The organism is Microbacterium sp. AK031 (genome assembly GCF_024807145.1).
In the GTDB taxonomy this organism is placed as follows: domain Bacteria; phylum Actinomycetota; class Actinomycetes; order Actinomycetales; family Microbacteriaceae; genus Microbacterium.
Map to the genome: position 1 here is coordinate 461,374 of NZ_JANUCA010000001.1, position 227,805 is coordinate 689,178.

Annotated in this window: 219 protein-coding genes, 4 tRNA genes, 1 other RNA gene and 3 pseudogenes (1 of these 227 only partly in view); 153 read left to right on the forward strand and 74 right to left on the reverse strand. The window is 66.2% G+C overall.

The window, feature by feature from the left end; translation table 11 throughout:
- Nucleotides 1–1,235, reverse strand: partial view of a 3-phosphoshikimate 1-carboxyvinyltransferase gene (gene aroA / locus HDC95_RS02125; RefSeq protein ID WP_259061527.1) — the 5' portion only. It extends 91 nt beyond the left edge of the window; the window shows 1,235 of its 1,326 coding nt (coding positions 1–1,235); it begins with the start codon at nt 1,233–1,235; its stop codon lies beyond the left edge, outside the window.
- 48 nt (nt 1,236–1,283) lie between these two features.
- On the opposite strand from aroA, the gene HDC95_RS02130 reads away from it, so the two are divergent.
- Genes HDC95_RS02130 through HDC95_RS02140 form a run of 3 tightly spaced genes read left to right on the forward strand, consistent with a single transcriptional unit; the run spans nt 1,284 to nt 3,527 of the window.
- Nucleotides 1,284–1,946 carry a sigma-70 family RNA polymerase sigma factor gene (locus HDC95_RS02130; RefSeq protein ID WP_396652617.1) on the forward strand — a complete coding sequence of 221 codons (663 nt, stop codon included), beginning with the start codon at nt 1,284–1,286 and terminating at the stop codon, nt 1,944–1,946.
- On the forward strand, nt 1,943–2,188 hold the full coding sequence (locus HDC95_RS02135; protein WP_033104707.1) for a zf-HC2 domain-containing protein: 246 nt from the start codon (nt 1,943–1,945) through the stop codon (nt 2,186–2,188). Before HDC95_RS02130 ends, HDC95_RS02135 begins: the two co-directional genes overlap by 4 nt.
- 46 nt (nt 2,189–2,234) lie before the next feature.
- Nucleotides 2,235–3,527, forward strand: a complete 1,293-nt coding sequence (locus HDC95_RS02140) for a GNAT family N-acetyltransferase (RefSeq protein ID WP_259061529.1) — start codon at nt 2,235–2,237, stop codon at nt 3,525–3,527.
- A gap of 17 nt (nt 3,528–3,544) precedes the next feature.
- Here HDC95_RS02140 and HDC95_RS02145 read toward each other — a convergent pair whose 3' ends face one another.
- Nucleotides 3,545–7,234: a multifunctional oxoglutarate decarboxylase/oxoglutarate dehydrogenase thiamine pyrophosphate-binding subunit/dihydrolipoyllysine-residue succinyltransferase subunit gene (locus tag HDC95_RS02145; RefSeq protein WP_259061530.1), complete on the reverse strand. Its 3,690-nt coding sequence runs from the start codon at nt 7,232–7,234 to the stop codon at nt 3,545–3,547.
- Nucleotides 7,235–7,388: 154 nt separating this feature from the next.
- Between HDC95_RS02145 and HDC95_RS02150 the strand changes: the two genes are divergently transcribed.
- The 3 genes from HDC95_RS02150 (at nt 7,389) to HDC95_RS02160 (ending at nt 11,367) form a co-directional block, all read left to right on the forward strand.
- Complete coding sequence (locus tag HDC95_RS02150) at nt 7,389–8,849, forward strand: GuaB1 family IMP dehydrogenase-related protein (RefSeq protein ID WP_259061531.1); 1,461 nt, start codon at nt 7,389–7,391, stop codon at nt 8,847–8,849.
- Nucleotides 8,850–8,989: 140 nt separating this feature from the next.
- Nucleotides 8,990–10,309 carry a hemolysin family protein gene (locus tag HDC95_RS02155; protein WP_259061532.1) on the forward strand — a complete coding sequence of 440 codons (1,320 nt, stop codon included), beginning with the start codon at nt 8,990–8,992 and terminating at the stop codon, nt 10,307–10,309.
- Nucleotides 10,306–11,367 carry a hemolysin family protein gene (locus tag HDC95_RS02160; RefSeq protein WP_259061533.1) on the forward strand — a complete coding sequence of 354 codons (1,062 nt, stop codon included), beginning with the start codon at nt 10,306–10,308 and terminating at the stop codon, nt 11,365–11,367. The genes HDC95_RS02155 and HDC95_RS02160 overlap by 4 nt, the downstream gene beginning before the upstream one ends.
- An 18-nt stretch (nt 11,368–11,385) precedes the next feature.
- Here the strand turns inward: HDC95_RS02160 and HDC95_RS02165 are convergent, their stop codons facing one another.
- Complete coding sequence (locus HDC95_RS02165; RefSeq protein ID WP_259061534.1) at nt 11,386–12,453, reverse strand: NADH:flavin oxidoreductase/NADH oxidase; 1,068 nt, start codon at nt 12,451–12,453, stop codon at nt 11,386–11,388.
- 50 nt (nt 12,454–12,503) lie between these two features.
- Between HDC95_RS02165 and HDC95_RS02170 the strand changes: the two genes are divergently transcribed.
- Genes HDC95_RS02170 through HDC95_RS02190 form a run of 5 tightly spaced genes read left to right on the forward strand, consistent with a single transcriptional unit; the run spans nt 12,504 to nt 16,802 of the window.
- Entirely contained in the window at nt 12,504–13,340 is an 837-nt protein-coding gene (locus HDC95_RS02170; RefSeq protein ID WP_259061535.1) for an ADP/ATP-dependent (S)-NAD(P)H-hydrate dehydratase, read from the forward strand.
- Entirely contained in the window at nt 13,337–14,560 is a 1,224-nt protein-coding gene (locus HDC95_RS02175; RefSeq protein WP_259061536.1) for a hypothetical protein, read from the forward strand. The genes HDC95_RS02170 and HDC95_RS02175 overlap by 4 nt, the downstream gene beginning before the upstream one ends.
- A gap of 28 nt (nt 14,561–14,588) precedes the next feature.
- Entirely contained in the window at nt 14,589–14,906 is a 318-nt protein-coding gene (locus tag HDC95_RS02180; RefSeq protein WP_259061537.1) for a thiamine-binding protein, read from the forward strand.
- Nucleotides 14,907–14,915: 9 nt separating this feature from the next.
- A complete protein-coding gene (locus HDC95_RS02185; RefSeq protein ID WP_259061538.1) occupies nt 14,916–16,127 on the forward strand; it encodes an MFS transporter in 1,212 nt (403 codons plus the stop codon).
- A 36-nt stretch (nt 16,128–16,163) separates the two neighbouring features.
- Nucleotides 16,164–16,802, forward strand: a complete 639-nt coding sequence (locus HDC95_RS02190) for an NUDIX hydrolase (RefSeq protein ID WP_259061539.1) — start codon at nt 16,164–16,166, stop codon at nt 16,800–16,802.
- Between the two features lie 14 nt (nt 16,803–16,816).
- On the opposite strand, the gene HDC95_RS02195 is transcribed toward HDC95_RS02190, so the two are convergent.
- Complete coding sequence (locus HDC95_RS02195) at nt 16,817–18,025, reverse strand: homoserine O-acetyltransferase (RefSeq protein WP_259061540.1); 1,209 nt, start codon at nt 18,023–18,025, stop codon at nt 16,817–16,819.
- 205 nt (nt 18,026–18,230) lie between these two features.
- Nucleotides 18,231–19,553 (reverse strand): bifunctional o-acetylhomoserine/o-acetylserine sulfhydrylase, encoded by a 1,323-nt coding sequence (locus HDC95_RS02200; RefSeq protein WP_259061541.1) that lies wholly within the window; start codon nt 19,551–19,553, stop codon nt 18,231–18,233.
- Nucleotides 19,554–19,721: 168 nt separating this feature from the next.
- Here HDC95_RS02200 and HDC95_RS02205 point away from each other — a divergent pair, with 168 nt between their 5' ends.
- From HDC95_RS02205 to HDC95_RS02215, 3 genes are read left to right on the forward strand one after another with little or no spacing between them, the layout of a single operon-like run.
- Entirely contained in the window at nt 19,722–20,507 is a 786-nt protein-coding gene (locus HDC95_RS02205) for an SDR family oxidoreductase (protein WP_259061542.1), read from the forward strand.
- Between the two features lie 6 nt (nt 20,508–20,513).
- On the forward strand, nt 20,514–21,215 hold the full coding sequence (locus HDC95_RS02210; RefSeq protein ID WP_259061543.1) for a uracil-DNA glycosylase: 702 nt from the start codon (nt 20,514–20,516) through the stop codon (nt 21,213–21,215).
- Nucleotides 21,216–21,224: 9 nt separating this feature from the next.
- On the forward strand, nt 21,225–21,836 hold the full coding sequence (locus HDC95_RS02215) for a GNAT family N-acetyltransferase (RefSeq protein WP_259061544.1): 612 nt from the start codon (nt 21,225–21,227) through the stop codon (nt 21,834–21,836).
- On the opposite strand, the gene HDC95_RS02220 is transcribed toward HDC95_RS02215, so the two are convergent.
- From HDC95_RS02220 to HDC95_RS02245, 6 genes are all read right to left on the reverse strand, one after another.
- The gene (locus HDC95_RS02220) at nt 21,796–22,608 is read right to left on the reverse strand and encodes an ABC transporter ATP-binding protein (protein WP_259061545.1); all 813 of its coding nucleotides are present in this window, start codon (nt 22,606–22,608) and stop codon (nt 21,796–21,798) included. The two genes, HDC95_RS02215 and HDC95_RS02220, sit on opposite strands and share 41 nt — an antisense overlap.
- The gene (locus tag HDC95_RS02225) at nt 22,605–23,396 is read right to left on the reverse strand and encodes an ABC transporter ATP-binding protein (RefSeq protein ID WP_259061546.1); all 792 of its coding nucleotides are present in this window, start codon (nt 23,394–23,396) and stop codon (nt 22,605–22,607) included. The genes HDC95_RS02220 and HDC95_RS02225 overlap by 4 nt, the downstream gene beginning before the upstream one ends.
- Nucleotides 23,393–24,259: an ABC transporter permease gene (locus HDC95_RS02230; RefSeq protein WP_259061547.1), complete on the reverse strand. Its 867-nt coding sequence runs from the start codon at nt 24,257–24,259 to the stop codon at nt 23,393–23,395. Before HDC95_RS02230 ends, HDC95_RS02225 begins: the two co-directional genes overlap by 4 nt.
- Nucleotides 24,259–25,209, reverse strand: coding sequence for an ABC transporter permease (locus HDC95_RS02235; RefSeq protein WP_259061548.1), 951 nt, complete (start codon nt 25,207–25,209; stop codon nt 24,259–24,261). The genes HDC95_RS02230 and HDC95_RS02235 overlap by 1 nt, the downstream gene beginning before the upstream one ends.
- A 7-nt stretch (nt 25,210–25,216) precedes the next feature.
- The gene (locus HDC95_RS02240) at nt 25,217–26,731 is read right to left on the reverse strand and encodes an ABC transporter substrate-binding protein (RefSeq protein WP_259061549.1); all 1,515 of its coding nucleotides are present in this window, start codon (nt 26,729–26,731) and stop codon (nt 25,217–25,219) included.
- Between the two features lie 107 nt (nt 26,732–26,838).
- Nucleotides 26,839–27,774 (reverse strand): alpha/beta fold hydrolase, encoded by a 936-nt coding sequence (locus tag HDC95_RS02245; protein WP_259061550.1) that lies wholly within the window; start codon nt 27,772–27,774, stop codon nt 26,839–26,841.
- Between the two features lie 160 nt (nt 27,775–27,934).
- On the opposite strand from HDC95_RS02245, the gene HDC95_RS02250 reads away from it, so the two are divergent.
- The 3 genes from HDC95_RS02250 to HDC95_RS02260 are packed head-to-tail and all read left to right on the forward strand — an operon-like array spanning nt 27,935 to nt 29,638.
- The gene (locus tag HDC95_RS02250) at nt 27,935–28,414 is read left to right on the forward strand and encodes a carboxymuconolactone decarboxylase family protein (protein WP_259061551.1); all 480 of its coding nucleotides are present in this window, start codon (nt 27,935–27,937) and stop codon (nt 28,412–28,414) included.
- A complete protein-coding gene (locus tag HDC95_RS02255; RefSeq protein ID WP_259061552.1) occupies nt 28,411–29,133 on the forward strand; it encodes a tyrosine-protein phosphatase in 723 nt (240 codons plus the stop codon). The genes HDC95_RS02250 and HDC95_RS02255 overlap by 4 nt, the downstream gene beginning before the upstream one ends.
- Before the next feature lie 34 nt (nt 29,134–29,167).
- Complete coding sequence (locus HDC95_RS02260; protein ID WP_259061553.1) at nt 29,168–29,638, forward strand: SIP domain-containing protein; 471 nt, start codon at nt 29,168–29,170, stop codon at nt 29,636–29,638.
- 4 nt (nt 29,639–29,642) lie between these two features.
- Here HDC95_RS02260 and HDC95_RS02265 read toward each other — a convergent pair whose 3' ends face one another.
- The 4 genes from HDC95_RS02265 to HDC95_RS02280 form a co-directional block, all read right to left on the reverse strand.
- On the reverse strand, nt 29,643–30,098 hold the full coding sequence (locus HDC95_RS02265) for a Fe-S oxidoreductase (protein WP_259061554.1): 456 nt from the start codon (nt 30,096–30,098) through the stop codon (nt 29,643–29,645).
- Nucleotides 30,095–30,892 (reverse strand): arginase family protein, encoded by a 798-nt coding sequence (locus HDC95_RS02270; protein ID WP_259061555.1) that lies wholly within the window; start codon nt 30,890–30,892, stop codon nt 30,095–30,097. The genes HDC95_RS02265 and HDC95_RS02270 overlap by 4 nt, the downstream gene beginning before the upstream one ends.
- 60 nt (nt 30,893–30,952) lie before the next feature.
- Nucleotides 30,953–31,687, reverse strand: a complete 735-nt coding sequence (locus tag HDC95_RS02275) for a PspA/IM30 family protein (RefSeq protein WP_259061556.1) — start codon at nt 31,685–31,687, stop codon at nt 30,953–30,955.
- Between the two features lie 67 nt (nt 31,688–31,754).
- Complete coding sequence (locus HDC95_RS02280) at nt 31,755–33,770, reverse strand: TPM domain-containing protein (RefSeq protein WP_259061557.1); 2,016 nt, start codon at nt 33,768–33,770, stop codon at nt 31,755–31,757.
- Nucleotides 33,771–33,917: 147 nt separating this feature from the next.
- Here HDC95_RS02280 and HDC95_RS02285 point away from each other — a divergent pair, with 147 nt between their 5' ends.
- The 4 genes from HDC95_RS02285 to HDC95_RS02300 are packed head-to-tail and all read left to right on the forward strand — an operon-like array spanning nt 33,918 to nt 36,759.
- Entirely contained in the window at nt 33,918–34,760 is an 843-nt protein-coding gene (locus HDC95_RS02285; protein WP_259061558.1) for a DUF3097 domain-containing protein, read from the forward strand.
- A 31-nt stretch (nt 34,761–34,791) separates the two neighbouring features.
- Nucleotides 34,792–35,517 (forward strand): tRNA (guanosine(46)-N7)-methyltransferase TrmB, encoded by a 726-nt coding sequence (gene trmB, locus HDC95_RS02290; protein ID WP_259061559.1) that lies wholly within the window; start codon nt 34,792–34,794, stop codon nt 35,515–35,517.
- Nucleotides 35,514–36,341 (forward strand): CPBP family intramembrane metalloprotease, encoded by an 828-nt coding sequence (locus HDC95_RS02295; protein WP_259061560.1) that lies wholly within the window; start codon nt 35,514–35,516, stop codon nt 36,339–36,341. Before trmB ends, HDC95_RS02295 begins: the two co-directional genes overlap by 4 nt.
- 25 nt (nt 36,342–36,366) lie before the next feature.
- Nucleotides 36,367–36,759 (forward strand): DUF1304 domain-containing protein, encoded by a 393-nt coding sequence (locus tag HDC95_RS02300; protein WP_259061561.1) that lies wholly within the window; start codon nt 36,367–36,369, stop codon nt 36,757–36,759.
- 5 nt (nt 36,760–36,764) lie between these two features.
- Here the strand turns inward: HDC95_RS02300 and HDC95_RS02305 are convergent, their stop codons facing one another.
- Entirely contained in the window at nt 36,765–37,385 is a 621-nt protein-coding gene (locus HDC95_RS02305) for a GyrI-like domain-containing protein (protein WP_259061562.1), read from the reverse strand.
- A 95-nt stretch (nt 37,386–37,480) separates the two neighbouring features.
- Nucleotides 37,481–38,905 (reverse strand): threonine synthase, encoded by a 1,425-nt coding sequence (gene thrC, locus HDC95_RS02310; RefSeq protein WP_259061563.1) that lies wholly within the window; start codon nt 38,903–38,905, stop codon nt 37,481–37,483.
- Nucleotides 38,906–39,042: 137 nt separating this feature from the next.
- Here thrC and HDC95_RS02315 point away from each other — a divergent pair, with 137 nt between their 5' ends.
- Complete coding sequence (locus tag HDC95_RS02315) at nt 39,043–39,891, forward strand: transposase (protein ID WP_259061564.1); 849 nt, start codon at nt 39,043–39,045, stop codon at nt 39,889–39,891.
- Nucleotides 39,892–39,916: 25 nt separating this feature from the next.
- Here the strand turns inward: HDC95_RS02315 and HDC95_RS02320 are convergent, their stop codons facing one another.
- From HDC95_RS02320 to HDC95_RS02330, 3 genes are read right to left on the reverse strand one after another with little or no spacing between them, the layout of a single operon-like run.
- The gene (locus tag HDC95_RS02320) at nt 39,917–40,525 is read right to left on the reverse strand and encodes an HAD family phosphatase (protein ID WP_259061565.1); all 609 of its coding nucleotides are present in this window, start codon (nt 40,523–40,525) and stop codon (nt 39,917–39,919) included.
- Between the two features lie 10 nt (nt 40,526–40,535).
- On the reverse strand, nt 40,536–41,735 hold the full coding sequence (locus HDC95_RS02325) for an MFS transporter (RefSeq protein ID WP_259061566.1): 1,200 nt from the start codon (nt 41,733–41,735) through the stop codon (nt 40,536–40,538).
- Entirely contained in the window at nt 41,732–42,841 is a 1,110-nt protein-coding gene (locus tag HDC95_RS02330; protein ID WP_259061567.1) for a MerR family transcriptional regulator, read from the reverse strand. Before HDC95_RS02330 ends, HDC95_RS02325 begins: the two co-directional genes overlap by 4 nt.
- Before the next feature lie 89 nt (nt 42,842–42,930).
- Here HDC95_RS02330 and HDC95_RS02335 point away from each other — a divergent pair, with 89 nt between their 5' ends.
- Together HDC95_RS02335 and HDC95_RS02340 are read left to right on the forward strand one after the other, a co-directional pair.
- A complete protein-coding gene (locus HDC95_RS02335; protein WP_259061568.1) occupies nt 42,931–43,161 on the forward strand; it encodes a hypothetical protein in 231 nt (76 codons plus the stop codon).
- Between the two features lie 16 nt (nt 43,162–43,177).
- Nucleotides 43,178–43,250 (forward strand) — tRNA-Arg (locus HDC95_RS02340).
- A gap of 75 nt (nt 43,251–43,325) precedes the next feature.
- Here HDC95_RS02340 and HDC95_RS02345 read toward each other — a convergent pair.
- Nucleotides 43,326–44,126, reverse strand: a complete 801-nt coding sequence (locus HDC95_RS02345) for an SGNH/GDSL hydrolase family protein (protein WP_259061569.1) — start codon at nt 44,124–44,126, stop codon at nt 43,326–43,328.
- Between the two features lie 71 nt (nt 44,127–44,197).
- Between HDC95_RS02345 and argS the strand changes: the two genes are divergently transcribed.
- Both argS and HDC95_RS02355 read left to right on the forward strand, forming a co-directional pair.
- Entirely contained in the window at nt 44,198–45,862 is a 1,665-nt protein-coding gene (gene argS, locus HDC95_RS02350) for an arginine--tRNA ligase (RefSeq protein WP_259061570.1), read from the forward strand.
- Entirely contained in the window at nt 45,859–46,614 is a 756-nt protein-coding gene (locus HDC95_RS02355; protein WP_259061571.1) for a DUF2993 domain-containing protein, read from the forward strand. The genes argS and HDC95_RS02355 overlap by 4 nt, the downstream gene beginning before the upstream one ends.
- Here HDC95_RS02355 and HDC95_RS02360 read toward each other — a convergent pair.
- Nucleotides 46,611–47,657 carry a YihY/virulence factor BrkB family protein gene (locus HDC95_RS02360; RefSeq protein ID WP_259061572.1) on the reverse strand — a complete coding sequence of 349 codons (1,047 nt, stop codon included), beginning with the start codon at nt 47,655–47,657 and terminating at the stop codon, nt 46,611–46,613. The two genes, HDC95_RS02355 and HDC95_RS02360, sit on opposite strands and share 4 nt — an antisense overlap.
- Before the next feature lie 135 nt (nt 47,658–47,792).
- Between HDC95_RS02360 and lysA the strand changes: the two genes are divergently transcribed.
- The 6 genes from lysA (at nt 47,793) to HDC95_RS02390 (ending at nt 55,917) form a co-directional block, all read left to right on the forward strand.
- Nucleotides 47,793–49,205, forward strand: a complete 1,413-nt coding sequence (gene lysA, locus HDC95_RS02365; protein WP_259061573.1) for a diaminopimelate decarboxylase — start codon at nt 47,793–47,795, stop codon at nt 49,203–49,205.
- On the forward strand, nt 49,202–50,536 hold the full coding sequence (locus HDC95_RS02370; protein ID WP_259061574.1) for a homoserine dehydrogenase: 1,335 nt from the start codon (nt 49,202–49,204) through the stop codon (nt 50,534–50,536). The genes lysA and HDC95_RS02370 overlap by 4 nt, the downstream gene beginning before the upstream one ends.
- Entirely contained in the window at nt 50,536–51,486 is a 951-nt protein-coding gene (gene thrB / locus HDC95_RS02375; protein ID WP_259062197.1) for a homoserine kinase, read from the forward strand. Before HDC95_RS02370 ends, thrB begins: the two co-directional genes overlap by 1 nt.
- 166 nt (nt 51,487–51,652) lie before the next feature.
- The gene (gene rho / locus HDC95_RS02380) at nt 51,653–53,689 is read left to right on the forward strand and encodes a transcription termination factor Rho (RefSeq protein WP_259061575.1); all 2,037 of its coding nucleotides are present in this window, start codon (nt 51,653–51,655) and stop codon (nt 53,687–53,689) included.
- A gap of 26 nt (nt 53,690–53,715) precedes the next feature.
- On the forward strand, nt 53,716–54,795 hold the full coding sequence (gene prfA, locus HDC95_RS02385) for a peptide chain release factor 1 (protein WP_259061576.1): 1,080 nt from the start codon (nt 53,716–53,718) through the stop codon (nt 54,793–54,795).
- Nucleotides 54,796–54,999: 204 nt separating this feature from the next.
- On the forward strand, nt 55,000–55,917 hold the full coding sequence (locus HDC95_RS02390) for a hypothetical protein (RefSeq protein WP_259061577.1): 918 nt from the start codon (nt 55,000–55,002) through the stop codon (nt 55,915–55,917).
- Nucleotides 55,918–56,304: 387 nt separating this feature from the next.
- Here the strand turns inward: HDC95_RS02390 and epsC are convergent, their stop codons facing one another.
- Nucleotides 56,305–56,877 carry a serine O-acetyltransferase EpsC gene (gene epsC / locus HDC95_RS02395; RefSeq protein WP_259061578.1) on the reverse strand — a complete coding sequence of 191 codons (573 nt, stop codon included), beginning with the start codon at nt 56,875–56,877 and terminating at the stop codon, nt 56,305–56,307.
- A gap of 7 nt (nt 56,878–56,884) precedes the next feature.
- Nucleotides 56,885–57,823 (reverse strand): cysteine synthase A, encoded by a 939-nt coding sequence (gene cysK, locus HDC95_RS02400; protein WP_259061579.1) that lies wholly within the window; start codon nt 57,821–57,823, stop codon nt 56,885–56,887.
- A 108-nt stretch (nt 57,824–57,931) separates the two neighbouring features.
- Here cysK and prmC point away from each other — a divergent pair, with 108 nt between their 5' ends.
- From prmC to HDC95_RS02485, 17 genes are all read left to right on the forward strand, one after another.
- Entirely contained in the window at nt 57,932–58,792 is an 861-nt protein-coding gene (gene prmC, locus HDC95_RS02405) for a peptide chain release factor N(5)-glutamine methyltransferase (RefSeq protein ID WP_259061580.1), read from the forward strand.
- Between the two features lie 46 nt (nt 58,793–58,838).
- Nucleotides 58,839–59,528, forward strand: a complete 690-nt coding sequence (locus HDC95_RS02410) for an L-threonylcarbamoyladenylate synthase (protein ID WP_259061581.1) — start codon at nt 58,839–58,841, stop codon at nt 59,526–59,528.
- On the forward strand, nt 59,525–60,691 hold the full coding sequence (locus HDC95_RS02415; RefSeq protein WP_259061582.1) for an MraY family glycosyltransferase: 1,167 nt from the start codon (nt 59,525–59,527) through the stop codon (nt 60,689–60,691). Before HDC95_RS02410 ends, HDC95_RS02415 begins: the two co-directional genes overlap by 4 nt.
- A complete protein-coding gene (locus HDC95_RS02420) occupies nt 60,688–61,170 on the forward strand; it encodes a hypothetical protein (RefSeq protein WP_259061583.1) in 483 nt (160 codons plus the stop codon). Before HDC95_RS02415 ends, HDC95_RS02420 begins: the two co-directional genes overlap by 4 nt.
- 137 nt (nt 61,171–61,307) lie before the next feature.
- A complete protein-coding gene (atpB, locus tag HDC95_RS02425) occupies nt 61,308–62,108 on the forward strand; it encodes a F0F1 ATP synthase subunit A (RefSeq protein WP_259061584.1) in 801 nt (266 codons plus the stop codon).
- Between the two features lie 39 nt (nt 62,109–62,147).
- Complete coding sequence (atpE, locus tag HDC95_RS02430; RefSeq protein WP_033104658.1) at nt 62,148–62,396, forward strand: F0F1 ATP synthase subunit C; 249 nt, start codon at nt 62,148–62,150, stop codon at nt 62,394–62,396.
- A 28-nt stretch (nt 62,397–62,424) separates the two neighbouring features.
- Nucleotides 62,425–62,976 carry a F0F1 ATP synthase subunit B gene (locus HDC95_RS02435; RefSeq protein ID WP_259061585.1) on the forward strand — a complete coding sequence of 184 codons (552 nt, stop codon included), beginning with the start codon at nt 62,425–62,427 and terminating at the stop codon, nt 62,974–62,976.
- Complete coding sequence (locus tag HDC95_RS02440) at nt 62,976–63,764, forward strand: F0F1 ATP synthase subunit delta (RefSeq protein ID WP_259061586.1); 789 nt, start codon at nt 62,976–62,978, stop codon at nt 63,762–63,764. Before HDC95_RS02435 ends, HDC95_RS02440 begins: the two co-directional genes overlap by 1 nt.
- 52 nt (nt 63,765–63,816) lie before the next feature.
- The gene (gene atpA, locus HDC95_RS02445) at nt 63,817–65,457 is read left to right on the forward strand and encodes a F0F1 ATP synthase subunit alpha (RefSeq protein WP_259061587.1); all 1,641 of its coding nucleotides are present in this window, start codon (nt 63,817–63,819) and stop codon (nt 65,455–65,457) included.
- A 19-nt stretch (nt 65,458–65,476) separates the two neighbouring features.
- A complete protein-coding gene (locus HDC95_RS02450; protein ID WP_259061588.1) occupies nt 65,477–66,379 on the forward strand; it encodes a F0F1 ATP synthase subunit gamma in 903 nt (300 codons plus the stop codon).
- 22 nt (nt 66,380–66,401) lie between these two features.
- On the forward strand, nt 66,402–67,853 hold the full coding sequence (gene atpD, locus HDC95_RS02455; RefSeq protein WP_259061589.1) for a F0F1 ATP synthase subunit beta: 1,452 nt from the start codon (nt 66,402–66,404) through the stop codon (nt 67,851–67,853).
- Between the two features lie 2 nt (nt 67,854–67,855).
- On the forward strand, nt 67,856–68,116 hold the full coding sequence (locus HDC95_RS02460; protein WP_259061590.1) for a F0F1 ATP synthase subunit epsilon: 261 nt from the start codon (nt 67,856–67,858) through the stop codon (nt 68,114–68,116).
- Between the two features lie 88 nt (nt 68,117–68,204).
- Nucleotides 68,205–68,951 (forward strand): YaaA family protein, encoded by a 747-nt coding sequence (locus tag HDC95_RS02465; protein WP_259061591.1) that lies wholly within the window; start codon nt 68,205–68,207, stop codon nt 68,949–68,951.
- Between the two features lie 145 nt (nt 68,952–69,096).
- Nucleotides 69,097–69,858, forward strand: coding sequence for a DUF5684 domain-containing protein (locus tag HDC95_RS02470; protein ID WP_259062199.1), 762 nt, complete (start codon nt 69,097–69,099; stop codon nt 69,856–69,858).
- Between the two features lie 77 nt (nt 69,859–69,935).
- A complete protein-coding gene (locus HDC95_RS02475; RefSeq protein ID WP_259061592.1) occupies nt 69,936–70,919 on the forward strand; it encodes an aldo/keto reductase in 984 nt (327 codons plus the stop codon).
- 70 nt (nt 70,920–70,989) lie between these two features.
- Nucleotides 70,990–71,826: a PP2C family serine/threonine-protein phosphatase gene (locus HDC95_RS02480; protein WP_259061593.1), complete on the forward strand. Its 837-nt coding sequence runs from the start codon at nt 70,990–70,992 to the stop codon at nt 71,824–71,826.
- A gap of 56 nt (nt 71,827–71,882) precedes the next feature.
- Nucleotides 71,883–74,693 carry an FtsK/SpoIIIE domain-containing protein gene (locus HDC95_RS02485; RefSeq protein WP_259061594.1) on the forward strand — a complete coding sequence of 937 codons (2,811 nt, stop codon included), beginning with the start codon at nt 71,883–71,885 and terminating at the stop codon, nt 74,691–74,693.
- 15 nt (nt 74,694–74,708) lie between these two features.
- On the opposite strand, the gene ald is transcribed toward HDC95_RS02485, so the two are convergent.
- Together ald and HDC95_RS02495 are read right to left on the reverse strand one after the other, a co-directional pair.
- Nucleotides 74,709–75,821, reverse strand: coding sequence for an alanine dehydrogenase (ald, locus tag HDC95_RS02490; protein ID WP_259061595.1), 1,113 nt, complete (start codon nt 75,819–75,821; stop codon nt 74,709–74,711).
- Between the two features lie 53 nt (nt 75,822–75,874).
- Nucleotides 75,875–76,867 carry an asparaginase gene (locus HDC95_RS02495; RefSeq protein WP_259062201.1) on the reverse strand — a complete coding sequence of 331 codons (993 nt, stop codon included), beginning with the start codon at nt 76,865–76,867 and terminating at the stop codon, nt 75,875–75,877.
- Nucleotides 76,868–76,931: 64 nt separating this feature from the next.
- On the opposite strand from HDC95_RS02495, the gene HDC95_RS02500 reads away from it, so the two are divergent.
- Nucleotides 76,932–77,423: an OsmC family protein gene (locus HDC95_RS02500; protein WP_259061596.1), complete on the forward strand. Its 492-nt coding sequence runs from the start codon at nt 76,932–76,934 to the stop codon at nt 77,421–77,423.
- Here HDC95_RS02500 and HDC95_RS02505 read toward each other — a convergent pair.
- Nucleotides 77,392–78,195, reverse strand: coding sequence for a 1-acyl-sn-glycerol-3-phosphate acyltransferase (locus tag HDC95_RS02505; RefSeq protein WP_259061597.1), 804 nt, complete (start codon nt 78,193–78,195; stop codon nt 77,392–77,394). The genes HDC95_RS02500 and HDC95_RS02505 overlap by 32 nt on opposite strands.
- Nucleotides 78,196–78,341: 146 nt before the next feature.
- Between HDC95_RS02505 and HDC95_RS02510 the strand changes: the two genes are divergently transcribed.
- Entirely contained in the window at nt 78,342–79,289 is a 948-nt protein-coding gene (locus tag HDC95_RS02510; protein WP_259061598.1) for an FKBP-type peptidyl-prolyl cis-trans isomerase, read from the forward strand.
- Nucleotides 79,290–79,339: 50 nt separating this feature from the next.
- The gene (gene dxr, locus HDC95_RS02515) at nt 79,340–80,422 is read left to right on the forward strand and encodes a 1-deoxy-D-xylulose-5-phosphate reductoisomerase (RefSeq protein ID WP_259061599.1); all 1,083 of its coding nucleotides are present in this window, start codon (nt 79,340–79,342) and stop codon (nt 80,420–80,422) included.
- 6 nt (nt 80,423–80,428) lie between these two features.
- Here the strand turns inward: dxr and HDC95_RS02520 are convergent, their stop codons facing one another.
- From HDC95_RS02520 to HDC95_RS02530, 3 genes are all read right to left on the reverse strand, one after another.
- Entirely contained in the window at nt 80,429–82,045 is a 1,617-nt protein-coding gene (locus HDC95_RS02520) for a Mur ligase family protein (protein ID WP_259061600.1), read from the reverse strand.
- Nucleotides 82,046–82,114: 69 nt separating this feature from the next.
- Entirely contained in the window at nt 82,115–82,786 is a 672-nt protein-coding gene (locus HDC95_RS02525; RefSeq protein ID WP_259061601.1) for a YcnI family protein, read from the reverse strand.
- 123 nt (nt 82,787–82,909) lie between these two features.
- The gene (locus HDC95_RS02530) at nt 82,910–83,479 is read right to left on the reverse strand and encodes a hypothetical protein (RefSeq protein ID WP_259061602.1); all 570 of its coding nucleotides are present in this window, start codon (nt 83,477–83,479) and stop codon (nt 82,910–82,912) included.
- Between the two features lie 51 nt (nt 83,480–83,530).
- On the opposite strand from HDC95_RS02530, the gene HDC95_RS02535 reads away from it, so the two are divergent.
- On the forward strand, nt 83,531–84,841 hold the full coding sequence (locus HDC95_RS02535) for an RIP metalloprotease (protein WP_259061603.1): 1,311 nt from the start codon (nt 83,531–83,533) through the stop codon (nt 84,839–84,841).
- A 138-nt stretch (nt 84,842–84,979) separates the two neighbouring features.
- Here the strand turns inward: HDC95_RS02535 and HDC95_RS02540 are convergent, their stop codons facing one another.
- A complete protein-coding gene (locus tag HDC95_RS02540; protein ID WP_259061604.1) occupies nt 84,980–86,890 on the reverse strand; it encodes an anthranilate synthase family protein in 1,911 nt (636 codons plus the stop codon).
- Between the two features lie 235 nt (nt 86,891–87,125).
- Here HDC95_RS02540 and ispG point away from each other — a divergent pair, with 235 nt between their 5' ends.
- The 3 genes from ispG to HDC95_RS02555 are packed head-to-tail and all read left to right on the forward strand — an operon-like array spanning nt 87,126 to nt 89,517.
- Nucleotides 87,126–88,277: a flavodoxin-dependent (E)-4-hydroxy-3-methylbut-2-enyl-diphosphate synthase gene (gene ispG / locus HDC95_RS02545; RefSeq protein WP_259061605.1), complete on the forward strand. Its 1,152-nt coding sequence runs from the start codon at nt 87,126–87,128 to the stop codon at nt 88,275–88,277.
- Nucleotides 88,278–88,318: 41 nt separating this feature from the next.
- Nucleotides 88,319–88,651, forward strand: coding sequence for a nuclear transport factor 2 family protein (locus HDC95_RS02550; RefSeq protein ID WP_259061606.1), 333 nt, complete (start codon nt 88,319–88,321; stop codon nt 88,649–88,651).
- On the forward strand, nt 88,651–89,517 hold the full coding sequence (locus HDC95_RS02555) for a hypothetical protein (RefSeq protein WP_259061607.1): 867 nt from the start codon (nt 88,651–88,653) through the stop codon (nt 89,515–89,517). The genes HDC95_RS02550 and HDC95_RS02555 overlap by 1 nt, the downstream gene beginning before the upstream one ends.
- Nucleotides 89,518–89,527: 10 nt before the next feature.
- On the opposite strand, the gene HDC95_RS02560 is transcribed toward HDC95_RS02555, so the two are convergent.
- The 3 genes and pseudogenes from HDC95_RS02560 to HDC95_RS02565 form a co-directional block, all read right to left on the reverse strand.
- On the reverse strand, nt 89,528–89,668 hold the full coding sequence (locus tag HDC95_RS02560) for a hypothetical protein (protein ID WP_310503219.1): 141 nt from the start codon (nt 89,666–89,668) through the stop codon (nt 89,528–89,530).
- Nucleotides 89,669–89,711: 43 nt separating this feature from the next.
- Nucleotides 89,712–89,792 (reverse strand): annotated as a pseudogene (locus tag HDC95_RS16875) (hypothetical protein); the annotation flags it as partial.
- A 52-nt stretch (nt 89,793–89,844) separates the two neighbouring features.
- Nucleotides 89,845–91,284: an RNB domain-containing ribonuclease gene (locus HDC95_RS02565; protein WP_259061608.1), complete on the reverse strand. Its 1,440-nt coding sequence runs from the start codon at nt 91,282–91,284 to the stop codon at nt 89,845–89,847.
- A 52-nt stretch (nt 91,285–91,336) separates the two neighbouring features.
- Between HDC95_RS02565 and HDC95_RS02570 the strand changes: the two genes are divergently transcribed.
- From HDC95_RS02570 to HDC95_RS02580, 3 genes are read left to right on the forward strand one after another with little or no spacing between them, the layout of a single operon-like run.
- Complete coding sequence (locus HDC95_RS02570) at nt 91,337–92,107, forward strand: isocitrate lyase/phosphoenolpyruvate mutase family protein (RefSeq protein WP_259061609.1); 771 nt, start codon at nt 91,337–91,339, stop codon at nt 92,105–92,107.
- 39 nt (nt 92,108–92,146) lie between these two features.
- Nucleotides 92,147–93,901, forward strand: a complete 1,755-nt coding sequence (locus HDC95_RS02575) for a proline--tRNA ligase (RefSeq protein WP_259061610.1) — start codon at nt 92,147–92,149, stop codon at nt 93,899–93,901.
- A gap of 1 nt (nt 93,902) precedes the next feature.
- Entirely contained in the window at nt 93,903–94,934 is a 1,032-nt protein-coding gene (locus HDC95_RS02580) for a TIGR00730 family Rossman fold protein (protein ID WP_259061611.1), read from the forward strand.
- A 67-nt stretch (nt 94,935–95,001) separates the two neighbouring features.
- On the opposite strand, the gene HDC95_RS02585 is transcribed toward HDC95_RS02580, so the two are convergent.
- Nucleotides 95,002–97,521: a LamG-like jellyroll fold domain-containing protein gene (locus tag HDC95_RS02585; protein ID WP_259061612.1), complete on the reverse strand. Its 2,520-nt coding sequence runs from the start codon at nt 97,519–97,521 to the stop codon at nt 95,002–95,004.
- A gap of 292 nt (nt 97,522–97,813) precedes the next feature.
- Between HDC95_RS02585 and HDC95_RS02590 the strand changes: the two genes are divergently transcribed.
- The 5 genes from HDC95_RS02590 (at nt 97,814) to rbfA (ending at nt 104,707) form a co-directional block, all read left to right on the forward strand.
- Entirely contained in the window at nt 97,814–99,868 is a 2,055-nt protein-coding gene (locus tag HDC95_RS02590; protein WP_259061613.1) for a PhoX family phosphatase, read from the forward strand.
- 196 nt (nt 99,869–100,064) lie between these two features.
- Nucleotides 100,065–101,048, forward strand: a complete 984-nt coding sequence (gene nusA / locus HDC95_RS02595) for a transcription termination factor NusA (RefSeq protein ID WP_259061614.1) — start codon at nt 100,065–100,067, stop codon at nt 101,046–101,048.
- Nucleotides 101,049–101,089: 41 nt separating this feature from the next.
- Nucleotides 101,090–101,362, forward strand: a complete 273-nt coding sequence (locus tag HDC95_RS02600) for a YlxR family protein (RefSeq protein ID WP_259061615.1) — start codon at nt 101,090–101,092, stop codon at nt 101,360–101,362.
- A 59-nt stretch (nt 101,363–101,421) separates the two neighbouring features.
- A complete protein-coding gene (gene infB, locus HDC95_RS02605) occupies nt 101,422–104,193 on the forward strand; it encodes a translation initiation factor IF-2 (protein ID WP_259061616.1) in 2,772 nt (923 codons plus the stop codon).
- Nucleotides 104,194–104,275: 82 nt separating this feature from the next.
- On the forward strand, nt 104,276–104,707 hold the full coding sequence (rbfA, locus tag HDC95_RS02610; protein WP_259061617.1) for a 30S ribosome-binding factor RbfA: 432 nt from the start codon (nt 104,276–104,278) through the stop codon (nt 104,705–104,707).
- 11 nt (nt 104,708–104,718) lie between these two features.
- Here the strand turns inward: rbfA and HDC95_RS02615 are convergent, their stop codons facing one another.
- Entirely contained in the window at nt 104,719–105,618 is a 900-nt protein-coding gene (locus tag HDC95_RS02615; RefSeq protein ID WP_310503220.1) for an A/G-specific adenine glycosylase, read from the reverse strand.
- A 69-nt stretch (nt 105,619–105,687) separates the two neighbouring features.
- Here HDC95_RS02615 and truB point away from each other — a divergent pair, with 69 nt between their 5' ends.
- The 7 genes from truB (at nt 105,688) to HDC95_RS02650 (ending at nt 113,628) form a co-directional block, all read left to right on the forward strand.
- A complete protein-coding gene (gene truB, locus HDC95_RS02620) occupies nt 105,688–106,581 on the forward strand; it encodes a tRNA pseudouridine(55) synthase TruB (protein WP_259061618.1) in 894 nt (297 codons plus the stop codon).
- The gene (locus HDC95_RS02625; protein WP_259061619.1) at nt 106,578–106,946 is read left to right on the forward strand and encodes a hypothetical protein; all 369 of its coding nucleotides are present in this window, start codon (nt 106,578–106,580) and stop codon (nt 106,944–106,946) included. The genes truB and HDC95_RS02625 overlap by 4 nt, the downstream gene beginning before the upstream one ends.
- Before the next feature lie 47 nt (nt 106,947–106,993).
- Nucleotides 106,994–107,431 carry a hypothetical protein gene (locus HDC95_RS02630; RefSeq protein ID WP_259061620.1) on the forward strand — a complete coding sequence of 146 codons (438 nt, stop codon included), beginning with the start codon at nt 106,994–106,996 and terminating at the stop codon, nt 107,429–107,431.
- Entirely contained in the window at nt 107,428–108,384 is a 957-nt protein-coding gene (locus HDC95_RS02635) for a bifunctional riboflavin kinase/FAD synthetase (RefSeq protein ID WP_259061621.1), read from the forward strand. The genes HDC95_RS02630 and HDC95_RS02635 overlap by 4 nt, the downstream gene beginning before the upstream one ends.
- Nucleotides 108,385–108,682: 298 nt before the next feature.
- On the forward strand, nt 108,683–110,818 hold the full coding sequence (locus HDC95_RS02640; protein WP_259061622.1) for a DEAD/DEAH box helicase: 2,136 nt from the start codon (nt 108,683–108,685) through the stop codon (nt 110,816–110,818).
- A gap of 214 nt (nt 110,819–111,032) precedes the next feature.
- On the forward strand, nt 111,033–112,061 hold the full coding sequence (locus HDC95_RS02645) for a 6-phosphofructokinase (RefSeq protein ID WP_259061623.1): 1,029 nt from the start codon (nt 111,033–111,035) through the stop codon (nt 112,059–112,061).
- Nucleotides 112,062–112,212: 151 nt separating this feature from the next.
- Nucleotides 112,213–113,628 carry a glycosyltransferase gene (locus tag HDC95_RS02650; RefSeq protein ID WP_259061624.1) on the forward strand — a complete coding sequence of 472 codons (1,416 nt, stop codon included), beginning with the start codon at nt 112,213–112,215 and terminating at the stop codon, nt 113,626–113,628.
- Between the two features lie 20 nt (nt 113,629–113,648).
- Here the strand turns inward: HDC95_RS02650 and HDC95_RS02655 are convergent, their stop codons facing one another.
- The gene (locus HDC95_RS02655; RefSeq protein ID WP_259061626.1) at nt 113,649–114,758 is read right to left on the reverse strand and encodes an acyltransferase; all 1,110 of its coding nucleotides are present in this window, start codon (nt 114,756–114,758) and stop codon (nt 113,649–113,651) included.
- Between the two features lie 39 nt (nt 114,759–114,797).
- A complete protein-coding gene (locus HDC95_RS02660; protein WP_259061627.1) occupies nt 114,798–116,909 on the reverse strand; it encodes a S9 family peptidase in 2,112 nt (703 codons plus the stop codon).
- Nucleotides 116,910–117,065: 156 nt separating this feature from the next.
- Here HDC95_RS02660 and HDC95_RS02665 point away from each other — a divergent pair, with 156 nt between their 5' ends.
- From HDC95_RS02665 to HDC95_RS02675, 3 genes are all read left to right on the forward strand, one after another.
- On the forward strand, nt 117,066–118,352 hold the full coding sequence (locus HDC95_RS02665; RefSeq protein ID WP_259061628.1) for an inorganic phosphate transporter: 1,287 nt from the start codon (nt 117,066–117,068) through the stop codon (nt 118,350–118,352).
- Nucleotides 118,352–118,687 carry a peptidase gene (locus HDC95_RS02670; RefSeq protein ID WP_259061629.1) on the forward strand — a complete coding sequence of 112 codons (336 nt, stop codon included), beginning with the start codon at nt 118,352–118,354 and terminating at the stop codon, nt 118,685–118,687. Before HDC95_RS02665 ends, HDC95_RS02670 begins: the two co-directional genes overlap by 1 nt.
- Nucleotides 118,688–118,790: 103 nt before the next feature.
- Complete coding sequence (locus HDC95_RS02675; RefSeq protein WP_259061630.1) at nt 118,791–120,251, forward strand: aspartate ammonia-lyase; 1,461 nt, start codon at nt 118,791–118,793, stop codon at nt 120,249–120,251.
- 60 nt (nt 120,252–120,311) lie between these two features.
- Here HDC95_RS02675 and HDC95_RS02680 read toward each other — a convergent pair whose 3' ends face one another.
- Entirely contained in the window at nt 120,312–121,181 is an 870-nt protein-coding gene (locus HDC95_RS02680) for a fumarylacetoacetate hydrolase family protein (protein ID WP_259061631.1), read from the reverse strand.
- 60 nt (nt 121,182–121,241) lie between these two features.
- Here HDC95_RS02680 and HDC95_RS02685 point away from each other — a divergent pair, with 60 nt between their 5' ends.
- The 3 genes from HDC95_RS02685 to HDC95_RS02695 all read left to right on the forward strand — a co-directional run bounded on the left by HDC95_RS02685 (nt 121,242) and on the right by HDC95_RS02695 (nt 123,806).
- A complete protein-coding gene (locus HDC95_RS02685) occupies nt 121,242–122,522 on the forward strand; it encodes a PrsW family intramembrane metalloprotease (protein ID WP_259061632.1) in 1,281 nt (426 codons plus the stop codon).
- 213 nt (nt 122,523–122,735) lie between these two features.
- Nucleotides 122,736–123,104 (forward strand): FKBP-type peptidyl-prolyl cis-trans isomerase, encoded by a 369-nt coding sequence (locus HDC95_RS02690; RefSeq protein ID WP_033104619.1) that lies wholly within the window; start codon nt 122,736–122,738, stop codon nt 123,102–123,104.
- Between the two features lie 147 nt (nt 123,105–123,251).
- On the forward strand, nt 123,252–123,806 hold the full coding sequence (locus tag HDC95_RS02695; protein ID WP_259061633.1) for a YceI family protein: 555 nt from the start codon (nt 123,252–123,254) through the stop codon (nt 123,804–123,806).
- 26 nt (nt 123,807–123,832) lie between these two features.
- Here the strand turns inward: HDC95_RS02695 and HDC95_RS02700 are convergent, their stop codons facing one another.
- Nucleotides 123,833–125,128: an MFS transporter gene (locus HDC95_RS02700; RefSeq protein WP_259061634.1), complete on the reverse strand. Its 1,296-nt coding sequence runs from the start codon at nt 125,126–125,128 to the stop codon at nt 123,833–123,835.
- Between the two features lie 226 nt (nt 125,129–125,354).
- On the opposite strand from HDC95_RS02700, the gene rpsO reads away from it, so the two are divergent.
- The 3 genes from rpsO to HDC95_RS02715 all read left to right on the forward strand — a co-directional run bounded on the left by rpsO (nt 125,355) and on the right by HDC95_RS02715 (nt 126,981).
- The gene (rpsO, locus tag HDC95_RS02705) at nt 125,355–125,624 is read left to right on the forward strand and encodes a 30S ribosomal protein S15 (RefSeq protein WP_259061635.1); all 270 of its coding nucleotides are present in this window, start codon (nt 125,355–125,357) and stop codon (nt 125,622–125,624) included.
- Between the two features lie 162 nt (nt 125,625–125,786).
- Entirely contained in the window at nt 125,787–126,653 is an 867-nt protein-coding gene (locus HDC95_RS02710) for a hypothetical protein (protein ID WP_259061636.1), read from the forward strand.
- Nucleotides 126,646–126,981 (forward strand): transcriptional regulator, encoded by a 336-nt coding sequence (locus tag HDC95_RS02715; protein ID WP_259061637.1) that lies wholly within the window; start codon nt 126,646–126,648, stop codon nt 126,979–126,981. Before HDC95_RS02710 ends, HDC95_RS02715 begins: the two co-directional genes overlap by 8 nt.
- Here the strand turns inward: HDC95_RS02715 and HDC95_RS02720 are convergent.
- From HDC95_RS02720 to HDC95_RS02730, 3 genes are all read right to left on the reverse strand, one after another.
- A complete protein-coding gene (locus HDC95_RS02720) occupies nt 126,948–127,499 on the reverse strand; it encodes a DUF488 family protein (protein ID WP_259061638.1) in 552 nt (183 codons plus the stop codon). The genes HDC95_RS02715 and HDC95_RS02720 overlap by 34 nt on opposite strands.
- Before the next feature lie 35 nt (nt 127,500–127,534).
- Nucleotides 127,535–128,539 (reverse strand): isopenicillin N synthase family oxygenase, encoded by a 1,005-nt coding sequence (locus HDC95_RS02725; protein WP_259061639.1) that lies wholly within the window; start codon nt 128,537–128,539, stop codon nt 127,535–127,537.
- A gap of 86 nt (nt 128,540–128,625) precedes the next feature.
- On the reverse strand, nt 128,626–129,762 hold the full coding sequence (locus HDC95_RS02730; RefSeq protein ID WP_259061640.1) for an acyltransferase family protein: 1,137 nt from the start codon (nt 129,760–129,762) through the stop codon (nt 128,626–128,628).
- Between the two features lie 130 nt (nt 129,763–129,892).
- On the opposite strand from HDC95_RS02730, the gene HDC95_RS02735 reads away from it, so the two are divergent.
- Both HDC95_RS02735 and HDC95_RS02740 read left to right on the forward strand, forming a co-directional pair.
- Nucleotides 129,893–131,119, forward strand: coding sequence for an LLM class flavin-dependent oxidoreductase (locus HDC95_RS02735; RefSeq protein WP_259061641.1), 1,227 nt, complete (start codon nt 129,893–129,895; stop codon nt 131,117–131,119).
- A 2-nt stretch (nt 131,120–131,121) separates the two neighbouring features.
- On the forward strand, nt 131,122–131,766 hold the full coding sequence (locus tag HDC95_RS02740; protein ID WP_259061642.1) for an FMN reductase: 645 nt from the start codon (nt 131,122–131,124) through the stop codon (nt 131,764–131,766).
- Nucleotides 131,767–131,773: 7 nt separating this feature from the next.
- Here the strand turns inward: HDC95_RS02740 and HDC95_RS02745 are convergent, their stop codons facing one another.
- Both HDC95_RS02745 and HDC95_RS02750 read right to left on the reverse strand, forming a co-directional pair.
- Nucleotides 131,774–132,454: a response regulator gene (locus HDC95_RS02745; protein WP_259061643.1), complete on the reverse strand. Its 681-nt coding sequence runs from the start codon at nt 132,452–132,454 to the stop codon at nt 131,774–131,776.
- Nucleotides 132,451–133,092, reverse strand: a complete 642-nt coding sequence (locus tag HDC95_RS02750; protein WP_259061644.1) for a sensor histidine kinase — start codon at nt 133,090–133,092, stop codon at nt 132,451–132,453. Before HDC95_RS02750 ends, HDC95_RS02745 begins: the two co-directional genes overlap by 4 nt.
- 109 nt (nt 133,093–133,201) lie before the next feature.
- Between HDC95_RS02750 and HDC95_RS02755 the strand changes: the two genes are divergently transcribed.
- Entirely contained in the window at nt 133,202–133,366 is a 165-nt protein-coding gene (locus tag HDC95_RS02755) for a hypothetical protein (RefSeq protein WP_259061645.1), read from the forward strand.
- Here HDC95_RS02755 and HDC95_RS02760 read toward each other — a convergent pair.
- On the reverse strand, nt 133,363–133,749 hold the full coding sequence (locus tag HDC95_RS02760; protein ID WP_259061646.1) for a hypothetical protein: 387 nt from the start codon (nt 133,747–133,749) through the stop codon (nt 133,363–133,365). The two genes, HDC95_RS02755 and HDC95_RS02760, sit on opposite strands and share 4 nt — an antisense overlap.
- Before the next feature lie 152 nt (nt 133,750–133,901).
- On the opposite strand from HDC95_RS02760, the gene HDC95_RS02765 reads away from it, so the two are divergent.
- On the forward strand, nt 133,902–135,341 hold the full coding sequence (locus HDC95_RS02765; RefSeq protein ID WP_259061647.1) for a cation:dicarboxylate symporter family transporter: 1,440 nt from the start codon (nt 133,902–133,904) through the stop codon (nt 135,339–135,341).
- Nucleotides 135,342–135,419: 78 nt separating this feature from the next.
- Here HDC95_RS02765 and HDC95_RS02770 read toward each other — a convergent pair whose 3' ends face one another.
- The 3 genes from HDC95_RS02770 to HDC95_RS02780 form a co-directional block, all read right to left on the reverse strand.
- Entirely contained in the window at nt 135,420–135,860 is a 441-nt protein-coding gene (locus HDC95_RS02770; RefSeq protein WP_259061648.1) for an alpha/beta fold hydrolase, read from the reverse strand.
- 77 nt (nt 135,861–135,937) lie between these two features.
- Nucleotides 135,938–136,117, reverse strand: coding sequence for a DUF5302 domain-containing protein (locus tag HDC95_RS02775; protein ID WP_259061649.1), 180 nt, complete (start codon nt 136,115–136,117; stop codon nt 135,938–135,940).
- Between the two features lie 9 nt (nt 136,118–136,126).
- On the reverse strand, nt 136,127–136,747 hold the full coding sequence (locus HDC95_RS02780; RefSeq protein ID WP_259061650.1) for a DedA family protein: 621 nt from the start codon (nt 136,745–136,747) through the stop codon (nt 136,127–136,129).
- 154 nt (nt 136,748–136,901) lie between these two features.
- Between HDC95_RS02780 and HDC95_RS02785 the strand changes: the two genes are divergently transcribed.
- The 4 genes from HDC95_RS02785 (at nt 136,902) to HDC95_RS02800 (ending at nt 143,196) form a co-directional block, all read left to right on the forward strand.
- Nucleotides 136,902–138,827 (forward strand): GDSL-type esterase/lipase family protein, encoded by a 1,926-nt coding sequence (locus HDC95_RS02785; RefSeq protein WP_259061651.1) that lies wholly within the window; start codon nt 136,902–136,904, stop codon nt 138,825–138,827.
- Nucleotides 138,828–138,979: 152 nt separating this feature from the next.
- A complete protein-coding gene (locus HDC95_RS02790) occupies nt 138,980–141,271 on the forward strand; it encodes a polyribonucleotide nucleotidyltransferase (protein WP_259061652.1) in 2,292 nt (763 codons plus the stop codon).
- 202 nt (nt 141,272–141,473) lie between these two features.
- Nucleotides 141,474–142,502 carry an aldo/keto reductase gene (locus HDC95_RS02795; protein ID WP_259061653.1) on the forward strand — a complete coding sequence of 343 codons (1,029 nt, stop codon included), beginning with the start codon at nt 141,474–141,476 and terminating at the stop codon, nt 142,500–142,502.
- Nucleotides 142,503–142,593: 91 nt separating this feature from the next.
- Nucleotides 142,594–143,196 (forward strand): histidine phosphatase family protein, encoded by a 603-nt coding sequence (locus HDC95_RS02800; protein WP_259061654.1) that lies wholly within the window; start codon nt 142,594–142,596, stop codon nt 143,194–143,196.
- A 13-nt stretch (nt 143,197–143,209) separates the two neighbouring features.
- Here HDC95_RS02800 and HDC95_RS02805 read toward each other — a convergent pair whose 3' ends face one another.
- Complete coding sequence (locus HDC95_RS02805; protein ID WP_259061655.1) at nt 143,210–143,674, reverse strand: GNAT family N-acetyltransferase; 465 nt, start codon at nt 143,672–143,674, stop codon at nt 143,210–143,212.
- Between the two features lie 71 nt (nt 143,675–143,745).
- Here HDC95_RS02805 and dapB point away from each other — a divergent pair, with 71 nt between their 5' ends.
- Nucleotides 143,746–144,492, forward strand: a complete 747-nt coding sequence (gene dapB / locus HDC95_RS02810; protein WP_259061656.1) for a 4-hydroxy-tetrahydrodipicolinate reductase — start codon at nt 143,746–143,748, stop codon at nt 144,490–144,492.
- Nucleotides 144,492–144,932, forward strand: a complete 441-nt coding sequence (locus tag HDC95_RS02815; RefSeq protein WP_259061657.1) for a hypothetical protein — start codon at nt 144,492–144,494, stop codon at nt 144,930–144,932. Before dapB ends, HDC95_RS02815 begins: the two co-directional genes overlap by 1 nt.
- A 5-nt stretch (nt 144,933–144,937) precedes the next feature.
- On the opposite strand, the gene HDC95_RS02820 is transcribed toward HDC95_RS02815, so the two are convergent.
- The 3 genes from HDC95_RS02820 to HDC95_RS02830 all read right to left on the reverse strand — a co-directional run bounded on the left by HDC95_RS02820 (nt 144,938) and on the right by HDC95_RS02830 (nt 146,447).
- Nucleotides 144,938–145,363, reverse strand: a complete 426-nt coding sequence (locus tag HDC95_RS02820; RefSeq protein ID WP_259061658.1) for an OsmC family protein — start codon at nt 145,361–145,363, stop codon at nt 144,938–144,940.
- 71 nt (nt 145,364–145,434) lie between these two features.
- Nucleotides 145,435–146,010 carry a DUF4395 domain-containing protein gene (locus HDC95_RS02825; RefSeq protein WP_259061659.1) on the reverse strand — a complete coding sequence of 192 codons (576 nt, stop codon included), beginning with the start codon at nt 146,008–146,010 and terminating at the stop codon, nt 145,435–145,437.
- Complete coding sequence (locus HDC95_RS02830) at nt 146,007–146,447, reverse strand: thioredoxin family protein (RefSeq protein WP_259061660.1); 441 nt, start codon at nt 146,445–146,447, stop codon at nt 146,007–146,009. Before HDC95_RS02830 ends, HDC95_RS02825 begins: the two co-directional genes overlap by 4 nt.
- Before the next feature lie 113 nt (nt 146,448–146,560).
- Between HDC95_RS02830 and HDC95_RS02835 the strand changes: the two genes are divergently transcribed.
- The 18 genes from HDC95_RS02835 to HDC95_RS02920 all read left to right on the forward strand — a co-directional run bounded on the left by HDC95_RS02835 (nt 146,561) and on the right by HDC95_RS02920 (nt 163,960).
- Nucleotides 146,561–147,370 carry a thymidylate synthase gene (locus HDC95_RS02835; protein ID WP_259061661.1) on the forward strand — a complete coding sequence of 270 codons (810 nt, stop codon included), beginning with the start codon at nt 146,561–146,563 and terminating at the stop codon, nt 147,368–147,370.
- Between the two features lie 5 nt (nt 147,371–147,375).
- Entirely contained in the window at nt 147,376–147,864 is a 489-nt protein-coding gene (locus tag HDC95_RS02840; RefSeq protein ID WP_259061662.1) for a dihydrofolate reductase, read from the forward strand.
- A complete protein-coding gene (locus HDC95_RS02845) occupies nt 147,864–148,625 on the forward strand; it encodes an SDR family oxidoreductase (protein ID WP_259061663.1) in 762 nt (253 codons plus the stop codon). The genes HDC95_RS02840 and HDC95_RS02845 overlap by 1 nt, the downstream gene beginning before the upstream one ends.
- 75 nt (nt 148,626–148,700) lie before the next feature.
- The gene (gene dapA, locus HDC95_RS02850; RefSeq protein ID WP_259061664.1) at nt 148,701–149,678 is read left to right on the forward strand and encodes a 4-hydroxy-tetrahydrodipicolinate synthase; all 978 of its coding nucleotides are present in this window, start codon (nt 148,701–148,703) and stop codon (nt 149,676–149,678) included.
- Nucleotides 149,679–149,746: 68 nt separating this feature from the next.
- A complete protein-coding gene (locus tag HDC95_RS02855) occupies nt 149,747–151,423 on the forward strand; it encodes a ribonuclease J (protein ID WP_259061665.1) in 1,677 nt (558 codons plus the stop codon).
- Nucleotides 151,424–151,488: 65 nt separating this feature from the next.
- Nucleotides 151,489–154,221 (forward strand): DNA translocase FtsK, encoded by a 2,733-nt coding sequence (locus HDC95_RS02860; RefSeq protein ID WP_259061666.1) that lies wholly within the window; start codon nt 151,489–151,491, stop codon nt 154,219–154,221.
- Nucleotides 154,221–154,799: a CDP-diacylglycerol--glycerol-3-phosphate 3-phosphatidyltransferase gene (pgsA, locus tag HDC95_RS02865; protein ID WP_259061667.1), complete on the forward strand. Its 579-nt coding sequence runs from the start codon at nt 154,221–154,223 to the stop codon at nt 154,797–154,799. The genes HDC95_RS02860 and pgsA overlap by 1 nt, the downstream gene beginning before the upstream one ends.
- Complete coding sequence (locus HDC95_RS02870; RefSeq protein WP_259061668.1) at nt 154,796–155,278, forward strand: CinA family protein; 483 nt, start codon at nt 154,796–154,798, stop codon at nt 155,276–155,278. Before pgsA ends, HDC95_RS02870 begins: the two co-directional genes overlap by 4 nt.
- 156 nt (nt 155,279–155,434) lie before the next feature.
- Nucleotides 155,435–155,743 carry a helix-turn-helix domain-containing protein gene (locus HDC95_RS02875; protein WP_259061669.1) on the forward strand — a complete coding sequence of 103 codons (309 nt, stop codon included), beginning with the start codon at nt 155,435–155,437 and terminating at the stop codon, nt 155,741–155,743.
- A gap of 25 nt (nt 155,744–155,768) precedes the next feature.
- Complete coding sequence (locus HDC95_RS02880) at nt 155,769–155,993, forward strand: DUF3046 domain-containing protein (protein WP_259061671.1); 225 nt, start codon at nt 155,769–155,771, stop codon at nt 155,991–155,993.
- Nucleotides 155,994–156,264: 271 nt separating this feature from the next.
- Nucleotides 156,265–157,320, forward strand: a complete 1,056-nt coding sequence (gene recA, locus HDC95_RS02885; RefSeq protein ID WP_259061672.1) for a recombinase RecA — start codon at nt 156,265–156,267, stop codon at nt 157,318–157,320.
- Entirely contained in the window at nt 157,320–158,108 is a 789-nt protein-coding gene (locus HDC95_RS02890) for a regulatory protein RecX (protein WP_259061673.1), read from the forward strand. Before recA ends, HDC95_RS02890 begins: the two co-directional genes overlap by 1 nt.
- A 32-nt stretch (nt 158,109–158,140) precedes the next feature.
- Entirely contained in the window at nt 158,141–159,691 is a 1,551-nt protein-coding gene (miaB, locus tag HDC95_RS02895) for a tRNA (N6-isopentenyl adenosine(37)-C2)-methylthiotransferase MiaB (RefSeq protein WP_259061674.1), read from the forward strand.
- Nucleotides 159,692–159,713: 22 nt separating this feature from the next.
- Nucleotides 159,714–160,619: a tRNA (adenosine(37)-N6)-dimethylallyltransferase MiaA gene (miaA, locus tag HDC95_RS02900; RefSeq protein WP_259062204.1), complete on the forward strand. Its 906-nt coding sequence runs from the start codon at nt 159,714–159,716 to the stop codon at nt 160,617–160,619.
- A 32-nt stretch (nt 160,620–160,651) separates the two neighbouring features.
- Complete coding sequence (locus HDC95_RS02905; RefSeq protein ID WP_259061675.1) at nt 160,652–161,179, forward strand: dihydrofolate reductase family protein; 528 nt, start codon at nt 160,652–160,654, stop codon at nt 161,177–161,179.
- 25 nt (nt 161,180–161,204) lie between these two features.
- Complete coding sequence (locus HDC95_RS02910) at nt 161,205–161,543, forward strand: GNAT family acetyltransferase (RefSeq protein WP_310503222.1); 339 nt, start codon at nt 161,205–161,207, stop codon at nt 161,541–161,543.
- Nucleotides 161,544–161,624: 81 nt separating this feature from the next.
- Nucleotides 161,625–162,497 carry a diaminopimelate epimerase gene (dapF, locus tag HDC95_RS02915; RefSeq protein ID WP_259061676.1) on the forward strand — a complete coding sequence of 291 codons (873 nt, stop codon included), beginning with the start codon at nt 161,625–161,627 and terminating at the stop codon, nt 162,495–162,497.
- Between the two features lie 80 nt (nt 162,498–162,577).
- Nucleotides 162,578–163,960: an LLM class flavin-dependent oxidoreductase gene (locus HDC95_RS02920; protein ID WP_259061677.1), complete on the forward strand. Its 1,383-nt coding sequence runs from the start codon at nt 162,578–162,580 to the stop codon at nt 163,958–163,960.
- 21 nt (nt 163,961–163,981) lie between these two features.
- On the opposite strand, the gene HDC95_RS02925 is transcribed toward HDC95_RS02920, so the two are convergent.
- A complete protein-coding gene (locus HDC95_RS02925) occupies nt 163,982–164,623 on the reverse strand; it encodes a class I SAM-dependent methyltransferase (RefSeq protein WP_259061678.1) in 642 nt (213 codons plus the stop codon).
- Nucleotides 164,624–164,682: 59 nt separating this feature from the next.
- Here HDC95_RS02925 and hflX point away from each other — a divergent pair, with 59 nt between their 5' ends.
- Nucleotides 164,683–166,188 (forward strand): GTPase HflX, encoded by a 1,506-nt coding sequence (gene hflX, locus HDC95_RS02930; RefSeq protein ID WP_259061679.1) that lies wholly within the window; start codon nt 164,683–164,685, stop codon nt 166,186–166,188.
- 39 nt (nt 166,189–166,227) lie between these two features.
- Here hflX and HDC95_RS02935 read toward each other — a convergent pair whose 3' ends face one another.
- Entirely contained in the window at nt 166,228–166,893 is a 666-nt protein-coding gene (locus HDC95_RS02935; protein ID WP_259061680.1) for an SIMPL domain-containing protein, read from the reverse strand.
- Between the two features lie 162 nt (nt 166,894–167,055).
- Between HDC95_RS02935 and ssrA the strand changes: the two genes are divergently transcribed.
- Nucleotides 167,056–167,425, forward strand: a transfer-messenger RNA (tmRNA) gene (ssrA, locus tag HDC95_RS02940).
- 86 nt (nt 167,426–167,511) lie between these two features.
- Here the strand turns inward: ssrA and HDC95_RS02945 are convergent.
- Both HDC95_RS02945 and HDC95_RS02950 read right to left on the reverse strand, forming a co-directional pair.
- Nucleotides 167,512–168,087, reverse strand: a complete 576-nt coding sequence (locus HDC95_RS02945; RefSeq protein ID WP_259061681.1) for a hypothetical protein — start codon at nt 168,085–168,087, stop codon at nt 167,512–167,514.
- A gap of 13 nt (nt 168,088–168,100) precedes the next feature.
- On the reverse strand, nt 168,101–168,910 hold the full coding sequence (locus HDC95_RS02950) for an inositol monophosphatase family protein (protein ID WP_259061682.1): 810 nt from the start codon (nt 168,908–168,910) through the stop codon (nt 168,101–168,103).
- A gap of 103 nt (nt 168,911–169,013) precedes the next feature.
- Between HDC95_RS02950 and HDC95_RS02955 the strand changes: the two genes are divergently transcribed.
- Nucleotides 169,014–169,086 (forward strand) — tRNA-Lys (locus HDC95_RS02955).
- Nucleotides 169,087–169,169: 83 nt separating this feature from the next.
- Here the strand turns inward: HDC95_RS02955 and HDC95_RS02960 are convergent.
- The 3 genes from HDC95_RS02960 to HDC95_RS02970 are packed head-to-tail and all read right to left on the reverse strand — an operon-like array spanning nt 169,170 to nt 171,348.
- Nucleotides 169,170–170,009, reverse strand: coding sequence for an SDR family NAD(P)-dependent oxidoreductase (locus tag HDC95_RS02960; RefSeq protein WP_259061683.1), 840 nt, complete (start codon nt 170,007–170,009; stop codon nt 169,170–169,172).
- Between the two features lie 32 nt (nt 170,010–170,041).
- On the reverse strand, nt 170,042–170,524 hold the full coding sequence (locus HDC95_RS02965) for a YbaK/EbsC family protein (RefSeq protein WP_259061684.1): 483 nt from the start codon (nt 170,522–170,524) through the stop codon (nt 170,042–170,044).
- Nucleotides 170,525–170,568: 44 nt separating this feature from the next.
- Complete coding sequence (locus tag HDC95_RS02970) at nt 170,569–171,348, reverse strand: IclR family transcriptional regulator (RefSeq protein WP_259061685.1); 780 nt, start codon at nt 171,346–171,348, stop codon at nt 170,569–170,571.
- Between the two features lie 110 nt (nt 171,349–171,458).
- Here HDC95_RS02970 and HDC95_RS02975 point away from each other — a divergent pair, with 110 nt between their 5' ends.
- The 3 genes from HDC95_RS02975 to HDC95_RS02985 are packed head-to-tail and all read left to right on the forward strand — an operon-like array spanning nt 171,459 to nt 174,092.
- Complete coding sequence (locus HDC95_RS02975; protein WP_259061686.1) at nt 171,459–172,262, forward strand: CoA transferase subunit A; 804 nt, start codon at nt 171,459–171,461, stop codon at nt 172,260–172,262.
- A 1-nt stretch (nt 172,263) separates the two neighbouring features.
- Nucleotides 172,264–172,917: a 3-oxoacid CoA-transferase subunit B gene (locus tag HDC95_RS02980; RefSeq protein ID WP_259061687.1), complete on the forward strand. Its 654-nt coding sequence runs from the start codon at nt 172,264–172,266 to the stop codon at nt 172,915–172,917.
- Entirely contained in the window at nt 172,914–174,092 is a 1,179-nt protein-coding gene (locus tag HDC95_RS02985; RefSeq protein WP_259061688.1) for an acetyl-CoA C-acyltransferase, read from the forward strand. Before HDC95_RS02980 ends, HDC95_RS02985 begins: the two co-directional genes overlap by 4 nt.
- Nucleotides 174,093–174,101: 9 nt before the next feature.
- On the opposite strand, the gene HDC95_RS02990 is transcribed toward HDC95_RS02985, so the two are convergent.
- On the reverse strand, nt 174,102–174,398 hold the full coding sequence (locus HDC95_RS02990) for a hypothetical protein (protein ID WP_259061689.1): 297 nt from the start codon (nt 174,396–174,398) through the stop codon (nt 174,102–174,104).
- A gap of 174 nt (nt 174,399–174,572) precedes the next feature.
- On the opposite strand from HDC95_RS02990, the gene HDC95_RS16800 reads away from it, so the two are divergent.
- The 9 genes from HDC95_RS16800 to HDC95_RS03030 all read left to right on the forward strand — a co-directional run bounded on the left by HDC95_RS16800 (nt 174,573) and on the right by HDC95_RS03030 (nt 184,331).
- Entirely contained in the window at nt 174,573–174,707 is a 135-nt protein-coding gene (locus tag HDC95_RS16800) for a hypothetical protein (protein WP_310503223.1), read from the forward strand.
- Nucleotides 174,688–175,482 (forward strand): MFS transporter, encoded by a 795-nt coding sequence (locus HDC95_RS02995; protein WP_310503224.1) that lies wholly within the window; start codon nt 174,688–174,690, stop codon nt 175,480–175,482. Before HDC95_RS16800 ends, HDC95_RS02995 begins: the two co-directional genes overlap by 20 nt.
- Nucleotides 175,483–175,516: 34 nt before the next feature.
- Nucleotides 175,517–176,929, forward strand: coding sequence for a trehalose-6-phosphate synthase (locus HDC95_RS03000; RefSeq protein ID WP_259061690.1), 1,413 nt, complete (start codon nt 175,517–175,519; stop codon nt 176,927–176,929).
- Between the two features lie 50 nt (nt 176,930–176,979).
- The gene (gene otsB, locus HDC95_RS03005; protein ID WP_259061691.1) at nt 176,980–177,777 is read left to right on the forward strand and encodes a trehalose-phosphatase; all 798 of its coding nucleotides are present in this window, start codon (nt 176,980–176,982) and stop codon (nt 177,775–177,777) included.
- A gap of 9 nt (nt 177,778–177,786) precedes the next feature.
- Nucleotides 177,787–179,505, forward strand: coding sequence for a dihydroxy-acid dehydratase (gene ilvD / locus HDC95_RS03010; RefSeq protein WP_259061692.1), 1,719 nt, complete (start codon nt 177,787–177,789; stop codon nt 179,503–179,505).
- A 48-nt stretch (nt 179,506–179,553) separates the two neighbouring features.
- Entirely contained in the window at nt 179,554–181,356 is a 1,803-nt protein-coding gene (locus HDC95_RS03015) for an acetolactate synthase large subunit (RefSeq protein ID WP_259061693.1), read from the forward strand.
- A gap of 1 nt (nt 181,357) precedes the next feature.
- Nucleotides 181,358–181,867 (forward strand): acetolactate synthase small subunit, encoded by a 510-nt coding sequence (gene ilvN, locus HDC95_RS03020; protein WP_259061694.1) that lies wholly within the window; start codon nt 181,358–181,360, stop codon nt 181,865–181,867.
- A 45-nt stretch (nt 181,868–181,912) separates the two neighbouring features.
- Nucleotides 181,913–182,941: a ketol-acid reductoisomerase gene (gene ilvC, locus HDC95_RS03025; protein WP_259061695.1), complete on the forward strand. Its 1,029-nt coding sequence runs from the start codon at nt 181,913–181,915 to the stop codon at nt 182,939–182,941.
- A 121-nt stretch (nt 182,942–183,062) separates the two neighbouring features.
- Nucleotides 183,063–184,331: an alpha-L-fucosidase gene (locus HDC95_RS03030; protein ID WP_259061696.1), complete on the forward strand. Its 1,269-nt coding sequence runs from the start codon at nt 183,063–183,065 to the stop codon at nt 184,329–184,331.
- 18 nt (nt 184,332–184,349) lie between these two features.
- On the opposite strand, the gene HDC95_RS03035 is transcribed toward HDC95_RS03030, so the two are convergent.
- Nucleotides 184,350–185,513 (reverse strand): ROK family transcriptional regulator, encoded by a 1,164-nt coding sequence (locus HDC95_RS03035; RefSeq protein WP_259061697.1) that lies wholly within the window; start codon nt 185,511–185,513, stop codon nt 184,350–184,352.
- 195 nt (nt 185,514–185,708) lie between these two features.
- Between HDC95_RS03035 and HDC95_RS03040 the strand changes: the two genes are divergently transcribed.
- The 7 genes from HDC95_RS03040 to HDC95_RS03070 are packed head-to-tail and all read left to right on the forward strand — an operon-like array spanning nt 185,709 to nt 193,509.
- Nucleotides 185,709–186,968, forward strand: coding sequence for an ABC transporter substrate-binding protein (locus HDC95_RS03040; RefSeq protein WP_259061698.1), 1,260 nt, complete (start codon nt 185,709–185,711; stop codon nt 186,966–186,968).
- 46 nt (nt 186,969–187,014) lie between these two features.
- Nucleotides 187,015–187,920 carry a carbohydrate ABC transporter permease gene (locus HDC95_RS03045; RefSeq protein WP_259061699.1) on the forward strand — a complete coding sequence of 302 codons (906 nt, stop codon included), beginning with the start codon at nt 187,015–187,017 and terminating at the stop codon, nt 187,918–187,920.
- The gene (locus HDC95_RS03050; RefSeq protein WP_259061700.1) at nt 187,910–188,857 is read left to right on the forward strand and encodes a carbohydrate ABC transporter permease; all 948 of its coding nucleotides are present in this window, start codon (nt 187,910–187,912) and stop codon (nt 188,855–188,857) included. The genes HDC95_RS03045 and HDC95_RS03050 overlap by 11 nt, the downstream gene beginning before the upstream one ends.
- Nucleotides 188,858–188,865: 8 nt before the next feature.
- Nucleotides 188,866–189,873 (forward strand): ROK family protein, encoded by a 1,008-nt coding sequence (locus HDC95_RS03055; protein WP_259061701.1) that lies wholly within the window; start codon nt 188,866–188,868, stop codon nt 189,871–189,873.
- 29 nt (nt 189,874–189,902) lie between these two features.
- Nucleotides 189,903–191,444, forward strand: a complete 1,542-nt coding sequence (locus HDC95_RS03060; protein WP_310503232.1) for a M81 family metallopeptidase — start codon at nt 189,903–189,905, stop codon at nt 191,442–191,444.
- Nucleotides 191,438–192,790 (forward strand): alpha-L-fucosidase, encoded by a 1,353-nt coding sequence (locus HDC95_RS03065; protein ID WP_259061703.1) that lies wholly within the window; start codon nt 191,438–191,440, stop codon nt 192,788–192,790. The genes HDC95_RS03060 and HDC95_RS03065 overlap by 7 nt, the downstream gene beginning before the upstream one ends.
- Nucleotides 192,787–193,509 carry a copper homeostasis protein CutC gene (locus tag HDC95_RS03070; protein ID WP_259061704.1) on the forward strand — a complete coding sequence of 241 codons (723 nt, stop codon included), beginning with the start codon at nt 192,787–192,789 and terminating at the stop codon, nt 193,507–193,509. Before HDC95_RS03065 ends, HDC95_RS03070 begins: the two co-directional genes overlap by 4 nt.
- Here HDC95_RS03070 and HDC95_RS03075 read toward each other — a convergent pair.
- The gene (locus HDC95_RS03075) at nt 193,496–196,330 is read right to left on the reverse strand and encodes an FAD-binding and (Fe-S)-binding domain-containing protein (RefSeq protein ID WP_259061705.1); all 2,835 of its coding nucleotides are present in this window, start codon (nt 196,328–196,330) and stop codon (nt 193,496–193,498) included. The genes HDC95_RS03070 and HDC95_RS03075 overlap by 14 nt on opposite strands.
- A gap of 62 nt (nt 196,331–196,392) precedes the next feature.
- Between HDC95_RS03075 and HDC95_RS03080 the strand changes: the two genes are divergently transcribed.
- Entirely contained in the window at nt 196,393–197,049 is a 657-nt protein-coding gene (locus HDC95_RS03080; protein ID WP_259061706.1) for a GntR family transcriptional regulator, read from the forward strand.
- A 2-nt stretch (nt 197,050–197,051) separates the two neighbouring features.
- On the opposite strand, the gene HDC95_RS03085 is transcribed toward HDC95_RS03080, so the two are convergent.
- On the reverse strand, nt 197,052–197,990 hold the full coding sequence (locus HDC95_RS03085) for a hypothetical protein (RefSeq protein WP_259061707.1): 939 nt from the start codon (nt 197,988–197,990) through the stop codon (nt 197,052–197,054).
- 69 nt (nt 197,991–198,059) lie between these two features.
- Between HDC95_RS03085 and HDC95_RS03090 the strand changes: the two genes are divergently transcribed.
- From HDC95_RS03090 to serA, 3 genes are all read left to right on the forward strand, one after another.
- Entirely contained in the window at nt 198,060–198,542 is a 483-nt protein-coding gene (locus HDC95_RS03090) for a hypothetical protein (protein WP_259061708.1), read from the forward strand.
- Nucleotides 198,539–198,874 (forward strand): hypothetical protein, encoded by a 336-nt coding sequence (locus tag HDC95_RS03095; RefSeq protein ID WP_259061709.1) that lies wholly within the window; start codon nt 198,539–198,541, stop codon nt 198,872–198,874. Before HDC95_RS03090 ends, HDC95_RS03095 begins: the two co-directional genes overlap by 4 nt.
- A 127-nt stretch (nt 198,875–199,001) precedes the next feature.
- Entirely contained in the window at nt 199,002–200,621 is a 1,620-nt protein-coding gene (gene serA, locus HDC95_RS03100) for a phosphoglycerate dehydrogenase (RefSeq protein ID WP_259061710.1), read from the forward strand.
- 70 nt (nt 200,622–200,691) lie between these two features.
- On the opposite strand, the gene HDC95_RS03105 is transcribed toward serA, so the two are convergent.
- Nucleotides 200,692–201,234 carry a TetR/AcrR family transcriptional regulator gene (locus tag HDC95_RS03105; RefSeq protein WP_259061711.1) on the reverse strand — a complete coding sequence of 181 codons (543 nt, stop codon included), beginning with the start codon at nt 201,232–201,234 and terminating at the stop codon, nt 200,692–200,694.
- Between the two features lie 47 nt (nt 201,235–201,281).
- Here HDC95_RS03105 and HDC95_RS03110 point away from each other — a divergent pair, with 47 nt between their 5' ends.
- The 9 genes from HDC95_RS03110 to HDC95_RS03150 all read left to right on the forward strand — a co-directional run bounded on the left by HDC95_RS03110 (nt 201,282) and on the right by HDC95_RS03150 (nt 210,059).
- Complete coding sequence (locus tag HDC95_RS03110; protein WP_259061712.1) at nt 201,282–202,814, forward strand: MFS transporter; 1,533 nt, start codon at nt 201,282–201,284, stop codon at nt 202,812–202,814.
- A gap of 67 nt (nt 202,815–202,881) precedes the next feature.
- Nucleotides 202,882–203,931, forward strand: a complete 1,050-nt coding sequence (locus HDC95_RS03115) for a 3-isopropylmalate dehydrogenase (RefSeq protein WP_259061713.1) — start codon at nt 202,882–202,884, stop codon at nt 203,929–203,931.
- A 45-nt stretch (nt 203,932–203,976) separates the two neighbouring features.
- Entirely contained in the window at nt 203,977–205,071 is a 1,095-nt protein-coding gene (locus HDC95_RS03120) for a branched-chain amino acid aminotransferase (RefSeq protein ID WP_259061714.1), read from the forward strand.
- Between the two features lie 104 nt (nt 205,072–205,175).
- A complete protein-coding gene (locus HDC95_RS03125; protein WP_259061715.1) occupies nt 205,176–205,955 on the forward strand; it encodes a fumarylacetoacetate hydrolase family protein in 780 nt (259 codons plus the stop codon).
- A gap of 2 nt (nt 205,956–205,957) precedes the next feature.
- Complete coding sequence (locus HDC95_RS03130; RefSeq protein ID WP_396652666.1) at nt 205,958–207,205, forward strand: MFS transporter; 1,248 nt, start codon at nt 205,958–205,960, stop codon at nt 207,203–207,205.
- Nucleotides 207,202–208,002, forward strand: coding sequence for a class I SAM-dependent methyltransferase (locus tag HDC95_RS03135; RefSeq protein WP_259061717.1), 801 nt, complete (start codon nt 207,202–207,204; stop codon nt 208,000–208,002). Before HDC95_RS03130 ends, HDC95_RS03135 begins: the two co-directional genes overlap by 4 nt.
- Before the next feature lie 12 nt (nt 208,003–208,014).
- Nucleotides 208,015–209,520 (forward strand): glutamate--tRNA ligase, encoded by a 1,506-nt coding sequence (gene gltX / locus HDC95_RS03140; RefSeq protein WP_259061718.1) that lies wholly within the window; start codon nt 208,015–208,017, stop codon nt 209,518–209,520.
- A gap of 128 nt (nt 209,521–209,648) precedes the next feature.
- Nucleotides 209,649–209,720 (forward strand) — tRNA-Gln (locus HDC95_RS03145).
- Between the two features lie 195 nt (nt 209,721–209,915).
- Nucleotides 209,916–210,059 carry a hypothetical protein gene (locus HDC95_RS03150; protein WP_259062232.1) on the forward strand — a complete coding sequence of 48 codons (144 nt, stop codon included), beginning with the start codon at nt 209,916–209,918 and terminating at the stop codon, nt 210,057–210,059.
- Between the two features lie 11 nt (nt 210,060–210,070).
- Here HDC95_RS03150 and HDC95_RS03155 read toward each other — a convergent pair.
- A pseudogene (locus HDC95_RS03155) lies at nt 210,071–210,196 on the reverse strand (transposase); the annotation flags it as partial.
- Between HDC95_RS03155 and HDC95_RS03160 the strand changes: the two are divergent.
- A complete protein-coding gene (locus tag HDC95_RS03160) occupies nt 210,171–210,581 on the forward strand; it encodes a hypothetical protein (protein ID WP_259062233.1) in 411 nt (136 codons plus the stop codon). The pseudogene HDC95_RS03155 and the gene HDC95_RS03160 sit on opposite strands and share 26 nt — an antisense overlap.
- Before the next feature lie 32 nt (nt 210,582–210,613).
- On the opposite strand, the gene HDC95_RS03165 is transcribed toward HDC95_RS03160, so the two are convergent.
- From HDC95_RS03165 to HDC95_RS03175, 3 genes are read right to left on the reverse strand one after another with little or no spacing between them, the layout of a single operon-like run.
- On the reverse strand, nt 210,614–210,946 hold the full coding sequence (locus tag HDC95_RS03165; protein WP_259061719.1) for a DUF202 domain-containing protein: 333 nt from the start codon (nt 210,944–210,946) through the stop codon (nt 210,614–210,616).
- Nucleotides 210,943–211,302, reverse strand: coding sequence for a YidH family protein (locus HDC95_RS03170; protein ID WP_259061720.1), 360 nt, complete (start codon nt 211,300–211,302; stop codon nt 210,943–210,945). Before HDC95_RS03170 ends, HDC95_RS03165 begins: the two co-directional genes overlap by 4 nt.
- Nucleotides 211,299–212,165 carry a formylglycine-generating enzyme family protein gene (locus tag HDC95_RS03175; RefSeq protein ID WP_259061721.1) on the reverse strand — a complete coding sequence of 289 codons (867 nt, stop codon included), beginning with the start codon at nt 212,163–212,165 and terminating at the stop codon, nt 211,299–211,301. Before HDC95_RS03175 ends, HDC95_RS03170 begins: the two co-directional genes overlap by 4 nt.
- Nucleotides 212,166–212,247: 82 nt before the next feature.
- Here HDC95_RS03175 and HDC95_RS03180 point away from each other — a divergent pair, with 82 nt between their 5' ends.
- The 6 genes and pseudogenes from HDC95_RS03180 (at nt 212,248) to HDC95_RS03205 (ending at nt 221,127) form a co-directional block, all read left to right on the forward strand.
- On the forward strand, nt 212,248–212,856 hold the full coding sequence (locus HDC95_RS03180) for a PadR family transcriptional regulator (RefSeq protein WP_259061722.1): 609 nt from the start codon (nt 212,248–212,250) through the stop codon (nt 212,854–212,856).
- A complete protein-coding gene (locus tag HDC95_RS03185) occupies nt 212,853–214,655 on the forward strand; it encodes a sulfatase (RefSeq protein WP_259061723.1) in 1,803 nt (600 codons plus the stop codon). The genes HDC95_RS03180 and HDC95_RS03185 overlap by 4 nt, the downstream gene beginning before the upstream one ends.
- 47 nt (nt 214,656–214,702) lie before the next feature.
- Complete coding sequence (locus HDC95_RS03190) at nt 214,703–216,115, forward strand: MFS transporter (protein ID WP_259061724.1); 1,413 nt, start codon at nt 214,703–214,705, stop codon at nt 216,113–216,115.
- Between the two features lie 26 nt (nt 216,116–216,141).
- Nucleotides 216,142–218,358 carry a glycoside hydrolase family 3 C-terminal domain-containing protein gene (locus HDC95_RS03195; protein WP_259061725.1) on the forward strand — a complete coding sequence of 739 codons (2,217 nt, stop codon included), beginning with the start codon at nt 216,142–216,144 and terminating at the stop codon, nt 218,356–218,358.
- A gap of 238 nt (nt 218,359–218,596) precedes the next feature.
- A pseudogene (locus HDC95_RS03200) lies at nt 218,597–219,811 on the forward strand (IS256 family transposase); the annotation flags it as partial.
- Nucleotides 219,812–220,092: 281 nt separating this feature from the next.
- On the forward strand, nt 220,093–221,127 hold the full coding sequence (locus HDC95_RS03205) for a DNA topoisomerase IB (RefSeq protein ID WP_259061726.1): 1,035 nt from the start codon (nt 220,093–220,095) through the stop codon (nt 221,125–221,127).
- Nucleotides 221,128–221,142: 15 nt separating this feature from the next.
- Here HDC95_RS03205 and HDC95_RS03210 read toward each other — a convergent pair whose 3' ends face one another.
- Entirely contained in the window at nt 221,143–221,838 is a 696-nt protein-coding gene (locus HDC95_RS03210; protein ID WP_259061727.1) for a M23 family metallopeptidase, read from the reverse strand.
- A gap of 4 nt (nt 221,839–221,842) precedes the next feature.
- Between HDC95_RS03210 and HDC95_RS03215 the strand changes: the two genes are divergently transcribed.
- Nucleotides 221,843–222,022, forward strand: a complete 180-nt coding sequence (locus HDC95_RS03215) for a hypothetical protein (RefSeq protein WP_259061728.1) — start codon at nt 221,843–221,845, stop codon at nt 222,020–222,022.
- Between the two features lie 283 nt (nt 222,023–222,305).
- On the opposite strand, the gene HDC95_RS03220 is transcribed toward HDC95_RS03215, so the two are convergent.
- A complete protein-coding gene (locus tag HDC95_RS03220; protein WP_033104556.1) occupies nt 222,306–222,509 on the reverse strand; it encodes a cold-shock protein in 204 nt (67 codons plus the stop codon).
- A gap of 296 nt (nt 222,510–222,805) precedes the next feature.
- On the opposite strand from HDC95_RS03220, the gene pepN reads away from it, so the two are divergent.
- Nucleotides 222,806–225,301 carry an aminopeptidase N gene (pepN, locus tag HDC95_RS03225; RefSeq protein WP_259061729.1) on the forward strand — a complete coding sequence of 832 codons (2,496 nt, stop codon included), beginning with the start codon at nt 222,806–222,808 and terminating at the stop codon, nt 225,299–225,301.
- Here the strand turns inward: pepN and HDC95_RS03230 are convergent.
- A complete protein-coding gene (locus HDC95_RS03230; RefSeq protein WP_259061730.1) occupies nt 225,283–225,822 on the reverse strand; it encodes a GNAT family N-acetyltransferase in 540 nt (179 codons plus the stop codon). The genes pepN and HDC95_RS03230 overlap by 19 nt on opposite strands.
- Nucleotides 225,819–226,457 (reverse strand): MBL fold metallo-hydrolase, encoded by a 639-nt coding sequence (locus tag HDC95_RS03235; protein ID WP_259061731.1) that lies wholly within the window; start codon nt 226,455–226,457, stop codon nt 225,819–225,821. The genes HDC95_RS03230 and HDC95_RS03235 overlap by 4 nt, the downstream gene beginning before the upstream one ends.
- Before the next feature lie 153 nt (nt 226,458–226,610).
- Here HDC95_RS03235 and HDC95_RS03240 point away from each other — a divergent pair.
- Nucleotides 226,611–226,683, forward strand: a tRNA-Glu gene (locus HDC95_RS03240).
- Nucleotides 226,684–226,748: 65 nt separating this feature from the next.
- Here HDC95_RS03240 and HDC95_RS03245 read toward each other — a convergent pair.
- Entirely contained in the window at nt 226,749–227,768 is a 1,020-nt protein-coding gene (locus HDC95_RS03245; RefSeq protein ID WP_259061732.1) for an aldo/keto reductase, read from the reverse strand.
- Nucleotides 227,769–227,805: the final 37 nt, after the last annotated feature.

A 227,805-nucleotide genomic window follows, 5' to 3' on the forward strand; every position in this document is an offset into this window, starting at 1 on the left:
TCCGGAACGCGCAGGCCGACGAGAGCACCGGTCGTCGCGATGCGGTGATCGTGGTGCGCAGACCAGACGCCGCCGTGCAGGGGGCGGGGAATGATCCTGAGTCCGTCAGCGAGCTCCTGGACTTCGCCGCCCAGGGCGGTGAGATTGCCGATCAGCGCAGCGATGCGGTCGGTCTCATGCATGCGGATGTGCCCGATCCCGCGGATCGTCGTCGGGCTGTCGGCGAAAGCCGCGAGTCCGACGATCGTGGGTGAGAGCTCGCTGGCAGCGGAGAGATCGAGATCGAGACCGCGGATGCCGTCGCCGGCGCGCACGGTCATCGTGCCGCTGTGGCGTCCGACGTGCGCGCCCATCGCCTGCAGGATGTCGGGAAGCAGAGCGCCGGGCTGAGTGGAGTGCAGCGGCCAGCCGGTGATCGAGACTTCGCCGCCGCTCACCATCGCCGCAGCGAGGAACGGCGCGGCGTTGGAGAGGTCGGGCTCGATGGCGATCTCTTTGGCCCGGGGGACACCGGCCTCGACGAGCCATTCACCGACCGCGGGGCGTTCGATGCGGATGCCGCGGCGGCTCAGCGACTCGATCGTCATGTCGATGTGCGGCAGGCTCGGCAGGTGCTCACCGGTGTGCACCAGGTGCAGGCCGACGTCGAAACGTGGGGCGGCCAGCAGCAGGCCGGACACGAACTGGCTGGATGCCGAGGCGTCGATCTCGATCCTGCCTCCGCGGATGCGGCCATGACCGCGGATCGTGAACGGGAGGGACCAGGTGCCTTCATCGTCGATGTCGACGCCGAGGTCACGCAGCGCTGTGATCATCGCGCCCATGGGCCGGTGCAGCGCCGTCTCGTGCGCCGTGAGGTGCACATCCTCGGCCGCGAGTCCTGCGATCGGGGCGATGAATCGCATGACGGTGCCGGCCTGGCCGCAGTCGACCGTGCCCCCGCCGCGCAGATGGCCGGGTGTCACGAGCAGGTCGGGGCCGAACTCGCCCTCGCCGGCGATCTCTTCGATGCCTACGCCCAGAGCACGCAGCGCTTCGACCATGCGTTGGGAATCGTCCGAATGCAGCGGTGCTATCAGACGACCCTGGCCGTCTGCGATCGCCGCGATGATCAGCTCGCGGTTGGTGAGCGACTTCGACCCCGGAATGGTCAGCGTCGAGTGCACAGCGCCGGCGGCTACGGGCGCACTGTATGCGCCCCGGGCGGGGGAGGTGGAATATCGCGTGTCGCTCATCGGTTCCACCTTAGTGAACGGCGAGGCACGCGCCGAGAAGGAGTCCGAATGCTCGCAACGCTGGAAAGCGGGATCACAGATATCACCGGCTTAGACTGGCCCGTGATGGATGACATGGTACCCGCCGACACGATCGGCGACGCTCGGCGCGAGTTCGAGGAGCAGGCGATCCCCTTCATGGATCAGCTGTATGCGGCGGCGATGCGCATGACGCGCAATCCCGCCGATGCGGCCGACCTCGTGCAGGAGACCTTCGTGAAGGCGTTCGCATCGTGGGCGTCGTTCACGCAGGGGACCAACCTGAAGGCGTGGCTGTACCGGATTCTCACGAACACCTACATCAACATCTATCGCAAGAAGCAGCGCGAGCCGTTCCAGGGCACGATCGATGAGCTCGAGGACTGGCAAATGGGCGGTGCGGAGTCGACGACGGCGACGCACAGCCGGTCGGCTGAGGCCGAGGCGATCGATCGTATGCCGGCGTCCGTGGTTAAGGACGCCCTGCAGGAGGTCCCGGAGGACTTCCGACTGGCGGTGTACCTGGCCGACGTGGAGGGATTCGCGTACCAGGAGATCGCCGACATCATGAAGACCCCCATCGGCACCGTGATGAGCCGCCTGCATCGTGGCAGGCGAATGCTGCGTGAGATGCTGTCCGAATATGCCGCTGAGCGAGGAATCGCCGCGGCTGGTACGAGGAGCAAGAAATGAGCGACTGCGGCTGCGACAAGGCGCGTCAGGACCTGGAGGAGTACCTCCGCAACGAGGTGTGCAAGACCGAGCACACGCAGATCCGCGAGCACATCGAGAACTGCCCTTCCTGCCAGGGTGAGGCGCTCGTCGCCAGCACCCTCACAGAAGTCGTCGCTCGTGCGTGCAAGGAGACGGCCCCGGAAGAGCTGCGTGATCTGGTGCTCGCGAAGCTGCGCGCCGCGCAGGTCGCTGCGCACTGAGACCGCGTTCTGACGCCGCGTCGACGGCTGCGTTTAGGGTGGAGAGATGACCGACGCGCGCAGCATCCCTGTCGACCCCACGTCCGCCGAGCGACTGGCCGGCCAGCAGCTGACGTATCGAACGATCGACATGTCATCACCTGCGGATGCCGAGGCGTTCTTCCGCGCCGACGCACGCGGGTTCCTCGATGCCGAGCCCACCGCCGAGGCGGTGTCCACGACGATCGCCGCCTTGGAGGCACGTCGGAACCTCGGTGTGTTCGAGGCCGGTGCAGACACAGGCACGCTGCCGGTCGCGACGGTGAACTCGTGGATCACCCCACTCACCGTTCCCGGCGGCGAGGTCGACATGTGGGCGATCAGCTCTGTGACCGTCTCCGGCACCCATCGCCGGCGGGGCATCGCTCGGGCGCTTCTGGAGGGAGAGCTGCGGGCCGCAGCATCCGCCGGTGTCCCCGTCGCCGGACTCACCGCATCGGAGGCGACGATCTACGGCCGATACGGCTTCGCGTCGGCGATTCCGGTCGCGCGGATCACGATCGACACGCACCGTGCCGGATGGGCGGCGTCAGCGCCGGTCGGCAGGATCGAGTACGTCGACAAGGAGACGCTGAGGGATCACCTGTCGGCGTTGCACGAGGTCGAACGCGCGCAGCGCTCCGGGCAGATCGCGGGCTGGAAGCTGCGTTGGGAGCGTGTGGCCGGCCTCACGCCGGACCATCCGTCCGCAGCAGCAGTGCGCGGTGTCCGCTACCTCGACGAGCATGGCTCGGTGCGGGGAGTCATGGCGTACAAGCTCGCCGAGATCCCCGATGCATTCCGTTTCGAGATGACGGTCTTCCACCTGTCGGCCGTGACGTCCGACGCGCTCACGGCACTCTGGGGCTTCGCGCTTCAGCATGATCTGGTCGACAAGGTGAGCGTCGACCTGCGCCCGATCGACGAGCCGCTTCCATGGCTGGTGGCCGACCGGCGTGGTGTCGAGGTGGCCGTGCACGATCACGGCTGGCTGCGCATCCTGGATGTACCGACAGCGCTCTCGTCGCGCACGTACCGGGCGCCGATCGAGCTGGTCTTCCGCGTGGTAGACACGCTCGGCTTCGCAGACGGCTCCTGGCGCCTCGCCGTCGACGGCGGGCGCGGCACCGTCACGCCGGAGCCGGATGCCACGGCAGACGTCCGCCTTGATGTGGCGACGCTGTCAGCGCTGTACGTCGGGGGAGTGAGCGCCGTGCAGCTGCGAGCGGCGGGACTGCTGGATGCCACGGCAGAAGTCGCCGCATCCATCGACGACGCATTCCGTGCGGCGGCGGCTCCGCTGCTCGGTATCTGGTACTGAGCAGCGGAGCGTCACGATCAGGCGCCGAGTGCGCGCTTGAGCAGGTCGGCCTGCTCTGCCGCATGCACCTTGGAAGACCCTGCCGCGGGCGACGCGGAGGCCGCGCGGGCGACCGTGCGGAACTGACGGTCCCCCGGCACGTCTGCGAAAGCGAGGGCGAGGAACGGCCACGCACCCTGGTTCTCCGGTTCTTCCTGAACCCAGACCAGTTCTGCGTTCGGGTACGAGTCGGTGATCTCCTTGAGAGCATCGATCGGCGTCGGATACAGCTGCTCCAGCCGCACCAGGGCTATCTCCGGGTTCGGATTCTTGTCGAGTTCGGTGCGAAGATCCCAGTGCACCTTGCCCGAGTGCACGAGCACGCGCTTCACGCTCTCGCGGCTCAGGTCGCGGTGGTCGTCGATGACGGGCTCGAATCGTCCTTGGGTGAAGTCCTCGACCTTGCTGGTCGCACCGCGAAGACGCAGCATCGCCTTCGGTGTGAACACGATGAGAGGACGACGCGGGCGGGCGTACGCCTGGCGGCGCAACAGGTGGAAGTGCGAGGCCGGCGTCGACGGACGTGCCACGGTCATGTTCTCCTGCGCGCACAGCTGAAGGAAGCGCTCGATGCGAGCCGACGAGTGATCCGGTCCCTGACCCTCGTAGCCGTGGGGGAGCAGCAGCGTGACGCTGGACTGCTGGCCCCACTTCTGCTCGGCGGAGGAGATGTACTCGTCGATGACCGCCTGCGCGGTGTTCGCGAAGTCGCCGAACTGCGCCTCCCACAGCACGAGCGCTTCTGGCGCCTCGACCGAGTAGCCGTACTCGTAGGCCATCGCCGCGTACTCGCTCAGCAGCGAGTCGTAGATGAAGAATCGCCCCTGGTTCTCGGAGAGATTGGCCAGCGGCAGCCATTCCTGCCCATTCGCGCGGTCGTGCATGACGGCGTGGCGCTGTACGAACGTTCCGCGCCGCGAGTCCTGACCTGCGAGGCGTACCGGCGTGCCCTCGACGAGAAGAGATCCGAACGCGAGGAGTTCACCGAAGCCCCAATCGATGTTGCCGCTGCGCGTCATCTCGACGCGCTTGTCCAGCAGCTGCTGGATCTTCGGGTGCACCGTGAAGCCTTCTGGCTTGTTCGCGAACGCTTCGCCGACGAGGCTGACGACCTCGGCGGAGACGCCGGTCACATCGGGTTCGCCCGTGATCTCGTCGACCGGAACGAGATCCGGAGCGATCGGCGTCGCGCCGGTCTCTGCCGCGTGGGTTTCCGCGAACGCGACCTCGAGGCGGCGCTGGAAGTCGCCCTTGGCCTGGTCGTATTCTTCTTCGGTGATGTCACCACGGCCGACCAGCGCCTCGGTGTAGAGCTTGCGAACAGATCGCTTCTCCTGGATGAGGTCGGTCATGAGCGGCTGCGTCATCGAGGGATCATCGCCCTCGTTGTGACCGCGACGGCGGTAGCAGACGAGGTCGATCACGACGTCGCGGTGGAAGCGCTCACGGTACTCGAAGGCGAGCTGCGCCACGTGGATGACCGACTCGGGGTCATCGCCGTTGACGTGGAAGATCGGAGCCTGCGTGGTCTTGGCGACGTCGGTCGCGTACACCGAGGTGCGCGCATCCGTCGGCGTCGTGGTGAAGCCGACCTGGTTGTTGACGACGACATGGATCGTGCCGCCGGTGCGGTAACCGCGCAGCTGCGCCATCTGCAGCGTCTCCACGACGACGCCCTGGCCTGCGAAGGCCGCGTCACCGTGCACGAGGATCGGCAGCCACGAGAAGGTGCCGATCGGCTTGCGGTCCTGCTTGGCACGCACGATTCCTTCGAGCACGCCGTCGACGGTCTCGAGATGCGAGGGGTTGGCTGCGAGGTAGACCGGCAGTTCCGACTCATCGTCGGCGACGAATGTGCCCTGGGTGCCGAGGTGGTACTTCACATCGCCGGAGCCGCGCTTGTTCCCTGTGGCCTGAAGACCCTCGAACTCGCGGAACACCTGTCCGTACGTCTTGCCGGCGATGTTGGTGAGCACGTTCAGCCGGCCGCGGTGGGCCATGCCGATCGCGGCGCCCTCGAGGCCGCCGGCTGCGGCGCCCTGCAGGATCTCGTCGAGCAGCGGGATCAGCGATTCGCCGCCCTCGAGTGAGAAGCGCTTCTGCCCGACGAACTTGGTCTGCAGGAAGGTCTCGAACGCCTCGGCCTCGTTGAGCTTGCGGAGGACCCGCAGCTGCTCGTCGTGACCGGGCTTCTGGTACTTGACCTCGACCTGCTCCTGGAACCAGCGTCGCTGCTCTGGGTCCTGGATGTGCATGTACTCGATGCCGAGCGTTCGGCAGTACGAGTCGCGGAGCACGCCGAGGATGTCGCGCAGCTTCATCAGTCGCTTGCCGCCGAAACCGCCGGTGACGAACTCCCGGTCGAGATCCCAGAAGGTGAGGCCGTGGCTCTCGATCTCGAGGTCGGGGTGTGAGCGCTGCACGTACTGGAGCGGATCGATGTCGGCCATCAGATGTCCGCGGACGCGGTAGGAGTTGATCAGCTCCTGCACACGGGACTGCTTGTCGACGCGCTCGGCGAGGTCGACTGCGATGTCCGCGTTCCAGCGGATCGGTGCGTACGGGATGCGGAGAGCCGCGAAGATGTCGTCGTAGAAGCCTCGCTCGCCCAGGAGCAGCTCGTGCGTCTTCTTGAGGAACTCGCCGGAACCGGCACCCTGGATGACGCGGTGGTCGTACGTGCTGGTGAGGGTGATGGTCTTGCCGATGCCGAGCTCGGCGAGCGTCTTCGCGCTCGCGCCCTGGAACTCGGCAGGGTACTCGAGTGCGCCGGCGCCGATGATGCAGCCCTGGCCCTTCATGAGCCGCGGTACGGAGTGCACGGTGCCGATGCCGCCGGGGTTCGTGAGTGAGACGGTGGTGCCGGTGAAGTCGGCAGCGGTGAGCTTGTTCGCCCGTGCGCGGGTGACGAGGTCTTCGTAGGCGGCGAGATACTCGGTGAAGGTGAGCGTGTCGGCGCGCTTGATGCTCGGCACCATGAGTGCTCGGGTGCCGTCGGGCTTGGGCAGGTCGATCGCGATGCCGAGGTTGACGTGGGCCGGTGCGACGACAGAAGGTTTGCCGTCGATCTCGGCGTAGAACACGTTCTGGCTCGGGAACTCCTTCAGCGTCTGGATCAGAGCCCAGCCTATTAGGTGCGTGAAGCTGATCTTGCCGCCGCGTGAGCGCGACATGTGGTTGTTGATGACGATGCGGTTGTCGATCATCAGCTTCGCCGGGATGGTGCGAACACTGGTCGCGGTCGGAACAGTGAGCGACTGGTCCATGTTCGCGGCGAGGCTCTTGGTCATGCCGCGAAGGGGAGTGACCTTGTCCTCGTCAGCCGACTCCTCGGCGGACTTGGCCTCGGGTTTCGGCGCCTGAGCGGGAATCGGGGCGGGAGCTGCCGGCTTCGCCGTGGTGCGCGCGACGGGCTGCGAGCCGATCACAGGGATCGGCGCGGTCACCGGGTGCTCTGCGGATGTCGTGGCGGCAGGACCCGTTGCAGGCGCTGACGCAGCGGGTGAGGGCGCGGCATCCTGCTTGTAGTTCTCCAGGATCGGCCACCACTCCTTGTCGACGGAGTTCCGATCGATCTTGAACTGTTCGTAGAGTTCGTCGACGAGCCACGAGTTGGCTCCGAAATCTCCGTCGTCCGAACCTTCGACGCCGGCCACCTGGTTCGCCACGCGCTATCGCCCTCTTTCATCGCTGAAGCTTTGTCCACGCGTGAAACGGGAGGCCCCCGGGTCAGCGCGCTCTGCCCTCCAGCCTAACGTGTTCTCACGCGTGGATACGCGAGCGCGCCTGCCCGATCTGGAGGGATGAAGCTACCGTGGAGATATGAAGTTCGTCAGCGAGCAACCTGCCGTAGATCTCACCTACTCGGACGTCTTCCTGGTGCCACGTCGTTCTGACATCACGAGCAGACTCGAGGTCGATCTCGCCCCTCGGGACGGCACTGCCGCGACGATCCCGCTGGTCGCCTCGAACATGAACTCGGTCACAGGGCCTCGGCTGGCTGCCGTGCTCGCCCGGCGCGGCGGGCTCGGGATCCTTCCGCAGGACATGCCCCTGCAGGATCTGGACGCAGCGATCCGTGACGTGAAGAGTCAGCCGGTCGCATGGGACACACCTGTGGTACTTGCGCCATCGGCATCCGTCGCCGAGGCGCTGCGTCTCATGCCGGCCACTGCTGGTCACGGCATCGTGGTCGCCGATGGCGCAGCGGGCTCGGTCATCGAGGCATCCGCTGTGCGCGGCATCCTTCCCGCCGCCAGACTCGCGACCGCCCTGCCCGACGCCCAACTGGGAGACCTGGTGCATTCCGGCACCCCGGCACTGGACGCTGAGGACGTCACGAGCGGGCGCGCGGCGTTCGACGTCATCACGGAGGCGGGAGTCGAACTCGTCACGGTCCTGCGTCACGGGCATCTGGTCGGTACCCTGAGCGCGCTCAGCGCGCTGCGTTCGACTCTCTACTCGCCTGCCGTCGACTCCGACGGCCGCCTGGCCGTCGGCGCCGCAGTCGGGATAAACGGCGACGTCGCAGCGAAGGCGAAGGCGCTCGCCGCGGCGGGCGTCGACGTGCTCGTCATCGACACCGCGCATGGTCATCAGGAAGGAATGCTGCGTGCACTGGCCACGGTCGCGGAGCTGAACCTCGGCATCCCGCTGGTCGCCGGCAACATCGTCACCGCTGACGGCGTGCACGACCTCGTGGATGCCGGCGCGTCGATCCTCAAGGTCGGAGTCGGCCCAGGGGCCATGTGCACCACCCGGATGATGACGGCCGTCGGGCGCCCGCAGTTCTCCGCCGTGCTGGAGACGGCTCAGGCCGCGCACGAGCTGGGCGTGCATGTGTGGGCGGACGGGGGAGTGCGCTATCCGCGAGACGTCGCACTCGCACTCGCCGCCGGCGCGGCATCCGTCATGATCGGCTCCTGGTTCGCCGGCACGATCGAGGCGCCGGGCCAACTGCAGGCGGACGCTGGCGGTCGCGTGTACAAGGAGTCGTGGGGCATGGCCTCGACCAAGGCGGTGCAGGCGCGGTTCGGACGCCTGGATGCGTACGAGCGCGCGCGCAAGGAGCTGTTCGCCGAGGGCATCTCCTCGTCGAAGATCTACCTCGACCCCCTGCGCCCCGGAGTGGAGGATCTGCTCGACATGATCACCTCGGGCGTTCGATCGTCGTTCACTTATGCGGGCGCGGCATCCGTACCCGAGTTCCACGACCGCGCGCTGGTCGGACGTCAGTCCGCCGCCGGGTACGAAGAGGGCAAGGCGCTGCCCGTGAGCTGGTAGAGCGCTCGCCAGCTCACAGCGAAATCAACGATGCGGTGCCCGGTGACTCTGTAGAATCGATGCACCATGGACGACCCTCCCAGTTGTAGTACATCGCCCCACTGCCGGCCCCTGCTCTTGGATGAGGAGGGGAGACACTGATGGATTACATCATGTTGGGCGTGGGGCTCCTGCTCACGGTGGGGACGGGCCTGTTCGTCGCCAGCGAGTTCGCGCTCGTCAATCTGGACCGCGCTGAGCTCGAGGCGCGGCAGGCGAAAGGCGAGACTCGGCTCGCGATCACGATCAGCGCACTGAGGCACACTTCGACGCACCTGTCATCTGCGCAGCTCGGCATCACGCTGACCACGCTGCTGACCGGGTACACGATGGAACCGGCGCTGTCGAACCTGCTGAGCCCTGTCCTCACCGGATGGGGTATCGCGGAAGGCGCAGTGCGCCCGATCGCCACCGTCGTCGCCATGTTCATCGCGACTGTGGTGTCGATGATCCTCGGCGAGCTCGTTCCGAAGAACTTCGCGCTCGCGGTGCCGCGGGCGACGGCGAAGCTCGTCGTGCCGTTCCAAGTGGCGTTCACGACGGTCTTCAAACCCGCCATCGTGCTGCTCAACGGCAGCGCCAACGGCATCCTCCGCTCGATGGGAGTCGAGCCCAAGGAAGAGCTCTCGGGCGCTCGCACGGCCGAGGAGCTCTCATCCCTGGTGCGCCGCTCCGCCCTCGCCGGCGTGCTCGAAGCAGACACCGCCAGTCTGCTCGACCGCACCCTGACCTTCTCGCGGCTCTCCGCGGACGACGTGATGACGCCGCGGCCCAGCATGCACGCCATCGCCGCGGGCGACTCGGCGGAAGACGTCATCCAGCTGGCGCGCCGCACCGGCCACAGCCGCTTTCCCGTGTACGACGATGACCTCGACGACATCACCGGTGTCGTGCATCTGAAAGCCGCCGTCTCCGTGCCCCGTGAGCGCCGTGCCGAGGTGCCGGTCGGCGCTTTGGCGACTGAGCCGCTCCGTGTCCCTGAGACCGTGCACCTGGATGTGCTGATCTCGGAGCTGCGGGCCAAGGGCTACCAGCTCGCCGTCGTCGTAGACGAGTACGGCGGCACCGCTGGTATCGTCACGCTCGAAGACCTCGTGGAGGAGATCGTCGGGGAAGTGGCGGACGAGCATGACCGCAGCCGGGCAGGCGTGGTCCGCGGCCGCGATTCCATCACCTTCCCGGGCGAGCTGCGTCCGGACGAACTGCGAAGTCGCACCGGCGTCCTCGTTCCGGAGGGAGACGTGTACGACACCGTGGGCGGCTACATCATGAGTGTGCTCGAGCGGGTTCCGGCGAACGGCGACGAGGTCACATTGGACTCTGGCGTGCTGCAGGTCGTCCGTATGGACGGCCGCCGCGTCGACCGCATCAGGTACACGCCGGTGCCGGTCGACGTCGCGAGTGAGGAGGTGACGCGATGAGCGACTGGATGGGAATCGTCTGGCTCGTGATCCTGCTCATCGCGAACGCCTTCTTCGTCGGCGCGGAGTTCGCGGTGATCTCGGCACGTCGCTCGCAGATAGAGCCGCGCGCTGAGCGGGGCTCGCGCGCGGCGAAGACCGCGCTGTTCGCCATGGAGCACGCGACCCTCATGCTCGCGACATCGCAGCTCGGCATCACGATCTGCTCGCTGCTGATCCTGAACGTCTCCGAGCCGGCGATCCACCACCTGCTCGGCATTCCGATGCACGCGCTCGGGTGGGCGGATGCGGTCGTCGACGTCGCCGGGTTCGTGATCGCTCTGCTGCTGGTGTCGTACCTGCACGTCGTCTTCGGCGAGATGGTGCCGAAGAACCTCGCCTTCTCGCTGCCGGATCGGGCGGTGCTGATCCTGGCCCCGCCGCTGGTGTGGGTCTCGAAGGTCTTCCACCCTGTCATCTGGCTGCTCAATGCCGCCGCCAACGCTGTACTGCGCCTGTTCCGCGTCGAACCCAAGAATGAGGCGGCGTCGACCTTCACGATCGACGAGGTCGCGACGATCGTCGATCAGTCGCGCCGGGAAGGCGTGCTGACGGACGCCTCAGGCACAGTGTCGAAGGCTGTCGAGTTCACCGACAAGAAGGCACGCGACGTCGCCGTGGCGCTGGGAGACCTGGTGACGCTGCCGGAGACGACGACGCCGGATGACATCGAGCGTGCGGTCGCGCGCTACGGCTTCTCCCGGTACGTGATAGTGGATCAAGAGGACGCGCCGGTCGGCTACGTGCATCTGAAGGACATCCTCCGGGCATCGGAGGGGGCGGATGCCGCGACCACCACTGCCGCGCCGATCCCCTCGAAGCGCATCCACCACATGGTGCCGGTGCAGGAGGACACCGACCTGGAGGACGCCCTCGCGGTCATGCGCCGCGCCGGGCGCCACCTGGCCAGAGTCCGCAACGTCGACGGAGAAACCACTGCCGTGCTGTTCCTCGAAGACATCTTGGAGGAGCTCGTCGGAGAGGTGCAGGACGCGACCCGACGCGTCCACGGCAGGTAGTGGCGGGCTGTCGCGGTCTCAGCGCCAGCGAGCGCGCACGTACTGCGGCGGCCAGGCGACGGTGTCGTCGAGTTCGTGCGCGGCCCGCAGACCGAAGTGCGGGTCGCGCAGCCACTCCCGGCCGGCGAAGATCGCGTCGGCGGCTCCGTCCACGAGCACCTGCTCCGCCTGTTCCGCAGCGGTGATGAGCCCGACGGCGGAGACCGGGATCCGACCGCCCTGGCGGACTGTCTCGGCCAGCGGCACCTGGTATCCAGGGTGCACGTCGATCCGCTGATGCGCCACGAGCCCGCCGCTGGAGACGTCGATGAGGTCGGCGCCGTGTTCGACTGCCCAGCCGCCGACGATCGCTGCCTCCTCGGGAGTGAAGCCACCCTCGGCATGGTCGGTGGCGGAGATCCTCACGAACATCGGGACCGCGTCGCCCGCGACCTCGCGCGTCGCATCGACGATGCGCAGCAGAAGTCGTGCGCGATTCTCGAGCGATCCGCCGTACTCGTCCGTGCGGACGTTCGACAGCGGCGAGAGGAACTGATGCAGCAGGTAGCCGTGTGCGCCGTGCAGCTCGAGCACGTCGAACCCTGCCTCCAGAGCACGCCGCGCCGCCGCACGGAAACCGTCGACGACCCGCTCGATGCCGGAAGCATCCAGGGCCGCAGGTTCGTCGAACCCCGCAAAAGCCACCGCCGACGGCGCCACGGTCGTCCAACCGCCGTCCGCGGCCGCCACGGACCCGCGTTGCTCGGCCCACGGCCACCAGGTCGAGGCCTTGCGTCCGGCGTGTGCGAGCTGGATACCGGCGAGCGCGCCGCGATCGTGGATCGCCTGCACGATCGGCGCCCACGCATCGCGCTGTGCGTCGTTCCAGATGCCGGTGTCTCGCGGTGAGATGCGCCCGTCTGCGACGACACCGGTCGCCTCGGCGATGACGAGGCCGGCGCCGCCGGAAGCGAACTGCGTCAGGTGCGTGTGGTGCCATTCCTGTACGACACCGTCGACGGCCGAGTACATGCACATGGGGGATACCCAGAGGCGGTTCGGGAAGGTGACGGAGCGGATGCTGAGTGGGGAGAAGAGAAGACTCACCCTTCGACCGTAGTGCCGCTCGAGCGCACCCGGCGCGCTAGCGTGGAGGCATGGTCGACGTCTGCGAATGGTCCAGCGCTGACACCGCACGCCTGCTGCGCATTCCTGGCGTCGACGATGACAAGTACTCGCGTGGAGTCGTGGCACTGCGCACCGGTTCGAACGCGTATCCCGGTGCGGCAGTGCTCGGTGTGGAAGCCGCCTGGCGGGCCGGTGCCGGATACGTCCGGTACGTCGGCGAGGGCCGGGCAGCGGATGCCGTGATCGCTCGCCGACCGGAGACCGTCGCCGCGCATGACATCGGCCGCACGCGCGTGGATGCCTGGGTGATCGGCTCTGGCACGGATGCCGCAGAGCGCACCCGCGAAGAGGCCGTCGCGCTGCGCGACATCCTCGCAGGCTCCGTCCCCGTCGTCGTGGACGCAGGGGCGCTGGACCTCGTACCGAACGCCGCAGCACCGCTCGTCCTCACCCCGCATGCGGGCGAGTTCGCCCGGCTGCGCGAGTTCATCGGATCGCCCACGAACGGCACACGCGACCGCGTCGGCGACCTGTCGGAGACCGCGCACGCCCTTGGCTGCACTGTGCTCCTCAAGGGTTCGACGACTCTGATCGCGGCACCCGACAGCAGCGTGTTCTCGGTCTCATCCGCCCCTGGCTGGCTGGCGACGGCAGGCGCGGGGGACGTGCTCGCCGGCGCGCTCGGCGCCCTGCTGGCGGCCGGCCCGGAGGCATCGACAGCAGAGGTCGCCGCCGCGGCAGCATGGCTGCACGGGCATGCGGCGACGCTCGCCTCCGGCGCGGTGGCGGGTTCTTCGGGTCATCCCATCGTCGCGCTCGATGTCGCCGCGGCGCTGCCAGCGGCCATCGAGGACCTGCTGTCGTGAGGCCTCGCTCGGCGGTTCTGTGGATTGCGTTCCTTGCGGTGCACGTGCTGGTCGCGTGGCAGGGCTGGGTGTATCCGAGCCAGCCGATGGGCGATGTGGTGCTCGTGTACGAGCCCTGGTCGACGTCGGCGGTGAGCGGCGGCGCGATCGTCGGGATCACTGAGGCATGGGTGTATCCGCAGCCGGCGTTGCTGCCGATGCTTCTCGTGAAGCTGCTCGCGTGGCCGCTGGTCGGATTGGTCGGGGTGTCGGGCGCGTATCTGATCGGGTGGGCGGTGCTCGTGACGGCGGCGGATGCTGTCGCCTTCGGCGTGCTGGTCGGCCGCAGAGGCACCGCTTCACGGCGTTCGGCGGGGTGGTTCTGGACCGCGGCGCTGCTGCTGCTCGGACCGATCGCCATGTACCGCATCGACGCCGTCACTGTGCCGCTGGCTGTGATCGGCGGACTCTGGTTGATCAGGCGACCTCTCGTCGCCGCGGCACTGCTCACGATCGCAGCATGGATCAAGATCTGGCCGGGAGCACTCGTGCTGGCCGCGATCGTGGCGGCCAGAGGCCGCGTGCGGATGCTGATCGCCGCTGCGGCCACGTGCGCGGTCATCGTGCTCGCATTGTTCCTCCTCGGTGCCGACGGGCATCTCCTCGGATTCCTCACCGAGCAGACCGGACGGGGCCTGCAGATCGAAGCCGTGGCCGCGACGCCGTTCCTGTGGCTGGCGCAATTCGGCGCAGCATCCATCGGCTACAGCTTCGACATCCTCACCTTCCAGATCCAGGCGGCGGGTGCGGATGTGCTGGCGGGGCTCATGACGCCGGTCATGGTGCTCGCCGTCGCGGCCGTGCTCGTGCTCGGCATCGTCAAAGTGATGCGGGGCGCATCCTTTCTCCGGCTGTTCCCGCCGCTGGCGCTCGCGCTCGTCGTCACCCTGATCGTGACGAACAAGGTCGGTTCGCCGCAGTTCCAGACCTGGCTGATCGCCCCGATGATCCTCTGGATCATCTTCGACCGCACGCGAGCGGGGGTGCCGGCGGGCGTCGTGCTCGTGCTGTGCGCCCTGACGTGCCTCATCTACCCCTTGACCTACGACGCGCTGCTTCGTGCTGAGCTGGTTCCAGTCCTGCTGCTGACCGCTCGCAATCTGCTGCTCGTCGTGCTGCTCGTCATCGGCGTACGAGCGCTGGCGCGCGTGCCGGCCGCCCGTCCTGCGCGCCGAACCTGACTCCAACCATTCAACGAGAGGAATCCTCATGCTCATCGCCTTCTCTGTCGCCCCCGGCGGCTCCGGCAACACCGACGGGTCCGTGCACGATGCGGTCGCCGCCGCCGTCAAGGTCGTCCGTGATTCTGGGCTCCCGCACCGCACGACAAGCATGTTCACCGAGATCGAAGGGCCAGACTGGGACACCGTCATGGATGTCGTCAAGCGGGCCACCGAGGCTGTCATGCCGTTCGGTTCCCGCGTCTCTCTGGTGCTGAAGGCCGATATCCGTCCCGGCTACAGCGGAGAGCTCGACGCGAAGATCGAGCGCCTTGAGGCGGCGATCGAGGAGTCCGGCGACCAGTAACATGGACGGGTGAATCCCTCGATCAATTCGAGGGGTGCGGCGAAGTGGGCGCTCCTCTCCCTCGCCATCGGCTCATTCGGCATCGGTATGACCGAGTTCGTCATGATGGGCCTGCTGCCGCAGATCGCACAGGACCTGCTGCCCGGCCTCTGGCAGACCAGCCATGAAGACGCCATAGCGCAGTCCGGCGTACTGATCTCGCTGTATGCGCTCGGTGTCGTGATCGGTGCGCCGACGATCGCGGGGCTGGTCGCGCGCTTCCCGCGTCATCGCGTCATGATCGGACTCGCGTTGGCACTGACCGTGTTCAACGCGCTCACGGTGGTGCTGCCGACCTTCGGACTCGTTGGTGCCTCCCGTCTGCTCGCCGGACTCCCGCACGGGGCGTACTTCGGCATCGGCGCGCTCGTCGCAGCCGATGTGCTGGGCCCTGGCAAGCGCGCGAAGGGCGTCGCGTTCATCCTCACTGGACTCACCATCGCGAACGTCGTCGGCGTGCCGCTCGGCACATTCCTCGGGCAGCAGTGGGGGTGGCGAAGCGCATTCATGGTCGTCACCGTCGTGTTCGCGCTGGCCACGGTCTGCATCGCGAAGTTCGTCCCGAAGCATCCTGGTGATGCCGGACGCACCCTGCGCTCTGAACTCGGCGTGTTCCGCGTGGGGCAGGTCTGGCTCACCCTCGGCATCGGAGCGATCGGGTTCGGCGGATTCTTCGCGGTGTACAGCTACATCGCCCCGCTCGTCACAGAGGTCGCCGGCTCACCGGAGTGGGCAGTGCCCATCGTGCTCGTCATCGTCGGTCTCGGTATGACGGTCGGCAACCTGCTCGGCGGATATCTGGCAGACCGCGATCTGCGCCTGACGCTGCTGATCGGAATGGCCGGTCTCGCGATCGTGCTCGGGATGCTGGCGCTGCTGTCCTTCCAGATCATCCTGCTCGCCGTATTCGCGTTCGCGGTGGGGCTGGTCTCCTCGGTGCTGAGCCCCGCGATCCAGACACGGCTCATGGATGTGGCCGGAGACAACCAGTCCATCGCCGCGGCGATGAACCACTCCGCGCTCAACATCGGCAACAGCCTCGGCGCCTTCCTCGGCGGGGTTGTGATCGCTATCGGCTGGGGCTTCACCGCGCCCGCGTGGGTGGGCGCGGTGCTCGCGATGATCGGACTCGCGATCACCGCGGTCGCCCTCCGCGCGGAACGGGTGACCGTCGCCGTCTGAGCCGGTGATCCCAGGCCTCGCGCGTATGGTGAGGGGATGGACGCGATGATGCCGGTGGGCGGGACCGTCGTGCTGCTGCGCGACTGTCAGGGTGGCGGGATCGAGACGCTGCTGATCCGTCGCCCCGACCATGGATCGTTCGCTGGTGGATGGGTCTTTCCCGGCGGCGTCGTCGAGGACGCGGACGGCGCACTCGGGAACGACGGTTCGGACGAGCAGAGAATCGCGGCGCTCGCGGCCATGCGTGAGTGCGAGGAGGAAGTCGGGGTCCGCCCTGACGGCCTCATCGCGCTGTCTTGCTGGGTGCCGCCGGTCGAGGCGCCCAAACGCGTACGGACCTGGTTCTTCCTCGCTCCTGCTCCATCCGCCGAGCTGGTCCTCGCGGCTGACGAAGTCATCGACGCACGGTGGCTGACGACTTCAGAGGCGCTCGAATTGCACGCTTCAGGGCAGCTGAGGTTGTTCCCGCCGACGTGGGTGACGTTGCAGATGCTCGCTCAGGCCTCGAGCGTCGCGGATGCTCTGGCCGCGGCATCCGTTCCCGAACTCTACGCGACACACATCGTGGCGGGTGGGGTGTTCGTCTGGGGCGGTGACGCCGAGCATCCGGAGGGCGGCGAGGGCCGGCACAGGCTGGAGACGGCCGCGCTTCCGTGGAATTACCTGCGCGACTGAATCACGCGCAGCTCTCAGGCGTCGAGCAGCCGCCGCAGGTGCGAGCCGACGGCTTCGGTCTCGATGAGGAATCCGTCGTGGCCGAAGTCGCTGGTCAGCACGACAGCCTCGTGGCCGTCGAGCGTGTTCGGGATGCTGCGTGCGATCCGATGCTGCCCATCGACGGGGAACAGCCGATCCGTGTCGATTCCGAGCACGAGAGCCTTGGCGGTGACCGCGCGCAGCGCCTCTTCGACTCCACCGCGGCCGCGGCCTACGTCGTGCGAGTTCATGGCCTCCACGAGCGTGAGGTAGCTGTTCGCGTCGAAGCGGCGGGTGAACTTGTTGCCGTGGAAGTCGAGGTACGACTCGACGGCGAAGCGTCCGCCGTGGCCGAGGGGGGAGACACCTGACTGCCAGGAGCGCTGGAAGCGCTGGTTGAGCTCGATCGGACTGCGGTAGTTGAGCAGGGCCATGCGACGGGCGAGCGCGAGGCCACGGTGCGGGCCTTCTCCATCGCTGAGGTCGTAGTACTCGCCGCCCTGGAATCGCGGGTCGATGCGGATCGCTTCGAGCTGCACGGAGTTCAGTGCGATCTGATCGGCGGTGTTGACCGGGGGAGAGGACAGCACGGCGAGACGCTCGACGCGCTCCGGATGCGTGACGGCCCACTCCAGGGCGTGCATCCCGCCCATGGATCCGCCGACGACGCCCGCCCAGCGGTCGATGCCGATGGCGTCGGCGAGACGCACCTGGGCTGCCACCTGGTCGCGCACGGTCAGGTAAGGGAAGCGCGAGGCCCACTCGTATCCATCCGGGGCTACGCTGGCGGGCCCTGTGGAGCCCTGGCAACCGCCGAGCATGTTCGGAGCGATCACGAACCAGCGGTCGGTGTCGATCGCGGCACCAGGGCCGACGATCTCCTCCCACCATCCGGCCGTCGGATGACCTGCGCCCGCCTCTCCTCGCAGGTGGCTGTCGCCCGTGAGGGCGTGCAGCACGAGGATCGCGTTGTCGCGCGTCGCGTTGAGCTCGCCCCAGGTCTCGTAGGCGATGCGGATGCTGGGAAGCTCGACACCGCTCTCAGTCTGGAAAGGTCCGGACGCGGCGAACTTGCGGTGTCCTGCCGGGTCGCCGTCGCGCCACGCGCCGGTGACGGGTGGACGTGCACGCAGCAGCCGGGTGTCCGCCTCCGTCACGCGCGCCGATGGCACGGTGTCCTCGGAGGTGCTCTGCCAGTCCATGTCCCCATTGTCGCGTGGATCCGGCCGCAGGCGGCGAAGGTTACGCGTTCGCGTTGTCACGACCCGCCGAGGCCCCCTCTCTGCGCGCCGCTGATCCAGGAGTCCCCGGCAGATTGGCGGATGATGAAGGAGGAAAGTGCCGATGGAACGCCCTATGAAATGACCGGCACGTTCCTCCCATCAACGGCGGGACGCTGAGGCGAAACTAGGCGCGAGCGGCCTCCGAGACGCGGCGGGCGGCGTCGAGAGCCTGCTCGAGGTCGGCCTTGAGGTCGTCGATGTTCTCCAGGCCCACAGACAGACGCACCAGGCCAGGCGTCACGCCGGAGGTGAGCTGCTGCTCCGGGGTCAGCTGCGAGTGCGTCGTGGATGCCGGGTGGATGACGAGCGAGCGCACGTCGCCGATGTTGGCGAGGTGGCTGAACAGGGAGAGGCTGTTCACGAACTCGCGACCCGCTTCCACCCCGCCCTTCAGTTCGAACGACAGCACGGCGCCGACGCCCTTGGGCAGGTACTCGTTCGCCTTGGCGTACCACGGCGAGGTGGGAAGGCCGGAGTAGTTGACCGAGGCGATGTCATCGCGACCGTCCAGCCACTCGGCGACCTCCTGCGCGTTCTGCACGTGACGCTCGATGCGCAGCGAGAGGGTCTCGATGCCCTGGATGAGGTTCCACGCGCTCTGCGGGGAGATCGCCGAACCGAGGTCGCGCAGCAGCTGCACGCGAGCCTTGATGATGTACGCGAGCGGGTCGCCAACCGCCGCGGTGTAGCTCGCACCGTGGTACGAGGGGTCCGGCTCGGTGAGACCGGGGAACTTGTCGACGTTCTTGGACCACTCGAAAGTGCCGCCGTCGATGATCGCACCGCCGATCGTGGTGCCGTGGCCGCCGAGGAACTTGGTGACCGAGTGGACGACGATGTCAGCGCCGTGCTCGAACGGGCGCAGCAGGAACGGCGTCGCGATCGTGTTGTCGACGATGAGCGGCACGCCGTTCTCATGTGCGATGTCGGCGACAGTGCGGATGTCGAGCACGTTGATACGCGGGTTGCCGATCGTCTCGGCGAAGAGGAGCTTGGTGTTCGGACGGATGGCGCGACGCCATTCTTCGGCGTCGTCCTGGTTCTCGACGAAGGAGACCTCGATGCCGAGCTTGGCGAGGGTGTACTTGAAGAGGTTGTACGTGCCGCCGTAGATCGAGCTGGACGCGACGAAGTGGTCTCCGGCCTCTGCGATGTTCAGCACGGCGAAAGTCGAAGCAGCCTGGCCGCTGGCGAGGACGAGAGCGCCGGTGCCACCTTCGAGCGCTGCGAGTCGCTGCTCGAGCACATCCTGCGTGGGGTTCTGGATGCGGGTGTAGATGTTGCCGAACTCGGCCAGCGCGAACAGGTTCGCTGCGTGGTCTGCGCTGTCGAAGACGTACGACGTCGTCTGGTAGATCGGTGTGGCGCGGGCCTTGGTGACGGGGTCGGGAGCGGCGCCCGAGTGGATCTGCTTGGTCTCGAAACGCCAGGTCTCAGGTGCGGACATGTGTTCCCCCTGGAACGGATTGAGGTCGGTGCGGCGGATGCCGTTGATGAGAGCGTACGCAACGGCCTCTGTGTCAACAACGTACGGGAAATGTTACGTAACATCCCGGCGCGCCCGAACCGCGATGAGAACGCGATGGGCCGAGACGAAACGTCGTACGGTGGAGGCATGGTGATGCGACGTGCAGTGGTGACAGGTGCGAGTTCGGGAATCGGGGAGGCGACCGTCCGCGACCTCCGCGCGCGCGGCTGGGAAGTCGTCGGCGTGGCGAGACGCGCGGATCGCCTGCAGACCCTGGTGGACGAGACCGGCGCATCGGCCATCGCCTGCGACCTGACGGACGAGGGTGCCGTGGCTTCGCTCCTCGCTGAACTCGAGGCATCGGGCCCGGTGCACGCCCTCGTTCAGGTCGCCGGAGGCGCGCGCGGCACAGAACGGGTGGAGGATGCGAGCGTCGCCGACTGGCAGTGGATGTACGACGTCAACGTGCTGGCCACGCAGCGTCTGGTCGCCGGGATCCTCCCGCAGCTTCGTCGCGCCGCCCAATCCGACGGTCACGCCGACGCGATCTTCGTGACGTCGACCGCTGCGCAGACCGCATACCCCGGCGGCAGCGGCTACAACGCGGCGAAGGCGGCCGAGTCGATGATCGTGAAGGTGCTGCGGCAGGAGCTCAACGGCGAGCCGATCCGGGTCGTCGAGGTGGCGCCGGGCATGGTGCACACCGAGGAGTTCACCCTCAACCGTCTCGGCGGCGACAGCCTCGCAGCCGAAGCCGTCTACGCGGGAGTGGAGAAGCCGCTGACCGCGCACGATGTCGCCGATGTGATCGGATATGCCCTCGACGCGCCAGGGCACGTGAACCTCGACCTGATCACGATGCGTCCGGTCGCACAGTCCGCGCAGCACCTGCTGGCACGCGGACCGCTGCGCGTGCGCGGTGGCGAGGACTGAGTACGGATGCCGGGACGCTCACTTGCGCAGTTGGCGGATGAGGGCCTGATCGACCAGGGCTGGGCCGCAGCATTGGCACCGGTCGCTGACGTCATCGGCAGCCTCGGCGAGCGACTGCGGGTCGAGCAGGCAGAGGGTCGTGGGTACCTTCCCGCCGGGGATCACGTGCTGCGAGCGTTCCAACGACCGCTCGCTGATGTGCGGGTGCTGATCACCGGACAGGATCCGTACCCGACACCGGGTCATCCGATCGGCCTGTCGTTCGCCATCGACCGACACGTGCGTCCATTGCCGCGAAGCCTTTCCAACATCTACCGGGAGCGCGAGAGCGATCTCGGCATCCCGCCGGCGCCGCACGGCGATCTGACGGCGTGGAGCGACCAGGGTGTGCTGCTGCTGAACCGCGTGCTGACCGTCACCCCCGGCGCGCCGGCATCACACCGCGGCTGGGGCTGGGAGAAGGTCACCGAGCTCGCGATCAGGACGCTGGTCGCGCGTGCACAGCCGCTGGCGGCGATCCTGTGGGGGAAGGAAGCCGCGAACCTGCAGCCGATGCTCGGCGGCACCCCTGTGGTCGCCTCCGCGCATCCATCGCCCCTGTCGGCTCATCGCGGCTTCTTCGGCTCCCGACCCTTCTCCCGGGTCAATGCCCTGCTCGAGCAACAGGGCGCTGACCCGGTGGACTGGCGCGTCGACGGCGAACTATAAGCTGGGCGCATGCAGTTCGAACCCGGCGACCGACGTCGTCGACTGCCGCGTCATCTGCGTGATCCTGAGCCCGACCCCGGGACATTCTCGTTCACGATCCGGCCTGCCACGCTGCGCGACCTCCCCGACGTGCGTGAGATCTACAACCACTACGTCGCGAACTCTGTCGTGACCTTCGACGAGAAGCGCAGCACGCACCGTTACTGGCGTGAGAAGTTCACGATGCTGGCGAAGCTCGGCCTGCCGTTCCTCGTCGCGGTGACACCGTCGAACCAGGTGATCGGATACGCCCTCGTCCAGCCATGGGCGACCAAGTCGGCGTACCGCTACACGGTGGAGGATTCGATCTACCTCGGCCCCGGTGCGGGCGGCAAAGGGCTCGGCTCCGCATTGTTGCAGGCGCTCATCGCCGCGTGCGAGAAGATCGGGTTGCGTGAGATCGTTGCGGTGATAAGCGACAGCGGCGCCGAACCGTCGATCAGGCTGCACAACAGGTTCGGCTTCGTCGAGGTCGGGCGGATGGGGCGGGTCGGCTTCAAATTCGGCCGCTCGCTCGGAACGGTCTATCTGCAGAAGTCGCTCACGCCGAAGAATCGTCGCGGGCTGTTCCGTCACCGATGACGGGGATCGCGGCCAGCAGGCGTCTGGTGTAATCCTGCTGCGGGTTCAGCAGCACATCCTGCGTCGCGCCGTGTTCGACGATGCGGCCGTCCTTCATCACCGCGACCGTGTCGCACAGGTTCTGCACCACGCCGATGTCGTGCGAGACCAGGATGAGCGTGAGATCCTCGGTCTGCAGAAGCCCGTGGAGAAGCTCGAGGATCTGCGCCCGCACAGTGACGTCGAGGGCGGACAGTGGTTCGTCGCCCACGAGGATGCGCGGCCGATGCGCGATCGCACGCGCCAGCGCGACGCGCTGGCGCTGACCACCGGAGAACTCGTGCGGATAGCGGTCGGCCATCTCGGGCTCCAGACCCACCTGGGCGAGCACTTCGCGCACACGCGCTCGATGGTCGCCTTCGATTCCCAGTGCCCACAGCGGTTCGGCGATGATCTGCCCCGCGCTCATCCGCGGGTCTAGTGAGGCATAGGGGTCCTGGAACACCAGCCCGGTCTGGCGCCGGAGCCAGTGCAGCGAGCGTGCGGAACCCGTCGCATCCACCGTCTTCTCGTCGATCGAGACGGTGCCCGACGTCGGACGATCGAGCCCCAGCAGCAAACGGACCAGTGTGGACTTGCCCGAACCGGATTCGCCGATGAGACCGATGGCTTCACCGGCTTCGACGTCGAGATCCGTCGGATGCAGGGCGGTCTGAGTTCCGGCGCGCTCGAACATCGTCCGTTTCGGAACAGGGAAGTCGCGCGCGAGGCCGCGCGCCGAGATCAGGCTCATCGGTCACCGCCCTCCGGGCGCCAGAGCGTCGCGGTGGCATCGCGCAGCAGCCCCTGAGTGATCGGCGATGAGGGTGCGGTGAGCAGCGTCGAGACCGGCGCGGCCTCGATGGCGCGGCCCCGCTCGAGCACCACGCCGTGCGTCGCGACCTGAGCGAGGACGGCGAGGTCGTGGGTGATGAACATCAGCGACATCCCCTGCTCCTCGACGAGTGAGAGCAGCAGCCGCAGAATCTCCGCCTGGATCGTCACATCCAGAGCGGTGGTGGGCTCATCGGCGATGAGCAGCCGCGGCCTGCAGGCGAGTGCCATCGCGATCGCGACGCGTTGACGCTGGCCACCCGAGAGCTGGTGCGGATACTTCTGCACGATGGTCTCCGGGTCCGGCAGATGCACGCGCGCCGCCTCAGCGATGGCGCGTTCGCGGGCCTCGCGTTTCCCGGCTCCGGTGTGGATCCGCACGGATTCCGCGATCTGGCGTCCGACGGTGCGGATCGGGTTGAGCGCTGTTCGCGGCTCCTGGAAGACGATCCCGATGTCGTCGCCGCGGAATCGGGCGAGCTCGCGGTCCGGCATCCCGAGCAGCTCGGTGTCATCCCAGCGGACGCTTCCACTCGCCTTCGCCCCGTCCGGCAGCAGCCCGAGGATGGCGAGCGCCGTGAGAGATTTTCCGGAGCCGGATTCGCCGATCAAACCGAGACGCGCGCCATCCGGCAAGTCGAAGGAGATGCCGTCGATGATACGACGCCCGTCGATGTCGACGACGAGGTCCTTGACGGAGAGGCTCATGCGACCACTTCCGGCGTGTGCAGTTCCGCGCTGCGGTGACGCAGCGTCGGATCGGTTGCCTCGCGCACCGCGTCGCCGAGCAGGTTGAGGGCGAGCACGGTGATGGTGATGGCGAGACCCGGCCAGAGCACCGAGAGGGGATGGATGCTGATGTACCGCTGCAGATCGGCGAGCAGGATGCCCCAGGACGGCTCGACGACCGACGCGCCGAAGCCGAGGTAGGACAGACCGGCCTCGGCGAGGACCGCGACCGCCATCGACCACGACAGCTGGACGATGAACACCGGCGCGACGTTCGGCAGCAGGTGCCGCAGAAGGTTCTGAGACGCCGTCAGGCCCGCCGCTCTGCCGGCGAGGACGAAGTCGCTCTGCTGCACGCGTCGCAGTTCCGGGCGGGTGACGCGGGCGATGTTGACACCGAATCCGATGCCGACCGCCCAGATCACGACCCACAGCGATCCGCCCCAGACCGAGGAGATCATCATGGCGATGATCAGCACGGGGAACGCGATCAGGATGTCGACGAGCACGGCGATGGTCTCGCGCATCCACCGCACGGTGAGTGCGCCGAGTGCCGCGAGGGCGATCCCGACCACGGTTGCGACGATTCCGGCCCCGACGCTCACGAAGACGGTCGTGCGTGTCCCTGCCATGACGAGGCTGAGGATGTCGCGGCCGGTGTTGTCCGTGCCGAGCAGGTGCGGCCAGCTGGGGGCAGCCCAACGATCGCGCACATCGGCGTCGAGCGGATCGAACGGCGTCCAGAAGACCGAGACGAGCGCGACGAGCGCGATCACGATCACGGTGATCAGACCGAAGCGTCCCGTGGTGCTCTTCCACAGATCTCGCAGCCAGTGCGGCATCAGGCGGCCTCTCGCTGGCGCGGGTCGACGAAGTGGTGGATCAGGTCGACGATGAAGCCGATCACCAGCACCAGACCCGTGAGCACGAGCAGCTCGCTCTGCACCTTGATCAGATCGCGCGTGCCGACATCGGCCACCAGCATCCGTCCGATCCCCGGAAGGGTGAACAGCTGCTCGATGACGACAGAGCCGACGATGATGCCTGCCACCTGCAGACCGAGGACGGTCACGATCGACAGGCCGACGGCCGGGATGCCGTGCTGCACGAGCGCCCTGTTGCGGCTGAGTCCCTTGGCGGCGGCGGTGCGGACGAAGTCCTGCCCTCTCGCCTGGAGAGTGGCGCTGCGGACGAAGCGCAGCAGCATGGCGCCCTCGACGATGCCGATCGTGAGCGCGGGCAGGATGAGTGCTCGCAGCGCCTGCCAGGGGTGCTCCCACCCGCCGCGGGGGAAGCCCTGAGCCGGAAGCCATCCCAGCCATACGGCGAAAACGACGATCAGCATCATGCCCGCCCAGATCACCGGCACGGCGGCGAGAGCCTGCGCGCTGACACTGAGTGCGGTACCCGATGCACGGCCGCGCCACAGCGCGGAGAGGATGCCGAACGGTACGGCGATCAGCAGCGCGATGGCCAGAGCCATCACTCCCAGCGGCACGGTCACCTGCGCCTTCTCGGCGAGCTCGGCTCCGACGGATGCGCCGCTGAGCTGAGATGTGCCGAGGTCTCCGGTGAGCACGCCGCCGATCCATTCGCCGTACTGCACGTTCAGCGGGCGATTGAACCCGAGCGACTCCCGCAGCGCTTCCACTGTGGCGGGGGAGGCCTGAGTGCCGGCGATGAGTTGGGCGACGTCGCCGGGGAAGACCCGCAGCGTGAGGAAGATCAGCACGCTCGACACGAGGAGCCCTGCGATCAGCAGGACCCCTCGTGTCAGCGTGTAGCGGATCACGCCGTGGCTACTCGGCGGCCTTGGTGACGCCGGCGAGGTTGATGCGCGAGTTGATCGAGTCCTCGGGGAAGCCGACGACCAGAGGGCTCACGGCAGTGATGGTGGCGCCGTTGTACAGCCAGTCCGCGGCGTGATCTTCTGACACGAGGCGCGCAGCCTCAGCGAGGAGCTCGGCGGAAGCATCTTCGTCGACCTCGGCGAGTGCCTCGGCATAGAGCGACTGCACCTCAGGATTGTCGTAATTGAAGTAGTACTCCGCATTGGCGAAGTTGCCGAAGTCTCGAGGCTCGACATGCAGCACGAAGCTCAGTTCGTAGTCCTTGTTCGTGTACACATCATCGAGCCAGGTCGGGAACTCCACTGCGTCGACCTTGAGCGTGACGCCGACCTTGGCGAAGTCCGAGACGAGCACCTGCGGCACGGTGGTGCCGTAGAACGACGGAATCGTGAGGGTCAGGTCGAGATCCTCCTGGCCTGCCTCCGCGAGGAGTTCCTCTGCACGCGCGGGGTCGTAGGCGGCGACATCCGAGAGATCCTCGAACCCGGGATCGAGCTCGGGAATCGGGCCGTAGAGTGTCTCTCCGGCGCCGACCGCCTCGACGAGCCCCTCATGGTCGATCGCGATTCGCAGCGCCTCACGCACTCGTGCGTCATCGAGCGGAGCCTTCGTGTTGTTGAATGCGAGTGTCGCCTTGTCGGTGGTGCGGCCGGTCGTGAGGGCGAAATCGCCCGACTCCTCCACCTGCGGTGCGAGATTCGGGTCGACTGCGGTCAGCACATCGAGGCTGCCGTCGAGCGCGGCATTGACACCTGCGGTGAAGTCGGGGATGTACTCGAACACCACTTCGGCGAGGCTGGCCGGCTCGCCCCAGTAGGCGTCATAGCGTGCGAACGTGATGGTGCTTCCCTTGCTCCACTTCTCGAGTGTGAACGGGCCTGTGCCGTTCTCCGCGGTCTGGAGATCGGTCGTGTCGCCGGTCTGGAACACGAGGCCGGCGGGGCCGGTGAGGGTGAACAGGAAGTTCTGATTCGGCTCGGTGAGAGTGATCACGACGGTGGACGCGTCGGGTGCCGTGATTGACGCGACGTTCGCGAACTCTGCGTTGCCCTGCAGTGTCGCGTCGGTGCGCACCGCCTCGTAGGATGCGACGACATCGGCCGATGTGAGTGCGGTGCCGCTGTGGAAGGTGACGTCGGGATTCAGCGTGAACGTGTAGGTCAGGCCGTCTGCTGAGACCTCGTACTCCGAGGCGAGACGGGGCTCGATCTCGTTCTCCTGGTTGCGGGTGACGAGTCCTTCATAGATGTTGTCGACGAGGATCTGCTCGATCGCCGCGCCACTGGTGTGGCGGATGTCGAGGTTGCTCGGCTCGAGGACGAGACCGACGGTGAGGGTCGCGTTCAGATCGGGCTCACCGGTCGAGGTCTCCACTGGCTCAGGTGACCCGGCGCAGGCGCTCAGGATGACAGCGGTCGCAGCGAGTGCGGACAGGACGGCGAGGCGTCTTTTTCGTCGGAACATGGAGTTGAGGAATCCTCTCGGTGCGGCAGATGCTGTGTGCCGATGCAATAGAGCGTAGAGCGGGGCGGTCAGAGGGGTGAGAACAGCGGAATGCGGTGACACATTCCTCAGGCTGGCGAGTGAGCCACAGCGCGGATCAGATCCGCGAGCTCGAGGGGAGCAGTCTCCTGCACGTTGTGTGAGGCGTCGACGGCGATCACGTGGGCAGCGGGCACACGTCGCAGCATCTCATCTCCGTCGGCCTCGCTGACGAAGCCCGAGGTTGCGCGCACGAGGGTGATCGGGGCCGCGGCATTGGTCAGGTCGTCCCAGCCGGTCGCGTCCAGGATCGGTGCTGCTGCGCCATCGGGTGCGGTCGAGGAGGCGCCTGCCGGTGCCATCGCCTGGGCCGCGAGATGGGCGAAGTGATGCTTCCACTCTACGCGGCCGTCGGCGCGGATGCGTGAGTTGAAGAACACACCGCGCTCGGTGTCAGCGCGCGAGCCGCCGAGGCCGAACGACATGGCCCGATCGACCAGTTCGTCGCGGGAGGCGAAATCGGTCGGCCCGGCGTAGAACTCGCGAAGAGCGGCCGGCCCTGCGGAGGTGTCGATTCCGGGGGTGATGTCGACGGTGATCAGCTCGCGGACCAGATCGGGACGAGCGGATGCCACGGCCGCGGCCGTCAGCCCGCCGAGGGACTGCCCCACGAGGACCTGCGGCTCGACGGTCCAGTTCTCGAGAGCGAAGATGACGTCCCCGGCGAGGACGCGTGGCGAATAGTCGAGATCGGCTCGCCAGCTGGAATCGCCGTGCCCTGCCAGATCGATCAGCAGCGCCGGCTGCTGAAGCAACAGCGCCGTCGTATCCCACGTGTGCGCGTTGAGCCCTGCTCCGTGCAGCAGAGTGACCACGGGTGGCGCGTCGCCGAAGCGGAGGGCGCTGAGCTCGCGTCCGTCAGCGAGGCGGAGAACCACGCGTTCGACGGGAGGTACAGGCACGTTCAGCGCCTGCGCCTGATGCGGAAGATAGCTGAACTCACTGGTCTCTGTCGCCACGACCATATTCTGCCCCCAGTCCATGCTCGCGCGAAATGCGAGAGCATTACGACAAGTGATTCAGTGATAACGCTTCTCGTTTCGCACTATTCAGTATGTCTGAAACGCACTATCTGCATAGCTCACCTCTCGACGACGTGTCGAGGTCCGCACGTATCATTGAAGTATGAGCGAGAAACGAGTGCACCTTTCGAAGACGGAACCGACCGCCTACAAGGCTCTGGATGCATTCTCTCGCACGGTGGGTGAGATATGTGCGGCCAACGGCATCGATGATCGTCTCAAAGAGATCGTCATGATCCACTGCTCGCAGTTGAACGGCTGCGCATACTGCACGCGGATCCACTTCGACCGGGCGTCGTCCGCCGGTATCGACGCCGACACGCTCCTGCAGATTCCGACCTGGCGCGAGAGCGGCGTGTTCTCCGACCGCGAGCGTGCGGCGCTGGAGCTCGCGGAGTCGCTCACCTTCATCCATGACGGTGGAATTCCCGACGACGTGTACGACCGCGTCGGAAGCGTGTTCACTGAGAAGGAGTATGCAGCGCTGAGTTGGGCATGCGTGTCGATCAACGCCTTCAACCGGATCGTCGTGGCGGGCCGGTATCCCGTTCCGCCCCGCGCTGCCGTACAGGCGTCGGCGTGAGCCTGATCCGTCTCGACGGCGTCTTCAACGTCCGTGACGTCGGCGGCATCCCAGCGGGAGGCGGGGCGATCCGCGAAGGGCGGTTGCTCAGGTCGGGCAACCTGGTGGCCGCCACTCCTGCAGCGGTCGCCGAACTCGAGCGGCGCGTCTCCCACATCGTCGATCTTCGTGACGATCAGGAGGTCGCGAGCGCGCCGTCGGCGACGACCGAGATCGCTACGACGCATCTTCCGCTCTTCCTCGGCTCCGTCGCGTCGTTCTTCGAAGACGACATGAGTCTCGACGAGATGTATCTCCAACTGCTCGCGGAGAGTGGCGAACGGCTGGTCGACGCCATCCGCATCATCGCTCGTGGTGAGCCGACACTCGTGCACTGCACGGTCGGGAAGGATCGCACCGGCGTGACGATCGCTCTCGCGCTCTCGGCCGTGGGCGCAGATCGCGAGGCGATCATCACCGACTATGCGCTGACGGCGTCGATGCTGCCGCCAGAGCGCAACCGCAGGATCATCGCCTTCCTCGAAGTGCAGCATCCGGAGGCGAAGCACGCTGTGGCGCTGGCCACGCAGTCGCCTGCTGATGTGATGCGGCGGCTTCTCGACGAGGTGGATGCTCGTTGGGGATCGGCTGCGGGATACCTCGAGGCGAACGGGATGACGGATGCCGAGCTGGAGGCATTGCGGCGGGCTTTGGTGGACGGCTCAGCCGTGCATAGGTAAGGCAACCCTTCTTTGGTGCTAACATGGAGGAATCATGACGACCTCCATCGAAGTTCGCACAGGGCGGGCTCGTCGCCGCGCAGAGCGACTGAGCGCGCACTATCTGGTGACGGCCGACGAGAACTCGCTGGCAGAGCTCGAAGCGTTCCTCGTGACGCTTCCGCTGTGTGCATCCGGGCGCATCTTCATCGAAGTGCCTGACGCGAGCGGCGTCGGCGTCGTCGATGCCCCTGCTCGCATGACGGTGACCTGGCTCACGCGTTCGTCCCGCTCTGGGGCGCCGGGCAGCGGACGATCCTGCGCTCCGGGTGAGGCCATCGCACGTGCGACGTGCGCCTGGGCGGATGAAATGCTGTGCGACGGCGAGAATCCGACGCACGTGACCCTGCTCGGCGGCTACCTCGGCACTGCCGACATCGTCGAGCACCTCACGAGTGCACTCGGCATCCCCGCGTCCATGATCCACGCTCCGGAGCGCTTCGGACTGCTTCCGCTCGAGCGCTGACGCGTCAGACCGGTTCTGGACGGTTCCGCGAGCGCCGCACGTAGTTGCCGTCTTCCAATCCTGCTTCGATCTCGAAGCGGTTGCGCATGGGATCACGGCCGGCGAACAGATACAGCACCGGCATCAGAAACCCGTAGCGAAGCCACTGCGCCTTGTGCACCGCTTCGTGTCGCAGGATGGCGTCGCTCGGGCGTGCATCGCCGGTCAGGAAGCAACCGCCGACGCACACGCCGCCACGATTGAACGTCCACTTCGGCATGCCTTGGAAGACCCAGAGGCCGCCGCGTCGTTCGACCGGTCCTGTGCTCCAGAGCGATCCCCAGGTCCAACCGACAGCTGTTCCCCAGGCGTAGCCGAGGCGGCTGATAGGGGAGCGCAACAGGAACGCGGGGATGCGGCGGTCGAAGCGCCGTCCTCGCGCGAGGATCGCATCCGCACTCCTGCGCCAGTCCTCACTCACGCGACAGCGCCGACGAGACGGAGGATCGCACCCAGGTCTTCCGCGGCATGGCCGGCCGACCGCGGCGCGAAGCCGGCGATGGTCGCGCCCGCGAGAGGCACCCGCGTGCGAAGTGCGCGGATCGCCGCGGTGAGCGCGCTCGTGCTGGCCCCGAAGGGAGCGGCCGACGAGACTCCTGCGAGCTCGGCCGGGTCGAGCACGTCCACATCGATGTGCACCCAGACGCGGCTCGCGCCGGTCGCAGCGACGGCGTCGGCCAGAGCATCCGCATCGTCGAGATCGTCCACGGAAAGCTGTGACAGCCCTGCGAGGGACTCTTCTTCTTCGTCGTCGACGACACGAGCGCCGACTGTCACGATGCGATCGCGCGGAATGCCGGGGGACAGTGCGAGCTCAGGTTCTCCTTCGCCGAGCACCGCGCGCAGCGCCATTCCGGAGAAAGCGCCGGAGGGCGAGGTGTCCGGCGTGTGCAGATCCGGGTGCGCATCGCACCAGACGACGGCGAGGTCTTCGCGGTCGATCGCTTCCAGCGCTGCGACCGTCACGCTGCAGTCGCCGCCGATGAGAACCGTGTCAGCTGTGATCTCCGTGGCGATCAGCTCTCGAACCCGCCGGAGCGAGCTCAGTCGATGCACGCGGGTGCCCAGAGAATCGCCGGCTTCCAGAGGAACGTCGAGCACCGTCGTCGCCTTGCGTGGAAGGTCGCCGGAGATGGCGGATGCGCCGTCGACGAGGAGCATCGCCCGAGGAGCAGGGGAGCCCTGCCACTGCGGTGCCACGAGGAATCTGGCCACGAGGACCTCCAGAGGTGAATGGGGATGCCCCGGGCGCGACGGCCCGGGGCATCAGGAGTCTCAGGACTCGAGCTGCGACTGTCGCGCGCCGGACTTCAGCTCGGCGAGCCGAGCCTCCACCTCAGTGAGCTCGCCGAGATCGTCCAGGCTCTCGAACTGCGCATCCAGGCTGGAAGCTGCAAGTTCGACCTTGCCCTGGGCCAGCGCCTCCTGGCGGCGGACCTTGTCCTCGAAACGACCGAGTTCGCTGGTCGGGTCGAGGACGTTGATCGAGGACACCGCGTCCTGCACCTTGGTCTGTGCCTCTGCGACCTTGGCGCGGGCGAGCAGTTCGCTGCGCTTGTTCTTCAGCTCGCCGAGCTTGTCCTTCATACCGTTCAGGCCGCTCTTGAGCTTGTCGACCACTTCGGTCTGCGCGGCGATGGTCGGCTCTACGCCGGTCGCCTCGCGCTCTGCACCGATCTGACGCTGCAGCGCGATCTTCGCGAGGCTGTCGAATTTGTCCGCGTCGGCGGCGTCTCCTGCCGAGCGCAGTTCGTCGGCCTTGCGGCTCGCGGCGATGGCCTTGTTGCCCCAGTCCTTCGCGGACTGGATGTCTTCTTCATGGTCGCGCTCGAGAAGCCGCAGGTTCCCGATCGTCTCGGCGATGGCCGCCTCTGCGTCTGCGACATTGTTGGTGTAGTCGCGGACGAGCTGGTCGATCATCTTCTGCGGGTCTTCGGCAGAATCGATCATCGCATTGACGTTGGCTTTCACCAGGGTGGAGATGCGACCGAAGATGGACTGCTTGGTCATGATGTTTCCTTTCGGTTGAGACGGAGTGGTCTGGGGTCGGTTACGTCGTGAGAACAGGGGAGCGATGTTAGAAGCGCCCCCCTCGTGAGCGCCCGCCGCTGCGGGATCCGCCGCTGCGCGAGCCGCCGAAGCTCGACGGGCGGCTGCTGCGGCTGCTGCCGCTGGAGCGCCAGCTGCTGCTCCCACCGCTCCACCCGCCCCCACTGCTGCGGTTCGAGCCGCCGCCGCTGATCAGGCCGCCGAGGATGCCGCCGAGGATGTCGCCGCCCAGATCGCTGCCACGGTTGTAGCCGCCGCCGCTCCACCCGCCGCCTCCCCAGCCGCCACTGTTGAAAGAGGAGACCTCGCTCTGTGCATACGAGATCGCTTCACCGGCGAGGGCCGCAGCGCGGGTCGCGCGTTCGGTGGCCAACGCCGGATCCGTAGTCTGGGCCGCCACAGCCTCTGAGTATGCCGCGTTCGCCTCCGCGAGCCGGGTGCGGGCCGTTGCGCCGATCGCACCGCGGCGCGTCGAGATGAAGTCGTTGGCTGCGGAGATCTGTGCCTGAGCCTGAGCCAGCCTCTGCTGCAGCATCCGTTGTGTGCGCTGTGCGAGTGCGGATGCTTCACGGGCCTGTCCGAGCGCGGCGTCGATCTGCGTGTTCGCCGAGTCGAGGGTCTCGAGCACCTTCTGAGGGTTGCGCTGGGCCGCCTGCAGGTTCTCCTGCGCGCTGTCGATGTTCGTCCTGGTGCGTGCGATGAGCGGCGCCAGCTGCGCCTGCGAGTCGGGCATCGCCGCCGCTGCGGCGAGATCAGCCTCGAGATCGGCGATGAGCGCACGTGCCTGTTCTTCCACAGCCGCCAGGTTGGCGCCGAGATGCGTCACTGCGGCGATGAGCTCTTCGCTCTGCTGGACAGCGGCTTCTGCGGTGCGGATGGCGAAGGCCGCTTCGCCGTTCTTGCCGGCGGCGATGAGCTGAGCAGCCGCGGCCATCTCGGAATCGGCGAGCGACAGCCGCTGCTGCGCCTGTGCGGGGTTCTCCGCGACGGTCGCGAGAGCTGCCGCGTCGTAGTTCTGCGAGAGGGCGGCCATAGCCACCGGGGCAGCGGCGAGCGCCTGCCCGGCCGCTGCACGACGGGCCGTGAGCCGCTCGAGAGCCTGGGGCGCCTGCGCTTCGAGCTTGCGCAGTTCTTCGAAGGCTTCGACATTCTCGTCGAGCAGATCGTCTGCCGCATCGCACAACTGGATGATCTGGATATGCCAGGCGCGGCGTTGCTCGGCGGTGTCAGGCACTTCGTCGTCGATCTGCTGCTTCAGTGCGAATGCCTCCGCGATCTTCGCCTGTGCGGCATCGACGACCTGTGTGAACGCCGCGGTCGAATCCTCGCCGTACTGGGCGACCGCGAAGCCGACCTCCTGGCGACTCGATGTGATCGCATCGTCGGCCTGCACGAGGGCGCTGCCGGCTTGCGTCGCCAGGTCTTCGTCGCTCACAGCGGCGTATGGATCGTTCGGATCTGGGGCTGTCGGGCGCGCAGCATCCCGCTTCGTCCTGCGCGATCGGACGATCAGCACGATGACGACGATCACGATCGCCACCACGACGAGTGCGATGAGGATTCCGAGGAATCCGCCCGCGTCGCCGGACTGACCGGGCAAGGCGTCTGCGGCCGCTATGACGGCGCCGTCCCAGTCGCCTGCGCGCAGAGGTGCCTCCATGGCCTCAAGGATGCTGTCGAGCTGAGCGTCGCTGAGTGACGCATTGTCATCGACAGAGATCGTGTATTGGCTCGAGTCCACTGCGATGGCGATGAGGTACTGCTCTACGCCAAGACCGTTGTCGATCGCTGTCTCGTCGGCCCAGGTGCTACTGGAGGAGGGATCCGTGAACTCATCGACGAACACCACGTAGAGGTCGCGGTCGCCCGCGTTGGAGAGTTCAGACAGGCGCGCGTTGGCCGAATCCAGCTCGCCGGATGTCAGCACGCCGGCCTCATCGGTCACGAATTCGGAGCTCAGCGTCACCGGGGGCGTCGCGACTGCGACCGATCCGACCCACCCCGAAGCGAACATCGCCACGATCAACCCCAGCATGACCGTCATACGAGTCCGCATTGTGCTCCCTCCGGGGCTGCTCGCTGCCCCATGCGCATCGAGTCTATTCACTACCGGCGACCGACGATAGCGACTCTAGGGAAAGAGTCTGTGTCGCCGCCGGGAAGCAACGTGACGGCACATACGCTGGAAGGCATGGACGACAGGTACGGCTCGGATGTGCTCGCGAACGGATGGCGAAACCGCGGAGCCAAGCAGGTTCCGGACGTCGCCGCCGAGCATGACCTCGTGGTCGAGGTGGCTCAGGACGGCTTCTGCGGAGCAGTGACACGAGTTCAGGGCGGCAACGTCGAGCTCGAGGACTTCCATGGCCGCAAGCGTCTGTTCCCTCTCGGCGGCGGGTTCCTGATCGACGGAGAACCAGTGCGCCTCACTCCACCGGCTCCGTCGAAGCAGGCGCTGAAGCGCACAGCATCCGGATCCTTCGCGGTCGCCGACCAGCGCGCGCGCGTCGCGCTGCCCAGCCGCATTCTGGTCGAAGGCAAGCACGACGCCGAACTCGTGGAGAAGGTATGGGGCGCGGATCTGCGGGTCGAGGGCGTGGCCGTCGAGTTCCTGCAGGGTCTCGACAAGCTCGAAGAGATGCTGGCCGATGAGCCCCCGAGCGCCACACGACGCTACGGCGTGCTGGTCGATCATCTTGTGCCGGGGTCCAAGGAATCACGGATCGCGGATGCGATCATGCGCGGACCGCATGGCCGGCACCTGAAGATCGTCGGGCACCCGTTCATCGATGTCTGGCAGTGCGTGACGCCGAAGACGCTGGGCATCTCCCGCTGGCCAGAGATTCCACGCGGCACGGATTGGAAGACGGGCATCTGTCGCTCGTTCGGCTGGCCGCACGAGGCGCAGGGTGACACGGGTCGCGCCTGGCAGCACATCCTGAGCAAAGTGCACACGTACCGCGATCTCGAGCCGGCGCTGCTCGGCCGGGTCGAGGAGCTGATCGACTTCGTCACCGAGCCCGCCGGGCGCTGAGACACGCAGGCCCGCCGGTTAAGATCGAGGTATGCCCGAAACCCCCGTCTTCCGTGAAGAACCGGTCTCGTTCGTGCGCCGGAGCGGGAGGATGTCGGACGCACAGGATCGTGCCTTCGATGAGCTCGCCCCGCAGTATCTGCTGGATGTCCCGCGTGGCATCGCCTCCACGAGCGTGCACGCCGATGCACGCATGGATCCGGTGGCCGAATACGGCCGCGACGCGCGCCTGTTCGTCGAGATCGGGTCAGGGCAGGGGCACGCGATCATCTCCGCGGCCGTCTCACGGCCGGACGACGACTTCCTCGCGATCGAGGTGTTCCGAGCCGGACTCGCCCGCACGATGCTCGACGCGGACAAGGTCGGGGTTCGCAATCTTCGACTCGTCGAGGCCAATGCCCCTGAGATCCTCGCTTCCTACCTGCCGGAGGGCTCGGCATCCGAGGTCTGGATCTTCTTTCCGGACCCCTGGCACAAGAAGCGCCACACCAAGCGGCGGCTGGTGCGTGCGGGCTTCGGCGACGCTGCCGCACGCGCGTTGGAGGACGGCGGCCTGCTCCGGCTCGCGACGGACTGGGAGGACTACGCGCTGCAGATGCGCGAAGTGCTGGATGCCGAGCCGGAGTTCGAGCGTGCGTTCGAGGGCGAATGGGCCGAACGCTTCGACGGACGGGTCATGACGGCGTTCGAACGGAAGGGCATCGCCAAGGGACGCGACATCCGCGAACTCCTGTATCGACGTAAGACGCGCGCATGACGCGTACCGCGGTCGCCTGGGCGCCATCGGTGGTCCCGGCGCTGCTCGTCTGCCTCGCGGCTCCGGCATTCTTCGTCGCGGAGTGGACCTGGCTGGGCTGGGCGCTGCTCGCGGCCGGCGTCGGCACGGCCTGGTTGATCGAGCGAGGAGCGGTGACGGCATCCGCCCCTTCGCTTACTCGCGATCTCTCGCTGATCGCGCTCGGACTGCTCATCGTCAGCGTGATCCCGCTCGCTGCCGAGCTCGACAACATGGCGATGCTGCGATTCACACTCGCCCTCGGGGGTGCAGTGGCAGTGCCGTATGCGATCTCGCGGTTCGTCTTTCGCGACAGGGCGATCAGCTTCCCATGGCGTACGCATCGTCGGTGGGGACGGCTGCAGTGGGGATGGCTCATCGCCGTGCTCGTCCTCGGCTGGCTGATCCTGCCGTTCTACTTCATCACCAGCGGCGTATATCTGAACTGGCCGGTCGTCGACAGCCCGGAGTTGATCGCGCGGCTCTTCGTCGGCGTCGGTGCGGTGGGGATCTGGGATGAATTGTTCTTCATCTGCACGGTCTTCGCATTGTTGCGAAGGCACTTCCCCGATGCGCTCGCGAACGTGCTGCAGATGATCGTGTTCGTGTCGTTCCTGTGGGAGCTCGGGTACCGCGAGTGGGGGCCGGTGCTGACCATTCCGTTCGCACTGCTGCAGGGGTACATCTTCCTGCGGACCCACTCGCTCGCCTACGTGGTCACGGTGCATCTGCTGTTCGACGCCGTGGTGTTCGCGGTGCTCGTGCACGCGCACAATCCGGGGCTGTTGCCGATCTTCCTCATCTGACGGCGCCAGGTGGAAGAATCAACCCATGCTCATCTTCGGTCTGGTCCTCGCGGCGGCTGCCGCTGCCTTCCACGTCTTCATCTTCGCGCTCGAGTCTTTGAGATGGACGGAGCCCGAGACGCGCAAGATCTTCGGCGTGGCCAGCGAAGCGGATGCTGAGACCACCAAGTCGCTGGCCTTCAACCAGGGCTTCTACAACCTGTTCCTCGCTCTCGCGACGCTGCTGGGTATCGCCCTGCTGCTCTCCGGGCTGACGACGGTCGGGCTCACCCTTGTGTTCGCAGGCACCGCGATGATGCTCGCCGCCGCGCTCGTGCTGGTGCTGTCGAATGTGAAGATGGCGAAGTCCGCGGCTATGCAGGGCGGGCTGCCGCTGCTCGCGGTCGTCGTGACCGCGGTGGCCGTCGCGATGAACTGACCGGCTCAGACAGCGGCAACCGGCTGGCGGAGGATCGTGCGTCGTCGCTCTGGTGCACCCTTGCGGGGGTCGCTGAAGTAGATCTCGTGATGCTTCCCCGTCAGCTGCAGGCCGTTCTGGGGGATGAACACGTCGTGCATCTCGGCGAGCACCGGTGCCTCGTCATCGAATGCTCCGACGTGGAGCGTCTGCACGCACCGGCCCTCGGCGTAGGAGCCGAACCGCACCTCGTGCACCCGTGCGTCGGGATTCTTCGCGGAGGCGGTGGCGACGGCATCCGCGAACATCTCGTGATCGATCCAGTCGGGCTGCATGATCATCAGCGTCCAATCCCATTTCGACTTGTCGCGGGAGTCGGTGAACGCGGCGTGGTCGTCAGCCCACCACAGGCCCTCGAGCGGCATGACCGTGTAGTCGCGATCCAGAGTGCGCTTGCTGGCGAACTTCAGCGTGTAGGCGAGCGGGTAGAGGGCCTCGACGGCAGTGCTGAACTCGGGCGAGCTGTTCGGGTCGCCGTGCCCGTCGATCATGAGATAGTTCAGTTCGGGCACGTCGATGATGTCGAAGCGGCCCTTTCGGGCGCGGTAGGCGTCGATCGTCTTCTTGAAGTCGGTCTTGTCCGGCATGATCCGAGGATAGGGCGCCCTCGGAGCGAGCCCGAGCCTTTGACAGAAGGATTTCGGGGGTTCATCACGGGCAATGTCAAGTCGGATGCTGAGGATCAGCCCAGGGCACGCTCTGCGATGTACGCCCGCAGCTGCTGCTCGTCGTGCGGCATCTTCGTCACGTGCTGCGGGGCGTCGAGCATCGACTGCGTCTCAGCATCCGGCTCGACCGTCGTGCCGATCGCCTCGATGATGAGATCTGCGAACTTGGCGGGCTTCGCCGTCTCGAGCACCAGCATCGGGATGCCGGGTTCCACGTGTGCGCGGGCGACCTTCGCGCCGTCTGCGGTGTGCGGGTCGAGGATCACTCCGTTCTTCTCGGAGAACTCGCGGATCGTCGTGATGCGGTCGGCGTGCGCGCTGGTGCCGCTGACGATTCCGAATTCGGACGCGAACCGGTCGAGTTCGCCGGAGAGGTCGATCTCGTCGCGCTCCTCGAGTTCGTGCCAGGCCGCGGCCGTGCGCTCGGGGTCGCGCCCGAGCAGATCGAAGACGAACCGCTCGAGGTTGGAGGCGCGAGAGACATCCATGGAAGGACTCGACGTCGCCAGCGTGTTCGCGGCGCTGCGCGGACGGTAGTGTCCGGTGCGGAAGAACTCGTCGAGGACGTTGTTCTCGTTCGAGGCGAGCACGAGTTTGCGGATCGGGACGCCCATGCTCTTCGCGTAGTGGCCGGAGAGGATGTTCCCGAAATTGCCCGATGGCACCGCGAACGAGACCTCGAAGTCCGCACGCTCGCCTTCGGCCACATCATCCGTGACGCGCAGCCACGCCCACACGTAGTAGGCGATCTGCGCCGAGATGCGACCGAAGTTGATCGAGTTGACGGCGCCAAGGTTGTGGGCGCGCTTGAACTCGAGGTCGGTCGCGAGGCGCTTGACGAGGTTCTGGCAGTCGTCGAAGACACCCTCGACGGCGATGTTGTGCACGTTCTCGTCCTGCAGCGAGTACATCTGTGCGCGCTGGAACGCACTCATCCGGCCCTGCGGGGAGAGCATGAAGATCGAGACGCGGTCACGGCCGCGGAGGGCATGCTCGGCGGCTGATCCGGTGTCGCCCGAGGTCGCGCCGAGCACGTTCAGCACCCGGTCGCTCTTCTCGAGCACATACTCCAGCGCTTCACCGAGGAACTGCATCGCCATGTCCTTGAAGGCGAGCGTCGGACCCTCTGACAGGCCGACGAGCGTCATGCCCTCGCCGATCTCGCTGAGCGGGACGATCTCCTCAGCCGCGAATTTGCCTCCACCGTATGCCGCCGCGGTGAGGCGGGCGAGGTCTTCACGCGGAATATCGGTGGCGAAGAGGCCGATGATCTCGGTCGCGAGCTCTGAGTAGCTGAGCGGACGCAGGCGCTCGAGGTCGTCTGCGCTGAGCTGTGGCAGCGTCTCAGGGACGGCGAGGCCGCCGTTGGGTGCGAGTCCTTCGAGGAGGACATCACTGAACTGTCCGAGTGTGCCGCCGCGTGTGGAGATGTACTGCAAGTCTCGAACCTCGATTGTGCTGTGGGTGGGTGTCGGGATCGTCGGTTCCATCGTAGAGCGTGAGGCGGGCGACGTTACATCGGTGGTTGCCGGTCAGCCGTTCGGGGCACAATGGGGCGATGGGAGCGAAGGCGCACATGACGATTGACGACATCGCCGGCGAACTCTATGCGCTCCCGCCCCAGGAGTTCACGCAGGCGCGAAATGCTCGCGCCAAGGAACTGGACGATGCGCGATTGGCCGCCCAGGTCCGCGCTCTCCGCAAACCGCTGCTGGCCGCGTGGGTGGTGAACCTCTTCGCGCGCGAGCGCGTGAGCAGTCTCCGAGAGGCGCTCGATCTCGCCGGCGAGCTGCGCGAGGCACAAGCCGAGCTGGATGCAGCGGCGCTCACGAAATTGAATCGTCAGCGACGCGCGCTCATCCGTGCCCTCGCTCAGCAGGCGGAAGAGCTTGCTGCAGAGCATGGCGAGTCCATCACGCGGTCGACGGCGGATGCCGTGGAACAGACATTGAACGCGGCGATGTTCGACGCCGATGCGGCAGCAGCGGTGGCATCCGGAAGGCTGGTGAGACCGCTCGAGGTCGGCGGCGACTCGGCCGAACTCGTGGATGCCGTCGCTGGAGGTCTTGGGGACGCTCCCGTGACCTCGCCGAGCATCCCCGTGGATGAGGTGAAAGCGCGAAGGGAGCGCAAGGACGCCGAACGCGCACTGCGCACAGCGGAGACTGCGCTCGCCCAGGCAGAGCGCGAGAGAGATGAACTCGACCGCACCTCGAAGAAACTGAGCGATCAGGTCGATCGGCTGGACGACCGGGTTGGCGAGCTCGAATCGGAGCTCGCGCGAGCTGGTCAGGAAGCAGATCGTGCCAGGCGAGAGCGGGATGCGCTCGACGGCGGTCTGGCCGAGGCGGGGGCGCGCGTCGAAGAGGCGCGTGCTGCAGCGGCTGCCACCCAAGCCGCGCTCGATCGTCTTCGGGCAGAGTGAATCTGATCGAACGACGTCAGGGTCGTCACGCTTCGAGCAGCGGGGCGAGGATGCCGTGCGCCTGGAGCACCCTGCGCAGTCCTGTGACTCCTTGGTAGAGGTGGGTCCAGATGCCCAAGCCCTTGGCTCCGACGAGCTTGCCGGGTGAGTCGTCGGTGAAGAAGACCTCGTGCGGGACGACGTCGAGTTCGTCGAGAACCGCGTGGAATGCGCGGGCGTCAGGCTTCGCGTGGCCGATCTCGGCGGAGTTGAACACGGCCTCGAAGTGATCATGGAGTCTCATCTGCTCGGCCTCGGCAGGGATCGTGTCCGTGCCGTTGGTGAGGATCGCGGTGCGCAGCCCGGCCGCGCGCAGCTGGTCTGCGATCGCGACCACCTCCGCATCCACTCGATACGGCTGCCGTGACCATTCCTCGGCTGCTGCAGGGTTGCCGAGGTGCTCGGCGATCCGATCGACCCACTCCGCCCGGCGCAGCTTCCCGGTCGTGACCTCCCGCAGCAGGGGAGCGGCGAAGGCGAAGCCCTCGATGGTTCCGGGGTCGATGCCATGGCGGCGTTCGATCTCGCCCACGGCATCCGGATCGAAGTGCCGAATTACCCCGTCGAGATCGAACAGAACAGTTGTGATCGTCATGATCCCTGCGTCATCGTCTCATCGTGAAGGTCCGCAACGCCCTGTCGGTGACGACGATGAGCGTCGCGAGCGTTGCGACCAATCCTGACACGGCGAGCACCGGCCCCGTCCCGACCGGTGCGACGAAGAACCCGATCATCGGGCTCACGACGAGCTGCGGCGCCTGCTGCACGAGGATCAGCAGAGCCTGAAACCTCGAGACCATCGGCGACGGTGCGAGCAGAACGTACGTCGGGAAGACATGAGCGGTGAACACGACCACGCCGACTCCGACGGCGGTTGTGCCTGCCAACGCGACGAACCAGTCGGAGGTGACGGCGAGCAGCCCGAGACCGAGGGCGATGATCAACGGACCGAGCGCCATGGGACGCCACGCCTTCGCCGCCGTCCCTCGCCACGCGAACCATGCGCCGCAGGCGAGGCCGCCTGCGATCCAGCCGGCCTCGATGACACCGGCATCGGAAGCTGACCATCCGCGCTCTCGTGCGGCGAGAGGTATCCCGAGCAGGACTGCGGGGATGACGGCGCCTGCGACGATCGCGACGCATGCCAGCAGTGCTGGGACACCGTTCGTGCTGCGAGCTGTCGTGACGCCGGTGACGATCCCACGGAGAGTCATCGCCTCACGGGCCGGGTGATGCGCGCGCGGAGGTCTGATCAGCAGCAACACGACCAGCATCACGATCCCTCCGAGCACGTCCACGAATGCCACGCCGCTCAGTGCTACGAGTCCGACCAGCAGCCCGCCGACCGGAGGAGCGATCGTGCGCGCGAACTGGCTCGCCATCCCGACTCGAGCCATCGCGGTTCCGAGGTCAGTGTCCGCGACGAACAGGCGTGGGAAGACGCCCGCTGCCGGCCGTTGGAAGGCGGCGACGGTGCCGATAAGCGTTGCAGTGATCATCAGGAGAGCGGCAGCCGGCGTCCAGAGGATCACCGCGACGCCGAGGCCCGCACTGATGAGGACCATCGTGAGCGTACCGACGATCATGACACGACGTGGTCCGAACCTGTCAGCGACTGCGCCGCCGAGAAGCGCCAGCGCTACGGATGGGGCAACGGTCAGCGTGAGCACCGCCGACGCGACGTGCGGACCGAGCCCGGATGCTGTCCAGGTGAGGGCGAACGCGAGAATGCCGGAGCCGAGTTCTGAGCCGACCGTCGCCGCGACCCAGGCGTTGAATCCACGCGGCGTTCTGAGCGAGGTCATGCCCAGGGCATCACCAGTGCGACGAAGTCCGGCTGGCTGGGGGCGCGCCACACCAATGCACGGTCGGAGCCGTGCATGTCGCACGTGAGTTCCTGGCCGACGGCGGCGTCGGCGATGCGGCGCAGAACGGGCCGAGACAGTGTGATCGCCATAGGCGCCCCGATGCCGGCTCCTGAGAGACTGCGGCCGGCCGAGGTGAGTCGTGCCGCGCTCTCTTCGACAGAGAGGAGCACAGCGTCGCGCTGTTGCGCGGAAGTGAGGCGCCGCACTCGATCCAGCAGGAAGAGCGCCTTGGTAGGCGAGAACGCAGCCGTCTGGAGCATTCGATCCACGCTGGGGAAGAGGTCCGCTCGAGTCGGCAGCGAAAGCTCTTGACCGTGTTCGTCGCAGAATCGACTGACGGCGCTCGCCGAATCGCCGTCACGCCCGGCCGGGACATCGATGACGAGATCCGCCGATCTGCGACGTCCAAGCCACTCGAGCACCGGCGCCGGCGCGAGTCGCACTCTTGCGGGTGGACCATCGATCACAGAGGGGACGTCTGTCCGAGCCATCAGTACGTAGCAGTCTGTTGCGACGACCGACACAGATGCGGGACCGACCTCGATCAGTACCCCGTCATGGTTGCCGTCCCCATCGGCATCCGCACTGGCAGTCGCGATCTGCCGAATGGCGGATGCCAGGGCTGCCGCATCGAAGTGAGCCGTCGTCCGTCTTGCCGGATTGCTGTCCATCTGCGCGCGCAGGACGAGCGTCAGATCGTCCACGAGCGCGGTGATCACCTCTGAGCGCTCGCGCGCATCGACGCGCCAATCGTTCAGGATGCCCTCTGCGTCGGCGACGTCGCTCTCGAACACCGCCCTGATGCGTTCAAGGGAGAGCCCGGCATCCCTCAGGCGTCGAATCCATATCGCGCGCTGCTGCTGATCCAGCGAGTAGTAGCGGTATCCAGTTCGCTCTTCGACGTCGGCGGGTGCGAGCAGACCGGTCTCCCCGTACTGACGCAGCGCACTCGCGCTCAGGCCGGCTGAGCGAGCGAACGCACTGATCGTCTGCAACGGCGGCTGTTCGACCTCGCGGCGGTCGGACTCCTGGGACTGCCTCATGGTCCCATGATCGACTCTCACCCTGGCTGAAGGTCAAGCGCGTGCGGGAATCATCCCGCACCAGGTGAGATCGGCCGTACTCTGACCACATGGACAACGGCTCGATCGTATTCGCGTTCTTCGGTCTGCCACTAGGACTGGGGCTGCTCGTGGGAAGCGTGATGGTCGGAGTCGGGGTTCTCATGTGCCTGGCATGGAGCTTCAACAGGCTGGCGGGATTTCTGACCGCCACGATCCTGTCTCGGTTTCGCGCCCGGCAGGCGGAGCTTGAAGAAGACCCGAGTATGCGGACGAGTGAATTGATGACTCCCGACCAGTGATATCGTCGTTCGGTACGCCTCCGTAGCTCAGTGGATAGAGCGCCGGTTTCCGGTACCGTAGGTCGCAGGTTCGACTCCTGTCGGGGGCACGATCAAACGCGCGAGGCCCGTCCAGATGGACGGGCCTCGCGCGTTGCGGTCCTGCGGCCATGACACGTTGCGCATCACTGCTCTGGCGACGTCTCCGCACCGCCGGCCTCGGTCACGGGAGCGGCCACGAGTTCGGCAAGCGCCGCAGCGACGCTCTCAGCGAGGTATCGATGGCCGTCGGTGGACGGATGCTTCGTGCCGAGGTCGACGTCGATCACGGCGAGGTAGTTCTGATCGGTGATCCAATCCTCCTGCACGGGGGAGATGTACCACCAGCCTCGGCCGCCCGCGAGAGCTGCGAGATCCTGATCGATGCGCGCTGTCGCGTCGCCGACTGGCAGCTCGTGCGGCGCCGGCCCCAGCACCACGATCGTGGCGTCCGGATACGTCGCAGCCAGCGCGTCCCACGCCGCAGTCACGGCCTCGCGATATCCCGCAGCGCCCGCGGCGCGATCGTTGATCGACCCCTGGATGATCACGAGGTCGGGATCGAGCGATGGATCAAGCGCAGCGATTCGCTCACCGAAGGTGGGCCCGTCGACACCAGGCTTCAGATATCCGCTTCCGCGCACGCCGTCTACCGTCGTCTCGCCGCCCAGCAGATCCGCCAGCAGGTACGCATATCCGAGCGTCGGGTCGCTCGCCGCGGAGCCGTAGGTCCATGAGTCTCCGAAGACGAAGACACGCGGATGCTCCGGCATCACGAGCGGCGCAGGAGCCACAGTGACGACCTCCTCAGACGCGAGAACAGGAGATTCGATCGGCGCAGGAACCCAAGGGCGCCAGACGCCGAGGACGATGGCCGTGGCTGCCGCCGCGAACACAACGAACAGCGCCGTCGCGCGGGTGCGCCGTCGCATCCTCCCCAAAGCCATGGCATGAGGGTAAGCGACGACGGCCCGAACGGAAAATTCCGGCGTGCGACGCGCCGTAGACTTGACGGGATATGAACCCCGATACCCTCGCCGAAGCCCTCCTCGCCGTTGTCACGCCGATCGCCGCGTCCTTGCGACCCGATGAGGCGCTGGGCATCGATGCATCCGACATCGCGCTGGAGCGTCCGCGCAACCGGGACCACGGCGACTGGGCGTCCAACATCGCGATGCGACTCGCGAAGAAGCTCGGCACGAACCCCCGTGAACTCGCACAGCGCATCGCCGACGAGATCGTCGCCGTCGACGGCGTGAAGAGCGCAGAAGTCGCCGGCCCAGGGTTCATCAACTTCCGCCTCGATGCCGCTGCGGCAGGCGTCCTCGCCAAGACGATCGTCGATACCGGCATCGCGTACGGCACCAACGACTCGCAGGCCGGCGTCAGCGTCAACGTCGAGTTCGTGTCGGCGAACCCGACAGGTCCGCTCCACATTGCCCACACCCGCTGGGCCGCACTCGGCGACTCGATCGTCCGCCTGCTGCTCGCCAGCGGCGCGAACGCGATCCGCGAGTATTACATCAACGATGCCGGCGCGCAGATGCAGCGTTTCGCGAGCTCGATAGTCGCGGCGGCGAAGGGCGAGCCGACCCCCGAGGGCGGCTACCCGGGCCAGTACATCGTGACGCTCGCGGAGCGCGTGGTCGAGGCGCGCCCTGATCTGCTCGAACTGCCCGATGCAGAGCAGCTCAAGGTCGCCGAGGACTTCGCGTACGACTTCCAGCTCGCTGAGATCAAGCGCTCGCTCGACCGCTTCAACGTTCCCTTCGACGTGTGGTTCTCGGAGCGGACGCTGCATGAGAAGGATGCCGCGGGCGTGAGCCTCATCGATCAGGCGGTGGATCGCCTGCGCGAACAGGGGCATGTCTTCGACGAGGAGGGCGCCGTCTGGGTGCGCACCACCGACTTCGGCGACGACAAGGACCGCGTCATCCGCCGGTCCAACGGCGAGTACACGTATTTCGCCGCCGACGCCGCGTACTACCTGAACAAGGGCGACCGCGGGTTCGAGAACAAGATCTACCTGCTGGGCGCCGACCACCACGGGTACGTGCATCGTCTCAAGGCGGTCGCCGGTGCCGCAGGTCAGAATCCGGAGAAGAATGTCGAGGTGCTGATCGGCCAGATGGTGTCGATCAACGGCGCCCGGCTCTCGAAGCGCGCGGGCAACATCATCGAGATGGACGATCTGCTCGACTGGCTCGGCACCGACGCGCTGCGATACTCGCTGGAGCGCTCGCCTGCGGACTCACCGCTCGACCTCGATCCTGAGCTGCTGCAGAAGCGCACCAACGACAACCCTGTCTTCTACGTGCAGTACGCGCACGCCCGCACGCACAACGTCGGGCGCAACGCCGCAGACTCCGGCGTCGATCGCTCCGAGTTCGCCCCCGAGACACTGACTCACGAGACCGAGTCGGCGCTTCTCGGTGCGCTGCAGGAGTTCCCGCGCATCGTCGCCTTCGCCGCGCAGGTGCGCGAGCCGCACCGTGTCGCCCGCTACCTCGAGGAGCTCGCGGGGCTCTACCATCGCTGGTACGACAACTGCCGCGTAACTCCGCTGAGCGACGACCCGATCGAGAGCGTGCACCGTACGCGCCTGTGGCTCAACGACGCCACCGGCCAGGTTCTGCGCAACGGGCTCGGCCTGCTCGGCGTGTCTGCTCCGGAACGCATGTGATCTCGGCCGAACGAACCCGCCGCGCGCGCTGGCCATGGGTTCTGCTCGTCGTCGTGATTCTTGCGGTGCTGGTCGTCGCCGCGGAGCTGATCGCACGCGCCGTCCTGCCAGGCGTCGTACGCGGCATCGTCATCGAGCAGCTCGAGCTTCCGGCCGACCAGCAGCTCGACGTCGATGCAGCCGGCATCCTGCTGCCGCAGCTGATCGGCGGCAGGCTCGACCAGCTGCATCTCACCACCGGGTCCGTCACGATCGGCGGCGTCACCGGGGCGGCTGATGTCACAGCGACCGGAATCCCGCTGCGCGGGGGAGATCTTGAAGACGCGTGGGGCACGGTACGTATCGACGACGAGCAGTTCACTGCGCTCGTCGCGGCATCCGATCTGCCGATCGATACTGTCGAATTCGACGAGCCCGACGTAACCGTATCGGGCAGCGTTCCCGTGTTCGGCATCTTGCTGCCGCTCGCCTTGACGGTCACGCCTGGCGCAGATGCAGGAGAACTGCTGCTGACTCCCGTCTCGCTGCAGGTGGCGGGCACCACGCTGAACGCCCAGCAGGTCGCCGACCGCTTCGGCTCGATCGCCGAGCAGCTCACTCAGACGCAGCGCATCTGCATCGCAGATCAGCTTCCGGCGGGACTCACCATGACCGGCCTCGCCGTAGACGGCAACGAGGTGGTGGTCGACGTTCAGGTCGACGGCGCGATCGTGACCGACGAGACGCTGCAGGAGAACGGCGTCTGCCCTTAGGCCTCGCGCTCGGCGGCTGCGGCCTTCTCCGCGGCGCGCAGCGCATCCGTTGCGATCTGCACATCCTGCTGGGCGCGCCGTACTCGTCGTTGCGCGAACGTGCGTGCGCCCTCCCTGGCCGACACGCGATCGTGCTTCTCCTCGACGCCGGTGACGATGTACGCGCAGGCGACGAGGATGACCTGAGCGCTGAGGTTCAGCCAGATCAGCAGCGCGAGCAGCGAAGCGAAGGATGCGAGCAGCGGGTTGGAGGTCGCACCTCCCACGAACAGACTCGACAGCTCCTGAAGCCCGAGCAGGCCCACCCCACCGAGGAGTGCGCCTGGCAAGATCACGCGTGCCGAACCGCGCTGCCCTGACAGCAGCCGGAACACGCCGAAGATCAGGAGTGCATCCAGCGCGAAGACGATGAGAAGCGACACGGTCCGGATGCCCCAGACCGCCGGCACGGCATCCTCGGGCAGGCCGAGCAGATCCGTGACGAAGCCGATTCCGATGCGGGCGACGAACGTGATCGCCGCCGCGACCAGGAAGGACAACCCGATTCCGATCGCCAGGGCGAGGTTGCGAAGTATGACCCAGAGCCAGAACACGTCGTCGAGGACGGTGCCGGCGATGCTGCGCACGGCGGTGCGCAGTGAACCGATCGCGCCCAGCGCGGCACCTATCAACGCGATCAGTGAGATGATTCCCGCGATCGAGAGTCCTCCGACGGCGTCGATCGCCGATGGATCCTCTACGACGCCCCCTTCTCCCACCAGGCCGGGAATCGCGGAGTCGATCGCCGTGATGATGGCCGCCCACGCCTCATCGTTGCCCGCGAGCCAGATGGTGGCGATCGAGAATCCGAGCAGCAGGCCGGCGAACACGCTGAAGAGCGCGCGGTATGTGACGCTGTCGGCGAGCATCGGACCGCGCCGCTCGACGTAGAGGAGCGCGGCACGTACGAGCTTCCGCTCCAACGCCCAGGCGATGACGGACTTCATGAGTCCTGCCATCCCGCTCGGCTTCTTGTCTGAGTCGGTCTTGTGCGCGCTCTGCATGACTCCACCGTAATGATTCGTGATCTGCGTCCGGGAAGGGCTTGCGTATGCGGGCCGGGCGTTCTAGGTGCCTTAGAATCGGGGCAACCTCGTATGGCGCGATCCTGCCCGAGGATCCCTCCCGACGATTGGTGTGTGGTGCATCCTTCTGCTGTCTCGCTCGCCCCTGAGTGGCTCATCGCGCCCGAAGACCCGAATGCGCTGGCGCCGTCGGTGTGGCCGGCATCCGCTCGTCGCGACCGCGATGGCGTGCTCGCGATCGGCGACATGTCCGCGACCGAGCTCGTTCGCTCGTACGGCACTCCGCTGCTGGTCCTCGATGAGGAAGAGGTGCGTGCTCGTGCTCGCGCATTCCATGACTCGTTCGCGGCGGCAGCGGCCGCGCATGAGACCACGGCGCGGGTGTACTACGCGGGCAAGGCCTTCCTCTCCACCGCGGTCGCCCGCTGGGTGACCGAAGAGGGCCTCAACGTCGACGTGTGCACCCGGGGCGAACTCGAGGTCGCACTCGCGGCAGGTGTCGAGCCCGCGAACATCGGATTCCACGGCAACAACAAGTCGGTCGACGAGATCGAACGGGCGGTGCAGGTCGGCATCGGTTCGATAATCGTCGACAGCGCGATCGAGATCGAGCGCATCGCCGCGGTGGCAGTGCGCACCGGCGCAGTGCAGCGCGTGCTCGTACGCGTCAACAACGGCGTGCACGCCGAGACCCACGACTTCCTCGCGACGGCCCACGAGGATCAGAAGTTCGGCATGACATTCGCGGATGCTGAGGTGGCGGTCGCCCGCATCAGAGAGCTGCCTGGACTGGAGTTCGTCGGTCTGCATTGCCACATCGGGTCGCAGATCTTCGGGGTCGCCGGATTCCGCGAGTCCGCGTCACGGGTGCTGGAGCTGCATGAGAAGCTGCTCGCCGGCGGCGACATCCCGCTGCTGAACCTCGGCGGCGGCTTCGGAATCGCGTACACGAGCGTCGACGACCCGACGCCGATCGAACAGCTCGCCGCCGAGATCGTCACTGCGGTCGCAGAGGGCTGCGCGGCGCGAGGCATCGCTCTGCCGAGCCTCGCCTTCGAGCCGGGACGCGCGATCGTCGGCACAGCAGGCGTCACGCTGTACGAGGTCGGGACAACCAAGGAGGTGCGTCTCGACTCCGGTGCGAGCCGCCTCTACGTCAGTGTCGACGGCGGGATGAGCGACAATGCGCGCACGGCCCTCTACGGAGCGCAGTTCTCCGCGCGTCTCGCGTCCCGCATCGGATCTGGTGGTCCTGCCCTGGCGCGCGTCGTCGGCAAGCACTGCGAATCGGGCGACATCGTCGTCGACCACGAGTACCTTCCCGCCGACATCGCACCGGGTGACCTTCTCGCCGTCCCCGCCACCGGCGCGTACTGCGCCTCGCTGTCGAGCAACTACAACCATGTCCCCAGACCTCCGGTCGTCGCGGTCTCAGGCGGTCATTCCCGCGTGATCGTGCGCGGAGAGAGTATCGACGACCTGTTGGCCCGGGATGCCGGGATCAGCGCGAACGAAGGAGCACGATGACCCACCTCCAGGGGAGCAGTTCAGGGCAGTACCGACGACTGAGGGTGGCGCTGCTCGGCGCGGGCGCTGTGGGATCGCAGGTCGCCCGCATCCTGCTGCAGCACGGTGACGAACTCGCCGACCGGTCCGGAGCCTCCCTCGAACTCGCCGGCATCGCAGTGCGTGACGTCGATGCGAAGCGCGACGTCGATCTCCCCAAGGAGCTGTTCACGACCGACGCGGAAAACCTGATCGTCGGCAGCGACATCGTGATCGAGCTGATGGGCGGGATCGAGCCCGCACGCGAGAACCTGCTGCTGGCGCTGAAGTCCGGCGCTGACGTGGTCACCGCCAACAAGGCGCTGCTCGCGACGCACGGCCCTGAACTGTTCGAGGCCGCCGATCAGGTCGGTGCTTCCGTCTATTACGAGGCGGCAGCGGCCGGCGCCATCCCGATCATCCGTCCGTTGCGTGATTCTCTGGCAGGGGACCGCGTCGTGCGCCTGATGGGCATCGTCAACGGCACCACGAACTACATCCTCGACCGCATGGACGGCGAAGGTGCCGATTTCGGCGAGGTGCTCGCCGATGCGCAGCACCTGGGCTACGCGGAGGCGGACCCCACTGCGGATGTCGACGGCTATGACGCCGCGCAGAAGGCCGCGATCCTCGCCTCGCTCGCCTTCCACACGGCGGTTCCGCTGGATGCCGTGCATCGAGAGGGCATCACGCAGATCACGCCGTCGATGATCGAGGAAGCCCGCGCCGCCGGGTTCGTGATCAAGCTGCTCGCCGTATGCGAGCGCCTCGACGTCGGTGGTGCCGAGTCGATCTCGGTGCGGGTCTACCCGGCGCTGGTCGCACGCACGCACCCGCTCGCATCGGTGCACGGTGCGAACAACGCGGTGTTCGTGGAAGCAGAGGCCGCCGGCTCGCTGATGTTCTACGGCGCAGGCGCAGGCGGCGTGCAGACCGCGTCAGCCGTGCTCGGCGACGTCGTCTCTGCCGCACGTCGCCACATCGCTGGCGGCGTCGGCGTGGGCGAATCGACCCGCGCGAACCTGCCGACGGTTCCGATCGGCAACGTCATCACCCGCTATCAGATCACGCTCGAGGTCGACGATCAGCCTGGCGTGCTCGCGGCGGTCGCCGGCATCCTGAGCGAGGGCGGCGTCTCGGTGGCGACGGTCGTGCAGACCGTCGAAGGGGAGGGCGACGAAGACGCGACCGCGCGTCTCATCATCGGCACCCACAAGGCCACCGAGCAGGCGCTCAGCGACACCGTCGCGCAGCTCGCTGCGAGCGCTGTCGTCGAGCGCGTCGTCTCGGTTCTGCGCGTGGAAGGCGAATGATGGTCGTCGCGGTCTCTGAGCCTGTCGAAGGGCGCACCGTCACAGTGCGGGTACCGGCGACGAGTGCGAATCTCGGTCCTGGATTCGACACGCTCGGCCTCGCGCTCAGCGTCTATGACGAGCTCGCCGTCTCCGTTCTCTCCGACGACCGTCTCGAGATCGAGGTGACGGGATCCGGCGCCTCCGAGATATCCCGCGACGAGTCGAACCTCGTCGTCCGCTCCATCGAGCACGTGTACAACGACGTGGGGCGCGTGATGCCGGGGCTGCGGATCACCGCGCACAACGGCGTGCCGCACGGCCGTGGACTCGGCTCCTCCGGCGCCGCTGTCACAGCGGGAGTCCTTGCGGCCAAAGGGCTGCTGGAGGGTGAAGTCGACTTCTCGGACATCGACCTCCTGCGCCTCGCCACCGAACTCGAAGGGCATCCGGACAACGTCGCGCCGGCGCTGTTCGGCGGGCTCACGATCGCCTGGACGGGGGAGCGCGGTCCACAGCACAAGAAGCTGCTCGTGCACCGTGGCGTCGCACCGCTCGTGCTCGTTCCCGAGCGCACGATGTCCACCGTTCTGGCGCGTTCGCTGCAGCCGCCACAGGTGTCGCGCGAGGATGCCGTGTTCAACGTCTCCCGCTCAGCCCTGCTGATCGCTGCGCTCACCCAGAGCCCCGAACTCCTGCTCGACGCGACAGCTGACCGCCTGCACCAGGATTACCGGGCGGAGGCGATGCCCGAGACCCACGCCCTGGTCCAGACGCTCCGCAAAGCCGGTTTCGCCGCGGTCGTCTCCGGGGCAGGGCCCAGCGTCCTCGTGCTCGCGGACGGGCCGGGGAGCCGACTCGAAGCCGCTGAACTCGCCGCATCCGCCGTCGACACCCCGTGGGAGGCTCTCATGCTCGCCGTCGACGTGCGTGGTGGTACAGTAAGGGATCGAGCGGAGGGCTCCACGTAATTCGTGAATCTGGCCCCCATCGCAATTCTGCGAGATCCGCACGCAACCGCCAGAACCTCTTTCCTGGTCCTGGCCGGCAGGTGCCGAGCATCTGCCCGTGCGATCGCGCGCAGCACCCGTTGTGCGCGAGACATGCTCATTTCCCACGACATATGAGGGAGTACTCGTGGAGAATTTCTCCGAGACCCAGAACCACCAGGCATCGACCGCTGTTGAGGCGCCCGCTGCCGTAGCAGACGCTGCGCCCGCAGCTTCTGAGACCGCCGTGGCCGAGAAGGCACCGCCGCGCAAGCGTGCGCCTCGCCGGGCGAACACCGCGACCGCGGCCGCCAAGGCCGAGCAGGCAGAGGCCGCTTCGGCGGCTGAAACCGCGCCGGCCGAAGCTGCCCCTGCCGCAGAGGCGCCTGCCGAGCCCGTCGCGCCAAAGGCGAAGGCCCCCCGCCGCAGCCGTGCGAAGAAGGCAGACGCTGACGCCGCACCCCCATCAGACGCACCCGCCGACGCCGAACAGACCGCGTCCGCGGAGGCCAAGACCGAGCAGGCAGAGGCCGCTCCGACCGACAGTGCACCGGCGAAGGCTGCGCCGAAGACCACTGGTCGCGGACGCCGCGGTGCCAAGAAGACTGAACCCGCGGCAGAAGCCGCGGCTGCAGCAGCAGATGCATCGTCCGACAGCTCCGCCACGGACAAGCCCGCCGATGGCGCTCAGGACGAGAAGCCGGCCAGCAAGGATTCCGACGCCACCCAGTCCGACAGCAAGCAGTCGCAGAACAGGCAGCCGGCCGCGAAGGCCGACTCCGGCGACAGCAACGGCGCTGAATCCAGCGAGGGTGAAGAGGGCACCGGCCGTGGACGGGGCCGCAACCGCAGTCGCAACCGTGGTCGTAACGGTGGTCAGGACGCACCGCAGCAGCAGCAGAACGGCCCCTCCTCCGACGACGAGAACGGCAACGGTCGTGGACGTCAGCGCAACAAGCGTCGCAGTGGCACGACCTCCGACGAGTTCGAGACCGAGATCGGCGAGGACGACGTCCTCATCCCGATCGCCGGCATCCTCGATGTGCTCGACAACTACGCCTTCGTGCGCACCACCGGCTACCTCGCCGGCTCCAGCGACGTGTACGTCTCGCTCGGCCAGGTGAAGAAGTACAACCTGCGCAAGGGCGACGCGATCGTCGGTGCCATCAAGCAGCCTCGCGAGAACGAGCAGCAGGGCCGTCAGAAGTACAACGCCCTGGTGAAGGTCGATTCGGTGAACGGCCTCTCGGTCGAGGACGCCGCCACGCGCGTCGAGTTCGGCAAGCTCACACCGCTCTACCCGCAGGAGCGTCTGCGCCTGGAGACGGCGCCCGAGAAGCTGACGCAGCGCATCATCGACCTGGTCGCGCCGATCGGCAAGGGCCAACGCGGCCTCATCGTCGCGCCGCCGAAGGCCGGCAAGACGATCGTGCTGCAGCAGATCGCCAACGCCATCGCTCAGAACAACCCCGAGGTCCACCTCATGGTCGTGCTGGTCGACGAGCGCCCCGAAGAGGTCACCGACATGGAGCGCACGGTGAAGGGCGAGGTCATCGCCTCGACCTTCGACCGCCCGGCCGAAGACCACACCACGGTCGCAGAACTCGCCATCGAGCGCGCGAAGCGCCTGGTCGAGTTGGGACGCGACGTCGTCGTGCTGCTCGACTCGATCACGCGCCTCGGCCGCGCCTACAACATCTCCGCCCCGGCATCCGGTCGAGTCCTCACCGGAGGCGTCGACGCTTCGGCGCTCTACCCGCCGAAGCGCTTCTTCGGAGCCGCGCGCAACATCGAGAACGGCGGATCGCTCACGATCCTCGCCACGGCTCTCGTCGAGACCGGATCCAAGATGGACGAGGTCATCTTCGAGGAGTTCAAGGGCACCGGCAACAGCGAGCTGCGCCTGTCGCGTCAGCTGGCGGACAAGCGGATCTTCCCGGCCGTCGACGTCAACGCGTCGAGCACCCGTCGCGAGGAGATGCTCCTTTCTGCAGACGAGGTCAAGATCACCTGGAAGCTGCGTCGCGCCCTTGCGGGTCTCGACCAGCAGCAGGCTCTCGAGGTCGTCCTCGGCAAGTTGAAGGAGACGAACTCCAACGTCGAGTTCCTCGTGCAGATGCAGAAGTCGATGCCTGCACCCGTCGCAGGCGGCTCGAGCCACAGCCACGAGAACAACATCCGCTGATCCGACGCTGATCGGAGCATAGGCGCGTGTTCGAATCCGTCCAGGCCCTCATCGACGAACACCGCCGGGTGCAGGAGGAACTCTCCGACCCGGCGGTGCACGCCGATGCGGCTCGCGCGAAGCGGGTCAACCGTCGCTACGCCGAGCTCAGCCGCATCGTCTCCGCGTACGACGCGTGGGTCGAGGCGACCGATGACCTCGAGGCCGCACGCGAGCTGGCCAAGGAGGACGACGCGTTCGCCGAGGAGGTGCCGAGCCTGGAAGCAGGCCTGGCGCAGGCTCAGGAGAGGCTGCGCCGACTCCTGATCCCGCGCGATCCTGACGATGCGCGCGACGTGATCATGGAGATCAAGGCGGGGGAGGGTGGCGCCGAATCGGCGCTGTTCGCCGCCGATCTGCTTCGTATGTACATGCAGTACGCCGCGCACAAGGGCTGGAAGACCGAGCTTCTGGATCGCAATGAATCCGACCTGGGCGGTTACAAGGACGTCCAGATCGCGATAAAGGGCTCATCTTCCGACCCCGCGCAGGGCGTGTGGGCGCACCTCAAGTACGAGGGTGGCGTGCATCGTGTGCAACGGGTGCCGGCGACAGAGTCGCAGGGACGCATCCACACCTCGACCACCGGTGTGCTGGTGTTCCCGGAAGTCGACGAGCCGGACGAGGTCGAGATCAGCCAGAACGATCTCAAGATCGATGTGTACCGCTCATCCGGCCCTGGTGGGCAGTCGGTCAACACGACGGACTCGGCCGTGCGCATCACCCACCTTCCGACCGGCATCGTCGTGTCGATGCAGAACGAGAAGTCGCAACTTCAGAACCGTGAGGCCGGCATGCGCGTGCTGCGCGCACGCATCCTCGCCAGGCGACAGGAGGAGCTGGATGCTGCGGCATCCGATGCCCGCAAGTCGCAGATCCGCGGCATGGACCGCTCAGAGCGCATCCGCACGTACAACTTCCCCGAGAACCGCATCGCAGATCACCGCACCGGGTTCAAGGCCTACAACCTCGATCAGGTGATGGACGGCGCGCTCGATCCGATCATCGACAGCGCGATCGCAGCAGACGAAGAGGCTCGCCTCGCCGCCGTCGGTCAGGACTCCTGATCGCACCCTCAAGCCCGTCTATGTGGCACAAGCCTCCGCATTTTCCCGCTGAAGCGCAGGTTTGCGCCACATAGACGGAGGCTGTGGAGAACTGGAGCCGGCGTCGTGCGGGTCGGGCAGGGTGAGGGGATGCCGTGGCCAACTCCACCACTTCCAGAAAGCCTTCCCGAGTCGTTCTCAATCGCCGACGCGCGAATGCGTGGGGTGTCTGAACGAAGGCTGCGCGGTATCGATCTGGAGGCGCCGTTTCGCGGAGCGCGCATCGTGGTAGCAGCGGACGCGCCTGGCGATGCCGACCTGTGGGAGCAACGTCGCAATGCACACCTCCGACTGATGACCGCCTACCTCCCGGTTCTCGCACCGAACGCGTTCTTCTGCGGTCCGAGTGCGGCAGTGGCATGGCACATCCCGCTGCCGTCGTATGCGTGGCCGGACACGCACGTGCACGTGGGGACTCACCGGCCCGAGCGTGCACCGCGCCGACCGGACGTCCAAGGCCACAAGTTCACGCGCGGTTTCATCCACCTGGGCGAGTGCGCAGGCTTCCCCGTGACGGATGCTGCCAGCACATGGGCGACGCTCGGCAATCGTCTGGGGCTCTACGATCTGATCGCGGCAACCGACGCGGTGCTCAGGGTGCCGCGCCATCCGGGCGGCTTCAGACCGGTGACCGACGGTCCGATGGCCACTCGTGAAGAGCTCTTCGCGCTGAGTGAGAGAAAGGGTCGACCGGGTGCACCGAAGCTGCGTGATGCGTTGCAACTGGCGCGCATCGGCGCATCGTCACCGCCTGAGACCCGAATTCGCTTGCTGATTCGTGACGCGGGACTACCGGAACCCGTTCTCGACTTCGACGTCTACGACGAGTTCGGTAGGTTTCTCGGTTGCAGCGAGCTTGCGTACCCCGATCTGAAGATCGCAATCGAGTATGAGAGTGACGGACACTTGGTCCGAAAGCAGCTGCAGCGGGACATCGACAAGTACCAGTCGTACGCGGAAGCGGGGTGGACGGTCGTGCGCCTCACCCTGGTGCACGTCTTCCGAGCTCCGTCCGAGGCGGTTCGCAGGATCCGACAAGCGCGTGCCGCGGCTTCCGATCCCCGCCCGTCTATGCGGCGCTAACCTCCGCATTTCCTCGATGAAGCGGAGGTTCGTGCCACATAGACGGGGTTGGTGAAGCCGGGTTTCCAGATCCAGTGGGACAAGTGGTGGGGCTTCGTCGTCTGCATCGTAATCTTCGCGATTCTGCAGAGCATCCTGAGTCCTCTGATCGCCAAGCTCGCCGACCGCTACGCACCGGTGCTGATGGGCGGGATCGGCGTCTTCTCGACGCTCGTGGCGCTCATCGTCGTCGTGCTGCTGCCGGATCGGCGGCCTGCGCATCATCGACCTCACCGGCTGGCTGCTCGGCGTGTTGATCGTCTGGTTGACCTCGGCGCTCGGCACTGTTCTTCTTCCGCTGATCTTCCTGAAGCGCGACGCCGAGGAGCGACGGAAGGCCTGACCTGTTCAGATCGAATAGTCGGACACGACGCGCAGGTCGGAGAAGTCGTCGTGATCGCTTCGCCGCCGCGCCTTGGCGGGGACACCTACGAGGATGCTTTCGCTCGGCGCGTCCTTCGTGACGACAGCGTTGGCGCCGATGACGGTATTGGTGCCGACCGTGATCGGCCCGAGGATCTTCGCGCCGGCTCCGACCACCACGCCGTTCGAGAGTGTCGGGTGGCGCTTGCCGGTCGCGTCGCGCGTGCGCCCGCCGAGGGTGACCCCGTGGTACAGCATCACATCGTCGCCGAGTTCCGCGGTCTCGCCGATAACGACGCCCATCCCGTGATCGATGAAGAAGCGCCTTCCGATCTTCGCCCCTGGGTGGATCTCGATCCCGGTGAGCAATCGCGAGATCTGCGAGCCGGCACGCGCGAGCAGGCGGATGTCACGCCGCCAGAGCCGGTGCCACACGCGATGCCACCAGATCGCGTGCAGTCCGGGGTAGAGCAGCACCAGTTCGACTCCGCTGCGCGCAGCGGGGTCGCGAAGGCGCGCAGCCGCGACATCCTCGCGCATTCGGCCGATCGTGCCCATGTGCGCGTCAGCTCTCGCGCAGATCCTCGAACAGCGCGGTCGAGATGTATCGCTCGCCGGTGTCCGGCATGACCACGACGATCGTCTTGCCTGCGTTCTCAGGCCGCGCGGCGACCTGAAGGGCCGCGGACAGCGCGGCACCCGAAGACATTCCGACGAGCAGGCCTTCCTTGGCGGCGAGTTCACGCGCCAGGCGCAGCGACTCGTCGAACTCCACCGCGATGACCTCGTCGAGCACATCACGATCGAGCACGTCCGGAACGAAGTTCGGACCGATGCCCTGGATCTTGTGCGGGCCGGGGTGTCCCTCACTGAGGACGGGGGAGTCCTTCGGCTCGACGGCGATGACCTTCACATCGGGCTTCACGGCCTTCAACGCCTGGCCGGTGCCGGTGATGGTACCGCCGGTGCCCACGCCGGCGATGAAGATGTCGATGTCGCCGTCGGTGTCGCGGAGGATCTCCTGCGCGGTCGTCTCGCGGTGGATCTGGGGGTTCGCGGCGTTCTCGAACTGCTTGATCCAGACGGCACCCGGTGTGTCGGCGACGATCTTCTTGGTCTCCTCGATCGCACCGCTCATGCCCTTGGTCGGGTCGGTGAGCACGATCTCGGCGCCGAACGCCTTGAGCAGCACTCGGCGCTCCTTCGACATCGACGCCGGCATCGTCAGGATGACCTTGTAACCGCGTGCTGCACCGACCATCGCGAGGGCGATGCCGGTGTTGCCGCTGGTCGACTCCACGATCGTTCCGCCCGGCTTCAGCTCACCGGATGCCTCGGCCGCGTTGATCATCGCGATGCCGATGCGATCCTTCACGCTGGATGCAGGGTTGTAGTACTCGAGCTTCGCCAGGACAGTCGCTCCGACGCCCTCGGTGACGCGGTTCAATCGAACCAGCGGCGTGTTGCCGAAAGCGGTCGTGATGTCGGAATGGATGCCGGACATGTGCTGGCCTTTCGTACGCGGAACGTTGCACCGCAAGCCTATTCGAGTCGATGCACCGCCGGGACAATGTGTCGGGGGAGGGCGAGTGCGACACCGTACGCTGAAGGGATGGCCGAAGTGACCCTTGCAGCAGTCGTCCGCGCCGCAGCAGAGCGTCTTGCCGCAGCCGGAGTGCCCGACCCCCTCGTGGATGCCGAGCTGCTCGCCGGCCACGTACGGCGGCTGCGCCGAGGCGAGGTGCAGGCCGCCATCGTGCGTGGTGACACGATCGGCGAGCAGGACGTCACAGCGCTCGACGCGCTCGTGGTCCGTCGCGAGGCGCGCGAGCCGCTGCAGCACCTGACCGGCGTCGCGCCCTTCAGGCACCTCGAACTCGCGGTGGGACCCGGCGTTTTCGTTCCGCGGCCCGAGACCGAGACCGTCGCTCAGTTCGCGATCGATGCGCTTTCGAATGCCCCGGACCCGGAGCCGATCGGGGTCGACCTCTGCACCGGGAGCGGCGCGATCGCGCTGGCGATGGCCACCGAGGTGCCGCACTCCCGCGTCTTCGCGGTCGAACTCTCGCCCGACGCGCATGCGTGGGCCGCCCGCAACACGGCGGATGCCGAGAACCTCACGCTCGTGCAGGGCGATCTCGCCGATTCGCTGGGAGAACTCGACGGCACGGTGTCCGTCGTGATCTCGAATCCACCGTACGTGCCGGACGACGCGATTCCCCGGGATCCGGAAGTCCGACTGTTCGACCCAGCCATGGCGCTGTACGGCGGAGCGGACGGCCTCGACATCGTGCGAGTGCTCAGTCGCAGAGCCATGGCGCTCCTGCGCCAAGGAGGACTGCTCGTGATCGAGCACGGCGAGCTCCAGGGCGAGGCGATTCGCAGTCTGCTGGCGAGTGACGGATGGCGGGCACCGAGAACGCATCCTGATCTGACGCATCGAGACAGGGCGACGACCGCACTGCGGCCCTGACGACCCGCAGGTCGACACCCGCGCATACACCTAGAATGGTGTGGTCATGTCCTCTGTCTTCGATTGCCGCGATGAGGCACAGCTGCTCGCCGGAATGCGCCATGCTCGTCAGGCGATCGCCCGAGGCGAGCTCATCGTCATGCCCACCGACACGGTCTACGGCATCGCCGCCGACGCGTTCACACCCGCTGCGGTGCAGAGACTGCTCGATGCCAAGGGACGCGGCCGCGATCAACCGCCACCCGTGCTCGTCGCAGGCCAGGCAGCTCTCGCAGCGCTCGTGGAGGAGATCCCTGAGCCGGTGCAGAAGCTTGTCGACGCGTTCTGGCCCGGCGGACTGACCATCGTCCTACCTGCCCAGCCGTCGCTCGCATGGGATCTGGGGGACACGCTCGGCACCGTCGCAGTGCGGATGCCGGACCAGCGCGTGGCGCTCGAACTCCTCGAGGAGACCGGGCCTCTCGCTGTCTCGAGCGCGAACCTCACCGGCGAACCCGCCGCCACCTCAGCGCAGGACGCCGAGCGGATGTTGGGAGACAGCGTCTCGGTGTATCTCGACGGTGGCATGAGCGAGACGGGCGTGGCATCCACGATCATCGACGCCACGTCGCTCGTGCGTCGCGGCGACGACGCGGGAGAGCCGCGTATCCGGCTTCTGCGCGAAGGTGCGGTGACGATGGAGCAGCTGCGCGGCGTCGTCGGTGAACTGCTTGACGCGCCGGACGGCGCGGCGTGAAGCAGTACCTCTTCACGATCATCCTCACGGCGACCGTCACGCTCATGATGTCGTGGGCGGTCTGGCAGCTCAGTCTGCGCTTCAAGCTCTACCCCCGCATCCGAGAACGCGACGTGCACACGACGCCGACGCCACGGCTCGGGGGCGTGGCGATATTCCTCGGCATCGCCGCAGCCATCGCCGTCTCTGCGGCCAATCCCTTCTTCAGCATCATGTGGGTGCCGCCCCAGACCATGTGGGCCGTGCTGGGGGCGGCACTGCTCATCGCGATAATCGGTGTGATCGATGATCTGTGGGACATCGACTGGTTCATCAAACTCGGCGTGCAGTTCCTTGCGGCCGGCATCATCACAGTGTTCGGGGGGTTGCAGATACTCTCACTCCCGCTCGGCGAGATGGTCATCGTCTCCAGCTGGCTCAGCATCGCCGTGACGATGTTCGCGATCGTCGTCGTGATGAACGCCATTAACTTCATCGATGGGCTCGACGGACTCGTCACCGGCGTCTGCCTCATCGCCAACGGCGTGTTCTTCGCATACTCGTACATCCTCACGCGTGACACCGGCACGAGCAGCTACTTCAACCTGGCATCCTTCCTCGCCGCTGTCGTGATCGGCGCCTGCATCGGCTTCCTGCCGCTGAACTGGAGCCCGGCGAAGCTGTTCATGGGCGATTCCGGAGCTCTGGTGCTGGGCCTTCTGATGGCGACCTCCGCGATAGCTCTCACTGGCCAGATGTCCTCCAGCGCGTTGGATCCGGAGGAATTCGGTCGCTCGCAGCTGCTCGGAGCGTTCATCCCGATCCTGCTCCCGCTCGTGGTCGTCATGCTGCCGCTGCTCGACTTCGGCCTGGCCGTGTTCCGCCGCATGCGGGCCGGGAAGTCGCCGTTCTCGCCCGACCGGAAGCATCTGCATCACCGGATGCTCGACCTGGGGCATCGGGATCGCGACGCCGTCCTGATCTTCTACGCGTGGACGGCCGTGATCTCTCTCGCCGTCCTTCTCATGTACATCGGCTCCAGGGAGGACTGGCCGGGCCAGTACCTTCCTGGAGTCGCCTTCGGCGTGGTCGGCGTCGCAGCCTGCCTCGTCGTCACCCTGCTGCCCACCCCACGCGCTCAGCGAGCGCCCACCGAGCCGACACAGTCTGCGGAGACCCGATGAGCGATACACCAGAACGTCAGATGCCCGCAATCACCTCGATGCTGAGGAAGGTGCTGATCTGGACCGGCATCGCCGCTATTGCTCTCGTCGTGCTCGGCGGGGGCATCGGCTACCTCGCAGCGGGCACGGACGGTCTGTGGAGTGGGCTGGCCGGCGTCGCACTGGCCATCGTGTTCCTCGCGCTGACTCCGCTGAGCGTGCTGATCGCGAACCGCTGGTACGGCAGAGAGATGTTCGCAACGGTCTTCTTCGGAATCGTGATGGGGAGCTGGCTGCTCAAGCTCGTGGTGTTCGTCGTCGCCATCGTCATCCTTCGCGGACAGGACTGGGTGGTTCCGCTCGTCATCTTCCTCGCGCTCGTCGCGGGGATCGTGGTGAGTCTGGTCATCGATGCCGTCGTGTTCACGCGGATGCGCATGCCTTACGTGTCGGAGATCGCGCTGCCGGAAACCGACCCGGAAGACCGCGAGGATTCGTGACGATGGAAAAATATTGATAGTGTGAATCCGGGTTCGCTGGGCGAGCTTCCGCGTTGTGCGAGATGCTCCGACTCAGCTAGAACTCCCCACCCAATCGTCGCGTCGATCTCGGTCGATGCCCCGAAGCTGGAGCAACGTTGACTCACGCCGCGAGCCTCCTCGTCCGTCTCGCCACGGATGAATTCCACCCACCGTCGATCGCAGAGTTCTTCCCGGAGATCCTCTTCAGCATCGGCCCGCTCTCGGTGCACCGCATCCACCTTGTGCAGTTCCTCGCGACCATCGTCGTCGTCCTGATCCTCTGGCTCGGCACACGCAAGCTCAAGCTGATCCCCGGCCGCGGCCAGGGCATCATCGAGATGCTCTTCGACATCGTTCGAGTGAACGTCGCACACGACATGATGGGCAAGAAGGACGGCGATCGCTTCCTGCCGCTGCTGACGACCATCTTCTTCATGGTGTTGTTCTTCAACATCACCGGCGTCATACCGTTCCTGAACATCGCAGGAACGAGCATCATCGCCGTGCCGCTGATGCTCGCAGTGATCACCTACGTCACGTTCATCTACGCCGGACTGCGCAAGAGCCCATGGGGCTTCATCCGCAACTCACTCTTCCCGCCCGGAGTCCCGCCTGCGCTGTACATCATCGTCGCGCCGCTGGAGTTCATCTCGACCTTCATCGTGCGACCGGTCACGCTCACGCTGCGACTGCTGATGAACATGATGGTCGGCCACCTCATGCTGGTGCTGTTCTTCGCGGCGACTCAGTTCTTCATCTTCTCGATGGGCGGCTTCTGGACGGTTCTCGGAGCGGGCACACTCGCCTTCGGCTTCGCGTTCACGGCCTTCGAGATCCTGGTGGCCTTCCTCCAGGCATACGTCTTCACCATCCTCACCGCGGTCTACATCCAGCTTGCAGTCGCGGACGAACACTAATCGGGGCGCGCCAGCACCCCTCAATGAAAGGAAACACCTGTGGATCCCAACTCGGTTCTTGCAGCCATCAACATCGACATCACCGGCTCGATCGCCAACGTCGGCTACGGCCTGGCAGCCATCGGCCCGGCCATCGGTGTGGGCATCGTCGTCGGCAAGACGATCGAGGGCATCGCTCGTCAGCCTGAGCTGTCCGGCAAGCTTCAGGGCACCATGTGGATCGGTATCGCCTTCACCGAGGCGCTTGCGTTCGTCGGTATCGGCGTGGCGTTCCTCTTCGGCTACTGATCCTCTCACCCACACGTAAGGAGACAGGATGCTGAACGCTCTTGTCACGCTCGCAGCCGAGGAGGCGGAGCACAATCCGCTTCTTCCGGCGATGTACGACATCGTCTGGTCCGCGGTCTGCTTCGTCATCATCCTGGTCGTGGCCTGGAAGGTCGCGCTTCCGAACGTGGCGAAGATGCTCGACGCGCGGTCCGCCGCGATCGAGGGCAACATCGCCAAGGCCGACGAAGCGCAGAAGCAGGCGGAGGCGGCTCTTGAGGAGTACACCCGCCAGCTCGCCGAGGCGCGCACCGAAGCCGGTGAGATCCGTGAGGCCGCCCGTGAGGACGGCAAGAAGATCGTCGCAGAGGCCAAGGAGTCCGCGACCGTCGAGGCCGCACGCGTCACCGCGGCAGCGCAGGCGCAGATCGAGGCAGAGCGCAAGACGACGCTGGTCGCGCTCCGCTCTGAGGTTGGAACGCTCGCGATCGACCTCGCCGGTGGCGTGGTCGGTGAGACGCTCTCCGATGACTCCCGCGCGACCGCTGTCGTCGATCGCTTCCTCGCAGACCTCGAGGCATCAGAAAAGGCGGCCAAGTAATGGGCAGCGCGACCACTCAGGCACTCGCGGCTTCGACGGCGGCCCTCGCTCAGGCGAAGGACGTCACCCTCGACACGGCCGGTGAGTTCTTCACCGTGGCGCGTCTGCTGGGCGAATCCGGTCAGCTGAGCGGCGCGCTGGCGGATCCTGCTGCTCCTGAGGGTCTGCGTGAGCAGGTCGTCGCGACGGTCTTCGGCGGGTTGTCGAACACCACGCGTCAGGTGCTGTCGGCCGCTGTCGGCGAGAGGTGGTCCAACGAGGACGGCCTCATCTCCGGGATCGAGGAACTCGCGATCCGCGCCGCAGCCATCGCCGAGCCAGCGACGGATATCGAAGGAGAGCTGTTCTCGTTCCTTCGGGTCGTTGCGGCTAATCCTGAGCTCGAACTCGCTCTCGGAACCCGTTTGGGTGATGACGCGGCGAAGGGCGTGCTCGTGGAGAAGCTGATCGGCAGCAGGGCGAGTGCACCGACCACGCTGATCGTCTCATCGCTCGTGCGTCAGCCCCGCGGCCGCCGCGTGCGCCAGCTGCTCAATCGTGCGATGAAGATCGTGTCGGCGCAGGGAGATCGCATCGTCGCCACCGTGCACACGGCTGCGACGCTCTCCGCCGCGCAGCGCACCAGACTCGGCGACGCGCTGGCCGGGCGTTATGGCGGCCAGGTATCGATCAACGAAGTGATCGACCCCACCGTCGTGGGCGGACTGCGCGTGCAGATCGCCGATGACATCATCGACGGCAGCATCTCCGCGCGGCTCGCCGATCTTCGACAGAAGCTCGCGGGCTAATACGACTTCGCGCGGGGAACCGCGCAGACTCTCTCAATACAAAGGGAAGACAATGGCAGAACTATCGATCAGCCCCGACGTCATCCGTGACGCGCTGAAGGACTTCGCCGCTGCGTACGAGCCCACCGGCGCCGCAGCGACCGAAGTCGGCACCGTCATCGACGCGGCAGACGGCATCGCCCACATCGAGGGCCTGCCCGGCGTCATGGCGAACGAGCTCCTGACGTTCGACAACGGCACGCAGGGCCTCGCGCTCAACCTCGACGAGAGCGAGATCGGCACCGTGGTGCTCGGCGACTTCGCCGGCATCCAGGCCGGTCAGGAAGTTCGCCGCACAGGCGAGGTCCTCTCGGTCGCTGTGGGCGACGGCTACCTCGGACGCGTGGTCGACCCGCTCGGCAACCCGATCGACGGTCTCGGCGAGATCGCCTCGGAGGGTCGTCGCGAGCTCGAGCTGCAGGCACCCGGCGTCATGCAGCGCAAGAGCGTGCACGAGCCGATGCAGACCGGCATCAAGGCCATCGATGCGATGATCCCCGTCGGCCGTGGCCAGCGTCAGCTCATCATCGGCGACCGCCAGACCGGTAAGACGGCCATCGCGATCGACACGATCATCAATCAGAAGGACAACTGGGCGTCGGGCGACGTCGACAAGCAGGTTCGCTGCATCTATGTCGCCATCGGCCAGAAGGGCTCGACGATCGCCTCCGTCAAGGGTGCGCTCGAGGATGCCGGCGCGATGGAGTACACCACGATCGTCGCTGCTCCCGCTTCTGACCCGGCCGGCTTCAAGTACATCGCGCCCTACACTGGTTCCGCGATCGGTCAGCACTGGATGTACGGCGGCAAGCACGTCCTGATCATCTTCGATGACCTGTCGAAGCAGGCCGAGGCCTACCGTGCCGTGTCGCTTCTGCTGCGTCGTCCGCCGGGACGCGAGGCGTACCCCGGTGACGTCTTCTACCTGCACTCCCGTCTGCTGGAGCGTTGCGCGAAGCTGTCCGACGAGCTCGGTGCCGGTTCGATGACCGGTCTCCCGATCATCGAGACCAAGGCGAACGATGTCTCGGCGTACATCCCCACCAACGTGATCTCGATCACCGACGGCCAGATCTTCCTGCAGTCCGACCTCTTCAACGCCAACCAGCGTCCGGCGGTCGACGTGGGTATCTCGGTCTCGCGAGTCGGTGGTGACGCTCAGGTCAAGTCGATCAAGAAGGTCTCCGGAACGCTGAAGCTGGAGCTGGCGCAGTACCGCTCGCTCGAGGCGTTCGCGATGTTCGCGAGCGACCTGGACGCGACTTCGCGTCGTCAGCTTGACCGCGGTGCGCGCCTGACCGAGCTGCTCAAGCAGCCGCAGTACTCGCCGTACCCGGTCGAAGACCAGGTCGTCTCGATCTGGGCCGGCACCAAGGGCAAGCTCGACAAGCTCGAAGTCTCCGACGTGCTGCGGTTCGAGCGAGAGCTTCTGGACCACTTGCGACGCAACACCAAGGTGCTCGACACCCTGCGTGAGACGAATGTCCTGGATGACGACACCGCTGCTGAGCTCGAGAAGCAGGTCGACGCCTTCCTTCTCGAGTTCCAGGGCGGCAAAGGCCAGTCCATCGGCGCCGTAGGCCATGAGGAGCACGCGGCCCAGGATGTGGACGACGTCAACCAGGAGAAGATCGTCAAGGGTCGTCGCGCGTAATCGCGTGAGGTACTGAAACATGGGCGCTCAACTCAGGGTCTACAAGCAGAAGATCAGTTCTGCTCAGACGACCAAGAAGATCACGAAGGCGATGGAGCTCATCGCGGCTTCGCGCATTCAGAAGGCGATGGCGCGCGTGCGCGCGTCGTCGCCCTTCGCGCGGGCCGTGACACAGGCTGTGTCCGCCGTGGCCACGTATTCCAATGTCGACCACCCGCTCACGCGTGAGCCGGAGACGATCCGCCGGTCCGCCGTCGTGGTCTTCTCCTCCGACCGCGGTCTCGCAGGAGCCTTCAACTCGCAGATCCTCCGCGAGGCTATGGAGGTGGGCGAGCTGATCCGTTCTCAGGGCAGCGAGCCGGTGTACTATCTCGTCGGTCGCAAGGCCGTGGGGTACTTCCAGTTCCGCCGCATCCAGGCGGCCGCAGAGTGGACGGGTGACACCGACACCCCGCGATTCAAGACGGCTGAGGAGATCTCGGCCACACTGCTCGAAGCGTTCAACCGCGGCGGTGACGATGGCGGTGTCGACGAACTCCACCTCGTCTACAACCGCTTCGTCAGCATGATGACGCAGTCGCCCGAGACGGTTCGTCTGCTTCCGCTGGAGATCGTCGAGAGCGCCGAGTCACCCGAGCCAGGTGGAACGGTGTACCCGCTCTACGAGTTCGAGCCGGATGCCGAGACTGTTCTGGACGCGATCCTGCCGGTGTATCTGCAGAGCCGCATCTTCAACGCACTGCTGCAGTCGTCTGCTGCCAAGCAGGCCGCGACGCAGAAGGCGATGAAGTCTGCGAGCGACAACGCCGACAAGCTCATCACCGACTACACCCGTCTGCGCAACAACGCGCGTCAGGCGGAGATCACGCAGCAGATCGCTGAGATCGTCGGCGGCGCCGACGCCCTCTCGTCGAGCAAATAGACCACAAGAAAGAGACGAAGATATGACCCCCACCGCCACAGCTGAGGCTGGGACCGCGGTCGTCGGGCGCGTCGCACGCGTCACGGGCCCGGTCGTCGATATCGAGTTCCCGCACGACTCGATTCCTGACATCTACAACGCGCTGAAGACCACGATCGTCATCGGCGAGGCATCGACCGAGATCACCCTCGAGGTCGCGCAGCACCTCGGTGACGATCTGATCCGCGCCATCGCACTGAAGCCCACCGACGGCATCATCCGTGGCCAGGAAGTGCGCGACACCGGCGAACCGATCTCGGTTCCCGTCGGCGACGTCACCAAGGGCAAGGTCTTCAACGTCATCGGTGAGGTCCTCAACGCCGAGCCCGGCGAGCAGATCGAGATCACGGAGCGTTGGCCGATCCATCGTTCGGCTCCGCCTTTCGATCAGCTCGAGTCGAAGACGCAGATGTTCGAGACCGGCATCAAGTCGATCGACCTTCTCACCCCGTACGTGCTGGGTGGAAAGATCGGCCTGTTCGGCGGCGCCGGGGTCGGCAAGACCGTCCTCATCCAGGAGATGATCCAGCGCGTCGCACAGAACCACGGTGGTGTGTCGGTGTTCGCCGGTGTCGGTGAGCGCACCCGTGAGGGCAACGACCTGATCGCAGAGATGGAAGAGGCGGGTGTCTTCGACAAGACCGCCCTCGTCTTCGGCCAGATGGATGAGCCGCCGGGAACGCGTCTGCGCGTCGCCCTTTCGGCGCTGACGATGGCGGAGTACTTCCGCGACGTACAGAAGCAGGACGTGCTGCTCTTCATCGACAACATCTTCCGCTTCACGCAGGCCGGCTCCGAGGTCTCCACGCTCCTGGGCCGCATGCCCTCCGCTGTGGGTTACCAGCCGAACCTCGCTGACGAGATGGGCGTCCTCCAGGAGCGCATCACCTCGACCCGCGGTCACTCGATCACCTCGCTGCAGGCGATCTACGTTCCCGCTGACGACTACACCGACCCGGCCCCGGCGACGACGTTCGCGCACCTCGACGCGACGACCGAGCTCAGCCGTGAGATCGCATCGAAGGGTCTGTACCCGGCCATCGACCCGCTGACCTCGACGTCGCGCATCATGGACCCCCGCTACCTGGGCGAGGACCACTACCGCGTCGCCACCACGGTCAAGCAGATCCTCCAGAAGAACAAGGAACTGCAGGAGATCATCGCGATCCTCGGTGTCGATGAGCTCTCCGAAGAGGACAAGATCGTCGTGTCGCGTGCACGTCGCATCCAGCAGTTCCTCTCGCAGAACACCTACATGGCGAAGAAGTTCACCGGTGTCGAGGGCTCGACCGTCCCGCTGAAGGAGACGATCGAGTCGTTCGACGCGATCGCCAAGGGCGAGCTCGACCACGTGGCCGAGCAGGCCTTCTTCAACGTCGGTGGCATCTCCGACGTTGAAGAGCGCTGGGCGCAGATCCAGAAGGAGAACGGCTGATCATGGCGTTGCATGTCAGCCTCGTCTCCGCTGATGCGGAGGTCTGGACGGGGGAGGCCACGCTCGTCGTCGCCAAGACCGTCGAGGGCGAGATCGGCATCATGAGCGGTCACGAACCGATTCTGGCGATTCTCGCCGAGGGGCAGGTCCGCATCACGCAGGCCGATGGCAGCAAGGTGCTCGCGAACGCGCAGGACGGCTTCCTCTCCATGGAGGGCAGCCAGCTCACGATCGTCGCAGGCAACGCGGCACTCATCGCCTGAACACATATCGCGGACGCGCCCACCTGTCAGCCGAGAGCTGATGGGTGGGCGCGTTCTCGCCTGTTCTCACTCGGAGCCCATGAGCCCCATGAAGATCCTTCTTCCTCCCTCCGAGACGAAGCGTCCCGGAGGAACCGGCGCGCCGGTGTCGCTCGGCGCCCTCGCGCTCCCCGCTCTCGCCGCTGAGCGAGACGCGGCGGCGGCGGCGCTCGTGGCACTCGCGGCGGATCCGGCCGCGGCCGCACGCGTGCACAAGCTCAGCGAGCGTCAGCTCGGCGACATCGACCACAACGCGGCCCTGCGATCGGCGCCGACGATGGCTGCGGTCGACAGGTACACCGGCGTTCTCTATGACGCGCTCGACGCGGCGTCACTGGATGCCGGGGCCAGAAGATGGCTGAACGCACACGTGTGGATCCACTCGGCGCCGTTCGGTCCGATCGCGGCGCTCGATGCGATCCCGACGTATCGGCTCGCCGCAGGCACAGCGCTTCCCGGGATCGCGCCGTTGCGGCGACACTGGGCACGTGCGACGTCAGAGGCGATGGCCCAGGAAGCACCGCCGTTCGTCCTCGACCTGCGCAGCGAGGCCTATGTCGCGCTGGGTCCAGTACCGGCATCCGTGCCTTCCGCCTACGTACGCGTGGTCACGACCGAGGGGCGCGCACTCAACCACTTCAACAAGAAGGCGAAGGGCGAACTCGTGCGAGCGCTGGCTGAGGACCGACCGCGTGTGCGTTCGTTCTCGACCCTCCGTGAATGGGCGGCGAAGCGGTCCATCACGATGCGGCGGGGCGAGCATATCGGCGTAGTCGAGCTCGTTACGGAGACGTGACCGCTGCGCCGGCACATGACGTGCAACGGTGCGCGTGTCGTTGCCAGCGGGCGAACGACCCCGCTACCATGGCCAATGCGCGAAGCGAAGGCTTCGTTCTTGGGGGGCGAGGTACGCTTCCTCTGTCAAAAGGAATGTGAGTCTCATGTATTCCGCCTATTCCGCCTATTCCGACTATTCCGGCCTGAGCGCCGGACTTCTCGCTGTGACTGTCCTTGTCAGCTTGCTGTTCGCCGCTGTCGGCTACGTTCTCACCTCGCTCTTCCTGATGAAGATCTTCGAAAAGGCGGGCGTGCAGGGCAAATGGCGTGCATGGGTGCCCGTGTACAACAGCATGATCTTCCTCAAGCTCGGTGACCTCAGCCCGTGGCTGATCCTCTATGGGATCGGTGCATCGCTCCTGCTCGGCTGGATACCGTTCATCGGACAGCTTGTGATCCTCGCATCCGCGGTGCTTATGGTCCTCGCGGCATACCGGGTCGGTCAGAAGTTGCAGAAGGAAGGCGCTTGGGTCGTCTTGTACATCTTCCTGTCACTTGTCTGGCTCGGCATCATGGCTTTCGACAAATCACGCTGGAACCCGCAGATCCCGCCAGCAGCCTGGGCAGGCAACGCCTTCTTCGGTGACCGCACCGCTTGGGACGGCATCCCCGTGCAGCCTTCGGCACAGGTCGCGCCCGGTGCCGCGCCCGGTTACGGCGCAGCCCCGCAGGGATACGCACCGCCCCAGGGCTACCAGCAGCCCGCTCCCGGCTACCAGCCGCCGGCAGCGCCCGCGACGCCCCCTGCCGGACCGGCTTCGCCTGTGACGCCACCGCCCGCGCCGTCTACGCCGCCCGCGGCTCCGACCCCGCCGCCCACTGCTCCGCCGGCACCGCCTGCGGACCCGCCGCGGCCCCCGGCCTGATGAGCTGACCGAAGGGCCCCCGATCATGATCGGGGGCCCTTCGTCGTGGACGGACGAGATTCCGATAGCGTGGACACATGGTCATGTCGTTGCGTCGGGTCGGAGCATCCGGTCTTCTCGTCTCTCCGATCGGTCTCGGATGCAACAACTTCGGACGTGCTGGCACACCCACTGAGACGCGTGAGGGCACTCGCGAGGTCATCGATGCGGCGCTCGCGAATGAGGTGACATTCTTCGACACCGCCGACATGTACGGCAGGGACCCCGGGCTCAGCGAATCGCTGATGGGGGAGGCCTTGCAGGGGCGCCGTGACCGGGTCGTGCTGGCCACGAAGTTCGGCCAGGAGCGTGACATGGGGTACGACTTCCCGGCAGGGCGCGGGTCACGCAGGTACGTCCGCCGTGCGGTCGAGGAATCGCTTCGCCGTCTGCAGACGGACTGGATCGACCTCTATCAGCTTCATCTTCCTGATCCCGAGACGCCCATCGCCGAGACGACGGATGCTCTCGACGAACTCATTCGCGAAGGCAAGATCCGCTACTACGGCCATTCGAACCTCCCCGGCTGGCAGATCGCGGAAGCCGAGCTCACGTCGCAGCTTCGCTCGACGGGACGATTCGTCTCGGCGCAGAATCAGTATTCTCTGCTCGCCAGAGCCGCAGAACGTGAGGTTCTGCCGGCAGTCGAGCGTTACGGCCTCGGGTTCTTCCCGTACTTCCCACTGCACAACGGTCTGCTCACCGGCAAGTTCTCGCGCGAGGGCGGGCCGAAGGAGAGCCGGATCATGTCCACCCGGCGGCATGTGTGGGAGAACGCGTCGTGGGATGCGCTGGACGCGTACCGGCAATTCTGCGCCGACCGGGGAGTCACCATGATCGAAGCGACCTTCGGATGGCTCCTCGCGCAACCGACAGTCTCCAGCGTCATCGCCGGGGCCACGTCGGCCGCTCAGATAGAGACCAACGCGGAAGCCGCCGAAGCCTGGGCACCCACGGCGGACGATCTCGAATCCATCGACAAGATCTTCCCGCTTCCCGTCGACCCCGGCGCGCGGGTGTGACGCAGTTCCACTACGATGTGTGAGAATCCTGCGGCCGTTCGTATCGCCGCATCCAACCCGGAGGAACCCTTTGTCTGAGACGTCCACGCAGACCCATCGCGTCGCGGCCCCGGACGGCGGCGAGATCGTTCTGACCTGGGCTGGAGTGACGGATACCGGGCGTCGCCGCGATAACAACCAGGATGCTTTCCTGGCCCAGTACCCGTTGTTCGTCGTCGCAGACGGAATGGGCGGCCACGCGGGTGGGGAGATCGCCAGCCAGAGCACGATCGCCCGCCTGCAGGACGTCGTCGATGCGGATGCCGTGGGCACTGCCGCCATAGAGAACGCCCTCGCCCAGGCAGTGAGCGACATCGCTGCGCATCCTGAGACCACAGACGAGGGCACCGGCACGACGCTCACCGGCGTCTTCTTCGATGTCTCCGACGACGAGCCCAGGTGGGTGTCGCTCAACATCGGCGACTCTCGTGTCTATCTGCTGCGCGATGAGCGACTGGTGCAGGTCACCACCGACCACTCAGTTGTACAGGAGCTGATCAGCTCGGGCCGGCTCAGCGCGGAAGAGGCGGAGAGCCACCCGTACAGCAACGTCATCACACGCGCCGTCGGGGCGAGCGAACTCACGCCGCCGGACTATCTCGGGATCGAGGTGCAGGACGGCGACCGGTTCGTGATCTGCTCCGACGGGTTGACCAAGGAACTCACCGACTACGGCATCCAGCACTTCCTGCGGGAGGAATCCGACCCCGCGGTGGCCGCTGACGCGATGCTGGCCGCCGCCCTTGAGAACGGTGGGCGGGACAACGTCACACTCATCATCGTGCAGGTGGAGCGCACCGGTCACTCCCGCCCGGCCGACGAGACTTCAGCCGAGTCGTCCTCCACAGTGGAGAACACGGCCGAATAGTCTGTCGAGCTGTGGATAACGGCATCCGTGGTTCGTGAATGCCGTGCAATGGGGCCATGGATCTCGAGCCTCTCACGCTCCCCGCAGCTGCCGCGGAGCCGCATCGCCAGCCGATCCCGGTGCTCGCCGCCGTCGTGCCGATCGTGGCGGGGGTCGTCCTCTGGCTCGTCACAGGATCGATCTTCTCGCTCTGCTTCGCCGCTCTCGGCCCGCTGATGATCGGGGCCTCATTGCTGGACGGGCTGCGCAACCGACGTCGAGAGCGGCGCGCCGCTGCGGATGATGAGACGGCGGGATGGCGCCGTGCCGAGCAAGACCTGCTGCGTCGGCATCAGAGCGAGCGCCGCGAGCTGCGACGTGCTCATCCCGACGCCGCGGCCTGCCTCCAGGACGCACCTCTGAGAGACCTGCAGCCTGTCGACGAGTCGACACCGATCGTCGTCGGTTCCGGTGCCAGACGCAGCGCGCTGAGGGTGACAGGTGACGACAGCGAACGCGCACGCGGGTTCCGAAAGCGCGCGGCCCACGTGACGGATGTGCCGATCAGCGTGCCGATGGGGCGTGGCATCTGCCTCAGAGGGCCGGCGCCCGTGGTGGCCGCTGCCGCGAGGGCCTTGGTCGTTCAGCTGTGCCTGCGTCATGCGCCAGGGCAGCTCGCACTCGTCGGCGGGGGACTGGAGACTCTGGGGCTGGCCGACTTCCCGCATGCCGGACGACCGCGACGCGGAGCATGGCGCCTCGCCGTCGTGATGGGGGATGAGGACTGCACGGATGCCGCCGCTCAGGTGCGCGTCTGCGAGACGGGGCAGGAGGTACCGGAGGGCGTGACGACGCTCATCGATTGCGTGGACCCGAGCAGCGCACGGCTGCGGACGTCAGCCGGTGTCGAGGACATCGCGGTGGAGTGCCTCTCTCGTGCGCAGGCTGCGGCGATCGCCGCGAGCAGCATCGAACGCGAAGGTGAGTCTGCGCATCTGCCGGACACCGTGACGCTGGGGGAGCTGACACCACCCGATGGTGCGGGAATCTCCGGCCTCGCTGCGGTGATCGGCCGCACGGAGAGCGCGGATATCGTGCTCGACCTGGTGGAGGACGGCCCGCACGCCATCGTGACGGGGATGACCGGTTCGGGCAAGAGCGAACTCCTCGTGACCTGGATCACGTCGATGGCGCGCACGCACCGGCCGGATGAGGTGTCGTTCGTGCTGGCCGATTTCAAAGGAGGAACGGCTTTCGACCCGTTGCGCGCGCTCCCGCATGTTGCGGCCGTGATGACGGACCTCGACGAGGAAGGGGCGCGCCGTGGGGTCGAGAGCCTGACCGCAGAGCTTCGTCGCCGTGAGTCGGCGCTGGCCGAGTGTGGCGCGAGGAACATCACGGAGGCAGCAGGGCGACTGGGGAGGCTGGTGATCGTCGTGGACGAGTTCGCCGCCCTGCTGCAGGAGCATCACGATCTCGGTGCGGTGTTCACCGATGTCGCCGCTCGAGGACGCGCGCTCGGTATGCACCTGATTCTCGGCACACAGCGCGCGGCCGGTGTGATCCGCGACGGACTCGCCGCCAACTGTCCTCTGAGAGTGAGCCTGCGCGTGACGGAACCTGCGGACAGCCGGCTCGTCATCGGATCGGATGACGCAGCAGAGCTGCCCGGCGGCGCATCCTCACGTGGCCTCGCCTTCGTCCGGCGACCGCAGGACATGACAGCCGTGGCCGTGCGCGTGGCGCTGACCGGCGCGGCCGATCTGCGTGACATCGGGTCACGCTGGCCGGATGCCGCCGTTCCGGCGAGCCCTTGGCATCCTGCGCTGCCCCTGCGTCTCGATCTCGCCGCGCTGTCGGCCGCGCACCCACCGGGAGCCTCGCTGCTGGTCGGACTCACGGATGTGCCCGAGCGCCAATGCCAGACGCCGATGCTGCTGCGGCCCGGCATCGACCGCGGCCTCGCAGTGATCGGAGGCAGCGGTTCAGGGCGCACGGCGGCTCTGCGGACCCTGGCCGAGCAGGCTGCGCAGCCCGTGCTGCTGGGAGCAGATCCGGAGCGTGCGTGGGACGTGCTGGCCGATGTGCTCGATGCTGCAGGAGACACGCCGAAGCTCGTGCTGTGCGACGATCTCGACCAGCTCGTCGCGTCGTTTCCAGTGGAGTATGGTCAGGTGTTCCTGGAGCGCATGGAGAAGCTGGTGCGTTCGGCGGCGGCACGTGGATGCACAGTGGTCGTCGCCACGGGACGGGCATCCGGCCAGACCGCTCGCGTGATCGAGGCGCTGCCCACGCGGATGCTGCTGCGAATGGGCACCAAGATGGAGCACCTTGCAGCAGGTGGAGACGCTGACGGATACCGTCGCGACCGTCCAGCAGGGAGAGCGAGGGTCGGACGGCATGAGGTGCAGGTGGCCTGGACGGATGAGGCCGCGCGGGTGGAGGCCGCAGTCGCAGGGGTGGAGCGCTGGACGCCCGCGGCACAGGTCGTCGGTGTGATCGCCCTGGGAGTCCGGCGTGTCGTCGAGGGGCTGCGAGGCGCCTATCCCGACCACGCCGTCGTGCCGGTCACCGACCGTGCACAGGAGCCGCCGACGTCAGCACCTCAGGCAGGCGCATCGGCCCTCGCCCACGCGCCCGACCCGGCGCCGACGATCCTGGTCGGAGATGCAGACAGCTGGCAGCGGCAGTGGCCGTTGTGGCAGCGGATCCGACTCGAAGGCGAGATGCTGTTCCTCGCCGAGTGCGCGGGGGAGCTGCGCTCCTTCGCCGGTAGCCGCGAGCTGCCACCCTATGCGAAGCCCCACGTCGGTCGGGCCTGGACGATCCATGAGGGCCTCACGCCACGGCGGGTGGTCATCCCCGAGCTCGATGCGACAGCGCGATGAGCATACGCCGCGACGTCACATCACGGAGTCGACGGTGCGAGCCGTCAAGCCGTGTGCCACTGCGACGCCCTCGTTGACCACGACACCCTTCGCCGTGTTGAGGCCGCCGGCGAGCGCAGAATCGGCCTTCAACGCATCCCGCCATCCGCGACCCGCGATCTGACGCACGTAGGGCAGCGTCGCATTCGTGAGCGCCGACGTCGAGGTGTTCGGCACGGCGCCCGGCATGTTCGCCACGCAGTAGAACACGGTGTCGTGCACGGGGAACGTCGGGTCGTCATGCGTGGTCGGGTGCGTGTCCTCGAAGCAGCCGCCCTGGTCGACGGCGATGTCGACGAGCACACTGCCCGGTCGCATCTGGGCGACCATCTCATTGGTGACGAGCTTCGGCGCGCGCGCCCCGGGAATCAGCACCGAGCCGATGACGAGGTCGGAGCCGATCACGGCGCGACGCAGATCCAATGGATTGGAAGCCGCCGTCTTGACCCGGCCGGCGAAGTGATCGTCCAGCATGCGGAGGCGGGGGATGTTCGTGTCGAAGATCGTGACGTCGGCGCCCATCCCGCTGGCGATGACCGCCGCATTCGCTCCGGCCACGCCACCGCCGATCACCGTCACGGTGGCCGGCCGCGTGCCGGGCACACCTGACATGAGCAAGCCCAGCCCGCCGTTCGAACGCAACAGGGTGTTCGCGCCGACGAGGGGAGCCAGTCGTCCGGCCACCTCACTCATGGGCGCGAGCAGGGGGAGTCCGCCGCCAGGCAACTGCACGGTCTCATAGGCGATCGCCGTGACGCCGTCAGCGAGAAGTCTTTCGGTCAGCGGTCGATCCGCCGCAAGGTGCAGATAGGTGAACAGAGTGAGGTCGTCGCGGAAGTTGTCGTACTCACTCGCGATCGGCTCTTTCACCTTCAGCAGCAGCTCGGCACGGGACCAGACCTCAGCCGCATCATCCAGCAATGTGGCGCCGGCCTCGGCATACTCCGCATCAGGCATCGATGAGCCCGCACCGGCTCCTGACTGCACGAACACCTCGTGTCCGGAGCGCACCAGGTCGTGCACTCCTGCCGGCGTCAGGGCGACGCGGTACTCGTTGTTCTTCACCTCGGTGGGGACGCTGATCCTCATCGTGGCTCCTCTCCTCCCTCGGCATTGAGGGAATACAACCCCGGGTCAGGGCATCAGACGGCGGCGCCAGGACGGATCATCCCGACGTCGCTCCCTCCGCCGAGGACGGCGAGGGGAAGTGCGTTGGCGAGCGTAGCCAGATCGGCCTCACTCAGAGCCCCGGCGCGAGCGAGCAGCGTCGCCGCGACGATCGTGAGGGCCCGAGCGCTGCCGTCGAGCATCTTGAGCGCGACGGTGGTGCCGTCAGGGGCGACCATGACCATGATCCCCTCGGCACCGCTCTTGGCGAAGACACCGAGGGTCTCGATCGCGATCGTGTCAGGTCGTCCTCGGCCCTCGATCGTCCACGGGTTCTCCTTGACTGCTCTCACGAGCGTGCCGGCTACGCGATGCAGTGCGAACGGAGAGCGTTCGGAGGCGGAGCCGATGCGGTGGATGGCTCGGCCGAGGCCGGCAAGGGTGATCGCGTGGACCGGAGCACCGCATCCGTCCACGGCGGTGTGCGCGATCTTCTCGCCGGTGAGCCGCTCGACGACTTCGCGGATGTGCAACTGCAGGGGATGAGTCGGGTGGAGATATCCCTCGGTCGGCCAGCCGGTCGCGACGCAGGCTCGCAGCATCGCCGCGTGCTTGCCTGAGCAGTCCATCCGGATGCGCGCGGTCTGTCCGTGCTCACGCACGAGCTCGTCGCGGGTCGCGGTGTCGCGGGGCCATACCGAGGGGCAGCCGAGATGGTCCTCCGTCAGACCGCCCGCGGTGAGGATCTCGCGGATGACTTCGACATGACGATCCGTTCCGACATGGCTCGCTGTCGCGATCGCGAGCTGTTCACCGGAAAGCTCCGCTCCTGCCGTGACGCACGCCACGGCCTGGAGCGGCTTCAGACTGGAGCGGGGAAGGATCAGTGCGTCCGGGTTGCCCAGCCGCCTGACGACATCTCCATCCGGCGAGAGCACGATGGCCGAGCCGGCATGGCGCGATTCGATGAAACCGCTGCGCTCGACGATGGCGAGTTCGACGGCATCCGCGACAGTGAGAGTCTCCAGCGCCCGACCAGCCTATCGCCGACGTCCGCATCGGCGCCGAGCCGCACCGTGTCAGACTGAGTCCATGACCCTCGGCGAGCACCGATACGCACTCACAGCCACGTGGCACGGCAACCGTGGAACCGGAACCAGCGGTTATCGGGACTATTCCAGGGACGTCACGATCGAGATCGACGGCAAGCCGGAGCTGCTGGCCTCAGCGGACAAGCCTTTCCGGGGCGACCCCGCCCGCTGGAATCCGGAGGATCTGCTGATCGCGTCGCTCTCCGAGTGCCATCTGCTCTCGTTCCTGCATGCGTGCGTGAGCGCGGGCGTCGTCGTCGTCTCGTATAGCGACAGCGCGAGCGGCGTGATGCGCGAAGACGGCAGAGGCGGGGGAGCCTTCACCGAGGTGCTGCTGCGGCCGGAGGTGGTGGTGGCTGAGGAATCGATGGTCGCGGCGGCAGAGCGAGCGCACGATGACGCGCACCGGATGTGCTTCATCGCGAACTCCGTGAACTTCCCCGTCCGCCATGAGGCGAGCGTCAGCGCCGCTCGTGCGGAAGAGCCTGCTTGAGCTTCTCGATCGGCCCTTGGGCCGGCGGCTCGTTGTAGACACCGGCGAGCTCCTGACCGCTCAACGCGTGGATCGCCGTCATGATCTGGTCGGTCGCGAGTCGTCTCGCCTTGCCGCTGCCGGCCGCACCGTGCACCGTCACGTCGATCGGGTCGCCGAATCGCACGGTGATGCGCTCGCTCAGGGACGGAACCTTCGCGCCTTTCGGCATGGCCTTGTCGGTGCCGATCAGGCCGACCGGCACGACTGGCGCGCCGGTCTGCAGGGCGAGGAAAGCCGCACCGGTCCGACCCTTGTACAGGCGGCCATCCGTAGAGCGGGTGCCCTCGGGATAGAGCGCGACGGCCAGTCCGTCATCGAGCAGCTGGCGCTGCTGATCCAGGGCGTCGAGCGCGGCCTGACCGGCGCCGCGGTTCACAGGGATGGCACCGATGGACTGGAAGAACGTCCGCGAGACGGCGCCCGTGAACCCAGTGCCTTCGAAGTATGCCGACTTGGCGAGGAAGTGCACGGGACGAGGAGCTGCGACCGGGATCGCGATGGAGTCGATGAACGACAGATGATTGCTCGCGAAGATGACAGGGCCGTCGAGCGGAACGCGATCACGTCCTTCGATGTGCGGCCGGTAGACGAACCGTGCCAGCGAGCCGATCACCGCACGACCGAAGGCATACGTGGCACCTGCGCGGCGAGGGCCGGATGATGCTTCAGCTGTCTGCTCCTGGTCCGATTCTTCGGTCGGCTCGGGGAGGGCAGACTGCTCAGAGGTCATCAGATCAGGCTACTCCGCGATTCATGCCATCCGTGGAATGCGACCGCATCGCTGTGGTGGTGCGTCGAGTGCAGGCGCTTCTCAGCGCGGGCAAAGGCGAATACGACAGTATGGAGTGTCCCTCCCCACGATCACGAGGTCTCACTGTGCGCAATCGCTCGATCATCGCTCTGTCCACCATCACCGTCGCGACCATGTTGCTGGCCGGGTGCGCTGGGACCGAGGGCTCGACAGGCGACGACGCCGAGACGCTTGCTGCGGATCTCTGCTCGGCGGCAGTCGAGTCAGGCGACGCCTCTGACGGCGTGAGTGTCGAGGGCGATTTCGGCACCGCCTCGACAGCGACCTTCGAGCTGGGCACGAAGGTCGACGCGGCCGAGCGCACTGTACTCAGCGAGGGCGACGGAGACACGATCGCCGAAGGCGACTACGTCAGCTACGCGCTGAGCGCGTTCGACGGCGACACGGGCGAACGCCTCGGCGACGCCGGCTACACGGAAGGGGAGCTCCTCCCGGCCGCGCTCACCGCAGACGCGCCGCTCGGGCAGCTCATCGGGTGCGCGAGTGTCGGTTCGCGACTGTCCGTCGTCTTCCCGACGACGGAAGAAGCGGCCGCGCAGTACTACATCCTCGACGTGCTCGACATCGTCCCCACGGCGGCATGGGGCGAGGAGCAGGCGCCGGTCGCAGGCATGCCGGCCGTCACGCTCGATGACGACGGTGCCCCGACGGTTGAGATCCCGGATGCTGCCGCTCCCACGGAGGTGCAGATCTCAGTGCTCAAGCAGGGCGACGGAATCGCGGTGGGCGACGGCGACACGACGCTCCTCCAGTACCACGGCGTGGGCTGGGAGAGCGGCGAGACCTTCGACTCCTCGTGGGCCAATGGCGCGCCGATCACCAGTGAGGGCAACGGTTACGTTCCCGGGTTCGTCCAGGCGCTGGCAGGGCAGAAGGTCGGCTCTCAGGTGCTGGTCGTCATCCCGCCGGCGGCAGGATACGGCGAGGGCGAGATCAACGATGCGGATCTCAAGGGCCAGACGCTGGTCTTCGTGATCGACATCCTCGCAACGATGCACCCGGCCGCGGCGTAAGCGATCCCGGCCTCGCGGCGAAGGGCGCACCCGCACAATAGGCTGGCGGTATGCGTCGCATCATCGTCCTCGGCTCCACCGGTTCCATCGGCACACAGGCACTGGATGTGATCCGCGCCAATCCTCGTCGTTTCGAGCTGGTCGGACTCGCTGCAGGCAGCAACGCCGAGATGCTCGGCCAGCAGGCCGAGCAGTTCCAGGTCGAGGACACGGCGCTGGGCGCTGAGCAGGCCGAGCAGTTGGTCCGCGACGTCGAAGCGGATGTCGTGCTCAACGCGATCACCGGATCGATCGGGCTGGGGTGCACGCTCGCAGCGCTGAAAGCCGGACGCACGCTCGCGCTCGCGAACAAGGAGTCTTTGATCGTCGGCGGCGAGCTGGTGAAGTCCGCCGCGGCTGAAGGGCAGATCGTGCCGGTCGACTCCGAGCATTCCGCTCTTGCCCAGGCGCTGCGCTCAGGTATGCACGGTGAGATCAGGCGCCTGGTGGTCACGGCCTCCGGTGGCCCTTTCCGCGGACGCACGCGTGACGAGATGGCGGCGGTCGCGCCCGCTGAGGCGCTCGCGCACCCGACCTGGGCGATGGGGCGCGTGGTCACGACGAACTCCGCCACGCTCGTGAACAAGGGGCTCGAGGTGATCGAGGCGCACCTGCTCTTCGACGTCGAGTACGAGGACATCCAGGTGGTCGTCCATCCGCAGTCGATCGTGCACTCGATGGTCGAGTTCATCGACGGCTCGACGATAGCTCAGGCATCGCCGCCTGACATGCGGCTGCCGATCTCGCTGTCACTGGATTGGCCGCACCGCATCGGGGGCGTCGGCCGTCCGTTGGACTGGACGAAGGCGGCCAGCTGGGACTTCGAGCCGCTCGACGATACGGCGTTCCCGTCCGTGGCCCTGGCGAAGAGCGTCGGGCGCGCCGGACGCACCTTTCCCGCCGTCTTCAACGCCGCGAACGAGCAGGCTGTGGATGCGTTCCACGAGGGCCGGCTGCCGTTCCTGGGGATCGTCGACACGATCGCCGGGGTCGTAGATGCCCATGAAGGGCCCGACCAGCTCACGATCGAGTCGCTCGCGGAGGCCGAGACCTGGGCGCGTGCGACAGCAGACCGCCTGATCGCCGCGTCCTGATCAGCCTCAGTCGGGGTACGGCACCGGCCAGTGCGGCTCGGGAACGGGCCATCCTGCATCACGCAGTGCCCGGCGGGCGAGTTCGCGTGCGGAGTACGGGGTGCGGACGCCGCGGATGTCCCGGTAGTCCTGATGGCCGGGACCTGCCCAGAGGATCGCGTCGCCGTCGCCGACGAGGTCCACCGCGGCGATGATCGCCTTCTCCGGCGGCGAGTACTCATGGATCTCGGCATCCGGTCGCGCCATTCGCGCGCCCTCGATGAGCATCGCCCTGATCGACTCCGGATCCTCGAATCGGGGGTGGTGGTCGGTGATGACGAGGACGTCGCTACCCAGCACGGCTGTGCGCCCCATGTCGTGCCGCTTGGTGGCGTCGCGGTCGCCGTCGGCGCCGAACAGCATCAGCGTGCGGCCAGGCGTCACACGGCGGATCGCCGCGAGGGTCTTCTCGAAGGCGTCTGGTGAGTGGCCGAAGTCGACGAATACTGCCGGGCCCCGTTCGCCGGAGACGAGTTCGGTACGCCCCGGCAAGTAGGCGTCGATGCGGCCGTCGCGCTCGAGGGCGGCGGCGATGCGCTCCCACTCGTATCCGCCCTCGAGCAGCATGACGATCGCGAGGGCGGCGTTCGCTGCCATGTGCGGGCCGATCACCGGAACGACGGTGGTCAGAGTGCGACCCCCGGGACCGGCCATGGTGAAGCGGGTTCCGCGCTGACGCTCTTCATCGATCGTGACCACCCAGTCGGCGCCCGCAGCGACCGACGCATCCGTGGCGATCGCGGGTGTGCCGACGGTGACGACCGGGATCTCAGCTGCGGCGACCACATCGACGCCGGAGGCGGAATCGAGGCATATCACCGCGCGTCGAGCGCGATCGGGCTTGAACAGGGGGAGCTTCGCGGCGAAGTACTCCTCCATGTCCGCGTAGTCGTCGAGGTGGTCGTGGCTGAGGTTCGTGAAGCCGGCGACGTCGAACACGAGTCCGTCGACGCGCTTGCGCGACAGGGCCTGTGCGCTGACTTCGACAGCGACCGCTTCGACTTCGCGCTCTCGCATGAGCGCGAGGAGTGCGTGCATCTCGGATGCTTCCGGCGTGGTCAGCCGCGAGACGATGACCTCGCCGGCGATATGCCGCTCGGCAGTGGACGACAGTCCGGTGACGACGCCGAGCTGATCGAGGATGCCCTCCAGCAGATGAGAGACGCTCGTCTTGCCGTTCGTGCCGGTGGTGGCGAAGAGCAGCGGCAGGTCGTCATCGGCGCCGGTGCCGTACACCCAGGCGCTGAGCGCGCCGAGCACCCCGCGAGGGTCCTCCACGATCACGATCGGCAGCCCGATGTTGCCTGCAATGTCGGCGCCTGCCTCATCGGTGATGACGGCGACGGCGCCCTTCTCTGCGGCAGCGGCGGCGAACACCGCTCCGTGCTGGTTGACCCCCTGGATGGCGACGAATGCCTCTCCGGCGCGGAGATCGGAGGTCGCGAGGGTGATGCCGGTCAGAGTGACATTCGCGGTGTCTCCGCGGGTGTCGGTGGCGAAAAGGGCGGCGAGATCCGTCAGATTCCGCTGTGGCGGAGCATCCGGACGGAGCACGGGAGGAAGGCTGGGCTGTGTGGTCGACATGGCATACCAATGATCTCATGAGCGGCTGCCAGGGACGCGCTCAGGCGCGCCCCTGGCAGCCGTGAGAACCTACGCCGAGCGACGGTAGGCGAGCACTGCGACCACGAGGGCTGCGATGCCGGTCAGCAGCCCGGCGCCACCGAGAACGGCGCCTGCGGGGAATGCCGCGGCCGTCGGCTCCTGCGTCTGCCCCTGGGCCTGTGAGTCCGAGTGCTCTGCATGCGCAGCATCCGTTGTGCCCTCACCGTCGGCGGTGATCGCCACGACCGGCGCCGGTGAGTCGAGGTCATGCGGGTCGGCGCCGTCCTCTGCGATCTCCACCCATTCATTGACGCCGCTCTCGCATGTCTGCTTCACGGGGAACGCCAGGGAATCCGGGGCATCCTCGCCGAGTCGGACGGCCATACTCGCGGCTCCTCGCAAGTCCGAGGGGATCGGGGAGACGGCGGTGTAGGTGACTGCCGAGACGAGGCCGTTGTCCGCGCGCTCGACGGCGATGTCCCAGTTGCCGTCGACTGTCGGGGAGACGGATGTCAACCCTTCCGGCATCGTGACTCGCAGTGCTGTGGTCGGTGAGTCCTCGCAACCATGGGTGAACGAGAAGGTCAGCACGGCGGAGCCGCCGGGTTCGATGGCATCGGGGCTGACTCCGACGTGCGCCTGCGCTGCGGTAGGCGCGGCGAAGACGAGGCCTGCAGCGAGGGCGGCGATGAGTGCGCCGCGACGGGTGATTCGAGACATGAGTTCTCCTGTGTTCAGGTGCAGATCAGATTCTGCGTGCGGGCGCGCCGACGGCGCGCGGAACCGCGGGTGGTGAGCCGTGAGACGGTGTCGTTTCATACGGCAGTGAGCACGTGCGGCTTGTCAGCCGCAGGAGAGCGCGGGCGGTCCGCGGCGAGATATGTCGCCGGTATGGACGCGCGAGGTGAAGCAACGCGCCGTGATGGGCAAGGATGCCGGAACGAGCCAGCCTGCGTGCACTCGCGGCATGCGCGTGCGCAGTGCGGCGCGAACCCAACGTCGGATGACGCCCACAAGCTGTTCGCCGCGCCAGAGCACAGCGATAGTGAGGGCGGCGGCCACGACGTGCGCACCGAGCATGCCGGCATCCGGCGTGACTGTCGACGACAGTGGCTCCAGAGTCATGACGTGATGGTGCCCTGTCACGACAGCGGACGACGCGGTGGCGCCGAGCGCCACGAACAGCACGTGGAAGACCGTCTGCGACACCAGGACCGTGGCGCTCAACCGACCGATGCGCTGCGTACGCCCGACCATCAGTGCTGCAAGCGGAGTGAGGAAGACGCTCAGGGCGATGATCAGCAGCGGGTGCGGGGGAGCGCCGCCGCCGATCGTGTGCGAGACAGCGGCGATGATCGTCGCGATCGACGATGCAGCGGCTCCACGAAGGAGTCGCAGCTGCCGAGAGGTCACGACTCCAGCCTATGCGGCGGATTCCTAGTTCGCGCGCAGTAGCGTTGGGACGTGGAAATCCTGCTGTACGTCGCCGGCATCTTGTTCATGCTGGTCGGGCTCAGTCTGTCGATCGGTCTGCATGAAGTCGGCCATCTGGTGCCGGCCAAGCTGTTCGGCGTGCGCGTTGGTCAGTACATGATCGGTTTCGGGCCTCGGCTGTGGTCCAAGAAGATCGGCGAGACCGAGTATGGATTCAAGGTTCTGCCGCTCGGGGGATTCATCTCGATGTCCGGCATGTACCCGGCATCCGACGGCAAACCGGTGCGTGGACTGTTCCGCACCCTCGTGCAGGACGCGCGCTCCGCGAACGATGAGACGATCGCGGAAGGAGCGGAGGAGCGTGTCTTCTACAAGCTGCCGATGTGGAAACGGATCGTCGTGATGCTCGGTGGACCGGTGATGAATCTAATCCTCGCCGTCATCATCTTCACCGTGCTGGCATCGGGTATCGGCCTTCAGCAGGGCACGACGACGATCGCCGGTGTCAACGAGTGCGTGCTTCCGGCCGGCACGTCGCAGACCGAGTGCGAACCAGGCGATCCGGCGACTCCGGCTGCGGAGGCCGGCGTGATGCCGGGGGACGTACTGGTCTCGATCGCCGGAACACCGGTGTCGACGTTCGCCGAGGCGACCGAGATCGTGCAGGCGGCTCCGGGGGACCGCTTGGACATGGTCGTCTCGCGTGACGGCGAGAACGTGGATCTGACGATCACTCCCATCCCCGCGGAACGCGAACTCACGGATGCCTCAGGACAGCCGCTGCTCGACGAGGACGGCGAACAGATCGTCGCCGAAGTGGGTTACGTCGGAATGCTCTCCCAGATGGGCTACGTCCCGCAGCCGCTCGGGGTGGGGCCCGAGCTCGCGGGCGAGAACGTGAGCCGCGTTGTGGGTCTGATCGCAACGCTGCCGGTGAAGCTGTGGGATGTCGGGGTATCGCTGTTCACCGGCACGGATCGAGATCCGGACGGCCCGCTCAGCGTGGTGGGTGTCGGCCGGCTCGCCGGTGAGGTAGCCGCGACGGATGCGCCGGTACTGAACCGCTTCGTCGTTCTGCTGAACCTGCTCGGCTCGCTCAACATCGCCCTGTTCGTCTTCAACTTGATTCCGCTGCTGCCGCTTGACGGCGGGCACGTCGTCGTCGCCCTGTGGGACGGGATCCGGCGCGCGTGGGCGAAGCTGTTCCGTCTTCCGCCGCCCGCTCCCGTGGATGCTACGCGTCTGGTGCCGCTGACTGTGATCGTGGCGGTTCTGTTGATCGGAATGGGCGCGTTGCTCATGATCGCGGATGTCGTGAATCCGATGGATCTGCTGGGTTAGCGACGCGTCCGCGCCTTCGGCTGGCGCGTCTGCTGCCTTATCGGATCACTGGTGGAGGAACGAGCTCACGAACCCGTGTGGAACGCCTGGTGATGGTCGGTTCGCCGATGTCCTCTGCTGATCAGGCGAATGCACCGATCAGGCGAATGCGTTGCTGATCAGGCGCTCCAGCGTGCGGATGCCGTCGCGAGACAGGATGGATTCGAGGTGCCCCTGCACCGACGCGAACGACGATCCGCGTAAGGCGTAGACATCGCCGTTCGTCGGGTCGGCTGACACTTCGGCCTCACCCGCGGTGGTCGTTCCGGGAGAGACTCGAGCGGTGAACGTGTTGTAGAACCCGATCGAGGCATCCTCTCCGAACACCGGCACGACCTTCTGCAGTCCCTGGTGCGGTGCGGCGAGAGGGGCGAGATCGATTCCGAGCTGGTCCGCCAGAATCTGGTGGCTGAGGCATACGGCGAGAAGCGGCGCGTCGCTCGCGAGGCGACGGGCGACGATCTCACGCATGCGGGCGATGCGGCCGATCGTGGCATCACGAGGATCTCCGGGGCCCGGACCTGCGACGAGCAGTTCTGCGGCATCGACATCTGCATCGGTGACGTCGTTCCACGGCATGATCCTCGCGTCGAGCCCGAGATGGCGCAACTGGTGAGCGAGCATCGTCGTGAAGCGGTCCTCGGCGTCGATGACGAGCGCGCTTCGCCCGGCGAAGGGCCCAGCGGTGCCGTCTTCCTGCGGATTCAGCCAGAACTCGGCGAGGCGGGAATTGCGTGAAGCGAGCAGTTCGGCGACCTCGGGGTCGTCTGCGAGAGAGGTCTCGACGGCCGGAGCGTCAGGGTCGAGTTTGATCTCCGCCGCTATATCCCGGGCGATCGCGCCGATGGCGCCGAGCACACCGGCGGCCTTGCCGTGGGTCTCGCTGACCTCGCCGTAGGGATCGGAATGCCGCACGAGCGTCGCGCCGACCGGTACACGGAGCTGCCCGCCCTCGAGATACACGGTGCGGATCAGAATGGGCGCGTCGACGTCGTGGCCGCCCTCGGCGTTCGGAGCGAAGAGTGCTGCGACTCCCGAGTAGTAGCCGCGCGGTTTGGTCTCGTGGCGACGGATGACCGCGCAGGCGTTCTGCATGGGGGAGCCTGTGACAGTCGGGGCGAACATGGTCTCGCGGAGGATGTCGCGCGGGTCGAGACGGCTGCGCCCGCGCAGCATGTACTCGGTGTGGGTGAGGCGCGACATCTGTTTGAGATGCGGTCCGGTGATCCGGCCACCGTCCGAGCAGACGGCACTCATCATCTTCAGCTCTTCATCGACCACCATGAAGAGCTCCTCGGTCTCCTTGGTCGAGGAGAGGAACTCGACCAGAGTCTCCTTGGTCGCACCGCCTGCAGGGTGGCGGAACGTGCCGGAGATCGGATTCATGGTGACGATGCCGTCGCGCGCCACGACGTGCGCCTCAGGGCTGGCGCCGACAGCGATGTGCCCTGGCGTGATGACGGCGAACGTCCAGTAGGCGCCACGTTCATGGGTGAGCAGCGCGCGGAACCAGGTGAGTGCGGCGGTGCGCTCGTCGCGCACCGGGTCGTCGGATCCGAGGTCTATGGTCGCCGTGTAGTCACGGCGGATGACGAAGTTCGCCCCTTCGCCGCGTCCGATCTCGTCGGCGATCACCCGGGTGACCACCTGCGCGTAGTCCTCATCGCTGATGTCGAAACCGGCGTCTTTCAGCGGCACGGCATCCTGAGGCAGTGCATCCAAGACCGCGCCGAGCGGAAGGTGCTCGTGCCGGTCCACGAGAAGACAGCGCAGTGGAGCAGCGTCATCCTGTGCCTCGAAGCCCCGCTCGCGCACCTGACGATAAGGCACCATCGCGAAGACCTCGCGAGCGGCGCCGTCGACCGTGAGCGGGATGTCAGCGAGCAGGTCGACATCTTCGACATCGCCGGTGAGCAGTTCGACACTCTGCGCTCCGTCGCGGGCGATCAGCACGAAGGATGCGTCCGGATTCCACACGAGTGCGGCGAGCAGGGCTGCGGTATCGGTCATCGAGGTCTCCTGTGCAGGGCTCCGGCTCGGCTCAACGAAAAGACCGCCCCGGAGGCGGTCTGGATTCGTGGGATCGCGAACACACCGCCTAAGAGGCGGGCCACCAGGTGAAGTTCGCGAGCATGGGCCGAAACTATCACAATGCGACGGCCGGCTCCGACGCTGCGGCATCCGAAATCCGGCGCATGGAGCCGGGTTCCAGCCTCCGGCGACCAGGGCGGCGTAACCTTGAGATGTGCCTGCAGTGAATCTTGGGATGCCGCGCGTCCCCGACGTCCTGAGTCCTCGACGCAAGTCCCGACAGATCAAGGTGGGGAAGGTGCTCGTCGGCGGTGATGCCCCCGTCAGCGTCCAGTCGATGACGACGACGAAGACGACCGACATCAATGCCACGCTTCAGCAGATCGCAGAGCTCACGGCCTCCGGCTGCGAGATCGTGCGCGTCGCGGTGCCGCACCAAGATGACGCGGACGCGCTGAAGATCATCGCGATGAAGAGCCAGATCCCCGTCATCGCCGACATCCACTTCCAGCCGCGCTACATCTACACGGCGATCGATGCGGGCTGCGGTGCCGTGCGTGTGAACCCGGGCAATATCCGAGAGTTCGACGGCAACGTCGGCAAGATCGCTGAAGCGGCGAAAGCCGCAGACGTATCCCTCCGCATCGGCGTGAACGCAGGCTCGCTCGACAAGCGCATCCTGCAGAAGTACGGCAAGGCGACCGCTGAAGCACTGGTGGAGAGTGCCGTGTGGGAAGCCTCGCTGTTCGAGGAGCACGACTTCCACGACTTCAAGATCTCGGTGAAGCACAATGACCCGGTCGTCATGGTGAAGGCCTATCGTCTGCTCGCCGAGCGGGGCGATTGGCCGCTGCACCTCGGCGTCACCGAGGCCGGACCCGCGTTCCAGGGCACGATCAAATCGGCGACCGCGTTCGGCATCCTGCTGTCCGAAGGCATCGGCGACACCATTCGCGTCTCGCTGTCAGCCCCGCCGGCCGAAGAGGTCAAGGTCGGACACCAGATCCTGCAATCGCTGAATCTGCGCGAACGCAAGCTCGAGATCGTCTCGTGTCCGTCGTGCGGGCGGGCGCAGGTCGATGTGTACACGTTGGCCGACAACGTGACCGAAGGTCTCAAGGACATGACCGTTCCATTGCGGGTCGCCGTGATGGGCTGCGTCGTGAACGGACCGGGTGAGGCGCGCGAGGCGGACCTCGGCGTGGCATCCGGCAACGGCAAGGGTCAGATCTTCGTCAAGGGCGAGGTCATCAAGACCGTCCCAGAGGCAGACATCGTCGCGACGTTGATCGAAGAGGCCAACCGCATCGCCGCCGAGATGGGACCGGACGCCAAGCCCGGCACCGCCCAGGTCGTCACGGTGTGATCCGCGCAGGCGAACACGAACCCGACTGAGAAGAGGACCCCATGGCTGAGACCATCCTTCCCGCGCCCGCACAGGCGCTCGTGGACGCGATCAATTCCGCAGACACGGAGGCGTTCGTCGATGCGTTCACGCCCGAAGGCTTCGTGAGCGACTGGGGGACGGTCAGATCCGGCCCCGACGGAGTCCGCGCCTGGGCCGGGTCCGATGCAATCGGAGCCGGTGCGAAGATGACGGTGCTGTCCGCTGAGACGGAGGGCGATACGACGCGCATCCGGTTCGGGTGGTCCAGCAGCGTCTTCAACGGAGAGTCAGACGGAATCTTCGTCGTCGAGGGTGACAAGCTGGCGAGCTTCACGATCCCTCCGGCGCACTGATGAGGGCGACGAACGTCACGTTCGCGACTGGTGTCACAAGCGGCGAAGGGCTGGTCACACGCGTCGAGCGGACGCCGGCGGGCGCAATCGTCGTCGTGGACACGACACCGTTCCACCCCGTGGATCACACATGGCCGGATCAGCCAGGGGATGCCGGCGTGCTGAGCTCGAACGGTCAGCAGGTCGCCATCACCGAAGCCGTGATGGCGGCGGTCAGCGATACCGGTGACTTCGCAGTCGGTGTCGACATCCCGGTGAGGCGCGGCGCTGAAGGGTGGACGTGGTTCGTCGGCCATCGCCTCGACGGTGATGCACCGGCGTGGCTCGTCGACGGCGACGCGGTGCGACTCGAGGTCGATGCCGTGCGCCGCAGCGGCCTGAGCCGAGGACACACCGCGTGTCATCTCGCTTCGCTGGCGTTGGACCTCGCGGTGGCTGACCTGTGGCGCAAGGATCCCGGTGCGGACGCGCTCGGCAGCCCCGACTTCGAGAGTCGCGCGAGTCAGACCAGCCGCATCCAAGAGGACGCCAGCGTCGACGAGTATCGGCTCGGGAAGAGCCTTCGCAAAGCGGGATTCGACACTGAGGGGTTCGCTGCCAGCCTGGCCGATCGTGAATCGCAGATCAACGCACAGCTGGCGACGTGGGTGGCGTCGGGGGCGGACAGTCGGATCGAGGTCGACGGTCCCACGATCGTGGATCGCCGCCGGTGGCATTGCGACTTGCCCGAACGCGAGGCGGTGATCCTCTGCGGCGGGACTCATGTGTCGTCGCTCGCCGAGTTCGCTCAGATCTCCGTCGCGCTCGACCTCAGCGACCCGCAATTGCTGGTGATGACGACGACGGTCGATGGCGTAGCGGTCTGAGACGACGCGATCACAGCGAACGCGTCATGAAGACCGACAGCGGATCATCGACATAGTCCGCGAAAGGCTCGCATTCGACGAATCCTTCGCTGAAATAGAGGCTGCGGGCCGCTGTGAAACTGTCTTCCGCGCCGGTCTCGAGCCACAGCATCCTGTCCAGCCTCCAACCTCTGGACGGTGCGTATGCCAACGCCGCTTTCGTTCGCGAGCCGTTCCTGCGTCCAGCCCTGTGCCTGTCGGAGTTCGATGATTCGTGTCTTGTTCACGGAATTCATGCTCGCCTCATATCTCCCGTCAGCACCACGTCAGCATCCCGCCAGTCGGCCGTCAAGGACCCGCCACCAGAGCATCCGCGCCGGCGAATTCCACTTCGCCCTTGCCGATATCAGCGCGCACCAAGCGAACTGACACGGTGTCACCCGGCTTCGCGCCCGCAGGCAGCGGAGCGGATGCCGTCACGGCAGGATCCGCGATCTGAATCGTCGCGCGGTCTTCACGCACTTCGATGACGGTGGCCTCGATGGCGGAACCGACCAGCGGCGTGAGCAGAGCGGCCTCCACGCGATTGACGGTGTCGGCGTTCAGCCGCGAGGCGCGCTGACCCGATTCCCGCATGAGTGCCGGCAGCTCACCCAGCGACTCGCGCGCCCACGCGGGCACCTCTTCACCGCGAGACACGGCGAGGCAGATCGCGAGCGCCCAACGATCCACCAGCCGCCGCAGCGGAGCGGTGGCATGGGCGTACGGCGCTGCGATGGCGGCCTGTTCGATTTCGGTGGGGACCGACCCGTCGAACGTCACGTAGCCCGCGCCCCGGAACAGCGACGCCGCCGCCTCCAGAACAGGCTGCGTGAGCGGGTCGTCGCGATCCAGGGAGCGGAGGTACTCGCCGTACTCGCCGTCCTTCCACGGCCTTCCCAGAGCCTCGATCTGCAGGCGGAACGCCGTGAACGCCTTCTCGTCGGGTTCCGGCATCGTACGAAGCACACCGACCTTCGCGTCGATCATGAGCGATGCCGCGGCCATCCCCGTCATCAGCGAAAGCTGCGCGTTCCAGTTCTCAAGGGGCAGCGGATGCTGACGGTCGATTCCGTAGGTGCCGTCCTCACGCTGCACGACTTCTGCGTCGGGAAGGTTCAGGCTGGCGCCTCCGCGCTGGGCTTCGAGGTCCTGGCGCAGGCCGCCGATCACGGGAAGCAGCGACAGGGCCGACTCCTCGCCGCGGTCGAGCGAGTCCTGCGCGCTGACGTAGTCCAGCTGTGCACGCGAGCGGATCAGTGCACGCTCCAGTCGGAACTCCGACACGACGCCTGCCGCGTCCAGCTCGAACGTCCACACCAGCGCCGGACGATCTTGCTCCGGCAGCAGAGATGCGCGATCCTCGCTCAGTACCCGGGGATGCAACGGGATCGACCCATCGGCAGCGTAGAGCGTCTGGCCTCGTCGTCGGGCCTCGGCATCCACCGCGCCACCGGGTACGACGAATGCGGGGACATCCGCGATCGCATAGCGAACCTCATACCCCGCACCGCGGCGAGCGAGATGCATCGCCTGATCAAGATCCTTCGCGCCCAGCGGGTCGAGCGTGACGAACGGCACATCCCTCAGATCGAGATCGGGTTCCGGTGCGGTGGCAGCCTCGGCTTCGGCGACGGCCTCGGGGGAGAACTCCGTCGGCGCGTCCAGGTCTTCGCGCAGCGCGGTGAGCGCGGCGGCGAGTTCGCTCTCGACGGCGGATGGGGCGATATGTGATCGACGCTGAGGCATGTCTTCACCCTAAGCCGCCCCGTGCTCTCTCCAGCGGCATTAGCGTGGTGGGATGACCGCTGCACACAAGGCTCAGAGCCTCATCTCCCTTTACAACGCACCGGAGATCCTCCGCGTCGTCAACGTGTGGGATGTGATCTCCGCGAAAGCGATCGCCGATGTCTCACAGACCACAGCCCTTGCCACCGCGGGGCACTCCATCGCCGCGTCCTTCGGCTACGCCGACGGCCAGATCCCGCGCGAACTCATGATCGACATGGTCGGCCGGATCGCAGCATCCACCGAGCTGCCCGTCTCCGCCGACCTCGACGACGGTTACGACGACGCGGGTGAGACCACTCGCCTCGCGATCGCGGCCGGCATCGTCGGCGCGAACGTGGAAGACCGCCTGAAGCCGCTCGCAGAGTCGGTCGCCGTCATGGAGGCGATCGTGAAGGCGGGCGAGGCCGAGGGCGTGCCGTTCGCTCTCAACGCCCGCACCGATGCATTCGTGCGCGGCGGCGACCGCCCCGTCGAGGCGAGCATCGCGGATGCCATCGAGCGTGGCCGTGCCTTCCTCGATGTCGGTGCGACCTGCGTGTTCATCCCCGGCCCGCTCGATGCCGATGTCACCCGCCAGCTCGTCGAAGGGATCGGCGAGCGCAAGATCAGCGTCATCGGCGTTCCCGGCGCCCTGACCGCCGCAGAGTATGAAGCACTGGGCGTCGCGCGCATCTCGTACGGCCCGATGACTCAGAGAGTCGCGCTCACCGCGCTGCAGGATGTCGCCGCCGACCTGTATGCGGACGGCGTCATCCCCGCCGGCACCCGTGCACTGAACTGATCGCTGAGAACGGGTGACCACGGTCACTAGACTTGGCGCGTGGTCACTCGTCTCTCGAAATTCTTCCTCCGCACGCTCCGTGAAGACCCCGCTGAAGCGGAGGTCATAGGTCACAAGCTGCTGTTGCGCGCCGGGTACATCCGTCGCGCAGCGCCTGGAGTGTTCACCTGGCTGCCGCTCGGGTTGAAGGTCAAGGCGCGCATCGAAGCGATCGTCCGCGCCGAGATGGCGAACGCCGGTGCGCAGGAAGTGCATTTCCCGGCGCTGCTGCCACGTGAACCCTACGAATTGTCCGGTCGGTGGGAATCCTACGGCGACGGCATCTTCCGCCTCCACGATCGCAAGGGCGCTGACTATCTGCTCGCGCCGACGCACGAGGAGATGTTCACGCTGCTGGTGAAGGATCTGTACTCCTCGTACAAGGATCTTCCGCTGACGATCTATCAGATCCAGGACAAGTATCGCGACGAGGCGCGACCGCGTGCCGGCCTGCTGCGCGGCCGCGAGTTCACGATGAAGGATGCCTACTCCTTCGACTCTTCGGATGCCGGACTCGAAGTCAGCTACCAGCAACAGCGCGATGCCTACGAGCGTATCTTCCAGAAGCTCGGTCTTGAGTACGTGATCGTCAATGCCGACAACGGATTGATGGGTGGCGCACGCAGCGAGGAGTTTCTGCACCCCACCCCGGTGGGAGAAGATACCTTCGTGCGCAGCAACGGCGGATACGCCGCGAACGTCGAGGCGTTCACGACGGCTGTGCCGGATGCCGTCGCCTTCGATGCTGATGCTGTTCCGGTCGTGTTCGATTCACCCGACACACCCACGATCGAGACGCTCGTTGCACACTCGAACGCCGTCCTGGATGGTGAGTACACCGCTGCCGACACGTTGAAGAACGTCGTGCTCGCACTCACCCATGTCGATGGCTCACGCGAACTCGTCGTCGTCGGCATCCCTGGCGACCGCGATGTCGACGAGAAGCGCGCTGAGGTGGCGTTCGCTCCCGCCGAGGTCTCGACAGCGAGCGATGACGACTTCGAGAACAACCCGCTTCTCGTGAAGGGCTACATCGGTCCCTGGACACCGACGGGCGCTGTACTCGGCGAAGACTCTGCCACCGGCATCCGCTATCTCGTCGACCCCCGCGTCAGCGAGGGCACGACCTGGATCACCGGGGCGAACATCGACCAGAAGCATGCGCATTCGGTCGTCGCCGGCCGGGACTTCTTCGCGGACGGAATCGTCGAGATCGCCAACGTGCGCGCCGGTGACCCCGCCCCGGACGGGTCAGGCCCTGTCGAACTCGCCCGTGGCATGGAGATCGGACACGTCTTCCAGCTCGGCCGCTTCTTCGCGGAAACACTGGGTTTGAAGGTTCTCAATGAGAACGGCAAGCTCGTCACCGTCACCATGGGCTCCTACGGCATCGGCATCACTCGCATCCTCGCGATCATCGCCGAGCTCCATAACGACGACAAGGGCCTCATCTGGCCGGCCTCGGTCTCGCCCTTCGACGTGCACGTCGTCGCGGCGGGTCGCGATCAGATCGCATACGACGTCGCGGAGACGGCCTCGGCCGCACTGGAGGCTGCCGGGCTCGACGTGCTCTACGACGATCGCCCCAAGGTCTCGCCCGGTGTGAAGTTCGGCGACGCCGAGCTCGTCGGCATCCCGCAGGTGCTGGTCATCGGTCGCGGTGCCGCCGATGGTCAGGTCGAACTCTGGGATCGTCACTCAGGGGAGCGCGACGCGCTCTCTCTGGACGACGCGATCGAGAGATTGACGTCCTGACATGATCGACGCGCAGCCGGACGAACTCACCGCGGCCGTCGACGAGATCATGGCCGACGCCGGGATCACGAGAAACCGCGCGCTGATCCGACGGATGCTCAGCACCGGCATCCTGCTCGGCCAGGAGGACACCGACCGGCTCGATCTCAAGATCGCTTCCGTGGCGCTCGTGGAGATGCGAGATGCGTTCCGTCTCTTCCAGCCGTATGCCGGGGTGCCGAAGGTCACGGTATTCGGCTCGGCCCGCACGACTCAGGACGACCCGCTATACGTGCAGGCGCGCTCGGTGGCATCCGTGCTCGCGGAACGCGGCTGGATGGTCGTCACGGGCGCAGGCCCCGGCATCATGCAGGCAGCGGCCGAGGGCGCGGGGGAGAAGATGGCGCTCGGCGTCTCGATCCGCCTTCCGTTCGAGGAGAAGCCGGATGCCGTCGTCGCCGACGACACGCATCGCGTGGAGATGAAGTACTTCTTCACCCGCAAGCTCATGCTCGTCAAGGAGTCCACCGGATTCATCTGCCTCCCCGGCGGTTTCGGGACATTGGACGAGATGTTCGAACTGCTGACGTTGCAGCAGACCGGCAAGGCTGAGCCCATGCCGATCGTGCTCCTCGACCAACCGGGTGGCACCTTCTGGAAGGGTCTTGAGCGGTTCATCGTCGAGAGCCTGATCCCGGCAGCGGTCATCTCCGCTGATGACTTCGACCGCGTGCTCGTGACCGATTCCGCAGAGGAAGCCGTCGCCGAGATCACCGGATTCTGGCGCAACTACGACTCCCTGCGCTGGGTGGATGACCTGCTCGTCCTGCGGCTGAAGTACTCGCCGACGGATGCCGAGATCGACATGCTGAACGCCGAGTTCGCGTCGCTTCTCCTGGAGGGTCGGATCGAACGGATCAGTGCCCTCCCGATCGAGCAGGCCGACCGTGACCGAGTGGATCTGCCGCGGCTGGCGTTGCGCCTGCGTCAGCGTGAGGTCGGCGGACTCTACCGCCTCATCGACGCGATCAACGCGCTGAATTCCGCGGTCTGACGCGATCACGACGATCGCCTGCCCTCACGCAAGGCGAGAGCAGGCGATCGGTCATCGCTCCGGTCGATCAGACGCGCATGCGTCGACGTGCACGGACGGCGATCGTCGCGCCGACCGCGAGCAGCGCGCCGCCCAGCGCGAGCAAGGACATCCAGACACCCTGATCGAGCCCGGTGGCGGGCAGTGCTCCTTCCGCCGTGCCTGCGGAGCCGTTCCCGGAATCCGAGCCCGATCCACCGCCCTCTCCTGGTGCGGTCGGGATCGGCGTCGGGGTCGGTTCGACGACCGCCGTGATCGAGAACTGCGCCGTCACGGGGTCTGACGCGCGTGCGCCCAAGGACTGCGTGACCTGCGCATCGTACGATCCTGCGGAAAGCCCGGTCATGGTGATCGTCCATCGGCCGTCCGGGTCCACGACAGCGGCAGTCGTGGCGGCGGCCGTGGTAGTCGAAGCGACCGCGGCCGCGACAACCTCCGACGCCGACTCCGACGTGGCGACGACGACGTCAGCACCCGGCAGACCTGTGCCGCTGAAGGTCACGGATTCCGTCCCGGCGGGAAGCACGCCGCTGGGTGCGGAGGAGATCTGCAGCCCACTCAGATCAGCTCGCTGTGTCAGCCAATCGGCCGGCGTGGTCGCCCGATCGATGATGCGTGTCTCACCGATGCAGCCGTGCCAGCCGTTGCGCGCGGCATCGTCGACCCAGTCCGCCCCGAGGATCCACGGCATCCCTTCGTTCCACGTCATGCCGACGGTGTCCACGGCGTTGCGGAGAACGGGGGCGCCGTCGACATACATCGTCGTGGTCTGGGTCTCAGGGTCGTTCACGATCGCGACGTGGGACCAGCTTCCGGTCATGATCTCTCCCGACCAGTTGACGCGATCGCCCTTCGCGGCGTCCGCGGAGAGAGATGAATACTGGAACTCCCGAAGGTTCGAGATGCCCAAGGCCGTCGGCGACGCGGTGTAGTCCCATCGGCTGGGCGGCATCTCGGTCCAGGAGCGGTTGCCGGTGCGCACCAGCGCCTTGGACCAGCCGTTCTGCGCCGCGTTCCAATCGGCATCCAGCTTCACGAATGTCTCGATCGTGTAGCCGTCAGAGAGATCGACGTCGTTGACGACGGCATCGGGAGCGGTGCTCAAGTAGCTGTAGCGGGTCGCAGATGAGTCGGCGAAGCACACGGCGGCCCCGTCGGACGAGAAGCCGTGCACGTCGGTGCTCTCGACGGTGACGTCACCCCACTCGGCACCGACTGCGTCGGTCGAGGCCGGATCCACCCGCCGCAGGTCGTTGTCTCCGGCGACGTCTTCGATGACGGTGTCGGCGTCGACCACGCCGTCGAGCCCGTTGAATCGCCAGTGAGCGACCGTGCCTTCTGCCTCGACGAAGTCGCGTTCGTCGCCCGGAAGCTCGGTCGAGATCGGATCCGGGCCTTCGAAACCGTCCAGGAGGATGTCTCTGGCTCGTTGCGTCAGAGAGTGCTCGTCCGGCGTGGTGCCCTCACCGAACGTCGGATTGAACCCGGCGAAACGCTCTGCGAAGTCGATGTCGATGCTGTACTGCTGCTGAGCACCCTCCAGGAACGGCTGATCGTAGCTGGCGAGGGTCTCCTGCGGTTTGGACACCACCCACGGCGAAGCGGTCTGGGCGTTGATCTGCCCGTTCGTCAGATCGAACTCGAGGAGGCCGAGATAGCCGTTCCCGCCCTCGTACGCCATCTGATAGTCGATCAGCACCTCATGCACCTCGTGACCGAAGTCGTTGATCTTCGTCAGCCGCGACGCGCCGTGGAAATGGCCGTTGAAGGTGAGGAAGATCTGGTCGTTGCCAGCGATGAGCTTGTCCCAGAGCATGAGCCCGTAAGCCGTCTCGCGGGGAGTCGCGCCGTCAGCCTCGACGTTGAGCACCTCGTGGCTGGTGAGGATCACCGGCAGTGTCGGATGCGCGGCCATCACCGAATCGGCCCATGCGAGGGTGGCGTCGGAGACTCGCCAGGGGAGGGTCAGCACCATGAACTCCTGACCCTCGGCTTCGAAGACGTGGTATCTGCTGAATCCGGTCGGATCGCTGCCCTGATACGAAGGGTCAGCGGCGGCGCGTTCTGTCCCGAACCATCTCAGGAACGGCTCGGCGGTCAGGTCGTAGTCGGTGTCGACGAGCGCGTCGTTGCTGTCGAGCACGTCGTGATTGCCCGTGAGGATCGAGTACGACGCCCCCGCCGCTTCCAGATTCTTCATGGCGTTGTCCGCGGCCTGCCATTCCGCCTCGACCGATGCGCGGTCGACGACGTCGCCTATGTGAGCGGTGAACGGGATGCGCAGCGCGTCCGCATTGTCAGCGATCCACTGTGTCTGGGTGGCGAACGGATCTGTGCCGTAACGAGGCTGGAACTGCTCGGCGGAGTACCGCGAATAGAACTGCGTGTCCGGCAGGACGGCGAAGGTGAAGCGCGACGCCAGGTCGGCACCGTCGTCGACCGTGGATTGCGCCGAAGCCGGCGGCGTTGCCGCCAGGAGCAGACTGGTCGCGACGCCGATGGCAAGAGCGCCGGCTGTGCATCGAGCCGCCAGCCGGGCGCGGCGCATGGAAAGGGAGTGTGGAGAGCGCAACGGGAGTGTCCTTCGAATGGGAGGGATGAGAGACGACGAGGATCGGCCAGTGCCGAGCCGAGAGCGCCTGAGTGACTCGCTCACGATCGTGCGCAGGGGTTGACGGATGGTTGCCGTTCGGTCGACGTCGTGTGGCTCCTTGGCGACTAACGAGATGTCACTGCGGGCGCTGCGGAATGCAGACGTGCACGGAACGGTTCAACGGCCGTTCATGCATCCGTCACCTGACGCGAGGATGCTGACCGAATCACCAGACGAGGAGGATTCGATGACCATTGCAGACAACATCCGTCGCCCGCTTCCCATGGCCGACCACGTCCGCGGCAAGCGCTCCGCTGTCACGTGCGAGCTGAAGTGCGCGAACGCGTGCCTCGGGCCGGAATGCAACACCTCGACGAACCAGGACTTCCGATCCATCGCTTCGGCGGTGTTCTCCCGCCGCGCACTGTTCGGACTCGCCGCTGCGGCAGCCGTGGCGATCGCCGTCGGCGTCGACCGCACCGCACCGGTCTCGGCCCCTGGCGCTGTCGGCGTGGGTGGCCTCGGCGTCTCCAGCGGTAAGCCGGGAACCGCCGGACTCTCTTTCGGCCCGATCGCCTCAGTGCCTGCCGAGGTCGACGCCTTCACCGTGCCGGAGGGCTACACCTGGCGGCCGTTGATCCGTTGGGGCGACCCGCTTTTCTCGAAGGCGCCCGCGTTCGACATCCTCGCGCAGACCGCTGAGGCGCAGAGCGGCCAGTTCGGCTACAACAGCGACTACCTCGACATCATCCCCGACTCGAACGGCAAGACCGGCGTGCTGGTGAACAACCACGAGTACGTCAATCCGAACCTCATGTTCCCGGCCACGACGGACGCTGCAGAGCTGCAGCGCCGCGGCGACATCTACAAGGCCGCTCAGGGCATGTCCGTCGTGGACATCGCACGACGCAAGGTCGGCGAGCCGTGGGCCTACGTCGTCGATGGACGCCGCAACCGCCGCATCACGGTCGAGACCGTGTTCGAACTCACCGGTCCTGCTGCCGGGTCAGACCTCGTCAAGACCGCAGCAGACCCCGAAGGACGTTGGGTTCACGGCACACTCGGCAACTGTGCAGGCGGTACGACGCCGTGGGGCACGGTTCTCTCGGGTGAGGAGAACTTCAACGGCTACTTCGCCTGGGCTGCCGACACGGCAGAGCAGAAGCGCTACTCGAATGGGAGCACGACGTCCACGTCGACGGGCTGGGAAGCGTACGACCCCCGCTTCGATGCGCACAACCCCGACTATGTCAATGAGCCGAACCGCTTCGGATACATCGTGGAGGTCGACCCGCAGGACCCGACCTCCACGCCGCGCAAGCACACCGCCATGGGCCGGCTCAAGCACGAGGGTGCGAACGTGCACGTCGCAGAGGACGGCCACGTGGTCGCTTACATGGGCGACGACGAGCGAGGCGACTACCTCTACAAGTTCGTCTCGAAGAACCGCATCTCGGGGTCTCGCAAGAAGAACCTGGATCTCCTGAGCGAGGGCGATCTCTACGTCGCGCAGTTCAGCGGCAACTCGCCGGTCGCCGAGATCACCGGCACGGGCTCACTTCCCTCCGACGGCGCCTTCGACGGCACCGGCATCTGGGTGCCCCTGACACAGGGCGGCAACAGCGTCGTCCCCGGATTCACCACCGAGCAGGTGCTGGTGTTCACCCGTCTTGCGGCCGACGCGGTCGGCGCCACCAAGATGGACCGCCCTGAGGACGTCGAGCCGAACCCGCTCACAGGGAAGGTCTACGTCGCTCTGACGAACAACACCCGCCGCAGCGAGCTCGACGAGGCGAACCCCGTCACCGGCAACCGCTACGGTCATGTCATCGAACTCACCGAGACCGCAGGACAGTCCGGCACGACGTTCGGCTGGAGCATCCTCCTCCTCTGCGGTGACCCTGCCACGTTTGAGAACGCATACTTCGCGGGCTTCCCGAAGGAGCTCGTGTCGCCGATCTCCTGCCCGGACAACGTCGCGTTCGACTCGGAGGGCAACCTGTGGATCTCGACCGACGGCGCACCGAGCACGATCGGGCGCGCAGACGGCCTGTTCAAGGTGCCGCTCACTGGATCAGAGCGCGGCAATGTCCAGCAGTTCCTGGCCGTGCCTCGGGATGCCGAGACCTGTGGCCCTGTCATCCACGACAAGGAGGGTCTGGTGTTCGTCGCGGTGCAGCATCCGGGTGAAGATGGCACATTCGAGGCTCCGAACTCCCTCTTCCCCGACTACGGCTCGAGCGCACCGGGCGACGTGCCGAACGCGCCTCGACCTGCCGTCGTGCAGTCGTACCGCGCGTGATCTGAGACGAGGGGCGGTCGCCGGGAACGCCCGGCGACCGCCCCTCGCGTACGTCTGCCTGCAGACCCTTCCTGCCGCGGCTCCGCGCTGCGCCGACGCGATCGCCCTCGTGGCACCGAGCGGCGCACACGGGGTATCGTTGTACGGATGTCGCGCATGTGAACCTGCGTGACGAGAGCTGAATAGGGAGGCCGTTATGGACATCGAATTGGGACTGCTGCGCGGGATCGAGAAGGAGAAGGCGATTCCCTTCGACGAACTCGTCGCGATCATCGAGCAGGCCGTTCTGACGGCATACGGCAAGCACGTCTCGGAAGAGGGCGCCATCCCCGAGGGCGTTCGCGTCGAACTCGATCGCAAGACCGGTCACGTGGCGGTGCTCCAGGCGGTCAAGGACGAGGACGGCGCCATCATCGGCGAAGAGGACGCCACCCCGGACGACTTCGGCCGCATCGGCGCGTTCGCTGCCAAGCAGGTCATCAGCCAGCGGCTGCGCGACATCGCGGACGAAGCCGTGCTCGGCGAGTTCAAGGGCAAGGAGGGCGACATCGTCGCCGGCGTCATCCAGCAGGGCCCGAACCCGCGCATGATCCACGTCGACCTCGGCAGCGTGGAGGCCATCCTCCCGCCAGAAGAGCAGGTTCCCGGCGAGGACTACGCGCACGGCTCCCGACTGCGCGTCTACGTCACCGCGGTCGCGAAGGGCCTCAAGGGTCCGCAGATCACCGTCTCCCGCACGCACCCCGGGCTCGTGCGCAAGCTGTTCGCGCTGGAGGTGCCCGAGATCGCTGCGGGACTCGTCGAGATCATCTCGTTGGCACGCGAAGCCGGCCATCGAACCAAGATCGCCGTCAAGGCGAATGACCCCTCGATCAATGCGAAGGGCGCCTGCATCGGTGAACTCGGTCGTCGCGTCCGTGCGGTGACGGAAGAGCTGGCGGGGGAGAAGATCGACATCGTCGACCATGACGCCGATCTCGCCACCTTCGTCGCCCATGCGCTTTCACCGGCCAAGGTGACGAGTTCCTTCGTGCTGGATGCAGGCACCAAGGCGGTGCGTGCCCTCGTGCCCGACTATCAGCTGTCTCTCGCGATCGGCAAGGAAGGTCAGAACGCCAGACTCGCGGCCAAGCTGACCGGTGCGAAGATCGACATCCAGCCCGACAGCATTTTGGACTGAGGGCAGGGTCGCGGAGTCGGCACCCAGCGGCGCGGTGTAAGATGGATACTGTACGAACATGCGTCGGTTGTCGCATGCGTGCTTCCCGATCCGCTCTTCTCAGAGTGGTGGCTCACGACGACGTCCTCATCATCGATGAGCGTGCCGTCATGACCGGGAGGGGCGCCTGGCTCCATCCGACGCAGGAATGCATGGAAGCCGCATTGCGGCGCCGCGCTTTCGCACGAGCCCTCCGTGTGTCCGAACCACTGGACACGCAGACCATCGAGAAACGGCTGAATGGCTATGGAAACAAAGTGAACGGCTCGAAATGAGACCCGTCCGCAACTAGTGGTCTGCCCTGCCTGGGTGGACCGACCCAGACAGGAGAATTGTGGCTGCCAAACCACGCGTACACGAGATTGCCGCTGAGCTCGGCGTCGACAGCAAATTCGCACTCGCAAAGCTGAAGGAGCTCGGCGAGTTCGTCAAGAGCCCTTCGTCGACAATCGAGCCCCCCGTGGCTCGAAAGCTCCGTGCGGCCATCGAAGCCGACAGTGCTGCAGCGCCCAAGGCCGAAGAGAAGCCGGCCGCTGCGAAGTCGGCCGACGCCAAGCCCGGTGCTGCCAAGTCCGGTGCGGCGAAGCCCGGACCGAAGGCACCGACGCCCGGACCTAAGCCCGGCCCGAAGCCGGCGCCTGAGCCCGCACCCGCAGAAGCCCCAGTCGCAGAGACACCCGCACCGGTCGCTGAGGCGCCGGCTGCTGCCGAGACTCCCGCTGCGGCGAAGCCCGCTGCGCAGTCCGACGACAAGGGCGCACCGAAGCCGGGCGCACCGCGTCCTGGCAACAATCCCTTCGCCTCCAATCAGGGCATGGGTCAGCGTCCCGCCGGGCCGCGTCCTGGTAACAACCCCTTCGCCTCTGCGCAGGGCATGGGCCAGCGCCCGACGCCGGGAAACATCCCGCGTCCGCAGGCTCCTCGCCCCGGCGCACCGCGCCCCGGCGCTCCGCGTCCTGGATCCCCCCGTCCCGGTGCCCCGCGCACCGGTCAGGGCGGTCGTCCCGGCGGCGCACCGTTCCAGCAGCGCTCCGGCGGCCCCGGTCGTCCAGGCGGTGCCGGTGGTGCACCTGGTGGCGGTCCCGGTGCTCGTCCAGGTGGCGGCTTCGCAGGTCGCCCAGGCGGCGGTGGTGGCCGCGGTCGTGGACCCGGCGGTGGAACCGCAGGTGCCTTCGGAAAGGGAGGCGGCAAGTCCAAGCAGCGCAAGTCCCGTAGGGCGAAGCGGCAGGAATTCGAAATGCGGTCGGCTCCGGTCGTCGGTGGCGTCAATGTCACCCGCGGCAACGGAGAGATCATCCGCATGCGCCGCGGCGCATCCATCGCCGACTTCGCTGACAAGATCGAGACGCTGACCGGCTACACAGTGCAGCCGGGAACGCTTGTCACGATCCTCTTCAACCTCGGCGAGATGGCCACGGCCACCGAGTCGCTGGACGAAGCGACCTTCGAGGTCCTCGGTGAGGAGCTCGGCTACAAGATCCAGATGGTCTCGCCTGAGGACGAGGACAAGGAGCTCCTCGAGGGCTTCGGTCTCGATCTCGCCAAGGAGCTGGAGGAGGAGAGCGAGGACGACCTCGAGATTCGTCCCCCGGTCGTCACCGTCATGGGTCACGTCGACCACGGTAAGACCCGTCTCCTCGACGCGATCCGCCAGACCAATGTCATCGAGGGTGAGGCCGGAGGCATCACCCAGCACATCGGTGCCTACCAGGTCTGGACCGAGCACGAGGGCCACGAGCGCGCCATCACCTTCATCGACACACCTGGTCACGAGGCGTTCACCGCCATGCGTGCCCGTGGTGCGCAGGTCACCGACCTCGCGATCCTGGTGGTCGCGGCCGACGACGGCATCATGCCGCAGACGGTCGAGGCGCTCAACCACGCCCAGGCGGCGAACGTGCCGATCGTGGTCGCGGTGAACAAGGTCGACAAGCCGGACGCCAACCCGGCGAAGGTTCGTCAGCAGCTGACCGAGTACGGCCTCGTCGCCGAGGAGTACGGCGGAGATGTCATGTTCGTCGACGTCTCAGCCCGTGCAGGAACCGGCATCCAGGAACTCCTTGATGCTGTGCTGCTCGCTGCGGACGCCGGTCTCGACCTGACGGCGAACCCGAACAAGTCCGCTCGTGGTGTCGCCATCGAGGCGAAGCTCGACAAGGGCCGTGGTTCGATCGCGACAGTTCTCATCCAGTCCGGAACGCTGCGTGTCGGCGACTCGATCGTCGCAGGCACCGCCTACGGCCGTGTCCGCGCGATGCTCGACGAGAACGGCGAGGCTGTCGAAGAGGCGGCGCCGTCGCGTCCGGTGCAGGTGCAGGGTCTGAACTCGGTCCCGCGTGCCGGCGATGTCTTCATCGTCACCGAGGAAGACCGCATGGCTCGTCAGATCGCTGAGAAGCGTGAAGCGGTGGAGCGCAATGCGCTGCTGGCCAAGGCCCGCAAGCGCATCTCGCTCGAGGACTTCACCCGTGCACTCGAAGAGGGCAAGGTCGAGACGCTCAACCTCATCATCAAGGGTGACGTCTCCGGTGCCGTCGAGGCACTCGAGGAGTCGCTGCTCAAGATCGAGGTCGACGACACCGTCCAGCTGCGCATCATCCACCGTGGTGTGGGTGCTGTCACCGAGTCGGATGTGAACCTGGCGACGATCGACAACGCGATCATCGTGGGATTCAACGTCCGCCCCGACCCCAAGGCTCGTGAGGCCGCGGCTCGTGAGGGCGTGGATGTCCGGTTCTACTCGGTCATCTACTCTGCGATCGACGAGATCGAGAGCTCGCTGAAGGGCATGCTCAAGCCGGAGTTCGAAGAGATCCAGTCCGGTGTCGCCGAGATCCGCGAAGTGTTCCGCTCCTCGAAGTTCGGCAACATCGCCGGTGTCATCGTGCGATCGGGAACGATCACGCGAAACGCCAAGGCTCGCATCATCCGCGACGGCGTCGTACTCGCCGATGGCCTCGCCATCGAGTCGCTGCGCCGGTTCAAGGATGACGTCACCGAGGTCCGTACGGACTACGAGGCCGGTATCGGGCTCGGCAAGTTCAACGACATCCAGATCGGCGACGAGATCGAGACCACAGAGATGGTCGAGAAGCCTCGCGGCTGATCTGATCAGATGAGGGGCGCCTGCGGGCGCCCCTCATCCGTCACCTGCGTCATCCGCAGCGGCAAGAGTGAAGGATTGAGAAATGGCTGGAGAACGACAGGCACGTCTGGCGGATCGCATCCGCGTCATCCTGGCGGAGCGTCTCGAGAGGGGGCTGCGCGACCCGCGCCTCGGTTTCGTCACCATCACCGACGTCCGCGTCTCCGGTGACCTGCAGCACGCCTCTGCCTTCTATACCGTGCTCGGCACGGACGAAGAGCGAGAATCGAGCGCTGCGGCACTCGCCTCGGCGACCGGCATGCTGCGCAGTGAGGTGGGCAAGCAGCTCAGCACTCGACTGGTGCCGACGCTGGAGTTCATCCCTGACGCGCTTCCGGAGAACGCCGACAACATCACTGCACTGCTCCGGCAGGCGCAGGAACGAGACGCCGAGGTGGCCAGGCTCGCATCCTCCGCCACGCACGCCGGCGACGCAGATCCGTATGTGCGCGCCGATGAGGACGATCAGCAGTAGTCCACTGCTGGTCAGCGCGGCAGCCGCAGCGTGTGCCCCGATGCCTCGGCGAGTCCGTCGGCGATGAGGGAGTCGATCGCGCGGTCTCGTTGCACGCCATCCGGCCAGTCGTGAATGACGGCGTCGAGGGGCATCTCACCGGCGTCCGAATCGCGCAGCGTCTTCAGCACAGCGCCGCGCGCCTGTCGATCAGACCCTTCGTATCGAGCCTGCCGACGGCGCTCGTCGCCGGTGTCAGGGGATCCTGACGTCAGCCAGGCGCATCGGGCTGCGATGGGACAGCGTTCGCACTTCGGCACGCGAGACGTGCACACCGTGGCGCCGAGCTCCATCATCGCCGCATTGAAGACGGCGGACTCCTCGTCCGCATCCGGGAGCAGAGTGTTCATCACCACCAGATCGCGACTTGCGGCAGGCCCTGGTTGAGACCTGCCCTCGATGGCGCGGGCGATGACGCGACGCGTGTTGGTATCGACGACCGGATGCCGGTCACCGAAGGCGAACGCCGCCACCGCCCGCGCGGTGTAGTCGCCGATGCCGGACAGCGCGAGCAGCGCATCGACATCACGCGGGACAGCGCCGTCGTGACGCTCTGTGATCTCGATCGCGGCACGGTGCAGCCACAGTGCACGCCGCGGGTAGCCGAGGTTCGCCCACTGCTGCACGACCTCAGCAGGCGTCGCGTGAGACATGGCAGTCGGCGTCGGCCAGCGTGTCAGCCAGCTCTCCAGATGCGGGATCACCCGTGTCACCGGAGTCTGCTGCAGCATGAACTCGCTGACGAGCGTGCCCCATGGACCGAACTGCGCTTGGAACTCAGGCCGGCGCCACGGGAGATCCCTGGCGTCTGAGCGGTACCAGTCGGCGAGCACCGAAGGCAGGTGCGAGGAGGGTGTCGAGATCACGGGCACCTCGCTAGCCTATGCCGAGCATGCATCTGCGGAAGCAGAGAAGAGCGGAACCCTGGATAGGCTGGGGGGATGGTCGCACCCGGCATACTCCTCGTTGACAAGCCCGGCGGGCTGACCAGCCACGACGTGGTCGCACGCACGCGAAAGGCATTGGGCACACGCAAGGTCGGGCACGCGGGCACACTCGATCCGATGGCGACAGGCCTGCTGGTGCTCGGCGTAGAGGGCGCGACTCGGTTGCTCACGTACGTCGTCGGCGCCGACAAGACGTACAGCGCCACGATCCGGCTCGGCGAGGCGACCTCCACCGACGACGCCGAGGGCGAGATCGTCCGCGCAGCGGATGCTGCGGTCATGGCTGAGGTGACGACCGCGCAGATCCGCGATGGGATCACGGCGCTCACCGGTGACATCTCCCAGGTGCCCAGCACCGTGTCTGCGATCAAGGTCGCAGGGCGTCGCGCCTACGAACTCGTTCGCGCGGGTGAACAGGTGGAGCTCAAGGCGCGGACGGTCACGGTGTCGCGGTTCGACGTACGGGACGAGCGACGCGGCAGCAGCCATATCGACCTCGACGTCGTGGTCGACTGCTCGTCCGGCACGTACATCCGCGCGCTCGCCCGCGATCTGGGAGATGCGCTCGGCATCGGCGGACACCTCACCGCCCTTCGGCGCACGAGGATCGGGCCCTTCGACGTGGCGGATGCCGTCGATCTCGACTCCCTCGCTGCTGCGGCGCCGCTGACGCCGGCCACCGCAGCAGCGGCGATACTGCAGCCGCTCGTGGTCACTGAAGACGACGCACGCGCCCTGCGGCACGGCAAGCGCCTGGGCGATCAGGCTTTCAGACTCGACGGCGCCCTTGCTGCCGCCATTGCTCCCGATGGTGCACTCGTCGGGATAGTGGAGAAGCGCGGGGGAGACCTCAAGAGCGTCATGAACATGCCGGAGGCTGGCCGATGATCCTCTGGTTCACGACGCTCCAGATCGTCGTCGCCATCGCAGCAGGACTCTTCTGCGCCGTCGCCGGTATCGCAGGCAGGCGCCCGAGCGATGTCTCGGTCGGCGCTCTGGCGCTCGTCGAGGCGCTGCTCGTCGTGCAGATCGTCATGGCGATCATCGCGCCGTTCGCGGGCAACCCACCCTCCGGCGACGCCCTGGAGTTCTGGGTGTATCTCATCTCTGCCGCACTGCTGCCGATCGGAGGCGTGATCTGGGCGCTCCTGGAGCGCAGTCGCTGGAGCACAGTCATCCTCGGCGTGGTCGCTCTGGCCGTGGCGATCATGCTGTGGCGGATGCAGGTGATCTGGACAGTGCAGATCGGCTGATGCCGCGGCGCTCGTGCATGGCCCGCGCGCTTAGGATGGAGGATGCTATGAGCATCACCGCAACCCGTACTCGGATGACCGGCATCGGCCGTGTCCTCGTTATCGTCTATGCCGTGATGGCACTGGCGGCCACGGGCCGCAGCTTCGTGCAGATCGTGCGGAAGTTCGATGAGGCGCCGCTCGCCTACACGCTCTCGGCGATCGCTGCCGGCGTGTACATCCTCGCGACTCTGGCGCTGGTGCTCGCCGGAAGACGCGGCTGGTACACGATCGCCTGGATCGCTATCGTCTTCGAGCTGGTCGGCGTCATCGTGGTGGGCGTCCTGAGCCTCGCGGTTCCCGAGCTCTTCCAGCACGACACCGTCTGGTCGGTCTTCGGCCGAGGCTACCTCTTCATACCGCTGGTGCTCCCGATGTTCGGTATCTGGTGGCTGCGCATGCATCGCCCCGTCGACGTGGCGCGTGCGACGGAGGTGACGGCATGATCGTCTTCCGCGGCCAGGGCGAGGTGCCGGCCGACTTCGGCCCATCCGCTGTCGCGATCGGCAAATTCGACGGCGTGCACGCCGGACACCGTGCGGTCATCGAGCGTCTGAAGGCGGATGCCGCGGCATCCGGAGCGCGCTCCGTCGCGGTCACCTTCGACCGCAACCCGCTGGCGCTGCTGCGCCCGGAGATCTGCCCCGAGAACGTCGTCTCCGTGGAGCGCAAGCTCGAGCTGCTCGGCGAACTCGGTCTCGACGCGACGCTGCTGCTGACCTTCGACCGCACGCTCGCATCTCGCACCGCTGAGCAGTTCGTGGAAGAGATCCTGGTGGCGGCGTTGCGTGTGTCGACGGTGCTCGTGGGGCGCGACTTCCGGTTCGGTCGCGGGGGAGCCGGCACGCCGGGGCTGCTGCGAGAACTCGGACCGAAATATGGCTTCACGGTCGACGTCGTGGACGACGTGTATCTGGATCACTCCGAGCGTCGAGTCTCATCCAGCTGGATTCGCGAGCTGCTCGCCGACGGCGACGTGCGCACAGCAGGGGACGTGCTCGGACGCCCGGTCGACGTTCGCGGCGAGGTCGTCCACGGACTCAAGCGCGGACGCGAACTGGGTTTCCCGACCGCGAATCTGTCGGCGATCGTCGATGCGCTCGTTCCCGCCGACGGCGTGTATGCCGGCTGGCTCGTGGATCACGACACGGACATTCGATACCCGGCTGCGGTCTCGGTCGGCACGAACCCCACGTTCGACGATGTGCTGGTGCGCCAGGTCGAGGCGCACGTCCTGGACGAGGACTCTCTCGAGCTCTACGGGCACGATGTCACGGTCGAGTTCACCGAGCGTCTGCGAGGCATGGTCGCGTTCGAGGGGGTCGAGGCGCTCATGGCGCAGATGTCAGCCGATGTGGTGGCGGCTCGCGCGCTTCTGACCGGTGAGGTGCACGCGTAGCACGTCTCGCTCTCGATTCGAACTGGTTCGCGTTCACGGCGCTGTCGTTCGTGTTCGACGTCGTGATCGCGTCTGCGGTGCTGATGATGTGCCGGACCGCGAGGAACGGGCGCGTGCAGGCGGAGAATGCTCCGCTATGACGTAAACTGTGACCAGGTCTTCTTCAGCGGAGCGCCACACCGGCGCCACGAGGATGACCGCACAACGTTCGCACCGTCCTGGCTGGCGCCACACGCGGACGACACGTACGGCACGAATCGCCCGTCATAGCGGTTCGGTACTCACGCTCAGGAGGAGCATGCCGACTACGGCAACCGCCGCTACGCGGCGAAAGAAGACGTCCCGTCGTGACGACGAGGCCCCGCTGATCCCGATCCTCGCGCGCAAGGTGCGCGAGATCGAGGCCAAGGCGCAGCGCGGCAAGCTCGGACCCACGAACCGGGTGAAGTTCCAGGTGATTGCCTTCCTCGTGCGTGAGGAGCGCGCCAGGGTGAAGACGGATGCTGCGTTCACGGACTCCGCGCGAGCCGAGCTGCTCAAGCGGCTGGACGGCGTCGCGACGATCCTCGCCAAGACCGCGGCGCGTGACACGTCTCTCATCCAACTGCTTGAGGCCGATTCAGCCACCAGTCCTGTGGCGAAGCGCATGCGACGCGACTGGCTGCTCGAGTCCGGCGCCGAACTGGCACCGGAAGAGCTCATCATCACCGACATCGCTCCGGTGCAGGCTCCGGTCGTGCCCGCAGCGCTTGCCGAGCGTCAGGTGACGCCACCGGCGGTGGAATCCCGTCAGCTCGCCAATCCCTTCCTGGCGCCGGACCTGACACCTCGGCAGCCCACCGCGCCTCGTCGCAGGCTCGACGACTGGGAACTGATGGGACCGCTCTACAAGGCGTTCGAGACCGGCGCAGGCGGTTCCTCCGCAAGCATGGACCTTCCGCCGACCCCGGAGTACGACCACATCTCGCCCAAGGGCCTCGAGGTCATGGTGCACCAGTCACGATTCCTCGAATCCGTGCGCCATGGGCACCGCAGCTTCCTGCTGGCCGACGAGCCCGGTCTCGGCAAGACCGCGCAGTCCGTTCTGGCTGCGTCGCTCGCCGACGCCTACCCGCTGCTCGTCGTCGTCCCGAATGTCGTCAAGATGAACTGGGCCCGCGAAGTCGAACGGTGGACACCGCAGCGCAGAGCAACCGTCATCCAGGGTGACGGGGCTGACATCGATGCATTCGCCGACGTCTTCATCGTGAACTACGAGATCCTCGACCGGCACCTGTCGTGGCTGAGCTCGATCGGTCTCAAAGGCATGGTCGTGGATGAGGCGCACTTCATCAAGAACCTCTCCTCACAGCGTTCGCAGAACGTCCTCGCACTCGCATCGCGCATTCGCGAGCGCACCCGCGATCCGCTCATGATGGCGCTCACCGGTACTCCTCTGATCAATGACGTCGAGGACTTCGACGCGATCTGGCGATTCCTGGGCTGGACCACTGGTGACAAGCCCGGCGCCGAGCTGATGGAGAAGCTGGACGCCACCGGCCTCACCCCGGCGAACAAAGCCTTCTACGCCGAAGCGCGCGACGCCGTGATCTCGATGGGTATCGTCCGCCGCAAGAAGAAGGATGTCGCCGCCGACCTTCCCGACAAGCTGATCGCAGATCTGCCTGTCCAGCTGGACGACGAGTTCGGCCGCAGCATCCGCGAGGCCGAGCGCGAGCTGGGTGAGCGGCTCGCGGCCAAGTACCGCCGCGTCGTCCAAGCGCGTGGCGATCGCGGGCTCGAAGCGGGCGAGATCGACGAGGACATCGTCCGTCTCGTCGCGCACAACGAGCTGGAGGAGTCGAAGGCTGCAGGTACCGGCGGAGACAATGTCTTCACCATGGTGCGCAAGATCGGGCAGGCGAAGGCGCAGCTCGCCGCGGATTACGCCGCGCAACTGCAGCGTTCGGTCGGCAAGGTCGTCTTCTTCGCCAAGCACATCGACGTCATGGATCAGGCCGAAGCGCACTTCAGAGCGTCAGGCATCCGCTATGTCTCGATCCGCGGTGACCAGACGACCCCCGCTCGTCAGCAGGCGATCGATGACTTCAACGTCGAGGAGAACGTCGGCATCGCAGTGTGTTCGCTCACCGCTGCCGGTGTCGGCCTCAATCTGCAGGCCGCCTCCAACGTCGTGCTCGCAGAGCTGAGCTGGACCGCCGCCGAGCAGACGCAGGCCATCGACCGTGTGCACCGTATCGGTCAGGACGAGCCGGTCACAGCGTGGCGGATCATCGCCGCACACACGATCGACACGAAGATCGCGGAACTCATAGATCAGAAACAGGGTCTCGCGGCTCGTGCACTGGATGGCGAGGCAGTGACGGAGGCGGCGAGCGAGTCCGTGCAACTGTCGGCGCTCATGCATCTGCTGCGGCAGGCGCTCAGCGACTGACGGTCACCGGTCCACACCGTAAAGATTCGTCCTTCTTGATGGTGATTTCGGGGCATTTTCGCTGAGAACGCTGAAGAACGGCGAATCGGCGTATCCCGGTGCGCAAGATCGCTGGTTTTCGCGTCCCCTGAATGGCATCGATCCGTGAAGCCCACTAGGGTCGAGAGCAGGCAGAGTCGCCCGTCCCCCTCCCGAAACGTCCGAAGGCATCAGCATGAAGATCGGCATCCTCACCAGCGGCGGCGACTGCCCCGGCCTCAACGCGGTCATCCGCGGCATCGTACTCAAGGGCACGACCTCGTACGACCTCGAGTTCGTCGGCATCCGCGATGGATGGCGCGGCGTCGTAGAGGGTGACTTCATGCCGCTCACCCGCCACGAGGTCAAAGGCCTGTCCAAGGTCGGCGGGACGATTCTCGGCACCAGCCGCACCAACCCTTACGAAGGAGAGCGCGGCGGCGCCGACAACATCGCCAAGACCCTCTACGGCCACAAGATCGACGGCATCGTCGCCATCGGTGGTGAAGGAACGCTGGCTGCCGCTGATCGGCTCGCCAAGGACGGCGTCAATGTGCTGGGCGTGCCCAAGACCATCGACAACGACCTTCGTGCCACGGACTACTCCTTCGGCTTCGACACCGCCGTGAACATCGCCACCGATGCCATGGACCGACTGCGCACCACCGGCGACTCTCACCAGCGGTGCATGGTGGCAGAGGTCATGGGCCGCCACGTCGGGTGGATCGCGCTGCACGCGGGCATGGCCGCCGGTGCCCACGTCATCTGCATTCCCGAGGTACCGATGTCGATCGACGAGATCGCCGAGCTCGTCACCAGCGCCCACGACCGTGGTCGCGCGCCGCTCGTCGTGGTCTCAGAAGGGTTCAAACTCGAGGGTATGGAAGAGGCCTTCAGCGACAAAGGGCTGGACGCCTTCAACCGTCCTCGGCTGGGCGGCATCGGCGACCAGCTCGCACCTGCGATCGAGCGGATCACCGGGATCGAGACCAGGGCGACGATCCTCGGCCATATCCAGCGAGGCGGATCGCCGTCCGGCTTCGACCGCGTGCTCGCCACGCGTCTCGGCCTGCACGCCGCGGACGCGATCGTGGAGGGCGCCTGGGGGAAGATGGTCGCCATGAAGGGAACCGACATCGTTCGCGTGCCGTTCGAAGAGGCTCTCGGCGAGCTCAACACAGTGCCTCGTTACCGTTACGACGAGGCCGCAGCGCTCTTCGGCTGAGCGGCACCGGCGCTCAGCGACTGCACGGCCGGCCCACAGGTGGGCCGAATCCTGACCGCCTATCGTCGGTTCGATGATGCGCGCAGATTCCCGTCTTCCACACGGCAGACACTTCGCCCTGACTTGGGGGATCGGCGACCATTACGGCGGTATGACCAATGCCATGCTGCGGCGTTCGCGATCATTCAAGCGGATCGGCGGCGTCGACGTCGACATCCTCACCCTCGATGATCGACCGGACTATCCCGAACTCGACTCGCGGCTTCGCGCGTCAGGCGACCTGATCGACGGGGTCAGGATCCTCAACCTCTGGGATGATCTGCGCCGACGTCCCCCGCGGGAGAAGGACGAGGTTCAGGCTGCGGTCGAACTGCTCACTCCGGCCGACGACGACATCGTCTCCGAGTGCGACGGCATCAGCCTGTCTCGGCGGCGTTCCCGGGCGGATGGCGGTCCGGTCGCAGTGGATCGATTCCGTCGCGACGGCAGTCTTCTCGCCACCGAGCGTGCAGACGCGCAGTCGCGGCGCATCGTGGTGTACGCGGAGGACGGCACCCCACTGCGCTCGTGGAAATCGAAGTGGAGTCTCTACCGCTGGTGGTTCGACCGGATGACCGCGGGCAAGACGAGCTACCTGCTGGTGGACTCGAAGACCGCCGCCCGTTCCGTCGTCGATTACCGACGGGAGAATGTGACGACCGTCCATATCGTGCACGCATCGCATCGAGTGCGAGGGCGCACCGGAACCCTGCGATCATCCCGCGCGTTCGTGCTGCATCGCGCAGGCGACTTCGACGACGTGGTCGTGCTCACGGCGAGGCAGCGGGCCGACCTTGCCGATGATCTCACATCCGTGGATGTCACAGCCAGGATCCGCGCCATCCCGAACGAGGCAGAGTTCCTACCACCGTCCGGGAGCCCGCGTACAGAGGCCCTCGGCGTCGTCGTCGCCTCTCTGGATTCCCGCAAGCGTCTGAAGCACGCAGTGGAGGCGATCGCACTGGCAAGGGACGCCGATCAGCGAATCAGCCTCGACCTGTACGGCGACGGCCCGCGCGAGGGAGAGATCCGCACGCATATCGAAGAGCTCGGCGTCGATGGGCACGTTCGATTGCGTGGTTTCGACCCTGACGCTCGCGCCGCGTTCCAGACCGCGGGTTTCAGCCTTCTTACCTCTACATCCGAAGGACTGCCGCTCGTGCTGATCGAGAGCATGGCGGCCGGCTGCATCCCGATCGCGTATGACATCCGATATGGCCCGGCGGACATGATCCACGATGGCCTCGACGGATTCCTCGTCCCTGAGAGAGACATCGAGATGATGGGTCAACGCATCGTGGAGCTCCAGTCCATGCCCGCAGCCGGACTCGAGGCGATGAGGAAGCGCGCGATGGCTCGGGCTGCCGAGTTCTCCGACGTGGCCGTCACCCGCAGGTGGGCGCGCGAGCTGCGCTCAGCGTTCGACGCGAAGAGAATCGCGTCGGCGCAGGATCAGCCGTTGCGGGTGCGACTGCGCCGACGCGCCGGCGTCGTGCGGAGACGCGTTCTGTGGATGACGGGGCGTTGACGAGGATCCTCGAGCGCTGATCACCCGACGCGGGCCAGACGCTGAGTGACATACCCGCCGACGCGTCGCGCCAGGATGTGCGATGGGCGCTCGACCCACCGGTAGAACAGCGCGGAGACGCCGAGGGAGAGCGGCAGGCCGATCAGGCACACGAGCCACCAGCGCTCCACGCCGAGCAGATAGCCCAGCGTGCCGAGGATCGGCGCGTGCACGAGATAGAGGCTGAACGAGACTCTGCCCAGCCAGAGAGCTGCCGGGCGTTCACACGCATGACGCAGGGCAGGCCACACGATCACGAGCAGGACGATCAGCGTCGCGCCCACACCGGCTAGTCCCCAGACCACGTCTGCAGCGACCTTGTGCCGGCCTTCGAGAGCAGGTCTCGCCAGCCAGCTGGCGATGAGCATCGCTCCCGAGAGCACGGCCAGCACCGGCCAGAATCTGGTCCGGGCGCTCTGCGCGAATGAGCGGATGCTGTCGAGATTGACCGCGATGATCGTCCCGAGCAGGAACACCGGGAAGTACACCAGCGCATCGATCTCGAGCATCCGACCCGCGATGGTGGCCGACGCTGCCATCATCGCGAGGTACGGGCTCGCGCGACGAAAACGGATCGCGAGCCAGACGAACAGGGGGAGCAGCAGTGAGAAGAAGAGCTCCCACCGCAGCGACCACAGCACGTTGTCGATGTCGTACGACGCGGGCAGCAGGGACGCCTCTGCGAGGAAGGAGGCCGGCGTGACGGATGTGGCCTGAGCGTCGCGCAGCCATGAGCCGCTCGGCGCGGAGGCTGGGTCGCGAGGAATCGCGATGATGAGCACAGTCGCGAACAACAGCGCACCGAACACGGGGAGGTACAGCCGTAGCAGACGCGAAGGGTAGTAGCGGGACCATGCGAACCCGGAGCGCAGAGCAGGCAGGGCGACGACGAGCCCGGACAACGCGAAGAAGACGAGCACTGCTTCGGTTCCGGGGAACAGCAGCTTGAGCGGACTCTGCGTCAGCCAGGCCCACGCCGTCTCGCTCACCTCCGGCCTCACGATGAGCGAGAGGTGGTAGAGCACGACGGCGAGGGAGGCGAACCCTCTGAGCCCGTCGAGACCTGTGATCCTGGCTGAGCTGTCTGACATCCCGCGCCATGTTAGGTGCCGGATCTGCAAGGGTCCTGATCAGGCGGCAGGCCTCGTGGATGCGAGACCGAGTGTGTCCAGCATCCAGGCGAGTTCGAATGCCCGCTCCTTCCAGGCGTTGTACCGACCGCTCACGCCGCCGTGTCCGGCCGCCATCTCGCACTTCAACAGCACGTCACCGGCGCCTGCCTCCCGAAGGCGCGCGACCCACTTCGCCGGTTCCACGTACAGAACGCGGGTGTCGTTGAGAGAGGTCATGGCGAGAATGCGCGGATAGGCGACGCCGTCTTGCACGTTCTCGTATGGCGTGTACGACTTCATGTACGCATAGACGTCTGCATCATGGAGGGGATCGCCCCACTCGTCCCATTCGATGACGGTGAGAGGCAGCGAAGGATCAAGGATGCTGGTGAGGGCATCGACGAACGGAACCGATGCGAGGATGCCGGCGAACCGGGTCGGAGCCAGGTTCGCGACCGCGCCCATCAGCAGGCCGCCGGCGCTGCCGCCCTCTGCGACGATGCGCTCTGGCGTCGTGATTCCGGCGCTGATGAGATGCTCCGCGCATGCCACGAAATCGGTGAAGGTGTTGCGCTTGTTCTGCAGCTTGCCGTCGTCGTACCAGGTGCGGCCCATCTCACCGCCGCCGCGTACATGCGCGACCGCGAAGATCACGCCGCGGTCCAGTTCGGACAATCTTGCGACCGAGAAGCCGGGGTCGATCGAGTGCTCATACGACCCGTAGCCGTAGAGGTGAACGGGCCGGATCTCATCGCCAGGCGCACCGAACGACTTCTTCCACACGAGGGAGATCGGCACCCGGGTGCCGTCCTCCGACGTCGCCCACGCCCTCGCCTGACCGTATTCGTCGGCGGAGTATCCGCCGAGCACCGGCTGGCGTTTGCGCAGCACGAGGTCACGAGTCGCCAGATCGAGGTCATACAACGTGCTCGGGGTGACGAAGGACGTGTAGCCCAGGCGGAGGAACGGAGAATGCCATTCCGGGTTGCCTGCAGGCCATGCGGAGAACAACGGCTCGTCGAATCCGAGTTCCTCTACGCGGTCGTCCGCGTAATCAAGCAGGCCGATCCGCTCAAGCCCCTCGCTCCGGTAGCCGACGACACCGAAGTCGCGGAAGCAGTCGACCCCGAGGATGCGGCGACCCGCTTCGTGCGCCATGACGACGTGACGTGCGCCCTGCGGGTCGGCAGCGGCGACCGAGACGAGTTCGAAGTCGACGGCGTCCTGGTTGTGCAGGATGAGCAGACGGTCCTCGCCGTCGATGACGGCGTGCTCGAGCGAGTACTCCACGCCCTCCGTGCGCGGCCACACGAGCCGTGGCTCTGCGGTGATCTCGCCCTCGAGGTCGACGAGATACTCCTCGCTGGTGATGCTGGATCCGACGCCGATCACGAGGTACCGTCGGCTGCGCGTGATCCCGGCGCCGAGCCAGAACCGCTCGTCTGGCTCATGGAACAGCTTCACGTCGTCTTCGACAGCGGTGCCGATCAGGTGCAGCCACAGGGTGTCGGGACGCCATGCGTCGTCACGGGTCGTGTAGACGATGCCTGTGCCATCCGGCGTGAAGAAGCCGCCACCGGTCTTCGGTATCTCGTCGGCGAGCGTCTCGCCGGTCACCAGATCGCGGACCTTGATCGTGTACAGCTCGTCGCCCTCGTAGTCCGGTGCCCAGAGCATCTTGGTCCCGTCATCCGAAGTGTCGAAGGATCCGAGTGAGAAGAACTCGTGGCCTTCGGCCTCGACGTTGCCATCCAGAAGGATCTGTTCACCGAGAACGGGCACGCCGGGCTCGAGAACCGGGGGAGTCCAGTCGTCTTCTTCTGCCGCAGCGCGGCATTGGATGCCGTACTGTGCACCCTCTTGGCTGCGACTGTAGTACCACCAGTCGCCCTTTCGAGTGGGCACCGAAAGATCCGTCTCCTGCACGCGGCCCTTGATCTCCTGGAACAGCGTCTCGCGCAGATCTGCGAGGTGCGCTGTCGCACTGTCGGTGTGCGCGTTCTCCGCCTCGAGATGAGCGATGACTTCGGGCGAGTCCTTCTCCCGGAGCCACTCGTACGGATCCTCGAACGTGTCGCCGTGATGTACGCGGATGTGGGAGCGGCGGGCTGCGATGGGGGCGTTGGTCACCGTTCCACGCTAGCCCAGGTCGAGTTGACCGGAGCCGAGCAGGGTGCGAGGATTTATCGGGGCCGGTTAACGGAAGTCAAACCCACGGTGAACTCTTCGTTCGTCACGCCGATCACGTCGGCAGCTCTCTTCCTTTCACTCAAACGAAAGCGAACAGTGGAAACCGCAGCCCTCATCGTCGTGCTGGTCATAGCGCTGGCACTCTTCTTCGACTTCACGAACGGCTTTCACGACACCGCGAATGCCATGGCGACTCCCATCGCCACCGGTGCGCTCAAACCGAAGACCGCAGTCCTGCTGGCTGCCGTACTCAATCTCGTAGGGGCGTTCCTTTCCACCGAGGTCTCCAAGACGGTGTCGCACGGCATCATCAACGAAGATGCGATCAGAGACTCGGGCGCAGAGCTCTTCCTGTCGGTGATCTTCGCCGGTCTCATCGGCGCCATCACATGGAACATGCTCACCTGGCTGCTCGGGCTGCCTTCGAGTTCATCGCACGCGCTGTTCGGCGGACTCATCGGCGCGACCATCGTCGGCGTCGGACTCGGCGGGATCGACTTCGGAATGGTGCTCTCGAAGATCGTGCTTCCGGCGCTCATCGCACCGATCACGGCCGGCATAATCGCCTTCATAGCGACGAAGATCGCCTATTCGATCACCCGCCGCTACGACAACAAGCCGGATGGCCGCGACGGTTTCCGTTGGGGTCAGATCTTCACATCGTCGCTGGTCGCTCTCGCGCACGGCACGAATGACGCGCAGAAGACGATGGGCGTCATCACTCTCGCGCTCATCACGGTCGGCTGGCAGAGCTCTGAGCAATCGGACCCGTACTTCTGGGTCATCTTCGCCTGTGCGTTCACGATCGCTCTCGGCACCTATCTCGGCGGCTGGCGCATCATCCGCACGCTCGGCAAGGGGCTCACCGACGTCAAACCCGCTCAGGGCTTCGCGGCGGAGAGCTCGACAGCGGCGACGATCCTCGCCTCCAGTGCCCTCGGGTTCGCGCTCTCCACCACGCAGGTCGCCTCGGGGTCCGTCATCGGGTCCGGCCTCGGACGTCGAGGTTCGACTGTGCGCTGGCGGACGGCCGGGCGGATCGGCATCGGCTGGCTGCTCACTCTTCCTGCCGCGGCAGGGGTCGGTGCGGTGGCCGCGCTGCTCGTCGTCTGGTTGGGAACGTGGGGAGTGGCGATCGACGCCGTGCTCGCTGTCGTCATCATCATCGGGTTGTTCCTGCGTTCTCGACGTGACGCGGTGAACGCCGACAACGCCATGAGCGATGTGGCGGAGTCCGGACATGCTGTCGAGCTCCCTGACCTGCCTCCTCCCACCAGGCGCCAGCAGCGGATCGAGCAGGCACGCGCCGAGGCCAAAGCGCGCGCGAAGGCTAAGGCCGATGCCAAGGCGAAGTCCAAGGCCGCGAAGAAGGGGGCAGTGTGATGAACGTCGCGATCGACTGGTTCGCCTTCATACAGGTGTTCGCTGCCGCGCTCATCGGCGCGACCGCCATCGTGACCTTCTATGCACTCGGGTTGCGGCTGCTCGTTCGTTCGGGGCATGCGCCCGTGGTGAGCCCTGCGGAGTTCACGGATGCGATCACTGTGATCAGCGAGAAGGAAGCGCGGCGTGCGGCGAAGCAGGCCGCCAAGGCCGCGAAGAAGAGCCCGCTCACCGATGCTCAGAAGCGCGCGTCGCTCGTCGGCGCGTACGGCTGCTTCGCTCTGTGCGCCGCCGCCGTGATCGGCGGCATCCTTGTGATCGTCATCGGGCACTGACGCGTCGACGGCCGGATGACTCACGAGCCGGGTCGAGGATGCCGGCGGCATAGACTGGTGACATCCCCCGTTTCTGATCCGCCACCACCCACAAGGATGTGACATGGCTTCTGCCGCGCCCTCTCTGACCCGTACCGAGACCGATTCGCTCGGGAGCATGGAGATACCTGTCGACGCGTACTGGGGCATCCACACAGCCCGCGCCGATGCGAACTTCCCGATCACGAAGCGTCCGATCTCGGTGTATCCGGATCTCGTCCGCGCGCTCGCGATGGTCAAGCAGGCGAGCGCTCGTGCGAACAAGGAGATCGGCGCTCTTGACGCCATGCGGGCCGACCTCATCGACGCGGCCGCGCAGCGCGTGATCGACGGCGAGTTCCACGACCAGTTCACGGTCGGCGTCATCCAGGGCGGAGCAGGCACCTCGACGAACATGAACGCGAACGAGGTGATCACCAACATCGCGCTGGAGGCTGCCGGCCGCGAGAAGGGCGACTACGCGTTCCTGTCTCCGATCGATCACACCAACCGCAGCCAGTCCACGAATGACGTGTACCCGACAGCCGTCAAGATCGGACTGTCGCTGACGCTGCGGGCGCTGCTCGAAGAGCTCGATCTCCTGCGAAAGTCCTTCCTGAGCAAGGCCGTCGACTTCCACGACATCCTCAAAGTGGGTCGCACTCAGCTGCAGGATGCCGTGCCGATGACGCTCGGGCAGGAGTTCCACGGCTTCGCGACGACTCTAGGTGAGGATCACAGCCGCTTGACCGAGAATGCCTCGCTCATGTTCGAGATCAACATGGGCGCGACCGCCATCGGCACCGGCATCACCACCCATGTCGATTACACACAGGCGGTCCTGAAGCATCTCCGCGAGATCACCGAACTGGAGCTGGAGACGGCTACGGACCTGGTCGAGTCGACCAGCGACACCGGCGCATTCATGTCGTTCTCGTCGTCGTTGAAGCGCAACGCCATCAAGCTCTCGAAGATCTGCAATGATCTGCGCCTGCTCTCATCAGGTCCGCAGGCCGGCCTCGGCGAGATCAACCTTCCTGCCAAGCAGGCGGGCTCGAGCATCATGCCCGGCAAGGTCAATCCCGTGATCCCCGAGGTCGTGAACCAGGTGGCGTTCGCCGTGGTCGGCGCAGACATGACCGTCACGATGGCGGTGGAGGCGGGGCAGCTGCAGCTCAATGCGTTCGAGCCGGTCATCGCGCACTCGATCTTCCAGTCGATCACGTGGATGCGCCAGGCCATGTGGACCCTGCGCGTGAACTGCGTCGACGGCATCACGGCGAACACCGATCGCCTCGGCGCCATGGTCGGTGCCTCAGTCGGCGTCATCACCGCGCTCACGCCTTTCATCGGATACGCCGCCGCCGCCGCCCTCGCGAAGACCGCCCTGCTCACGAATCGCAACGTTGCCGACCTCGTCGTCGAGGCCGGCCTGATGTCACGCGAAGAGGTCATGAAGCAGCTCTCACCGGCACGACTCTCCGGGCTGGAAGCCGTCACCGCCGCGGTCACCGTCATCCCCCCGGAAGGCCTGATCGAGATCTGACGCTTCCGCGGCCGAGGCCTGCCCCCGATGGGTGCAGGCCTCAGTCGTCGACGCGGGGATTCAGCCGTAGATGCGGCAGTGCGTGGTGAGTTCGCCGATGCCATCGATGCCGACCGTCACCGTTGAGCGGTCGCGCAGGAAGATCTGGGGCTCGCGCGAGTAGCCGGCCCCACCTGGGCTCCCAGTGGAGATCAGCGTGCCCGGCTGCAGAGTGATCGACTGCGACAGGTGCGCGATGAGCGTCGCGACAGATCTGACCATCTGGCCGGTCGTGGCGTCCTGCACCGTGTGGCCGTCCACGACTGTCCAGATGTGCAGATCCTGCGGATCGGGGATCTCGTCTGCGGTGACGACGAACGGCCCGGTCGGAGTGAACCCGTCGAACGACTTGCAGCGCGACCACTGGGCTTCGGAGAACTGGATGTCACGGGCGGTGATGTCGTTGACGACGGTGTACCCCCAGACGTGGTCCAGGGCGTCCGCCTCGACCACGTCCTTCGCCGGTCGGCCGATCAGGACGCCGAGTTCGGCCTCGTAATCGACGGACTCGCTCAGCGTGCGCGGCCATCCGGTGGTGGCCTCGTGCGATGTCAGCGAGTTCGGCCACAGCGTGAAGACTGTCGGCGCGGTATCGGTCTTCAGGCCCAGTTCACTGGAGTGGGCGGCGTAGTTCAGACCGATCGCGAGGATCACGGGAGGGTTCAGCACCGCCGATGCGAAGTCGAAGCCGGCGAGCGGATGCCGCGGGGAGGTGCGTTCGCCGAGTGCGGCGCGAAGGGCACCGAGGACTTCATCACCACCATCGATGAGCTGCTGAAGGGTGGGCGGAGCCGGATCGAGCAGATCGGAGACCAGCACGGCCTCGGCATCCTCGATCACTGCGAGATGGGCATCGGGGGAGTCTGGCCGACGCAGATGGGCGAAACGCATGTCTCTACGCTACCGCCCGGGCGCAAGGAGCAGAGTGGACGCTACCTCTAGGATTTGGGTATGTCATTCGGAGGGCCGTCAGAGCCGCAGTACACGCCGCCGCCGGCTCTGCAGCCCCAGTACTCGCAGCAGCAGTACGCGCAGTCGCCTTACACGCCGCCGCAGTTCAGCCAGCAGCCGGTGTACGCATCCGCGCTGGCGCAGCCGACGCACTACTCACCGCCCGCACCTGCCGCGCCTGCGCCTGCGGGAGCGCTGCCCTCGCTTCCGGTGCCTTCGAAGAAGGGCAGGACCGTGTCGATCTGGCTCTTCGGGGTGCTGGGCTTCGCGCTGGTCGCGCTGATCGGCTACTTCGTGTGGGCTCTCGGTGCGGTGGCCTCCGGCATGGGGCTCGTTCTCGCGCTCATCCCGCTCGCGATCGTGTTCCTCGGCGTCTACATCATCGACCGCTGGGAGCCAGAGCCGAAGCCGCTCATCATCTTCGCGATCGCATGGGGTGCCGTGGCAGCGGTCGGATTGACGCTGCTCGTCGACATCGGCATCACGCTCATGGTCGGACTGCGTTCGGAAGTGTTCAGCGCGGTGGTCCAGGCGCCGATCGTCGAAGAGCTCGCCAAGGGCCTCGGCATCTTCATCATCTTCCTGATCGGCAGACGAGCATTCGATGGGCCGATCGACGGAATCGTCTACGGGGCGCTGGTCGGCGGCGGCTTCGCTTTCACGGAGAACATCCAGTACTTCGCGATCAGCCTGATCGAGGGCGGGGGTGAACAGCTCACGGCCACGTTCGTGATGCGGGGGTTGCTCTCGCCGTTCGCGCACGCCATGTTCACCGCTCTCACCGGCTTCGCGATGGGGCTTGCGGCGCGCCGCCATGCCTCGACGGGCGCGGTCCTGGGTACAGGTCTGCTGGGCCTGCTCGGCGCCATGATCCTGCACGGCTTCTGGAACGGTTCAGCCACGTTCGCCGACTTCTTCGCGCTCTACATCACCCTTCAGGTGCCCCTTTTCATCGGCTTCATCCTCGCGATCGTGGCGTTGCGCAGAGAAGAGGCCCGGGTCACCAGGGAAAGGCTCGGGGACTACGCCGCTGCCGGGTGGTTCACGCCGGAGGAGATCACGATGCTCGCGACCCCGGCCGGCCGCAAGGTCGGGTTGAGGTGGGCTGCGGGCCTACGAGGCGATCGCAGGTCTCTGATGAAGACCTTCATCAAGGATGCCGCGGCTCTCGCCGCCGTACGACAGCGCGCGATCCTCGGTCGAGACCCGCTCGCGGCCGAGGATGAGCGGGCCCTGCTCACACGCACCCGCGCGACGCGTGCAGCGCTACTGGCGTACTGAGGCCGAGAGTCCAGCCGCAGCAAGACTCAGCGCCCGGTGCTGCGGCGATGCCTGCATGTCTACCGGGCGCTGAGTTGATCTGTATTCAGATTGCACCGGGGTTCGCGTCATGTCAATACCCTTCGCGCTCGTGCGTACCGCCGACGCGAAGTGTTCGCTCTGAGCAGGTGCGGTCGCGTTGACCGACGTGGAGCGCTCCGGTTGTATGGAGTCATGACTGATCGCACAAAGCCCGAGTTCGACGCCCCCACCGCTCCCGCTCCTGCAGAGCTCGTCACCAGAGACATCATCGAGGGCGACGGTGCTGCTGCCAAGCCCGGCGACACCGTCACCGTGCACTATGCCGGGGTCGAGTACGACTCCGGCGAAGAGTTCGACTCCTCCTGGGGTCGTGGCGAGACCATCCAGTTCCCGCTTCGCGGCCTCATCCAGGGCTGGCAGGACGGCATCCCCGGCATGAAGATCGGCGGCCGGCGCGAGCTGATCGTTCCGCCGCATCTGGCGTATGGTCCCGCGGGCTCGGGGCACTTCCTCTCGGGGAAGACCCTCATCTTCATCATCGACCTGGTCGCCGTCGGCTGATCCGAGTCGTTCCCTCAGAAGGTTCTCCGCCCCGTCCAGGGAGGAGAACCTTCTGTTTTTCTCTCGATCTTCGGAATATATGCAGTCGCATACGAGTTGGAGTCAGATGAACGCTATGAGACGGCGCAATCCTTGAGGAGAACACGTATGACCACGATCGATATCCCCGGCTACCGCGCAGGTATCTGGGTCCTTGACACCGCGCACAGCGAAGTCACCTTCAGCGTCCGCCACATGATGATCTCGAAGGTGCGCGGCACGTTCGGCATGAAGAGCGCAACGCTGGTCGCCCCGGAGAACCCGCTCGAGGCGAAGGTCGAGGCGAGCGTGGATGTCACTTCCATCGACACGAACGACGAAGGTCGCGACGGCCACCTCCGTTCGGCAGACTTCTTCGACACCGAGAACTTCCCGACCATGGAGTTCGTCTCCACCGGTGCGCGGGTGCAGTCCGATGACTTCTTCATCGATGGTGACCTGACCATCCGCGGCATCACGAAGCCGGTGAGCTTCGCGTTCGACTTCGGCGGATTCGGCACCGACCCTTACGGCAACTACAAGGCCGGCGCCTCCGCGACGACGACCATCAACCGTGAAGACTTCGGCCTCACATGGAACGCAGCCTTGGAGACCGGCGGCGTTCTCGTCGGCAAGGACATCACCATCAACCTTGACCTGCAGGGCGCTCTGCAGGAGGACTGATCTTCGGTTCTGAGGACCCCGTGCCGTCAGGGTACGGGGTCCTCTGCGTCATACGCGCGGAACCTCGGGGTGAGGCGCACCAGTACGCCGACGAGCGCGATGACGAGCAGCCCCCCGAGAAGCGGAGGGAACCAGAGCACTGTGAGCGTCGCGAGCGCGCCGGCATAGAGAGCGCCGAGGCGCGGTCCGCCGGCGACGACGATGATGAAGATACCCTGCAGTCTTCCGCGCATGGCATCCGGCACCGACGCCTGCATCATGGTGTTTCGGTAGATGGAACTGATGTTGTCTGCGGCACCGGACAGGGCCAGCGCTGCACAAGCTGCAGTGATGAGCGCGAAGTCCGGATGGGTCTCGTCCGCTCCCGGCATCCAGGCTCCGATCAGGAGCACGACACCGAAGAGCAGAATCGCCGCGCCGTACGCCTGAACTGCGCGCTCGATCCCGCGGCCGTGCCAGCGGTAACGGACGACGCGCCCGGAGAACAGGCTGGAGAGGAACGTGCCTGCGGCCACGGCTGCGGTCAGCACGCCGGTGGTCACCGCGCCTCCACCGAGGATCACGGTGCCCAGCGCGGGGAACAGCGCGAGTGGTTGCCCGAACGTCATCGCGACGATGTCGACCAGATACTGCATCCGGATGTTGGCCGCGCGCTTGAGGAACCGCCAACCATCGACCAGAGACTCCAGCCCTGGGCGCACGATGTTCCCTTCAGGTCGGAGCGCAGGAAGCGTCCACAGGCCGAGGAACATCGCGAGCATGAGCACGACGTCGATGGTGTAGGTCCAGCCGTAGCCGGTGAAGGCGACCAGGATGCCGGCGAGCGCAGGACCGACCATCACCATGACCCCGATCGTGATGCCGTTCAATGCTGATGCCGCCGCGAGGAGATCGCGGGAGATGAGACGCGGCACGATCGCTGTCCGCGTCGCCATTCCGACCGAATTCGCGGCGGAGTTGATCATGCTCAGCGCGTATAACCACCAGATGGTTTCGAGCTGGCCCCAGGTGAGCACTGCCAGCAGCAAAGTCGAGACGAAGGCGATGACCGCTGCGATGAGTGCGACCTTGCGCCGATCGAAGGCATCGGCGAGCATCCCGCCGTACAGGCCGGCGAGGATCATCGGGATGAGGCCGGCGACGGCGACCATCGAGACGGCGAACGTGCTCGCGGTGAGTTCGAACACATGCAGCATCACGGTGACGATGGTGAGCTGACCGCCGAGACCGGCAAGTGTCGAGCCGATCCACATCCGCGTGAACGCACTGCTGGCGCGTAAGGGGCGAAGATCGATTAGTGCCCCGCGGGCACCGCCGCTCACGCGTCGACCTCGACGCGTGACTCCCTATCGGTTTCGCGATCGTCGCTCATGATGTACTGCACGTGTCGAGGTTATCGGTTCGCGGAAGCGGTGCCTCACGGTGAGGACAGGAGCAGGCGCAAGGGCTGGTAGACTCTACAGGTTGCCGTTTGATCGGCCGCGGATAAAGAGAGCTCACGCATCAGGTGTTGGGCGCCGCGCAACGAACTGAAAGGGGATCCCATCTATGCCACTCGAGTCTGACGCCAAGAAGGCGATCATGGAAGAGTACGCGACGCACCCCGGTGACACCGGATCCCCCGAGGTGCAGGTCGCGATGCTGACGCAGCGCATCAAGGACCTCACCGAACACCTCAAGGATCACAAGCACGACCACCACTCGCGTCGTGGCTTGTTCCTCATGGTGGGTCAGCGCCGTCGTCTGCTCGGCTACCTCCAGGACATCGACATCGCGCGTTACCGCGCGCTGATCGAGAAGCTTGGACTTCGCCGCTAAGGCAGCGCACCAGCGTAATATCGCACTTCTTCCGAAGGCCGTCCCAGGTGTGGGGCGGCCTTCGTCGTTTCCGTGGCGACGGCAGATTGCTTTCCCGGAGGAAAGCGCGTAATTTCCTTCACGAGTGGTGCTTTCCAAGTGGAAAGCTGATGCGGAGGTGCAATGGATCAGCGGCCGATCGAGGGAGCCGCGCCATTGCCGGCTCCGAGCTTCGAGATCGCTCAGGCGTACCTCGACGAGCTCGGTGCGGTCCGCGCCCGCCGGGAGGCGGGTGTTGACCGGCGCGGCGCGGCATGGGTCGGCCTGGTGAATGTCGTGACGCTCGCCGTGTACATCACTGTCGTCGCGTTCAGCATCGGTGAGGCATCAGTGTCGTCGTCGTTCATGACGTTCGTCGGGGTCTTTCTCCTCTGGGTACAGCTCGCCAACCAGCGTCGTGAGGGATACGGAGTCATCGGCTACGGCTTCTCGCGGCGGTGGGTCGTCGTGATCGTGCTCTGCGTCGTCCTCCTGGTTGCGCTTGTCGTCTTCTTCTTCGCCGGCATCACCGACGTGGTAGTGCCCTCCTTCGTACGGCTGATCCCTGGAGCGCTGACGCTCCTCGTGCTGGGATGGCCGGCGGTGCGCGGCATCCTCAGGTCCCCTCCCGCGGATGTGTCCAGCGAACGAGCCCGTTTGTCATCCGGCGCGCGGCTCGCGACAGTCATCATCGGAGCGATGATGACCCTGGGGATCTGGGTGCTCTCAGTAGGGGAAGAGGTGCTGCTTCCCGTCTTCGGTCTGCTGCTGATGCTCGGAAACCTCGGCTGGTGGACCGCCGCGCGTGTTTCCGAGCGCATGCCTGCGCTCGGAGCGGTGTGGGCCTGGCCGCAGTGGACGGCGTTCGCGATGTCTGGCGGAGTCATCGCGGCGATCCTGCTCGTGCAGGTCAGTGGCGACACGACGCTTCTCGCGTACGGTCCGATCGCCGCGGCTGCCGTCTTCTGCCTGCACGTCGGCAGTGCTTTCCTGGATGGACGCGATGGCTGAGAAGCATCCGCGACTGCGCCTGGACGACAACTTCGCCAGCCCCATCCGGTTCTCGCTCATGGCTGCGCTCCTCGACGGGGACGAACTCGACTTCGCGACCCTCTCCCAAATCCTGCAGGTGGGCGACTCGGCACTGAGCAAATCGATCTCGCACCTGAATGTGGCCGGCTATGTCGCCACGCGCAGGGGAGAAGTCGGCAGTCGGCCGCGAACCTGGGTGCGATCGACGAGGAGGGGTGAGCGCGCCTTCGCCGCACATCTGCACGCGCTGCAGGAGATCGTGGAGTTCGGAGGTCACTCTCCTCGCGACGGGGCGGACTCGGGATAGACGACTCCGAGCACCTCGTCCGACAGCGCACCAGGAGTGAGTTCGGCGCTCTGGGAGCGCCCGGCACCAATGACATGGATGACCTGCTCGCCGCGGGCGAGGAGGTGGTCGGCGATGATACGCCGATGGCAACGCCACCAGACTGCCTCGGAGCACATCACCGCGACCCTTTGACTATGCCCTTCCTGCCGGAGATCGGCCAGTCCCTCGCGGAACTCCTCCGACAGCGCATGATCGGCGTAGTTGTGAAAGCTGCGATTCCGCCAGAGCGCGTTGGTCTCGAACGGCACATCGTGCGAGACCGGGCGACGGCCGGTCAGTGCCGTGTTGCGGGCCAGATCGATCCCCTCCGAGGCCAGCGATGGGCGCAGGGCGTCCTCGTCGAACTGCGGATAGCGACGCGAGCCGGGAAGGCGACGCACATCGACCACGAGTTCGATCCGCTCGGCCAGCAGTAACTCCACGAACGCCTCGATTGTGCGATTCGAGTGGCCGACAGTGAAAATGGGCAACAGCATCCGACCTCCTGACCGGAGTCTACGTCGCCTGCAGGTCAGGCAGATGCCGCCACGAGGTCGGAGTGGTGGATCGCGGCGACATCCGGGTGCGCGCGCAGTCGTGACTTCAGGGCGTTCTCGCCGTACAGGCTGTGGATCGGATTGCTCGGATCTTCGGTGACGCCCCGCGCCTCGGCTACCAGATCCGAAGGCAGTTCGATGAGCGGAAGCTTCGCGTCGAGCGCGGGGCTGAAGAAGAACGGCACTGAGATGCGATCCGCAGGAGCCTTGGGGGAGATCACCCGGTGGTTGGTGGCCTTGAGATACCCGCCGGTTGCATACTCGAGCATCTCGCCGATGTTCACGATGAAAGCGTCGTCGACGGGCGGAGCGTCGACCCATGCCCCGTCTCGTTCGACCTGCAGGCCGCCCTTGCCGGGCTCTACCCAGAGCAGCGTGAGCACGCCTGAGTCCTTGTGCGCACCGACGCCCTGCTGCGGCTCCGGTGCATCGGTGCCGGGGTAGCGCACGATCTTCAGCAGGCTCGCGGGGTCGCCGAAGTCCGCATCGAAATGCGTGGGCTCGGCGCCGAGCGCTTCTGCCCAGCTGCGCAGGAGCCGGCGGGCGATGCCCGTGAGGTGCTCACGCCATGACTCGACGACCTCACGCAGTTCGGGCTGCGCCGCGGGCCACAGGTTCGGACCGATGAGGCGGTTGAAGGCCGGGCCGCTTGGTACCGGCTCCCGCTCGGGCCCGATGTCGATCTGCTCACGCCAGTCGACCTTGCCCTGGGTGAGTTCGCCGCCGATGCGGGTGTAACCGCGGAACTGCGGGCTGTGCACGTTCTCGATCGCAAGCTTCTGCGCCTCAGGAAGCGCGAAGAAGTCACGGGCGGCCTGCTGCAGTCGACGGAAGAGCGCGGGGTCGATGCCGGTGCCGATCAGATAGAAGAATCCGACGTCGTGGGCGGCTGCGGCCAGTGCGCCACGGAACTTCGCCGCGGCCTCTCGACCGTCGTCGAGCTGGGAGAGGTCGAGGACCGGGAGGTTCAGTTCAGGCATGACCTGAGCGTACGTCGAGCTCTCGCCGCCGGCGTCGTGTGTTGCGAAGAGTTACCGCGCTTTCCTCCACGAGGCTGTGCGTCCGCTCAGCGCTCCGGTGACCTGCGTGAACCGGTCGGGTCATCGCGCCTCGAGGTGTCCGACATGAGCGACGGATCGGAGAACAGCCAGCGCGCACGCGGTTCGATCAGTGGTCGGAACACCCACCGGACGGGCCGTGTGGCGAGCACGACAGCGATCACCACGGACAGGAGGATCACGGTGGGCAGCCAGATCCAGGTCGGCTCGGCATCGCGGAGGATGCCGGACTCGCGGAACGGATACAGTACGAACGAGTGCAGCAGGTAAACGTACATCGTGTATTGCCCGAACTTCGTCCACCATTGCTCGCGTCGCGGGATCAGTACGAAGAAGGCAGCGGTCAGCACCAGTCCGATCGCGATGAGGAGCAGGCGGATGCCGCCGGACCACCATGCGTCGCCGCCGAGATCCATATATGTGTCGTTGTAGAAGAACCATTTGTCGAGGTTGATGCTCTCCCACAGATCCACCCAGGTCCATGCGACGAATGCGTCTGCGGCGAAGATGAGCACCGCGATCGCGCGCAGCCACCACGGACGGAAATCGATCAGGCGGAAGCGGTTGACCAGGTCGTGCTCTCGCAACCACCAGCCCAGCACGAAGAACGGCAGGAAGCCCAACGTCCGTGAGAGCGAGAAGGTGCTGTCGACGTTGCTGAGATACCCGGCTCCCACTGAGATCAGCACGCTCCACACCAGCGGCCAGCGCAGGAGCGCGAGATACGGCAGCACCAGGCGGAAGATTCCGAGAGCGAGCAGGAACCACAGCGTCCATGACGGCTTGGTGAGATTCGGCTCGGCCTGACCCTCCACCAGCCACTTCGTGAGGGTCCACAGCAGCTCGAAGATCACGTACGGCACCAGGATGTCGGTGATGACACGTGCCATCTGCTTCCGGGTGGGCGGCACCGACTTCGAGAAGTAGCCGGCGATGATCGCGAACGCCGGCATGTGGAATGCGTAGAAGGCCAGATACAGCGCCATCGCGATGCTGGAATCGTAGGTGAGTCGCTGGATGGCGTGCCCGAGCACGACCAGCACGATGCACGCGTAGCGGGCGTTGTCCCAGAACGGCACGCGTCTGCGGGGCCGCGCGATACCTCCGGTGATCGGGCCGGTCGGCGTCTGTGCGGCAGTGCTCATCTTTCGAGGCTACCGGCCGTTCCTCGGCGGGCTGGGAATAAAGTTGCGTGGGTTGCGTTGTCCCATATACATGCATTTGAATAGAAGCGATATGCCGACAGCATCCGCCTCGAGAATCCCGGAGCACATCATGAGCGAGCAGGCCGACACCTCAGGCATCCAGTTCGGACTCTTCACCGTCAGCGACGTCACCCGCAACCCGGTGACGGGCGAGACGCCCAGCGAAGGTCAGAAGATCAAAGACGCGATCACCATCGCGAAGCACGCCGAGGAGGTGGGCCTTGACGTCTTCGCCGTCGGCGAGCATCACAACCCGCCGTTCTGGTCATCATCTCCGTCCACGACGCTGGCCGCGATCGCCGCGCAGACCGAGCGCATCATCCTCTCGACCTCGACGACGCTGATCACCACGAACGACCCGGTGAAGATCGCCGAGGACTTCGCGATGCTGCAGCACATCTCGGATGGGCGCATCGATCTCATGCTCGGCCGTGGCAACACCGGCCCCGTCTACCCCTGGTTCGGCAAGGACATCCGTCAGGGCCTGCCACTCGCGATCGAGAACTATGCGCTGCTGCGCAAGCTCTGGGACGAGGATGTCGTCGACTGGGAGGGCAAGTTCCGCACTCCGCTGCAGGGCTTCACCTCGACGCCCCGTCCGCTGGACGGCGTCGCGCCGTTCGTCTGGCACGGCTCCATCCGCACGCCGGAGATAGCCGAGCAGGCCGCATATTACGGCGACGGGTTCTTCGCGAACAACATCTTCTGGCCGAAAGAGCACTACCAGCGCCTGATCGAGCTGTACCGCCAGCGTTACGCGCACTACGGCCACGGCACTCCGGAGCAGGCCATCGTCGGCATCGGCGGCCAGGTGTTCATGCGCGCGCGCTCTCAGGATGCCGTGAACGAATTCCGTCCATACTTCGACAACGCGCCGGTGTACGGCCACGGCCCGAGCATGGAGGACTTCACAGAGATGACTCCACTGACTGTCGGCTCCCCGCAGCAGGTCATCGACCGCTACGCAGCGATGCGCGACACCTTCGGCGACTTCCAGCGTCAGCTGTTCCTCATCGATCACGCCGGGCTCCCGCTGAAGGTCGTGCTCGAGCAGCTCGACATCCTCGGCGGCGAGGTGGTGCCCGCCCTCCGCAAGGAGCTGGCGAAGAACCGCCCCGCGAGTGTTCCGGATGCTCCGACCCACGCCGCTCGAGTGAAGGCGGTCTACGGCGACGGACCTGCCCGCCAGGCGATCCCGGGCGCCAACCGTGGTGACAACCTCACGGCTGGGTCCCCTTACCAGGACGCTCCCGCGCCTGCCGGTGCCGCGTTCGGCCTCGGCCGGAAGGAGGCGTGATCATGAGCGAACGTCGCATCGCCGTCGTCTCAGCAGGACTCTCGAACCCTTCCTCCACGCGGATGCTGGCGGACCGGATGGCAGCCGAGACCGTGAAGCAGCTCGCAGAGCGCGACATCGAAGCCACGGTGGACATGATCGAGCTGCGCGACCTCGCGCACGACATCACGAACAATCTGCTCACCGGATTCGCGCCGGCTGCGCTCGAGACGGCGATCAACTCGGTGTACTCGGCCGATGCGCTGATCGCGGTGACGCCGATCTTCTCGACGAGTTACAACGGACTGTTCAAGTCGTTCATCGACGTGCTCGACCCGGATGGCCTCACCGGCAAGCCGGTGCTGCTCGGCGCGAACGCGGGTACCCCGCGTCACTCGCTCGCGATCGACTACGCGATCCGTCCGCTGTTCGCGTATCTCCACGCCGAGACCGTATCCACCGGAGTTTTCGCGGCCTCCAGTGACTGGGGCGGGGCCGGCGACGACGTCGCTCCGTTGGCGAAGCGTGTCGAGAAGGGCGCACGCGAACTCGCCGATGCCATCGCTCGCAAGGAAGCCGCCACGTCGAGCGACCCGTTCGATCCGGCGAACTACCTGGGTGAGGGGCGCTCCTTCGGCCATCTTCTCGGGGGACTCGCGGGGGAGTAGGGCTCTCTCAGCGCCACCGGTACTCGGTCTCGGGGCGACCTCTGCCCCGGTATCGGGCGGCGCGCTCCAGCCTTCCCACGTCGGCGAGATGCTCGAGATAGCGGCGTGCAGCCACCCGTGACATTCCCAGCAGCTCTGCGGCCTCGCTTGCTGACAACACGCCGGCATCGTGTGCGGCTGACGTCACTCGGGCGAGGGAGGCAGCGGACAACCCCTTCGGCACTTTGATGCTGCCGGTGGGCCGCGATGCACCCAGGAGCGCATCGATCTCGGCCTGGCTCGCCTGACCGGCCGCGGCGACGGCCTGCGCGCGGTACGCGCGGTGCTGGTCCAGCCGCTCCCTGAACGTGGCGAACGTGAAGGGCTTCACCAGGTACTGCACGACCCCGAGAGCGGCCATCTGACGCACGGTATCGGCGTCGCGTACAGCGGTGATGGCGATGACATCGACCGCTATCGATCGTGCCCGCAGATGACGGAGGACGTCGAGTCCTGAGCCGTCGGGCATCGTCATGTCGAGCAGGAGCAGATCGATCCCATCCCGCGGTGGACTCTCGATCAGCGCGTTGAGCGCGGCACGGGCGCTGCTGCACTCACCGACGACCTCGTAGCCGTCGATCCGCGCGATGTAGTCCCGGTGCAGTTCGAGCGTCAACGCGTCGTCGTCGACGAGGAGGGTGTGGATCATGGCATCTGCGCCTTCATCTCTGCATGCGGGGCACGTGCACCGGGCAGCGTGACCCGGAATGTCGTCGGCTCGTCCAGGATCTCCACGGTCCCTCCTGCCTCGTTCACGATCGATCGCACGAGAGCGAGCCCTACGCCTCTGCCCTCGGCGCCGGCCGGCTTGGTCGAGAACCCGTGCTGGAAGATCTGCTCGCGCATTGCGGCAGGAACGCCTGCGCCGCTGTCCGAGACCTCGAGCACCACCCCGCCGTTCGGTGCGGCGCTGACCATGACGCGCAGCCAGCGCACAGGGGCGGCAGCCGCGGCATCCAGAGCGTTGTCGATCAGGTTGCCGAGCACGGCGATGCTGTCCATCGGCGCGAGCGAGGAGCGAGGTGCGTCGGGGTCGATATCGGCCGACCAGTCCACACCGCGCTCTTTCGCCTGAGATGCCTTGACCAGCAGCAGCGCGCCCACTGTCGGGTCGCCGTCGCGCCGTGCCGTGACCTGATCCACGAGCGACTGGCTCTGCTTCGATGTCTCCACGAGGATGTCGATGGCCTGACGGGTGCGGCCCAGCTCCAGTAGCGCGATCGCGGTGTGCATCCGATTGCCGTGCTCGTGCGTCTGCGCGCGCAGAGCCTCGCCGAGAGTGCGCACCGACTCGTACGACGCGACGGCATCCCTTACCCGTCCAGCCGGCAGATCACCCGCGATGCGGCGCGTGTAGCGGCGCGCGAGGAAAGCTCCGAGAGAACCTGCGGCGACAATGAGCGCGGAGATCGCGACCGCCGAGGGCAGCCGCCCCAGGAACGACTCCGCGACGGATTCGACCGTGACTCCGGCCGCGACCCACCCGACGCTCTCGCCGGCCGAGTTCAGGACCGGCGTGATCGTTCGGATCGAGGCGCCGAGTGTGCCGGTGAACTCCTAGGTGAGCGTCGTCGGCGTGCCGGGGATCGTACCGATGTAGTGCGCGCCGACCTGGTCGGGGTCGGGGTGAGTCACGCGCAGCCCGGACGAGGTCATCACGGTGATGAAATCCAGAGCGGAATGCGCCACGACCGCCGTCGCGTAGGGCTGCAGCGCCGCCGAGGCGGCGTCGGCGTCTTCACCGTCGAGCGCATCGATCACGCTCGGCGAATCGGCGAGAGACTGCGCCAACGCGCTGGTGAGCTGTTCTGCCTCGGCCCGTGATGCGCGCTGAGTCTGCAGCGCGAGGATGACGGCCGCGACGGCTCCGATCAGGATCGCCGCGATGAGGGGGACGACGAAGACGTGCGATGCCGCGCTGCGGCTGCGCTCTGAACGCGTCATCGCGAGCTCCTTCTTCCTCCTCGATCGGATCGGCACGACCAATACGACCACAAATGGTGGACACCCGAGAACCCCGAGAGGGTGAGACCCGTTCACCCGGCGAATCGCCGGACGTCATGCGACGACGCAGTTCATGATCACGGAGGTACACCATGGCCGTCACAACGAGTTTCTCACTCCCGGGCTACAACTGGCGAAAGAGCAAACGCTCCTGGGACAAGCACACCTGGCTGTACGTGTCGGTCCTCACAGCCGCCGTGCTCGGGGCTGCGATCGGATTAATCTGGCCGGAGTTCGCACAGAGCCTCGAGCCGCTAGGCAAGGGGTTCGTATCGCTGATCAAGATGATGATCGCCCCGATCATCTTCTGCACGATCGTGGTGGGGGTCGGATCGATCGCGAAGGCCGCGACAGTGGGGAAGATCGGGGGCCTCGCACTCATCTACTTCATGCTGATGTCGACCTTCGCGCTGGCGATCGGCCTCGTCGTCGGGAACATCATCCATCCCGGTACCGGGCTCGACATGGCCGGTGCGTCCTACGACGCGAGCACCACGGAGGCCAAGTCCACGCAGGATTTCATCCTCGGCATCATCCCCACCACGTTCTTCTCGGCCTTCACGGGCGAGAGCGTGCTGCAGGTGCTCTTCATCGCACTGCTGGTCGGATTCACCGTGCAAGGACTCGGCGAGAAGGGCGCGCCGATCATGGCTGCGGTGAAGCATCTTCAGGTGCTGGTGTTCCGCATTCTCGGGATGATCCTGTGGCTCGCACCCATCGGTGCGTTCGGCGCGATCGCCGCTGTCGTGGGCAAGACCGGCATCGCAGCGATCTGGGGACTGGGACTGCTGATGATCGCGTTCTACATCACCTGCATCGTCTTCATCATCGGTGTGCTTGGGACGCTGCTCTACCTCGTGACGCGACTGAACATCTTCCAGCTCATCAAGTACTTGGCGCGAGAGTACCTGCTCATCGTGGGAACGTCGTCGTCGGAGTCGGCGCTCCCGCGGCTCATCGCGAAGATGGAGCACATCGGGGTGTCCAAGCCGGTCGTGGGCATCACGGTTCCGACGGGGTATTCGTTCAACCTCGACGGAACGGCCATCTATCTGACGATGGCCTCGCTGTTCATCGCAGCAGGAATGGGGCAGCCGATGTCGATCGGCGAGCAGATCGGACTGCTGCTGTTCATGATCATCGCGAGCAAGGGGGCAGCAGGCGTGACCGGCGCAGGGCTCGCCACGCTCGCCGGCGGTCTGCAGGCGTACCGACCCGACCTCGTCGACGGGGTCGGCGTGATCGTGGGCATCGACCGCTTCATGTCCGAGGGGCGCGCCATTACGAACTTCACCGGCAACGCCGTGGCCACTCTGCTCATCGGTACCTGGACCAAGCAGATCGATCCTGCGCGCGCACGGCGCGTGCTCGGCGGTGGGGATCCGTTCGACGAGGCGATGCTCGACGGCTCGTCACATGACGGGATGTCCAACGCGACGGATGCCGTCGACACCCAGGGCCTCGAAGAGGCGGCGGTCGCGGAGCTGGCGGCGAAGGAGGCCCGAGCCCGCGCACGTACGACATCACGTTAGGACGCGAGGTGTCGCGTGGCCGGTGAGGTCGCGCGGCACCTTCCTCATCTGGGTGGAAGAGGAGCTGGCGGCACGGCGTCAGCCCAGAAGCTCGACCACCTGTTCGGCGATGAGCTCCGGCTCGGTCGTGGAGACCGTTCGACCATCTGCCAGGCGGCGAGCTGCCGCCGTGCGCACGATCGGGCCGCCCCAGCTGTGCCCGATGAGAACGAGTCGGCGATGTGGGACGGCATCGACCACGATGCCGAGGTCATCAGCGAGGCGCTCGAGAGTCCTCGGGTCGGTATCGGCGTCGCTTCCGCCGTAGCCGGCGCGTTCATAGGCGACCACACGTGAACCGGCAGATATCAGTTCATGCACAGGACCCCAGTACAGACCGCTCATGCCGAGTCCGGCCTCCAGAACCACGAGGTCATCGCCACTGCCGCGGACCATTGTGCGCAGCCGACGCCCGCCTGGAGTCGTCAGCATCCGATCCTCACCCAGGAGGCCGGATCCTGGAACGGGGCTGATCGGCATGGCACCACAGTATCGCGGCAGGAACGGGTGCCGAAAAGTGAAGAGGGCCATCCCGATCGGGGTGGCCCTCTTGATGGTCATCCGCTCTTGCGTCGGAACTCGCGTCGCGTCTGCGGGGCGTTCGCCGCGTGGACGGCGGAGTCGCCGTCCAGATGCGATTCACCGTCGCGGTGATGTGCGTTCTTCTTCTCGAGCGCTTCCTTGAACTTGCGCTTCATCTCCTCGGAGGGGGAAGGTGCGCCTTCTTCGGTGCTCATGACGTCAGCCTAGTCGGACGGAACACGAGCCGCGACAGGATTGCGTCGGTGTGCGCGTCTGCGGATCACGAGATCGATCAGGGCGCCGAGCCCGACCGCGACGACGATGGACACCAGTACCGAGACGATGGGAGCGCCGGGAAGGAGCGCGGCGAAGAGGGCACCGATCGCCGCCTGATAGGTCGCCCAGCCGGTGGCGGCGAGCGCGACCAACCCGAGGTATCGCGCGAACGAGATGCCCGTTGTCCCTGCGACGAGATTGATGGCGAGCCGTGCGAACGGGACGAAGCGCGCGGTGAACAGCACCACGGCCGTTCCCGCGTCGAGCCGCCGCCGTGCCCATCCCTGAGCGCGCTGGAGTCGTTCCGCACGCATCCAGCGCCACCGTTCGAGCCCGACCCAGCGCCCTATCCCGTAGCAGAGCAGATCCCCACAGGCAGCGGCCACTGCCGCGCAGAGGATCACGGCCCACAGCGGCGGGGTTCCTGTCGACGTCGACAGCGCACCCAGCGCCGTCACCGCGATCTCTCCGGGCACGATCACCAAGAAGGCATCGCCGAAGACGAGCAGCGCCATCACGACGAGGGCCCACGGGCCGGTCACAGCATCTGCCAGCGCTTCCGGAATCACGCTCTCACTGTGCTCATCGAAGGTGAACGGAAACGGAATCGGGGACAGCCGGTGAAGGACAGTCGTGCAACAGGTGAACACTCGGCTGCACCGCCCGCCGGTGTCGGATGTGTCCGTGTCCTGGCGGCATCCTGAGATCGTGAGAGTCGCAATCGTGACCGAATCATTCCTGCCGCACATGAACGGCGTGACAGGGTCAGTGCTGCAGATCCTGCGCCATCTCGAGCGCGCCGGCCATGAGGCCCATGTGATCGCTCCGGATGCCGTCGGCATCCCCGTGCGAGCGCACGGCGCGCCGATCGAGCCGGTGGCGAGCCTCGCGTTGCCCGGCTATCGCAACGTCAGGGTCGGCGCCGCCACCACTCATCGTGTCGCGTCGTCGCTGGCGCGATTCCGCCCCGATGTGGTGCACCTCGCGTCGCCGTTCGCGTTGGGATGGCGCGGTGTGTTGGCGGCGTCGAGCCGTGGCGTGCCGGCAGTGGCCGCCTATCAGACCGACATCGCCGCGTACACCGAGCGCTACAGACTCGCCGCGACGACATCGTTCGCGCGGAACCACATCGTTCGATTGCATCGTCGGGCGACGCTCACGCTTGCGCCTTCGACCGAGTCGGAGCATCAGCTGATCGAGCTCGGCGTCGACCGCATCCGCCGCTGGGGGCGTGGGGTGGATGCCGAGCGCTTCCACCCTTCGCACCGTGACGAGCGCTGGCAGCGACGCACAACGGACGAGGTGATCGTCGGGTACGTCGGTCGGCTCGCGGCTGAGAAGCAGGTCGAGGATCTTCGCATGCTCGATCGGATGCCGGGTGTGCGCCTCGTGATCGTCGGCGACGGGCCGTCGAAGGCGCGCCTTCAGGCCGAGCTGGCAGACGCGGTGTTCCTCGGACACCTCGACGGTGAAGCCCTCGCCACGGCCATGGCATCGTTCGACATCTTCGTGCACCCCGGAGAGAGCGAGACGTTCGGCCAGACGCTGCAGGAGGCGCACGCGAGCGGTGTTCCGATCGTCGCGACGGGACGAGGCGGTCCTCTCGACCTCGTGCGGATGGGCATCGACGGATGGCTGTACCGGCCCGGCGATCTCGACGACCTTCGAATGCGGGTGGCCGATCTCGCCGGCGACGGACGCAAGCGCCGTGCATTCGGCATCGCCGGCCGCGCCGCCGTCGAGGGGCGCAGCTGGCAGGCGGTGTGCGAGCAGCTGATGGGCCACTACGAGGAGGCGCGCGAGCTGCACAGTCTCGACCGGCAGCTGCGAAGCGCGCGCGTGCGCAGACCCGAGCTGGCGCTCCCGACAGCGGGACGACGGTGGCAGCGGTACGTGGCTCTGGGTGATTCGTTGACCGAGGGGCTGTGCGACCCGGCACCGGACGGTGCACTGCGCGGCTGGGCCGATCGACTTGCCCTTCTCCTCGCCGCCCGCGGTGGTCTCCACTACGCCAACCTTGCGGTGCGGTCCAGGCGCGTGCGAGATGTGTGCGGGGAACAGCTCACCAGGGCGCGGGAGCTGCGGCCGGATCTCGTGTCGATCCTGATCGGTGCGAACGACCTCGTGAAATCCCACGCGGATGTCGCCGCGCTCGCCGGGCAGGTCGAACAGGTGGTGCGGACTCTGCGTGACGACGGCGTGGACGTGCTGCTGGTCACACCGTTCCTGCCGGATCGGCGGGCCGCGCGACTGTTCACTGGCCGCTTCGCCGACTTCTCCAGCCGGCTGGCGGCTATCGCCCAGCGCACAGGGGCGATTCTGCTCGACACTGACCTGCATCCCGTGCTATCGTCCAGGCCGAACTGGGGTGAGGACCTGGTGCACCTCAGCAGTCGCGGACACCGCTTCCTGGCCTACCGAGCGGGCGAGATGCTCGGCGTGCCGCACGCCGACACCCTCGGAGCGCTGGATCAGGTGCTGCACGATGTGGATGCCACCACACGTGCTGCGTGGTGGCAGCACCACGCGCTGCCATGGGTGTGGCGGCGCCTGCGCGGTCGCGTCGCCGGCGACGGCCGTGCGGCCAAGCACGACGACTACGTGTACATCGGTCGTTCATCGGCCATGCACGGCGTCGAAGTCGGCTGAGGGGAGCCGCCCAGGTCATCAGCGAATTTCGCATGCGCTGGTAGGCTTGGGCAGGACTGCTGTATGCAGTTCGCGCGTCGTGTTGTGCGCGCTTACGTATGATCTCGCCCGTCACACGGACGGACGAGTCTAAACAAAGAAGGAGAGACCTCTTGGAAGGTCCTGAAATCACTGCCGCCGAGGCCGTTCTTGACAACGGCCGCTTCGGCACCCGCACCATCCGCTTCGAAACCGGCCGCCTCGCTCAGCAGGCGCAGGGTTCGGTTGCGGCTTACCTCGACGGCGAGACGATGATTCTCTCCGCCACCAGCGCGGGCAAGCACCCGCGCGAAGGATTCGACTTCTTCCCGCTGACCGTCGACGTCGAAGAGCGTTCGTACGCAGCTGGCAAGATCCCCGGTTCGTTCTTCCGCCGCGAGGGCCGCCCCTCGACCGAGGCGATCCTGGTCTGCCGCCTGATCGACCGACCGCTGCGCCCGTCGTTCGTCGATGGCCTCCGCAACGAGGTACAGGTCGTCATCACCGTGCTGTCGATCGCTCCCGGCGAGTACTACGACGCGCTCGCCATCAACGCGGCGTCCGCCTCGACGCAGATCTCGGGTCTGCCGTTCTCCGGCCCCATCGCCGGTGTGCGCCTCGCGCTCATCCCCGGCCAGGGCGAGAACGCCGACCAGTGGGTCGCGTTCCCGAACGAGGCCCAGGTCGCAGAAGCCGTGTTCGACCTCATGGTCGCCGGTCGCGTCGTCAAGAAGTCCGACGGTTCCGAAGACGTCGCGATCATGATGGTCGAGGCAGAGGCGACCGAGAACAGCTGGAACCTCATCAAGGCCGGCGCTGTCAAGCCGAACGAAGAGGTCGTCGCCGGCGGTCTCGAGGCCGCAAAGCCGTTCCTCAAGCAACTCGTCGAGGCCCAGGCCGAGATGGCATCGCACTCCTCGAAGGCTCCGGGCGTCTACCCGGTCTTCCCGGCGTACGAGCAGAGCACCTACGACTTCATCGCCGCATCCGCGACGACCGATCTCGAGAAGGTCTACCTGATCGCCGACAAGAAGGAGCGCCAGAGCGCCGATGACGAGGTCAAGGACCGCGTCAAGGCTGAGGTCGCCGCCGCAGTCGAGGCCGGTACCCTGCCCGCATCTGCTGCCGGTGAGGTCTCCGGGGCGTACAAGTCTCTGACGAAGAAGATCGTCCGTGGCCGTGTCTTGGCCGAGGGCGTTCGCATGGATGGCCGTGGACTGGCCGACATCCGTCCGCTGGACGCCGAGGTGCAGGTCATCCCGCGCGTGCACGGTTCCGCGATCTTCCAGCGCGGAGAGACCCAGATCATGGGTGTCACCACGCTGAACATGCTCAAGATGGAGCAGCAGATCGACTCTCTGTCTCCGACGACGAGCAAGCGCTACATGCATCACTACAACTTCCCGCCCTACTCGACCGGTGAGACCGGCCGCGTCGGGTCGCCGAAGCGTCGCGAGATCGGGCACGGCTTCCTCGCCGAGCGCGCCCTCATGCCGGTTCTGCCGAGCCGCGAGGAGTTCCCGTATGCGATCCGCCAGGTGTCCGAGGCTCTCAGCTCCAACGGCTCGACGTCGATGGGTTCTGTCTGTGCCTCGACCCTGTCGCTGCTGAACGCTGGTGTGCCGCTGCGCGCAGCCGTCGCCGGCATCGCCATGGGTCTGGTCTCCGACGAGGTCGATGGACAGACGCGATACGCGGCTCTCACCGATATCCTCGGTGCAGAAGATGCCCTCGGCGACATGGACTTCAAGGTCGCAGGCACCAGCGAGTTCATCACGGCCATCCAGCTCGACACGAAGCTCGACGGACTCCCGTCCGACGTGCTCACCGGCGCTCTCACCCAGGCGCGAGATGCGCGTCTGACGATCCTCGGTGTGCTCAATGCGGCGATCGACGCTCCCGACGAGATGGCGCCCACCGCGCCTCGCGTCATCAGCGTGCAGATCCCGGTCGACAAGATCGGCGAGCTGATCGGCCCGAAGGGCAAGACGATCAACGCGATCCAGGACGAGACCGGCGCGCAGATCTCCATCGAGGAGGACGGCACCGTTTACATCGGTGCAGTCGACGGGCCGTCGGCCGAGGCCGCTCGTGCCCAGGTCAACGCGATCGCGAACCCGACCAACCCAGAGATCGGCGAGCAGTTCCTCGGCACGGTCGTGAAGATCGCGTCGTTCGGCGCGTTCATCTCGCTGCTGCCTGGCAAGGACGGCCTGCTGCACGTCACCGAGGTGCGCAAGCTCGCCGGTGGCAAGCGCGTGGAGAACGTCGACGACGTGCTCTCGGTCGGACAGAAGATCCTCGTGAAGATCACGAAGATCGACGACCGCGGCAAGCTGTCGCTCGAGCCCGTCCTCGATGACGCCGCTGCTGAGGCCGCGACTGCCACCGAGGTCGTACCTGAGGCAGAGCCCACCGAGGCATAAGCCGAACGACGAAGGCCCGGATTCTGCCCATTGCGGGCGGAATTCGGGCCTTCGTCGTATCCGATGTGATCGAAACGTTATGCAAAGTTTCCCGGGTGTTCCCTGCAATGGCCGGAGTCGTTGCCGTCGTCGCTTACTCTCGAATTACGCACCGGGGGGTGCACCAGATCACGTCACGGGACATGTGCGGGGGTGAATGAGGATGCGATTGTTCAGCGCAGGTGCTGCTGATCAGAAGACGAGCCCACACGAGCAAGCCCTCGCGCATCCGTCCGCACCGATTCCCGTGGTCGGTCCAGGGGTCGGCGAGAACATCCGTGTGCCGCTCGGCGAGACCGGGCTCGAGACCTTTCCGCTCATGCTGGGTGCCGCCGAGTTCGGCTGGAATGTCGATCTTGAGACCAGCCATGCGATCCTCGACCGCTATGTGGAGTTCGGCGGAAACGCGGTGCACACAGCCGACGGGTTCTCCGGCGGTCGCAGCGAGCACATCATCGGGCAGTGGCTGCATTCGCGCGGACATCGCGAGCGCGCGCTTCTGAGCGTGCGAGTCGGCTCGCATGCCGACAATCCAGGGTTGGGCTCGATCAACCTCGTGCGCGCTGTCGAGGGATCACTCGTCAGGCTCGGGGTGGAGCGGATAGATGTCCTTCACCTGGACGCGACGCTCGATCAGACGACGAACCTGGAAGACACTCTCGCCACCGTCGAGTGGCTGCGCGATGCAGGGAAGATCCGAGCGGTGGGCGCCTTCGGATTCGCTCCGGAGCGTCTTGTCGAGGCGAGGATCCTCGCGGCTGCCGGCTATCCCCGCATCGAGGTCCTGGATGCGCCGTACAACCTGGTTCGCCGTCAGGCGTTCGAGGGCGACCTTCGCCTCGTCGCAGGCGCTCAGGGTCTCGCCGTCACTCCCTCTCACGCGCTCGAGCATGGTTTCCTCTCCGGTCGGCACCGCCGAAAGGCGCTGATGTCTCAGGGCGTACGTGGGGAGCAGCTGCGTGGTCAGCTGAATCGCCGTGGCATCCGAATCCTCCGTGCACTCGACCAGGTTTCCACCGAGACAGCCGCGCCCGTCGCGGCCGTCTCGATCGCCTGGCTGCTCGCCCAGCGCACGATCGTCGCTCCGATCGTCAACACGTTCGCGACGCATCACGTCGAGGAACTCATGCAGGGCGCCGGCATCACCCTGTCGCGCACGCAGATCGCCGAACTCACCAGGGCCGGGAACTGACTCGCGACGGTTCGTAACCCCTATGTCACAGGAGTGACATAGGGTGGAATGACGCCTGGGCGAAAGCCGACGACGACGAAGCGAGTGGGCCTTGACGCATTATCTTTACCTGGTCAGACACGGCGAACAGCAGGACGCGGAACACGGACTCGATGACGGACCCCTCTCGCCGCGAGGTGTGCGTCAGGCCGAACTGATCGCCGACAGGCTCTCAGGGCTTCCGCTTGATGCCGTCTGGCATTCTCCTCTGATCCGCGCGACTGAGACAGCTCGCACGATCGCCGAACGGCTGCCGGCGGTGACTCCGGAGCCTTCTGCGCTGCTCTTCGACTGCGTCCCCACCGGCATGACCGATGAGACGCCTTCCGCTTACGAGCCGTTCTTCGGCTCCGTGACGGATGCTGAGATCGAAGCAGGCAGAGCTCAGATGGCGGATGCTGTGAACGAGTTCCTCGTTCGCAAGCAAGGCGACGTGCATGAAGTGCTCATCACACACAATTTCGTCATCTCGTGGTTCATCCGCGAGGTCCTCGGTGCGCCCGCCTGGCGGTGGATGACGATGAATCAAGCAAACGGCGGACTCAGCATCATCGCGCAGAAGCAAGGGCGTCCGTGGACGCTTCTCACTCACAACGATCTTGCGCATCTGCCGGTCGAGCTGCGCACCGGCCTTCCCGACCCGATGCCGGTGTGAGCCTCAGCGCGATTCAGAGCACCTTGCGATACCAGCGCGTCGCGTTCCTGTTTTCGTTGTACGCCTCGATCTGCTCGAAGCCGTTGCGTGTGTACAACCTGCCGGCAGCCTCGAGAGTGTGATGCGTGTCGAGCACGAGCTCGGCGGCGTCCCATTCGCGAGCACGTCGTTCGAGTTCTTCGAGGATCGCTCGTCCCCAGCCCCTGCCTCGCGTCACCGGTTTGAGGAACAGGTGCTTCACCTCGTAGCGGATACCGGCATCGCTGTCCTCGAGGCGGCGGATGCCGCCGCAGCCGACTGCAGCTCCCTCGGGACCTGCGAGCAGGAAGACTCCTACTGGACTTTCGAACGTCGCGGGGTCCGGGAAAGTGGTGGTGTACGTGCCGCCTGGGAACTCTTCGGCACGAAGAGCGAAGTATTCGGTGAGAATCGCGTGGGACTCAGGATCCCCGGGGGAAGAAGGGCGCAACTCGAGCATGCTCTCAACGCTACTCGCCGCGCCGAGGTCCGCTGGCCCGGGGGCAACCGGCCCCTGAATAGACTGGGGGCATGAGCAAGAAGGTGGCACTCGTCGGCGGAACGGGAAAGCTCGGGACGATCATCGGGCGGGTGATCGACGAGCTCGAGGGCTTCGAAGTCGCGCGGGTTCTGACGTCTTCGAGCGATCTGTCAGAACTCGACGGTGCAGATCTGGTGGTCGACGCGTCGACGCCGCAGGTGAGCGTCGATGTCGTTCGCGCAGCGATCGATCGCGGAATCAACATACTCGTCGGCACGTCGGGGTGGTCGGCAGAGCGCATCGCGCTCGTGCGTCCGCTTGTCGAAGCAGCCGAGACCGGAGCGGTGTTCATTCCGAACTTCTCGCTCGGATCTGTGCTGGGTTCGGCCTTGGCAGCCGCGGCCGCGCCGTTCTTCGCGTCGGTCGAGATCGTGGAGGCGCACCGCGACACCAAGACCGATTCGCCGAGCGGCACCGCGGTGCGCACTGCGGAGCTCATCGCTGCGGCGCGTGCGCAGCAGGGTCCTGTCAGCGCCCCGCACGCGGATCAGCGCGCGCGTGGGCAGCAGGTCGGGAGCGTGCCTATCCATTCGCTGCGCCGACCGGGCGTCATCGCGCGGCAGGAGGTCATCCTCTCCGGTCCCGGCGAGTCCCTCACGCTCACTCACGACACCGTCGATTCGGCTGACGCCTACGCACCCGGCATCCGCCTCGCTGTGCCGTTCGCGCTCGACGCGCGTGGCGTGTTCGTCGGACTCGAGAACATGATCGATATCGGGATCCGGGCCCGCTCGTGATGACGCGTATCGGCGTCGCTCTGATCGGGGCGGCGCTGATCCTCTATTTCGTGCTCATGGGGCAGAAGGCGATCCTGTTCATCGCCAGTGGCGACCCGGTGGGCATCGCCATGGGCATCGCGTTGATCGTGCTGCCGCTCATCGGAGTCTGGGCGCTCGTCCGCGAGATCCAGTTCGGCGTTCAGGCAGAGCGGCTGGGCACGAAGCTGGATGCCGAGGGCGGGATGCCGCAGGCGGAGACCGAGCTCACCCCGAGCGGTCGCATCGCGAAGAGTGATGCTGAACCGCTGATCCAGCGCTTCTCGTCGGAGGCCGATGCGGCCGCGGACGACTGGCGTGCTCGTTATCGACTCGGTGTGGTGCAGGATGCGGCGGGACGCCGCAAAGACGCTCGTTCGAGCATCCGCACGGCGATCCGACTCGCCAGAGCGAAGAACTGAACCGATCAGGCGAGCGTCGCCTCGAGGGTGATCTCGATGCCGGACAACGCCTGTGATACCGGGCATCCGTTCTTCGCACCCTCGGCGATCTCCTGGAACTTCTCCTGGGTGAGGCCGGGAACCGTCGCGTTGACGTTCAGGTGGCTGCCGGTGATTCCTGTGCCCGGCTTGAACGTCACCGAAGCGGTGGTGTTGACGCGGTCCGGCGGGGTGCCGTTCTCGGCGAGTGCGCCAGAGAGCGCCATGCTGAAGCACGAGGAATGCGCGGCCGCGATGAGCTCTTCCGGCGTGGTGGTCGTGTCGGAGCCCTCGGAGCGCGCCTTCCAGTTGATGGGAAAGGTTCCGAGGTTCGAGGAGGAGAACGCGACGTTGCCGGAGCCCTCCATAAGAGGACCGTTCCAGGTGGCGGTGGCTTCGCTGGTGACGGGCATGGTTCCTCCAAAGGTCGTGGCGGTGTGTGCGGCCAGCCTACCCACCGCGGCGCTTGTGGGGAACCGCCGACTCAGGAAGCGGGCGCACTCCTGCCGATGATGCCGGCACGTTGGAGGAGCAAGTAGATCTGGCAGCCGAGGCAGAAGTCGAAGGCGGCGTTGAGGAATGCCGCGATGAAGGCGGCTCCGGCCGCGACGGGAAGCGCCCACGGCACACCGATCAGGTGCAGCGCGAGACCGATGGTGACCACGAAGAGGCCGACGCCCTGCGCGAAGCGCGGCGGGCGGGGATCTTCCAATTCGCTTGGGGGAGCCAGGCGCGGGCGGACGAGGCGTCGGAAGAGCGCGCCCCACGGTGCCGTGCCTGGTGACAGCACACCCCACAGGAACAGCAGGGCGATGATGAGGAGAAGCAGGAAGCCGGGATCGAGGGCGCGCTGCGCCAGGGGAGCAGCGTCGAGGGCCCAGCCGCCGGAACCGGACACGAGCACGGCATCGGCGAGGGGCTGATATGCGAACCACGTGGCGCCTGCACGCGCAGTGGAGATGCCGACCAGGCTCAGCACAAGGGCGGCGAGCAGCAGCACCGTGGTGATCGTGGCGGCGAAACGCGGTCCTCGGGGGTCGATGCCGACGGGTTCGGTCATTTCTGCTCCTGAAGGTTGAGGATGAGGGCCGAGCTGAGCGCCTGATCGATGGCGGCTCTGTTCGGAACCCCACCCCAACGTGACAGCACCGCCCCAGACCCGTCGACGAGGAAGGTCGTCGGGGTCTGCAGCACGTGATACCTGGTGGCCAGGTCGTTGCGGTTCGTCAAGTCGATCTCCATGTGCGCCACATCGGCGTGCTCATCGGCGATCTGGCCGAGCAGGCGCCGCACCTGCGGACAGCGCGCGCACAGTTCGGTGCTGAACTGCACGAGCGTCGCCGCGGATGCCAGCGGCCGCCCTGCGAGATCCTCCGCACGAACCCGAAGATGCCCCCCCGACCGTCGACGGCCGTCCTGTGCACGTATGACGAATCCGCACGCGATGGCGAGCGCCACGACAGCACCGGTGATGAACAGCGCGATGGGGACGGACATGACCCGAGGATACGTCGCCCTGCGGCGGCGAAGGCGGATATGACGGAGGATGACGCACGACCCTCGCCGCGGCATCCGCCTTCGATGGCCGAGAGCCGGGTATCGTGGCAGGCATGAGCGCAGCCGTCCCGACGCCGTATGAAGACCTGCTCCGTGACGTGCTGGAGTCCGGCACTCACAAAGACGATCGAACCGGCACCGGTACGACCAGTGTCTTCGGCCGGCAGATCCGATTCGACCTGTCACAGGGGTTCCCGCTGATCACGACCAAACGCGTGCACTTCAAGTCGATCGCGTACGAACTGCTCTGGTTCCTGCGCGGTGACTCCAACGTGAAGTGGCTCCAGGACAACGGCGTCTCCATCTGGGACGAGTGGGCGGATGCCGACGGTGACCTCGGCCCGGTCTACGGCGTGCAGTGGCGCTCCTGGCCGACGCCGGACGGCGGGCACATCGATCAGCTGGCGCAGGTGATCGAACAGATCCGCGCGACCCCCGACTCACGGCGTCTGATCGTCTCTGCCTGGAACCCCGCCGACATCCCAGACATGGCTCTGGCACCCTGCCACGCGCTGTTCCAGTTCTACGTCGCCGACGGCAAGCTGTCATGCCAGCTCTATCAGCGCAGCGCGGACATGCTCCTCGGTGTGCCGTTCAACATCGCCAGCTACGCGCTGCTGACCATGATGGTCGCTCAGCAGGTCGGTCTGGAACCGGGTGATTTCGTCTGGACCGGTGGCGACTGCCATGTGTACGACAACCACGTCGAGCAGGTGCGCGAACAGCTCACTCGTGCGGCCTACCCGTATCCGACACTCCGCTTCGCGCGGAAACCCGAATCGATCCTCGACTACGACTTCTCCGACTTCGTCGTCGAGGACTACCAGTACCACCCGTCGATCCGCGCGGCGGTCGCCGTATGAGTGCGATGCCACTCGAGCTCCCGTGGGTCGGACTGATCTGGGCAGAGGCAGCGGGGGGAGTCATCGGCGCTTCGGGCGGCATGCCATGGCACGTGCCGGAAGATCTCGCGCACTTCAAAGAGATCACCCTCACAGCGCCCGTCGTGATGGGGCGCAAGACCTGGGACTCACTGCCGGAGCGCTTCCGTCCGCTGCCTGACCGGGAGAACATCATCATCACCCGCCAGCAGGGCTGGACCGCCGACGGCGCGCGGCGCGCTGCAGACCTCGCCGACGCCGTCCGTGGTCTGGAGCGGGTCTGGATCATCGGCGGGGCGGAGATATTCGCTCAGGTCATCGGCCAGGCCGATCGGCTTGAGATCACCGAGCTCGACCTCGAAGTCGAAGGAGACGCCTACGCGCCGTCCAAGCAGGGATGGAGACTCGTCGACGAGGGGGAGTGGCAGACCTCGCGCACGGGGATCCGCTTCCGCTTCCTCGGATACGAACGCTGATGCCGACGGCGCTGATCACCGGTGCGAGCGCCGGCCTCGGTGCGGAGTTCGCCCACCAGCTCGCGGAGCGCGGCGCGGATCTCGTGCTCGTCGCGCGATCGCAGGGCGCGCTGGACACGCTCGCGGCTGACCTGCGGGAGACCTACGGCGTCGTCGCCGAGGCACTCACCGCTGACCTGGTCGTCGAAGATGACGTGAAGCGAGTGGCGGCACGGATCGCCGCACCGGCGCATCCGATCGACCTGCTCGTCAACAACGCCGGTTTCGGTCTGCCGCTGCACTTCGCCGACAACGACATCGACGAAGAGGTGCGGCATCTGCGTATCCACGTCGAGGCGCCGATGCGGCTCATGCACGCGGCTCTCGGCACCATGCGCGGCCGGGGCGGGCGCATCATCAACGTCGCCTCGGTGGCGGGATTCATCTCCCGTTCGACCTACTCCGCGTGCAAGCAGTGGCTCATCGGCTTCAGCCGCTGGGCCAATGCGGAGTACGCACGCGACGGCGTCACGGTGACCGCAGTCTGCCCCGGATTCACCCACACGACGTTCCACGAGCGGATGGGCCTGGAACCCGGTCACGAAGGAATCCCCGCGATCGGCTGGCTGCAGGCGAAGGACGTAGTGCGTCAAGGGCTTCGCGACGCCGCGGGCGGCAAGGCCGTCTCGGTCCCGTCACTGCGCTACAAGCTGGTCGTGGCGTTCACCAAGGTGCTCCCGTCGTCGCTCACAGCACGAGCCGCCAGGCGGGGGCGAGTCTGAGAAATCCGGCGGAACCGAGCGGATTCCGCTGAGAGGACGGCGATGCGTGCAAGCGCGAACCGATACGCTTGAACAATGACGCACTCGGGCAATCCTTTCGGACAGGTTCTCGTCGCGCTCGTCACTCCGATGACGGCCGACGGCGAAGTCGACTGGCCCGCCGTCGAGAAGCACATGGATGACGTCATCACCGCAGGTGCGGATGGCATCGTCGTGACGGGAACGACCGGCGAGACCTCGACCCTCACCGACCCTGAGAAGCTCAAGCTCGTGGAAGTCGGCAAGTCTGTGGCTGCCGGCCGGGCCAAGATCATCACGGGTGGCGGCTCGAACGAGACGGCGCACGCGATCGAGCTCTACAAGGCCAGCGAGAAGGCCGGCGCCGACGGCATCATGATCGTCACGCCGTACTACAACAAGCCGACCCAGGCCGGCATTCTCACGCACTTCCGCCTCGTCGCGGACGCCACCGACCTGCCGGTGATCCTGTACGACATCCCCGGTCGCACAGGTGTGCCGATCAAGTACGAGACGATTCTGCGCCTCTCGAAGCACCCCAACATCCTCGCCGTCAAAGACGCCAAGGGCGACTTCAGCGAGGTCAGCCGCGTGCTGAACCAGACCGACCTGATGTACTTCTCCGGCGACGACGCGAACGCGCTGCCTCACCTCGCGATCGGGGCGACCGGCCTCATCGGAGTGACGGCGAACATCACGGCGACCCCGTACCGCACCATCGTGGATGCGGTGAACAGGGGAGACCTCGCAGCCGCGACAGCGGAGCACAAGCGACTCGAGCCGCTCGTGCGCGCCACGATGACCCATGTTCCCGGCACCGTGTCAGCGAAGTACATCCTGCACGGTCTCGGCCGCATCTCCAGCCCCCGCGTCCGCCTGCCCCTGGTGGGGCCGGAGGAGTGGGAAGCCGCGCTCATCGAAGACGAGCTCTCACTCGTCACGGATGTTCCCGGTGCCGATTTCTCGAACTTCCGCCCCGACCGCAACGCGGCCGCCGGCGGCGCGCTGCCGAAGGTGCATGGCACGACGCGCTGAGACGACGGGCGCGCCGCGCGCCCATAAGCATGAACGGGCACGAGGAGTGTCCGACTGAGGAGACATAAATGTCCATTCCCATCTCCGCCCCTGAGCCCCTCGCCGAAGGCGCTCTCCGTGTGATCCCGCTGGGCGGGCTCGGTGAGATCGGTCGTAACATGACGACCTTCGAGTACGACGGCAAGATCCTGATCGTCGACTGCGGTGTGCTGTTCCCCGAAGAGCACCAGCCGGGTGTCGACCTGATCCTTCCGGATTTCGAGCCCATCAAGGATCGACTCGACGACATCGTCGGAGTCATGCTCACGCATGGTCACGAGGATCACATCGGCGCCGTGCCTTACCTGCTGCGCCTGAAGAGCGACATCCCCCTGATCGGGTCCGGCCTCACACTCGCGCTGGTCGAGGCAAAGCTCAAGGAGCACCGCATCCGTCCCTTCACCCTCACCGTGAAGGAAGGCCAGCAGGAGAAGGTCGGGCCATTCGACCTCGAGTTCGTCGCGGTCAACCACTCCATTCCCGACGCCCTGGCGGTCGCGATCCGCACGCCGGCGGGAATGGTGCTGGCGACCGGCGACTTCAAGATGGATCAGCTGCCGCTCGACGGCCGCATCACCGACCTCCGTGCGTTCTCGCGACTGGGCGAGGAGGGCGTGGATCTGTTCCTCGTCGACTCCACGAACGCCGACGTGCCCGGGTTCACCCCGACTGAGCGCTCGATCGGTCCTGTGCTCGATCAGGTGATCGCGAAGGCGCCGCGTCGTGTGATCGTCGCCAGCTTCTCCAGCCACGTGCATCGCGTTCAGCAGGTGCTGGATGCCGCGCACGCCAATGGACGTCGCGTCGCGCTGCTGGGTCGCAGCATGGTCCGCAACATGACCATCGCCGCCGATCTCGGCTACCTCAAGGTGCCGGAGAACGTGCTGATCGACTACAAGAAGGCCCGCGATCTGCCCGACGAGAAGATCGTCTACATGTCGACCGGGTCTCAGGGTGAGCCGATGGCGGTGCTCAGTCGCATGGCCAACCTCGACCACGCGATCGAGGTCGGCGAGGGCGATACGGTCATCCTCGCGTCGAGCCTGATCCCCGGCAACGAGAACGCGGTGTACCGCGTGATCGACGGCCTCACCAAGCTCGGCGCCAATGTCGTGCACAAGGCCAACGCCAAGGTGCACGTCTCCGGTCACGCGGCCGCTGGAGAGCTGATCTACTGCTACAACATCCTGCGGCCGAAGAACGTGCTGCCCGTGCACGGCGAATACCGTCACCTGATGGCGAACGCCAAGCTCGCGCAGGACACCGGCATTCCCGAGGCGAACACCATCCTGGCGTCCAACGGCACGATCATCGACCTCAAGGACGGCCAGACCCGCATCGCCGGTCAGCTCGACATCGGGTTCGTCTATGTCGACGGCTCCACAGTGGGAGAGATCACGGACGCCGATCTCAAGGATCGCCGGATTCTCGGCGAGGAGGGCTTCGTCTCGATCATCATCGTGGTGGATGCCGCGACCGGACGCATCATCACCGGGCCGGAGATCCACGCGCGAGGAATCGCGGAGGATGACTCCGTGTTCGATGACGTGGTCCCGAAGATCGTGGCGGCGCTCAAGGAGGCCTCAGGCAATGGAGTGCGCGACACTCACGCGCTCTCGCAGGTCGTTCGTCGCACGATCGGACGCTGGGTCAATCAGAAGCTGCGCCGCCGTCCCATGATCGTCCCGCTCGTCATCGAGGCGTAGTCTCAATCGACAGGAAAGCCGCGTCATTACGCGGCGATGTCCGCCCTTCGCCGTAGGCTTTCGACATGGCCAGGAGCACCACCAAGACCTCGCGCGCGTCTGATAAGGCTCCGTCGCGCTCGAGGGCGCAGACGGCCCCCACGAAGAAGCTGCCGGCGACTCCCAAGAAGTACATCGACGAGGTCGAGAAGCCCCCGATCGCCGTCCGCGCCTGGCTCGGCCTGGCACACGGCGTCGGCGGGCTCTTCCGCGCCTTCGGCCCCGAGACACTCGAGAAGGATCAGCGCCGCGACGGCTTCCCCCTGTTCCTGGTGCTGCTGGCGTGTCTCGGCGCCGTGACTGAATGGTTCTTCATCGGCAACGAGATCGCGCAGAACATCAGCGCGTACTCGGTGGGGCTGATGATCGGTCGGACCGCCTTCCTCATGCCGGTGCTGCTGCTGATCCTCGCGGGCTGGCTGTTCCGCCATCCCTCGTCCGTGCACGACAACGGGCGCATCGGGATCGGTTTCGGCCTGTTCGTGCTCGCGATCGCAGGTATCTGCCACCTTGCGGGTGGCCAGCCGGAGCCGAAGGCCGGTATGCCGGCGCTCAGCGCCGCCGGTGGACTGTTCGGCTGGATGCTGGGGGAGCCGCTCTCGTATCTCACTGACATCGTCGCCTACATCGTGCTGGGAGTGCTGGCGGCGCTCAGCATCCTCATCATCACCAAGACGCCGCCGAATCGCATCGGCACCCGGCTGGGAGATCTGTACGCCTGGATGTTCGGCGCTGAACGGGTCGAGAAGCCTGCCGTCGAAGAGAAGACTACTGATAAGGCGGAGGGATCGTTCGACGAGGACCACGACCCGAACGTCCTTCCCTGGTGGCGGCGCAACAAGACCGGTCGCGAAGAGGACCCGGACGAGGGGATCGGCTCGCAGGATCTCACCGAGCTGCTGTCGCCGAGCGAGAACATGCCGGTAGACAACACGGCATACGATCAGGCGGTCATCGTCGCAGATCCCACAGATGCTGCTACCGAGATCCTGACCGACGTGCAGAGCGTCATGGAGAAGCTCGGGACGCAAGGCAGCACGGCGTTGCTCGACGATTCCGGCGACACGGGGGAGCAGCCTGAACTGCCGGGGCTCTCCGGCTTCGGAACCGACGGGCCTGGCGATCGCGGATTGCAGGCGCCGAGTACGCCGTACTCGTTGCCATCGCCCGGTGTGCTCAGCGCCGGACCGCCTTCGGTGGCCCGTTCCGAGGCGAACGACAAGATCGTCGAGCAGATCACGAGCGTGCTCTCGCAGTTCAAGATCGACGCCAAGGTGACCGGATTCTCGCGGGGCCCGACGGTCACGCAGTACGAGGTCGAGGTCGGCCACGGTGTCAAGGTCGAGAAGATCACGCAGCTGAGCAACAACATCGCTTATGCGGTGGCCTCGAACGATGTGCGCATCCTGTCGCCGATCCCTGGCAAGAGTGCGATCGGCATCGAGATCCCGAACACCGACCGCGAGACGGTCGCCCTCGGCGACGTCATCCGCTCGGCGGCGGCGCACAAGAGCACCCACCCGCTCACGGTCGGCGTCGGCAAGGACGTCGGCGGCAACTTCGTCGTCGCGAACCTTGCGAAGATGCCGCACCTGCTGGTCGCCGGCTCCACAGGCTCCGGTAAATCGAGCTTCGTGAACTCGATGATCACCAGTCTGCTGATGCGCGCGCGTCCGTCGGACGTGCGCATGGTGCTGATCGACCCGAAGCGCGTGGAGCTCACGAGTTACGCCGGCGTGCCGCACCTGATCACGCCCATCATCACCAACCCGAAGAAGGCCGCGGAGGCGCTTCAATGGGTGGTGAAGGAGATGGACATGCGGTACGACGACCTGGCGTCGTTCGGCTTCCGTCACATCGATGACTTCAACAAGGCCGTGCGCGCCGGTGAGGTCGTGCTTCCGGTCGGCAGCGAGCGCGTGCTCAAGCCGTATCCCTACCTCTTGGTCGTCGTCGATGAGCTCGCCGATCTCATGATGGTCGCCCCGCGCGACGTCGAGGACTCGATCGTGCGCATCACGCAGCTCGCCCGCGCCTCCGGCATCCACCTCGTGCTCGCGACGCAGCGCCCGAGCGTCGACGTCGTCACAGGCCTCATCAAGGCCAACGTGCCCTCACGCCTCGCCTTCGCCGTGACCAGCGTCACCGACAGCCGCGTGATACTCGACAGCCCCGGCGCCGACAAGCTGATCGGACAGGGCGACGCGCTGTTCTCGCCGATGGGCTCGTCCAAGCCGTTCCGTCTTCAGGGGGCCTGGGTGGAGGAGAGCGAGATCGATGCGGTGGTCAAGCATGTCACCGCACAGGCTCGCCCCGAGTACCGGGCGGATGTGCAGGAGGCACTCGAGCCGACGAAGAAGAAGGAAGTCGACGAGGACATCGGAGACGACCTCGAAGTGCTGCTCGCGGCTGCCGAGCTCGTCGTGTCGTCGCAGTTCGGATCGACATCGATGCTGCAGCGCAAGCTGCGTGTGGGCTTCGCCAAGGCCGGCCGTCTGATGGATCTGCTCGAATCGCGGGAGATCGTCGGCCCCTCCGAAGGCTCGAAGGCTCGTGACGTGCTCGTGACGGCCGAGCAGCTGCCGGCCGTCATGGCGAAGCTCCGTGGCGATGACCCGCCAGGGACTGCTCCTGCTCCTTCGCCTGCGGCGCCGGCCGCACCGGTTCATGACCCGATCGAAGACCAGTTCCGTGGGTTGCCTGTGGTCGACGAAGACGACGGCGACGAAGACGCCTGGGGCTTGACGGGGCGCGACTGATGGCGATTCCTCGGCAGCTGCCGAACGCGATCACGATCGCCCGGATCCCGCTCGCCGTCGTCTTCTTCGTCCTCCTGCTTCTGGGCGGGACGTACGGACTCGGAGACCTCGTGATCCGATGGGTCGCCGGTGCGCTGTTCGTCGTGGCGATCTCCACCGATTGGGTGGACGGATATCTGGCGCGCAAGTACGACATCGTCAGCGACTTCGGAAAGCTCTGGGATCCGATCGCGGACAAGCTGCTTACCGGTGCAGGCTTCGTCGGACTCGCGATCCTGGCGGAGTGGCCCTGGTGGATCGTCATCGTCATCCTCGTGCGCGAGTGGGGCATCACGATTCACCGCTTCATCGTCGCCGGCAGCCACATCGTCGCGGCCGCCTGGCTCGGAAAGATCAAGACTGCGGTGCAGGGCGTGGCGCTCGGCTGGTGGCTGCTCCCGCTGCACCAGTTGATCGGGATGAACTGGTGGATCGGCGTCGGAATCGTGCTGATGTACGTGGCTCTCGTGCTCACGATCGTCAGCGGAATCGACTACGTGCTCTCGCAGGTGCGCGGAGCGCGCGAGAACAGGTCATGACCGGAGCTGCCGAGCTGGTGGCCGCGCTTACTGCACGCGGATGGTCCTTGGGAGTCGCCGAGTCGCTCACCGGTGGCGCTCTCGCCGCCGAGATCGTCTCGGTGCCCGGAGCATCGGCGACGCTGCTCGGCGGAGTGGTGGCGTACGCCACACCCGTCAAGGAATCATTGCTCGGAGTGGATGCTGCACTTCTGGACGAGCACGGACCCGTGCATGCGATGGTCGCGGAGCAGATGGCGAAGGGCGTGCGCACGGCCGTGGCGATCGCAGGTAGGCCTGCGGACGTGGGTCTGGCGACGACGGGCATCGCCGGGCCAGATTCTCCCGATGGCCAGCCGGTCGGTACTGTGCACATCGGCGTCGCCACACCGTCGGGAGTCCGAGCGCATGCCTTCATGTTCGCGGGTGATCGGGCATCGATCAGAGCGCAGGCGGTCGCTGCCGCGATCGAAGCGCTCCTGAAGGCGATGCGGGAATAGGCTGTGCCGTCAGATGGTTGTCATCTATGTGCCGAAGAAAGATGTGCTCACACCGAAAGCACAGCGTGAAACAGTAGTTTTTTCATCAGCGAGTCGGGTTAGACTGGCGATCCATTCGGAGGTGGCTCCGATGAGGGGAATGGCGAGGAGGTTCCGATGATTCTTGTACGACAGGAAATCGGCGATGTGCTGAGGGACTTCCGCCTGCAGAAGGGGCGTACGCTCCGGCAGGTCGCGGGCAAGGCCTCGGTGGCACTCGGATATCTCAGCGAGGTGGAGCGCGGCCAGAAAGAAGCGTCCAGCGAGATCCTCGCTTCAGTCGCCGAAGCGCTGGATGTGCCCATCTCGATGATCATGCGCGAAGTAGGGGATCGTATCTCGGTGCTCGAGGGCATCCAGGTCTTCCCTGATGTCGTCCCGGACGACCTCGTCGCATCGATCGAGCCCGAGCTCTCGCTGCACTGATCCGCGGCGTCGGGCAGGTCTTTCAATGCGACGCAGCGAGTTTCTTCGCGCGGTCGATCTCGAGTTCGGCGCACGCGCCTCCATGCTGAAGGCGGACCTCGTACTCGACGCGCTGGGTAATCGCACAGCTGACGAGGCCCTCGACGACGGCGTAGCGCCAAGACAGATCTGGCTGGCGCTCTGCGCGGAGACCGATGTCCCGGCTGAGCGTCGCTATGGCGTCGGCCGTCTGGAGCCACGCGGGCGCTGATCTCGGCGTTCCGTTCTCGTTCCTCTGATCGTGCTCACCCTGCATCCGGTCGGCGTGTCGTCGAAGATGTGTTCGAAGTGCGCGTAACGTTCTGCACAAGTGGTTTCGAGGTGATGTCATCCCCAATTCGTGGGGCCGCCGATGCAATGTCGGAGGCCGCTCGTACGGTGAAGACAGGCCTAAAGCCATACGCCTTGTCGGAGAGTTCGCCCCAGTCGGGGTAGCCGCGACAGCCTACAGGCGGCACCACGCGAACAATTAGGAGCACGTCATGCCATCACCCGCAGACCGCGAGAAGTCCCTGGAATCGGCTCTCGCCCAGATCGATCGTCAGTTCGGTAAGGGCTCAGTCATGCGGCTGGGCAGTGATGAGCGTGCGCCGGTCGCCGTCATCCCGACCGGCTCCATCGCCCTCGACGTCGCTCTCGGCGTCGGCGGCCTACCGCGTGGCCGCATCGTTGAGATCTACGGCCCGGAATCGTCAGGTAAGACGACGCTGACGCTGCACGCGATCGCCAACGCGCAGCGAGGCGGGGGCATCGCCGCCTTCATCGACGCCGAGCATGCGCTCGACCCTGAGTACGCGAAGAAGCTCGGGGTCGACATCGACGCGCTCCTGGTCTCTCAGCCCGACACGGGGGAGCAGGCTCTCGAGATCGCCGACATGCTCGTGCGTTCCGGTGCCATCGACCTCATCGTCATCGACTCCGTCGCGGCGCTGGTTCCACGTGCCGAGATCGAGGGCGAGATGGGCGACTCGCACGTGGGTCTGCAGGCACGGCTCATGTCGCAGGCGCTTCGTAAGCTCACCGGTGGTCTGAGCCAGACGAACACCACCATGATCTTCATCAACCAGTTGCGCGAGAAGATCGGTGTCTTCTTCGGTTCGCCGGAGACGACGGCCGGTGGTAAGGCGCTCAAGTTCTACGCCTCGGTCCGCCTCGACATCCGTCGTATCGAGACGATGAAGGACGGTACCGAAGCGGTGGGAAACCGCACCCGCGTCAAGGTCGTGAAGAACAAGATGGCACCTCCGTTCAAGCAGGCGGAGTTCGACATCCTGTACGGAACAGGGATCTCGCGTGAAGGCAGCCTCATAGATTTCGGTGTGGAACATGGCCTCGTGAAGAAGTCGGGCTCGTGGTACACCTACGACGGAGATCAGCTGGGACAGGGCAAGGAGAACGCACGCTCGTTCCTCATCAAGAACGCTGACGTCGCTCTGGAGATCGAGACCAAGATCAAGCAGAAGCTCGGCATCGGTGGCGCGGTCGCCGATGCAGCTCCTGAATCTGCGGACGAGCTCACGCAGCGCGTTTCGGCCTGATGACTGTCGATGACGGGGGCGAGGCCCGCCTCGCCCCCGTGATTCCCCTTTTCGGCGGAAAAGTCACGCCGGCGTCTGCTCTCCCCACCCCGCAGGGAGCAGAGAAGGCAGGGCCGAGCGACTCTGAACCCGCTCGCGAGGGCCTCACATCGATCGAACCGGTGGACTCGGATTCCATGGCGGCGGCGAACGACAACGACACGGTTGCACCCCGGCTGCGCGCGATGCGATCTGCGCATGAACAGGATCGTACAGACGACCAGGAGCCGACGTATGACCCCGATCAGGTCCGCGCCATCGGCGAAGAGTCTCTTGTTCGCAAGCTGCGGGCGCGGTCGCTGTCAATCTCAGAAGCGCGTCTCGTGTTGCGCGGTCACGATCTCGATCCTTCGCAGATCGACGACGTGATCGACGACTTCTGCCGGCGCGGCTACCTCGATGACGTCATCCTCGCTGAACAGCTGGTGATCTCGGGCATCGAGCGCAAGGGGCAGGGACGCGTCGCACTGTCGCGCGCTCTGGCACAACGCGGCATCCCGCGAGACGTCGTCGAGATTGCGCTCGGCGATCTGCCGGACGACGACGCCGAGCGCGCCCTGGATTTCGCCAGGACCAAGGCGCGGTCCATGGCGCGGCTCGACTTCGACACCGCGCTGCGCCGGCTCATGGGCCAACTCGCGCGACGCGGATACGGCGGCTCCGTCGCGATGAGCGCGGCGCGGACGGCACTGACTGAGGCGTCCTCGGGAAAGCCGACGAGCGGCGTGCGATTCGTCGACTCGGAGTGACTCGGCTGGATCGCTCGTAGAATGGGTTCACCATGACTATCCTGAGCAGCGAACCGACGATCATCCAGGCCTCGTCGGCGGCCGTCGACGTCGACGGACGTCAGCGGACCTACGAGGTGCGCACCTTCGGGTGCCAGATGAATGTGCACGACTCCGAACGACTTTCCGGTTCGCTGGAGAGCGCCGGCTACGTCCGTGCCGACCCTGCCACCGAGGCTGACGTCGTCATCATCAACACCTGCGCGGTTCGTGACAATGCTGCAGGCAAGCTCTACGGCACGCTCGGGCATCTCGCGTCCATCAAGCGCCGTAAGGAGGGCATGCAGATCGCCGTCGGCGGCTGCCTCGCCCAGATGGACAAGGACGCAGTGCTCGACAAGGCACCCTGGGTCGACGTCGTGTTCGGCACTCACAACATGGGCTCTCTGCCGGGACTTCTCGAACGCGCACGCCACAACGGCGACGCCGAGCTCGAGATCCTCGAGTCCCTGGAGGTGTTCCCCTCGACCCTGCCCACGAAGCGCGACTCCGCACACAGCGGCTGGGTATCGATCTCGGTCGGGTGCAACAACACCTGCACCTTCTGCATCGTTCCGAGCCTGCGAGGCAAAGAGAAGGATCGCCGCCCCGGCGACATCCTGAACGAGATCCGTCTGCTCGTGGAAGACGGCGCGATCGAGGTCACCCTGCTCGGCCAGAACGTCAACTCGTACGGCGTCGAGTTCGGCGACCGCCAGGCGTTCAGCAAGTTGCTGCGGGCTGCCGGCGACATCAAGGGCCTCGAGCGCATCCGGTTCACCAGCCCGCACCCGGCTGCCTTCACCGACGATGTCATCGACGCCATGGCCGAGACACCATCGGTGATGCCCCAGCTGCACATGCCGCTGCAGTCGGGCAGCGACCGCGTGCTCAAGGCGATGCGCCGCTCCTACCGCAGCTCGAAGTTCCTCGGCATCCTCGATCGTGTTCGTGAGCGGATGCCTCATGCGGCGATCTCGACCGACATCATCGTCGGATTCCCGGGGGAGACTGACGAGGACTTCGAAGACACCATGCGCGTCGTGGAGCAGGCACGATTCGCCAACGCCTTCACCTTCCAGTACTCCATCCGCGAGGGCACCCCCGCAGCGACGATGGAGGACCAGGTCCCGAAGGCGGTGGTGCAGGAACGGTACAACCGACTCCTCGCCCTTCAGGAGCGCATCTCACTGGAAGAGAACCAGAAGCAGATCGGCCGCGAAGTCGAGGTGCTCGTTTCCGTCGGCGAAGGCAAGAAAGACGCCGCGACGCACCGTCTCACCGGTCGCGCCGAAGACAACCGCCTCGTGCATTTCGAAGTCACCGAAGGATCGGACGTCCCTCGTCCCGGCGACGTGGTGACTGTCAGGATCACGCACGGTGCGCCCTTCCACCTCCTCGCCGACGACCCGAGCGGCGCGCCGCTGCGCATCCGCCGTACTCGCGGTGGGGACGCCTGGGACCGCGCGCAGGCCGAGTCATGCGGCATCCCGGCACCGGCCGGAGAGGCCGGTGCCCCGCGCGCTGTGTCGCTCGGTCTTCCCACGCTCCGCGTCGGTGTCTGACCCTCGTCCGGTTTCCGAGCCCATCGACGGGCCCCGACTGTGGGCCATCGTCGGCGCAACGGGAACCGGCAAGAGCGATCTCGCGCTACGGCTCGCTGAGAGCCTCAGGCGCACCGGTAATCCGGCGGAGATCGTCAATGCGGATGCCATGCAGCTGTATCGAGGCATGGACATCGGCACGGCCAAGCTCTCCGTGGATGAACGTCGCGGCATCCCTCATCATCTGTTCGACGTCCGCGATGTACGTGACGAAGCGGCTGTCGCCTGGTATCAGCCGCTCGCGCGCACGGCGATCGAAGACATCCACTCCCGTGGTGGTGACGCGATCCTGGTGGGCGGCTCCGGCCTTTACGTCTCCAGTGTGATCTTCGATTTTCGCTTTCCGCCGCGCGACGCGGACGTGCGAGAGCGTCTCGAGCGCGATCTGGAGATACACGGAGCCGCTGCACTGTTCGCACGTCTTGCACAGGCGGATGCCGCCACTGCTGCGCGAATCGATCCGAAGAACGGTCGCCGCGTCGTCCGTGCGCTGGAAGTGCTCGAACAGGGTGAGCGGACGCACGGGGCCGCCTTACCGGAGGCACCAGAGCTCTGGCGCCCGGCCACCCGTATCCTCGGCGTGCACGTCGACAGGCCCGAGTTGGTCGAGCGGCTCGATAGACGTGTCGAGAAGATGTGGGCGAGCGGGATGCTGGACGAGGTCGCACATCTGCGCCAGCACGGCTTGGAGGACGGCGTCACCGCTCGCAGGGCGATCGGCTACGCGCAGGTTCTCGCGCAGCTGAATGGGGAGATGACCGAGGCCGAGGCTGTTGCCGCGACCCAATCGCTCACTCGCCGCTACGCAAGGCGCCAGGTGTCGTGGTTCAGACGCTATCCGGGACTTGACTGGCTCGTGCCGGGGAGCGATCCCGCAGCACTGATCTGATCGATGTCGGTGCTCAGCTCCATCATGGAGACATGACCACACATTTCTTCACTGCCTCCAGCCTTGACGGCTTCATCGCGACGGAGAAGCACTCACTCGACTGGCTGTTGAAGCAAGACGTCGACGCCGAGGGGCCGATGGCGTATCAGCAGTTCGAGAAGACGATCGGAGCCCTGGCGATGGGGGCATCCACCTACGAATGGGTGCTCGAGCATGAGGAGGGGCGCTGGGGATACACCCAGCCGACGTGGGTGTTCACCCATCGCGAGCTGGCGATTCCCGACGGCGCCGACGTGACGCTGACCCGCGATCCGATCTCCGAAGTGCACGCCGCGATGATCGCGGCCGCCGCCGGCAAAGACTTGTGGGTGGTCGGCGGCGGTGACCTTGCCGGCCAGTTCGCTGACGCGGGGCTGCTCGACGAAGTCTGGGTTCAGTTCGCGCCGGTCACGCTCGGCTCCGGAGCGCCGTTGCTGCCACGCATGCTCGATCTCGAACTGCTCGACGTGGCGCGCAACCGCGACTTCATGTGCGGTCGGTACCGCGTGGTTCGCGACTGATCGGTCGCTTGCTAGCCTCGATCGGGTGCGCAAGCAGAAAGTGCAGTCGGAGCTGTTCCTCGTCGCCGAGATCCCTGAGGCGCACGACAACCCGGCTCGTGTCGTGGGCACGGTGATGGCCGGCTACGATGGTCACCGCGGATGGCTCTACTATCTGGCGTCGACGCCAGAGCTCCGTGGCTCGGGCATCGGCCGGGGCCTGGTCGCCGAGGCCGAGCGTCTCCTGCTCGAGATGGGCTGCCCGAAGGTGCAGTTGATGGTGCGGCGCGACAATGAAGCGGCGCTCGACTTCTCCGATCAGCTCGGCTACGAGCGGTTCGACGTGGCGAACACCGGTAAGCGGCTCATCTCTGACGAGGCTTAGACGGCCGCTTCCCACGACTCGGCGAGTTCGACTGATGAGGCGCGTTATCACGACGTCATCGACCTCTCTAGACTGTCTCGCATGGTCGCATTCACCAAAGGGCACGGCACCGGCAACGATTTCGTCATCATTCCAGATGCAGACGGCGAGCTGGATCTCACGCCAGAGCAGGTCGCCGTCCTCTGCGACCGGCATTTCGGGATCGGTGCGGATGGAATCCTTCGCGTGGTGCGCTCCGCTGCGCTCCCTGAAGGTGCCGCATCGCTCGCTGAGGAACCTGCCGCCGAATGGTTCATGGACTACCGAAACGCCGATGGATCGATCGCTGAGATGTGCGGCAACGGCATCCGCGTCTTCGCCCACTACCTGGTCGGCGCCGGACTCGCCGTCATCGAGCCGGGCGCGACTCTGCCGATCGGCACACGCGCCGGTGTGCGCGACGTGACGCGCAGCGGTACGGGCTATCAGGTCGATCTCGGGCGCTGGCGCCTCTCCGGCGATGACCCTCTTGCGAAGGCCCGCGGCCTCGACGTCGCGCGCCCCGGGCTCGGCATCGACGTGGGCAACCCGCACGTCGTGGTCGCCCTGGCATCGGATGAAGAGCTCGCTGGTCTCGAACTCGAGTACATCCCCGAGCTCGAGCCGCAGTTGCCGGCCGGAGCGAATGTGGAGTTCGTCGTACCGGGGGAGCCGCTCGTCCGCGACGGCATCGGGCACGTCAAGATGCGCGTGTTCGAGCGCGGAGTGGGCGAGACCCTCAGTTGCGGTACCGGTGTCGCAGCCGCCGCCCTCGCCGTGCGTTACTGGGCGGGCGAACGAGCGCCCCACAACTGGAGCGTCGAGGTGCCAGGCGGCACCCTGGGCGTCCGGATGTTCCCGGCCGAGGATGGTGAGCACGTCGCGCTGTCAGGGCCGGCGCAGCTCGTCTACAGCGGCACCATCGACCTCGTCTGATTCGCGCGATCGGCGGCGAATGAGTCGTCGGATGACGCCCGACGAGCGGCCGTAGCGCGTCATGGCTCACGATGGTGCACATGAGCAGGCAGATCCGCTTCAACGCATTCGACATGAACTGTGTGGCCCATCAATCGTCAGGAATGTGGCGGCATCCGCTCGACCAGTCCGCGCGCTACAAGGAGCTCGGCTACTGGACCGATCTGGCGAGGCTGTTGGAGCGGGGGCACTTCGACGGGATCTTCATCGCGGACGTTCTCGGCACCTATGACGTGTACGGCGGCTCGAACGAAGCCGCCATCCGACACGGTGCCCAGGTGCCGGTCAACGACCCCGTTCTTCTCGTCAGCGCCATGGCTGCAGTGACCGAGCACCTCGGCTTCGGCGTGACAGCGGGAACCGCCTACGAGCATCCGTACCCGTTCGCGCGGCGTATGTCGACCCTCGACCACCTCACGGGCGGACGCGTCGGATGGAACGTCGTCACCGGCTACCTGCCCTCCGCTGCTCGCAACATGGGACACGACGACCAGCTCGAGCATGATCAGCGCTATGACGTGGCCGACGAGTACCTTGAGGTCACGTACAAGCTGTGGGAGGGATCGTGGGAGGACGATGCCGTCATCCGTGACCGCGAGAGCGGTGTGTTCACCGATCCGTCCAAGGTGCATGAGATCGGGCATCGGGGCGAGCACTTCACGGTTCCGGGCATCCACATCTCCGAGCCGTCGCCGCAGCGCACGCCCGTCATCTATCAGGCCGGCGCCTCTCCCCGCGGCATCGCGTTCGCCGCGGGAAACGCCGAGGCGATCTTCGTCGCCGCTCCCACCAAGGCGGTGCTCGCAGGAGTCGTCTCGCGCATCCGAGATGCGCTAGAGGCGGCAGGGCGTGACCGCTACTCCGCCAAGATCTACACGCTCCTGACGATCATCACGGACGAGACCAGCGAGAAGGCGCACGCCAAGCACGACGACTACCTGCAGTATGCGAGCGATGAGGGCGCACTGGTGTTCATGTCGGGCTGGATGGGGATCGACCTGTCGCAGTACGACCTCGACGAGCCGATCGGCAACGTCAAGAGCAATGCCATTCAGTCGACGGTGGCGAACTTCCAGCAGGCCGACGAAGACGGCAAGGAATGGAAGGTCCGCGACATCGCCCGGCTCGGTAACATCGGAGGACTCGGGCCACGCGTCGTGGGTTCGGCCGTCGAGGTCGCCGACTTCCTTCAGGAGTGGGTCGAAGAGACGGACGTCGACGGCTTCAACCTCGCGTACGCCATAACGCCAGGCACGTTCGAGGACATCGTCGAGTTCATCGTGCCCGAATTGCAGCATCGCGGCGTGTATCAGACGCAGTACGTTCCAGGGACGCTCCGTCACAAGCTGCACGGGCGCGGCGACCGGCTGCCCGACGAGCATCGCGGTGCCGGCTACAGCCTGCGCAACGCGGCCAAGGTCTGAGCGCGTTCAGCGCGCGCTCGCTCAGGCGATGGCGATCGGCTCGGTCGCGGGAGTGCCATGCTTTCGCACCTTGAGGATGCGGTAGCCCTTGCCGGTCGCGGTGCGGAAGACGCTGTACCCGGGCTGGAACGTCGCTGCCAGCCATCGCTGGAGTGAATCAGCGCCGAGGTTGCGCTGTACGACGAGCCAGGCGTCGCTGCGCTCATCGAGACGGGGGATCCAGCGTTCGAGCATGTCGTGCAGCACATTCTTGCCGACGCGGATCGGCGGATTGGATCGGATGGTGCGGAAGACGACATCGTCGGGAACATCATCGGGCTGCACGGCGTTGATATTGGTGATGCCGAGAGATTCGGCATTTCGACGAACAAGGTCCAGGGCGCGCTCATTCACATCGACCGCCCACACGGTGGCGTGAGGAGAGGCGAGAGCCATCGTGATGCTGATGGGTCCCCACCCGCTTCCGAGGTCGAGGAAATTGCCGCTGGGTGGCAGCGGAGGCATGCTGGCGAAGAGGACTGCGGTGCCGGCATCCACGCGGTCGGGGCTGAAGACGCCACCAGCGGTCGTCACCTCGAGTTCACGACCTGCGAGCGTCACCCGGATGCTTCGCAGATTCTCCGCACTTGCCGGGGCCGCAGTGAAGTAGTGATCAGACCCCATACGGTGAGCGTACCGGACAGCAGGGTTAAGATTAAGATGTCGCACACAGAAGGCAGAGGATGACGAAAGCCACAGACGAGACACTCAACGACGAGACGCTGGATCGCGTGCTTGCGAGCGCAGAGACGCGCACACAAGCCCGGGTCTTCGGCACAGCCCAAGCGCTGCAGGACTCCGCCACAGCCGTGTACAGCGATCGCGATGGCGACCAGTGGGATCTGGAGGATCGCCACGCGCTGCGTCGCGTCGTCGGTCTCTCGACCGAACTCGAAGACGTCACCGAGGTCGAATATCGACAGCTGCGACTCGAGAACGTCGTGCTGGTCGGCGTGTACCCGCAGGGCGCCCAGACGGACGCCGAGAACTCGCTTCGCGAACTCGCCGCTCTTGCCGAGACGGCAGGTGCCGTGGTGCTCGACGCCGTGCTGCAGCGCCGCCCGAATCCGGACCCTGCGACATATCTCGGCCGCGGCAAGGCGCAGGAACTCAAGGACCTCGTCGCTGCGACCGGCGCCGACACGGTGATCGCCGACACTGAGCTCGCACCGAGCCAGCGGCGTGCACTGGAAGACGTCGTCAAGGTGAAGGTCATCGACCGCACGACGGTCATTCTCGACATCTTCAGCCAGCACGCCAAGAGTCGCGAGGGCAAGGCCCAGGTGGAGCTGGCTCAGCTGGAGTATCTGCTGCCGCGCCTGCGCGGCTGGGGTGACTCCATGAGCCGACAGGCCGGTGGACAGGTCGGTGCCGGCGGCGTTGGCATGGGCTCACGGGGACCGGGTGAGACGAAGATCGAGTTGGATCGACGGCGCATCCGCACCAAGATGGCGCTGCTGCGTCGGCAGATCCGCGATTTCGGGCCGGCACGCGAGGCCAAGCGCGCCGAGCGCAAGCGCAACACCATTCCGTCGGTGGCGATCACCGGTTACACGAACGCGGGCAAATCGAGTCTGCTCAACGCATTGACCAGCGCAGGCGTGCTGGTCGAGAACGCGTTGTTCGCGACCTTGGACGCCACGGTGCGGCGCACGGAGACCTCTGACGGTCGCGTGTACACGTTCACCGACACGGTGGGCTTCGTACGCAACCTGCCGCATCAGCTCGTCGAGGCGTTCCGCTCCACGCTGGAAGAGGTCGGCGAGGCTGACATCGTGCTGCACGTCGTCGACGGGTCGCATCCCGATCCTGCAGGACAGCTTCAGACCGTCCGCGACGTGATGGGCGACGTCGGAGTGCGTGGTCTTCCCGAGATCGTCGTGTTCAACAAGGCCGATCTCATCTCAGATGACGACCGCCTCGTGCTGCAGGGCCTCGAACCGCGTGCGCACTTCGTGTCGTCACGATCCGGTGAGGGCATCGAAGAGCTGCGGGCCGCGATCGACGAGGCGTTGCCGAAGCCCGCCGTAGAGGTGCATGCGATGGTGCCGTACGACCGCGGCGATCTCGTTGCGGCCATCCACGAGACCGGGATGCTGTTGTCGGCGGAGCACGGCGAGAAGGGCACCGATGTCCGTGCGCACGTGTCCGAGCGGCTGGCAGCAGAACTGGCGCCCTTCGCGCTCTGAGCGGGTGCGGTCGCACCCGACGGCTTCTCGTCGGACGATTCAGCGCGCGTTGAAGCGCGCTTCCACCGTCGCCGACACGACGATCTCGTCTGGCTCGTACTCCATGGACGGCGCGGAATCGGCAGCGACGAATGCGGCGCCCCGCGCCTTCATCGTCTGCGGAGCGCCCGGCGTCTGGCCGTGGGAGATGAGGCCGACGTCGGCGATCTCGATGGGCGTGACCGAAGCGAGTCCCAGAGCGGCGGCGTATGCCTCTGCGCGTGCGACAGCGACGTTGACCGCCGAGGAGGCGACATCGCGCTCGACGCGCGTGCGGGTCTCCGGTGTGAGATGCCAATCCACCCAGCTGACCTCGACGCCGTCCCAGGCCGAGATGTCTGACACCCAGATCGACAGCTCGGATGGATCCGTGAACGTGGCGCTGAAGTCGACGCTCGCGCGATAGACCAGCGCCAGGCGCTTGCCCTCATTGTTCCAGGGTCGGTCAGCGCTCACCGCGAGGCGCTTGCTCGCCCACTCGGCCACCGTGCCGGCATCCTTGCACTGAGTGATGCTGGCGCGCACCGGCTCGGCGAGGTGCATGAGCTGATCGACGACCGAGGTGCGCTCGGGCCCCTCCGTGCGTACGGTGACGCGGATCGTCGCGCGTTCCGGGACCACACGTGCTTCGTTCTCGCCGCGGACGGTGATGGTGACATCGCTCATGGGAGCGACTCTACGCCAGCCTCACGTCCGGACCTCGATGCCGGCACCGGCATCGGAATAGCGTGCGGGCCGAATCCGTTGTATCCTGTGATGCTCGGGTGTTTCGATACCTGTGCTGATAAATCCACAGAGTGACAGTGGTTCCTTCGAAAGAAGACACACGGGGCTGATCGGTTTCGACAGTGCTTGTGAATTCACGTGAAGCGGGCCGAGGATGCAGGGTTATCTCGTGAACGCTCCCTGCAAAACAATAGTTGCCGAAACAAAGCGCAACGACTTCGCCCTCGCTGCATAAGCGAGCCCGATAGTCCGTCAGGCCGTATGTGATTCCGATACGGATCCTGGCGTCATCTAGGAATCTTGCTGTGTGACGGCGTCTGGACGTCACACGGGACTCTTCCCAGGCTGGGCTTGTCGACTTAGGTGTCTGTGACAAAGGTCGGAGCCGAGTAGAACGTCTGCACAGACTGCGCCCGGAGAAGCCGTGGATACTCGGCGTTGGACGGGGGTTCGATTCCCCCCAGCTCCACAAAGCCACTGTCACTGATGAAGCCCTTCGAAACCGTGTACACGGTTTCGAAGGGCTTCTCTGTGTCCGGTGATCGCCTGGTCAGCTCACTAGAAGTCGACCAGGATGAGACGCCGCCTGGTGTCTGCGACCTTCGCCCAGCCGTCGCCGAACTCGTACGTCATGCCGAAGCCTTCTTCGTCGACAGCGATGGCGAAGTCGGGATTCTCGGTGATGTACACGTGCCCGTCGGTATCTGCACGCTGCCACCCCTCAGCGAAGAGCTTCTGCTGCGCGGCGCTCGATGTCGCCTGATCGATCGGCGCCCATCCGAAGACCTGCACGTGATCGGATGCGACGGAGAAATCGCCCCAGACGCACTGGATGCCGCCCTCGATCACGTCGGCGCCGAGACGGAACTCCTTCTCCTGGTGGGTCCAACCATGCTCGCTCAGCGCCGCGACAGTGCTGGGCGCGATGATCGTCTCGCAGGTAGGCGCGGCTCCGGCAGTCTTCTCCGGCTCTGGCGTCGCGGTCGGCGTGGGCGTCGGCTCAGGTGACGGGGCCGTCGTCTTGGTGGGTTTCGGCGTCGGAGTCGTTTCCGGCTCAGCTGCGGCGGAGCACGCCGACAGCGTCAGTGCGATCATCACGGCTGCGAGCGCGGTGGAAGAGATACGGCGGATCATCGCTGCTTTCGGGTCAGGGATTCTGGGTCGCGTGAGCGAGTTCGAGGAACGCGTCGTGCAGCAGCCCGTTGGTGGCCAGGGTCGAACGGGCTGCGATCGTGTCGACGCCGTCGAACGAGGTGAATGTCCCGCCGGCTTCGCGCACGATCGGCACCGCGGCGGCGATGTCGTATTCCTTGACGTCGAACTCCGCGACCATCTCGAGACGTCCCTCTGCGAGCAGCATGTACGAATACACGTCACCGAGGGCGCGGTCCCGCCACACGCGATCTGCGATGCGCAGCAGTGCGGGGAGATGCCCGGCATCCGCCCACTGTGTGATGCTCTGGAAGCTCACGGCCGCGTCATCCAGCGACGCCACCGCCGAAGTCTCAAGGCGCCTGGGGTCGGCATCCGTCGCCGTCCATGCGCCGGTGCCGGTCGATGCCCACCAGCGCCGGCCCAGTGCCGGCATGCTGACGACGCCGACATGGGGTGTTCCTTCGACGGCGAGTGAGATCATCGTGCCCCACAGCGGCACACCGCGCATGAAGTTCGCTGTGCCGTCGATCGGGTCGATGATCCACTGACGATGGCTTTCGCCTTCGGTTCCGAATTCCTCGCCGAGGATGCCGTCGCCGGGGCGTTCTTCGGCGAGAAGAGCGCGGATGGCGCGCTCCGTCGCGAGATCGGCGTCGGTCACATGGGAGCGATCGGCTTTCGTCGAGATCCTCAGATCGCTCGCGTCGAAGCGGGGAAGGGACTGTGCGTCGGCGACGTCTGCCAGCCGAAGGGCGAGGGTGAGATCGCTCGCGAAATCAGCGGCTGCGGGGGAGTCGGTCACACTCTCAGGATAGTCGCCGTCGTGCGCGGACGACTGCCGCCTCGATTTCGCATGACGCTGTGAAACTGGTAGTGTAATTCCTCGGCCGGGGAAACCGGGCCACGCACCTCTAGCTCAATCGGCAGAGCAATTGACTCTTAATCAATGGGTTCAGGGTTCAAGTCCCTGGGGGTGCACGGATCAGCCTCGTAGACTCTCGCCAGTCTTCGAGGCTTTTCTGCTTTGAGCCCAGAATTCGATGGCCTGATCGTCCATTCACTCAGGTCTTCAGCCCGGTCATCGCCGCACTTCGCTCCCAGAGTTCATGAGCCAGATCATCCCTCGTGCTCTGCGGGTTCACCCGAGCTGCGACGGAGCGCTTCTCGTAGTAGAGCCCAGGCACCCACGCCTGACCGGGAGTCGTCTCGGAGAGCCAGACGAGCTGATCGGCGCCGGATGCGGGCGTACCGAGGAACCTGCGCGCGAAGGTGTTCGTGTAGAGGAAGCCCATCGCCCTGTTGCTCGTGCCGGCGGCGAACGCAGAAGCGATCACACCGGGGTGAAACGCTGCAGCGTTCACGCCGTGAGGGTTGAGGCGGTTGTGCAGCTCGCGGGTGAAGAGGATATTCCCCAGTTTCGCCGCGCCGTAAGCCCTCATCGGCGTGTACTGTCGCCGACTGTTGAGATCGGCCATGTCGATACTGCCGAACAGGCGGGCGGCGACGCTTGCTGTCTGGATGACTGTGGCGCGGCTGGCGATCAGGACGTCTTGCAGCAGATTCGTGAGGAGGAACGGGGCCAGGTGGTTCACCTGGAACGTCTGCTCGAACCCGTCGACGGTTTCGGCTCTGGCGCCGAACATGCCTCCCGCATTGTTCGCGAGAACGTCGATCCGGGGATGCTTCGCAGCGAGTGCCGCAGCGAGCTCGCGTACGTCATCGAGCCGGGAGTAGTCGGCGACCAGATGATCTGCCTTCAGGTCCGCGGCTATCGCACGCGTCTTCGCCGGCGAGCGCCCGACCACGACCACCTCATGTCCATCGGCGTGCAGACGGCGCGCAGCTGCCGCGCCGATCCCGTCACTGGCGCCTGTGATCACCACGGTTCTTCGGTCGCGCAACTCTTCTCCTTCAGCCTCCCGCGCAGTCGCGATCAGTTCGCGACGGCGATGACCTCACCGCCGGTGAGCGTGCGAAGAGTGTCGAATGTCAACGGCATCACCGTGTGCGGGTGACCGGCGGCCGCCCAGATCTCGTCGTACGCGGCGAGGGCCTCGTCTAGGTATGTCGTCAGTGGCGCAGGATGGCCGACGGGTGCCACTCCGCCGATCGCCTGGCCGGTGGCCTCCCGAACGACGGATGCCGGCGCCATGGCCACTTCTTGGGCGCCGATGCTCGCGCGGAGTACATCGAAGTCGACCCGGTGGCCGCCGCTGGTCATCACCAGGACGGCCGCTCCATCGGCGACGAGCACCAGGCTGTTGGCGATCGCTGCGACGTCGCAGCCGATCGCGGCGGCTGCTGCAGCGGCGGTGCGCGCGGAGTCGGGGAGCACTGTGATCTCGGTATTCACTCCGGCGGCCTCAAGATGCTGCATGACGATGATGCTGCGCGCGGGAAGGGACGTCTCGGTCATGGCCCCACGCTACCGAACCAGCGCAGCGTCGAGTCGAACGCGTCTCAGCGCCGCGCGCTCGCGATGCGCGACGAGAGCTGATGGGCGTGGGCCAGCAGAGTGCGTCCGAGATGTGCGATCCGATCGGGGCCGAACCGGAACTCCACGCCCGTCAGGCTCAGCGCCCACTCGGGGCGTCCTGCGCGATCGAAGGCCGCGGCGCCCATTCCCCAGCTCCCCTCGACGATGAGCCCTGGATTGATCGCGTAGCCGCGCTCCTTGGTGTCAGCGAGTCTGGTGCGAAGCGGCTTCACGTCATGCGTGCGGCCCCAGCGCTCACTGAGCTCAGGATGCCGTTCGAAGTAGGCATCCACATCGTGGTCAGGAAGGAACGCCAGAATCGCGAGGCCGGCGCTCGCGACACCGAGTGGGAACCGTACGCCCTCGCTGAGCACGAAGGAGCGGATCGGGAACGAGCCCTCCTCGCGCACCAGGCACACGGTCTCATCCGCCCGGCGCACCGATAGGAACGCGCTCTCCTCGGTCTTCACGGCGAGCGAACGCACGATATCGCGCGCGAGCGCGGTGATGTCATAGCGGGCCGCAGCGACGGATCCCATGAGGAACAGCTCCGGTCCCGGCATCCATCTCGCCGTCTCCTCATCGCGGTCGACGAGCCCCTCTGCCCGCAGCGCGCTCAGGAGCCGGTGCGCAGTCGAACGGGAGAGATCGGCAGACTGCGCCAGCTCGTGCAGGTTCGCCCCGGATTCACCGCTCGCCGTCACAAGACGCAAAAGGCTGGCGGCGCGAGCAACGGCCTGCGCGCCGGGGACGGTTCGAGACATGTTCACAATGTGGACGCTACCGAGACAAACGACCACATCGCAAGATCCTGCTTCGATTTCGCTCTCGGCAGGCGGATGCTGGAAGAAGACCTCACACGAAGGAGTGATGCGTGATCGACAAGCAATGGGCGTCGGCTGAGGAAGCCGTCGCAGACATCCCTGACGGCGCATCCCTTGCAGTCGGGGGTTTCGGGCTGTCCGGAAACCCGATCGCCCTTATCGAGGCGCTGCTCGCACAGGGGACTACCGACCTCAGTATCGTGAGCAACAACTGCGGCGTCGATGACTGGGGACTCGGGGTCCTGCTGAACGCGCAGCGCATACGTAAAATGACGTCGTCGTACGTCGGTGAGAACAAGGAGTTCGAGCGCCAGTTCCTCTCCGGTGAACTCGAGCTCGAGCTCACGCCTCAGGGAACGCTCGCCGAGAAGCTGAGAGCCGGCGGGTCGGGTGTCGCCGCATTCTTCACCCAGACAGGGGTCGGCACGCAGGTCGCCGAAGGAGGGCTTCCGCGCCGCTACAACGCCGACGGATCCATCGCCGTGGCGTCGCCTGTCAAAGAGGTGCGCACATTCGATGTGAACGGCACGCCCAAGGAGTTCGTGCTCGAGGAGGCCATCACCACGGACTTCGCCCTCGTGCATGCGATGGCGGGGGACCGGCATGGCAACCTCGTTTTCAACAAGGCCGCACGCAACTTCAACCCGCTCGCGGCCATGGCGGGACGAGTGTGCATCGCGCAGGTCGAGCAGCTCCTCGAACCCGGTGAGATCGAGCCGGATCGTGTGCACCTGCCCGGTGTCTTCGTACACCGCATCGTCGAGGTGGGTACAGACATCGAGAAGCGCATCGAGCGCCGCACCGTCTCCCAGAGCGCCGTCACCGATACCGTCACCGGACAGGAAGGATCCTGACATGGCACTCACCCGCGAGCAGATGGCCGCCCGCGCCGCAGCCGAGCTCACAGACGGCTCGTACGTGAATCTCGGCATCGGCCTGCCCACTCTCGTTCCGAACTATGTGCCCGACGGCGTCACGCTCGTGCTGCAGTCGGAGAACGGCATCCTCGGAGTCGGTCCGTATCCGACCGAGGAGAACGTGGACCCCGACCTCATCAACGCGGGCAAGGAGACGGTCACGACGCTTCCAGGAACCGCGTTCTTCGACTCGGCCACGAGCTTCGGCATGATCCGTGCCGGCAAGATCGACGCCGCGATCCTCGGCGCCATGCAGGTGTCGGCCACGGGGGACCTCGCGAACTGGATGATCCCAGGCAAGATGGTCAAAGGCCCGGGCGGCGCGATGGATCTCGTCCACGGAGCCGGCCGCCTCATCATCCTGATGGAGCATGTCGCCAAGGACGGCTCGGCGAAGATCGTCAACGAGTGCTCCCTCCCTCTGACAGGCAGGGGAGTGGCTCACCGGATCATCACCGACCTCGCGGTGATCGATGTCACTGACGAGGGGCTCGTGCTGGTGGAGACCGCACCCGGCGTGAGCGCGCAGCAGGTCATCGATGCCACCGAACCCCCGCTGGTCATCTCGGACGAATTCAAGGAGCAGTCATGACCGATATCGTCATCGTCGCGGCGGCACGGACGCCGCAGGGAAGGCTGAAGGGACAGCTGGCCCCGTTCACCGCACCGCAGCTCGGTGCGTTCGCGATCAAGGGCGCACTGGCGCAGGCAGCGATCGACCCTTCTGCGATCGACGCAGTGATCGTCGGTCAGGTGCTCGCGGCCGGATCCGGTCAGAACGCCGCCCGTCAGGCCGCCATCGGCGCCGGCATCGGGTGGGACGTTCCAGCGCACTCGGTCAACAAGGTCTGCCTGTCCGGGCTGACGGCCATCATCGATGCCGCGCGCATGATCCGCACCGGCGACGCCACGACCGTGGTTGCCGCAGGCATGGAGTCGATGACGCGTGCACCGCACCTGCTCATCGGCTCACGCGACGGCTGGACCTACGGCAGCGTGGAGGTGCTCGACCACATGGCCTTCGATGGCCTCACCGACGCCTACGACCAGGAGAGCATGGGCGCGTCGACCGAACGTCACAACGAACGCTATGAGCTCACGCGCGAGGCGCAGGATGCCGTCGCTGCTGCCTCCCACCAGCGTGCGGCCGCGGCCACAGACGCCGGAGGGTTCGACGCGGAGATCGTGCACGTCGAGGTGCCGCAGCGCAAGGGCGAGCCACTGCTCGTCACGAAGGACGAGGGCATTCGCCCTGAGACCACGACCGAGACCCTCGGGAAGCTGCGAGCGGCATTCGCCGATGGCGGTTCGATCACCGCGGGCAACTCGTCCCAGATCTCGGACGGCGCTTCAGCGGTCGTCGTGACGACGCGCGAGAACGCGGAGGCGCACGGGTGGCCGGTACTCGTGACGGTCGGAGCCAACGGCCAGACCGCCGGACCGGACAACTCGCTGCAGGCGCAGCCCGCGCGCGCGATCGAACGCGCACTCGACAAGCAGGGCATCACGGCCGCCGATCTCGACCTCGTGGAGATCAATGAGGCGTTCGGTGCTGTGGTGGCACGCTCCACGTCGGAGCTCGGCATCTCGCACGACATCGTCAACGTGCACGGCGGCGGGATCGCCATCGGGCATCCGATCGGCGCGTCGGGCAACCGCCTGGTCGTGCACGTGGCTCACGAACTCGTGCGTCGTGGGGGCGGCACGGCAGCGGTCGGCCTGTGCGGTGGTGGCGGACAGGGCGAAGCGCTGATCCTCACGCGCTGATCGTGTCGATCAGCGGCGCTCCTTTGCATGACCCTGCGCGTCGGCTAGTGCCTTCTGCGACCGGAACTGCAACCGCTGAGCCTTCTTAGCCTTCTTGACCGACTGGGGTGAATCGGCGTCGACGAGATCGCCGCGCCTCTCACGTCGCATGTCGATCACAGCGCCGATCGCGAGCGCAAGGGTGATTCCCCAGCTCACCCAGGAGAGCGCGGCGCGCCAGGTGAGAGGTTCTTCGCGGGTGCCGCGCAGCAGTGACACTCCTGCAGAGATCGCTGCGATGAGTCCTGTGCTGAAGAGGTAGCGCATACTCTCACGCTACCTGGTCGAACGCATCGGCTCCGGAGGCTGGAATCGCTCAGCTGCGATCGGTACGATGACAGCGGCGTGCCCGCACGCCCGAAGCTGTGTATCTACCGGCCGTCGGCACCCCGGCGGACAACGGCGGCACCGGATCCCCGCGTCCTCGGACGCGCGAGAGTCATGACCCAGACACACGCATCCACCTCGCCGAACCTGCTCCGTGAGGCCGGTCTCGCCTATTTCATCGTCGCGTTCGTCGCGCGTCTCCCCTTCGCGATGATGGTCGTCGCTCGTCATGTACGGCGATGCCGCTGATCTCTTCGTTCTCGTCGCGGCGTTCGGGATCGGCGCGACCGCCCCGCAGGTCGCTCCGATGTCACGTTCGCGGCTCGTCACGATCATCTCCGAGCGGATGCCGGAACACGTGCGCGCTCGCACCCTCTCCGCAACCATGGCCTACGAGTCCGCCGCAGACGAGACCGTGTTCGTGTTCGGCCCGTTCATCGTCGGAGTGCTCGCATCCTTGATCGCCCCGTGGGCACCGCTGGTCATCGCGGCAGCGCTCACCGTCGTATTCGTCGGCGCCTTCGCTCTGCACCCCAGCGGGCGGCATGTCTCCCACCACCGGGATGCACGAGGGCGCGCGCCGTCGAGAGCGGTGGAACTGTTGCGGCCCGATCTGCTCGTCGTGGTGCTCGGCATCCTTGGCATCGGGATCTTCTTCGGCACGATGCTCACCTCGCTGACCTCGTTCATGGCAGACCGCGGCGTGGCGGAACAGGCGGGGCTGCTCTACGGAGTCATGGGGGTCGGGTCGGCGATCATGGGCATCGGTATCGGGCCGACCCTCGTGACGCAGTTCAGCCTCGGCGCGGCGCGCAGCCCCCTCGGAAGAACCGCGACCGTGATGACGATGCTGGGCTCCGGCGTGATCGTCGGGCAGGCCCTAGGGGCAACCGCAGCGGGTGAGATCGCCGAGTCGATCGGCACATCAGCGGCGTTGTTGCTGCCGATGGCGGCCGCGGCGACCGCCTTCGTCGCCGGCGTCCTGAACGGGTACCTCGGCCACAGGCGGCCGCGCAGTCGATAGCCTGGGGGAAACGACCGTCGACATGAGGAGTCCCATGACCACCGCTGATTTCGTCGTCGTCGCGAACCGGCTTCCTGTGGACCGTGTGGTGAGTGCCGACGGCGAGGAGACCTGGAGAACGTCACCCGGTGGCCTGGTGGCGGCGCTCGAGCCCGTCATGAAGCAGGTCGATGGCGCATGGGTCGGGTGGGCCGGTCAGGCGGATCTCGAACTCGAACCCTTCACAGCGAACGACATCCGGCTGATCCCGATCGCGCTGAGCGCTCAGGAGGTCGCGGAGTACTACGAAGGTTTCGCCAACGACACGATCTGGCCGCTCTATCACGACGTCATCGCGCCGCCACAGTTCCATCGTGAGTGGTGGGACGCCTACGTCGCGGTGAACCGACGCTTCGCAGAGGCCGCGGCAGCCGTAGCGGCGGAGAACGGCACGGTGTGGGTGCACGACTATCAGCTGCAGCTCGTGCCCGAGATGGTGCGGGCGCTGCGGCCTGATGTCACCATCGGGTACTTTCACCACATCCCCTTCCCGATGCACGGTCTGTATGCCCAGCTTCCGTGGCGCGATCAGGTGCTGCGCGGACTGCTCGGCGCCGATGTCGTCGGCTTCCAGCGTGCGCAGGACGCCACGTACTTCCTCGCCGCGGTGCGGCGACGGCTCAGGTACGACGTCAAGGCGACGACAGTCGCAGTGCCGGGGGAGAACGGCGATCGCACCGTCATCGCCAAGGCCTTTCCGATCTCGATCGACACCTCTCCGTATCTCGAGCTCGCGGCACGGCCTGACGTGCAGGCCCGCGCACTCGAGATCCGGGAGAGCCTGGGGAATCCGAAGCGCATTCTGCTCGGTGTGGACCGCCTCGACTACACCAAGGGCATCCGCCACCGGATCAAGGCCTATGGCGAGCTTCTCGCAGCCGGGAGGCTGAAGGTCGAGGACGTCATCCTCATCCAGGTCGCGAGCCCGAGCCGAGAGCGTGTCGATGCGTACATCACGCTCCGTGACGAGATCGAACTCGCCGTGGGCCGGATCAACGGCGACACGGACACCATGGAGCACACGGCGATCCGCTACCTGCACCAGGGATACCCCCGCGAGGAGATGGTTGCCCTCTACCTCGCGGCCGATGTGATGCTGGTCACAGCGCTCCGGGACGGCATGAACCTCGTCGCCAAGGAGTACGTCGCATCTCGGACGGACAATCGCGGCGTCCTCGTGCTGAGCGAGTTCACCGGTGCGGCAGATGAGCTGCGACAGGCCGTGCGCGTGAACCCGCACGACATCGAGGACCTGAAGGACGCCATCATCACGGCCGTCGAGATGCCCCCGGGCGAGCAGGGCAAGCGGATGCGCTCTCTGCGGCGCCGAGTGCTCGAGCACGATGTGATCGCCTGGTCATCGGCGTTCTTGGAAGCGCTGTCCGCAGCTCGCGCCTCGCGGCCATGAGACGCTGATCCCGACCTGCACCGACCCGACCGCTCAGACGAGGAGACCCTGTGACCCGTACCTGGACACCCGGAACCGCCGACGACGCACTGACGGCCATCGCCGGCACCCCACGACTGGTCATCGCGCTGGATTTCGACGGCACCGCATCGCCCTTGGTCGCCGAGCCGATGGCTGCGCGAGCCCTGCCCGAGGTGAAAGCCCAGCTCGACAGACTCGCCGCGCTTCCCGACACCTTCATCGCCTACGTCTCGGGTCGCAGCATGCACGATCTGCAGGCGATCACCGAGCACGCAGAAGACTCGCTCATCGCCCTCGCCGGATCGCACGGCGCGCAGTACTGGTTCCCCGGTGTCGGCGACTCCGAGGCGGCAGCGGTGGAGACCGATGACGGCGCCCGCGAAGAGCTCTGGGCCGCTGCCCAGCCGATCGTGGAGCGCTATGAGAACGTGCGACTCGAGCCGAAGACGTTCGGCATGGGCATCCACACGCGTCAGGCGACGCCGGAGGTCGAGGCCGCGGTCTTCGCCGAGATCGATGCATTGGTGGCCGAGCGGTTCCCGCACTGGCGCCGCAGGGCAGGTCATCGTGTCCTGGAGTTCTCCTCCAGAGCCGAGGGCAAGGATGCCGCGATGATCGCGCTGCGGGACCACTTCGATGCCACCGGCATCCTGTTCGCGGGCGACGACGTGACGGACGAGGACGCGATGCGGGTGCTGCAGCCGGGTGACCTCGGGGTGCGCGTCGGACCGGGGGAGAGCGCCGCCGCCCTGCGTGTGGAGAACCCACAACAGATGGCCGCGCTTCTGGAGGCGCTCGTGGCCGAGCGGACTGCCCGACAGGAATAGACTGCCGTCATGTCCCCGCAAGATCCTTCTTCGAACGCGCCCATCGACATCAAGCCCCGAAGCCGAGTCGTCACCGACGGCATCGAGGCCACGACCTCGCGAGGAATGCTCCGTGCCGTGGGCATGGGCGACGCGGACTGGGACAAGCCCCAGATCGGCATCGCATCCAGCTGGAACGAGATCACGCCGTGCAACCTCAGCCTCGACCGCCTCGCGCAGTCGGCCAAGGAGGGTGTGCACTCCGGCGGCGGCTACCCGCTGCAGTTCGGCACGATCTCCGTCTCGGACGGCATCTCGATGGGCCACGAAGGCATGCACTTCTCGCTCGTCTCGCGAGAGGTCATCGCCGATTCGGTCGAGACCGTCATGATGGCGGAGCGTCTCGACGGCAGTGTGCTCCTTGCCGGCTGCGACAAGTCGATCCCCGGCATGCTCATGGCCAGCGCCCGCCTCGGGCTCTCCAGCGTCTTCCTGTACGCAGGGTCCATCGCACCGGGCTGGGTGAAGCTCTCGGATGGCACCGAGAAGGACATCACGATCATCGACTCGTTCGAGGGCGTCGGCGCACACCGCGCCGGTCGGATGAGCGCAGAAGACCTCAAGCGCATCGAGTGCGCGTTCGCTCCGGGAGAGGGCGCCTGCGGCGGAATGTACACCGCCAATACGATGGCGTCCGTCGCCGAAGCCCTCGGACTGAGCCTTCCTGGCTCCGCTGCTCCGCCGTCGGCTGACCGCCGCCGCGACTACTTTGCGCACCGCTCCGGCGAGGCGGTCGTCAACCTGCTTCGCCTGGGAATCACGACCAAGGAGATCCTGACGCAGGAGTCGTTCGAGAACGCCATCGCCCTGGCGATGGCTCTCGGCGGCTCGACCAACGTCGTCCTCCACCTGCTCGCGATCGCTCGCGAAGCCCAGGTCGAACTGAACCTGCACGACTTCAACCGCATCGGCGACAGGACACCGCACATCGCCGACATGAAGCCGTTCGGCCAGTACGTCATGAACGATGTCGACCGCCAGGGCGGCATCCCCGTCATCATGAAGGCGATGCTCGACGAGGGCCTGCTGCACGGCGATGCACTCACCGTCACGGGCAAGACGCTCGCCGAGAACCTCGCGGAGCTCAACCCGCAGCCGCTCGACGGCGAGGTGATCCACGACTTCGACAACCCGATCCACGCCTCCGGCGGCATCACGATCCTGCACGGTTCGCTCGCTCCTGAGGGCGCTGTCGTCAAGTCGGCCGGCTTCGACGCCGACGTGTTCGAGGGTCCCGCCCGCGTGTTCGAGCGGGAGCGCGCCGCGATGGATGCACTCGCCGAGGGCGAGATCAACGCGGGTGACGTGGTCGTGATCCGCTACGAAGGTCCCAAGGGCGGACCAGGCATGCGCGAGATGCTCGCCATCACCGGGGCCATCAAGGGCGCTGGGCTCGGAAAAGATGTACTACTGTTGACTGACGGACGATTCTCAGGCGGCACAACCGGCCTGTGCATCGGCCACATAGCACCCGAAGCGGTGGACGCAGGTCCGATCGCCTTCGTGCGCGATGGTGATCTGATACGGGTCGATATCGCAGCTCGCTCTCTTGACTTACTCGTCGATGAGGCAGAGCTCGCCTCCCGCCGCTCTGGCTGGGAGCCACTACCCCCGCGCTATACCCGTGGCGTTCTTGCCAAGTACTCGCGACTCGTGCGTTCCGCTGCGGAAGGCGCGACGACCGGTTGATCCTCGTCGGCCTCTCGCCGACGACTTCTCAGATCATCAAGGAAAGACATGACTGCTGATTCTGTTTCGGCCGTTCCACGGCCGCCATCCCAGAAGACCGCCGCTCCCGAGATCACCGGGGCCGAGGCTGTGGTCCGTGCTCTCGGACTTCTCGGAGTGACCGATGTGTTCGGCATCCCGGGCGGGACGATCATGCCCGTCTACGACCCGCTGCTCGACGACGACACCGTTCGGCACATCCTCGTTCGTCACGAACAGGGCGCCGGCCACGCGGCAGAGGGCTACGCGGCAGCGAGCGGCCGCACCGGCGTCGCGATCGCGACCTCGGGCCCCGGCGCGACCAACCTGGTGACCGCGATCGCGGATGCCTACATGGACTCGGTGCCACTGGTGGCGATCACTGGACAGGTGTTCAGCCATCTGATGGGAACCGACGCGTTCCAGGAGGCCGACATCGTCGGCATCACGATGCCGGTGACGAAGCACTCGTTCCTCGTGAAGCACCCAGAGGACATCCCCGCCGCCCTCGCGGCGGCGTTCGAGATCGCCTCGACAGGGCGGCCCGGTCCCGTGCTCGTGGACATCACGAAGGACGCCCAGCAGAAGTCGGCACCGTTCGTCTGGCCACCCAAGGTCGACCTGCCCGGCTATCGTCCCGTCACCAAGGCGCACGGCAAGCAGATCCAGGCGGCGGCCGCTCTGCTCGCAGAAGCGAAGAAGCCGGTGCTGTATGTCGGTGGCGGTGTCGTCCGCGGCCGTGCTGCGGCAGAGCTTCTGGCCCTCGCCGAGTCGACCAATGCGCCCGTCGTGACGACGCTCATGGCGCGCGGAGTGTTCCCCGATTCCCATCAGCAGCATCTCGGCATGCCCGGTATGCACGGCACGGTTCCGGCAGTGCTCGCGCTGCAGGAATCCGACCTCATCGTGGCGCTCGGCGCACGATTCGATGACCGTGTGACCGGAAAGGCAGCCGACTTCGCACCCAACGCGAAGGTCGTGCACGTCGACATCGATCCCGCGGAGATCTCGAAGATCCGCAACGCAGACGTGCCGATCGTCGGCGATGTGCGCGACGTGCTGATCGATCTTGACACCGCCTTCCGCGGAGTCGTCGGAAGCACGAAGCCGGACATCTCGGAATGGTGGTCTTACCTCGACGGGCTGCGCGAGGAGTTCCCGCTCGGGTTCTCGCCCACCGAGGATGGCTTGCTCGCCCCGCAGCATGTGATCCAGCGGATCGGTGAGCTCACCGGTCCTGAGGGCATCTACGTCGCCGGCGTCGGGCAGCACCAGATGTGGGCCGCGCAGTTCATCAAGTACGAGCGCCCCAACGCGTGGCTGAACTCCGGTGGTGCAGGCACCATGGGCTACTCCGTCCCTGCCGCCATGGGTGCCAAGGTCGCAGAGCCCGATCGGGTCGTGTGGTCGATCGACGGCGACGGATGCTTCCAGATGACCAATCAGGAACTCGCCACCTGCGCGATCAACAACATCCCGATCAAGGTCGCGATCATCAACAACTCCTCCCTGGGCATGGTGCGCCAGTGGCAGACGCTGTTCTACGACGGTCGCCATTCGAACACCGATCTGAACACCGGCCACGGCACGAGTCGCATCCCCGACTTCGTCAAGCTCGCCGAGGCCTACGGCTGCCTCGCGATCCGGGTGGAGAAGGAAGAAGAAGTGGATGCCGCTATACAGCTGGCGCTGGAGACCAACGACCGCCCAGTCGTGATCGACTTCGTCGTCTCGGCGGATGCCATGGTGTGGCCGATGGTGCCGCAGGGGGTCAGCAACAGCTACGTCCAGTACGCGCGCGACCATGCGCCCACGTTCGATGAGGAGGTCTGAGATGTCCACCCATGTGCTGAGTCTCCTCGTCGAGGACACACCCGGTCTGCTGACCCGAGTCGCAGGGCTGTTCGCTCGCCGCGGCTTCAACATCGAATCCCTCGCCGTCGGCGTCACCGAGGTGCCCGGCGTGTCCCGCATCACGGTCGTCGTCGACGTCGATCAACTGCCGCTCGAGCAGGTGACGAAACAGCTCAACAAGCTGATCAACGTCATCAAGATCGTGGAGCTCGACTTCGCGACCTCCGTGCAGCGCCATCACGTGCTGGTCAAGGTGCGCACCGACAATGCCACTCGCTCGAACGTGATCGAGATCGTGAATCTGTTCCGCGCATCGGTCGTCGACTACGCCACGGATGCGCTGGTGATCGAGGTCACCGGCGACAAGGGCAAGATCGAGGCGATCCTTCGAGCCCTCGAGCCGTTCGGCATCAAGGAACTCTCGCAGTCCGGCCTGCTCGCGATCGGTCGCGGCGGCAAGAGCATCACCGAGCGCGTCCTGCGCGGCTGACCCACCAGACCCATAAGAACCTTCAGAAGGAAAGAGAAACACAACGTGAGTACTGAGATCTTCTACGACGCCGACGCCGACCTGTCCCTCATCCAGGGCAAGAAGGTCGCGATCGTCGGCTACGGTTCGCAGGGCCACGCCCACGCGCAGAACCTGCGCGACTCGGGTGTCGAGGTCGCGATCGCGCTGAAGGACGGCTCGAAGTCGGCAGCCAAGGCAGAAGAGGCCGGATTCCCGGTCAAGTCCGTGGCGGATGCCACCACCTGGGCCGACGTCATCATGATCCTCGCGCCCGACCAGCACCAGCGCACGATCTATTCCGAGTCGATCGCCCCGAACCTGACCGAGGGCAAGACCCTCGCGTTCGCACACGGCTTCAACATCCGCTTCGGCTACATCGATGCTCCCGAAGGCGTCGACGTCATCCTCGTCGCGCCGAAGGCACCTGGACACACCGTGCGCCGCGAGTTCGTCGCCGGCCGCGGCATCCCCGACATCATCGCCGTCGAGCAGGATGCTTCCGGCCAGGCCTGGGCCCTCGCGCTCTCCTACGCGAAGGCCATCGGCGGCACCCGCGCCGGCGTCATCAAGACCACCTTCACGGAAGAGACCGAGACCGACCTGTTCGGCGAGCAGGCCGTGCTCTGCGGTGGCGTCAGCCACCTCGTGCAGGCCGGCTTCGAGACGCTCACCGAGGCGGGCTACCAGCCGCAGATCGCCTACTTCGAGGTTCTGCACGAGCTGAAGCTCATCGTCGACCTCATGTGGGAGGGCGGCATCGCCAAGCAGCGCTGGTCGATCTCCGACACCGCCGAGTTCGGCGACTACGTCTCGGGCCCGCGCGTGATCGACGCACGCGTCAAGGAGAGCATGCAGGGCGTGCTCGCCGACATCCAGTCGGGTGCATTCGCGAAGCGCTTCATCGACGACCAGGACAACGGTGCCGAGGAGTTCCTGGCGCTGCGCGCCAAGGAGGAGCAGCACCCGATCGAGGTGACCGGCAAGGAGCTGCGTTCGCTCTTCTCCTGGAAGCAGCAGGACGACGACTACGTGGATGGTTCGGCCGCGCGCTGATCCTCTTCCTCAAGAAGAACGGGCATCCCTCTATGGGGTGCCCGTTCTTCGTATTCTGAGGAGATTCGGCGGCATACATCGGATGTCTGTGCCAGGATGAAAGGAGACCAAGCGAGAGGCGATGATGAAGCAGCAGTGGTTCGACGAGGCGCGATTCGGCATGTTCGTGCATTTCGGTCTGTACAGTGCGGCGGCTCGGCACGAGTGGGTGCAGAACTACGAGCGGCTCACGGACGCAGAGTACCGCCCGTATTTCGAGCATTTCGATCCTGATCGCTTCGATGCGAAGGCGCTTGCGCGTCGCGCCAAGGACACCGGCATGGGATATGTCGTCCTGACGACGAAGCACCACGACGGATTCGCGCTGTGGGACTCGGCTCTCACTGACTTCACCTCGGTCACCGCGTGCGGACGAGATCTGGTGTGCGAGTACGTCGACGCTCTTCGAGAGGAAGGCATCAAGGTCGGGCTCTACCACTCCGTGATCGATTGGCATCACCCCGATTTCACGGTGGACTGGAACCACCCGCGCCGTGATGACGAGAATGCGCATGAACTCAATGCCGGCCGGGACATGGCGCAGTATCGCGCGTACCTGCACGGTCAGGTTCGTGAGCTCTTGACCGGCTACGGCGAGATCGACTATCTGTTCTTCGATTTCACCTATCCTGAGGCGAAGGACGGTTGGGATGGCAAGGGTCCTGAGGATTGGGATGCGCAGACGCTGCTCGCGCTGTGCCGAGAGCTGCAGCCGAACATGCTGGTCAATGATCGACTCGGCATCCCGGCTGACTTCGTCACGCCGGAGCAGTACCAGCCGACGGCGCCGATCGTGAGCGACGGCGTGGCGCTGACCTGGGAGGCCTGTCAGACGCTGAACGGCTCGTGGGGCTATCACCGGGACAACACAGATCAGAAATCGGCGACTCTGCTGGCGCAGATGCTCACCGACTCCGTGTCGATGGGCGGCAATATGCTGCTCAACGTCGGCCCAGACGGGCGCGGTGCCATCGCGCCGCGTGACGCGCAGGTGCTCGACGAACTCGGCGACTGGATGCGGCTGCACCGTGACGCGATCATCGGGGCCGGACATGCGCCGTTCGCTCCGCCTCGCGAAGGCGTGTACACGATGCGGGGGGATCGGCTCTACCTGCACCTGTTCTCCTGGCCGATGGGCTTCGTCCACCTTCCACAGCTCGCAGGCAGGGTCGCTTTCGCACGACTCCTCAACGACGGCTCGTGGCTCAAGACGTCCGTCAGCGATCCGGATCAGCAAGCGGATCTTATGACGCCTGCGGGGGAGGCGGAGGGCACGCTCACAGTGCATCTGCCCGTTCGGCGTCCTGATGTGCTCATCCCCGTCGTCGAGCTGACCCTCGTCGTGGACTGACTGTTGCGGGGCAGTGTCTCAAGACGCTGCCCCCGGTAGTTGAAGATTCTCCAGGGCCTGGCGCGCGGCACCGTGCAGGATCGCATCGGCGCCGGTCATGGCTGCTTCTATCCGCAGGTTCTGCGTGGCCAGGGGATGGCAGGCCTCGTACACGCGGCTGCGCACCGCCGCCAGGAACGGCTCTGAAGCGCTCATGCTTCCGGTCAGGAACACCGCGTGCGGGTTGAAGAAGTTCACGACGCCCGAAAGCGCCTGGCCGAGGTAGGTGCCCGCGGTGCGCACCAGTGTCGTCGCGACCGGATCGGCGTCGCGGGCGAGCGCCAGCACGTCGCCGACGGCGCGCACGTCGGTTCGGCCGAGGTCGTGCATCTGACGCACGAGACTCGCGCCGCTCGCGACGGTCTCCAGGCAGCCGGTGTTCCCGCAGGAGCAGGGGATGTCGCCACTGCCGTCGATACGGGTGTGCGTGATGTCGCCGGCTGCGGACGACGCGCCGCGGTGGACATGCCCGTCGACGATGATCCCGCTGCCGATGGCGGTGCCCGCTTTCACTGTGATGCTGTGCTTGGAGAGGCCGAACTGCGCACGGTGTTCGCCGAGCGCGGCGAGATTCGCATCGTTGTCGACCGTGACGGTGGCGCCGGTGAATCTGCCGCGAAGATGGTCTCCGACCCGGAATCCGGGCCACCCCGGCATTCTCGACGGCTGGTCGACCGCTCCGGTCTCGACGTTCACGGGACCGGGAAGGCTGACGCCGATAGCGCGGACGGGCGAGGTGTCGTGCTGGGTGAGCTCGTCGAACACGGTACAGACGATCGCGAGTGTCGGGGCGGGGCCTGCGGCGAGATCGACCTCGACGCTGCGCACCTCGAGCAGGGCGCCGCTGAGGTCGTGCTTTCCGATGCGAGCGTGTCGGCCGCCGAGATCCACGGTCAACACCGACCCGCCGTCGGATGCCGGTCGTAGAACTCGCGGTCGCCTACCGCCGCGAGACGTGCCGACGCCGTCTTCTTGGAGCAGTCCGGCGTCGATCAGAGACTGCACGCGCAGACCGACAGTGGAGGCGGCGATGCCCAGGCTGGATGCGAGCTCGCTGCGGGAGTGGGCATGTCCGCGCGTGACGAGGTCGAGGATCTGTCTGGTGTGCACGTCGTCCGGTGTGCGGGGCTGGGGGTGCGTCACGGGGTCTCCGGTCGTCGGGGGCGCGGACTGATGGTCGAGTGAGGTTTCACCCAGGTTACGAAGTATCACTGATCCGTAAACATCCGATGTCCAGCTTGCGGCGCGCGCCGGATCATGACACGGTAACTTTATACGAAATCCTACTAGGTTACTTCGATGGCCGAAATAACCTCTCTGAGTCCAAGGAGACATTCGATGAAGAAGATGCGCGTTGGCGCCGTGGCCGCAGTCACGGGTATCGCCGTTGCGATGACCGGCTGTGCCGGCACTGAAGGTTCGGCGAGCAATGGGGACGGCGACACGATCGTCGTCGACATGTGGTCTGGCAGCGAATCGGACACTGAGGCGCTGGAAGCGCAGATCGCAATCGCCCAGGAGCAGAATCCCGACATCGAGATCAAGCTGCAGACATCGCCGTGGAACGACTTCTTCACGAAGCTCACCACGAACATGGCCTCGGGCAACATGGCCTGCGTCACGGGCATGAGCGGCGCACAGCTCGGCGGATACACCGCCGGCTTCCGTGAGCTCTCCGACGAGGATCTGGAGACCGCCGGCATCGACAAGTCGGAGTTCACTCCCGGTTCGGACGGCATCCTCAGCTTCGGCGGCACGCTTTACGGCATGCCGTTCGACGTGTCAGCGATGCTCATGTTCTACAACCAGGACATGCTCGACGCCACGGGCGCCTCGACACCGGAGATCGGCTGGACGTTCGACGACTTCGAGCAGGTCGCCGCAGATGCCACGAAGGACGGCAAGCACGGCTTCGCGGTCGCCATGGGCGGCTATCAGTGGATGTCGCTCGCGATGTCGTACTCGGGCACGCAGCCTGCGTCCGAAGCCGGTGAGCTCGAGATCGACGCTCCGGCGTTCGTCGAGGCCGCAGAGTGGTACGCGAGCCTCACGGGCGACAAGAAGGTCGCAGCCCCGGTGGCATCCGCGTCGGACATGGGATGGGGTGAGAACCAGTACTCGGGCGGGAACGCCGCCATGGCAGTCGACGGCACGTGGAACGCCGTCAGCTATCTGCAGAACGACGCAGGCTTCGCTGCCGGCATGGCGCCGTTGCCTGCAGGCGCGAACGGCAGCACAAGCCCCGTTCTCGGCTCTGGCTACGGCATAGCGAAGGACTGTGAGAACCCAGAGGCCGCGCTGAAGGTCATGGGCTCGCTGCTCGGCACGGATGCGCAGGACTACATCGCGTCCTCCGGTCGCTCCTACCCGGCGCGCACCGAATCCCAGCCGCTGTACTTCGACTCGCTCGACGAGGAGTACCGCGACCAGGTGAAGTCAGTCTTCGAGGCCGCCTTCGAGAACACCGTCCCGCTGTACATGACGGACAACTGGGCGAAGCTCGAGAGCTACATCACTCCGAACCTCGTCAGCGTCTACAACGGCGATCTCGAGATGGGGCAGCTGCTGAGCGATGCGCAGTCCCAGTTCGGCAACTGAGTCAGGCCATCTGGATCCTGACGACCTGTAAGTAGGAAGAAACACGATGACGAGCACGACACGACGTCGGAACTCGCTCGCCAAGGTGGAGTCCCGCCAGGCGCTGGGGTTCGCAACCCCGGCCCTGGTGGGGCTCGCCCTGTTCACGATCGTCCCGGTGGGACTGTCGATCGTGATGAGCGTCTTCGACTGGCCTGCCTTCGGCGACCGGAACTTCAACGGAGCGGACAACTACGTCAAGCTGTTCACCGACAGCCCTGACTTCTGGCCGGCGCTGCGCAACTCCGCGATCTTCACGCTCTTGTACGTGCCGCTGAACATCGTGCTCTCGCTCGCTCTCGCGATCGGCCTCGGTCCGCGCATCCGCGGCCGTGGTGCATTGCGCGTGCTGTTCTTCATCCCCGTCGTCACGCCCATGGTCGCCAACGTCCTGGTGTGGAAGATGATCCTGCAGCCCCAGGGGCTGGTCAACGGGGTCTCCACGAGCGTCTTCGGCATCGAACTGCCCAACTTCCTCGCCGACCCTTCGTGGGCCATGGTCATGGTCGTCGCTATGAGCGTGTGGCAAGGACTCGGCTACAACATGCTGATCTTCTCGGCTGCCCTCGAGCAGCTACCCGACAGCGTCCTCGAAGCTGCAGCCATCGACGGGGCGCAGGGCCTCCGGCGGATCTGGAGCATCCTCATCCCGATGATCTCCCCGTCCATCTTCTTCGCCGCCGTCATGACCATGATCAGCGCGTTGCAGGTGTTCGCGCAGCCCCAGCTGTTGACGGGCGGTGGCCCTGGCAATGCCACCAAGCCACTCGTGATGTACATCTGGGAGCAGGGCTTCACCTTCGGCGATCTCGGACTCGCGGCCGCCGCGGCCTGGATTCTGTTCGCGATCATCATCGTGATCACCGGCATCCAGTTCGCCGCACAGAAGAAGTGGGTGCACTATGAGCACTGAGATCCTTTCGCAGCCTTCCGCCGTCGCCCCTGAGTCGGCTGTCACGCAGCGTTCGAGAGGTCGACGCTCTGCGCCGGTCGCGCCGAACTCTCGAGGCGCAGGGAGCACACCGGCAGCCAGGGTGCGACTCGTTCTCGCGCACGTCGGCATCTACATCGCGGCTCTCATCTTCGTCTCGCCGCTCGTCTACGCGTTCTTCTCGGCGCTCAAGCCGAATTCCGAGATGTTCTCCATGCCGCCGACTCTCATCGGATCGGAGATCCGGTGGAGCAACTTCGTGGACGTGTTCAACTACGGGCCGTTCCTCACGTACATCGGCAACTCGTTCCTCGTCGCGATCCTCGGGACCGCGGTGACGATCATCGTGTCCACCATGGCCGGCTACGCCTTCGGACGCCTGCGTTGGAAGGGACGCGACGCAGTCTTCATCCTGTTCCTCGCGACCATGATGGTGCCTGCCGAGGTGCTCGTCATCCCGATGTTCCAGGTCATGCAGTGGTTCGACTGGGTGAACACGTACCAGGCGCTCGTCCTGCCGTTCGCCTTCGGCGCCTTCGGCACGTTCCTGATGCGGCAGTTCTTCCGCGGCATCCCGTACGAGCTCGAGGAAGCGGCCCGCATCGACGGCGCAGGCCCCATCCGTACGTTCCTGCAGATCATCATCCCGCTCGCGAAGTCGTCGATCGCTGTGCTCACCGTATTCAGCTTCCTCTCGTTCTGGAACAGCTACCTGTGGCCGCTCATCGTCACGGTGGACTACGACGCCCTGGGCACACTGCCGGTCGGACTCGCGAGCTTCTCCGGTCTCACCGGCACCCGCTGGGATCTGCAGATGGCTGCGGCGATCATCTCGATGATCCCCACGACGGTCCTGATCATCGCGTTGCAGAAGCACCTGGTCAAAGGCATCGCCATGGCCGGGCTCGGGGGGCGCTGAGTTCGACCATGACCAAGGAACAGGGAACCACCATGCCCGTTGCACGCACCCCATCCGAGGGCGCGGCCGTACTCGGCCTCGACATCGGGGGGACGAAGATCGCAGCGCTGCTGATCGACGACCACGGCGCCATCGTCGCGCGCGGCGTCGTGCCGGCTCCAGCCCAGCAGGGGGGAATCGCGATGGCGGACGTCGCGGCCTCCCTTGCGATGCAGCTCTCCGACGAAGCCGGGCTCACGATCCGTGCTGTCGGTGTCGGAGCAGCGGGAGTCATCGACCACGAAAGCGGAACGGTCAGGGCGGCCTCCGAGATGTTCGTCGATTGGGCGGGTTTCCCCCTCGGCCCGGAGCTGACCGCTCGGCTCGACGTCCCCGTCCGCGTCGAGAACGATGTCAACGCGTTCCTGCTGGGTGAACTGGATCATGGATCGGCCTCCGGAACGGACGTTCTCGGTGTCATGCTGGGAACCGGTGTCGGAGGTGCTCTCGTCCTCGACGGTCAACTCCGCCATGGACCGCATGGCGCTGCAGGGGAGATCGGACATACCCCGGGATACAGCGATCTGCGGTGCACCTGCGGTCAGGTCGGACATCTCGAGACACTGGCTTCCGGAACATCCATCAACCTGCGCTACGCGGAGCGTGCGGGTGAGCCGGAACTGTCTGCCAGAGAGGTCGCCGATCGCGCCAGAGCCGGCGATCGGATCGCCGCCGCCGTGTTCGCGGACGCAGGGCGCGCCCTCGCCCTCGCCTGCGTGAGCGCAGCCGGCATCCTCGACCTGGATACAGCAGTGGTCGGCGGCGGCGTGGTACATGCCTGGGATCTGCTGCAGCCCGCCATCGATGCGACGCTCGCCACCGACTCACCCGTCTCAGGGGTCGCCATGACGATAGAACGAGCGACGCTGGGCGCGGATGCGGTCGCCCTCGGCGCGGCCGCCGCCGCGCGTCGCGCATTCTTCAACGCCCAAGGGCACACCACACGAACACCTGTCCTCGAAGGAGAAGCGGCGTGAACGCACGACCGGACGCACACCAGATCTGGATGGGGCCGCTGAGCCCCATCGCTGAAGGCGGGCTCGCCCGGCCCCGCATCGGCATCGGCGGCATCTCCATCGAATCGAGCACATTCTCACCGCATGTTTCGGGAGACGAGGCGTTCACCGTCCGCACCGGAGCCGAACTGCGCGCGTACTACCCGTTCCTCGACGCAGGGCGGGAACTCGCCGATGCCGCGGAGTGGGTGCCGCTCGTGCATGGCCGGTCTCTTCCCGGCGGCGCGGTCGACCCCGGCACGTACCGGCGGATGAAGGACGCCATCGTCGCGGGTATCCGTGAACAGGGGCCGTTCGACGGCTTCTTCTTCGACATCCACGGCGCCATGAGTGTCATCGGAATGGTGGATGCTGAAGGCGATCTCGCCCGTGCCGTGCGCAACGCACTGGGACCAGACACCCTGATCTCCACGTCGATGGATCTGCATGGTAACGTCTCTGAAGCGCTCCGCGACGAAGTCGATCTCCTCACGTGCTACCGGATGGCGCCGCACGAGGACTGGCTGAACACCAAAGAACGCGCGGTCCACAGCCTTCTCGCGCGCCTACGCGGTGCGGACGGCGGCGATCCGCTGCGCCGTCGCCCGCTGAAGGCGTGGGTACCGGTGCCGGTCCTTCTCCCCGGCGAGAAGACCAGTACGCGCCTGGAGCCGGCGCGCGGCATCTATGCGCAACTGCCAGAGATCGAGAAGCTCGACGGCGTGGTGGATGCATCGGTGTGGATCGGCTACGCATGGGCGGATGAGCCCCGGTGCCAAGCCTATGTGGTGGTCACCGGCGACGACCGGGAGGTCATCACCCGCGAATCCGAGCGTGTGGCGCGGATGTTCTGGGATGCGCGAGAGGACTTCGTGTTCGTGGCGGAGACCGCCACGTTGGACGGCGCGCTGGCCAAGGCACTCAGTGCCGACGCCGCGCGTCCGTATGTGATCTCGGATTCCGGAGACAATCCGACCGCCGGCGGAGCAGGGGATGTGACCTGGACGCTCGGCGAGCTTCTCGAGCGGACGGAGCTCGTCGACGGCACGCGCATGACGCTCGTGGCATCCATCTTCGACAGCGAGGCCGTCGCTGCCGCCGTCCAGGCCGGCGTGGGGGAGACCGTCACTCTCACAGCCGGCGCACGCGTCGATGACGGGCCGCGCGGCCCTCTGCAGATCACCGGCCAGATCTTCTCGATCACCGACGGCGATCTTGATGCCGGCACCCAGGTGGTCATCGCCGTCGGCGGGCTCCACACGATCATCACCCAGCGACGCAAGCCGTTCCATCGCCTCGATGATTTCCGCATGCTCGGTCTCGACCCCGAGAACGCCGACATCGTCGTCGTGAAGATCGGCTACCTCGAGCCGGAGCTGTACGACCTGGCGGCGGATTGGACGCTGGCGCTCACGCCCGGCGGCGTCGACCAGGACCTTCTGCGGCTCGGACACCGCCACCTCGCCGCCGGCGTCTACCCGTTCGACCCCGCCGGAAGTCCGGCGCTCACAGCGGTCGTCGGCCGTCGTGGAGAGGAGTCACACGCATGCTGAACTTCGAGAAGCGCACCGGACCGGACCTCGGTTCCGCGGCGCCGACATACCCGAGCAACGCTGTGCCCGAGTGGTTCCGCGATGCGAAACTCGGCTTCTTCGTGCACTGGGGTCTGTACTCCGTGCCCGCATGGGCAGTGGCTCATCCGGAGGGCGGCGTCCCGACCGAGGACTCCTATGCATGGCACCAGTACGCGGAGTGGTACGGCAACACGGTGCGGATCACCGGGAGCCCGACGTGGCAGCGGCATCAGGAGCTCTACGGGCCGGGTCGCTCGTACGAGGACCTCGCCGACCTCTGGGATGCGTCGGCTTTCGATGCGGATGCGTTCGTCGGCGAGCTGATCGGTGCAGGAGCCAAGTACATCGTCCCCACGACCAAACACCACGAGGGGTTCTGCCTCTGGGACACGCAGACGACAGGCTTCAACTCCGCCGCGCGTGGCCCGCGTCGCGACTTGATCTCCGAGTTCCACGATGCCGCGCGGCGGGCCGGCGCGCGTTTCGGGGTGTACTACTCCGGCGCGCTGGACTGGCACGTGAGCGACTTCCCACCGATCGAGTCCGACACCGATCTGTTCCGATTCCGGCGCAACGATGACGCATTCGCTCGGTATTCGGCTGCGCAGCTGGACGAGCTCATCCAGCGCTTCGCCCCTGACGTGCTGTGGAACGACATCGAGTGGCCGGACGGCGGCAAGGGACGCGATGATCACGCCGTGGCAGCACTGCTGTCGCGCTACTTCGACGCGAAGCCCGATGGCGTCGTCAACGATCGCTGGGGAGTTCCGTACCACGGGTACCTCACCCGTGAATACACCCACGTGGACGAGATCCTGCCTGAGCCGTGGGAGTCCACGCGCGGCCTCGGCTACTCATTCGGCTTCAACCAGGCCGAAGACGACAGCCACACGCTCTCCGGTCCCGAACTCATCCGGATGCTGGTCGACGTCGTCTCCAAGAACGGAAACCTCCTAATCAACGTCGGACCCGCTGCCGACGGCTCGATCCCCGAGCTGCAACGGGCCACGATGCGCGAGCTCGGCGCATGGCTGAGCGTCAACGGCGAAGCCGTCTACGGCACCCGCCCGTGGATCCGCTTCGGCGAGGAGGTCGGCGCTCCGCGTCGTTATACGCAGTCGGATGCCGGCGTGCATGTGCATGCTCTGGATCCGGGCGTCGGCGAACTGGCATTGCCGGCCGAGTTGGCAAGCGCTGGCGATGCCCGTTGGGCGGACGGCGCTACTGTCGACGTGAGCGCCCGCCAGGACGGCACCTCGATCGTGGCGATCCCTGACGCGCTGCGCGCACAGCCGGTGGCGGTGTTCACGGTTCCGCGCCCATGATCGCCGTCGAGATCGCCGTTCAGGACGCCTCGGGCGCGCGGACGGCGTTCGAGAACGGCGCTGACCGCGTCGAGCTGTGTCAGGCGCTTGCCGAGACAGGCGGTCTGACGCCGTCGTCCGGCACGATAGACGCGGTGTGCGAGGCGGCGGGCGACGGAACCCGTGTCGCCGTCCTCGTGCGCCCTCGTCCGGGTGGATTCGTGTACGCCGCGGAGGAGATCGCCCTTGTCAGCGCCGACATCCGTGACTGCGTCCGCCGTGGTGCGGGCGGCATCGTCGTCGGCGCTCTCCTTCCCGACGGAGGTGTCGATCGCGACGCGCTGCGCCGATGGAAGGATGCCGCCGGCGATGCCGAGTTCGTCTTCCACCGTGCGATCGACACGCTCGCCGATCCCGCTGCGATCCTCGATGAGCTCGCGGTGCTCGGTGTGGATCGCATATTGACCTCTGGCGGTGCCGCGCGCAGCATCGACGGAATCGATGTGCTTGCAGCGCTTGCTCGGCAGTCGGCGGGGCGGCTGCAGATCATGGCCGGCGGCGGTGTGCGCATCGAGGACATTCCAGAACTGGTGGGAGCCGGCGTCGACGCCGTGCACCTCTCCGCGCGCAGTCGGTCGGCGAACACGGCACCGAGCGGACCCGGCGGCGGTGACACCGGCTTCGACGTCACTGATTCTTCGCTCGTGGCCGCCGCGACGCACGCTGTCAGGGGCGGGTGAGCTCCTCCAGCACCTCGATCACGTGTCGGTAGGGTTTGCCGGTCGCCCGAGTCATGCCGATCTCGCAGGTCCGGTTCGCCGACACGAATGCGTCGAAGCCGTCGCGCTCGGCATCTGCAGCCGACACCTCGGCGGATTCGACGGCCGTGGCGCTCTCGGACAGCTCCGGGTGCAGCATCCCTCGGTCGCCGGCGAAGGCGCAGCATCCCCAACCCTCCGGGACATAGACCTCTGCTGCCACAGCTGAGGCGAGCGCCGTGAGCGCGCCGGTCGCCCCGAGCGCTGTCGTGGAGCACGTGGGGTGCACCGCGATCGAGTCCAGTTTCGAGGTCACCGTGAGGCGGGGCAGCACCTCCCGGGCGACATAGGTGGTGGCATCCTCGATGCGGAGCCCGGCGTACTCCGGGTACTCGGCCACCGACTTCGACAGCATCACGTGCAGTCCCTCGGTGCAGGAGGCCGCGTCGCACACCACCGGCAGCTCCCCACCGCGACTTGCTTCCCAGAGCGATGCGAGCACACGTCGGGTCATCCGGTCGTAACCGGACAGATGTCCCTTCGACTTCCACGGCGTACCGCAGCACAGTCCACCTGCGTCTTCCGGGATGACGACAGGGATGCCGGCACGATCCAGCAGGGTACCCAGTGCTTCACGCGATCCGTGACCGTCGCCCTCCGGACCGAACATCGTGCCGATGCATGCGCCGAAGAACACAGCTTGCGCGTCGGCAGGCGTCGTGGGCCGCGGCGCCTTCGTGCCGCCGCGGGGGAGCCCGGCGTCGTAGAGCGGCATCGTGTCCGCGCCGAGTACGGCGCGGCCCAGCTGGGTGACACCCGTGACGAGAGGGGCGGGCAGCGCATCCGCGACAGTCAGCGCCATCCCGCCGATGCGGGTCACCGCACTCCATCCCCTCGCCGCAGCATCCCAGATGCCGTCCTCGATCTTCGAAGCCTCCTCGGCGCGCAGTCGGCGCACCAGATCGCCGGTGTTGATGTCGACGGGGCACGCGACGCCGCACATTCCGTCGACGGCGCAGGTCTGCACACCCTCATAGTCGTAGTCGGCGCGCAGTTCGTTCAGCAGCTCGGTGTCGCCCTGCTCCTCCGCCCACGCCATGTCACGACGCAGGACGATGCGCTGACGCGGCGTGAGCGTGATGTCCTTGCTGGGGCAGGTCGGCTCGCAGTAGCCGCATTCCACACAGCGGTCCACCTCGCTCTCGACGGTCGGCACGCGCTTGAGATCCTGCAGATACGACTCGGCATCATCGGAGAGCACTACGCCCGGATTCAGGATGCCGTCCGGGTCGATCAGACGTTTGATGTCCCACATGATGTCGGTGAGGAAATCGCCGTACTGACGTCTGACGAACGGCGCCATGATCCGCCCCGTGCCGTGTTCGGCTTTGAGCGATCCGCCCTGTGCCAGCACGAGATCGACGAGATCCGCGGTGAAGAGGCGGTATCGCGCGACGCTCGCGGGATCGTCGAAACGCTCATTGAGCAGGAAGTGGACGTTGCCGTCCTTGGCGTGGCCGAAGATCACCGAGCCTTCATAGTCATGCTTCGCGAACAGTGCGATGAGCTGCTCGCACGTGGTGAGCAGCCGGTCCACCGGGACCACGATGTCTTCGAGCAGCGCAGTGGTGCCGGAAGGGCGAGCACCGGCCACCGCCGTGTAGAGGCCCTTGCGCACCGTCCACAGCGACGCCCGCTCGCCGGCATCGGTCGTGAGGGTCGGCGGGGCGGCAAGCGGTAGGGTTGCGAACTCCCCGATGGCGCCATCGCTTGCCGTCGCGAACTCCTCGGCGCTGGATGCGTGCACCTCGACGAGCAGAGCAGCGTGGTCGTGCACATCGATCCCTGCGATCGCAGTCGGCACGTCGCTGAGTCCCTGCGCGACGCGGAGAGATGCCGCATCCATCAGCTCGATCGTCGCGAGGCCCTGGGCCACGAGGCCAGGCAGCGCCGCCATGGCGTCGGCGAGGGTCTCGAACACGAGCAGTCCCGTCGCGATCTGCGGGCGGATCTCGATAGTGCGGAAACGGGCTTCGGCGACGAACGCCAGGGTCCCCTCGGAGCCGATCACCAGGTGCTCGAGAATGCGCACGGGGTCGTCGAAGTCGAGAAGGGCGTTGAGCCCATATCCCATCGTGTTCTTCATCGAGAACTGTCGTCGGATGAATGCCGCATCGTCGGGGGAGCCGAGCAGACGCTCGCGAAGCGCGCGCAGACCGTCGGCGATGTCCGGTTCCGCAGCCTGCAGCTGTGACAGCGCATCTGGTGCGCCGGTGTCGAGGATCGTGCCGCTCGGCAGCACCAGGAGCAGCGACTCGATGGTCTGATACGAGTTCTCTGTCACGCCGCACGCCATACCGCTGGAGTTGTTCGCGATCACACCGCCGATCGTGCATGCGATCTCGCTCGCCGGGTCAGGTCCGAGCTTGCGCCGGTACCGGGCGAGCCGGGTGTTGACCTGGCGGACGGTCGCTCCTGGACCGAGGCGAACCGAGCGCCCGTCGTCTTCGATGCGGACGTCGCGGAAGTGACTGCGGGTGTCCACCAGGATGTCGCCGGAGACGGCCTGGCCGGACAGACTCGTGCCCCCGGATCGGAACGTCAGCGTGCGGCCGGCAGCGCGCACCGCGGCGAAAGCATCGGCCACACCGGTGGCATCAGCGGGTGTCAGAACGGCATCCGGGATGAGCAGATAGTGCGATGCATCGTGAGCGCGCGCAAAGCGGTCGATCGAGCGGGAACTGAGCGTGGTGGTCGTGCCCAGCAGTGCAGTGTCCAGCGGATGCGCGAGTGTCGTCGACACGAGGCTCCTAATATTGTCTGACAAGAATACTGGAGAGTATAGTCTCGTTTAGGCTGGATGACATGACCCTCGAGGATCGTTCACTCGGTGTCGTCGGCATCGTCGACGCCGTCACCCGCCGACTGCGTGCGCGGATCCTTGCAGGGGAGATCGCCGGACACACGGCGCTCACCGAGGCGAAGGTGTCGGACCTGTTCGGCGTGGCCAGGCCGAGCGCGAAAGCCGCCATCGAGCAGCTCGTCGCCTCCGGATTGCTCATTCGCACTGCGCACCGCAGCGCGCGCGTCGTTGCGATCGACGCGGAGATGGTGCGCGATGTCTACCGCACCCGCACGAGACTGGAGAGCGCTGCTCTGCGGGAACTCGCTGCGGTGAGGACGGTGCCGGCGGGTGCCGCCGACGCCAATGCGGAGATGCTGCGGATGCCGGCGGGGCCGAGCCCGGAGACGGTAGATCCCGACCTTCGCTTCCACACCGCGCTGATCGACGGCATCGCCAGCGAGCGCACCTCACGCATGTACCGCAGCGTGCTCGACGAAGTGCGCCTGTGCATGGCGCAGGTGCAGGGCAGGCGACTTCTCGACGCCGAGGTCATCGCCGGGCAACACGCCGAGATTCTGGATGCTGTCGCCATCGGTGACGGCGATCGAGCGGCCGAGCTGCTGGCCGCACACCTACGTTCGGCCGAAGAACGCCTCGTGGAGGCAGCGGGGGAGTAGGACTACTCGGTTTCCGTGTCAGCATCCTCCACCTGGATCGGAGCGTCGGCCGGGTCCGCCCAGACCGGAGCAGGCAGCAGCGTGTCGGTGGCGCCGCCCTGGATCGCGCGCAGGGCATCCGCGATCTCATCGGCGTTCTCCGGCACTGCCAGGCCGCAGGTGTTCAGTTCCGACGCGAACTTCAGAGTGAGCCGGATCTTGCCGGCCTCGATAGCCTCGGCGGTGGTGCCGGTGCGCTTCTCGCTGCCGGTCTGGATGTCCGACACCTCGTCGCAGACGTGATAGACCGCACCGCCATCGACCCATACGACCTCATCCTGCCCGAGCAGCTGGATGACGGTCGACTGGTCGGCGGTGTACTTCTCGACCGACGGCGGGTTGTAGTCGATGCCGAGCGCGACAGCCGCGACGGCGAGGACGACGCCGATGATCCCGGCCGTGGTCTTCTGGCCTTTATCCATGTCCTTGTTCAGGAAAATGAGGATGATCAACGGCAGGAACGCGACGACGGCGATGATGGCGCCGAGCTGATTCTGCACGAAGAACCGCACAGTGTCCGACTTCTTCGCGGGGTCGAGGCGGTTCGCCTTCTTCCAGAGGAATGAACCGATGATCGACAGTGCCGCGATCACGACGAGTGCGACGATGAGCGTGATGAACGCCCACTGCGGGAACTGCGCCGTGACGTTCTGCTCCTCCAGAAGACCGGTGTCGGGGTTGCGGACGAGTCCGCCGTCCTCGCCGACGAACTCCCGCTGACGAAGAAGCCAGAAGATCGCCACGGCCTCGGCCGCGATGGCGACGAACCACAGTACGGCGGCGATCCACCGCAGCGTCGTGGCCTTCTTCTTCGACTCGAGTGTCGGCTTCCACTCCGATGCGGCTGTGCCGTCAGCATCTGTCGCCGATGATTCGACGGCCTTCTCATTGCGCTCAGCCACGGTGAGTCCCTTCTGTCTGTGAACGCCCTGAGCATATCGGTCGCGGTGAGGCGTCGCTACGCTGGAGGCATGACATCTGATGCTGACGACGCTCTCACCTGGGAGGGCGATGACGATCGGCCGACGCAGAAACCCGCGCCAGAACCCGAGAAGAAGGCAGCGCTGCCGCGGGGCTGGAAAGCAGTGGGCAGACGCAGCGAGACCGTGGGGCGGATCGAAGAAGACGGCACAGTCAGCGATCCGGCCGAGCGCCCGCCGCTCAGCACGCCGATGCTGCTGCTGATCGGCATCGTCGGTGGCATCTACCTGCTGTACACCGTCGGCTGGATTGTCGGTGGGCTCACGCTGCATGGCAGCGCGATGTTCCTCATACCCGACGTGATGTACCAGATCGCCCTGTGGGCCGCCGTACTCGCTCCCGTGCTCTGGTTCGGCGCGGTGTGGATACTCACCAGAAGTTCGGCATCCTGGGTGCGCGTAGCCGGGCTCCTCGGCGGTGTGCTTCTGCTCGTGCCGTGGCCGTTCGTGATGACCGGGGCGGTGGGCGCATGACCGAGAACGTCGTTTCCTCGAGGCAGCCCCTCGGCCGGTGGAAGAGTGTCATCGTCGGCGTCGCGGGGCTGTTCTACGCCTATGCGGTCTGGAATGCCCTGGCCTACGTGTTCACCGTGGCACCCGTCGGGATCAACGCATACGGGTGGTTCATACTGATCTTCTCCGTGCTGTTCCCGATCCTGGTGTTCGTCGTTGTGTACGCGCTCGGCCGGCGCCGTACCGCAGGCGAACTCACGATCGCCATGATCGCCGGGCTGGCACTGGTCGCTGTGTTCTGGATGAACGTGGCTGCACTCAGCATGCTCACCACCTCGTTCCTCTCGCCCTGACCACCCGGCGTCACACGGCACGGGACGGTGTGCGCGCTCGGGTAAGGTTGACACGATCGCGCCCCGACGGTGTGCGGCGCATCGATCCCCACCCGCGCGTACTCACGCTCACCCCGAAGGATCCTCTGTGCCGAAGACAACCGCGCCGAAGCCCGTCGTGCTCATTGCCGAAGTTCTCTCGCCCGCCACGATCGAGGCGCTCGGGCCCGACTTCGACGTCCGTCAGGTCGACGGTACGGATCGCGCGGCGCTCTTCTCGTCGCTCGCGGACGCTGATGCCGTGCTCGTGCGCTCTGCGACGAAGATCGACGCGGAGGCACTGAGCCACGCGCCGAAGCTCAAGGTCGTCGCACGTGCCGGTGTCGGACTCGACAACGTCGACATCCAGGCATCCACCAAGGCCGGCGTCATGGTCGTGAACGCGCCGACCTCGAACATCATCTCCGCTGCCGAGCTCACCTGCGGCCACGTCCTCAGCCTCGCCCGTCACGTGCCCGCCGCACATGCTTCGCTCGCGGCCGGCCAGTGGAAGCGCAGCGCCTACACGGGCACCGAACTCTTCGAGAAGACTCTCGGTATCGTCGGCCTCGGTCGGATCGGTGCGCTGGTCGCCGCCCGTATGCAGGGCTTCGGTATGAGGGTCGTCGCCTTCGATCCCTACATCACGAGCGCACGCGCCCAGCAGCTCGGCGTCGAGCTGCGCACGCTCGACGAGCTCGTCGCCGAGGTGGACTTCCTCACGATCCACATGCCGAAGACACCGGAGACCACCGGAATGATCGGCGCCGAGCAGTTCAAGGCCATGAAGAAGTCCGCCTACGTCATCAACGTCGCCCGGGGCGGCCTGATCGACGAGACTGCGCTGCGCGAAGCGCTGGTGGCCGGCGAGATCGCAGGCGCGGGCCTCGACGTCTTCACCTCTGAGCCGCCGGCTGAGGGGAGCTCAGCGCGTGAGTTGCTGGATCTGCCCAACGTCATCGTCACCCCGCACCTGGGGGCGTCCACCGACGAGGCGCAGGAGAAGGCCGGCGTCTCGGTGGCTCGCTCTGTCAAGCTCGCGCTCGAGGGCGACCTGGTTCCGGATGCGGTCAATGTCGCAGGCGGCGTGATCGATCCTTTCGTACGCCCCGGCATCGCCCTCGTGGAGAAGCTCGGCCAGGTCTTCAGCGGCCTGACCACCTCGGCCCTGACGAGCCTCGACATCGAGGTCCGCGGCGAACTCGCCGACTACGACGTCAGCGTCTATCGTCTGGCTGCCCTCAAGGGCGTGCTGTCCAACGTCGTCAGCGAGAACGTCTCGTACGTGAACGCACCGCTCTTCGCCGAGCAGCGCGGCATCGAGGCGCGCCTGATCGTCGAGAAGGAAAGCCCTGAGTACCGCAATCTGACGACGCTGCGCGGCGCTCTCGCCGACGGCACCGTGCTGACGGTCGCAGGCACGCTTGCCGGCACGCGGTTGGTGCAGAAGATCGTGGGCATCAACGGGCACGACATAGAGGTGCCGATCGAGACGCATCACATCGTGATGCAGTACACCGATCGCCCCGGGATCGTCGCGGTCTACGGGCAGAAGTTCGGCGAAGCCGGCATCAATATCGCCGGTATGCAGGTCGCGCGCCGTGAAGCCGGTGGCCAGGCGCTCACCGTACTCACGGTCGACTCGCGCGTGCCGGAGGATCTGCTGGCAGAGGTGGGCGAAGCCATCGACGCGAAGGTGATCCGCTCGATCGAGATCACCGAGGTCTGATCGTCTGAGGCAGGTGTCGGCATGATCGAGCCGTCCTTCACCAGTCTCGCGTTCGGTGAAGGAAGAGACGCTACGAGGTCGCTCTCACGACGAGTTCTACGAGCGCACTCAGTTCTCGGTCGCGCGGGACGAGTCGATCGGGTCCGTTCACGTCCAGCGAGTTGTTGAAGTAGAGCCCGTCCCCGACGAGCAGCACGAGGTCAAGCGAGGCCTGATCGCGCACCTGAGGGCGGATCGCATCAGCCCAGCTGCTGCGCGTCTCACGCAGCGCATCTCCGGCGGCGCTCGAGCCGCCCTGTGCGAGACGTGAGACGGCGATGAGTGCGCGGTCGAGTGGGGCGTTCTCCATCACGGATGTGCGCACGTAGTACGCGACGGGTCCGTCTGGGGCGCGGCTCATATCTGCGAGGTCCTCGTCGACGAGGTGCTTCAATCGCTCGATCATGCCGGCTGTGAGGTCGTCTTTGGAGGCGAAGTGGTAGAGCAATCCGCCCTTCGAGACATCCGCAGTCTTCGCCGTCGCATCCAGGGTCGCGGTGCGCTCGCCCGAGGAGATCAGGATCTCCTCGAAGGCGTCGAGCACGCGCTCTCGAGCGAGGGGAGGTCTGGCCATGTCTGTTACTATACCATCTGGACGGTTTACTATCGGAAGAGGATGCGATGACCCAGATCGGGGTCGAGACGAGCGGGATCAATGCGCCACGTGCGGGCGTGCGGGCGTGGCTGGCGCTCGTCGTGCTCATGCTGCCGGTGCTGCTCGTCTCTGTCGACAACACGGTGCTGAGCTTCGCGCTACCCGAGATCGCGATCGCCCTCGCCCCGTCCGGCGCGGAGCAGCTGTGGATCATCGACGCCTATCCGCTGGTGCTGGCCGGGCTCCTCGTCACCATGGGCACACTGGGCGACAGATTCGGCCGCCGTCGGATGCTGCTGATCGGCTCGACCGGGTTCGCTGCGGTGTCCGTGCTCGCTGCATTCGCGCCCACCGCGGCGCTTCTGATCGTCGCGCGTGCACTGCTGGGATTCTTCGGTGCGATGCTGATGCCGTCGACGCTGTCGCTGCTGCGCTCGATCTTCCAGAACCGTGACCAGCGGCGGATGGCGATCGCCGTATGGGCGTCGGCGTTCTCCGCAGGCTCGGCGCTGGGCCCTATCGTCGGAGGATTCCTTCTGGAGCACTTCGCCTGGGGATCGGTGTTCCTCATCGCCGTGCCGGTGCTGATCCCTCTGCTGATCTCGGCACCGCTGCTGGTTCCGGAGAGCCGCGATCCGGCACCGGGGAAGATCGATTCGATCAGCATCGCGCTGTCGATGGCGACCATGATCCCGGTGGTCTACGCGATCAAGGCAGTGGCTGTCGACGGCATCAGCGTCTCTGCCGTGTTCTGGGCGCTGCTGGGGATCGCGATGGGCTGGCTGTTCGTGCGCCGCCAGCTGCGCGCGAAGACGCCGATGCTCGACATGGCGCTGTTCCGCCGTGGATCGTTCTCCGGCGCAATCCTGGTGAATCTGCTCAGTGTGGTGGCGCTCGTCGGATTCCTGTACTTCGTGCCACAGCACCTGCAGCTGATTCTCGGGCTCTCGCCGATGGTGGCGGGGCTGGCGCTGGTGCCGGGCATGGTCGCCGTGATCGTCGCAGGTCTGAGCGTCGTTCCCATCTCGCGCCGCGTCCACCCCCACATCCTCGTTCCGTCAGCACTGGCGTTCTCGGTCGTCGGGTACCTGCTCGTCGCGTTCACGACCGTGGGCCACGGCGCTCTTCCGCTGATCCTCGCCTTCGTCGTGCTCGGCATCGGCATCGGGGCAGCGGAGACCATCTCGAACGAGCTGATCCTCTCCAGCGCGCCCGCTGCTAAGGCGGGAGCGGCGAGCGCGGTCTCGGAGACCGCGTACGAGCTCGGCGCGGTTCTGGGGACGGCAGTGCTCGGCGGCATCATCACCGCCTTCTACCGCTCTGCGCTCGTGGTTCCGGAGGGAGTTCCCGCCGACTTTGCACTGGCTGCGCGGGAGACGCTCGCCGGCGCGTACACGGCACTCCAGGATCTCCCAGGGCCGCTGGGATCCGCGCTGTGGGAGGCCGCCGCATCCGCATTCGATTCCGGCGTGATGGTGACCTCCGTGATCGGCGCCGTTCTCGTGATGGCGGCCGGCACGATCGCCGCTGTCACACTGCGCACGAAGGCTTCGCGCTGACCAGTACGCTGGACGATACGTGCCCGAGCGCTCTCGCGCCCAGGGCGATCCCGGTGCAAGGAGTATCATGTCGCGTGTCGTGAAGCTGGCCGTCGTCCCCGGTGACGGTATCGGTCCCGAGGTCGTCGCGGAGGCGGAGAAGGCGCTCGACGCCGTCACCGCCGACAGCGAAGTCACCTTCGAGAAGACGCACTTCTCGCTCGGTGCCGCACGATACCTCGAGACAGGCGACACGCTGACCGACGAGGACCTTGCTGCGATCAGCGCGAACGACGCCATCATCCTGGGCGCTGTCGGAGGAACGCCGGGAGACCCCCGGTTGAAGGACGCGAACATCGAGCGCGGACTGCTGCTGAAGCTGCGGTTCACCTTCGATCACTACGTCAACCTGCGTCCTTCTAAGCTCTACGCAGGCGCGCCGGGGCCGCTCGCCGCGCCCGGCGACGTGGACTTCGTGGTCGTTCGCGAGGGCACTGAGGGACCTTACGTGGGCAATGGCGGCGCCATCCGAGTCGGAACGCCGCATGAGATCGCCAACGAGACCAGCGTGAACACCGCCTACGGCATCGAGCGCGTGGTTCGCTATGCGTTCGAGTTGGCTGGACGGCGACGGCAGAAGCTCACCCTCGTGCACAAGACGAACGTGCTCGTGCACTCCGGCGGCATGTGGCAGCGCATCGTCGACGAGGTGGCGCAGGAGCACCCGGATGTGGCCGTAGACTATCTGCACGTCGACGCAGCCACGATCTTCCTGGTCACGAACCCTTCCCGCTTCGACGTGATCGTCACCGACAACCTCTTCGGTGACATCCTCACGGATCTGGCAGGCGCCGTCACCGGTGGCATCGGCCTCGCCGCATCGGGCAACATCAACCCCGACGGCACGTTCCCCTCGATGTTCGAGCCCGTTCATGGTTCGGCGCCCGACATCGCAGGCCAGCAGAAGGCCGACCCCACGGCCGCGATCCTCTCCGTCGCACTGCTGCTCGATCACCTCGGGCTCACGCAGGAATCCGATCGCCTCACTCGCGCGATCGCAGCGGACATCGCGGAACGGGCCGGCTCTCGAACCACCAGCCAGACGGGCGACGCGATCATCGCACGGCTCCCGGCGTAGTCTGAGGACACGCGAACGCCGCCCGCAACGAACGCAGGATGTGACATGACAACGACCGAGACCGAACTCGCTCCTCTCGAGTTCTCCGTGACCAAGAACCTCACTGCGCGCTCCACGGCGCAGCGCGACGAAGCCCTGACGAATCCGGGTTTCGGCACGATCTTCACCGACCACATGGTCGACATCTGCTGGTCGGCTCGCGGAGGATGGCATCGCCCGCGCGTGCAGCCCTATGGTCCGATCTCACTCGACCCCGCCGCCGCGGTTCTGCACTACGGTCAGGAGATCTTCGAGGGCATCAAGGCGTACCGACACGCTGACGGCTCGATCCACACTTTCCGCCCCGACCAGAATGCGGCGCGTCTGCAGCGCAGCGCCCGGCGCATGGCGCTCCCGGAACTGCCCGCCGACTACTTCATCCAGTCGCTCCGCGAGCTCGTCGCGGTCGATGGAGAGTGGGTGCCGTCGGGGGAGGACCAGAGCCTCTACCTGCGTCCGTTCATGTTCGCGAAGGAGGCGTTCCTCGGCGTGCGCCCAGCCCAGAAGGTCGCGTACTACGTGATCGCGAGTCCTGCCGGGTCGTACTTCAAGGGCGGCGTGAAGCCCGTGCGCATCTGGCTGTCCGAGACGCACGCCCGTGCGGGCAGGGGAGGTACAGGTGCGGCGAAGACCGGAGGCAACTACGCGTCCAGCCTTCTGCCGCAGGCCGAAGCCTACGACAAGGGCTGCGACCAGGTCGTCTTCCTCGACCAGGACGGCAACGTCGAGGAACTCGGCGGAATGAACGTCGTATTCGTCTTCAAGGACGGACGAATCGTGACACCGGAGTCGGACAGCATCCTGGAGGGCATCACGCGCAACTCCCTGCTGCAGCTCGCCGAGGACCGCGGCCATACGGTCGAGAGTCGTCCGGTGTCGCTGCAGGAGTGGCGCGACGGCGTCGCATCCGGTGACATCGTCGAGGTGTTCGCCTGCGGCACGGCCGCGGTCGTCACACCGATCGGCGCGCTGGTCACCGCGAACTTCGAGGACGTCCAGCCCACCGGCGACCTCGCCCTGTCGCTGCGTGAAGAGCTCACCGACATCCAGTACGGCCGCCGCGAGGACAAGCACAACTGGCTTCTGCGCCTGGACGCCTGACTTCCGCTGACCGAAACAGGAGTTGCCGCACGAGACTTGGCCTGCCACGGCCTGTTTCGTGCGGCAACTCCTGTTTCGTCGGTCGGCGTCGCTAGGCTGGAGCGGTGAAGATCGCTCGGTTCAGCCACAATGACGCCATCCGCTACGGCATCGTCGACGAGCAGGAGCTCGTCGTCCTCGCCGGAGACCCGATGTTCGCGGGATACGAGACCACCGGCGAGCGCGTTCCGCTGTCGGATGCCGCGCTGCTCGCACCGGTGATCCCGCGGTCGAAGGTGGTCTGCGTGGGCAAGAATTACCATGACCATGCCGCCGAGATGGGGGGAGTGGCACCAGAAGAACCGCTGCTGTTCCTGAAGCCCAACACGTCGGTGATCGGCCCAGGCGACACGATCGTGCGTCCGACATCGTCCGAGCGCACGGAGCACGAGGGCGAGCTCGCTGTCGTCATCGGACGCATCGCGAAGAACGTCAAGGCCGAGAACGCGCTCGACTACGTGTTCGGGTACACGGTGGGCAACGACGTCACCGCCCGCGACCTTCAGAAGAAGGACGGTCAGTGGACGCGCGGGAAGGGCTTCGACACGTTCTGCCCGCTCGGTCCCGTCATCGAGACCGATTTCGATCAGGCGGATGCCACGATCGAGACCCGCGTCAACGGCGAAGTCCGCCAGCATGCGCCGCTGAGCGACATGATCCACTCGGTACCGGCGATCATCGAGTACGCCTCTGCCGTGTTCACGCTGCTGCCCGGCGACGTCATCCTCACCGGCACCCCCGCTGGCGTCGGCCCGTTCGCGGCCGGTGACACGGTCGAGGTCGAGGTCACGGGTCTCGGCATCCTGCGCAACTCCGTGCGCGACGCGCTGCCAGTGGCAGGATGACCATGCCGGCCGTCGACCAGGCGGCGGTGCAGCGGCGCACGGTGCTCGTGCTGTCGCTCGGCCAGGTGCTCGGCGGTATCGCCTTCGGGGCCACTGTCTCGCTCGGTGCATTGCTCGCGGCCGACCTGTCCGGTGACGATGCACTGTCGGGGTTGGCGACGGCAGCGGTCACGCTGGGTGCTGCACTGTGCGCGATCCCCCTCGCGCGGCTCGCGAGCCGGGTGGGACGCCGACGAGCTCTGACTCTCGGCAACCTGTTCGCACTGATCGGCATCTGCGTCGTCATCCTCGCTGCGGCGCTGCGCATCTTCCCTCTGCTGCTGGTCGGCATCCTGATGATCGGCGCCGGCAACGCGGGCAACCTGCAGTCCCGATTCGCGGCGACCGACCTCGCTGCGCCGCAGCATCGCGGACGCGACCTGTCGGTGGTGGTCTGGGCGACCACGATCGGGGGAGTCACAGGTCCGCTGCTGCTCGGACCCGGCGAGATCGTCGGGCAGACGGTCGGCATGCCGCCGCAGACCGGGGCATACCTCTTCTCGCTGATCGCGCAGACAGCCGCATTCATCCTGTACGTCGTCGCCCTGCGCCCGGATCCGCTGCTCACCGCGCAGCGACTCGCCAAGGACGCCGCAGCATCGCTGTCCGCGCCTCTGGTCGTGCCGGATCAGCCGACCGTCGCTCGCTACGCGATCTTCGCGATCGCAGGGTCGCATGTCGTCATGGCCTCCGTGATGGCGATGACACCGGTGCACCTGTCGCACATGGCGCACTCGGTGCATGCAGGGCACGCGTCGAACGCTGACGTCTCACTGCTGGTCGGCTTCACCATCGCCCTGCACGTCGCGGGTATGTACGGCCTGTCACCGATCTTCGGAATCCTCGCCGACCGCTGGGGGCGGTTGCGCGTGGTGATGCTCGGTCAGGCGCTGTTCGTCGGATCTCTCGCCTTCGCCGTCTTCGTGAACGACCAGGCATGGGGCGTGATGGTCGCGCTGATCCTGCTCGGCCTCGGCTGGAGCGCCGCCACGGTCGCCGGCGCCGCGCTGCTCACGGAGGCGAGCGCGCCTGAGCTGCGCACACGTCGCCAGGGACGCAGCGACTCGCTCATGAGCTTGTCCGCCGCGGCCGGCGCCGTGCTGGCGGGTGTGGTGCTGTCGAATTTCCAGTACGCAGGGCTGGGGATCGCGGCATCTGTCCTCGTGCTCGTCATCGTGGCGCTGGCACCGCTCGGGCGGACCAGGGTGTGAAGGCATGGGAAGGCGTCGGCGAGGCGTATGCCGCTTCGTACGCCTCCCTCTGCGCCGGGACTCATGACGATCTCCTCAGACGGCTGGGCGCTGCTGAAGGCCGTCGACTGCTGGACGTCGGCTCAGGCACAGGGACGCTTGCGGCACGCCTGATGGGCGCGGGGTGGACCGTCACCGCGTGCGAACCGGAATCCACGATGCGTGCGGTCGCTGCACGGGAGCATCCGCGAGTGTCCCTCGTCGACGGGGCGCTGCCTTCGTTGCCTTTCGCCGATGCGGCATTCGACGCTGTCACCGCGAATTTTGTCCTCAACCACGTATCAGACCCGAGAGAGGCTGCGCGCGAGCTCGCCCGCGTCGTGGTTCCCGGTGGGGTACTGATCGCGACGACCTGGGTCGTGTCGCCGTCGTGGTTCTGGCGGAGCGTGTGCCAGCGTGCGGGCCTCGTGGCGACGCCGGCCGGAGGATTGGCGCCGGAGAAGGACTTCGAGCGCACCCCTGCGGCATTCGGTCGGATGATGGCAGACGGCGGATGGCCCTCGGTCGCTGTCGCCGAGCTCAGCTGGACTTGGCGCGCCACGACCGACGAGCTCTGGCGATCCGCCGAGGGCGGAGTGGCGTCGGCCGGCGCGTTCTATCTGTCGCTCGACGCGGCCGAACGGGGGAAGTTCGCTCGGGCATTCGATCAGCTGTGCGAGGAGCACGGGGACGGTGGCACCGTCGCGCTCGATCACACCGCCGCGGTGGCCTCAGCCGCGCTCGATGAGCGGACAGGCGCAGGCCGGACGCACGCGTAGGATTGAGGGGCTATGGCTACCCCGCATCCCCTCACCACGACCGCTTCAGGTGCCGACGTCCGCGTCCGCTTCTGCCCTTCGCCGACAGGCCTGCCGCATGTGGGGATGGTGCGCACCGCTCTCTACAACTGGGCGTATGCGCGTCACAATGGTGGCAAGCTCATCTTCCGTATCGAGGATACCGATGCGGCGCGTGACAGCGAGGAGAGCTTCCAGCAGCTCGTCGACGCGCTCACCTGGTTGAAGATCGACTGGGATGAGGGTGTGCAGGTCGGTGGGCCGCATGAGCCGTATCGTCAGTCGCAGCGTCACGACATCTATCGTGGAGTGATCGAGAAGCTCCTCGCGTCGGGTGCGCTGTATGAGAGTTACTCGAACGCGGAGGAGATCGACGCGCGCAACGAGGCGAACGGGCGGGCGAAGCAGCTCGGTTACGACAATTTCGACCGCGACCTCAGCGATGAGCAGAAGGCGGCGTTCCGTGAGGAGGGCCGTCAGCCGGCGCTGCGTCTGCGTGTGCCGGATGAGGATCTGACGTATGTCGATCTGATCCGCGGCGAGGTGACGTTCCCGGCCGGGTCGTTCCCTGATTTCGTGGTCGTGCGTCCGAACGGCGTGCCGTTGTATACGTTCGTGAACCCTGTCGACGATGCGCTGATGGGGATCACGCATGTGCTGCGTGGTGAAGATCTGATGCCGTCGACGGCGCGTCAGTTGGCGTTGTATGCCGCGCTGATCGATGCGGGTGTCACGACGTTCGTGCCGCGTTTCGCGCATATGCCGCTGGTGCTGGGGGAGACCGGCAACAAGAAGCTCTCCAAGCGCGACCCGCAGGCCGACCTGTTCCTGCACCGCGAGCGCGGGTTCATCCACGAGGGGCTGCTCAACTATCTGGCGCTGCTGGGCTGGTCGATCGGACCGGACCGCGACATCTTCTCGCTGGACGAGTTCATCGCGGCGTTCGACATCGAGAATGTCAACCCGAACCCTGCGCGCTTCGACCAGAAGAAGGCCGAGTCGATCAACGGCGACCACATCCGGATGCTGGATGTGAAGGACTTCGCCGAGCGGACCATTCCTTACCTGGCCGCGGCAGGATCGTTTGATGAGCCGACCCATGAACAGCTGGTTCTCGCGTTCAGAGCGGCGCCGCTGGTGCAGGAGCGCGTGCAGCTTCTCGGTGAGGTTCCCGGCATGCTCGGCTTCTTGTTCACCGACGAGATCTCGTACGATGCGGACGCGCTCAAGGGCCTGCCCGCGAACGCCGCAGAGGTGCTCGAGGCGTGCATCACGGCTCTCGAGCCGGTTACAGATTTCTCTCCGGAGAAGATCCAGGATGCTCTCGCGACCGCGCTGGTCGAGAATCTCGAGCTCAAGCCGCGAGTGGCCTACGGCCCGCCACGCGTCGCGATCACAGGGCGCCGCGTCTCACCGCCGCTGTTCGAATCGATGGAACTGATCGGCAAGGACGCCACAATGCAGCGCCTCGCAACGCTGGTACAGATTCTTCGCTCATAGGCAGGACGGGCGCGTCGAGATCTGAGCCGATCGACTCGCCCGGGCGGTCGCAGGAGGCGGAGGCGTTTTGGCCGCAACGTCCGGATCGGGTAGAGTAGTACCTCGGTGCGAGGCTCAGGTTTCGCCCTTGGGGTATGGTGTAATTGGCAACACGGCGGTTTCTGGTACCGTTGTTCTTGGTTCGAGTCCAGGTACCCCAGCAGTGAATCCCGCAGGATTCCGCCACAGAATCCCTCCTCGTCAGAGGGTCACCGATAGGCCTGAAGGGCCCGGAGACCAGAAACGAGACCGAATACTCGCGCGAGCGTCTTCGCGGAGTAGGTTCGTCCCGGTTCCCACGCGGGCGCACGGTGGCGTACCGGCTGCCCCGGAATAATCCGGCGCACCTTGTGTGCATGGACGCATCGACGGTCGGCACTCCCGGGTTCAAGACTCAGACCGCGGCCGTCGCCCGCCAGGAGGGCGTAGGCACGGAGTCGCTGCGCCAGTGGGTCGTGCAGGCCGATATCGACGCGGTCAAGTCCCTTCTCGTGGTGTAACTCGGTTCATGCGCGTTGACGGGCTTGGAGCGGGCTGACCCGAGCTTCTGGGTGACGTTGCGGGCGATATGAACCCGGCATCTTTGCCACCCGCTCCCGGGCAGGATCGCCTTGACCGCAGCCTTCAGACCGGCATGGGTGCTCGGCGCGCTGGACAGCGCGGGCGCGGACGGGCTCGGGCTCGGCGGTGATGCCTTCGACGGCGAGAGCCTGTTGCCGGTGTGGCAGGTGGGGGGTGAGGACGCGGGCGAGCGCACACTGTACTGGGAGCACGTCGGCAACGCCGCGATACGCCGTGGTGATTTCAAGTTGGTGCGACAGTGGGGAGGGCCGTGGGAGCTCTACGACATCGCCAGCGACCGGATCGAATCAGTCGACCTGGCGGAGTCGTATCCCGGCCTGGTGGCTGAGCTCGCCTCTGAGTATGAGGGGTGGGCTCGAGCACACGACGTGATCCCGTGGCAGGACGTTCTCGACGATTACGCCGCACGCGGCATCCACCCGATGCGCGCCATGGGGTAGCGGACGCGAAGGCACCCTCGATCCAGCGGCGCTCAGGCCAGGAGCACGACGGCTGTCGCCAGGGCCGCTGTGGCGAATACGAACAGCGCGAGGGCGGCGAGCGGGCCGGCCCCCGGCATCCGTCCCCTGTCGCCGTGGCTGGCCAGCACGGCGTTCACGTATTGCATGCGTCGTCGACCTGCCACCCAGAGCGTGACGGCGACGAGCAGTCCGAGCACCCCGACCAGAACCCACCAAGGACTGCCGAGCGCAGCGGGGAGCAGTCGGAGGGTGACGAGCGATCCGAGGCCGATCGCGAGGGCGGTGCGCCTCCAGGCGAGTTCAGTGCGTTCGGGTTGCAGGCCCGGATCGAAAGGCGTGGTCATCGCAGGAGGATCGCGAGGATGAGCAGGAGCCCCGCGATCGTCACGGCGACGCCGAGTGTCGCGCCGAGAAGAGATGCGGGCAAAGGCTTGTTCTCGCGGAGTGCGCGCTCCGCACGCGCCCATCCGATCCAGGCGAGCGCGGGGACGAGCATTCCGACGACCATGAGCACGAGGGATGCTGCGAGCCGCAGCCCGGGGTGAAGTTCGAGGCCCAGCAGCTCGAGCGCGACACCGCCCGCGAGAAACGCGAGGGCGGTGCGGATGCAGGCCAGATACGTGCGCTCGTTCGCGAGCGTGAAGCGCGCATCGGGCTCTTGCCCTCGAGAGAAGACGGATGCAGGGAATCGGCGGTTCACAGCGCGCTCACCGTTCGGAATCCGCAGTTGCCGGTGGTGGAGTCAGGCGTGTTGCCGGTGCGCGCGGCCACGCGGTACCGGTTGCAATACGAATCGTGGCACAGGTACGAACCGCCCCGAGTGACACGTCGCTCCTCGTGCACGATCGGCAGCGGGCGACTCCCCGGCGGCTCGGGTGGCGTGGGGGTGAACGCGTCGGCGCACCATTCCCACACGTTGCCCGCGACGTCGTAGATGCCGAGACCGTTCGCCGGGTAGGTGCGCACCGGCGAGGTCGCAAGCCACCCGTCTTCCCTCGTGTTCGCCGTGGGAAAACGGCCCTGCCAGATGTTGCACATCCACCGGTCGTCCGGCGTCAACTCGTCGCCCCACGCATAGCGCGCGGCGACGAGGCCGCCGCGCGCGGCCGCCTCCCACTGAGCCTCAGTAGGGAGCGCGCGTCCTGCCCACGATGCGTAGGCAGCAGCATCCGTCCAGGACACGTGTACGACGGGATGGTCGGCGAGGTCGGAGAGGTCGGAGAGCTCGCCGCCCGGATGCTTCCAGTCCGCCCCCCGCACCCGCAGCCACCAGGGGGCTCCGGCTGCGGCGCCGAGCACGCCGTCGCGCGGGGCTGAGACGGCGAGATGAAACACCGCCGAGTCTCCGTAGCGCTCGGCGTCGGTGACATACCCGGTCTCGTCTGCGAAAACCGAGAACTGTGCGTTGGTGACGGGCGTCTCGTCGATGTCGAATTCGGCGAGCTCAACGTGACGTTGCGGCCCCTCGCCGTCGAAAGGATAGCCCTCGTCGAACGCGTCACCCAGCAAGTAGCTGCCAGCGGGAACTGGGCGGATCGGGGCACCCCGTTTGATGTGATTCACACCGAAAGTTTGACACAGCATCTGATCGTTGGCTATAACACTAGTTACATATGTGCAACTGCACATAGCGCAAGGAGGCGACATGAAGTTCGAGAACGTGATGCTGGGGGTTCTCGCGACGAAGCCCTTCCACGGCTACGAGCTGATGAAGTGGTTCGACGTCGAGGGGCAGTTCATTCGTTCGAACACCCATCACAGCCAGATCTACCGAGAACTCGCGCGGATGGTGAAGAACGGGCTGGTCGAGTACGAGATCGATCCCCGCGAAGGCAAGCCCGACGCAAAGGTCTACCGGATCACCGAGGTGGGTCAGGAGGTGCTGATGGCGTGGATCCGTTCGCCGTACGAGCCGACGAGCCGCTTCCAGGACGCCGACTTCAACACCCGCTTCTCCTTCACTGTGGCCCTCGATCTCGAAGCAGCGCTGCGGGTCGTCGAGAACGAGCTCGCCTATCGGCGAGCCCAGGTCGCCGCCAGCCGAGTTCGCAAGCGCGGACTCGTCGGCGTTGAGCCGATCGAGGGCTTCGACACGGGCCGCTACCAGCGCTACGGCGAGCAGATGCACTACTTCGGGGCGGACTCCGTCGACCGCTGGATGAACTGGCTCGACGGCATCCGCACCACGATCACCGCCGAACTCGCGTCGCGCGAGACCGGGAACGGGCACGACTCCGAGGAGCACACCGCATGAGAGCCATCATGGTCATGTTCGACAGCCTGAACCGGCGGATGCTGCCGAATTACGGCGGCGACTGGGTGCACGCACCCAATTTCGTGCGCCTCGCCTCGCGCACCGTCACCTTCGAGAATTGCTACGGCGGATCTATGCCGTGCATGCCGGCCCGTCGTGAGATGCACACCGGTCGCTACAACTTCCTGCATCGGTCGTGGGGTCCCCTCGAGCCGTTCGATGATTCGGTCCCGGCGATGCTGACCGCCGCCGGCGTGCACACCCACCTGGCGACCGACCACCAGCACTACTGGGAGGACGGCGGAGCGACTTATCACAATCGATTCTCGACGTACGAGTTCTTCCGGGGCCAGGAAGGTGACCCCTGGAAGGGCCAGGTGGCCGATCCCGAGATACCCGACGCCCTCGGGATGAGCGCGAAGGTCAAGCCGAAGCTGTGGCGGCAGGACTGGGTCAACCGCGCTCACCTTGAAGACAGGGCCGACCACCCTCAGACTCTGACATTCGACGCGGGCGTCGAGTTCATCGAGACGAACAAGGACGATGACTCCTGGTTCGTGCAGATCGAGACGTTCGACCCGCACGAGCCGTTCTTCAGCTACGCCGAATACAAGACCCACTACGGGGCAGCCCAGTACGACGGGCCGCACTTCGACTGGCCCGACTATGCGAAGGTCACCGAGACCCCTGAAGCCGTCGAGCACGCACGCGCCGAGTACGCAGCTCTACTGACGATGTGCGATGAGTCTCTCGGTCGGATCTTGGACCTGATGGACGAGCACGACATGTGGGGCGACACGATGCTCATCGTGTGCACCGACCACGGCTTCATGCTGGGCGAGCACGGCTGGTGGGGAAAGAACGTCCAGCCCTGGTATGACGAGACGATCCACAACCCGCTGTTCGTGTGGGACCCGCGCGCACAGGTCTCCGGCGAGCGCCGCGGGGCCCTCGTGCAGACAATCGACTTCGGCCCCACACTGCTCGACTTCTTCGGGCTCAGTGCGACCGAAGATATGCAGGGCTCGTCACTGGCGACGGTGATGGCAGACGACACCCCGGTACGCGAGTACGGACTGTTCGGTGTCTTCGGCGGACACGTGTGCATCACCGACGGTCGCTACGTGTACATGCGCGCGTCGGCGACACCGCAGAACCAGCCGCTTTCGGAACACACCCTCATGCCGACGGTCATGAATGGGTTCTTCCCGCACCAGATGCTGGCGCACGCGCAGCTCGTCGAGCCCCTCCCCTTCACCAAGGGACTGAAGGTGCTGAAGACGCCTGCGCACGCATGGGTGAGCCCCTACGCGTTCGGCACCCAACTGTTCGACCTCGCGACCGATCCCGAGCAGCAGAACCCGCTGCAGGATGCCGAACTCGAGTTGCGCCTCGCGACCGCGCTGCGCGACACCCTCGTGTCCTCTGACGCTCCGGCCGAGCAATTTGACCGGCTCGGTCTCCCGGCATCCGGCCCGTTGAGCGATGAGCACCTCCTCATCGCCGGACAGTGGCCGATGTTGCAGGCTTCCCTCGAGCAGGCAGCGCGCATCGAGGACTTCGGCGCCGACGGCGTCGTGCTCGAGCAGCCGCTGGGCGAACTTCTCGCCCACGAGGGAACGCGCGCGGTGCTTATCGAACGGGCACCCATGCTCGCCCATGGACCGATGGTCGGGATGATCGAGGGCATGACGCTGCTTCAGATCGCCTCCATGATGGTCGGCCTGCTTCCTCGTCCGGTCCTGGCCGGTCTCGCTCAGCTGCTCACCGAAGCCGCCGAGCCTTCACCCGCCCGATGACAACCCCCTCCACACCCACGAAGTCACCTCACGAAGGAGTGATCTGAATGTCCACCGACAACACCACCGACCCGGCACCCGTCGCGGCGCCCACGGTGACCGCCGCCATCCGGCATGGCGACCTCGACAAGAAGGGCGGCGTCCCGCGCCGCAAGACCAACCTCGTTATCCTCGGCGGCTCCATGGTCGCCGACGGCGGTGAAGGCAGCATGGCCACGACGCTGTTCCCGGTCATAGCCGCGGCCCTCGGACTCGCGACGAGCGCGCTCGGCATCCTCGCGGCCGTCGGTCGCATCGTCGGTGTCGTCGCCGGCCCGGCGTGGGTGTTCCTGTCGAAGAAGTTCGGGCGCAAGGCGATCCTCGCCGTCGCGACCGGCTTCTGGGGGATCTGGGCGGTCGCCGCCGGTCTCTCGCAGGACTTCACGCAGCTGCTCATCCTGTACGGCATCATGGCCGCCGGCACCGCCGCCGCCCATGTGCTCGTGCCCGAGGTCATCGGCGACTCGTTCGAGGACAAGAAGCGCGGCCGCGTCGTGGGCTGGGTGTACGGCGGCACGGCCGCCGTCGGTAGCCTGATGGCACCGCTCATCGGCAGCCTCGCCAACATCGAGGATGGCTGGCGATACGGCTTCTTCTTCTTCGGCGCGGTCAACGTCTTCTTCGGCATCCTCATCTTCGCGTTCTACAAGGACCCGGGTACAGGTGGCGGCGAAGCCCAGCTGAGGACCTTCACGCAGGAGGAGCGCGACGCGGCTTCGAAGATCACGTGGGCGAAGGTCCGCTCGCTGGTGACCATCCGTAGCTACCTCGTTCTCCTCGGTAGCCGGCTGCTTTCCACGCACCTGCTTCTGCCGACGTTCGGTGTGGTGCTGCTCGTGAACGAGTTCGGGTTCGACGTGGCGGTCGCCGCCGTGGCGATGGCACCGTTCGGCATCGGCTACCTTGTCGGCACGATGGGAGGGGGACTGCTTTCCGACTGGCTCAACAAGGTGAGCGTCAACTACGGTCGTGTCGCGATGCTCCAGGCGGCGCAGCTGCTGTTCGCCGTCGTGGCCTTCTTCAGCACGCAGTTCGCGTATGGCGGGATCACCCCGTACCTCGTGCTGTTCGGTCTGAGCGGCGCTGCCATCGGGCTGAACCCGGGCGTGAATCGGCCGCTGGTCATGGCGATCGTTCCCCCGGAGCTGCGTGGAGCCGCGTTCGCGATCTTCGTCTCGATCATCGAGTCGGCAGGCTTCGCGATCTGGACCCTGACGGCAGGCTTCCTCGCCGACAGCATCGGTCTGCAGGCGGTCATGCTGTGGCTCGTCTGCGGTGTCATGGTCCTCAACGCTCTCTTCCTGACGCTGCTGTACCAGCCGTTCAAGAAGGACCGGCTCGCCCTGGTGGCAGAGCTCGACGCGCGCCGCGAGCGCATCCTCGAAGCCGAAGCTGAAGCGGAAGCCGGGGCCCAGCAGTGACTCTCACCCGAAAGGAAACAACGACCATGCCCTCCGAAACCTTGACTCTCGCCCAGGCTGCAAGCCTCAGCTCGGGCGGAAGCTTCTGGACGACCAAGGCGGTCGGCGACATCCCGGCCATCTTCGTCACGGACGGACCGCACGGCCTGCGCAAGCAGACCGGATCGGCCGATCATCTGGGGATCGGCAGCAGCGTGCCCGCCACCTGTTTCCCGCCGCTGGCGGGACTCGGCCAGAGCTGGGACCCCGAGCTCATCTTCCGGGTCGGCGCCGCGCTCGGTGACGAGTGCCAGGCCGAGAATGTGCACGTGCTCCTCGGGCCCGGCATCAACATCAAGCGATCGCCGCTCGGCGGACGCAACTTCGAGTACCTGTCCGAGGATCCCCATGTGTCCGGTGCGCTCGGTGCTGCCTGGGTCTCGGGCCTGCAGAGCAGAGGCGTCGGAGGGTCGCTCAAACACTACGCCCTGAACAATCAGGAGCACGACCGCATGCGGGCTAGCTCCGATGTCGACCCGCGTCCGCTGCGAGAGGTATACCTGCGCGGCTTCCGCCGCGTGGTCGAAGACGCGAAGCCGTGGACCGTCATGTGCTCCTACAACCGTGCCAACGGTGTCCAGGTCTCCGAAGATCCGTTCCTGCTGACGCAGGTGCTGCGTGACGAGTGGGGCTATGACGGTGTCGTCGTGTCCGACTGGGGCGCCGTCCGCGATCGCGTTGCCGCAGTCGCTGCCGGGCTCGACCTCACCATGCCCTTCGACGGAGGTGGCTCGGATGCCGCGCTCGTCGCAGCCGTCGAGGCCGGAGTCGTCGATCGGGCGGTCGTAGATCGTGCGGCATCCCGTGTCGAAGCGCTCGCGCGCACGGCGACGGCAGCAGCTCAAATCGGAGCGACATACGATCGCGACGAGCACCACGCCCTCGCCCGTGAAGCCGCGGCGCGGTCGATCGTGCTGCTGAAGAACGAGACCGGCCTTCTGCCCCTCGCACCGGCCGGATCGATTGCCGTCATCGGCGCGTTCGCCGAGACACCCCGCTACCAGGGCGGCGGGAGTTCGCACGTGACCGCGACGCGGGTCGATGTGCCGCTCGAAGAGATCCGCGCCGCCGCACCAGACGCCGAGGTCGGCTTCGCGCCAGGCTTCACCGTCGACGGGAGCGGCGCGCAGTCGACACTGGTCGCGGAAGCGGTCGACGCCGCGGCATCCGCCGATGTCGCCGTCGTCTTCCTCGGCCTCGACGCCCGACAGGAATCCGAAGGCTTCGACAGGGAGAACCTCGACCTTCCTGCCGAACAGCGGGAACTGCTGGCCGCGGTCGCCGCGGCTCAGCCGAACACGGTCGTCGTGCTCTCGCACGGCGGCGCGCTCGACCTTCGTGAGGTGGCCGCGCACGCCGCGGCTATCCTCGACGGCAACCTGCTCGGCCAGGCAGGGGGTGGTGCGATCGCCGACATCCTGTTCGGTGCCGTCTGTCCATCGGGCAAGCTCACCGAGACGGTTCCGCTGCGGATCGAGGACACCCCCGCGTACCTGGACTTCCCCGGCGAGCACCAGCACGTGCGCTATGCCGAAGGCCTCCACGTCGGCTACCGCTGGTACGACGCGCGCGACCTCGATGTCGCGTTCCCGTTCGGGCACGGTCTCTCCTACACGACGTTCGAGTACGGCGCGGCCTCCGCGCGCGCGCAGGGCGATGGGATCGTCGTGGGAATCGAGGTGACCAATACCGGTCAACGAGCAGGTCGCGAGGTCGTGCAGGCGTACGTCTCGGTGCCCGAGTCGGCTCAAGTGCGCGTCCCCCGTGCGCTCGCTGGCTTCGCGAGTGTCGACCTCGAGCCCGGCGAGCGTCGCGAAGTGGAGATCCACATCGACAGACGCGACCTCGAGTACTGGGACATCCGCCTGGATCGATTCGTCCTCGAATCGGGCCGCTACGTCGTCACGCTCGGATCTTCCAGCCGTGATCTGCGCGCCAGCGTCGAGGTCGAGCTCGGCGGCGACGAGGTGTCATTCCCCCTCACTCTCGAGTCAACGATGGGTGAGGTTCTGTCGAACCCCACGGCGGCCGCGCTGATCGCGCAGGCGATGCCGATGCCCGACTTGCCTGAGGGAGATGCGATGGGCACCGACATGGCCCGAATGATGGCCAGCATCCCGATCGAACGCACGATCTCGTTCAGCGGCGGATCAGCGACACGCGAGCAGCTCGAGCAGCTTCTCGCCGCAGCGAACGCCGACTGACCCTCGGGTGGTGGGGGCGACACGTCGCCCCCACCACCCGTCAGTTCCCAACGTGCCGCGGCGTCTCATCCGTCCACCGCGGCCGAGCCCATCGCGCCCGGGAGTCGGCGACAAACGGTGACGTCCCATGGGGTGGTGTAGTTCTCAGCTCGGAGTGTCACGTCGTTGACGTGGTGAGCCATCGTGCGATGGTCAGTGAGAACTGTCTAGGAATCTCAACGTAAGGACGCAACGCACGATGGCTCTTGACCAGTCTGCCCTCCTCGAGCTCCTCGGGGAACTGAAACTCACCGATATCACCTGACCGGATCCGTGTCGCGACGGAAGCGCTCTATCAGGAGCTGATCGATGCGGAAGCGGCCGCGTTCATCGGCGCCGCCCCGTTCGAGCGCACTCCGGCGCGGACCACGCAACGCAATGGCACCCGCCCGCGCACCCTGACGACCACGGCTGGGGATCTCGAGCTGCGGCTCCCGGGGCTGCGGCAAGGGTCCTTCTTCCCGTCGTTGCTGGAGCGGCGCCGCCGTGTTGATAAGGCCGTGTTCGCGGTGGTCATGGAGGCCTATGTTCACGGTGTGAGCACTCGCAAGGTCGATGACCTCGTGAAAGCGCTCGGCGCGGACACCGGCATCTCCAAATCCGAGGTGTCGCGGATCTGCGCGAACCTGGACGAGGATGTTGTCGCGTTCCGCGACCGGCCCCTCGCCGACACCACGTATCCGTATGTGTTCCTCGATGCGACCTATTGCAAAGGAAGGGTCGGCCGGCGGGTCGTCTCTCAAGCTGTCGTCGTCGCGATCGGTGTCGCGGCCGCCGTGAAGTTTCGGTTTCGAGGTCGGAGAGACCGAGTCGCAGCCGTTCTGGACGAGCTTCCTGCGCAGCCTGAAGGCCCGCGGGCTCGGCGGGGTGAAGCTCGTCATCTCCGACGCGCACACCGGGCTGGTCTCCGCAATCGAGACGGTGTTCGCCGGCGCTGCCTGGCAGCTGCAGGGTGCATTTCATGCGCAACGTGCTCTCCAACGTCCCGAAGGCGTCGGGGCCGATGGTCGCATCGATCATCCGCACGATCTTCGCGCAACCCGACACCGAGCATGTCTTCGCCCAGTTCCACGAGGTCGTCAGGATGCTCACCCGCTCGCATCCGAAGATCGCCGACATGCTCGAGGACGCGAAGAACGACATCCTCGCGTTCTGCGGATTCCCGCAACAGCACTGGCGACAGATCTGGACCATGAATCCCCTGGAAAGCGTCAACAAGGAGATCAAGCGCCGCACGGACATCGTCGGCACCTTCCCCAACCCCGCAACTCTCCTGCGCCTGGCAGGGCACGTCCTGATCGAGCAGCACGACGAATGGGACGGCGCCGACCGCCGCTACTTCAGCGAGCACTCCATGAAGCTCCTGACGTCACCGAAGAGGAGATCGCCATCCCAGAACTCGCTGCGGCATAGCCACAAACAGTTGAACTCGCACGGTGTCGAGAACCTCCACCACTCAGCGAATTGCCACTTGGCCGTGACCAGAAACGAGACCAGAAACTCCTTGAGCGCCTCAGAATCAGCCCGTTTGCGCCCGTGGCAGCCGGTACACTGGGCCTATGAAACCCGCGGAAATCGGCGGAATCATGCGGCAACACGAAGGGGGAGTCGTCACCCCGACGACCAACCTTTGTTCTTGGTTCGAGTCCAGGTACCCCAGCCACAGAAGATCCCTCGCGACAGCGGGGGTTTTCTGTGGTTCACGACACCTGCGCGACGGCATCCGAAGAAGCGGTCATCAACGGTGAGGGTCCCATGTCACGCTTGTCCATCATCCGTGAGCAGCACGGCGACGACACCATCTACCGCGAGGCGGGGCGGCGGATTACAAGCGCCCGTGAGATCGCCAGGATCGACGCACTCGCGATCCCGCCGGCATGGACCGATGTCGAGATCGCGCGTTCGTCGTCAGCCAAGGTGCTCGCTCGCGGTATCGATGACGCAGGTCGGCGACAGGCCATCTACAGCCCGGCGTACCGGCGCCGACAGGAGAAGAAGAAGTACGCGCGCATCCTGCGGTTCGCAGAACGTCTGCCGCGTCTGCGTAAGCAAGTCGAGCATGACCTGCGCAGGCGCCGTATCAGCGAGGACAAGGTCGTCGCATGCATCGTCAAGCTCATCGACCAGGAGTTCTTCCGTGTCGGCAATCCTGAGTATGCCCGCAAGTACAGCCACTACGGGATCACGACGCTGCGCCGCAAGCACACCGACGTCTCCTCGAGCAAGGTCACATTCGATTTCGTCGGCAAGAGCGGGAAGCGGCATGTCAAGACGGTGCGCGATCCGCAGATCGTCCGCATCATCCGCCAGCTGAACGAGATGCCTGGGCACGAGATCTTCCGCTTCTTCGACGAGGACGGGATCATCCGTGACGTCGACAGCAAGCGGGTGAACGCCTACGTGAAGAAGCACATGGGCAGCGAATTCTCCGTGAAGGACTTCCGCACCTGGGGTGGCACTCTGCTCGCGACCTCTGCACTGCTGGCGAGTGAGCAAGATGAAGATGCTGAGGATGCAGCCATTGTCCGCGACGTCGTTGCCGATGTCGCGGAACGCCTGGGCAACACCCCGACGGTGACGAAGGACTCCTACATAGATCCGCGCGTGTTCACGGCCTTCGAGGACGGCGCGACCATCCCTGAAGTTCGCAGGGCGATGGGCCGTATGCGCCCACGCAAGTACCTGACCGTCGAGGAGCAATGCGTGCTCAAGGTGCTGCGCAAGCGCTGAGCGTCTCCGACGGCGTCAGCCGACGTGTCTGGTGAGCCACGACATGGGGTCCACGGCGACACTGTCGATATGCACCTCGAAGTGCAGGCAGGACCCGAAGACGTAGCCCGTCGCCCCGACATCGCCGATGTATTGGCCCGCCGTGACGCAGTCGCCGACCTGTACCGCGCGCGTGCCGTAGTTCATGTGCGAGTACACGGTGCTGACGGCCTCGCCATCGATGACGCTCTCGATCTGGATCGTCACCCCGTATCCCTCGAAGCTTTCGGTGGAGCGCGAGACGCAGCCGTCCATCGCAGCGTTGATCGGTGCGCCGATGGGGGCGGCGAAATCCTGTCCGAGGTGCGATCGTCCTGGTCGTGAAGCCCCGAAGCCGTCAGTGAACGAATACGCTCCGTCGACCATCGGCATCACGACCTGCTCGGCGATGGGGATCTCGACGGCGCTGCCGAGAGGCATCCCTGCGGCCAGAGCGGCGGCGACCGCTCGAGAGTGAGTCTCGTCGATCTCTTCCTGCGTCGTTGCGGAGAAGTTGCCGCGCGGGGCGATCTCGGCGCGGATCTCATCGTTGGATCTGTACGACTGCGCGTCACCATCGATGGTTGTCGAGATGCCGGCGGCGGTGGTCGCCGCAACCAGATCGGCACCAGGGCTCAGGGAGGGGAGAGCTACGCCGGCGATCATCGCGCCCACAGAGAGAGCGGCTCCCACGGCCTTGGCTCTCGCCCAGGGGCGGGTGCGTGGGGTCGGGCGTCGCGTCGTCGCTGCTGGGGCCGCGGCCGAGCGTGCGGCCGAGGTCGCGACCGAGCGTGCGGCAGGTGTTGCGCGGTGGGGCGGCTCGGTCGTCTCGAGCGGTGTCCGTTCCTGGGCCGTGTCAGCCGGGGTCGAGCGTTGACGCATGTCGCGCCGCAGGAGCGGTCGAGATGCGTTGAGGGTATCTGGGTCTGCCGAGGCGGAATCGGGTGCGCGCTCGGGTCGCACTGAAGTCGTGAGGGATCCTTCCGGTACAGAACGGCTCGTTCTGCTCATCGTCGATCCCTTCGGGCGAGACCGTTACCGATCTGTAATGTATGCGGCGCATGGTTGCGTCGTCAAATCGAGTGCCGTGACGGGACGCGGGTGACAGCAGGAAGGCCTGATCCCCGGGATGCGGGGATCAGGCCTTCGAGTGTTCTAATTCAGAGCGCGGTGATGTTCGTCGCCTGGGGACCCTTGGGGCCCTGCTCCGTGTCGAACTCGACCTTCTGTGCTTCCTCGAGGTTGCGGTGTCCGCTGCCCTGGATCGCGCTGAAGTGCGCGAAGACATCGGCAGATCCGTCATCGGGAGCAATGAAGCCGTAGCCCTTGTCGGAGTTGAACCATTTGACAGTGCCAGTGGCCATGCTGTGTTTCCTTTGTGTTCGTGGGCCGAGCTTCGACCCGTAATGCCTCGACGATGTTCGGCTCGGCAGATTGTGGGGCTCTCAGTGCGACGGCGGAGAATTCGCGGCGTCTCTGTGCTGGGAGCGTGAGGTAGATGAAGGACGATGATCGAGTGGCCACCGTGCATGTGAAGGCAGTCGGGCCGATGAACAGCCGGAGATTCCGGAAGTCAACGTGAATGTGTCGCCCCAGTCTAGCCCATTCCCACCGGTTCATGCTGACTGCTCCGGAGTCGTACCGTGAAACGATGGAAGACATGAGCTCAGCGAACCTGACCAGGCAGCAGACCGCCGCACGATCGACGGCGGTGAAAGTGCACGACGTTCGAGTCGAACTCGACGTTCGAGACGCGCCGAACCCTGACAGCCACGGGTTCGGCACGACGACGACGCTGGTCTTCGATGCTTCACAATCCGCCACCTGGATCGACTTCATCGGCGAGTCGGTCGAACGTGTCGCGGTCAACGGCGTCGAGGTTCCCGTCGAGTACGACGGCGCACGAATCACCGTGACGGGACTCACGGCATCCAACATCGTCGTGATCGAGGCGACGGGCATCTACAGCCGATCCGGTGAAGGGCTGCACCGCTTCGTCGATCCCGTCGACGGCGAGACGTATCTGTACACGCAGTATGAGCCGGCCGATTCCCGCCGAGTGATGGCGTGCTTCGAGCAGCCTGATATGAAGGCGTCCTACACCTTTGTCGTGCACGCACCGGCCGACTGGCACGTGCTGTCGAACCAGAGCATCGCGACAACGAGCGAGGTGAACGGGGCGCAGACGGTCGTGTTCGCGCAGACCCTGCCGCTGTCGAGTTACATCACCGCAGTCGCCGCTGGTCCCTATCATCGCGTCGAGGGCACTTGGACTCGCGGCGATCAAGAGGTCGCACTCGGCGTCCTCTGTCGCGCATCGCTCGCGCCGCACCTCGAAGCAGACGAGATCATCGAGGTCACCCGCCAGGGACTGGACTTCTTCACCGATGCCTTCGCCTTCGCATATCCGTGGGGCAAGTACGACCAGATCTTCGTTCCGGAGTACAACCTCGGCGCGATGGAGAATCCGGGTCTGGTCACCTTCACCGAGGCGTATATCCCTCGCGGCGCCGCCACGGACGCTCAGCGAGGGGCCCGCGCCAATACGATCCTGCACGAGATGGCGCACATGTGGTTCGGCGACCTGGTCACGATGCGCTGGTGGGACGACCTGTGGCTCAAGGAGTCGTTCGCCGACTACATGGGCTCGCATGCCTCGGCGGCCGCGACCCGATTCACCGATGCGTGGGAACGTTTCGCCGCCAACCGCAAGGCGTGGGCATATCAGCAGGATCAGCTTCCGACGACGCATCCGATCGTCGCAGACATTCCGGATCTCGAGGCGGCCAAGCTCAACTTCGACGGCATCACGTATGCCAAGGGCGCAGCGGTGCTGAAGCAGCTCGTGGCGTTCGTGGGGGAGGACGAGTTCTTCGAGGGAGCACGGCGATACTTCGCCGCGCATGCGTTCGGCAACACGACCCTGGAGGATCTTCTCGTGCAGCTCGAAGACGTCTCCGGCCGAGACGTTCGGGCCTGGTCGAAGGCATGGTTGGAGACCAGCGGCGTCTCCACGCTGTGGCTGGAGACCGATGGCGCTGGCGAGCGGATGCTGGTGCAGAGCGATCCTCGTCCGCATCGGCTGCGTGTGGGGCTCTACGACCTGAACGCCGGTCGGCTGTCGCTGCGCGAGCAGGTCGAACTCGACATCGTGGCCGAGCGGACCCCTGTCTCGCTGCCGGAGGCCGACCTCGTCGTGCTGAACGACGACGACCTGAGCTATGTGAAGGCGCGGCTCGACGACACCTCGATCGCTGCCGTGACCACCGCCCTCTCGACCCTCGCACCGCTGCCGAGGGCCCTGGTGTGGTCATCGCTGTGGAATGCCACGCGCGACGGCGAGCTGACGGCCGCGACCTATTTGGAGATCGTGCGTCGGCACGCGCCGTCAGAGGAGAACATCGGGCTTCTGTCCGGAGTGCTCGCGAACGCCGCGTACTCGATCGCGCACTTCGTCCTCCCGACCCAGCGAGAAGCCGAACGCTCTGCATGGGCCTCGACCGCAGAGGCCGCGTTGGACACTGCGCTTCCCGGGAGTGACGCGCAACTGGCCTGGGCCCGGGCATTCGCCGCTGCCTCTGCGCTGCACCGCGCGAGCGCCGAGCGGGTTCGCGCGGTCCTCGATGGGAGCGGGCCGAAAGGTCTCCCTCTCGATCCTGAGCTGCGCTGGTCCCTGATCGCGGCACTGGCGACGACGGGGAACTCGTCGGAGTCGGCCATCGCGGACGAACTCGCGCACGACGACACCGCGGACGGGCGCACTTCAGCATTGCGGGCACTGTCCTCCCGCCCCACGCCGGATGTCCGCGCGGCTGCGTGGGATCGAGCCTGGAGCGATACGAGCCTGAGCAACGATCACCTCGACGCCGTCATCGCCGGCGTGCGTGCCGGCGCACGCCGTGACCTCATCGCCAGATTCGACGACGAGTACTTCGCCCGGATCGCCGACGTCTGGGACTCCCGCAGCATCGAGATCGCCAGGAGGCTCGTGCTCGGACTGTTCCCTGGAACGGAGACGACGGACGCCGCCGACGTATGGCTCGCGGCTAATCCGGCCGCGCCTGCGGCTCTTCGCCGCCTGGTGATCGAACAGCGCGACCACCTCGCGCGAGAGATCAGGGTGCGGGCGGCTCAGCCTCAGCTCGTCGCAGAATGATCGGAAGGACGCACGGTCATTCCCATGACCGTGCGCACGATCCAAGGATGAGCACTGTCATCTGCGATGTGGGTCATACCGAGATTCTCGGCGACTCTCCGTGAAGCGACGTTCTCGGGGTGGATGATCGCCGTGAGCAGGGTGGGTGCGTACTCTCGGCGTACGAGCTCCAGGCAGGCGCGCGCTGCTTCCGTGGCGTAGCCGGATCCCTGGTGGTCGCGGCGCACGTGATAGCCGACTTCGCGCACCGGTGTGTCGTTGTAGGACTGCCAGGTTATGCCGCAATCGCCGATGAATTCCCCGCCATGCGTCTCGATCACCCAGAGGCCATGTCCGTCTCTGACATATCGCTCCTGCATTCGGGCGATCCACCCGGCGCTCTCCTCGCGCGTCTTGGGCGCGGGGTAGAACTTCATCGTCTCCGGGTCGCCGAGCATCTGCGCCATATCGTCGAGATCGGCTTGGTCCATCTCCCGAAAGCGCAGGCGCGCCGTTGGCTCGGGCAGCAGGCGGCGGATCACAGGTCGAGTGAATCGCCGGGGTCGAGTTCGAAGAACTCGCCGCCGTTGTGCTCTGTCGCCCACTTCAGACGTGAGCGGTGCATGTCGCGGCCGATGACGGAGAGGGGGATGTCATGCACTCCGAAGGCACGACGCGGCGCCACGGCCAACACGAAGTCCATCGCCTCGTCGATCTTCAGCCAAGGGGCGCCGAGCGGCGCGGCGAGAGTGCCGACGTCGACTCCTTCGGGAATGGCATACGAGTCGCCGGGGTAGTAGAGCTCGTCATTTATCAGCACACCGACGTTCTGCACTCTGGGCAGCGACGAGTGGATGATCGCGTGATCGCCGCCGAAGAAGCGCAGCGTGAAGCGACCGACGGTCACGGTGTCACCGGGCTCGACCACCGTGAGGTCATGGTCCGTTGCGGCCGCGGCAACGCCTGCGGGCGCGAAGACGGGGGTGCCGGGTGCATCGCGGAGGATGCGATCGAGGTGATCAGGTGTCCAGTGATCCGGGTGCTCGTGGGTGATCACGAGGCCCACGAGGCCCGAAAGATCGTCGAGTGGGCTGGTGAATGAGCCTGGATCGATGACCAGAGTGTCGCCGCCCAGGTCGATGCGGAGAGTGGCATGTTCGAACTTCGTGACGCGCATGAGGAGAGTCAACTCCTTCTTGGACTCCGCGGCAAACGCGGCTTTCCGTGATGACGCGCCCGAGATCTTCTCAGGCTCGGGTCGATTTTGCGGAGCGTGAAATCCCATGGCATACTTGAACGGTTGTCGCGGGACGGAAACGCTCCGCAAGACGGCCCCATCGTATAGCGGCCTAGTACGCTGCCCTCTCACGGCGGTAACGCGGGTTCGAATCCCGCTGGGGTCACGCGACACGAGAAAACCCCCGGATTTCCGGGGGTTTTCTTCGTTTGTCAGGCCAGAACCGGTCGGCTACGCAGCTGATCGTTCGCCTGGGATCCTGCGGCGCAGCGCCGCCGACTCGATCGCCGGAGTGTTGTACTCCTGGTCCATCCGGCCGACGCCAGTGCCCGGCGGAACGATCTCATCGATCCGATCGAGCAGCTCGTCCGAGAGCCGCACATCGGCTGCTGCGAGGAGGTCGTCGAGCTGATCCATCGTCCGAGGGCCGATGAGTGCCGACGTCACGCCAGGATGTGCGATCACGAAGGCGAGCGCCATGTGGGTGAGTGGGAGTTCCGCTTCTGCTGCAAGCGGGATGAACTTCTCGACGGCATCGATGCGACGTTCGTCGCGAAGCGCCGCGAACAGACGTGTGCGGCGCAGATCGGTCTCCTGCCCACGACGGACCCGTCCGGTCAACATCCCGCTGGCCAGCGGGCTCCAGATCACGGTGCCCATGCCGTAGCGCTGCGCGACAGGCAGCACTTCGCGCTCGATCGAACGATCCAGAAGCGAGTAGTGCGGCTGCTCAGTGCGGAAACGCTCGAGCCCTCGGCGCTCGGCAACCCATTGGGCCTCGACGATCTCTGACGCTGGCATGTCAGAGGAGCCGATCGTGCGGACCTTGCCACTGCGCACCAGATCGGTGAGTGCGGAAAGAGTCTCCTCGATGTCTGTGTGCGGATCGGGGCGATGCATCTGGTAGAGGTCGAGATGATCGGTGTTTAGCCTCCGGAGCGAATTCTCCACAGCCGTGATGATCCAGCGACGAGAGCCGCCCTGGTGGTTCGGTTCATCACCGATCGGGCGGGCGAACTTCGAAGCGAGTACGACGTCGTCCCGGCGCCCCTTCAGCGCCTTGCCGAGCATCTCCTCGGATTCTCCGTAGGCGTCTGCGGTGTCGATGAAGTTGATGCCGGCGTCGAGAGCACGGGCGACCATCTGATCGACCTCGTCCTGATCGCCGTTGCCGAACGAGCTGAACATCATCGCCCCGAGGGCGAAGGGCGAGACGCGGATGCCGGTGCGGCCGAGTGTGCGGTACTGCATGATTCTCCTTGGATCGATCAGTGGGGCGTGAGCTCCG

Coding starts and splice junctions, on each gene's coding strand:
- HDC95_RS02250 (WP_259061551.1), top strand. CDS start 27,935: ATGAGCGAGAAACGAGTGCACCTTTCGAAGACGGAACCGACCGCCTAC.
- HDC95_RS02965 (WP_259061684.1), bottom strand. CDS start 170,524: ATGACCGAGACGTCCCTTCCCGCGCGCAGCATCATCGTCATGCAGCAT.
- recA (WP_259061672.1), top strand. CDS start 156,265: ATGCCATCACCCGCAGACCGCGAGAAGTCCCTGGAATCGGCTCTCGCC.
- HDC95_RS02475 (WP_259061592.1), top strand. CDS start 69,936: ATGGTCATGTCGTTGCGTCGGGTCGGAGCATCCGGTCTTCTCGTCTCT.
- argS (WP_259061570.1), top strand. CDS start 44,198: ATGAACCCCGATACCCTCGCCGAAGCCCTCCTCGCCGTTGTCACGCCG.
- HDC95_RS02645 (WP_259061623.1), top strand. CDS start 111,033: ATGAAGATCGGCATCCTCACCAGCGGCGGCGACTGCCCCGGCCTCAAC.
- HDC95_RS03055 (WP_259061701.1), top strand. CDS start 188,866: ATGACCAAGGAACAGGGAACCACCATGCCCGTTGCACGCACCCCATCC.
- HDC95_RS02485 (WP_259061594.1), top strand. CDS start 71,883: ATGGATCTCGAGCCTCTCACGCTCCCCGCAGCTGCCGCGGAGCCGCAT.
- HDC95_RS03080 (WP_259061706.1), top strand. CDS start 196,393: ATGACCCTCGAGGATCGTTCACTCGGTGTCGTCGGCATCGTCGACGCC.
- HDC95_RS02470 (WP_259062199.1), top strand. CDS start 69,097: ATGTATTCCGCCTATTCCGCCTATTCCGACTATTCCGGCCTGAGCGCC.
- dxr (WP_259061599.1), top strand. CDS start 79,340: ATGCGTCGCATCATCGTCCTCGGCTCCACCGGTTCCATCGGCACACAG.
- HDC95_RS02150 (WP_259061531.1), top strand. CDS start 7,389: ATGAAGTTCGTCAGCGAGCAACCTGCCGTAGATCTCACCTACTCGGAC.
- HDC95_RS02840 (WP_259061662.1), top strand. CDS start 147,376: ATGCCACTCGAGCTCCCGTGGGTCGGACTGATCTGGGCAGAGGCAGCG.
- HDC95_RS02345 (WP_259061569.1), bottom strand. CDS start 44,126: ATGGCTTTGGGGAGGATGCGACGGCGCACCCGCGCGACGGCGCTGTTC.
- HDC95_RS03120 (WP_259061714.1), top strand. CDS start 203,977: ATGACAACGACCGAGACCGAACTCGCTCCTCTCGAGTTCTCCGTGACC.
- HDC95_RS02550 (WP_259061606.1), top strand. CDS start 88,319: ATGGCTGAGACCATCCTTCCCGCGCCCGCACAGGCGCTCGTGGACGCG.
- dapB (WP_259061656.1), top strand. CDS start 143,746: ATGAGCAAGAAGGTGGCACTCGTCGGCGGAACGGGAAAGCTCGGGACG.
- thrB (WP_259062197.1), top strand. CDS start 50,536: ATGGTCGTCGCGGTCTCTGAGCCTGTCGAAGGGCGCACCGTCACAGTG.
- HDC95_RS02180 (WP_259061537.1), top strand. CDS start 14,589: ATGCTCATCGCCTTCTCTGTCGCCCCCGGCGGCTCCGGCAACACCGAC.
- HDC95_RS03050 (WP_259061700.1), top strand. CDS start 187,910: ATGAGCACTGAGATCCTTTCGCAGCCTTCCGCCGTCGCCCCTGAGTCG.
- HDC95_RS02295 (WP_259061560.1), top strand. CDS start 35,514: ATGACGCGTACCGCGGTCGCCTGGGCGCCATCGGTGGTCCCGGCGCTG.
- HDC95_RS02695 (WP_259061633.1), top strand. CDS start 123,252: ATGACCACGATCGATATCCCCGGCTACCGCGCAGGTATCTGGGTCCTT.
- HDC95_RS02825 (WP_259061659.1), bottom strand. CDS start 146,010: ATGACCGAACCCGTCGGCATCGACCCCCGAGGACCGCGTTTCGCCGCC.
- HDC95_RS02990 (WP_259061689.1), bottom strand. CDS start 174,398: ATGCGCTACCTCTTCAGCACAGGACTCATCGCAGCGATCTCTGCAGGA.
- HDC95_RS02980 (WP_259061687.1), top strand. CDS start 172,264: ATGGCACTCACCCGCGAGCAGATGGCCGCCCGCGCCGCAGCCGAGCTC.
- HDC95_RS02590 (WP_259061613.1), top strand. CDS start 97,814: ATGACCATTGCAGACAACATCCGTCGCCCGCTTCCCATGGCCGACCAC.
- HDC95_RS02675 (WP_259061630.1), top strand. CDS start 118,791: ATGGCTTCTGCCGCGCCCTCTCTGACCCGTACCGAGACCGATTCGCTC.
- HDC95_RS02465 (WP_259061591.1), top strand. CDS start 68,205: ATGAAGATCCTTCTTCCTCCCTCCGAGACGAAGCGTCCCGGAGGAACC.
- HDC95_RS03195 (WP_259061725.1), top strand. CDS start 216,142: ATGCCCTCCGAAACCTTGACTCTCGCCCAGGCTGCAAGCCTCAGCTCG.
- HDC95_RS02335 (WP_259061568.1), top strand. CDS start 42,931: ATGGACAACGGCTCGATCGTATTCGCGTTCTTCGGTCTGCCACTAGGA.
- HDC95_RS02935 (WP_259061680.1), bottom strand. CDS start 166,893: ATGAGCGATGTCACCATCACCGTCCGCGGCGAGAACGAAGCACGTGTG.
- HDC95_RS03235 (WP_259061731.1), bottom strand. CDS start 226,457: ATGCGCGTCACGAAGTTCGAACATGCCACTCTCCGCATCGACCTGGGC.
- HDC95_RS02725 (WP_259061639.1), bottom strand. CDS start 128,539: ATGCCTGAACTGAACCTCCCGGTCCTCGACCTCTCCCAGCTCGACGAC.
- HDC95_RS02325 (WP_259061566.1), bottom strand. CDS start 41,735: ATGACCTCGCTCAGAACGCCGCGTGGATTCAACGCCTGGGTCGCGGCG.
- HDC95_RS02315 (WP_259061564.1), top strand. CDS start 39,043: ATGACGATTGACGACATCGCCGGCGAACTCTATGCGCTCCCGCCCCAG.
- HDC95_RS02755 (WP_259061645.1), top strand. CDS start 133,202: ATGAGCGCGGAGATCGCGACCGCCGAGGGCAGCCGCCCCAGGAACGAC.
- HDC95_RS02745 (WP_259061643.1), bottom strand. CDS start 132,454: ATGATCCACACCCTCCTCGTCGACGACGACGCGTTGACGCTCGAACTG.
- HDC95_RS02835 (WP_259061661.1), top strand. CDS start 146,561: ATGAGCGCAGCCGTCCCGACGCCGTATGAAGACCTGCTCCGTGACGTG.
- HDC95_RS02555 (WP_259061607.1), top strand. CDS start 88,651: ATGAGGGCGACGAACGTCACGTTCGCGACTGGTGTCACAAGCGGCGAA.
- HDC95_RS02655 (WP_259061626.1), bottom strand. CDS start 114,758: ATGTCAGACAGCTCAGCCAGGATCACAGGTCTCGACGGGCTCAGAGGG.
- HDC95_RS02845 (WP_259061663.1), top strand. CDS start 147,864: ATGCCGACGGCGCTGATCACCGGTGCGAGCGCCGGCCTCGGTGCGGAG.
- HDC95_RS02670 (WP_259061629.1), top strand. CDS start 118,352: ATGAACGTCGCGATCGACTGGTTCGCCTTCATACAGGTGTTCGCTGCC.
- HDC95_RS02630 (WP_259061620.1), top strand. CDS start 106,994: ATGAGCATCACCGCAACCCGTACTCGGATGACCGGCATCGGCCGTGTC.
- HDC95_RS02995 (WP_310503224.1), top strand. CDS start 174,688: ATGTACGGCGATGCCGCTGATCTCTTCGTTCTCGTCGCGGCGTTCGGG.
- HDC95_RS02720 (WP_259061638.1), bottom strand. CDS start 127,499: ATGCTGTTGCCCATTTTCACTGTCGGCCACTCGAATCGCACAATCGAG.
- HDC95_RS02370 (WP_259061574.1), top strand. CDS start 49,202: ATGACCCACCTCCAGGGGAGCAGTTCAGGGCAGTACCGACGACTGAGG.
- HDC95_RS02560 (WP_310503219.1), bottom strand. CDS start 89,668: ATGCTGTGGCTCGAGACCGGCGCGGAAGACAGTTTCACAGCGGCCCGC.
- HDC95_RS03095 (WP_259061709.1), top strand. CDS start 198,539: ATGACCGAGAACGTCGTTTCCTCGAGGCAGCCCCTCGGCCGGTGGAAG.
- HDC95_RS02440 (WP_259061586.1), top strand. CDS start 62,976: ATGGGCAGCGCGACCACTCAGGCACTCGCGGCTTCGACGGCGGCCCTC.
- HDC95_RS02890 (WP_259061673.1), top strand. CDS start 157,320: ATGACTGTCGATGACGGGGGCGAGGCCCGCCTCGCCCCCGTGATTCCC.
- HDC95_RS02740 (WP_259061642.1), top strand. CDS start 131,122: ATGAGCGAACGTCGCATCGCCGTCGTCTCAGCAGGACTCTCGAACCCT.
- HDC95_RS02240 (WP_259061549.1), bottom strand. CDS start 26,731: ATGTTCCGACGAAAAAGACGCCTCGCCGTCCTGTCCGCACTCGCTGCG.
- HDC95_RS02190 (WP_259061539.1), top strand. CDS start 16,164: ATGGACGCGATGATGCCGGTGGGCGGGACCGTCGTGCTGCTGCGCGAC.
- prmC (WP_259061580.1), top strand. CDS start 57,932: ATGGCCGAAGTGACCCTTGCAGCAGTCGTCCGCGCCGCAGCAGAGCGT.
- HDC95_RS02200 (WP_259061541.1), bottom strand. CDS start 19,553: ATGTCCGCACCTGAGACCTGGCGTTTCGAGACCAAGCAGATCCACTCG.
- HDC95_RS03000 (WP_259061690.1), top strand. CDS start 175,517: ATGACCACCGCTGATTTCGTCGTCGTCGCGAACCGGCTTCCTGTGGAC.
- HDC95_RS03130 (WP_396652666.1), top strand. CDS start 205,958: ATGCCGGCCGTCGACCAGGCGGCGGTGCAGCGGCGCACGGTGCTCGTG.
- HDC95_RS02160 (WP_259061533.1), top strand. CDS start 10,306: ATGAGCGACTGGATGGGAATCGTCTGGCTCGTGATCCTGCTCATCGCG.
- HDC95_RS03040 (WP_259061698.1), top strand. CDS start 185,709: ATGAAGAAGATGCGCGTTGGCGCCGTGGCCGCAGTCACGGGTATCGCC.
- HDC95_RS02860 (WP_259061666.1), top strand. CDS start 151,489: ATGGCCAGGAGCACCACCAAGACCTCGCGCGCGTCTGATAAGGCTCCG.
- HDC95_RS02775 (WP_259061649.1), bottom strand. CDS start 136,117: ATGAGCACCGAAGAAGGCGCACCTTCCCCCTCCGAGGAGATGAAGCGC.
- HDC95_RS02420 (WP_259061583.1), top strand. CDS start 60,688: ATGAGCGATACACCAGAACGTCAGATGCCCGCAATCACCTCGATGCTG.
- HDC95_RS02730 (WP_259061640.1), bottom strand. CDS start 129,762: ATGAGCACTGCCGCACAGACGCCGACCGGCCCGATCACCGGAGGTATC.
- atpA (WP_259061587.1), top strand. CDS start 63,817: ATGGCAGAACTATCGATCAGCCCCGACGTCATCCGTGACGCGCTGAAG.
- HDC95_RS02225 (WP_259061546.1), bottom strand. CDS start 23,396: ATGAGCCTCTCCGTCAAGGACCTCGTCGTCGACATCGACGGGCGTCGT.
- HDC95_RS02815 (WP_259061657.1), top strand. CDS start 144,492: ATGACGCGTATCGGCGTCGCTCTGATCGGGGCGGCGCTGATCCTCTAT.
- HDC95_RS02905 (WP_259061675.1), top strand. CDS start 160,652: ATGACCACACATTTCTTCACTGCCTCCAGCCTTGACGGCTTCATCGCG.
- HDC95_RS02970 (WP_259061685.1), bottom strand. CDS start 171,348: ATGTCTCGAACCGTCCCCGGCGCGCAGGCCGTTGCTCGCGCCGCCAGC.
- HDC95_RS03110 (WP_259061712.1), top strand. CDS start 201,282: ATGACCCAGATCGGGGTCGAGACGAGCGGGATCAATGCGCCACGTGCG.
- HDC95_RS02710 (WP_259061636.1), top strand. CDS start 125,787: ATGGATCAGCGGCCGATCGAGGGAGCCGCGCCATTGCCGGCTCCGAGC.
- HDC95_RS02520 (WP_259061600.1), bottom strand. CDS start 82,045: ATGTCGACCACACAGCCCAGCCTTCCTCCCGTGCTCCGTCCGGATGCT.
- HDC95_RS02155 (WP_259061532.1), top strand. CDS start 8,990: ATGGATTACATCATGTTGGGCGTGGGGCTCCTGCTCACGGTGGGGACG.
- HDC95_RS02570 (WP_259061609.1), top strand. CDS start 91,337: ATGACCGCTGCACACAAGGCTCAGAGCCTCATCTCCCTTTACAACGCA.
- HDC95_RS02715 (WP_259061637.1), top strand. CDS start 126,646: ATGGCTGAGAAGCATCCGCGACTGCGCCTGGACGACAACTTCGCCAGC.
- rpsO (WP_259061635.1), top strand. CDS start 125,355: ATGCCACTCGAGTCTGACGCCAAGAAGGCGATCATGGAAGAGTACGCG.
- HDC95_RS02135 (WP_033104707.1), top strand. CDS start 1,943: ATGAGCGACTGCGGCTGCGACAAGGCGCGTCAGGACCTGGAGGAGTAC.
- HDC95_RS02765 (WP_259061647.1), top strand. CDS start 133,902: ATGGCCGTCACAACGAGTTTCTCACTCCCGGGCTACAACTGGCGAAAG.
- HDC95_RS03150 (WP_259062232.1), top strand. CDS start 209,916: ATGGACGCATCGACGGTCGGCACTCCCGGGTTCAAGACTCAGACCGCG.
- HDC95_RS02360 (WP_259061572.1), bottom strand. CDS start 47,657: ATGCAGAGCGCGCACAAGACCGACTCAGACAAGAAGCCGAGCGGGATG.
- HDC95_RS02650 (WP_259061624.1), top strand. CDS start 112,213: ATGACCAATGCCATGCTGCGGCGTTCGCGATCATTCAAGCGGATCGGC.
- HDC95_RS02305 (WP_259061562.1), bottom strand. CDS start 37,385: ATGCCGGACAAGACCGACTTCAAGAAGACGATCGACGCCTACCGCGCC.
- pepN (WP_259061729.1), top strand. CDS start 222,806: ATGAGCTCAGCGAACCTGACCAGGCAGCAGACCGCCGCACGATCGACG.
- HDC95_RS03030 (WP_259061696.1), top strand. CDS start 183,063: ATGATGAAGCAGCAGTGGTTCGACGAGGCGCGATTCGGCATGTTCGTG.
- HDC95_RS03065 (WP_259061703.1), top strand. CDS start 191,438: ATGCTGAACTTCGAGAAGCGCACCGGACCGGACCTCGGTTCCGCGGCG.
- ilvN (WP_259061694.1), top strand. CDS start 181,358: ATGTCCACCCATGTGCTGAGTCTCCTCGTCGAGGACACACCCGGTCTG.
- HDC95_RS02770 (WP_259061648.1), bottom strand. CDS start 135,860: ATGCCGATCAGCCCCGTTCCAGGATCCGGCCTCCTGGGTGAGGATCGG.
- HDC95_RS02275 (WP_259061556.1), bottom strand. CDS start 31,687: ATGACCAAGCAGTCCATCTTCGGTCGCATCTCCACCCTGGTGAAAGCC.
- HDC95_RS02690 (WP_033104619.1), top strand. CDS start 122,736: ATGACTGATCGCACAAAGCCCGAGTTCGACGCCCCCACCGCTCCCGCT.
- HDC95_RS02230 (WP_259061547.1), bottom strand. CDS start 24,259: ATGCCGCACTGGCTGCGAGATCTGTGGAAGAGCACCACGGGACGCTTC.
- gltX (WP_259061718.1), top strand. CDS start 208,015: ATGGCTACCCCGCATCCCCTCACCACGACCGCTTCAGGTGCCGACGTC.
- ilvD (WP_259061692.1), top strand. CDS start 177,787: ATGTCCCCGCAAGATCCTTCTTCGAACGCGCCCATCGACATCAAGCCC.
- HDC95_RS02130 (WP_396652617.1), top strand. CDS start 1,284: ATGCTCGCAACGCTGGAAAGCGGGATCACAGATATCACCGGCTTAGAC.
- HDC95_RS02945 (WP_259061681.1), bottom strand. CDS start 168,087: ATGATCCGCCGTATCTCTTCCACCGCGCTCGCAGCCGTGATGATCGCA.
- HDC95_RS02505 (WP_259061597.1), bottom strand. CDS start 78,195: ATGACCTCTGAGCAGTCTGCCCTCCCCGAGCCGACCGAAGAATCGGAC.
- HDC95_RS02280 (WP_259061557.1), bottom strand. CDS start 33,770: ATGACGGTCATGCTGGGGTTGATCGTGGCGATGTTCGCTTCGGGGTGG.
- HDC95_RS02460 (WP_259061590.1), top strand. CDS start 67,856: ATGGCGTTGCATGTCAGCCTCGTCTCCGCTGATGCGGAGGTCTGGACG.
- HDC95_RS02525 (WP_259061601.1), bottom strand. CDS start 82,786: ATGTCTCGAATCACCCGTCGCGGCGCACTCATCGCCGCCCTCGCTGCA.
- miaB (WP_259061674.1), top strand. CDS start 158,141: ATGACTATCCTGAGCAGCGAACCGACGATCATCCAGGCCTCGTCGGCG.
- HDC95_RS02580 (WP_259061611.1), top strand. CDS start 93,903: ATGATCGACGCGCAGCCGGACGAACTCACCGCGGCCGTCGACGAGATC.
- HDC95_RS02920 (WP_259061677.1), top strand. CDS start 162,578: ATGAGCAGGCAGATCCGCTTCAACGCATTCGACATGAACTGTGTGGCC.
- HDC95_RS02435 (WP_259061585.1), top strand. CDS start 62,425: ATGCTGAACGCTCTTGTCACGCTCGCAGCCGAGGAGGCGGAGCACAAT.
- HDC95_RS03115 (WP_259061713.1), top strand. CDS start 202,882: ATGTCGCGTGTCGTGAAGCTGGCCGTCGTCCCCGGTGACGGTATCGGT.
- epsC (WP_259061578.1), bottom strand. CDS start 56,877: ATGGGCACGATCGGCCGAATGCGCGAGGATGTCGCGGCTGCGCGCCTT.
- HDC95_RS02540 (WP_259061604.1), bottom strand. CDS start 86,890: ATGACCGATACCGCAGCCCTGCTCGCCGCACTCGTGTGGAATCCGGAC.
- HDC95_RS02875 (WP_259061669.1), top strand. CDS start 155,435: ATGATTCTTGTACGACAGGAAATCGGCGATGTGCTGAGGGACTTCCGC.
- HDC95_RS02820 (WP_259061658.1), bottom strand. CDS start 145,363: ATGCCCGTCACCAGCGAAGCCACCGCCACCTGGAACGGTCCTCTTATG.
- HDC95_RS02685 (WP_259061632.1), top strand. CDS start 121,242: ATGTCATTCGGAGGGCCGTCAGAGCCGCAGTACACGCCGCCGCCGGCT.
- HDC95_RS02195 (WP_259061540.1), bottom strand. CDS start 18,025: ATGGACTGGCAGAGCACCTCCGAGGACACCGTGCCATCGGCGCGCGTG.
- HDC95_RS02855 (WP_259061665.1), top strand. CDS start 149,747: ATGTCCATTCCCATCTCCGCCCCTGAGCCCCTCGCCGAAGGCGCTCTC.
- HDC95_RS02830 (WP_259061660.1), bottom strand. CDS start 146,447: ATGTCCGTCCCCATCGCGCTGTTCATCACCGGTGCTGTCGTGGCGCTC.
- HDC95_RS02410 (WP_259061581.1), top strand. CDS start 58,839: ATGTCCTCTGTCTTCGATTGCCGCGATGAGGCACAGCTGCTCGCCGGA.
- trmB (WP_259061559.1), top strand. CDS start 34,792: ATGCCCGAAACCCCCGTCTTCCGTGAAGAACCGGTCTCGTTCGTGCGC.
- HDC95_RS03220 (WP_033104556.1), bottom strand. CDS start 222,509: ATGGCCACTGGCACTGTCAAATGGTTCAACTCCGACAAGGGCTACGGC.
- dapA (WP_259061664.1), top strand. CDS start 148,701: ATGACGCACTCGGGCAATCCTTTCGGACAGGTTCTCGTCGCGCTCGTC.
- HDC95_RS02170 (WP_259061535.1), top strand. CDS start 12,504: ATGGTCGACGTCTGCGAATGGTCCAGCGCTGACACCGCACGCCTGCTG.
- atpD (WP_259061589.1), top strand. CDS start 66,402: ATGACCCCCACCGCCACAGCTGAGGCTGGGACCGCGGTCGTCGGGCGC.
- HDC95_RS03105 (WP_259061711.1), bottom strand. CDS start 201,234: ATGGCCAGACCTCCCCTCGCTCGAGAGCGCGTGCTCGACGCCTTCGAG.
- HDC95_RS03060 (WP_310503232.1), top strand. CDS start 189,903: ATGGGGCCGCTGAGCCCCATCGCTGAAGGCGGGCTCGCCCGGCCCCGC.
- HDC95_RS02210 (WP_259061543.1), top strand. CDS start 20,514: ATGCCGGGACGCTCACTTGCGCAGTTGGCGGATGAGGGCCTGATCGAC.
- HDC95_RS02220 (WP_259061545.1), bottom strand. CDS start 22,608: ATGAGCCTGATCTCGGCGCGCGGCCTCGCGCGCGACTTCCCTGTTCCG.
- cysK (WP_259061579.1), bottom strand. CDS start 57,823: ATGTCCGGCATCCATTCCGACATCACGACCGCTTTCGGCAACACGCCG.
- HDC95_RS02985 (WP_259061688.1), top strand. CDS start 172,914: ATGACCGATATCGTCATCGTCGCGGCGGCACGGACGCCGCAGGGAAGG.
- HDC95_RS03070 (WP_259061704.1), top strand. CDS start 192,787: ATGATCGCCGTCGAGATCGCCGTTCAGGACGCCTCGGGCGCGCGGACG.
- HDC95_RS02925 (WP_259061678.1), bottom strand. CDS start 164,623: ATGGGGTCTGATCACTACTTCACTGCGGCCCCGGCAAGTGCGGAGAAT.
- HDC95_RS03090 (WP_259061708.1), top strand. CDS start 198,060: ATGACATCTGATGCTGACGACGCTCTCACCTGGGAGGGCGATGACGAT.
- HDC95_RS03190 (WP_259061724.1), top strand. CDS start 214,703: ATGTCCACCGACAACACCACCGACCCGGCACCCGTCGCGGCGCCCACG.
- HDC95_RS03015 (WP_259061693.1), top strand. CDS start 179,554: ATGACTGCTGATTCTGTTTCGGCCGTTCCACGGCCGCCATCCCAGAAG.
- HDC95_RS02215 (WP_259061544.1), top strand. CDS start 21,225: ATGCAGTTCGAACCCGGCGACCGACGTCGTCGACTGCCGCGTCATCTG.
- HDC95_RS02500 (WP_259061596.1), top strand. CDS start 76,932: ATGACCCTCGGCGAGCACCGATACGCACTCACAGCCACGTGGCACGGC.
- HDC95_RS02320 (WP_259061565.1), bottom strand. CDS start 40,525: ATGACGATCACAACTGTTCTGTTCGATCTCGACGGGGTAATTCGGCAC.
- HDC95_RS02625 (WP_259061619.1), top strand. CDS start 106,578: ATGATCCTCTGGTTCACGACGCTCCAGATCGTCGTCGCCATCGCAGCA.
- HDC95_RS02880 (WP_259061671.1), top strand. CDS start 155,769: ATGCGACGCAGCGAGTTTCTTCGCGCGGTCGATCTCGAGTTCGGCGCA.
- HDC95_RS02245 (WP_259061550.1), bottom strand. CDS start 27,774: ATGGTCGTGGCGACAGAGACCAGTGAGTTCAGCTATCTTCCGCATCAG.
- HDC95_RS02735 (WP_259061641.1), top strand. CDS start 129,893: ATGAGCGAGCAGGCCGACACCTCAGGCATCCAGTTCGGACTCTTCACC.
- HDC95_RS02585 (WP_259061612.1), bottom strand. CDS start 97,521: ATGCGCCGCGCCCGGCTGGCGGCTCGATGCACAGCCGGCGCTCTTGCC.
- nusA (WP_259061614.1), top strand. CDS start 100,065: ATGGACATCGAATTGGGACTGCTGCGCGGGATCGAGAAGGAGAAGGCG.
- HDC95_RS03245 (WP_259061732.1), bottom strand. CDS start 227,768: ATGCAGTACCGCACACTCGGCCGCACCGGCATCCGCGTCTCGCCCTTC.
- hflX (WP_259061679.1), top strand. CDS start 164,683: ATGACGAAAGCCACAGACGAGACACTCAACGACGAGACGCTGGATCGC.
- HDC95_RS03180 (WP_259061722.1), top strand. CDS start 212,248: ATGAAGTTCGAGAACGTGATGCTGGGGGTTCTCGCGACGAAGCCCTTC.
- HDC95_RS02450 (WP_259061588.1), top strand. CDS start 65,477: ATGGGCGCTCAACTCAGGGTCTACAAGCAGAAGATCAGTTCTGCTCAG.
- HDC95_RS03165 (WP_259061719.1), bottom strand. CDS start 210,946: ATGACCACGCCTTTCGATCCGGGCCTGCAACCCGAACGCACTGAACTC.
- HDC95_RS02635 (WP_259061621.1), top strand. CDS start 107,428: ATGATCGTCTTCCGCGGCCAGGGCGAGGTGCCGGCCGACTTCGGCCCA.
- HDC95_RS02565 (WP_259061608.1), bottom strand. CDS start 91,284: ATGCCTCAGCGTCGATCACATATCGCCCCATCCGCCGTCGAGAGCGAA.
- HDC95_RS02795 (WP_259061653.1), top strand. CDS start 141,474: ATGCGATTGTTCAGCGCAGGTGCTGCTGATCAGAAGACGAGCCCACAC.
- HDC95_RS03185 (WP_259061723.1), top strand. CDS start 212,853: ATGAGAGCCATCATGGTCATGTTCGACAGCCTGAACCGGCGGATGCTG.
- truB (WP_259061618.1), top strand. CDS start 105,688: ATGGTCGCACCCGGCATACTCCTCGTTGACAAGCCCGGCGGGCTGACC.
- ald (WP_259061595.1), bottom strand. CDS start 75,821: ATGAGGATCAGCGTCCCCACCGAGGTGAAGAACAACGAGTACCGCGTC.
- HDC95_RS02805 (WP_259061655.1), bottom strand. CDS start 143,674: ATGCTCGAGTTGCGCCCTTCTTCCCCCGGGGATCCTGAGTCCCACGCG.
- rbfA (WP_259061617.1), top strand. CDS start 104,276: ATGGCTGGAGAACGACAGGCACGTCTGGCGGATCGCATCCGCGTCATC.
- HDC95_RS02300 (WP_259061561.1), top strand. CDS start 36,367: ATGCTCATCTTCGGTCTGGTCCTCGCGGCGGCTGCCGCTGCCTTCCAC.
- HDC95_RS02640 (WP_259061622.1), top strand. CDS start 108,683: ATGCCGACTACGGCAACCGCCGCTACGCGGCGAAAGAAGACGTCCCGT.
- HDC95_RS02285 (WP_259061558.1), top strand. CDS start 33,918: ATGGACGACAGGTACGGCTCGGATGTGCTCGCGAACGGATGGCGAAAC.
- HDC95_RS02140 (WP_259061529.1), top strand. CDS start 2,235: ATGACCGACGCGCGCAGCATCCCTGTCGACCCCACGTCCGCCGAGCGA.
- HDC95_RS02760 (WP_259061646.1), bottom strand. CDS start 133,749: ATGACGCGTTCAGAGCGCAGCCGCAGCGCGGCATCGCACGTCTTCGTC.
- HDC95_RS03045 (WP_259061699.1), top strand. CDS start 187,015: ATGACGAGCACGACACGACGTCGGAACTCGCTCGCCAAGGTGGAGTCC.
- HDC95_RS02870 (WP_259061668.1), top strand. CDS start 154,796: ATGACCGGAGCTGCCGAGCTGGTGGCCGCGCTTACTGCACGCGGATGG.
- HDC95_RS02600 (WP_259061615.1), top strand. CDS start 101,090: ATGGATACTGTACGAACATGCGTCGGTTGTCGCATGCGTGCTTCCCGA.
- HDC95_RS02260 (WP_259061553.1), top strand. CDS start 29,168: ATGACGACCTCCATCGAAGTTCGCACAGGGCGGGCTCGTCGCCGCGCA.
- pgsA (WP_259061667.1), top strand. CDS start 154,221: ATGGCGATTCCTCGGCAGCTGCCGAACGCGATCACGATCGCCCGGATC.
- dapF (WP_259061676.1), top strand. CDS start 161,625: ATGGTCGCATTCACCAAAGGGCACGGCACCGGCAACGATTTCGTCATC.
- HDC95_RS02330 (WP_259061567.1), bottom strand. CDS start 42,841: ATGAGGCAGTCCCAGGAGTCCGACCGCCGCGAGGTCGAACAGCCGCCG.
- HDC95_RS16800 (WP_310503223.1), top strand. CDS start 174,573: ATGACCCAGACACACGCATCCACCTCGCCGAACCTGCTCCGTGAGGCC.
- HDC95_RS02205 (WP_259061542.1), top strand. CDS start 19,722: ATGGTGATGCGACGTGCAGTGGTGACAGGTGCGAGTTCGGGAATCGGG.
- HDC95_RS02680 (WP_259061631.1), bottom strand. CDS start 121,181: ATGCGTTTCGCCCATCTGCGTCGGCCAGACTCCCCCGATGCCCATCTC.